A 227,122-nucleotide genomic window follows, 5' to 3' on the forward strand; every position below is an offset into this window, starting at 1 on the left:
GGCGCAGCAGGTCCATCAGGCGAATACCCGCAATGCGGCAGATCGTGCCGAGAACGACGAAGATGAAGAACGCCATCATCGCCCAGGCGGTGCCGACCAGCAGCGCCAGCGCATACAGCGTAGCGGCACCGAACTTCGCGATCGTGAAGGCCATGGCGCCGAAGGCGCCGATCGGGGCCAGCGCGACCACGACATGGACGACGCTGAAGACGAGCTCGGTCACCCGCTCCAGGCCCGACCGCAGCGGCGGCGCCTTGTCGCCGAGCAGGACGAGGCCGATGCCGCACAACAACGCGAGCACCAGCACCTGGAGCACGTCGCCGCTCGCGAACGCGCCGACAAAGCTTTCCGGCACCATATGCTGGATGTAGGCCGACAGCGATCCGACATGGGCTTGCGCGTAGCGCGCAACCGTCTCGGCCTGCTGCGTGGTGGCATGGGCCACACCCGCGCCGGGCTGGACCCAGCGCACCACGACGAAGCTGAGCAGCAGACACAGGGTCGTGACGGCCTCGAAATAGACGAGGGCCTTGAGGCCGATCCGGCCCACCGCCTTCATGTCGCCGACCTGCGCAATGCCGGTGACCACGACCAGAAAGATCAGCGGCGCGATCGTCATCTTGATCAGCGAGATGAAGATATCGCCGAGCGGCTTGAACTCGACGGCAACAGCCGGGAACAATGCGCCGAACAGCGCGCCAAGCGCGGCACCGGCCACCACGAGCACATACTGCTCGCGCCAGAGCGGCTTGCGCCGCCGCTCGGACGCGGCCCCCGAGATAGACTCGGACAGCGGAGTTGTGGCGACCTGCAATTCGTTTCCCCTAAAGGTGTGTTCGCGCCATGCCGGATCCGGATGGCGCCTTGTTCTGGTTTTGCGATGGCGCTTACATTGGACCAGCAGCCTGTCCGGCGCTAATGCCGTATCGGCATGATTTGAGGACAAAACGTCATTATGGACCTGATTTGGCTGGAGGATTTCCTTGCGATCGCCGAGGAGGGCGGGTTCTCGCGCGCCGCCGAGCGCCGCCATGTCACCCAGCCGGCGCTGAGCCGCCGGATCAAGGCATTGGAGGGCTGGCTGGGTACACCGCTGTTCGAGCGGAGCACCCATGTCGTGACCCTCACCTCCGCCGGGCAGGGCTTCCGTCCGATCGCGGAGGACGTGCTGCGCAGAGTCCTGAACGGCCGGGAGGAGGCACTGGAGGCGGCGCGCCTGAAAGCCGAAACCATCCATTTCGTCGCCACGCACGCGCTCTCGCAGTCGTTCTTTCCGGACTGGATACGAAAGACGGATCGTGCCCGGACCGGTTCGGCGGTGCAACTCGTCGCATCCAACTTTGGCGGGTGTGAAAGACTCCTCCTCGAAGCACAGGCGCACTTCCTGCTGACTCACTATCACCCAACCCTCGTCACACGACTGGATACGGATCGCTTTCAACGCATCGAGCTGGACACCGACGTGCTTGTTCCGATCAGCGCACCGGCTTCAAAGCACACGCCGCGAGGTGGCCGCCGACGCAAGCCGGTCGCTCGCTATCAGTTGCCGGGTTCCACCAAGACTCCGCTGCCCTATCTTGCCTACCATCCAGGATCGGGCGTGGGGCGGATCGTCAACTCGTTCCTTGCGGCAAAGGAGCCTGCGGCCGTTCTCGTTCCGAGTTTCTCGGCACCAGTGATGTTGCTGGTCGACATGGCGCGTGAAGGTCGTGGCATCACCTGGGCACCCCGCAGCCTCGTTCAGCGCGAGCTCCAGAGCGGCCGGCTGCTAAGAGCAGGCGGGGAGGAATGGGACATTGCGATCAGCATTTGCCTGTTTCGTTCCCGATCTCGCCTCACCAACGCGGCTGAAAGTTTCTGGAACGGGATCAAGAAGCAACGCAACGGTTACCTCGAAGCCGCGGCGCACGCTCCCGGCATCGCACCGAAACAGTCGCGCAAATGACTGGCGAGATGACCTGATCGGCCATCTACGCTTTGGAACGCGTCGCATTCCATTCCCGGCCATGGTCACCGGGGGCTTCCCAGCCCGTCTCGGAGACGATCAGCGTGTCCTCCAGCTTGATGTAGCCGCGCGCCGGATGCAGCAACGCAGTTTCGACCGAAATCACCATCCCGCTTTCGAGCGGCCGATCGGCATCGTACGGCGAATAAGGGATCGGGCCGGTCGCCGTCAGACGCGGCGCTTCATGACTGACTAACCCAATTCCGTGCGCGGTGAAGTCAAGCACGGCACGATGGGGAGACGATCTGACGGCGGCCTCGCCTGACGCAATCACATCGCCCCCCATGACGCCCGGCCGGATGATGCGGCGCGCGGCCTGCTGGATGTCCTCGATCTCCTGCAGCAATTCGCGAAGCTCGCTGTCGGGCTCCCCCAGGATGCCCATGCGGCTGAGGTCGCCGATATAACCCCGGTAGTTTCCTCCGGAATCGATCGAGATCACATCGCCCTCCGCGAGACGCTGGCTCGACGGCGCACGGTTGTGGCTCTTTCCCGCGGCGATCAGGCAATACTCGAAGACGAGGTCGCGTTCCTGTTCCTCGCGCCGCAGGCGAGCGACGACATCGTTCTTGGTCGTATCTGGTGCACAGCTCTTGAACGTCGTCAGCATCGCATCGACGACCCGTTCGGACGCTTCCCTGATCAGCGCGAGTTCGGCGGGAGACTTCACGGCACGAAGGCGTTCGAGCGTGAAGTGGGCCTCGCGGAGTTCGACCTCGTCGAGGCCGGCTATCAGATGATCCCTGGCGTCAGCCGGCAGAAAGCCTGCCTCGATGCCGACGCGCTTTGCAGCGCCACCAAGCTTCCTCACATGATCGATCGCAAGCCCGATCGCATCGATCGTTCCCCAACTGCCGGTTTTGACAATCGGCGCCGCTATCCGCCCAAGTTCATGCTCGAACTTTTCCATGCCGTTCCCGATGTAGATGGAATTATCCGGATGTCCCTTCTGATAGACGAACACCGGCAGATAGCGGCTGGTGCCGATCGCCTCCATGACATCGAAGAAGAAGAAACGATAGCCACCAAGGAGATATTGCACATTGTGCCGCGAGGTTGCGATCAGCACGTCAAGGCCCGCCTCCTCCATCAGTCGATCGAGCTTTGCGGTGTCGAACGGCGCCGTTGTTGCGATCGGTTCGAGCGCATTGTCCATGGTCTGACCTTCCATCTTCCACTCACACTGCGGTTTTTGCCGCCAGCGACTTCGCTGCAGCGTTTGAACCGGCGTTGTCGCCGAACAGGGCCACCGGGCGCCCATGCGGCTCGACGCCAAGGAAGCTGAAGGCAAGCCCGATCAGGAGGCCGGCGCCGGCAAGAAAGAAGAACGCCGGCCTCACCGCCGAGGCGGTCGCGCCCGGATGCACCAGATTGTCGGCACCGGCGATCAAGGCGAGGCACAGCGGCCCGACGATCTTGCCGACCCCGTTTGCGAGCTGGGCAAGGCCGACCGCACGCCCCGAAAGCTGCACCGGAAATATCTCCGCAGGATAAGGCCCGATGTTCGAGAACCCGCCGTCGAAGAACACGGCGCCGACGATCAGGAACACCAGGAACAGCGGGATCGAGCCGGCAAAGTCATTGTGAAAATAGGCGGCCAGCGCCAACGAGACGGCGGTGCCATAGCCCATCAGCTGGCCGCACGGCTTGCGACCGATCCGATGCGCCAGGAACGCGAAGCCGGTGCGACCAAGGACGCCGGCGAGGCTGACATAAATGAACATCTTCGCCGCATCCTGCGGCGCGACGCCGAGCAGCAGCGCCACGATCGTCGGTCCCCACAGGAACACGCCGTAGTTCGCCGTGCTGGCGCCGAACCAGATCAGGACCGTCAGCCAGAAGCGCCGCTGTTCGGCAAAGAGATCGGCAAATGTCGCGGCGTTGGCCGGCGGCAGCTTGGGCAGGACGAACGCATCGCCGCCGACCCGATAGAGTTTGCGGATGCTGGCCTGTGCCTCGCGCACGCGGCCCTTGCTGATGAGCCAGCGCGGCGATTCCGGCATGATGATCATGGTCAGAATCCCGAGGATGATCGGCAGAAAGCCGACCGCCGCCAATCCGCGCCAGCCCACCAGCGGCAGCAGGAAGCTCGCCGTGACCGACGCGGCGAGTACGCCAAAGGCGACCGGAACGACCACGAGACTCGTGACCAGCGTGCGGTGACGGGTCGGTGCAAATTCGACGATGGCGGGAACCGCCGCCGCCGCGCCGGCGGCAAGGCCGAAGCCCACGAAGAAACGCAGGATCGCAAAGGCAACCCAGCCGTCTTCCGGAATCAACGCGATCGCGCCCGAACTCACGCCGCAAAGCATGACGCCGGCAACCGCCAGCGGCTTACGCCCGAAGCGATCTGCGAGCGATCCGGAAGCGAACGCCCCGAGCATCGCCCCGATCCCGGCGCTCATCAGCATGATCGAGGTTTGCCCGAATGTCAGGTGCCATTTCGGCGCCAGCACCGAGACCAGGAAGCCGACCACAAAGAAATCGAAGAAATCGACCACGCCGGTGACGGCGAAGATGATGATCGATAGCCAATAGCGCGTCGTCACCGGCGCCTCGTCGAACGGCACTGCGCTCGTTTGCTCTGCCATGGTCTCCCCCTGTCGTTGTCAAGCCGCCTTCTTTTTTGAATTCAGGAATGCCGTCACCGCCTCCGCCACCCGCTCGGGGGCCTGGATCGACGCGACATGGCCGACGTTCGCGATGGTTGTCGTCTCGACACACGCAAGATCGCGAGCGAGTGCAAATGTCTCGGCATTCGGGATCAGCCGGTCGTCGCCGCCTGCCAGCAGAAGCGTCGGACGATCGAAGGTGGCCAGATCGGCGGAGACGGGCTGCGCGAGCATCGCGCCACGCCGCGCCTTCTGGCCGTCGTCGCGGCTGGAGCCCCGGAAGATGTCGATCAGTTCGGGCCGCGCGCGCAGGCAATCCGGCGGAAAGAAGAACTCCGCAATCTCCGGTGCGTTGGCGACGGTGTCCGCCCGATAGGACGCGAGCGTGCGGAACGCAGCCGCATTGACGTCCAGTGGACTCTTGTTGACCTTCCAGGTGCTGCCCAGGATCAGGCGGTCGATCCTGTCGGGATGGCGGGCCGCCAACACTTGCGCGATCAGGCCGCCCAGCGAGGTTCCCAGGACATGGGCACGATCGTAGCCGAGCCCCTTGATCAAGGCCGCGGCATCATCGGCCAGATCGGCCAACGAATAGGACGACGGAGAATTTTTGGTGGCACCGGAATCGCGTTGATCATAGGCGATTACGGTGAAATGCGCGGCCAACAGAGGCGCAAGGCCGTCGAACATCGCATGATCGGCCTCACCGCCATGCAGCAGCACGAGCGGATCGCCACGTCCGATTTTCTCATACGCCGTGACGACGCCGTTGGATTCGAACGATTGCATGGGAGCCCCCGCTAATGCAGCAACGTTGAAAGTGCGCCGGCCAATTCCTTCGCCGGATCCGACGGCAGCCACGGCATGCGCCACGCCACATGCCCATCGGGGCGCACCAGCACGGCGCCGCGCATGCCCAACTGGAATCCGTCCGCCGGGTCCGCCGCTGGCAATTGCTTCAACGACAGCGGCAAGCCGGTCTTCTCGGATACCTGCTTTCCCGCCTCCAGCCAGTCGTTGCCGAGCGGCCCCGTGACGACGGTGAACTCCTTGTCGAACCAGTCGAGCGTCGATTTCTTGCGCGACGGCTCGAGCCACATATGCGGAAAGCGGGCGCCGGGACGGTCCGTCGGCGTGTAGTAGCGGGAGTTCAGCGCCTTCGCGACGGTGCCATCGGGGATTACCGCGCCCTCCTCGTAATTGTGGCCGAGGTTCTGGCCGATGCTGTGCAGATGATTGTCCATATCGTTGATCCAGAACTTGATCCGGTCCGGATTTCGCGATCGCACGGCGTCGTCCGTCAGGCCAAATCGCAACCTGTTCCCATAGCTGAAATTGGCATTGGACTGCGCGATCGGGCGGCGCTCGCTGGAATAGCTGTCGAGCAACTTCTCATCCGCCAGGCCCTTCAGCACAAAGGCAAGTTTCCAGGCGAGATTGTGTGCGTCCTGAACACCGGAGTTCAGGCCAAAGCCGCCGGTCGGCGGAAAGCGGTGCGCGCAGTCACCGACGAGGAATACCCGGCCCTTTCGAAAGCTCTCGGCCACCTGCATGCTGACGCGCCAGATCGAGCGGTTCAGAAGCGTGACATCGAGATCCGGAATGCCGACATGACCGCGCGCGATCTCGATGAACTCCTGGTCGGTCCACGGCCGCTCGCGATCGTCCTTGGTCTGGCCGATTTGGGTCACGGTCAACCAGCGATCCCTGCCATTGGTGTTCAGGATGCCGGCGCGCGGCAGATCGGGCTTGTCCGGGATGATGATGAAGCCGGCGGCTTCGCGCGCGATTGGCAGCTGCGACAGGTCGGCCCGCCAGTACTCATTCGACATCACCGCCAGCGTGGACGGTCCGACCATATCGATCCCCGCGCTGCGTCGGGTCTGGCTGCCGGCGCCATCGGCGGCGATCAAATAGGTCGCCGTCCACTGCGTCACGCCGCCGGTCTTCTGGCAACGTGTCGTGACGCTGACGCCGCTGTTGGTCTCCTCGAACGATTCACAGGCGGTGTTGAACAGGACGGTGGCGTGTTTGGACTTCCCGACCACCCGCAGAATTTCTTCCTCGACGGCGTCCTGGGCGACCAGGCTCTTCCAGGCTGGGGTATGGCCGACATTCGGTTCGGGACGAGTGCGGCCGAACTCGTGACCCGCGATGCTGTCGAGGAACACGAACATGTCGGAATTGTCCTGCAGGCCGCGGTCGCGGATCGCCTGCTCGATCCCCCACTGCCGGAAGATCTCCATGGTGCGGACCCAGCAGCCGCGCGACTTGGGATGATCTGTCGTCGTCGGGCTCTTCTCGACCACCACGCAGTCGATGCCGAAGCGATCGAGCAGCAGTGACATCGCAAGGCCGACCGGCCCGCCACCGGCGATGAATACGGACGTCTGGCGTGCCTCGTCGGGGGCGATACCCATCCTCGTCTCTCCTCCGTTTGATCGTTGGCAAGAGACTGCTCTCTTTTTGGTATCTCACAAGAATATGTTTGATATGGTATCCATCTCGATTTGAGATGGAGCCCCCATCATGGACTTGCGGCAGATTCGCTATTTCGTTGCCGTCGCCGAGCGTGGCGGCTTCGCCGCCGCAGCGAGCACGCTGAATGTCGCCCAGTCGGCGCTCAGCCGCCACGTCAAGGAACTCGAGGACGAATTGGGCGGCGCGTTGCTCGAGCGCGGTGCGCGCGGTGTCTCCGTCACGGAATCCGGCAAGGTGCTGCTCGCGCGAGGGCGCTGGCTGCTTGGCACAATCGACGACATCAAGGCCGAAGTGCGCACGGAGAACCGCGAGCCCAGCGGTACCGTGCGGATCGGCGCGCCACCGAGTCTCGGCGACATCCTCTACGCACCGCTTGCCCAGATATTCGTGAAGCAGTTTCCGCGCGTGCGGCTCGAGTTGAGTGAGGGCCTGACGGAGAACGCATCCGAACGCCTGTTGCGGGGTGAGCTCGATCTGGCGATCGTGACGACGCCCTCCCCCAACGATCACCTCGACTATGAAACGCTGGTTGTCGAGCAGGTGTTCCTGATCGGACCGTCGCGCGATCCGCTGCTGAAGCGCGGCAAGCTCAGCCGAAAGGAGTTCGACGCCCTGCCATCCGCTGTGGCCCCGCTCAGCCGCAACCCGTTCCCGTCGACAATGCTCTGCGCGGTACGGGTCGACAACAGCACGCCGATGAAGCGCATGGTGGCCTCGGGCCTCGGCTATGCCTTGCTGCCCTTCTCCGGAATTCATCAGGAGGTGGCTGCCGGAACGCTGTCGGCAGCGCTGTTGCCGTGGATGCGCGCCGAGCGCGTGCTGGCGCTGCCGCGCGGGCGGCCGGTCAGCCGGGCAACGCGTGAAGCGATTGCCGTGCTGAAGAAGATCTGCCGCGCCCTGATCGATGAGGGAATTATCCTGACCGCGCCGGCGCGCAAGAGCTGAACGCTGACGGAGCCAACGTTCCGAGCTCAAGCCATACGCACCGACCGGATTTGCTGCGTTCCAATCCCCACTCCCGATGGCCGTCTGGCACCACCACGTCCTGCCCGGTCTCTCGGCGAACCAATCGGCTTGACGATAGTTGTCATGACAACTATAGAGTCATTCCAAGATTGGCGATCAAGCCGGCTGTTCCCGCCGCGAAGGACGGGAGCCATGAAGCTGCAAAGATACTGCGGGCGACCCTCGGGGTTCGTCCGCTCCTTGCGCAGCCGGCGGTACGTCGAAGGGAGGACGTGATGAGCACTGCTTCGCAGAACCATGCGGCAAGGCTGAGCGAGATTTCTCGGCTCGTCGTCGACCGGCCTGCCGAGCGCGTCTTCGAGGTCGATCGCCGGATCTTCACCGATCCCGCCGTGTTCGACGCCGAGCTCCGCCACATCTTCGAGGCCACGTGGAATTTCATCGGCCTGGAATCCTAGGTCGCCCGGCCCACCGACTTCGTCACCACCCATATCGGCCGGCACCCCATTCTGGTGATGCGGAGCGCCGACGGAAAAGTTGGCGCATTCCTCAACACCTGCCGGCATCGCGGAACGATCGTCTGTCCCTTCAAACAGGGCCGGCAGAAATTCCACGTCTGCCGCTATCACGGCTGGGCCTACGATTCGAGCGGCCGCAACATCTCCGTGACGGAGGAAGCGAGCGGGCAGTATCCGCCGTCCTTCTCGAACCAGAACCATGACCTGCTCCCGGTTGCACGCCTTGGCTCGTATCGCGGCTTCCTGTTCGCGAGCCTGTCGGCCGACGTTCCGCAACTGGAGGAGTTTCTCGGCGACACCCGCGCCTTCCTCGACCTGATCATCGACCAGAGCGACAGCGGTGAAGTCGAGTTCGTGCCGGGCGCCAGCACCTATACGTTCGACGCAAACTGGAAGCTGCAATTCGAGAACGGCCTCGACTACTATCACTTCGCGACCACGCACAGCTCCTACGTCGATATCCTGAAGAAGCGCAATGCCACCGCCGGACCGGACGCCGGATTCACCGGGGAGCCGGAGGGCGAGCAAGAGGGGCAAGGCAGCTTCAGCTTCGATTACGGCCACGCCGTCAACTGGTCGATCAAGCGCACCCAGCTCTACGGCCGGCCGCTCGGCATGGATCCGGCGCGTCTCGACGCCGTGCGGCAGCGCGTCGGCAGCACCCGCGCCAAATGGATGCTTCGCCAGCGCAACCTCACGATTTTTCCGAACCTGCAGGTCATCGACATCCTTTCCGCGCAGGTGCGGACCTGGCGGCCGCTGGCGCCCGACAAGACCGAGATGGTGTCGCATTGCCTGGCTCCGGTCGGCGAAAGCGCCGCGGCGCGCACGCTTCGGATTCGCAATTACGAGGACTTCTTCAACGCTTCCGGGCTCGCAAGCTCGGACGACAACGTGATGTATGAGTTCTGCCAGACCGGCTACGACGCGGCGACCGCGGCACCGACGCAAGGCTATCTGCGCGGCATTGCAGACGTCGGCCGCGGCGAGAGCGCGCATGCAAGCGAGCTCGGCATCACCCCGTCCGAATGGTCGTTCGGCCCCACCAGCTTCGGCGGCGAGACGAACTTCCATCCCGGCTATCGCGAGTGGCGCAGGCTGTTGCGGCACGCCGCGGGGGAGACGGCGTGATGGCTGCCGATGCAATCAGGGAAACGGATGCCCACGCGATCGCATCCGCGACCATCTTCCGCGAGGCCCGCCTGCTCGACGCCGGCGAATGGGCCGATTGGGTCGCGATGTACAGCGAGGATGCCGTCTACTGGGTGCCGGCGTGGCTTGACGAGTACACCACCACCAATGATCCCAACACGCAGGTCTCGCTGCTCTATCACGATGCCCGGCGCGGGCTCGAAGAGCGGATCGCGCGTATCGAGTCGCGAAAATCGATCACCGCGCTGCCGCTGCCGCGCACGGTGCACCAGATCTCGAACCTGGAAGCGTCCGAAGCCGGACCTGAACAGATCATCTGCCACGCGGTGTTTTCCGTCCACGTCTACGACCCGCGCGTGGCAAAGGAGCATCTGCGCCACGGACGCTATCAGCACACGCTGCGACGTGAAGGCGAGACCTGGAAGATCGCGCGCAAGATCATCACGCTGGTCAATGACCGCGTCCCGACCGTTCTCGATTTCTACAGCATTTGAGAGGGCACAATGGCAGACCAAGGCACCTGGCACGCGGCCGCAACGCTTGGCGAGCTGAACGAAGGCGAACCATATGGCGTCGAAATCGCCGGCCACCACATCGCGCTCTATCGCGTCGGCAGCGAGTATTACGCCACTAGCAACATCTGCACCCATGAGGAGGCGCTGCTCTCCGACGGCGTTCTGGACGGTTGCGAGATCGAATGCCCGCTGCATATGGGCCGCTTCGACATCAAGACCGGCGAGGCGCTGACCAGTCCGGTCGAGATCGACATCCAGACCTATCCGGTGCGTGTGGCAGGCGACCGGCTGGAGGTCTGCCTGCCCGCATAAAGCGACTATCAACAAAAAGAATCGGGGGAAACCGGAATGACCGAAGTCGTGATGGACAAAGCGGCGATAACGACCGCCGATCCGGAGATCGAACGCACCACGATCCGCAAGGTTGCGCTGCGCCTGATGTGGTTCGTGATGGCGATGTACTTTCTCGCCATCCTCGACCGCGGCAACATCTCCTTTGCCGCGCTGCAAATGAACAAGGAGCTCGGGCTCAATGCCGAGATGTTCGGCATCGCGGTCGGCATCATGTACTTCACCTATTCCATCTTCGAGATCCCGAGCAACCTCATCCTCAGCAAATACGGCGCACGCGTCACGCTGACGCGGATCGCGATCCTCTGGGGCATTGCCACGGTGCTGATGGCCTTCACGCAGGGCCCGCTCAGCCTCTATGCATTCCGCGGCTTTCTCGGCATTGCCGAGTCCGGCCTGTTTCCCGGCGTCATGCTGCTGCTGAGCCTGTGGTTTCCGTTCAGCTACCGCGCCCGCTACAATGCGATGTTCAATTATGCGGTGCCGATCTCCTACATTTTCGCCTCGCTGATCTCGGGCGCCATCCTCGAGCTGAATGGGACGTTCGGCATCTCCGGCTGGAAATGGCTGTTCATCCTCGAAGGCCTGCCGCCCATCGCTCTGGGGATCGTCGGCATCTTCTATCTGACCGACCGGCCGCAGCAGGCGAGCTGGCTGTCGACCGCGCAACGCAACTGGCTGATCGGCGCGCTCGAGCGCGACGCCAAGGCAACCGGCGTGGTGCATGCCGAGGGCGTGCTCAGGACCATCACCAAGCCGATGGTGCTGCTGTTCGGCCTGTGTAATTTCGGCCTGTTCTGCGGGCTGGCGTCGCTGTTTCCCTGGCTGCCGCAAATCATCAAATCCTTCGGCCTGCCGAATTCGCAGGTCGGTTTCGTGACCGCGATCCCGCCGGTCGCCGGCCTGATCGGCATGATCGTGTTGTCGCGGCACTCCGATCATGTCGGCGAGCGCTTCTATTATGCCGCGATGACCTTCGTGATCGCCGCATCGGGCTTCGCAATTGCCGCCTTTTCAACGTCGCCGCTCTGGATCATCGTCGGTTTCATGGTTGCCAATGTCGGTGTCTATGGTACGCAAGCCGTGTTCTGGACCATCCCGCAGTCCTACATGTCGCGGCAGAGCGCGCCGGGCGCGATCGGCCTGGTCAGCACCATCGGCAGCATCGGAGGCGCCACGATCCCGATCGTGATCGGACGCGCCAAGGACGCCTCCGGCAGCTTCACCACCGGATTCCTAGTGGTCTCCAGCGTTCTGCTCGTCGCGGCGGTGCTGGTCCTGATCGCACGCTCTCAACTCGTGAAAGAATGAAAACTCGGACTGCCAAACATCGTACCAAGGCCCCTGCCCCGCGCGAAAACGCGCGCTCGGAACTGGTGATCGACTTCGAGCGCTACGTGCCGACGGTGCTGTCGAGCCTGGTCGCGAAGCTGCGCGCCAATGCCAATGCCTTCTTTCCGCAAGCCTACGGCGTATCGCTCGCGGAATGGCGGGTGCTGTCCTTTCTCAGGGAGCACGAGCCGGCCAGCGCCTATGACATCTGGACCAACGCGCAACTGGACAAGGCGGTCGTCAGCCGCGAGACGACGTCGCTCAGAAAGAAGGGGCTGATCGAGCTGACGCCGGTCCGCGGCAGCGCCCGGAACCGGACCGAGATCCGGCTGACCAGACTCGGCGTGGCGCTGCTCGACCGCAGCCTGGACGAAATCCTGCGCCGGCATGACAACCTCACGGCCGGCCTCGACACCAGGGCACTGGATGCCTTCTTCCGCGTCGTGGCGCATATCGAGCAGCGCATTCCCCCCATGGGCGATCCGTCGGACAATGCCATGCCGGCCCATGCGCCGGTCAAACGCATTGTAAGGCGCAGGCCGCCAACCGGAGCCTAGCGGCGGCAGCCCGAGAGCGCGGCGGCCGCGCGGATCGAAATACGGGTCATCCACCGCTGGGTGCATGAAGGAACCGGCCGTAATTTATGTTTCAGTAAGCAAGTTGTAGCTAGGATCGATGAGTGCGTTGCGTATGGGAGACTTCCAGTGATCGACTTTGACGAACTTCGTAGTATCGCAGCGGATGTTCGTATCTTCATCGACGCTTCGGAAGACAAGGGCGGCGCCTTGAAGGCCATCGTCGAGGCCTACGACGTCGTGCTGGGCATTTTCCCGGCCGGCCCCGGAATGGACCTTCACGTGGTCAAGGGCACTGAGGTCCTCAATCACATTGCGCAGACCCAGGCCTCGTCCGGCTTTACGCATACCGCGATCGCATTCCAGACCCGTGAGCAGGCTGTTGCGCTTGAGCAACTGATGGCGGCCTAGCCACCGGAGCTTCACGCTCCCGTGACGGGGCATCGCATTTCGCTTTGAGATCAAGCGATTGCCTGACGCGCTGCCCGTTTGACGCGCACCCTTCGCCAATCTTGACGCCAATCCTGTCCTCAAGGCGCCGTCCCGGCGCAAAGACGTGCCAAGCGCGTCAATCCGGCGCCATCGTCCGCATTGCCTCGCAGCGCAAAACGAGCGAAAATCCGCACGTTTGTAGAACGAGATCATGGTCTCGCCACGCGAATCAAATCAATCTGGGCAAGTTGTCGCGGGCGCACTTTCTTCTGACGTCGAATACTTGGTATTCGTGAACTAATCGCGCTACAGTTGTGGGCGTGGATATGGGCGAGCATCTGACGGTTAGCACCGGCGAGCTCGACGGCTTCGAGGGACTTCACGACGCCGTCAAAGGCTCGCATGTCGAGGTCATGCAGCTTGAGCGCGGCAGGCTGCGCGGCACGCTGTCTCATGTCGGGATCGGCAATTTTTCGCTCAGCATCGGCGCGTTCAATGTCGGGGTTCGCACCCAGCGCACGTCCGCAGATGACAAGCTGATCATCGGAATGCTGCTGAACGCCACCGACCGCGTCACGCATTGGGCTTTCGACATGCAGCCGGCCGACGTGCTGGTGATTCCTCCATCGGTCGAGCATGACGGCGTGTTTCACAAGGCCTCGTCCTATGCCGCAATTCGCTTCGACATGGCGGATCTGCCCGACATATTCGGCGGTGACCCGCGGCTCGCCGATGCCGAAACATGGCAGGCGAAGAACCACTTTCGCGCCGACCCCGCGATCGGCATGGTCGGGGCGGACCGGCTGCCGCAGATCGTCTCGCATCTCGCCCGCTATCCGGACGCGCTGTCGGATGCGTCGGCCGAATTCTGGAAGCGCGCGATCGTCGACTGCGTGAGGGCGACGGCGATCACGTCGCTGCCTCCAGATGGATCGAGCTATCTGCCGTCGGCAATGAGGCTGGTACGCCACGTCGAGGATTACCTGCACGCCGCGGGCGCCCGCCCCGTCCATGTCTCGGAGATCTGCGGCGAGCTTCGGCTGTCGCGACGCAGCCTGCACCGCGCCTTCCACGAGGTGTTCGGCGTCGGCCCGGTGACGTTCCTGCGCTACAAGCGGCTTTGCACGGTCCGCGAGATCCTGCGCGAAAGCACGCCGGACCAGACCACGGTGTCCAGGGTTGCGATCGAACAAGGCTTCATCGAGCTCGGGCGCTTCTCGCAATACTACCGCGCGATGTTCGGGGAATACCCGTCGCAGACGCTCGGCTACGCCGGGTAGAACGATCAGCCCGCGCTCAAGCGCGATGACGGCGCCAGGCTCGCGCAAGCTCATTTTGATCGCCCCGGATCGCCGTTACCCGACAGCACCTGCGCGGCGCCGCCGACGCCGCGGCGGAAGGCTTCGTCGAAAGTGACCCCGCGGACCTGCCATTTGTAGTCCTTGCCGCGCCACGCCATCTGCCATTGCGTCGCCCAGCCGAGATCCTTGTCATCCCAAACCAGCCGTCCGACCAGCGTGGCCTCGCCGCCCTGCGGCGCGACGATCGAGGTCAGCTTCGCGGGCGTCACCTTGAGGAGCCCGGCTGCGGCCACGTTGGCGCTCGTCAGCGCCGCCGCGCTTGGCAGCACGAAGCGCATGCCGCGCTTGCCGGCCGCGGCTGCGAGCGCGTCGCGCTGCAGATCGGACTGCGTTCCATCAGCGGTGACGACGTAATCCTTCGGGCCGTGCTGCATCTCGGTGAACACGCCGAGCACCGGCCGTCGCGACCGCCACGGCTTGAGGCCGAGCTTGCCGAGAATGCCGTCGATCTTCTTGTCGTCGAAATCCACCGTCAGGTCATAGGGCCGGTCGCGGGTGCCCTGCTCGTCATGATGCGGCTTGCCGGCATACTGGTCGTGATAGTCGAAGCCACTGACGAACTCCTTGGCCTTCGACTTGTACGCGGCAAGCCGGCGGTCGCCTGCCAGCATCGGCTGCCCGGAGACCTTGATCAGGACGTCCTCGAGGCACGCACCGAAGCCGATGATCCGGTTCGGCTCGCCCTCGCCGGTGACGACGGTCTGCGCGCGATAGAGGTTGTCGTCCGCCGCAGCCATCGCGCCGCTGCAACAGATCAATGCAACAGCAAGCAGCGCTCGAACCACACCGCGTGCGAACGTGGCAATCAGATTGTGCTTCGTCTCAAGCAAGGCAGCCATGGTCACCTCCGCTCGGTCACGTCATTATCGGCTCAGATTGGTGGTATTTTTCGGCAGCGCCAACGCGTCCGGACATGGGCGCCATTCCATCGGCTGCGCCACACGCTCTGGCCACGCATGACAGGGCTGGCATATGCTGAGCGGATGCGCGGCGGCGCCGGGAGCGCTGCCCGTCACAACAACATCCGGCAGGAGACGCTCCGTGAAATGTTACGAGTTGCAAGGCCCCGGTGGCGTCGACGCGTTGGCGCTGGTCGACAAGCCGGTTCCGCAGGCCGGTCCGGGCGAAGTCCTGGTACGCCTGAAGGCCGCGACGCTGAACTATCGCGACCTGCTCACGGTCAAGGGCGGCTATGGCTCGCGCCAGAAATTCCCGCTGGTGCCGGTGTCCGACGGCGCGGGTATCATCGAAGCGGTCGGCGCCGGCGTGAAGACTTTCGCGGCCGGCGATCGCGTTGTCGGCAGCTTCTTCGAAAGCTGGCTCGGCGGCGAACCGAGCGAGACGCGAATGCGCGCGGCGCTCGGCGGCAGCGTCGACGGCGTGCTGACCGAGTACCGGGTATTTCCCGCGCATGCGCTGGTGCGCACGCCCGACCATCTCAGCGACATCGAGGCTGCCGCACTGCCCTGCGCGGGACTCACGGCGTGGAGCGCGGTGGTCAAGCTCGGCGACATCAAGCCGGGCCAGACGGTGCTGACCCAGGGCACCGGCGGCGTCTCGCTGTTCGCGCTGCAATTCGCCAAGATGTGCGGCGCCCGTGTCATCGCGACCTCGTCCAGCGACGCCAAGATCGTGCGGCTGAAGCAGCTCGGCGCCGATGTCACGCTCAACTACAAGACCACGCCCGACTGGGGCAAGAAAGCGCGCGAGCTGACCGGGCGCGGTGTCGATCTCGTCGTCGAGGTCGGCGGCGTCGGCACGCTGAACGAGTCGATCCGCGCCACCAGGATCGGCGGCACCATCGCCTTCATCGGCGTGCTCGCAGGTCCGGCAACGGCGGACTCCCGGCTGCCGCTGATGGTAATGCAGCAGCAGCGGCTGCAGGGCGTCACCGTCGGCTCGATCGAAGATTTGCAGGCGCTGTGCGACGGCATCAGCATGCACGGCGTCAAGCCCGTGATCGACAAGGTGTTCGCCTTCGACCAGGTCAAGGACGCGTTCGCCCACATGGCGAGCGGCGCGCATTTCGGCAAGGTCGCGATTGCAATCGGGTAGGACCACCAAAGCCTAGCGCCCCGTGAACTGGGCCTTGCGCTTCTCGACAAAGGCCTGGCGGCCTTCCCTCGCGTCGGCGCTTTCGCGGATCACCGACTGCAGCTCGATCTCGCGGCGGAATTGGTCGGCGTAACTCGCATGCTCGCTCTCCTCGAGCAGCTGGCGGGTCGCGACCAGCGCGCGCGTCGGGCCATCGGCGAGGCGGCGGGCGAGCGCCTTCGCCTCATCGAGCAGTCTTGCGTCATCGACGACCTCGCGCACCAATCCCCACTCTTTCGCCCGCTCGGCCGACAGCGGCTCGTTCAGCAACATCAGGTCGAGTGCGCGCTGGCGGCCGATCAGGCGCGGCAACAGCCACGTCGAGCCGAGATCGGGCACCAGGCCGATCCGGCTGAACACCTGGATGAAGCTCGCCGAGCGCGCCGCCAGGATGATGTCACCGGACATCGCGAGGCTGAAGCCGCCGCCGGCCGCGACGCCGTTGACCGCGACCGCGACCGGCAGGCTGCACTCGCGCAAGGCGCGCATCGCCGGCCAGTAATGCGTCATCACGCCGGTCACGATGTCGTTGCCGAGCGACTGGAACGCCTTGAGGTTCTGCCCCGAGCAAAAACCGCGCCCCTCCCCGGTCAAGACCAGCGCGCGGATGCCCGTGTCGCTGGTCATCTCGCCGACAGCGGCTGCGAGATCGCCGAGCAATTCCGGTGTCATGGCGTTCAGGCTTGCGGGGTCGTTGAGCGTCAGGATGCCGACCTTGCCGTCCCGTTCGCGCTTCACTGCGGTCATTTTCCTCTCCCTGGAATTGCTTGTTATTGAGCTTCTTGTGCCACTCTCTTGCGCTTACTGTGCCATGCTTGGCATGCTACGCCAACGTGCCCCGCCCGCAACAAGAACAGCGAAAGCAACGCCATGTCCGACCAGTTCTCCAACTCGCAAGTGATCCGCAAGCCCGCCGTCTCTGCCAAGGGCGGCATCGTCGCGGCGCAGTCGCGCAAGGCGGCCGAGGTCGGCGTGGAGGTATTGGCAACGGGCGGCGATTGCGTCGACGCGGTGATTGCAACCACCTTCGCGCTCGGCGTGCTGGAGCCCTGGATGAGCGGCGCCGGCGGCGGCGGCGCCATGGTGCTGTACCGCGCCAAGGAGAACCGCGTCGAGGTGATCGATTACGGCATGCACGCGCCCGGCGGCCTGCGCCTGGAGGATTATCCGCTGACCGGCGGCGCGGCCTCCGACCTGTTCCCCTGGGCCCGGGTCAAGGACGACCGCAATCTGCACGGCCCTGGCTCGATCGCAGTACCCGGCGTCGTCGCCGGCATGGAGGAGGCGCATCGCCGCCACGCCAAACTGCCGTGGAAGGAGCTGCTGGCGCCGAGCGTCAAGCTCGCCGGCGAGGGCCTTTTGGTCGATTGGTGGACCACCGCGATGATCGCAAGCTCGGCCGCCGATCTGCGGCGCTATCCCGCCAGCGCCGCGGCCTATCTGCTGGACGGACTGCCGCCGAATGCGCAATGGAGCATCAAGTCCGAGGTCCGCATGCCGCAGGACAAGCTCAAGGCTTCGATGGCACAGCTTGCCGCGGCCGGCCCGCGCGATTTCTACGAGGGCGATCTGGCGCGCAGCATCGCCGACGACATCCAGGCTGCAGGCGGCACGCTGTCGGTGCGCGATCTCGCGTCGTTCCGCGCCCATCTGCGCGAGCCGCTCCGGATCCCCTATCGCGGCGGCACGGTCTATGCGACGCCGGAGATGACCGCGGGTCCGACCATGGCGCGCACGCTCGGCCTGCTGCAGAAGGCGTTCGAACCTGCACAAGGCGGTCCGGATGCGGCGACCTATACGGCTTACGCCGAGGCGCTGCGGGCCGCCTATCGCGAGCGGTTGAAGGAGATGGGCGACGTCGACGGCCGCCGCGCGCTCGGGGCGGATGCGATCGCACCGGCCTGCACCACGCATTTCTCGGCGGTCGACCGCGACGGCAACATGGCGGCAGTGACACAGACCCTGCTGTCGAACTTCGGCTCGCGATTCGTGACGCCGAACACCGGGCTGACCATGAACAACGGCATCATGTGGTTCGACCCGACGCAAGGTGCACCGAACTCGCTGGCGCCCGGCAAGCGCTGCCTGACCAATTACACGCCGGTCGTGGCGGAGGCCGCCGACGGCCGCCGTCTCGCCGCCGGCGCATCGGGCGGCCGCCGCATCCTGCCCGCTGTGTCGCAGCTGCTCTCCTTCGTGATGGATTTCGGCATGGATCTCGACGCCGCGATCCATCACCCGCGGATCGACACCAGCGAGGGCAATGTGGTGACCGGCAACGTCAGGCTTCCCGCCGCCGTGCGCGACGCGCTGCGCGGCCGCTTCGACTTCGAGGAGGCCCGCACCCAGACCCTGCCGATGAAGTTCGCCTGCCCGAGCCTCGTGCTGCGCGACGGCACCACCAACTTTGGCGCCACCGAACCGTTCCAGCCGTGGGGCGATGCCGTGGCGGAGGGGTGAGATCGCGGACGCTTCACTGAAATTGTCGTCCCTGCGAAAGCAGGGACCCATAACCACAGGTGTTGTTAAGATGAGCTGTGGCCTCAGCTCGGCAAGCCAATTCGCATTCGTGGTTATGGGTCCCGGCTCAAGGCCGGGACGACACTGAGTGTGTGGTGCCGCTTGTGAGACAAACTTCCGCGTTCTCGCGACATGTTCTGCCCGAGCCTTGCTTCTCGTTCCGCCCTCTCTTGAACAGAGGGCGCAGGGAAAGCCGGGTGCCGATCGCACCCATGGGCCCCGAGCAAAGGGTAGAAAGCTCGGGGGTAGGACCACAGGTGTAACCGGAGCAATCCGGCTTTCCCTGCGCGATGGGTTACGGCTTACTTCGTGCTCTCCCCGGCGAGACTGGGCTTGCTTGTCACCGCCCCCGCATCACGCCTTCGCGTGTTGCGACGAGACACCGGCCGCAAGGGCGTCAGGACCACACGACTTCACCGTCCGCCTCGCGTGCTCTCGTCAGTTGCACGCTCGGCGTCCACCGCATCCCACACCTCGTTCGTGACGATCGCGAGCCGCCCCTCGATCGGGTGAGACGGACGGACCATACACCGAGTTGCAATTCCGATAAATAGAAATATTTTTGCCGCAGGGGCTTGCGCCGTCGGGCAACTCAGTGATTGGCGTTTTCGCGATGGCGTCTCACGCGCGAGCCGGCTCAGGTGGCCGGACGCTGTCGGATCAGCAGCGAGGTATCCGGAACGTGAATCGTGTTTCGGCGGCGGAGGACGTCACCTCAAGTGTGCCGCCGTGGGCGCGCGCAATTTCCGTGGCGATGTAGAGGCCCAAACCCAGCCCTTCGTAACTGGACTGGTGCGCAACGCGAAAGAAAGGTTGGAACAACTTCTCGATGACAGCTGGAGAGATCGGTGCCCCGCCATTCGCGACCGACAACTCAAAGCCCTCGCTGTCGGTTACGGCAGACACCGTGATCGGTGAATTGCCATCGCCATGCTTCAGGGCATTGCCGACCAGGTTGGACAACAATTGCGCGATCCGGGCGGGATCGCAGTTGATGCCCCGATCGATGACGAAATCGGTTTGGACCACGCGATCAGGCCACGCCGCCCGCAATTCATTCACGACGTGCTCAAGCGCCGGTAGCAATTGCGCGTCGGCGCTGCGCTTCAATTTGAAGCCGCCGCCGAGACGGACGCGCGCGAAGTCCATGACATCGTCGATCAGGGTCGCCATCCGCTTCACACTGTTCTGAAGCAGCCCGACATAGGTCGTCGACTTTTCGTTGAGCGGCTCCTTCAGCAACAGCCTCATGCCGGCGTCGATCGAGGCGAGCGGATTGCGCAAATCGTGCGCCAGCACCGCGATGAACTGCTCGCGAAGCTCATCCGTCTGTCGATGGCTTAGCAGCGCCGCCTCGCTGGTCGCGACCCTCTCCTGCGCTTGCAGGTGAAATGCGATCAGCGAAGCGAACAACTTGAACATGTTGACGACTTCCGACGTGTTCACTTTCGCCGGATGCGGATCGATTGCACAGAGCGTCCCGAAAAATGTGCCATCGGCGAGGACGATCGGAATCGAGATGTAGCTCTGAAATCCATACATCGCCGGCGTGCGGTGGTCGCGAAAAGCCGGGTCCTCGGCAACGTGGTCGATGACAACCCCGTGTCCGCTCGCCCTTATCTCATCGCAGATCGTGGTCTGGACCTCCAGCTCACCGCCGGGCGCAAGTCCGAACGAGATGTTGTCCCGGACCGCGCACGCAATCCAGCGGCTTTCCGTGACCCGCGCCACCGCGGCAAAGCCCATGCCCGTGGTGCGGCACACGACGTCGAGGATGGTCGGAACCGCATCAATCCGGCCGATCGCGAGGATGTCGGCCTTCAGGTCAGCGGGGAGTTCGTTCGTCGCGGCGGCTGACGAATCTTTCAAGTCCGCTGCAATCAATTCGGAAATTCGGGCTCACTCCACGCAAACGCCGGGAACAGAAAATGCCCCATCGCGGGTCGCACACTAAGGGATAGTCAACAATCTCAAGATGGCCCGAAACTTCGACCGCTGTCCACATCAAAGATGGTTCCCGGCTCCTCCCGACCTTGGATCGCACCGACGTCGTGGCGGGCTTGCGCCGTCGCGCAACTCAGTGATTGGCATTTCGCGACGGGCGCGCCGGGAGACATTGCAGGCCGCAAGCGGGCTGATACATTTGGCCGGACAACAACCGAGGTGACCGGCTTGAGTGATGCAAGTGCAGACGTGCCGCCCGGCGCTCAACTCCTTGGACGGGAGTGGCTGGGCTTCGACGGCGAAATCTCCTCGATCCGCTTCGCGGCGCAGCCCTTGTTCACGAACCGGCATGGAACGATCCAGGGCGGCTTCCTCGCGGCGATGCTGGATTCGGCTACAGGCCTCGGCGCCCTCGCAGCGCTTCCCACAACCAAGACCGTGGTGACCAAAACGCTCACCACGCGGTTTCTCAAGCCGGCGCGCGTCGGCCCGATCACGGCCAAGGCCAAGGTCGTCTCGCAGACCGACCGCGACATGATCGTCGAGGCCGACCTGATCGACGCTGACAATTTGACGGTCGCCAGCGCCACGGCCGAGTTGCGGGTTCTCGACAAGCGATAGCCATGCGTTGCCCTTCTTTCGCGTTTTCAGCCCTGTTGTTGCTTGCGGTCTCCACGGCGCAGGCGGCCGGGCTACGACACTTCGATGTTCCCGCCGGCGCTGACGGGCCTGCGATCAGAGGGGTGGCATGGCATCCCTGCGCCGAGCCCCCGCACGAGATCGATGCTCGCGACGGCAGATCCTTCTTCGGCGTGAACGACTGTCCGATCATGGGAGACAGACTGCCGCTGATTGTGATCTCGCACGGCCGGCGCGGATGGCTCGGTGGTCATCATGACGCCGCGGAGGCTCTGGCGGATGCCGGCTTCATCGTTGTGACGATCAATCATCCAACCGACACCGAGCGCGACACCAGCGGCACCGACAGCCTTGCCGTCATGGTCGAGCGCCCCGCCGACATCAAGCGTTCGATCGACTACGCGCTCGGAGGCTGGCCGGACGCGGCACACATTGACGCCGGCCGCATCGGTCTGTTTGGCTTTTCGTGGGGTGGCTACACTGGCCTCGCCGCGATGGGCGGTGAGCCCGATCTCCGCAAGGGCCTGCCGAACTGCCAGACGTCGAGCTTGCGGGCCTGCAAGGAACTCGAAGAGGGAGAAAAGCCGAGCGGGCCGGTCGTCCATGATCCACGCATCAAGGCCGCGGTCATCATCGATCCCTATCCGGTGTTCGTCTTCCCGACGGAAAACCTCAAGAGCGTGGCGATCCCGGTTCAGTTGTGGAGTTCCGACCCAGCACAGAACGCCGACGGCCTATCCGGCTGCTGCGCTGCTGATGTCAAAGACAGGCTTCCGTCCAAGCCCGACTATCATTTTGTGGGGGATGCAAAACACTTCTCATTCCTTGCCGTCTGCACGCCGAGAGAGACGAAGGAGAGTGCCCGCATCTGCACCGACGCGCCGGGCTTCGATCGGGTCGCGTTTCATCAGCGCTTGTACGCGGAAGCCGTTGCGTTCTTCAGAGCGCATCTGGGCAATGCTGGAACGCGATAGCGCGAAGCTACACCCCGAGCCTATCCCGCACCCGCCCCGTCAGCACCGCCGCAGTCACGCCGACGCGCCAGAACGCATGCATCGGGATCGGCTTGATGCCCGTCATCGGCATGTCGATCTCGGCCTTGGAACCGCCGATCAGGCGGCGGGCAAGCTGCGCGCCCATCGCGGTCGAAAGCGCGACGCCGCGGCCGTTGCAGCCGAGCGAGATCAAGAAGTTCTCGGCGGGCTCGTGGACATGCGGATAATGATCGGCGGTGATGGCGAGGCGGCTGTTCCAGCCATGGGTCCAGCTGACGCCTTTGAGCTGCGGCCACAGCCGCTCAGCGTAGCGGATCAGATAGGAGATGTCGGACGGGCCCATGATCCAGCGCATCGGGCCGCGGCCGCCCATCAAGAGCCGATTGTGCTGGTCGATGCGGTAATAGACCGTGATGTGGCCGCTCTCGTAGAGCACCGGCCGCGTCGGCATGATCGCGGCTGCGACCGCCTCAGACAGCGGCGCAGTCGCCGCGATCGAGGAGAACACCGGCACGATGGTGCGGCGAAGCGCCGGCCACAGATCATCGGTAAAGCCATTGGTCGCGAGCAATACCTTGTCGGCATGCACGACCGCGCGCGGGGTCTCGATCCGCCAGCTTCCGCCGTCGCGGCGCAACGACAGCGCCGGCGTCTCGCCATGGACGGCGGCGCCGGCGCCGATCGCGGCACGCGCCAGGCCACGCGCATAGCTCAGCGGATGCAGGTCGCCGCCGCGCGCATCCAGCATCGCGCAGAGATAACGATCGCTGCCGGTCATCTCGCGCATTTCGGCGGCGTTGAGCAGTTTCACCGGCATACCGCGCCGGATGCATTGCTGTGCCGTCGTCGCGATCGCCGCCGCACTGGCCTCATTGTAGGCGGCGCGCAGCGTGCCGTTCTGCCGCGCCTCGCAGGGGATCTGGTAGCGGCGGATCAGCTCATGCGTGAAATTGGTGGTGCCGTAGGAGAAGTCGATCATGCGGCGGCCAAGATCGGCGCCGAAATCCTGCTCGATCTGATCGGGGTCGTGCTTCAGCCCGGGATTGGTCTGCCCGCCATTGTTGCCGGACGCGCCCCAGCCCGGCTCCTGCGCCTCCAGCACGGTCGCAAGCACGCCCTGCTCGGCGAGATGCAACGCAGTGGAGAGACCGGTGAAGCCGCCGCCGATGATCGCGACCGGCACGCTTTTGTCGGTCGTAAGCGGAGGCGTTGGTGTCGCTTCCACCGCGGTGTCGGCGTAGAGGCTCGGTGGCAGCGGCAGGCGGGTCGGTAAGGTCATGGTCGGGACCGGCGTTTGACCTCTCCCATAGGGAGAGGTCGGCGCGCAGCGCCGGGTGAGGGGTTCAGGTCCCACGAGAGAGCGTCACCCCTCACCCGGATTGCATCTGACGATGCAATCCGACCTCTCCCACAAGGGGAGAGGTGGACCGCTTGTGCGGAGACAATAGAGGCAAAGCCCATGCGTTGGAACTCCGGCTGATCACAGCGGATGCAGCACGCGGCGCAGAAAGTCCTGGGTGCGCGGGTGCTGCGGTTGGTTGAGAACGGATTTGGCGGCGCCCTGCTCGACGATGACGCCGCCGTCGATGAACAGCACGCGGTCGGCGACGTCGCGGGCGAAGCCCATCTCGTGGGTGACGACCACCATGGTCATGCCGTCGTCGGCGAGCTTGCGCATCACCGAGAGCACCTCGCCGACCAGCTCCGGATCGAGCGCCGAGGTCGGCTCGTCGAACAGGATCGCCTTCGGCTGCATCGCCAGCGCCCGCGCGATCGCGACTCGCTGCTGCTGGCCGCCGGACAATTGCGGCGGGTGCACCTCGGCCTTGTCGGCAAGCCCGACCTGCGCGAGCAGTGCACGGCCGCGCGCGATCGCCGCCTCACGCGGCTCCTTCTTCACATAAAGCGGCCCCTCGATGACGTTCTCGAGCGCGGTGCGGTGCGGGAACAGGTTGAAGCGCTGGAACACCATCGAGACCTGGGTGCGGATCGCCACGATCGAGCGGTCGCCCTGGTCGACGCGCGCGCCCTCGACGCTGATCTCGCCGCGATCATAGCTCTCGAGCCCGTTGATGCAGCGCAGGATGGTCGACTTGCCGGAGCCGGACGGGCCGATGATGCAGACCACCTCGCTCTTGGCGACCGAGGCGGTGATGCCCTTCAGCACCTCGACCTTGCCAAAGCTCTTGTGCACGTCGCGAAGCTCGATCATTTGCGGTTCGCCTTGTTCTCGAAGTGCCGAACCAGCAGGATGAGCGGAATACTCATGGTGAGGTACATCAGCGCCACCAGCGTGAACACGCTGGTGTTCTTGAAGGTCGAGGAGGCGATCAGCTTGCCTTGCAGCGCGAGCTCGGCGACCGTGATCGTCGAGGCCTGCGAAGAATCCTTCAGCATCATGATCATGATGTTGCCGTAGGGCGGCAGGATGATCCTGACCGCTTGCGGCAGCACCACCCGGCGCATCGTGAGCCACCAGCCCATGCCGATGGTCTGCGCCGCCTCGATCTGCCCCTTGTCGATCGCCTCGATGCCGGCGCGGAAGTTTTCCGCCTGATAGGCCGAATAGGCGATGCCGAGCCCGATGATCGCGGCCTGCAGCGCCGAGAGCGCGATACCGAAATCGGGCATCACGAAATAGATGTAGAACAGCAGCACGATGATCGGGATACCGCGGATCACGTTGATCAGCACGGCGCTGAGGCCTGTGAGGATGCGAATGCCGGACACCCGCATCAAGGCCCACACCAGCCCGAGCACGGTCGACAGCACCAGCGAGCCGATCGTGACGACGATGGTCAGCCAGACACCCTGCAGCAGGATCGGCACGAACTCGACGGCGTCATGGAAGAATTTTTGCATCGACTAGTCGTATCCAGTCCCGTCACGTGCTCGAGTATTACTACCGTCATCCTGAGGAGCGGCGTCTTCGCCGCGTCTCGAAGGATGCACGGCCCGGCTGGTGGCCGTCGACCCTTCGAGGCTCGCTCCGCTCGCACCTCAGGATGACGGATCACTTCGGAGCACACACGCTCTCACGAAGCGCTGGCCTTCTGGCCCCATTTCTCGAGGATCTTTGCGATCGTGCCGTTGGCCTTCAGCTTCGCCAGCGAGGCGTTGATCTTGGCGAGCAGCTCGGTGTCGCTCTTGCGGACGCCGATCGCGACCGTGCCCACCGTCACGGGCTTGTAGCCGTCGACCAGCCGCACGTCGGCGAAATTGCCCTGCTGCAGATTGTAGGCGAGGATCGGATAGTCGGCAAAGCCGGCCTTGAGGCGGCCGGCATTCACGTCTCGCAGGATATCGGGAATGGTGTCGTAGACCTTGACCTCGCTGAACAGCCCGGTCTTCTTCAGCGCGTCGACGAAGGCGGTGCCGACCTGGGCGCCAACCACAGTGCCCTTCAGATCTTCCTGCGAGGTGTAAGCCTTGGTGTCGGCCTTCGGCACCACGAGACCCTCGCCATAGCTATAGACGGGATCGGAGAAATCGATCACCTCCTTGCGCGCGGCGGTGGCGAACATCGCGGCCGCGATGATGTCGATCTTGTTCGCGGTCAGCGAGGGGATCAGCGCCGAGAACTGCATCGGCTCGATCTGCACGGAAAAGCCGGCATCCTTGCCGATCTCGGTGGCGAGATCGACCATGATGCCCTGGATCGAGTTGGTTTTGGTGTCGAGGAAGGTGAAGGGGATGCCGGTCGGCGTCGAGCCGACCTTCAGCACCTGCTGCGCCTGCGACGGTGCGCTCAAGGCAAGGGCGAGCACCGCGACCGCGGCCTGGACGAGACGCTGAAACGACATCGCAACACCTCCCGAAGCTGGCCGCCGGCGCCGCGTCGTCCGCTGTAGAGCGGTTTTGGTTGCGGGCGACGCCGTTCCGGCCTATTTTCACCAATATGAAATTGTGGTCACGAAACCGCGGCCAATGCAAGCGGTTTTCATGCACATGAAGGAAGCGGACTGACGTGAGCGGCGGCAAGAGAATGCGCAAAGGCGCGGCAGGCAAGCCCGCGACGGCACGCCGCGCCGCCAAAAAACCGGTCGGGAAACCGGCCGAGCCGGCGATGGATCTTGCGGTCGGCCGCCGCATCCGCGACCTGCGCCGCAGCAAGCAGATGTCGCTGGAGGTGGTCGCCGCACGCACCGATCTATCGATCGGCTTCATCAGCCAGATCGAGCGCGGCCTGTCGTCGCCCTCGCTGCGTGTGCTGGCAACACTGGCCGACGTGCTCGGCGTCGGCATCGCCGCGCTGTTCGGCGCGACGCCGCGCGACGACGGCGCCGGCGGCGTCGTGACCCGCGAGGTCCAGCGCGCCGAGCTGAAACTGTGGCGCACCGGAATCTCGAAGCAATTGCTGAGCCCGGCCGGCAGCGAGAGCCGGCTCAACCTGTTCCTGGTGCATCTCGAGCCCGGCGGCAACACCGGCGACGAGTTCTACACCCATGACGGCGAAGAGGCCGGCCTCGTGCTTCAGGGCGAGATGACGCTCACAGTTGACACCGAAACCTGGACGCTGAAGCAGGGCGACAGTTTCAGATTCGCCAGCCGCCGCCCGCACCGGTTTTCCAACCCGGCTGATGATGCCAAGGCCGTGGTGCTGTGGGTGAATTGCGTGACCGCGGCGGGGTAAGGCTTCGCTCTCTCCGTTCGTCGTCCCGGCCTAGTGCGCAATTGCGCACGGGAGCCGGGACCCATAACCACAGGGTCGTGTTGTTGAAGAAGGCTGAGGCCCCAGCGCCGCGTCACAACTTACATTTGTGGTTATGGGTCCCGGCCTACGCCGGGACGACGCCGAGGACAATTCTCGCGGAACGTCCGCTAACTTCCCAACCCCATCACCAGCTCCTCGATCTTGATCGGGAAATTCCGTACGCGGATCCCCGTCGCGTGCCAGACGGCGTTGGCGACTGCACCAGCGCTGCCGGTGATGCCGATCTCGCCGACGCCCTTGATGCCGAGCGGATTGACGTGCGGATCGTGCTCGTCGACCGTGATCACCTCCATCGGCGGCACGTCGGCATTAACAGGCACATGATATTCGGCGAGGTTCGCGTTGAGGATGCGGCCTGATCGCTTGTCCATCACCGCTTCCTCATGCAGCGCGAAGGAGAGGCCCCAGATCATGCCGCCGCGCAGCTGGCTCTGCACCATCAACGGATTGATGATGCGGCCGGCGGCGAACGCACCGACCAGCCGGGTGGCGCGGATCTGGCCGAGCTCGGGATCGACCTTGACCTCGGCGAAGACAGCGCCATGCGCGTGCATCGCATATCGCGATTGCGCCGCGGGATCGGCCGCACCGGTGCCGCTGGCCTCGACCTCGGCAACGCCGGCGCGCGTCAGGATGTCGGCATAGCTTTCGCTGCGCGCATCGTCGTCGCGGCGATAGAGTCGCCCCGCGCGCGCCACCACGCCGGCATTGCCGGCGCCGAACAGCGGCGAGCGCTGGTCGGAGGTGGCGAGCTCGGCGAGTTTTGCGATCACGGCCGCGCCGGCATTGTGGATCGCGGCGCCCACCGTTGCGGTATGCGCCGAGCCGCCGGCGATGCCGGCATCCGGCAGGTCCGACGTGCCCGACAGGAACGCGATCTGATCGAGGTCGAGGGCAAGCGCGTCGGCCGAGATCTGGGTCAGCGCGGTCCAGGCGCCCTGCCCCATGTCATGCGCGCCGCTCTCCATCACGCCGCGCCCGTCGGCGCGGATCACGGCGCGGGCATTGCCCTGGAACATCAGCGCGGGGAACGTCGCGGTGCCCATGCCCCAGCCGACCAGAAAACCGCTGTCGTCGCGCATCTGCTTCGGTTGCAATGGACGTCCCGCCCAGCCGAAACGTTCGGCGGCCTTCGCGTAACACTGCCACAGCGCCTTGGAGGAAAACGGCTTGCCGGTGGTCGGCTCGACCTCGGCGTAGTTCTTGAGCCGGAACTCCAGCGGATCGATGCCGCAGGCGAACGCCGCCTCGTCGATCGCGCTCTCCAGCGCAATCGATCCGGTGGCCTCGCCCGGCGCGCGCATGAACAGCGGCGTGCCGGTGTCGACGCGCACCGCTTCATGCGCGGTGCGGATCGCAGGGCTGGCGTAGAGCGTGTGCGAGGCGTCCGCAGCGGGCTCGTAGAAATCGTCGAAGCTCGAGGTCGCAATGCGCGCCTCGTGATCAAGCGCTGTCAACAGGCCCGCATCGTCGGTGCCGATGCGGATGCGCTGCCGGGTCGCTGAACGATGGCCGACCGGGCCATACATCTGGCTCCGTCGCAGCACCAGCTTGACCGGACGGCCGACCAGCTTCGCCGCCATGACGCCGAGCACCTGCGGGCCTGAGACCAGGCCCTTGGAGCCGAAACCGCCGCCGAGGAACGGGCTATTGATGTGGATATTCGCCGGCGGAATGCCGAACAGCCCACCGATCCGCATCTGCGCCATTGCCATGCCCTGGCTCGGCGTATCGATGAACAGACGGTCGCCGTCCCACACCGCGACGATCGCATGCGGCTCCATCGCGTTGTGATACTGCGCCGGCGTCTCATACGTTGCATCTGTCAGCTTCGAGGCCGCGGCGAGGCCGGCATCGATGTCGCCGTGGCGAACTTCGGCGGGATTGCCGATGCCGACCACCGGCGGTGCATAGGCCTCGCCGGCGTCGAGGCCGACGCGCGCGATCTCGACCTGATAGCGCGGCGACAGCAGCGCAGCGCCTTCGGTCGCGGCCTCCAGCGTCTCGGCGATCACGACCGCGATCGCCTGGTTGGCGTAGCGCACCTCATCGCTCTGCAACAGCTCCATGCGGAAGGCGAACGGATTGCCCTTGGCGTCCGGGTCTTCCGCCAGCTCGGGCTTGTGCGCCGGCGTCATCACGTCGATGACATCGGGGTGGCGCTTGGCGGCGGCGACGTCGAGCGCGGTGACGCGGCCGCGCGCGATGCAGCTGGTCGCGATCACCGCATAGGCCATGCCGGGCGGATGATTGTCGGCGGCATAGCGGGCCTTGCCGGTCACCTTGAGCACGCCCTCGGTGCGGGTCAGCGGCTGGCCGATATTCGAGCCATGGCGGAGATGGGCGGGGTCGCGGGTCAGATTGAGTTCAGCTGTCATGCGTCACGCTCCTGCAACGGATGAGAAGGGAGAGCCCGGCAGCGCGGGGATACGATCCGGCGTGCCTGCGGCAGCAAGGGTGAGCGCGCGCACGACGATGCGTTGCGCGAGCTCGATCTTGAAGGCGTTGTCGCCGGACGGTTTTGCGTCGGCGAGCGCGGCACGCGCCGCCTCGCGATAGCTGGCCGCATCCGCCGCGCGACCTGCGAGCACCTGCTCGGCCTCGCGCGTCCGCCATGGCTTTGCCGCGACGCCGCCGAGCGCGAGCCGCGCGTCCCGGATTTTGCCATCCTCGATGCGCAAGGCCGCCGCGGCCGAGACCACGGCGAAAGCATAGGACGTGCGCTCGCGCACCTTGATGTAGCGGGCATGTTTGGCAAAAGCCTGTGCTCCGGCCGGCAGGCGCAGCGCGACGATCAGGTCGCCGCGGTCCAACGCAGTCTCGCGCTCCGGTGTCTCTCCGGGCAAGCGGTGCAGCGCCTCGAGCGGCAGCTCGCGCCGGCCGCTTTTGCCCTCGATCTCGACGACCGCGTCGAGCGCGACCAGCGGCACGCAGAAATCCGACGGATGGGTCGCGATGCAACTTTCGCTCCAGCCGAGCACCGCATGCAGGCGGTTCTCGCCCTTCAAGGCTTCGCAGCCGGCGCCCGGCCAGCGCCGGTTGCAGGCGCTGCCGGCGTCGTAGAAATAGGCGCAGCGGGTCCGCTGCATCAGATTGCCGCCGACGGTCGCGGCATTGCGAAGCTGGGCGGATGCGCCCGACAGCAGCGCTTCGGCCACCGCGGGATAATTGCGCGCGAACCCAGCGTCGTGCGCGAGTTCGGCGTTGCGCACCAGTGCGCCGATGCGCAACGCGCCATCGGCCAGATGCTCGATGCGATCGAGCCCGGGCAGCCGCGTGACGTCGACCAGGCGGCTCGGCCGGCTGACGCCGCCCTTCATCAGGTCGAGCAGATTGGTGCCGGAGGCGAGATAGGTCGCGCCGTTTTCGGAGGCCGCCGCGATCGCATCGGCGACGCTGGCCGGCCTGACATAATCGAAATTCATCATGCGGAGCGCCTCTGTTTTGCAGTGGTCATACTGCTCTGTGCCTCGAGCACGGCCTCGGTGATCCCCTGATAGGCGCCGCAGCGGCAGAGATTGCCGCTCATGCATTCGCGCACGCGCTCCGGATCATCGCCGGCCTGCCCCTCCTGGATCAGGCCGATGCCGCTCATGATCTGGCCCGGCGTGCAGAAGCCGCACTGGAAGCCGTCATGGGCGATGAAGGCGGCCTGCACCGGATGCAGCTGATCGCCGCGCGCGACGCCTTCGATGGTCAAGATCTCGGCGCCGTCATGGCTGACGGCGAGCGCGAGGCAGGAATTGATGCGGCGGCCGTCGACCAGGATGGTGCAGGCGCCGCACTGGCCGCGGTCGCATCCCTTCTTGGTTCCGGTGAGGTCGAGCCGCTCGCGCAACAGGTCGAGCAGGGTGACGCGGGGGTCGTCGAGGACAATTTCCCGGCGGACACCGTTGATGGTGAGACTGAGTGGGAGATTCATGCGGGGCTCCGATCCGTGTATGGTCGGTTGAATCAGGGCAACGCCGTCCCGTGGCCGCCGATCGGTGATCGGCGCGCCTTGTCAGGCCGGGTGCTGGTCGCCATATACGGAGGCGCCCTCCGTTTACAAGGGAGGGCGAGAAGAAAAAACAATGGCCGGTCCATCAACAGAAATTGCTCGCAAGCCGCGCGCCGACGCCGTGCGCAATCGCGAGCGCGTGCTGGAGGCGGCGAAGGCCGTGTTCTCGGCCGGCGGCAGCGAGGCGAGCCTCGAGGCCGTCGCGCGCCATGCCGGCGTCGGCATCGGCACGCTGTATCGCCACTTCCCGACCCGCGAGGCGCTGTATGAGGCGGTCTATCGCCGCGAGGTCGAGCAGCTCGGCGACCTTGCCGAGCAGTTGCAGAGCGCGCCCGAGCCGGTCGACGCGCTGCGGCGCTGGCTGCGCGCCAATGTCGAATTCGTCGCCACCAAAAAAGGCATGGTCGCAGCACTTGCGCTGGTCGCGGCCGGCTCGAGCGAGCTGCACGCCTATTCGTTCGACCGCCTGACCAAGGCCATCGGCACCCTGCTGGCGCGCGCGGTCGCGGCCGGCGCGATCCGCAACGACATCAGCGCCGAGGACGTGCTGCGCGCGCTGATCGGCATGTGCTACATGCACGACCAGCCGGGCTGGCAGACCACGGCGCTCAGGTTGCTTGATGTGTTCGTGGACGGGTTGCGGGTACGGCCGATGACGGAATCCCGCAAGCCGAAACCGGAACGAAAGAAAGCCAGCCTCAAAACATCGCGCTAGTTGCTGGTGCGATCGCATGAGCGAAGCGACATGCGGGACGAGCGGCCCCGGATATCGCTGCGCGCATCCGGGCTACGCCCGTGGGGCCACGAAATACGTTCACGCCGCCATATTGAAGAGAACGCCGAGCGGCAGCCGGGGTCCTGCCGGATTGATATGAAGCACGGCATCGATCGTGCGTGCGGCCGGGGATGACGGCTTCATCCAGTCCAGATGATCCGCGAGCCAGGATCGCGGCTCCCCGGCGAGCGCGATCGCCGTTACCCAGGTAGCAAGCGGATTGTCGCGAGCCAGCGCCTGTTCACGGCCGGGAATGGTGGCGCCGGCCACGCCCATCAGATGATGCAGCACCGCCTTCGCGAGCAGGTCATCGAAACATCCGTCATCGCACCGCTCGCTCCCCGCGGCATCGATCGCAAACAGCGCGTCGGCTTCGGCGCGGCTGACCGAATCCCCGGTGCGGCCGGCAACGCAGAGAATGCGCGCGCATAACGCGGCGTCAGCGGCGTCGATCGTTCGCGAGAAATGCGCCCGGCCGGCCACAGTGGGTCCCTCGCCGGCAATGATGTCGCAACACACCAGCGCGAGCGCCGCGGCGCTGCGTGCCGCAGCGTCGGACGTTGACCTCGCGATTTCGGCGACAAGATCGTCCGCGCCGCGGGGTTCACGCGGGGACAGTTCAGACTCCGGGCCACGCATCGATCGCTCTGCTGTTGATTGCAAGTGGCGGCGCTCAAGGACGCCCGGTGCGCGGCCACAGCCACCGCATGATGATCGCGTGCGGCGTTCGCCGGCTGCGCGGCAAATCGTGCCGCTGCAGCGCCGCCGTTGCAAAGGCCGCTGCCTGCTCGCCGGAGTGCCGTTTCTCGCGCGCCAGCGTCATCCATTCGCGAATAACCGCGCGTCGTACCTTGGACATCGGAGTTTCCCTTCGGGACCCGAGCGGGATGACTCTTCTTCGAATCGTCATCCCGCTCTATCTCTTTGCTTTGAGCATGATCTTTTCGGAAAACCGCTACACACTTTTCCAGATCATGCTCTAGCGGCGTTTGCCGTTGCGCAATCAGCAGCGCGTCAGGCCGCCAGCTGCAACGGATGGGCCTGCGACCTCCGCGCCGACAGCGCGCAACCGTATTGATGCACGATGCCCTGCTCGACGACGAAGCCGCGCCGCTCCAGCGAGGCGCGCAGGCTCTGGTTGGCCGCGGCCTTCTGTGCGTCGACCCAGACCACCAGCACCGCACGGGCGTTGAGGAAATTCGCCAGCCAGTCCAGTGCCGGCTCAAGCGCAGGAAGGGTGCGGCGCCGCCAATCGACCAAAGCGGCATCGTACTGGCCGGCCGGACGGCCGCAATTGCCGGTCGCTGCGGCGCGCAGATAGCCGCGCCGTTGCAGCTCGAACATCAACTCCATGCTCTTCGAGCCGGCCACGACAATGCGCTGCTGGGTCGTGCAACCGGCCAGCGCGATCATCGGCTCGATGATCCGGTCGCCGGCGGTAATCTGAAGCGAAGACATGACATCACCTGTTCCCGTTCGCGCTCGCACGTGCGGCCGAGCCTCGGCGGCCTGGCGTCCGCGGGGCGCTTGCATCGGGCTCAATATCTTCAGAGCGGGATATGAATTCGAGAGCGCTGCAAGCTCCGCCGCATATGAACCGCATAAGCCCGCACAAGTGTGCTGAAGTGAACAGACTGGACGGCGATAATCTCGTTTGATGCCGGTATTGCAAACTAGTGAATATTCATGATCCAGCCCGGCCGTCGTGCCGGGCTGTTTCGCGATGATGCAACAAGAAGCCCCGCTCGAGACGGGGCGCCTGTGACCATGCGGATTCGTTCGCATTCGACCGGACGGGGGCGGCTGATGCACCGCCCTGACGAGGCCGTCAACGCGACCGATAGATATCCGGGCGAACAACTTCTATGAAACGGGATGGATTGCCGAGCGCTTCGAAGCCGAATTGGCGGTACAATCCGTGCGCGTCCGACGTCAGGAGCAGGAGGCGCCTCAGGCCTGGCAGGTCCTCATGCTCGACAACGCAACGCATCAGCCACTTCGACAGACCCTTGCCGCGATGTCCCTCCAGGATGAACACGTCGGCAAGCAGTGCGAAAGTCGATTTGTCGGTGACGACACGCGCAAGGCCAACTTGCGCAGCACCGTGATAGACGCCAAAGCAGAGCGAATTCTCGATCGCGCGCTCGACGATCGATCTTGCCCGGCGACCAATAGCTCTGCTCTGCCAGGAACGTATGAATCACATCCAGGTTCAGGCGGCGTGCATCGGTCGACATCTCGTATCCGGCAACGGTCTGCTGCGTCTGCATTCACTTTGCTTCCTTCGATGAAGCCGGCACACCGGCAATACCGGTATCCGCGCGTGGGACGGCGTCTGGAAAACGCCGTTACCCGAACCGGTGATCGTAGCGCTTGATCGACAGCTCCTTGGTGTCGATCTCGGGCTTCTTGCCGGAGAGCATGTCCGCGAGCACCCGGCCCGAGCCGCAGGCCATGGTCCAGCCGAGCGTGCCGTGGCCGGTGTTGAGGTGCAGATTGGCAAAGCGCGTCGCGCCGATCACCGGCGGGCCGTCCGGGGTCATCGGGCGCAGGCCGCACCAGAAGGTGGCCTTGGGAAGATCGCCGCCGCGCGGGAACAGATCGGTCAGCGAATGGTCCAGCGTCGCGCGCCGCGCGGCGTAGAGTTTGGTCGAATAGCCCGAGATCTCGGCGGTGCCGCCGACGCGGATGCGATCGCCGAGCCGAGTGATCGCGACCTTGTAGCTCTCGTCCATCACGGTCGATTCAGGCGCGCCGGCGGCGTCCTTGATCGGCACCGTGATCGAATAGCCCTTCACCGGATAGACCGGCAGCGAGATGCCGAGCGGCCGCACCAGATGCGGCGAGTAGCTGCCGAGCGCCGGCACATAGGCATCGGCGGTCATCATGCCGGCGCTGGTCGCAACGCCGGTGATGCGGGTCGCGTCCGCATTCAGACCGTCGATGCCGACGTTGAAGCTGAAGCGGACGCCGATCTTCTCGGCTTCCAGCGCCAACGCCTGCGTGAACATGTGGCAGTCGCCGGTCTCGTCATGCGGCAGCCGCAGCCCGCCGGCGAATTTCTGCTTCACAGAGCCGAGCGCAGGCTCGGCTTTGATGCAGCCCTCGCGGTCGAGCACCTCGAACGGCACGCCATATTGCTTGAGCACCGCGATGTCATCGCCGGTATGATCGAGCTGGGCCTGCTCGCGAAACAGCTGCAGCGTGCCGCGTGCGCGCTCGTCATAGCGGATGCCGATGTCATTGCGCAGCGCCTGCAGGCAGTCGCGGCTGTATTCCGCGATCGGGATCATCCGGCTCTTGTTCACCGCGTAGCGCGAGGTGGTGCAGTTGCGCAGCATCTTCAGAAGCCACAGCCACATCACGGGATCGAGCTTCGGGCGGATCACCAGCGGGCCGTGCTTCATCAGCAGCCACTTCACCGCCTTCACCGGCACGCCGGGACCGGCCCAGGGCGACGAATAGCCCGGCGACACTTCGCCGGCATTGGCGAACGACGTTTCCAGCGCGGGCTTCGGCTGACGGTCGATCACCGTCACCTCGTGGCCGGCGCGCGCAAGGTAATAGGCCGAGGTGACGCCGATCACGCCACTGCCGAGAACAAGAACCTTCACTTTTCCTCACATCCTGCAGCAACAAACGCAATCGCCGCTGCGAAACCACTCTGCTCCGCAACGGCGACAGCAATTTGTAGAGCTAGCGACGAATAGCTAGCAATTATCAGGCCACGCGCTTGATGGCATCGCTCAGGATCGAGACCATGTCGTCGATATGCTTCTTCTCGACGATCAAGGGCGGCGACACCGCGAGCGAGTCGCCGCTCATGCGCAGATAAAGCCCGCTGTTGAAGCAGTCGACCATGAGGTCGTAGCCGCGCGCGGCGACGACACCATCGCGCGGCGCGACTTCGACCGCGCCCATCAGGCCAATATTGCGGATGTCGACGACGTTCGGCAGTCCCTTCAGCGAATGCAGGCCATCGCGGAAATAATCGGCAAACTGCGCGCCGCGCGTCAGCAGGCCTTCATCCTTGTAGATGTCGAGCGTGGCAATACCGGCGGCGCAGGCCACCGGATGCGCCGAATAGGTGTAGCCGTGGAACAGCTCGATCATGCCCTCGGGGCCGGTCATCAGCGCGTCATGGATCTGACGGGTTGCGAACACCGCGCCGCAGGGCACGCTGCCATTGGTGATGCCCTTGGCGGTGGTCATCATGTCGGGCGTCACGCCGAAGAAGTTGGCGGCGAACGGCGTGCCGAGGCGGCCGAAGCCGGTGATGACCTCGTCGAAGATCAGGAGGATGCCGTGCTTGGTGCAGAGCTCGCGCAGCCGCTGCAGATAATTCTTCGGCGGCGGCAGCACCGCGGTCGAGCCCGGCACCGGCTCGACGATCACGGCGGCGATGGTGTCGGCGCCATGCAGCGCCACCATTCGTTCGACGTCATCGGCAAGCTCGGCGCCGTGATCCGGCATGTCCTTGGCGAAGGCGTTGCGCGCCATATCATGGGTATGGCGGATATGGTCGACACCAGGCAGATGGGTCGCGAACTGGCGGCGGTTGGCGACCATGCCGCCGACCGACATGCCGCCGAAGCCGACGCCATGATAGCCGCGCTCGCGGCCGATCAGGCGGGTACGGGTCGGCTGGCCGGCGGCGCGATGATAGGCCAGCGCGATCTTGAGCGCGGTGTCGACCGATTCAGAGCCCGAATTGGTGAAGAAGATGCGATCCAGCCCCTTCGGGGCGATCTCGGCGAGGCGCTCGGCGAAATCGAACGCCAGCGGGTGGCCCATGTTGAAGGAGGGCGCGAAGTCCAGCGTGGTCAGCTGCCGCTCGACCGCGGACGCGATCTGCGGGCGGCCATGGCCGGCGTTGACGCACCAGAGACCGGCGGAGCCGTCGATCACCTGCCGGCCGTCGACCGAGGTGTAGTACATGCCCTTGGCGGAGGAGAACAGCCGCGGCGCTTTCTTGAACTGCCGGTTGGCCGTGAACGGCATCCAGAGCGATTCGGTCTTGATGGTGTTCGGAATCTGATGAACGGTCACGGCGCGCTCCATTGCTGACGATGCCTAGTCGGACCACTCTTCCCGGCACTCAACAAGTCCTTTTCTGTCGCACGGCAAGCCATTGATCTTGTTGAGGCGGTCTGCGAAGATTTGTTCGATCCGCAACACCTGCAACAGCGATTTTGCCGAAGGGACTGTCATGAGCGTCGACATCGGCGGGCGGCTGCGATTCATCCGTGCGCGGCACAAGCTGTCGCAGCGCGAACTCGCCAAGCGCTCCGGCGTGACCAATTCGACGATTTCGCTGATCGAATCCAACCAGATGAACCCGTCGGTCGGCGCGCTGAAGCGCATCCTCGACGGCATCCCGATGGGGCTCGCCGAATTCTTCGCGATCGAGCCGGAGCGGCCGCGCAAGGCATTCTACCGCGCCGACGAGCTGACCGAGATCGGCAAGAAGCCGATCTCTTACCTCCAGATCGGCGACAGCCTGTTCGGCCGGGCGTTGCAGATCCTGAAGGAGCGCTACGAGCCAGGCAGCGACACCGGCCGGGTGCCGCTGGTGCATGAGGGCGAGGAAGGCGGCATCGTGGTGTCGGGCCGGCTCGAGGTCACGGTCGACGACGAGCGTCGGGTACTCAACGCCGGCGACGCCTATTATTTCGAAAGCCGCCGCCCGCACCGCTTCCGCTGCATCGGCGCCAAGCCGTGCGAGGTGATCTCGGCCTGCACGCCGCCGACATTTTGAACCGGGCGCGGGCGGCCGGCGACCCAAGGCGCAAGGGCCGCATGCCGCGGCCTTGCAGGTTATCGCCCATGCCTTGCTCCCCACGGCTCGTAGCTATCTCAGCGGCCATCACGGTCCTGGCGTCCAGTCCGTCCATTGCGATGGACGATTATCTGCGCGCATCGAGCAGCGCGCCGACCGCGATCAGGCTGTGCGGCGATACCGGCGACAGCACGATCAAGACCGCCGACTGCACGAAGGCCGGTTATGACAAGCTCGTGGCGCAGATCGACAAGGCATTCGATGCGGCGCTGGCAAAGATGCCGGCCAACATCAAGCCGCTGCTGAAGCGCGACCAGGCCTGGTTCAACGAGATGATCATCGACGCCGCGGAGGTCATGGCCGACGCCGATGCGGACGAGCTAAAAGAGAGTTTCGCCGAGGCCCTGCGCCGCCGCGCCGCAGCGCTTGACGGAATGGCATCCGGCCGGCCGGGCCTCGCCGGCAGCTGGGTCAACGCGTTCGGCAACATCACGCTGACGCCGGCCGAAGCCGGCGCCTATCGCCTCGCCGCCGATCTGCGAGGCGACTATGGCGGCGACCGGCGGCGGACTTGCAAGCTGACCGCGCTGGTCAAGCCTGCCGCGAGCGGCTGGCTGTCCGGCCCCGCACTCACCGACCCGGCCAAGACCGCCGAAACCGCAAAGCCACCGTCGTTGAAGGTCCGCCGCCAGGGAGAGAGCTTGCGCATCGTTGCGATCCTGGGCGACGACGAGGGCGGCCTCGCCGCATGCGAATCCATGGGGCAGATCACCGGCAGCTATTTTGCCGCCGGCAAGGACGCGGCATCCGACAAGGCCGATACCACTTTCGTCACCCCGACCTTCGACTGCACCAGGCCGGAGACCGCGACCGATGAGGAAATCTGCGCCGACCCTGATTTGGCCGACAATGACCAGCGCCTGAACCGGGCCTGGAAAGCTTTGCAGCCGCGGCTCGACGAGCCAACGCGGCGCGCGCTGATCGACGACCAGCGCAACTGGGTGAAGAGCCAGACTGAGGAGTATCCGGAATTCCTGCATCCCGCCTGGGAGAAGCAGACCTCGCAGGTGCACGACACCGTCGGTGCCCGCGACCATGTCGACGGATTGCAGCGCGAACGCCTCGCGCTGCTCGAAGGCTTTGACGACAAGCGCAATGGGCTCGCCGGCATCTGGCTCGCCTATAACGCCGTCATCAAGGTCACCGCCGACAGCGACGGCACCCTGAGCGCCACGGGATGGAAGTGGGACCAGGGCGACTGGAAGGCCGGCTGCGACTACGACATGACGGGCAAGATCGTGGCCGGCGTGTTTCGCTCCGACGAGCGGCGCAAGAACCCCGATACGCTCGAGCGCGACCACGCCATGCTGATCGTCAACCGGATGGACGACGTCTTCGCCAAAAAGCGCACCGGCAAGGACGGCGCCGAGGATAGCGCCGACGAGGCAAAATGCCGGCGCCGGCTCGACATCTCCTCGACCGCGCGGCTGTTTCCCGCCCGCCCGTCGCCGGACATCGACAAATTCAAGGGCGCGATCCGCTAAAGCGCGGACAGCGTCACAGATCGCGCGTCTGCCGGTCGCCCCACGCAATGACGATTGCAATAGTGGCGAACATCGCGGTGACGGCGATTATAACAAGGATGGTGTCGAGGGGCATGGGTCGTCTCCTGCATATGATGGAGAGACCTAGCGCGCTCACGCGCGCATCGCCTTGTGCTGGATCAAAAAGCCGGCGCCGCAGCGTCAGCTCGCGCCGCTCAGCTTGAGCCGTTCGAGGTCGAGCAGCCGCACACCATCGGGCACGATCAGCACCACCTTCTCGCGCGCAAGCCGGGTCAGGGTGCGGCTCACCGTCTCGATGGTGAGACCGAGATAGTCGGCGATGTCCTGCCGGCTCATCGGCAGCGGCACGGTGACGGACATGCTTCCGATCCGGGCGTGTCGCGTCTGCATGTTGAGCAGAAACGCGGCGATCTTTTCCTCGGCACTGCGCCGCCCGAGCAGCAGCATCTGGTCCTGCGCCAGGCTGAGTTCGTGCCCGGCGAATTCATGCAGGCGGCGCAGCAGATGCGGCTTGCCGTCGACATAGGCAAGGAACGTCGATCGCGCGAAACGGCACACCGCGACCTGGCTCACCGCCTCCGCGGTGACGCCGTAGCGGTCCTGCAGCGCAAGTCCGAGGAAGTCGCCCGGCAGTGCGAAACCGACGATCTGGCGGCGGCCGTCGGGCAATGACTTGTACAGCCGCACGACCCCGTCGGTGACGTTGAACACGCTCCCCGCCGGCGCACTCTGCTCGAACAGCGTCGTTCTTGCCGGGACCTGCTTGGCCTGGCTGATCCGGTCGAGCTCCTCGAGCTCGGACGGCTCCAGTGCAGCGCAGACGCTGAACAGCCTGACCTTGCAGTCCTCGCAGCCATTGGTGGCGCGGCCGTGCATGCAGTCGCACGGCGTCGTGCCGGCACACGAATCCTGCAGTGGTTCGGCGATGCTCATGGCTTCGGGGGTCCGCATGGTTTCGATGTCGACACTATCAGCCGCGATTTGATCTGGATCAACCGCCGGGGTCATTGATGCAGATCAATGCTGCGCCGCCCGTTCCCCAGCAATTTCGTCCGTGTTCGGGGAAACCGACGATGAACGAGCATTTCCAAGCACTTCCGATCGACCATCAGGACGCCATCGCGGCCTATCCGCTGGTGTTCATGCATGATGCCAGTATTACCACGCAGCAATGGCTGCGGTTCGTGCGCCGGCGCAGCCGCGGCAGCTCGCTCCAGACCGGGCTGATCGCGATCCGCGATCGCCGCGGCGTCATCCATGCCCTGTTCAGCTACCGCGTCGATAGCGACCTGCGCGTCCGCAAGCGGCTCAGCATCAGCGACCTGATCGTCGCCCATCTGCCCGGCTCACGGATCGACGACGCGGTGTCGAGCGTCGTGGCCGACGTTTCGGCGCAGCACGGCTGCCAGATCGTCACCATCGAGCGGCCCTTCGCGACGCCCTCAGCGCGGCGGACCGGATGCCCGACCGCCGAGGCGCTGCTGCGCCGCAACCGGCGCGTCAACTGACATCGCTCCTCAATCTGGATGGGTGCACGCCCGATAACGGGCGGCAGCTTCGTTCGAACCGGAGGCGATCCGGAAAGACCAATCCATAACAGCCCGACGTCCCGCCCCGCGGAGTGCATCACCATGTCCGGCCGAAACGGCATCCTGTCGCGCCTGATCGTCGCGGCATTCGTGCTGTGCATCGGCACCGCCGTTCAGGCCGAGAAGCGGGTCGCACTGGTGATCGGCAATTCCGCCTATCGGAGCGCGCCGAAGCTGCCGAACCCGGCCGGCGATGCCAGGCTGGTCTCGGACACGCTGTCGTCGCTCGGCTTCCTCGTGGTCGGCGGCGGCGCGCAGGTCGACCTGACCAAAACCGGCTTCGACGATGTGCTGCAGGCTTTCGGCCGCGAACTGGTCGGCGCCGACGTGGCGCTGTTCTATTATGCCGGCCACGGCGTCGAGACCCACGGCCTGAATTATCTGGTGCCGGTCGACGCCGATCCCGCCAACGAGGGTGACGTGTTCATGCAGGGCATCGCCATGGCCGGCGTGCTCGACCAGATGGAGAAATCCGGCGCCAGGATCAATCTCGTGCTGCTCGATGCCTGCCGCAACAATCCGTTTCGCGATCGCGGCGTGCGCTCCGCCACCGGCGGGCTGGCGCAGATGCAGGCGCCGGCGGGCACGCTGATCTCGTTTGCGACCCAGCCGCGCAGCGTCGCGCTCGATGGTGACAACGGCCACAGCCCCTATACGCGCGCGCTGGCCGCCACCATGCGGCATCAGGGCTATGGCCTGTTCAGGACCTTCAACGAGGTCGGGCTTGCGGTGGAGAAGGCAACCCATGGCCGGCAATTGCCCTGGGTCGCCGCCTCGCCGATCGCAGACCGGTTCTATTTTTCCGGCGAGCCAGCGGTGGCCAGGGAAACCGAGCCTGCACGGGATGCCGGACTAGCGGCCAGGCCGCCGCGCGGCGTCCCGCGCTGACGCACGCGACACCTTTGTCGCTTGCAGCGGAAACCGGCCTGGGGTGTCATGCGTAACAGCAGGTATCCGAGATGGAACCCCGCATGCGCGCGATCGCACTCATTGCCGCCATTCTGTTCGCCCTCGTCTCATCAGTTGCCGCCGACGACGTTGGTGCCGCGCAGGACGTGATCCGCGCCCAGGAGCAGGCGTTCGGCCGCGACGATGCCGCTTCCGCCTATTCCTATGCCGCGCCCGCGATCCGGCAGATCTTTCCGCAGCCCGACATCTTCATGTCGATGGTGCAGAGCCAGTACGCGCCGGTCTATCGCCACAGGAGCTTCGAGTTCGGCGCGGCGCAGAGCGACGGCGACCGGATCGCGCAACGCGTCCATATCGTCGATGCAAATGGCGAGGCGTGGGAGGCACTCTACACGCTGGAGCGGCAGGCGGACGGCAGTTTGAAGATCACCGGCTGCTCGCTGCTGAAAGCCGGCCAGGCGGTGTGATCTGATGCAGCAAAGCTACGCCAGCGCCAGCCGCTGCCGCGCCCGCATCAGAAGCAGCAGGATGATGCTGACATTGAGCAGGTTCCAGGCGAGGCCATTGGTGAAGGCCGCGGCGTAAGAGCCGGTGGCGTCGAAGATCACGCCTGAGATCCAGCCGCCAAAGGACATGCCGAACACCGAGGCGAAGATCACGATGCCGATCCGGGTCGCGGCCTCCGACGCCGGCATCGCCTCGCGCACGATGATGGCATAGCTCGGCACGATGCCGCCCTGGAACAGGCCGAACATCGCGGAGATGACGTAGAGCGAGGTCAGGCTGTCGAAGAACAGATAGAACAACAGCGCCGAGCCCTGCGCGATCGAGCCGATCAGCAAGGTGCGGATGCCGCCGATCCGGTCGGCGAGGAAGCCGGAGCCGATCCGGCTGATGATGCCGAAGCCGAGCATCAGCGACAGCATCTCGGCACCGCGCGCCACGCCGTAGCCGAGATCGCCGCAATAGGCGACGATGTGGACCTGCGGCATCGACATCGCCACGCAGCAGGAGATCGACGCGAGCGCCAGGATCGCGGTCAGCGCGTTGGTGGAAAGCCGCAGATCGACCCGCGGCGGCGCCGCGTTGACATGGCTGCGCCTGACAGCCGCGCCCATCAACAGCCGCAGCACCATTAGCGCGAGCGTCATCGCGATCGCGGTGAAGATGCCGATCGCAACATGGGTGGTGCGCCAGCCGACGCTCTGCATGCCGAAATTGACCAGCGGCGGCCACACCGTGCCGCCGACATAATTGCCGCTGGCGGCGATCGCGACCGCCAGCCCCCGGTAGCGCTCGAACCAGTGCGACGCCTCCGCCATCAGCGGGCCGAAGGTCGCGGCCGACGACAGGCCGATGGCGAAATGCAGCAGGATGAAGGCCCAGATCGACGGCGCGTAGCCGGCGCCGACATAGCCGAGGCCGAGGATGCCGATTCCGGCGCCGATCGCCGCGACGATGCCGTAGCGGTCGCTGATCTTGCCGGTCACGACCTGGCCGATGCCGAAGCCGAGCATCACCATGGTGAAGGCGAGCGAGGCCGTTCCGCGGGTGGCGCCGAAGTCGGTCTGCACCACCGGCAGCGCCACCACCACGGACCACATGCCGACGCTGCCGAGCGAGCCGATCGCCACGGCCACAGCAAGGCGCAGCCACGCCCGGCGCGAGTCGGGAATGAACGTTGCGACTTCAGGGGAAAATTCAGAAGAAATTGCCACGGCAGGCGGAACTTCGTCGGCATTTGCCTCCGGGTCAAGCCACATTGCCGAGAGATTAGGCATGCGCCAGCAACGGGACGCGCACCCGCGCCGGCATGTGAGACGGATCAGTTCCCGAAATTGGGATCCTGCGACTGGAATGCGCCGCACTTCGCGTGCCTGGCGAACCGCTGGTCGAAGTCGACGGTGCCGCCGGCGACGGGAATCCGGGTCGGCGGCAGGCCACGGAGGTATTGATCGACGGTCACGGTCTTCTCGTCGGCGCTCAGGGTGACGCGCACCGGCTCGAGCGGCTTGCCCTTGTTCACATCCGTCAGGTCCAGCGTGTAGTAGCCAATCACCGATTGTCCGCCCCGCATATGGCGATCGACCGATAGCGGCAGATAGACCTCCATCCGGACACCCTCGCCTTCGCAGGCGATCATGCGGATCATCACGGCCTCGGCACCGGGCGGTTTCGCGAACGCCGCGGTCGCAACGCAAAGGGATATGGCCGCGACAAGGCCGCGCCTCACGAACCCGCGCCTGTCAATCATCGCAATGGTGCGGCGCATCTGGTTTGGCATTCGGCATCCACAATGACCTTTACGTTGCATTTGGTCGGCGCCGGGTCCGGCAAGTTCAATTCTCCGGCTCCGCCGGTTCGGGAATATCGCTGGTCGAACGGTGATCCATGCTGATGAAGAAAGCTGCTATAATGCGAACCGGTTCACACTGGCGGCGCGCAACCCGAACTATCATTTCGCCGGGATATCACGCAGTTCGCAAGGTAAAGGATCGAAGCGCATACTGTCGGAGGGTCATCATGCATTCGTCGTCTGCAGAGTGGTTGCCCGTTGCGTCAGCACCAGCGGACCGCGAGCTCGAGGTCTGTGTCATCGACTATGACGGCATGGTCCACGCGCTCATGTTCCCGTGCCACCGGGACGGCGCCGAATGGGTCGATCATGCCAGCAGCAAGCACCTCGATATCCAGCCGACGCATTGGCGCAGTTGGATGCGTCCGGCAAATTAGCGCCGTCATGATCGGTCCGGGACGGCCGACGCCGATCTCGCACCGATCCGCATCTTGAGCTAGAATTGCCGCGTGAGGTTCAAGGGTGGGCCAGGAGGCTCGTCATGGAATCACACGTGATCCCTTTCGAAAATCGTTGGACCAACGGCAAGCATGCCTGGCAGTGGCATTGCGAGCTCGAGCGGCTGGGCGTGGCGACAGTCCGGACGATGTATTGCGAGCATGAGACCCACCATCGCGACGAGCTCGCGGTGGTATTCGATGTTCCCGCAGGCTTTGTCCGCGACTGGCTGGCCTTCCACGACCGGCGTGCCGCGCGGCAGCAATTGCTGTGGCGCACCAGCGTCATCACCCTCGGCCTGATCGCCGCATCAGGCGTCATGCTCGGTGCTTTCAGATAGAGGCTGCGAACCCCGTCCCCCGAACGGCCGAGCCGTCCGCCCGCGCTCCCGGCCGGAAATCCGCCATGCCCGGCGCCTGCGACGACCCGCGCGGCCCCGCAGAGGCACTTATTAACCCTTTGCTAACCATACACCCGGCAAGAATTGCCCAGTGAAGTCGAGTGTCGTCGAACGCGTATAGCGGGTGGAGATCCCCGTGGACGCCAGCGCGGTGCCTCACTTTCGGAACGGCGGCCCTGCGGCCGTCGCGCAGACGCTTGGCGGCCGCGGCCGCCAGTCGCGGGGGAGAGCGGCTACCATGGTCGACGTCACGGCGGGTCAGGGCACGGCAGGCAAGAGCGGATTGCCGAGCCTCGGCGAGATCGGCGAGATCCTGAAGCGCGGCGATATCGCGCTGGCGATCGGCGTCCTCACCATCCTGGTGGTGCTGATCCTGCCGCTGCCCTCGATCGTGCTCGACCTGTTCCTGGCGGTCTCGATTACGATCTCGATCCTGATCCTGATGACCTCGCTGTTCATCCAGGCGCCGCTGGAATTCTCGTCGTTTCCGACCATCCTCTTGATCTCGACCATGATGCGGCTGTCGCTGAACATGGCCTCGACCCGGCTGATCCTGAGCCACGGTCATGAGGGCACGGCGGCGGCCGGCCACGTCATCGAGGCGTTCGGCAACTTCGTGATGGGCGGCAACTTCGTGATCGGCATCATCGTGTTCGCGATCCTGGTGATCGTGAACTTCGTGGTCATCACCAAGGGTTCGGGCCGCATCGCCGAAGTCGCGGCGCGCTTTCAACTGGACTCGATGCCCGGCAAGCAGATGGCGATCGACGCCGACCTGTCCGCCGGCCTGATCGACGAGAAAGCGGCCAAAGAACGCCGCAAGGCGCTGGAAGACGAGAGCGGCTTCTTCGGCGCCATGGACGGTGCCTCGAAATTCGTCCGCGGCGACGCCATCGCCGGCCTTTTGATCGTCGGCATCAACATCGTCGGCGGCATCATCATCGGCGTCGCCCAGCAGGGCCTCTCCTTCAGCGAAGCCGCCCGCACCTATACCGTGCTGACGGTCGGCGACGGCCTCGTCACCCAGGTGCCCGCGCTGATCGTTTCGACCGCCGCGGGCCTGCTCGTCTCCAAGGCCGGCATCACCGGCGCCGCCGACAAGGCGCTGATGCGCCAGCTCTCCGGCTATCCGCAGGCGCTCGGCATGTCGGCCGGCGTCATGCTGATGCTGGCGCTGCTGCCGGGCATTCCGACGCTGCCGTTCCTGGCGCTGGGCTCCGGCGCCGCGGCGCTGGCCTGGAACGCGCGCAAACACAAGCGGGCGGCGAAGGCCGCCGAGGCCGCCGAAGCCGCCGCCCCCGCTGCGGCCGCGGCCGCGGCAGCCGCCGCCGCGGAGGAGCCGATCGCCGCCGCGCTGAAGATCGACGACCTCAAGATCGAGCTCGGCTACGCGCTGCTGCCGCTGGTCAACGGACCCGACGGCACCGACCGCCTCACCGAGCAGATCAAGGCGCTGCGCCGCTCGCTCGCGATCGAGATGGGCTTTGTGATGCCGGCGGTGCGCATCCTCGACAATGTGCAGCTCGAGGCCAACAGCTACGTCATCAAGATCAAGGAAGTCGACGCCGGCACCGGCAAGATCTGGCCGAGCCAGTTCATGGTCATGGACCCCGCCGGCAACCAGGTACAGCTGCCCGGCATCCACACCATCGAGCCGACCTTCGGCCTGCCGGCGACCTGGGTCGATGCCGGCCTGAAGGAAGAGGCCGCGCTGAAGGGCTACACCGTGGTCGACGCCGCCACCGTGCTGTCGACGCATCTGACCGAGCTGCTCAAGACCAACATGGCGGACCTGCTGTCCTATGGCGAGGTGCAGAAGCTGCTGAAGGACCTGCCGAAGGAGCAGGGCGAGCTGATCAAGGACATCGTGCCGAGCCAGGTCACGATGTCGGGCATCCAGCGCGTGCTGCAGCTGCTGCTCGCCGAGCGCATCTCGATCCGCGATCTCTCGACCATCCTCGAAGGCATCGCCGACGCGCTGGCGTTCTCGCGCAATCCGTCCGCCATGGTCGAGCATGTCCGGGCCCGGCTGGCGCGGCAGATTTGCGCCCAGAACACCTCGCCAAACGGCTATCTGCCGCTGATCGCGCTGTCGGCGCGCTGGGAGCAGGCGTTTGCCGAGTCGATCGTCGGTCAGGGCGACGACCGCAGCCTGGCGATGCAGCCTTCAAAGCTATCGGAGTTCATGACCGCCGTGCGCAACGCCTTCGAACAAGCGGCGCGCGAAGGCGAGGCACCGGTGCTGGTGACGTCGGCCGCGATCCGGCCGTTCGTTCGCTCCCTGGTGGAACGTTTCCGCTCGCAGACCACCGTTTTGTCGCAGGCCGAGATCCATCCCCGAGCCCGGCTGAAGACGGTCGGCAGCGTGTAGAGCTTCTTGTTTGACGCGTTTTCTTCACGCGAACCGGCGTCCACTTCGCTCGAAAACGCTCTAGCGGGCGCAAATCATTCGCGTTTTCGCCTGTGTTTTCTCGCCACAGGCAACTGATTTGTGCGGAACTGTCTGGAACGGGCCTATCTTGGTGATCGGCGCCCGACACTCCAGCAAGATACTGATATTACGAGTAATTAATGTTTATCTCGGTGACTCGAGGCGACTTTCGATCGCGGCGGATCACGTCTCATCACCAGCTTGTGATGACCTCTAGGGAACGGAATCGGCAAATCCTACGTTGGTGGGGCACGAGACGTTGAACCGGGCAACAGAGCAGACCGACAGATTAACAGAGCAGGAAGGCGGCAGGAGACTTCCATGAACCACTCGATCTACAGCGCCGATCGTATGACGCACCTGAAGATTGTGGTCGTGGCGTTGTTCGCCGGTATCCTGGTCGCCGGTTTCGGCATCGCGGCGCACAATTCGTCGGACGAGGGTTATACGCAGACGGCGCGGGTCATGAAGGCCGGCAAGCCGGTCGCGATCACAAGCTCGAGCAACTCGCTGGTCCGCTGATCAGCCAGCTCGCTAACAGGAGAGTTTCACGAATTCACGTAGTGTTCTTTACAGCCCCCCAAAGTCGCTGCGTGGATATTTAAGACCCCCAACTACCCCCAAGTTGACTACCGAAAACGCCCGCTCCCCACGGGCGTTTTCTTTTTTGTGCGGATGGCAACAGCGCCGTTCGAGATTGTGCTGATCGCTGAATCGGCAAGAACACTTCAACTCGTCATGCCCGGGCTTGTCCCGGGCATCCACGTCTTGCTCACCTCGGCGGCCCAAAGACGTGGATGGCCGGGACGCGCCCGGCCATGACGGAGAACACCGATATTGCGCTGGGCTTACCGCGGCGTCGAACCCGACGCGCCTGGCACGGTCTCGATCAGCTTGCCGGTGAAGATCGGTGCCGAAGTCGGCTGGCCGTTCGGCGAACCGCCGGCCTGCTCGACGGTCACCGCATAGGTGGCGCCGTTGATCACGTCGGGGTCATAGCCCGACAACACCGGGCGCGCGGTGAAATCATCGGCGCCGATCACGCCGAGCGATCGCGGCTGCGGCAGCTTGTCGGAGATCAGCCACAGCTCAAAACTCTTGCCGGGCTCCGACGGGGCGCCGACCTTGCGGACCGTGAAGTTCTTGGTCGCGCCGTCGATGGTAAGGATGAAGGCGGGTCCGCCATTCTGCCCCTGCAACAGCGCGACATATTGCGCGGACGGCGCGAATGCCGGCGCCGGCGTTTTCACTTCCACGGTCTGGATGCGCGGCTTCGGCCGGATCGCGTTCGGCAAGGCGTCGGGCCGGAAGATCTGCAGGCTGAGCGTCACCAGCAACGCGGCCGCGATCGCAGTCGCAGCCGACGCGATGCCGCGCCAGCGCTTCACGCGGCTCGTCAGCGCGACCACGTTGCTGTCACCGAAGCTGACCCGTGGCCGCCGGATCTCGGTTGGCTGCGGTATCGCCCGCGGCTGCTGCGGCTCGTCCGGATCGAACGCTGAGCCGAATTCGGAATCGTCCATGATCGGCTTCGGTGGCGGCGGTGTCACCGTCGCGGCCGGCGGCTCGGGCAGCACCAGCGGCGCCTGCGGCGCGCTCGCATGGCCGATCGCCGCCTTGATGTTGTCCCAGACCACCGGGCGCGGCTCGACCGAGCCAACCATCTGGTTGAGCGGCCCGAGCCTGAACTCCCAGGCCTGCACGAGGGCTGCGAACTCGCTGTCGACGGCCATCATGGTCTCGACCTGCGCGCGCTCCTCGGCGGCGAGCGTACCGAGCGCATATTCCGCGGCGAGCGCGATATGGTCTTCACTAGTGGCCATCAATCAGAGTCCAAGACACTCCCGGATATCCATCAGGCTGCGGCGCAGCCAGGTCTTCACCGTGTTCACCGGCGTCTCGAACTTTGCGGCGAGCTGTTCGCGGCTCCAGCCGTTGTAATAGGCGAGCAGCACGAGCTTCTGACGATCCGGCTCCAGACGACCGACGCACTCCAACAACCGCTTCAACTCTTCCGTCATTTCCCGTCGCGCCAGCGGATCGGGTGAGTCGGCGGCGACTTCCATCGCGGCCGGCTCATCTTCCAGCGAGGACTCGCCTCGCTTGCGCACAACGTCGATGGCGCGGTTGCGCGCGATCGACGTCATCCACGTGATCGGGGACGACAGGGCTGGGTTGAACTGCCCGGCGCTGTTCCAGATCTTGACGTAAGCCTCCTGAATGACCTCCTCTGCGAGGTCCTGTCGCCGCAAGATACGGAGCACGACGCCGAAGAGTTTCGCGCGGGTCGCGGCGTACAACCGCTCAAAGGCGGCCTCATCCCCCCTCGCGACGGCGGCGATTAGCCAGACCAGCTCAGCCGGCGTCAGCATCTTGCGCCCCCCAAGCCTGCATCAAGCCTGCATCCCCCATCGCCTCATTGCCACCGTGCCGCCGATCGTCCGGTCCGGACCGGTGGTAGCATATTTTGGGACACCACGATCCGCCAAGTAGGCGCCAAGTGGCCGGCTTGTGGACAGCGCCCAACAAAAAGCCCGGGCGATCGGCCCGGGCTCTCAATCTGGTCAGCGGAGGGAGCGAGATATCAGGCGATGACGCCGAGACGGGCCCGCATCAGGCCGATCGAATCCATGTCGGCCTGTTCGCGAGCGCTCTCCTCCGCGCGTTCGCGCGCCTGATCGCGCTCGTCGAGCAGTTCGACCTTCTTCAGCTCCTCGAAAGCCTCCGACAGCAGCGCCTTGGCGTCGTCGAGCTGGGCGCGCAGTTCGTCGGCCGAGCGGGTCAGGTTCTCGCGGCGCTGGATCGCGGCCTTGGCATAGGTCGGATAGGCGAAGTGCGTGGGGTCGTTGATCCCGGCGCGCTCCTGTTCGGTCTGGATCTCGCGCTCGAGTTCGACGGACATGCGCTGGAAGTCGGCGATCATGCCTTCGATCTGGGTAACCCGACGGCGCTTTTCATCGACCTGAAACTTCTTCAGGCGGATCAGCGTTTCACGTGACTTCATCGACTCATACTCCCCAGAAGTCCCAATTCTGAACGCGGGACAGAGCCGGCACCCCCCTGGGCCCCGCCGGCATAGCTATGGTGTGCCGGAGATGATGGCCTGACAAAGTTAGCGTTCCGTTTCCAAACCCGACAGGATTTGAGCGAGTTGCCGGTAGCCGTCGCCAAGGCTGGTCGCCTCCTCCTTGGCCTGGCGCAGGTAGGCCTCGAGCGGCTCATGCAGCCGGATCGCCTCGTCGACCTCGGGGCTGGAACCCGGCCGGTAGGCCCCGAGCCGGATCAATTCCTCCATGTCGGCATAGGTCGCCATCACCTGCCGCGCCTTGTTGATGTAGGGCAGGAAGTTCGGATCGGCCGACTTCGGCATCGTGCGCGAGACCGACTTGAGGATGTTGACCGCGGGATAGCGGCCGCGCTCGGCGATTGCCCGCTGCATTACAATATGACCGTCGAGGATGCCGCGCACCGCGTCCGCGATCGGCTCATTGTGGTCGTCGCCGTCGACCAGCACGGTGAAGATCGCGGTGATGGTACCGTCGCCGGTACCCGGCCCGGCCCGCTCCAACAACTTCGGCAGCTCGGTGAACACGGTCGGCGTGTAGCCCTTGGCGGTCGGCGGCTCGCCGGCCGAGAGGCCGATTTCGCGTTGCGCCATCGCAAAGCGCGTCACCGAGTCCATCAGGCACAGCACGTCCTGGTCCTCATCGCGGAAATACTCCGCGATGGCGAGCGTGAGGTACGCCGCCTGGCGCCGCATCAGCGCCGGCTCGTCCGAGGTGGCGACCACCACGACCGAGCGCGCCAGCCCCTCCTCGCCGAGGTCTTCCTGGAGGAATTCTTGCACCTCGCGGCCGCGTTCGCCGATCAGCCCGATCACCGAGATCGCGGCATCGACATTGCGCGCCAGCATCGACAGCAGCACCGACTTGCCGACGCCGGAGCCGGCGAAGATGCCGAGCCGCTGGCCGCGGCAGCAGGTCAGGAAGGTATTGAGACCGCGCACGCCGAGATCGAGCGGCGGACCGACCCGCTTGCGCGAATGTGCAGGGGGCGGCGAGTTGCGGTAGGACATCGGTGAGGCGCCCTGCGGCAGCGGGCCCTTGCCGTCGATCGGTTCGCCCATCGCGTTGACGACGCGGCCGAGCCACGCCGGCGACGGCCGCACCTGGCTCGCCGCATTGGCGATGACCGCGCGGCAACCGCGCCTGACACCCTCGAGCCCGCCGAACGGCATCACCACCGCGTTCTCGCCGGAGAAGCCGATCACCTCGGCCGGGATGAAGCGGCCTGCACCGACGTCGATCACGATGCGGGCGCCGACCGACATCGCGTGAATGGGCCCCGCGATCTCGACCATGAGCCCGCGAACACCGACCACACGGCCATAAATATTGACGCCGTCGATGCCGCCGATCTGCTCCGCGAGCGCCTTCATTGCGAAAACCTTAAGTTTCCGCGATTTTGCTCCAGCCGCTTAACTTCGTGTTTACCCGCATCATTAATCATTGCGTCACTGTCTTTGGTGACTGAGGTCGCTTGCCCATCAGAAGAAGGGCGAGTCGCGAGAGTCGGTTAGGCCCGCCTCTTAATCTGGAATCTGAACGAGCGCGGTTAGGAAAACCTACTTCTACGCAATATCTTAGGGCGATTCGACAAAAATTGCACGGTTAGAGCTTGCGTGAAGGAATCAGTTTTTGTTAACCATATCTCGTCAGGATCCGAATCAGTTGTTCAAAGGCGTTTTGAGTGCCGCAAGTGCGGCCGACCTGACGCCCGGAGCGGCGACTATAGGGGACTGGCATGCGCGTTTTGCTGATTGAAGATGATAGCGCCGTCGCGCAGTCGATCGAATTGATGCTCAAATCCGAGAGTTTCAACGTCTACACGACGGATCTCGGTGAAGAAGGCGTCGATCTCGGCAAGCTTTACGACTACGACATCATCCTGCTCGACCTCAACCTGCCCGACATGTCCGGTTATGACGTGCTGAAGCAGCTCCGGGTCTCGAAGATCAAGACTCCCATTCTGATCCTCTCCGGCCTTGCCGGCATCGAGGACAAGGTCAAGGGTCTCGGCGTCGGCGCCGACGACTACATGACCAAGCCCTTCCACAAGGACGAACTGGTCGCCCGCATCCACGCGATCGTGCGCCGCTCCAAGGGCCACGCCCAGTCGGTCATCCAGACCGGCGATCTCGTGGTCAATCTCGACACCAAGACGGTCGAGGTCGGCGGCCAGCGCGTGCACCTGACCGGCAAGGAATACCAGATGCTGGAGCTGCTCTCGCTCCGCAAGGGCACCACGCTCACCAAGGAAATGTTCCTCAACCACCTCTACGGCGGCATGGACGAGCCGGAGCTGAAGATCATCGACGTCTTCATCTGCAAGCTGCGCAAGAAGCTCGCCAACGCCTCCGAGGGCCGCAACTTCATCGAGACCGTGTGGGGCCGCGGCTACGTGCTGCGCGAGCCGCACGAGGCCGACGAGCGCATTCCCGCCTGACCTTCTGGCGCCGCAGCGAACCCAGGGTTCGCTCCTCCCGACCTCAACCCCGCCGCAAATGGCGGGGTTTTTGTTTGCGATGCTACGCGACCGGCGTTGCCGCGAGCGCCGCGACGAGATCCGCGCCCTTCGGGACACCGAGACCCGTGCAGGCGCTCCAACCGCGACCTGCATCGTAACCCTTGCCGCGGACGCGGTTGTTGCCCTGCTCGATCGAGCTGAACAGCGCCTGGTTGGCATAGAGTGTGGAATTAACGAAGCCGAGCGGCGCGTCACGCGCCGCATTGGCGATCGCGATCAGTCCGGCCCATAGCGGCGCGACTGCGCTGGTACCGTCCTTGATCAATACCGCACCGTTAAGCACGATGCGGTAGCCCGGCGTGGCGGCCGCTGCCGCGGCGACATCGGGAACACCGCGCCGCACGGCTCCGTCATTGACGGAGGCCGGCAGCGCGAGGGCGGACTGATAGGCCGGCACCGGAAACACGTCGCTGATCCCGCCGCCGGTGCCGCTGACGCCGTCGTTCCAGACGATTTCCCCATTGAGCGTCGCATCGGCATCGCCGGCCGCAGGCTGCGTACCGCCACAACTGAGCACATAGGGACTCGACGCGGGAAACCAGACATGGGCCTTGCCATCGTCCAATCCGCCGGTCGCAAGCTCGTCACCGGCCGCGAACAGCACCGTGACCTTCAAGCGCTGGGCGTCGGCCAACACCGCCTGCATCGCGTCGCGAGCGGACGAGCTCCAGAACATCTCGGCGCTGCCCCAGCTGACGGACAAGACCTGCGGCCGGTTGGCGTCGTCGAAGATCGCATGATTGATTGCGCCGACCAGGCTCTGAATGGTGTTGCCGGCGAAATAGACCACGATCCGCGCCTTCGGCAGCAGGCCGGCCAGGATCTGGAGATCGAGCGCGATCTCCTCGTCGGACATCGTGCCGCCGCCAAATTGATTGCCGATCCCCGGCGCCGCAGCAGCCCCGGCCATGGTTGTGACCGCTTTGTCGACAACTTCAGGCGGGTCGCGCCCCATCGCCGTCAGCGCCTGCGCCAGGTCGGTGGCGAGATAACCGCCGCCCAGTGCGATGATGCCGACACAGACTTTCGAAACATTGCGATCGAGCGGAATGCCGTAGCGCGCGGCGACATCCGTCGGCCACAAGCCTGCACCGGCTCCGGCCCCCGCGAGCGCGCGCAGCCGCTCCGGCGGCCTCGACACCGGCCGTTGGTCAAAGCCGAGGATCGCGCGGGTCCACGGCGCGATGTCCTTCGGTACGACCAAGGCGCCGACGCGGGCGCGGAAGCGGCAACGGCCGTCGTCATAGACGCGAAGCGTTGCGCCGAGCACTTCGCTCAACAGGCGTGCCGTAGCCTCCAGCGTGACGGTTCGCTGCGACAGATCGATTTCAAGCACCGTGACGCGATACTGCGCCGCCAGCTTCCTGATGCGTGCAGCGGCGCGGCCGTGGGTGCGGCGGCGCTGCACTGCCAGCGCGTGCCGCGTGATCGGCTTCGCCAGCCGGGCAAGATCGCCGGCGCTGCCCGGCTGGAACGCGTCGGGCGTGCGCCGCTTCAGGTAGATCGTGACGACGATGCGTTCGTCCGGATCGACCTCGCCGACATAGGTCGCACCCGGCGGCTCGGCGCGATAGCTGCCTGCGAGCTGAATCTTTTGCCCGGTCACCGGTGCATCCAACAGCCTATTTCCCCGTGCAGCCGCTCGGCTGCGGCGGGGTCTGGGTGTCGTCGATCGCGCAGAACGGGATCGACCAGACGAAGTCTGCGGAGGTGGCAATCTGCGTGAGGCCGGGCATGCCCTGGAAGATCGGCGGCTGAGTGGAGAAACGCCAGAACCAGTTGGGCTGGATCGGGCCGAGCGGCGCGCCGTTGTTGTCGAATCCGGCGCCGGTGGTCGCAGCACCCGTGTTGTCCCAGGCCGCGCGGCCGTGGCAAGTCATGCACGAGGATTGATCGACAAAACCCCGCTCGGTGACCGAATTGCCGACACGGATGTCGAGGCCGGTCGCATCGGTGAAATCGGTCTGCGATCCCTTGAGACAATAATTGGCGAATGCCGGATCCCAGTTGGCGGATGCGATCATCGCCGCCAGCGCCGGCGTCTTCACGCAATCAGGATAGGCCTGGTTCGGCTGCGGATTCGGGTTCATCGGGTTGGTCTGCGCGCCGAACGCGTCGTGGCAGCCGATGATGTCGCAGCGTCCGGGATTGAACTTGTGCTCGAAGGTCGCCCACGTCCAGTTCGGGACCGCCTTGGAGATGATGTGCATGGAGACGAAGGCGTATTGCTGGCCGTCGGAGCCGGTGTTGACGTGGTAGAGCTTGGGCACGTCGGCGAGCGAGACCCTGCCACCGCTGAATTCCGGAATATCCGTCACCAGCATCCAGTTCGCCTTCACCTCCATCGCGGCAACCGGGAATGACAGGGTCTTGCCAAACGCCGTGCGAAGACCGGACACCTTGTACAGGTTGTTCTGGACGATGAAGTCGAACGACTCCTTGTTGCGGCGGGTTTCCTCGAGGAAGCCCGCGCCGGGCGGAATCGCCGGCAACAGCTTACCCGACTGCTGCAGCGCCAGACGGCCCAGCCTCGGCACCGCGGGCTGGCGCAGCGCGAGCGGCGCTGGCGCCGTCGGGAATTGCGGATTGGCCTTGAACGTATCGGAGTCGCTGGCCCAAGTCTCGAACAGAGCATTGCTGCCGCCGGCGCTCGTATTGACCTGAATGAAGAACTGCCAGGCCAGTTGGTCCGGCTCATTCATCGCCGGGTTCGGCGTCGTTTGCGCCACGGCTGGACCAACAGGAAGCAGACACAAGCCGCAACCGAGCACGGCGTTGACCAATCGTCTCATCGTCATCCTCCTCCAGCATCGCAGGGCTCAGACACGGTCTGCCGATTGCGGATCGGCACGCATGTGGCCGGCGCCATCACCGAGGTGACCGCGCGCCAATCACCAAAGGTTGCATTCCATATAGAGGACGATTGCTGATTTCCGTGTGAAGCGGCTCACAGGCGGCCCCGGCATGTGGGCCCCTGATGTCCCTAGCTGCCGGGATTTCGAACCGAAGCTTCGCGAACTGCGACCAATGGGCTATACGACGACCGACAAGCGGCAGTTCGGGCGCATCACATGATCCTGCAATCCCTCGCCGGCCTGCCGGCGTTCCTGGTCTATTTTTGCACGGCGCTGATCGCCGTGGTCGCCTACCTCTTCGTCTACACGCGCGTCACACCGCACGACGAATTCCAGCTGATCCGCGACAATGATCCGGCGGCGGCGATTGCGCTCGGCTTGAGCCTGCTCGGCTTCGTGCTGCCGGTGGTCAGCGCCATCGCCCACTCCGCCAACGTGATCGACTGCCTGATCTGGAGCATGATCGCGCTGATCGTGCAGATCATCGTCTATTACATCGTGAAGATCCCGGTGCCGAGCCTGTCGGCGCGGATCGCCGCAGGCGAGCTCGCGCCGGCGATCTGGCTCGGGCTGTCCTCGCTGGCCGCAGGCGCGCTGAACGCGGCCTGCATGATCTACTGAGCCAATGAGCTAACCATGGCGCGCAAACCGAACCCGGATTTCGGCAAGCGGCGGCTGGTCGTGCCGGAGGTGCAGCCGCGGCCGGAGCCACCCTCCAAGCGCTCCAACCATGTCGCGCTGCTGATCATGGGCACGCTCGCGGTCGGCGGCAGCGCCTACGCGCTGATGCCGCGGCCTAATTGCCAGCCCGTGCAGCCGCCGCCACCGGGCGTCACCGCTCCGGGCACCACTGCGCCAGTGCCCCCGCAACCCGGCGTCGATTGCACGGCGCGCAGTTCGTCGTCCGGTTCGGGCGGCAGCAGCGGCGGCTCCTCACGCAGCAGCTTCTACAGCAGCAGCTCCTCGTCGGGCGGCTCGTCATCCTCGTCGAGTTCGTCGTCGAGCTCCTCGGTCAGCCGCGGCGGCTTCGGCTCGTTCGCGCATGCGTTCGGCTTCGGCGGCGGCGGATGAGCATTTTGTGGTGTCATCGGCGCGTCATCGCGCTTTCGCTTGCCCGGCCATCCCGGCTGGTGGACACTCGGCGCGGCTCCGCAGATGACAGGGATTGCGTCGATGAAACGCTCGCGCCGCGTATGGCTGAAATTGATGGGAAGTATTGCGATCGGCGCGGCGTCGATCGGCCTGACGCCAGGTCAGGCTCGCAGTCACCACCATGCAGGGCACCGACCGAAGAAAAAGCAGCCCGAGCAAGTGTCGCCCTCCGGGGGCTTCGGCGGCGCTCCGCGCACCATCGCCCGCTATGGCGACGGCGATCCCTCGCATGGCGGAAGCTAGAGCATGATCCGGAAAAGTGGACACCGGTTTTCGGCGCGACAAACGCGAAGCGTTTGCGCGGAGATCATGCTCAAGCAAACCTGACACCAGGCTGACACGCGTCGTCTGAAGATCACGGGCCACCCTCATGCAACGCATCGCATGCCCCGAGCGCGACGATTGGCAAACGACCGCCGAGAACGCCGGCTTCACCTTCCACAGCATTGACGGCGAACGTTACTGGGACGAGCGTGCCTATTACGCCTTCACGCTGGACGAGATCGAGCGCGACATCGAAGCGCCGACCGGCGAGATCGAGGCAATGTGCCTCGAGCTCGCCGGCCGTGCGGTCAAGGACGAGCGCTATCTGCGCCGGCTGAAGATTCCGGAGGCGTACTGGGATCTGATCGCTGTGAGCTGGCGCCGCAAGAACCCGAGCCTGTACGGCCGGCTCGATCTCAAATTCAGCGGCAGCGGCCCGGCAAAGCTGCTCGAATACAACGCCGACACGCCGACCTCGATCTTCGAGGCGGCGGTGTTTCAATGGACCTGGCTCGAACAGGCGATCGCGCGCAACATCATCCCGAAGCGCGCCGACCAGTTCAACTCGATCCACGAGGCGCTGATCGGGGCCTGGAAGACGATCGGCGCGACCCACCCGCTGCACCTCACCGGCCTGACCGGAAATGCCGAGGACGCCGGCACGCTCGCCTATCTCGAGGACACCGCAGCGCAAGCCGGGCTGAAGACCACGCTGCTCGACATCGAGCAGATCGGGCTGCGCAACGACGGCCAGTTCGTCGACCTCGACGAATGCCCGATCAGGCTGGCGTTCAAGCTCTACCCGTGGGAGTGGATGTTTCACGACGCGTTCGGCAAGAATCTCGCGGCCGCGCCGACGCAGTGGATCGAGCCGCCCTGGAAGGCGATCCTGTCCAACAAGGGCATCCTGCCGCTGCTGTGGGAGATGTTCCCGAACCACCCCAATCTGCTGCCGGCCTATTTCGAGGACGACCCGCAGGCAGCTCAGCTCGGCACCTCCTACGTACGCAAGCCGATCTATTCGCGCGAGGGCGCCAACGTCGAACTGGTCAGCGCCGGCCTTACGCTGGTCGCAGAGGAAGGCCCCTACGGCGCCGAAGGCTTCATCCGCCAGGCGCTGGCGCCGTTGCCGAATTTTTCCGGGCAGTACCCTGTGCTCGGCAGCTGGCTGGTCGACCACACGCCGTGCGGGCTGTCGATCCGCGAGGACGAGAACCCGATCACCGGCAACACCTCCCGGTTTCTGCCGCACGCGATCTTGTAGCGACTTCTAAGCGCTGCTCTGCCTCCGTCATCCTGAGGAGCGCGCTCTTGCGCGCGTCTCGAAGGATGAACGGCCCGGCTGTCTGCCATCATCCTAAGACGCAAGTTCGAAGAACGTGCGGCCACCGCCCGGGCCGTCGATCCTTCGAGACGCCGCTTCGCGGCTCCTCAGGATGACGGACAGGAGGTTCGATCACGCGGAGAATGACGCGCTCAACGCGCAGCCGACGCCACCGCCTTCAGCACATGAACCGCGGCGCCGGCACGCGCAACCGGAGCAACGCTCGGCTGATACAGCCCGCGCCGCTCGGGATAGGGCCTGAACAACGTGGTGATGCCGACCACGGACTCCGCCGCGCCGAGCGCCAGCACGCCGTCGGGCTCGAGCATCCTGGCGATCTTGCCCAAGATGCCGGCCTTGGTCTGCTGATCGAAATAGATCAGCACGTTGCGGCAGAAGATCACATCGAAGCTACCGAGATGCGACAGGTCCTGCAGCAGATTGAGCTGACGGTGCTGCACCATGCCGCGGATATCGGCGTTGAGCTGCCACAGCTCGCCCTTCTGCACAAAATACTTCACCAGCAGCTGGATCGGCAGGCCGCGCTGCACCTCGAACTGGCTGAACAGGCCGGCCTTGGACTTTTCCAGCACCGCCTGCGACAGGTCGGTGGCGACGATCTCGATGCGCCAGCCGGTGAACAGCGCGGTCATTTCCTTCAGCAGCATCGCGATCGAATAGGGCTCCTGCCCGGTCGACGATGCCGCGCACCAGATCCGCAGGCTGCGGCGGGAGGCGCGTGCCTGCGCCAGCGCGGGCAGCACCGCGTCCTTCAGATGGTCGAACGGGATCTTGTCGCGAAAGAAGAAGGTCTCGTTGGTGGTCATCGCCTCGACCACTTCCGATGTCAGCGGCTCGGCGTCGCCCTTCATCCGTTGCACCAGCTCGGGAATGCCGGCGAGGTTCGACCGGCGCGCCAGCGGCAGCAGGCGGCTCTCGACGAGATATTGCTTGTCGGGCGACAGATCGAGGCCGGAACGTTCCTTCAGCAGCTTACGCAGATACTCGTAGTCCAGCGGCGTCACGCACGGTCTCCCGAAAACACGCGAACAAGTTTCGGTGCGATCTGATTGAGCGGCAGCACGGCGGCGCAGATTCCGGCATGGACCGCGGCACCGGGCATGCCCCACACCACGCTGGTCGCTTCGTCCTGGGCGATCACGCTGCCGCCGGCGGCGACGATATCCTTGCCGCCGCGCATGCCGTCGGAGCCCATGCCGGTCAGGATCACCGACATGATGCTGCCCTGCCAGACATCGATCGCGGAGGTGAACATCGGGTCCACCGCGGGCTTGCAGAAATTGACCGGCGGTCCGTCGTCGAGCGCGATGGTGGCATCGATGCCGTGGCGGGCGATGCGCATGTGGCGTCCGCCCGGCGCCAGATAGATCTGACCCGGCTTGATGCTCTCGCCGTCGATTGCCTCATGTGCCGGACGCTTGCTGGCGCGCGCCAGATGCTCGGCGAGAATGGTGGTGAAGGTCGGCGGCATGTGCTGGGTGATCAGCACCGGGAAGCGATCGATCACCGGTCCGATCTCGCCGACCAGCAGCATCAGCGCCTGCGGGCCGCCGGTGGAGGAGCCGATCAGCAGCACCTTCGGCGGCAGCAGGCCGAACGCGCGGCGCACAATCGGCGCCGCCGCGGCGGGGGCAGCGGGCGCTCCTGGAGCCGCCGTGCGCAGTCTGTCATGTCCGGGCGCAAGCGGCGGGCTCGCCGTCGTGTGCGCGGTGCCGCGCCGCGCCTTGGCGCCTAGATGACGGGTCTTCTGGATCAGATCGTGACGGAAGGTCTCCGCGGCGGTCGCCTCGCGCGTGCTTTCCGGCTTCGGAATGTAGTCGGACGCGCCGAGCGACAACGCCTTCAGGCTGATCTCCGCATTGCGGCGGGTCAACGTCGAGGCCATGATGATGACGAGGTCGCGCTTCTTCGCCAGGAGCTGCGGCAGCGCCGAGATGCCGTCGAGCTCAGGCATCTCGATATCGAGCACCGCAACGTCGGGGTTGATGCGCTCGAGCTGGTTGACGGCATCAAGGCCGGTGCGCAGCGATGCCACGACCTCCATGTCGGGCTCGGCACCGATCCAGCGCGAGATCATCCCGCGGATCACCACGGAATCGTCGACCACCATCACCCGCACCTTGTCGGTACGGGTCGACGTCGGGACCGCAGCACTTGTCAACGCAATACTCATGACTTCACCAGCGACGCAACACGACGCACAACAAACCGTTGAGCCGAAGGCTTCTGCCGCCGGATCGAACGATCGACTTAAATCAGACCGACTTCCTGGAACTTCGCGGTGACGATGTCCCGGTCGAACGGCTTCATGATGTATTCGTTGGCACCGGCATGCAGCGCGCGTGCGATATGCGCGACGTCATTCTCGGTGGTGCAGAACACGACCTTGGGCTGATCGCCGCCGGGCATGCGGCGGAGATTGCCGAGAAACTCGTAACCGTCCATGACAGGCATGTTCCAGTCGAGCAGCACCGCTTCCGGCATCGCCCGCTTGCAGGCTTCGAGCGCCTTGGCGCCGTCCTCGGCCTCGATGATCTGGAAGTCGAGCCCTTCCAGGATGCGGCGGGCGACCTTGCGAATGACGCTTGAGTCATCGACAACAAGACAGGTTCTCATTTGCGACCTCTACTTCCTCATCCCCGGTGGGATGTTTCAGTTCTTCAGTTCTGGCGGCCCTGTTCACGCCGCTTTGGCGTTGGGCACCAGTTCGAGCACGCGATCGATATCGAGGACGACCATGAGCTGGCCGTCGAGGCGGTAGACGCCGCCGGCGAGCTTGGCCATGCGGGGATCGAGGTTGACCGGGTTGTCCTGGCGGCTGTCGTCGGGCAGCCGCAGCACTTCGCCGATCTGGTCGATCAGGAGGCCATAGGATTCGCCGCGCTGGTCGACGCCGACCGCCATCGGCGGCTGGCCGTCAGCGGCCTTCGGCAGCCCGAGCCGGGCGCGCATGTCGACCACGGTGACGATGCGGCCGCGCAGATTGAGCACGCCGGCGATCTCGGTCGACGACAGCGGCACCCGCGTCAGCCGCTCCGGCATGAACACGTCCTGCACCCGCGAGATCGGTAAGCCAAACAGCTGCCCGCCGATCACAGCGGTGACGTATTCGGCCATCGCGCCTTCGCTGGTCTCGGTCTTGCTGGTCATCGATGCTGTTTCCTTCGAGTCCTTCGTTTGAGCATGATCTGATCGGAAAACCGGTTCCCACTTTTCCGGATCATGCTCTAGGCCGCCCGGCGCAGTTCGGCGGTCTGCTCTTTCAGCGCCGCGATCAGTCCGGGACGGTCAAACTTGGCGACATAGTCGTGGAAGCCGGCCTGCCGGCCGCGCTCGATCGCCGCCGGCGACACCATCGCCGACAGCGCGATGATCGGCAGTCCGATGAGATTGTGGTCAGAGCGGATGTTCTCGGCGAACTCAAAACCGTTCATCTCGGGCATCTCGATGTCGGTCAGCACGACGTCGAAGGCCTGCCCCGAACGCAGCGCGGCGAGCCCCTCCTGCGCGTTCGGCGCGGTCCGCACCTTGTAGCCGGCGGCTTTGAGCACCGGCGCCAGCATGTTGCGGAAGAAGGCGCTATCATCGACCAGCAGCACCGACTGCGCTGACGCCGACGGCCGCATCTCCTTGCGCGAGAACCAGTCGGCGAACGCCATCGGCAGGAAGTGGCCGACGTCGATCACCTCGGTGGCCTGGCCCTTGATCACGGCCGAGCCCAGAATGCCGTCCTGCGAGCCTGCGACCTCGATGTTGAGCCGCTCCTCGACGATGTCGATGATCTCGTCGACCACGAGCCCCATCGAGCGGCCGTCGTCGGCGAACACCAGGATCGGCTGCGCGCCTTGCGTCTGCACCTCGACACCGGCCATCTGCACCAGCGGCATCAGCTGCTCACGGTACTGCACCATATAGCGGCCGTTCGAGAGCTCGATCTTGTCGGTTGCGATCTCTTCCAGCCGGGTGACGAGGCCAAGCGGCACCGCCTTGGGCTGGCTCGAGCCGGCGCGGAACACCAGCAGCGAGGTCAGCTGCTCGCCGCTCGAGGCGTGCGCCGCGGCACTGTCCTCGGCCATGTCATGGGCCGACGAGCCGGAGGCGCCGAGCGCCTTGGCGATGCCGTTGGGGTCGATGATCATGATCACGGCGCCATCGCCCAGGATGGTGTTGCCGGAGAACATGTCGATGTGACGCAGCTTGGTCGACATCGGCTTGACCACGATCTCCTCGGTGTGGAACACGCCGTCGACCACGATGCCAAAGGTCTGGCTGCCGACTTGCGTCACCACAATAAAGCCGTTCTCGGCGTCGGTGGTGGTCGCGCCGTCGTCGATCTTGAGCAGCTTCTTGAGATGGATCAGCGGCAGCAGCTTGTTGCGCAGCCGCAAGACCGCGGTGTCCTTGATCCGCTCGATGCGGTGCTCGGAGTTGGCGCGGGCCCGTACCAGCTCGACCACCGAGAGCTGCGGGATCGCAAAGCGGTCGCCGCCGGCTTCCACGATCAGGGCGGAGACGATCGCCAGGGTCAGCGGGATCTTGATGGTGACGGAAGCGCCCTCGCCGGCCACGCTCTTGATGTCGATGGTGCCGCCGATCTGGTCGATATTGGTGCGCACCACGTCCATGCCGACGCCGCGGCCCGACACCGAGGTCACCTGCGCTGCGGTCGAGAAGCCCGGCGCGAAGATGAACTTGTGGATCTGGGCTTCGGTCATCTTCTCCAGTTCAGCCTCGGTGACGAGGCCGTTCTGGAGCGCCTTGGCCTTGATCCGCTCGGTGTTGAGCCCGCGGCCATTGTCGGCGATGCAGATGATGATGTGGCCGCCCTCGTGATAGGCGGACAGGCGGATGGTGCCCTGCTCCGGCTTGCCGGCTGCGACCCGCTCGGCGGTGGTCTCCAGCCCGTGGTCGGCGGAGTTGCGCACCATGTGCGTCAACGGATCCTTGATCAGGTCGAGCACCTGGCGGTCGAGCTCGGTGTCGGCGCCGTGCATCTCCAGTTCGATCTGCTTGCCGAGTTCGCCGGAGAGGTCGCGGACGATGCGGGGCAGCTTCTGCCAGGCATTGCCGATCGGCTGCATGCGCGTCTTCATGACGCCTTCCTGCAGTTCGGCGGTGACATTGGAGAGCCGCTGCAGCGGCACCTTGAACTCGGTGTCCTCGTTGCGCCTGCTGATCTCCAGGAGCTGGTTGCGGGTCAAGACCAGCTCGGAGACCATGGTCATGAGGTGTTCGAGGGTGTCGACATTGACCCGGATCGACTGATTGGCGATCTTGTCGCCTTCCTGGACGTCCTCACCGGCGGCCTTGCGGGCCGGCTTCTTCGCGGGCTCGGCAGCTTCGGCGGCAGGCGCTGCGGGAGCAGTGGCGACGGGCTTGACGACAGGTGCGGGTGCGGCCACTTCGGTCGCGGTCTCGCGGAAGGCGCGCTCGAGCTCGTCGAGCGAGACTTCGCCCGGACGCAGCGGACGCTCCAGCGTCTGCACCACCAGCGTGCCTTCAGTCATCGCTTGGGTCATGTCAGCCTGCACGGACGGGGCCTCAACAACCGGCACGTCTTCTTCAGCAGCCACCATCGCGGCCATGCCGCGCTCGACCATCGCTTCCAATTGATCGATCAAATCGCGGTCGTTGCCTTCAGGCTCGGCCTCGGTGGCCTCCAGCCCAGCCAAAATCTCCTTGATGCGGTCGATCGAGGACAGGATCAGCGTCACGGCTTCCGCCTTCACCGGCATGCCGTCGCGGAATTTGCCCATCAAGGTCTCGCCGGCATGCGCCAACGCTTCCAGCCGCGGCAGCCCGAGGAAGCCGCAGGTGCCCTTGATGGTGTGCACCAGGCGGAAAATGTTATCCAGGATCTTCGCGTTGTTCGGGTCCTGCTCGAACTGCACCAGCTGGTTGTCGACCGTATCCAGGCTCTCGCTGCTCTCCGTCAGGAACTCGCGCAACAGATCGTCCATGAAACCAACCTTCGAAAACGCAGCGGCGCGCGACATCGACGCGCCTGACGGAACCGGGCCAGCTTCTCCGCAAAGCGTTTAAGTTTGGTTGAGCAAATGGAAAAGAACGGGATCAACAAAGAGATAAGGCCGCGCGATCGAATCGCGCGGCCCGTCGTAACCTTTGATTAATGATGTTCCCGTGGCCGCGTTCAGGACGCTGCGATAATGACCTTGTCGCCGTCCAGCGCGAGCGTCACTTTCAGCCCGCAGGCGTCCGCGAGCAGGCGCGTGTAATGCGGCTGCACCGCATGCGCATCGACCGTGTTCGACGACGTCGCATTCAGGAGATCGACGATGTTTTGCGGCACGCGCGCATTGAGGCCCGCGGCCGTGATGCGGAAGCTCATCGCCTCGCCGTCGCCGACCGGATCGATGATCAGCGTGCCGCCGCGCGGGATCGTCTGCTGCGCGATGACCAGCATGTTCAGCAGCAGCTTGACCCGATTCTTCGGCAACAGCAGCCGCGGCAAATTCCAGGTCAGCGTCACCTTGCCGTCCTCGATGTGCCCCTTCGCCATGTTCTGGGCATCGCCAAGATCAATCTGCGCGCCGGCGGAACCGGCCGCGCCGAACGCCAGCCGGCAGAACTGCAACCGGGCCGACGCGGTCTTGGCGCTCTTGCGAATGAGATCGAGCGCGAAATCGCGGTCTTCGGGCTTGGGATTGTCGTCAAGGACCTCAAGCCCATTGACGATCGCGCCGACCGGACTGATGAGATCGTGACAGACCCGCGAGCACAGCAGCGCCGCGAGTTCGAGCGCATCGGGAGCGGGACCGGGAGACGAAGTGCCAGACATCGATTGTTTCCTGGAAAGCCGCACGCCGCGGGAGGAGTGCGAATCACGCATGCCTGTCGGCTTGATACACCGCGCAGACGGATGCTGCCAGCTTGCGGCGGGACTGATAAAGCATGATCCGGACCGGAACCGCCGCGTTCACGCAAAGTGGAAACCGGTTTTCCGAAAAGACCATGCTCAAACAAGGAGATGAGATCATGATGCGAGGCCGTGTCATCGCATCACGATCTCTGGGGAAGACAAGCAGGATATGAGATCCGCCCATGAATAAGGCACAGCCGCCCGTGATCGGCTGCGAGGCCGCCGCCAAGCTGCTCGAATCGCTGACCGAGCTGGCGATCCGGGCCGGCGAGGCTATCCTTGCGGTCAACCGTTCCGCGATGAATGTCACCGGCAAGAGTGACGGCTCGCCGGTGACCGAGGCCGATCTCGCCGCCGATCATATCATCGTCGAGGGGCTGACGCGGCTGGCGCCGCACGTGTCGCTGCTGTCGGAGGAGCGCGTCCATCTGGCGACGCCGCCCTACAAGGACAGTTTCTTCCTGATCGATCCGCTCGACGGCACCAAGGAGTTCGTCGCCGGCCGCAATGAATTCACCGTCAATGTGGCGCTGGTCACGCACGGCGTGCCGCTGCTTGGCATCGTCGGCGCGCCCGCGCTCGGCCTGATCTGGCGCGGCATCGTCGGCAAGGGCGCCGAGCGGTTGACGCTGCAGAACGGCGCGGTTGCGCAGGCCGTGCCGATCAAGACCCGTCTCTGCCCGCCGCGCGGCGCGCCCTGGACGGTTGCGGTCAGCCGCTCACATGGCGATGCGCGCACCGAAGCCTTCATCGACGAACGCGGCGAGGCGGTCCGCGCCGTGCTGGGCTCGGCCGTCAAGTTCGGCCGTGTCGCCGAAGGTCAGGTCGACATCTATCCCCGCCTCTCGCCCACATCCGAATGGGACGTGGCGGCCGGTCACGCGGTCGTCGTTGCCGCCGGCGGCAAGGTGACCGATGCGAACGGAGGCCCACTGCATTTCGGGCTGGGCCGCGAGGACTTTCTGGTGCCGGAATTCATTGCCTGGGGCGACCCGACCGCAGCGTCGTGATCACTGCGCGAGATTTTCTGCCAGCTCCGGCCAGCGCGCCGCGGCTTCGTTCAGGAAGTGCGCGGGATCGGCGGCGAAGGCATCGCGGCTGCGTTCCCGGTTGAACAGATAGAGCCGATTCCCGACCACCGCCCAGAATCGCGGATTGCCCGCACAGGTCACGCCCCGCACCAGGTCGGTCGGATCATAGCCGCCGAACTGCGGTCCATAGATTTCGGGATGCGCCACGAACGAGGCGCGGTTGCCCTCGTTGCGGAAGCGCCAGACGACGCCGCTTGTGGCGGCCTCGAATTCGGGCCGCCCCTGGGTCGCAGCGGAGTCGGTGAAATAGGCGACGGGATCGAATCCCTCGATCGCCAATCCCGAGTAGCGGTTCGTCACCACGCGCTCGGTCGTGGTGGCCCCAACAGGCAGTGGCGGCCAGATAGCCGCCAAAATGCCCGCCAACAGGCCGAAAAACGCCATCCCCCGGCACGATCCATATCTTTCCTGCCGTTGTACCGTCATAGTTGATACCGATAACATCCGAGTCGAGGGGACACTGGACGCAACCTAGAGCCGTGCCTGTTGGCATCAGGTTAAAGGGCAACGCCCGGAATTCGATAGCAGGGGTTCTTTATGAGTTTCGCATCACGCCTTGCCGCGGTCGCGTTCGCCGCGCTGATGTGCTGGAGCGCGGGGGCATCGGCACAGCAGGGGCCGCCGCCGCAATATCCGCCGCCGCAGCGTGAGCCGACCCCGTATACTTACGGGCCCGACGAGCTGGTCGGCGCCGGACACAAGTTCTTCGGCAATGTCTCGCGCGGGCTGGCCTCGGTCATCGAGCGCGCGGTCAGCCAATGGGGTCTGCCCAACGGCTATGTGCTCGGCGAGGAAGGCTCCGGCGCTTTCGTGGCCGGGCTGCGCTATGGCGAAGGCACGCTCTACACCAAGAACGCCGGCGACCTCCGGGTCTACTGGCAAGGTCCCTCGGTCGGCTTCGACTGGGGCGGCGACGGCGCGCGGACCATGACGCTGGTCTACAACCTGCCCTCGACGCAGGCTATCTATCAGCGCTTCGTCGGCATCGACGGCTCGGCCTATATCGTCGGCGGCTTCGGCATGACGGCGCTGACCGCCAACAACATCGTGCTGGTCCCGATTCGCTCGGGCATCGGCCTACGGCTCGGCGCCAGCGTCGGCTATCTCAAATACACCCCGCGCGCGACCTGGAACCCGTTCTAGGTCGCAGCCCTGATCGGGTGATGACGCCGGCGCTCCGGCACGGTTAGCGATTCAGGTTAACGCGGCAAACGGGCTGGCCTTCGGCCGGCCTGCCGTGGCATTGTGATTAACAATTTCCTTCTTTCTTGGAGTGACCCTTCATGATCGAGCCGATCATGTACGCGGCGATCGGTTTCCTGATCTCGATGCTGTGCGGCCTGATGATCGTGCCCCTGGTGCATAACCGGGCGGTGCGGCTGACCACGCGCCGCATGGAGGCGGCCACCCCGCTGTCGATGGCCGAGATCCAGGCCGACAAGGACCAGCTCCGCGCCGAGTTCGCGATGTCGGCCCGCCGGCTCGAGATGAGCGTCGATCAGCTCAAGAGCAAGACCACGAGCCAGCTCGCCGAGATCGGCAAGAAGACCGACGCGATCAATCGCATGAAGATCGAGCTGGGCGAGAAGAATGCCGCGATCTTCGCGCTGGAGGCACGCGAGAAGGCGATGAAGGAGCAGCTTCGCGCCACCGAGGAAGAGTTCACCGCCAAGACCGAGCTGCTGCGCAATGCCGAGCAGGCGCTGACCGACAAGCAGAGCGAGCTCGGCAAGATCAACGCCGCGCTCAACGACCGCTCCATGACCGCCGACAGCCGCCAGATCGAACTGGTCGCGGTGCGGACCCAGGTCGAGGAGTTGAAGAACCGGGTCGGCGATGCCGCCAGGGAGTTCGCGGCGACCGAGGCACGCCTCGCCCAGGAGCGCAGCCAGTCCGAAACCGCGACGCGCGATCTCACCGATGCGCGCGGCCGGGTCGAGAATCTGAGCCAGCGCGTCACCGATCTCGATCGCCAGCTGATCGTCCAGGTCAAGGAAGCCGAGATGCTCGGCAACCGCGTCACCGACCTCGAGTCGCGGCTCGCGACCCAGGGCAAGCTGCTTGCCGAGCGTGAATTCGAGAACGGCCAGCTCAAGCAGGCCAACGCCGCCGCCGAGCGGACGGTGCAGGAGCTGCGCGAGGCGATCGCGGCGGCAGGCGGCGGCAAATCATCCGCGCTCGAGAAGCTGCGGCAGGAGAAGGCGGCGGCCGAGGAGCAGCTGCGCATCGCCCGCGACGAACGCAGCAAGCTGCAGCGCGACATCAACGCGATCCAGCAGCAGGCCGAAAGCTCCTGGGCGACCGAGCGGATGGAGAACGCGCTGCTGCGCGAGCGCATCAACGACATCGCCGCCGAAGTAGCCAAGCTCGCGATCCAGCTCGAAGGACCGAACTCGGCGATCGAGGCCATGCTGGCGGCCGAGCCGACCGTGCCGGCCAAGGCGACCGCCAAGCCCGCCAACGGTGCCGCCAATGGCGTCTCGCCTGGCAGCGCGATGCCCGAAGGCGGCGGGACGCTCGCCGAACGCATTCGGGCGCTGCAGTCACACGCCTCCCGCGCCCGCCAGCAGGGCGCCTGATCCCCGCAGGGTTTGATGTCCTGCAGGCCTTGATTCCTTGAGGTCTCCTGAAGGTCTTGGCTTGACACCCCTACCCGGCACTTCGTAAATCGCACGCTCTGACGAAGCGCCTCTATCGACCGGCCGCCGACCAGCGGCCTTTGGCACGTCACATCCCGGACGCATAGCTCAGCGGGAGAGCGTTCCCTTCACACGGGAGAGGTCCAAGGTTCGATCCCTTGTGCGTCCACCATTAATTACATTAAATCAATAGGTTACAGAGGCTCCTCCCTTGAGGCGTGCCCCGAAATAACTGGGGCACAACGAGGACACACGTCGCCTGTCGCAGCGATTGCCGAAAATGCGCAACGAAAACGTCCAAAGGCAAATGTGGCTACCGGACCCGGCGACAAATCAGGTGCATTTCGGGTCCATAAGCGCTGATCAGCCCAGCCGAGGGCGCTAGTCGGGTCACATTCCTGCATGCTGCCCTAGATCAACCCTCACCAGGCACACCCGGCGCTGTGGTCGCGAACGCCTCTGTACTGATCACGGCCCCCAATCAAATGACCTTGCCAATATTCTGGCGCTCATAACGGTCTGGTTGCAGGTTCGAGATTATCGAACCTCGCTAGCTCGGGGTAGGCCTTCTGCCTCTAGGCGGCGGCCGGGGCGAGTGACTCTCGCAAAGACGCCCCAGCCTCACCGCCGACGAATGCAGTCAGCAACTGGCGTGCGGCGCGGTACTGGAATGCCGAACGAACTTCAGTCCGAAATCCTGGCTTGGGCAAAGTATCAACCGGACAGTCCTAAGCTCGCCACAGCCGTCCGTCGGCTGGTCGAGATCGCGTTGACCTTGCCAACCGGAGGCAGCCTAAGAGCGAAAATCGACGCCAGCGCGCTCGCGGCATGGCCGCCGACGCAATCGACAAAATAGCGGACAGCGCCGCCAGCTCAGACGAGCAAGCCAGCCGCAAGCGCCAACTCATCAAAGGGCCCGAGGAATTCCAGGAGGTGCGACGCGACCGGAACCGGAAATGAACCGATCGAGTTGATCCGTAGCCTAGCTGGGCAAATGTGGAGGGCAAGATGGCCCTGCACTTTCGCCGCGTCGATGCTCGGGACGAACTGGAAATTTGGACCGCAAGCAGCGACGCATATTCGTTCGTGATCACCCACGAAGCCCGCAGCGGGCCCGGCTTCCACGGAGCTCCGGGCTTCGTTGCGTCTTGGCGATCCCTCTATGTGAGCAACCCCGCCATCAAGGTTGGCGGCTCGCCATTCAAGTCCCTTGCAGAGGCCGAGAGGGCTTGCGAAGCTCTCCTGAAGCACCTCACAGGTAATGGTCCAGCATAACCTGGCCCGCGGTTCCTCTCAGCCGACCAAGGCGAAGAAGCGAAGTGTGACAGGATCACTGGCTTGTAGCTGGCCACCGTCGGCGCATAGTCACCCAATGATCGAGCAGCGACCAGCCTTTATGGCTTGCAAGAATCCTGGGACAGGATGGAGGATCGATATTCTGCGGCCAGATGGCGAAACGGAAGTCATCAAGGGTTTTGTCACGGAACACGACGCGACCAAGTGGATTTCTGAGCATTCGGCGACGACGCGGCAAGAAAATACGAGCCAACCGCGCTAGTGCGCTGTTTATAGGCAGCTTTCGCGCGCCATCCCATCCGCTCACTGCGCAACCAATTTAACGCATTGGTCTGAACGCTCACGCCGACGGTGGTCAGCCCCCCGAGATTGCGCCAGCGCCGTCCAAGTGCGATCGAATCGTTGAGCGAACCGCCGCCGGAATCCAGCACGATGGTCACGCCGTCGAGCTGGCGGCCGCGCGCGAATTCATCGAAATCCCTTGGACTATCCGCAGTCACGATTCCGACCGCCCTGACCCAGCCCCGGCAATTCGGTTGGCAAGCGACCCAGCTGAACTTCATCCGACAGTTTGCGTCCTTCTAAGGCAACGCCGGCACGCGTCGAACCGCTCAACATCGTCACCAATGCGACGAAAAGAGCGGCACCAACGAGTAGCATCCAAGCCCGGAATTCCGCGCAACGAGCGCGAGCAAAGCTTGCGTCGGAGTTGCGGGCGCATTCCGACGATTCGGCCCTCGAGACGCGCATGATTTTGCATGATCTCGGCCGGACTATCGAGTGAGGCTGGCCGCATCGCTACGACGCGCATACAGAGGCAACAGCTGATGCCGTCCGGCCGGCGGTACAGCTCGAGAATCGAGTTTCAGCCCGGGCTGGTGCTTGGCGCGCCATTTCGGGCCGGGGCCGCGCATGTAGTGCAGCTCGGGCCGGTAACTGTCGCGCACGTCCAGAATCAGGTTGCGAACGACGCTGGCGAAATCGGAGGCTGACACAGCCGTCCTGCGGGCAAGGCCTGACAATGCGGTTGCATTCATCATTCTCATCGCTGGAACTCCTCGATTGCGCTCGATAGATCGGACGATTGACACCTCGACCATAGTCACGAGAGGAGAAGCAAACCATTGCACAGAGGTCGATCGCGCACAGTACATCGGCTGAGAAGGGCAAACTTAAGTTTAGGGGTCCGCCATTCGAGGCTTGGCCGGCTTTCGAACCGGCGCTTTTGATCCGACTTAGACCGACCGCGATGCAATGCGGCCCAACTCACCTACCCTGCGGCGATGCCGCGTCCTTTCAGCACCGACATCGTGGTGTTAGGTTCGACCTCGGCAGGAAGTACCTGCCTCCTTCATACCGAACGGGAGAACAAGTGCCTGAGACGTCTATAAAGTCATTGAAATGATCGGTACCAGCAACACGTCCTAGGAAAAAGCCGCCGCCAACGCAGTTGAGCAAGCTGCAAGATCCCTCCGAGACCTTCGAGTTGCAGAGGTTATCAAACTCGATATTCACTAGACGCCCAGGGAATAGTCGAAGCCTTCCGTCTCGTTCAAGTTCGACGGCTCCTGACCTGAAGTAATCTCGCTCATGGCCCGATCATCGACCGCCGATCGGCCTCGGTTTTCTGTCCGAGGATCTCGAACAGCGCCAACAGCGGGCCGCATTGCGCCTCTTGAAAGTGGATCAGCTTTCTACCCTAAGCCCTCCTGCCGCCCTGCTTGCCGATCACGCAACGCCATGCTGCGAGGCGCTCGGCCGGATGCTGCTTCATCCAGTCGGCAAGCTGCGGCGCGCCCATCATGCATGACTGCACCGAGACCTCAGCGAAGTCCGACGTAGTGACGGTCTGCTCGTGACAATTAGTCGGGGAGGACAGGCTGCAGAGCAGGGCAATGATCGCGATCACGACGAAGCTCCCTCACCGCGTTGGGCATTGACGCTAGTGACTCGATGAGTTGCGGGCGCCTCATTCTGCTGCTCGCTGCCGGGATCGGCCGGCGGGAAGACGCTGTCATATATCGCGCGGGCTTCCGAGATCAGGCGGATGCGCTCGCGCTCGGATTTTGAGACAAACCGAATAACCTCGCCCACGGCAAGCTCCTATTGAATTATGGTCATCATTCCTTCCATCCAAGTGGGGTCCTTGGGTCCCTCTTTGAAGTCCTGCAGCTGGTAACAAGTCAATAAAAAGTGCGTGACAGGGACCGGCAGGCCATCGCGCCCATCAATGCGGCTTGCCGAGGACCACAATGAAAGGCATGACGAAGAGCTCATCGCCCTGATCGTCGCTGACGTGCACGACCCAGTCGCGCCAGTCCTCGAGGGTACGCTCGCCGGCGACGGACTGCACGACGCGGGTCGCAAGATCGCGCGCCCCAGCGAGGTCATCCACCACGGCGCCGCGGCGATCCAGGAAAACCTTCTTCGCGTTGGAGCAGTGGAAGAATACCTGAGTCATATTCAACCTCCTTCAAGTGATACAGGTAACCACGAGATAACGCGGCTCAACCGCCGCACCTCGTCGCCAACAGATCGTTGAAAGCATTGATCACGGAATCGAGCTTGGCAGGCTGGCTGCGCAACAGCTCCGAGCATGAGCGAGATGCATCGATCTCCTTGATCGATGTACATTCCGCCGCCAGCGACGGAACTGTAGATGCATTGATCGCCGCGGAAACGGCGAGAATGGCTATTCTCCTCATGATCGAACTCCGCAGAACGAATTGCTGAGAGGAGAGTTACATTCTGAGGATCTGGGTTCTATTGTACGCGAGTAGTTATGAGTACCGCTGCGGTTGCCCCCATATAAACCTTTGGATTAGAACAGACTCGCGGCGGTCTTGATTGCGGCAAATGAGCCACCGCCCCGCAGGCGGCTCAGAACCCAGTCCACGACAGACGCTGCACCGTGCACGCCGGGCTAATGGCCGCTTTCTACGGTGACGCGGACGAAGGGCCGGGAAACAGCCCGGCCGCGCCGAGGCTTCGCCGATCAATCCGAAGAAGCTTGTATCGAGCCCGGCGCACACTCTTTGCAAGTGGGTTTACGGTGCGCTCGGAGGGCGTTCGCATTTGCCGCGATTTCAAAGCGTTGCAAAGCCGAGCAGCACAGCAAAGTGCGTTTGACCACCCGTGCTCTTCGGCGTGGCCAAGTGTCCAAAATCATCAAAGAGAGACCAATTGAGACCAAATCTGCGGATGGCTTTGCCAACAAATTTGAACCGATGACCTTCAGGTTATGAGCCTGACAATTTCCGAAGCGCTATTCGACACGCTGGCCCGCGCGCCAGCCCATCTCCCAGAAGTCTGCCTCGAGACGAGTAGCTTCCTTGAAGATCGCAATCAGCTCTGCCTCGCGGGCCGGGGTGGCGTAGAGATCAGCGAGACGCTCCAAGTGCGCTCCCGCTTTCGCCGCGACCTCTTGGTATGGCGCGCCGGCGTACTCGGCAATCCACACGCGATAGGGGTTCGTCGCAGCGTTTGCATCGGGTCGTGCAGCCAGCCGCTTCGCGATCTCCGCGTACCCGATCACGCATGGGGCCAGCGCCACCTTGAGCGCCAGCAGATCGCCGCGCATTCCAGCATCCAGCACGTAGCGAGTATAGGCTAGCATCTCGGCCGCCGGAGGGGTCTGTTCAAGGTCGCTTGGGGACAGACCCCAACCGGCACAGAGCGTCACATGAAGGTTCAATTCGACATCAAGGATGGCCGAAAGACCGGCCGCTGCTTCACGCATGTCGGCAAGCTTGGGCGATTTGTAGACCGAGAGCGCGTAGGCGCGCGCGAACTCGATGAGGAACAAGTAATCCTGGGCAAGATAATAACGAAACGCCGCGTCGGGGAGCGAGCCGTCTGCTAATCCGTTCGTGAAGGGATGCTCGGTGTAGGCGCGCCACTCAGCAGATGCCTCTGTCTTTAGACGCTCCCAGAAACTCACGTTATGTTCCGCCTGGCTTGTCATGAACCGCTTTTGATTACTTCCCATAGCCTGCATTTTGACGCTGACCTTGGCCGGCCGCGGCGATCTGCCGGCACGCTGCCGTATGGAGGTCGCTTGCGGTCGATCGCTGGGCTTGAGTGCGTTCTCACGTTATCACCTGCAGAACGCAACGTCCTGGTCCAAGATTCGACTACAGACGATCCGCACCATTTTCGCGCCAATAACAACCCGCACGAAGCGCGGCGAACGTGGTCGAATTCGACGAAAAGGCAGGAAACTTAACGGCGGCGACGATTATCCCACCGCTCATAACGGTCTGGTTGCAGGTTCGAGTCCTGCCGGGCCCACTAAGAAGATCAATATCTTACTGGGTCCTAGTTGCCCGCAGTGCGACGACGGCACCAGAAACCGCACCAGATACGTGCTCTTTTCGTTCGCGAGCGGTTCGCGCTCCGCCCGCGATTAGCCAAACTGAGAGAGGATGAACGAGCTAATTGCTGGTGATCGCTCCGCGCTTCATCGCAGCGAAGAATCTCACCTCGGCAAGATTGCGGGGTTTCCTCATTCAGCGCGCAGGCAAACGCCGCGATGTTGGCTTGCAGCAAGCGTGGGCGGGCCCGACAGTTTCGATACACGGTCGGTAAGCCCTTCACCTTCCTGATCCCATCTATGGCAGACCTTTTGGGCGTGGCCACAGGCCTCCTTCGGACCATGATTCAGATTCATCTGGGGACATCGGATCGGCGCCGCCGCCGGTCCGGGCGGGATCGGAATTGAGCCAACGGTGCAACTCGAGCTTGCCTATCTGGTTGCGGTGGACCTCGTCGGGGCCATCGGCCAGTCGCAGCAAGCGGGTCGTGGCAAGCGCTGCCGAAAGGAAATGGTCGTTGTTGGTTCCACCTCCACCGAAAACCTGTATCGCCCAGTCAACGATCGTCTGCGCCATGTTTGGCGCGACGACCTTAATCATCGCGATTTCCTGCCGCGCGGCCTTGTTGCCGACCGTATCCATCATATGGGCCGCCCTGAGAGTCAGTAGCCGTGCCTGCTCGATCTTCATGCGCGCCTCAGCCAGCCGCTCAAGCGTCACCGTTTGCTCGGCGAGAGGCTTGCCGAAAGCGACACGTTTCAGCGCTCGCCTGCACATGCGCTCGAGCACGCGCTCGGAGAGGCCGATCAACCGCATGCAATGATGGATGCGCCCAGGTCCGAGCCGTCCCTGCGCGATCTCAAATCCACGTCCCTCGCCAAGCAGCATGTTAGTGGCCGGCACGCGCACATTTGTGAACATCACCTCGGATGCGCGATCCGGTACGCCGTAAAACCCGAGCACCGGCAGCGAGCGGACTACATGCACGCCTGGCGTATCCTTCGGCACCAGAATCATCGATTGGCGCTTGTGACGGTCCGGATGCGCTGGGTCGGTCTGCCCCATGAAAATGATGATCTTGCATCGCGGATCGGTGGCACCAGTCGTGTACCACTTGCGGCCGTTGATCACGTAATCGTCGCCGTCACGCACGATCACGCTGGCGACATTGGTCGCGTCGGATGAGGCAACGTCTGGCTCGGTCATCGCAAACGAAGAACGGATCTCGCCCGCAAGCAACGGCTTTAGCCAACGTTCCTTCTGTGCCTCCGTACCGTAGCGCAGGATCGTCTCCATATTGCCCGTGTCCGGCGCACTGCAATTGAAGACCTCGGGAGCAAGGTGCGAACGTCCCATGATCTCGCATAGCGGCGCATATTCGAGATTCGTTAACCCGTCCTCGTGAGCGGGCAGAAACAGGTTCCACAAGCCGACCTGTTGCGCGAGCGGCTTCAGTTCCTCGACAACCGGATGCACGGCCCAGGGCCCGAGCCGCTCCGCCTCCTGATAGTATCGGCGCTCATTCGGGTAGATGTACTCCATCATGAAGCGCTGGATACGCGCGGCCAGCTCCCGGCTGCGTTCGCTTTGCGTGATATCCACCTGAGTTCTCCTTACTGGCTGCGTAGGCCGTCCCTGAGCGTGTTTCGGGTAATCTTCCCGGACTCTGTCTTCGGCAGATCGTCCAACACGCGAATGTCGACGGGGCATTTGTAGGCCGCCAGCCGCTCGCGGCAGAAGCGGGAGAGCGCGGCGACATTGATTGCCGTGCCGGGTTGGGCTGAGACGAACGCCACCACCGTCTCGCCGCGATAGGGATCGGCAGCACCGACGACGGCTGCCTCGCGCACACCCGGAAAGCCGTAGATCACGTCTTCCACCTCGCGCGGCCAGACCTTGAAGCCAGACGCGGAGATCATGTCCTTCTTGCGGTCCACAAGATAGAACCAGCCACTCTCGTCGAAGAAGCCGACGTCGCCGCTATGCAGCCAACCATTGGTCAGAACCTCATCGGTTTCCGCCGGCTTTCTCCAGTAGCCAGCCATCACGCCTGAGCCACGCACAACCACCTCGCCGTGCTCGCCGGGCCCGAGCGGGCGACGCTCGTCGTCAACGACGATCGCATCGACGGCGGCGGTCGGCCTGCCGATAGATAGCGCGCCGGACTCGGGATCGACGGGAATCGGACCTTCGTTGGGTGCAAGGTGACTTGCAGAAGTCAGTTCGGTCATTCCATAGGAACTGCGGATCGCCCGTCCAAACCGTTTCGCAAACGCATCGATGACCGAGGGAGCAATCGGCGCGCCGCCGGAATAGAGATATACAAAGCTCTCGAAATGGCGGCCCGTCGCGTCGGCCTGGTTCATCAGCGCGATGAACGCAGTGATGGCACCAACGATGAATGTCGGCCGCCATTCAAGGAAGGCATCGAGCGCGACCTGCGGTTGGAAGCGATAGGTCAGCACCATCGCTGCATTCGCGGCGAAGGCCGCAACCATCTGGATCTCGAAGCCGGTGATGTGGAACAGCGGTGCGACACCGAAGATTCGCGACGTGCCGTTCAGCTCGAAATGATCGCGGCAGATCAGCGCCGTCGCCACCAAATTGCGATGCGTGAGCATCGCGCCCTTGGGAACGCCTGTGGTTCCGGACGTGTAGAGCAGCAGGCCAATGTCATCGGAGACCAGAACTGGTGCCGGGGGTGCCGGTGTGTTTTCGGCGAAGATTGTGGCCAGCGCATGGGCCTGCGGCGCCGGGCCAGGCTCCGGCAGCACACGGGCATCGTTTCGCATCTGGAATTCACGAGCGGCGGTCCAGAGCACCAGTTCGGGATCGACCGAATTGGTCGCCGGGAAAACGTTCTCCCATTGATCATCGTGGCAGATCACTGCCTTAGGATCGCAATCCTTGAACAGCTTCCGAAGCTCCGGCGTCCGGTACATCGGGTTGAGGCTGACGACGATGGCCCCGACTTTCCAGGCCGCCACGCTGACGACGACGAATTGCGGCACATTCTGAAGAATGACGACAACCCGGTCGCCGCGCCCAACCCCTTTGCGCGCGAAGAGGCCGGCGAGCCGGTCGCTGAACCGGTCAACATCGGCATAGGTCTGCGTCGCATCGAAATAGAACACCGCCGGCGCCTCGCGCGGTACAGCACGAAACAGATCGAGTGCCGTCAGCCTTTCGTGATCGGGAGAAGCGACAGATGTTTCTCCGAGACGCGCCCGCAGCTGACCTGCGGCCTCCTCATAGGCGCGCACACGCGACACGGTATCGGAGCCGGCACTCATTCTCGTTACCCGTTGCAGCCGCGGTCGCGACGATGCCAGCCGCATCCAGCCTTGCGACGGTGATACCCGGCAGCCGTCCTCATCCTGTCGCCGACAACACCGGTGTTTCGGAAGCTAGTCATTCGACTTTTTTCCTCGATAAACCGAGCCGAGACGTGGGTGCGGTAACGCGGCGCGGTTCGTAAGGGGCGGTTGGGCCGCCCCACTCTCTTTCGCCTGAATGACGACGCGCGTGCGCCGGATGTGGAGGCGCACCAACACCTGTGCGGCGTCGACGTCGCGCGCCCGGATCGCATCCATGATCAGGACGTGCTGGGGATCGGAGAACGGAAACCCATCCTTGGCATAGGTTTCGCTGACGAATTGCCGTCGGAAGTGCTGCGTGCTGTTCCAGAAGCGCTCGACCATCGCCAGCAATTGCGGCATCCGCGCGCGCGAATAAGTACGCAGATGAAACTCCCGATCGAGCTGGATATACTCCTCGAGGGTGGTTACCTGCTCAAGTTCACGCACAATGCGGTCAAGCGCCTCAATGTCCTCGTCGGTCAGGTTTGGAACGCTTTCGCCGATGGCAAGCGGTTCGACCGCTTCTCGGATCTTGTAGATCTCGATCGACTCTTCCGAATCGACGTCAGCAATCCAAGCGCCACGGTTCGGCGCCATCACAACCAGTCCCTCGTTCTCGAGCTGCTTCAGCGCCTCCCGCACGGGAATGCGGCTCGCTCCGAAATGCGCCGCAAGAAGTTCCTGCCGGATCCGCGTACCCGGCCGCATCTCGCCGCTCAACACCGCGCTGCGGATCTCGCTTGCGATCCGCTCGCTCATCAGCCGACCGCCATCCGGATCGTCTTGATTGGCGGCGCGCACCACGTCGGTCGAATGGGGAGGCCGCTGATAGGCACTCATGAAAGGCCCTCCTTATCAATGAATGGCCGCGTACATGATCTTGTCTTCGGTCGCATCAACCCGTGTCATTTCCTCGACGATACGCCCGCCACGAGCAACCAGGATCCGATCCGAGATAGCCAATATCTCCGGCAGATAGGAAGAAATCACAACGACCGCCTTGTTCTTGCCCGCCAGCTTGCGAATTGCCTGGTGGATCTGTGGAATGGCGCTGACGTCGACCCCTCGCGTCGGCTCGTCGAAGATGACCACTGTCGGTTCCTGCGCGAGAGACTTTCCCACCACGACCTTCTGCTGATTGCCGCCGGAATATTCCACAATCTTCAGCGTTCGCTTCAATGCCGAGATCGAGAGCGCCGAGATCCATTGATCGGCAATCCGCTTCATCTCGCGCGTGGAGTAGAGGAATCGCCTGATGCGCGGCGACGACAGATAACCAAGATAGATATTCTGATCCACCGTCATCGTCTCGAAGAATCCGTCGACCTTGCGATCCTCGGTGATATAGGCAATTCCGTCGCGCACCGCCTGCCTGGGCACCCGATAGCGGACCGGCTTGTCCCGCAGATAAATCATCCCGCCGCGCAGGAAGTTGCGCTTGCGCGCGCCGCTGATGATCTGCGCGATCTCGGAACGTCCCGCACCGACCAATCCGAAAATGCCGACGACCTCTCCGTTGAACACCGAGAACGACATATTCTTGACGATGCTGCCCATCGTCACGTTCTCGACCGAAAGCACCTTCTCGCCACGTGACGAATCGGGCTTCGGTGCATCTGGATCAGCGCCGTGGGTTGCGTACTGCGCTGCCGTTTCATCGCGGCCAACCATCATCCGCACGAGCGAGTCGCGGGTGACGTCCTTTGCGGGCATCGTGGCGACCAGCTTGCCGTCCCGGAGTACGGTGATGCGATCGGCGATGTTGAGTGCCTCTTCCAGCGCGTGCGAGATGAAGATGATCCCGGCGCCCTTGTCTTTCAGAGTGTTGAGAAGATGGAACAGATGCTGCGTCTCCTCAGGCGTAAGCGACGCAGTCGGTTCATCGAAGATGAAGACCTGTGCATTGTGGCGCACAGCTCGCACGATCTCGACCATCTGCCGTTTGGCCGTTCCGAGATTCTCAACCAGCACCAACGGATCGACATTGAAGTTCATCGATTGCAGCGACTGCGTCGCCGCTATGTTGATCTTGCTGTAGACCGTGACCCACTTCTCCATGCCGAGTTCAAGGTTCTGCGCCACCGTCATCGACGGCACCAGACTGGACTCCTGGTAGACCATCGCGACGCCACCCTCGAGCGCCTCCTTTGGCGAGGCGAACGAGACCTTGCGTCCGCGGATCACATAGTCCCCGGAGGTCAGCACGATTGCGCCTGCGATCGCCTTGCACAGCGTCGATTTTCCCGCACCGTTCTCACCCAGCAGCGCGTGTATTTCGCCAGGCCGCAGATCGAAATTGACGCCATCGATCGCATGCAGACCGCCATAGACCTTGCTGCCATTGACGACTTGAAGCAGCGGGGTTCCTGCCTGTTGTTCCGCCGGCATAGCGCTCATCCTTCTTGCGCGCCGCGACCACGCGGCAGTTCAACGAGGCAATCGCGTCCCTTTGACACCGCCATCACACGGGAGCCAATCGGGCGGACGGCGGTTATTCCATGGACCCAACCATCGACGCGGCTATGCAACGTCTCCGTCGCCATGCCCTTGGCGTCCAGCCGCGCAACGAGGCCATACGAGCGCGGTGGTGCCCACGGTTTCTGGATGCCGAGCTTCTTGATGCGGCCGATTTGGGTCGGCTCGCGCGGATTGAGACGGCCATCCAGCACCGGCCCGATCCAAAGCTCTGATGGTACCGTCCGCATCATTTCTTCGCAAAATGCCCGTTCGCGCAGGACGAATTCGGTCAGCTGCGTGCGAAGCGCGAGGAAGGCCATCCAAACCCGTCCGTCCGCCCCCTGGCCGAGACGCGCCGGATAGCCAGTATAGTTCTTGACGATCACGCGCTTGTCGCCGCCCGCGCGTGAAAAAGCGGTCAGGCGATGAGCCCAGGATTCGGCGACCCACACCTCGTTGCCGTCACTGGAAACGACCACGCCAAGCGGCCATGCGAGCTTGTCCGCGCGCACGCTCGCGCCATCAAGCGAGGCGTCGCAAGCGATGAGTCGGCCCGACGGGGCGCGGTTCTGCATCAGGTCGGTGAGCCAGAGGTCAGGCCGGTGGTTCCGCGAACCGTCGGTCAGGTAGATTCCACCGTCCGGGGCGACCGTCACCGACAATGGACAGGCAACCTTCTCGCCGTCGACGCTTTCGAGCCTCGCGACGATCTTGCCGACTGGCGAAAGCGCCACCAATCCAACCCCAGAGACACATGCCAGCAGCCTGCCATCGGGCGCGCTGGCAAGTCCGCCAACAGGCCCCTCGAGTGTCGCGAACACGGCGCGCGTGTCGAAATCGTCCCCCGTGCAACGCAGGATACGGTTGCCGGTCGAGACATAGAGTGCGCCGTCCTGCCCGAGTGCGATGTCATCCGGCCGCTCGATCTCATCGCCGAGCTGGCGGGCGTGATCGAGCCGCTGGTTCGGGGAGAACGCGCCGTCGAGCACCGGAATGACATGAAGCTCCCGGTTCGGAAACAACACGCGATCGACGATATCGCCAAGCAGAGACATGTCTCAGGCCCCTCCCCAATAGGACTTGTGCGCTTCCCAGGTCGGGTCAGCATCCTGCAGGCGGATACGGCCGATACGGTTGTTCTCGAGACCGCCGATGTAGAGATAGCCCTTGTGTTCGCGGACCGACGTGATGGTCGGATGCGAAAGCCCGCCGGGATCCCACAGCGATTCTGTCACCACGCCATTGTCGTCGAACTTGATCACGCAGCCGTAGTTGATGCCCGGGCACAGCCACTCGTCCGGCGGGATTTGCTTGACCATCCGGGTACGGAAAACTGGGTTGCGCATGGCAAGATCATAGACCGGGGTGCGCAGGCCGACGAAGGCGAGCCAGTACTTGCCATCGGAGGCGCGGTTGATATTGTCGCAATAGCCCGGAAGATTGTCGATCAGGACTTCGCTGGTGCCCGCCTTCGGGCCGGCGATCCAGTAGCGGTTGACCTGGCACAGCCAGGTGCTGGCCCACAGCACCGACTGACCGTCATGCGAAATGCAGATGCCGTTGGGAAACGTCAGGTTCTTGAGGACGGTCTTGGTTATGCCGGCTTTCGGATCGTGGCAGATCAGCCGTCCATTGCCTCGGCCCTCAAAGCCGTCGAGCGCCCAGTCAGTCAGTTCGTAGCGGGTCGAGGCTTCGCTGAAATAGATCTTGCCGTCGGGCGCGACGTCGAGATCGTCCGCGAGATAGAGCCGCGAGTCGTCCTTGAGGCGTGTACGTGTCCGCGTGGTGCGATCAGTGACCTTGAAGACCGAGCGATCGGGCTTCACGCCGTAGACGCCCATGCCGGCGATGCAGACGAGGAGGTTCTGATCCTGATCGAACGCCAACCCGAGCGGTCGGCCGCCGATGCGCGCGAATTCCTCACGGACGGTATAGTCCGGCGCGAGAAAGCGGATGATCGAGCCATTGCGGTTGACGGTGTAGAGATTGTCTTTGCGGTCGAGGATGATGTCCTCCGGGCCCTCGATCATGTTGAGCGCGATCGCTTCCGCGTTCTTCAGGCGGTCGTTCTCCGCGAACGGCGTGCCGCTACCGCGCTCGACCGACGGCGGCGGCTCGAAATCGACCCAGCTTGGCGTGACATAGACCTTTTGCAGCACCTTGCCCTTGTTCTTGACCCACTTCACGTTGAAGCCGACCGCGAACAGCAGGATGATGCCGATGATGGCGGTCGTCAGGTTGCCGGAGATGCCGAGCCGCACCATGCCGCTGGTGAGCATGAAGATGATCGCCGCGCCCATGACGGCGCGCGCGATGGTGCCACGGCCACCGGAAAGGCTGATGCCGCCGAGAACCACCGCGGCCAGGGCGTTGATCTCCCAGCCGACGCCGGTGTCGGTGCCGGAACTGCTTTGCCGCGCGGCATAGAGGATTCCCGCCAGCGCCGCGATCGACCCCGACATCACATAGGCCGAGAACAGCACGCGCTTGACGTTGACGCCGGCGTGGCGGGCCGCCTTGCGGCTCGACCCGACCGCCATGATGTGGACGCCGGGCTTGATGCGGGTGAGAAAGAAGTGCGTTCCGACGCCAAGCAGGATCAACACCAGCATGTTAACGGGAATGCCGAGAACTCTGCCCGATTCCATGAAATCCCACGCATTAGAGCCGCTGTCGATGCTTGCCAATTCGTCTGTGAATGCGACCGTCACCTTGTTGTAGGCGGCGCGAACGATGATGAGGACGACCAGGGTCGTCAGGAACGGGCGCGTCTTGCCATAAGCAATCAGGCCGCCGTTGATTGCGCCCATGGCCGCGCCGAACAAGATGACAAGGACGATCGTCACCGGCAGCGGCAATCCAAGAATGAGGTACAGGTAGAGCGCTAGGAAGTTCGACATCGCGAACACCGCGCCAACCGACAGATCGATGCCGCCTGACAGCACGGAGAAGGCCATCGCGACCGCGACCATCCCCTGCTCCGCGAAATTCCGCATCAACTCCTGAAGGCTGCTTGCCGTCAGGTAGCGCGGAATCATCACCGCGAACGCCAGGAAAACCGCGATCGTCAGCGTGAATGGAACGATCGGCTCCATCCATCGCTTCTCAAGCAATTCGCCCAGGAACAACTGGGGCGAATGGCGGTGCCAGGCTCGTTGCAGGCTTTTCATCAACAGACTCCGGCGGGTCCGGCGCAGAGGCAGCCGAACGGCGGGACAAGGCAGAGGGGATGAGGATCGGCCACTCCGGCCTGCCCGCGCCGCAGCGGGCGCGGGCGCCGGAAGGACTACTTCGCGCCTTTCGGGATGCTGAAGCAGTACATGCGATCGTCCTTCGACTTCACCCAGGCGGGGGTCGTGTAATAGGCGGTGTTCTTCGCGCCCGGCTTGTCGCCGCTCTGCAGAAGCGCGATCACCGCGTCGGCGATGGTCTGTCCCTGCACGTCGGCGCGATACGACAGGTTCGCAGAGAACGCACCTTGCTCCAGAAGATCGCAATCCGCGGGCTGTCCGTCGCTGGCGACGAACACCTTCACCTTGTCGCCCATGTTGGCCGCCTTGATCGCCTGAGCCGCACCCGCCGTCTGCGGTCCCCAGACGCTGAGGATCCCGCACAGCTTGGGGTGCTGCTGCAACACGGTGGTCGTGATATCGCCGGCCTTGTTGGCGTCCCAGCTGGTCGGCTGCGACGACACGACCTTGATCGACGGATCGGTCTTGAACACTTCCATGGCGCCGTTCTTCATGTCGAGCGAATAGGCTGCGGTCGCCTCGCCTTCGAGGATCGCGACCTCCCCCGAGCCCTTGCCGCCGCCGCATTGGTTGATGACCTCGCGAGCGATCTTGGTGCCGAGATCCTTGGCATCGACGCCGACATAGGCGTCGCTCAGGGTATTCGACGCCATGTTGACCTGCACGACATAGATGCCTGCATCCATCGCACGCTTCAGCTCCTTGGCGAGCAGCGTGACGTTCGGATTCTGGACCACGAGCACGTCAGGCTTTTCGTTGATGTAGTCGCTAACGGTCTGAAGCTGGATGTCGGACTTCATGTTGGCGTCACGGGTGACGAGCTTGATGCCGTAATCGTCGAAACGATCTTTCATCACACGCGTCCATTCGGATTCCAGAACGCCCATCCAGACTGGCGACCAGGCCACCGTCTTGCCTTTGAGCGCCTTGTCGAATTTGTCGCGCAACTGGTCGCGCGGCCCGGCCGCCTGCGATGGCAGCGCAACCAGCGCGGCGGTTGCCACCATCGCCGCCAGCCCGATGCCGGCAAGAGCCTTCCTATGCAGTGCTTTCGTCATGTTTCTTCCTCCCCTTCTATGTCGGCCGATTGTTGCGGCCCGTTGATGAATGCAGAGCTTCAATCACCCTGCTTCGACGTCTCCTCGTCACGCGGATGCAGCCGGGAATCGAGCAGGATCGCGATCAGCAGCACGACTCCCTTGACGATGTTCTGGGTCTGCACGTCCATGTCCATGATGGTCATGCCGTTCAGTAGCACGCCGATCAGCAGCGTTCCGGCGATGACACTCATCACATTGCCGCGGCCGCCGACGAGGCTGACGCCGCCGAGCACCACAACCATGATGACATCGAAGATGATCGTCGATTCCGCGACTTGGAGGTGCATCAGCGCCGTTTGCGCGATCATCACGACACCACCAACGTAACCGATCGCCGCACACAGCGCGTACTCGATCATGGTCAGCGGACGGGTCGGCAGACCGGTCTGGCGCGCGGCGTCGGGGTTGTCGCCATGGGCATAGACGAAGCGCCCGATTACGGAGCGCGACAAGAAGAGATGCACGACGACCGCCGTGGCCGCGAAGACCAGGATCGAGATCGGGACGCCGCCCCAGATGTTTCCGCCGAGCCGCAGGAACTCGTCGTGCCCCTTCGAAAGATACACGACATAGTGCTGCACAGCAGTGGTGCGTACGATCCCCAATACCGCAAGGCTCGATGCCAGCGTCGTCAGTAGCGGCGGCATCTCGATCACCGAGATGAGAAACCCATTCAGGATACCGATGCCGATCGCCATTACGAAGCCGATGAGCAGCGCGACCGGCGTCGCATAACCCGAATTCATCAGAATAATCGCGATCGCGGTGGAGGCGGCGAAGGAAGCGACTTGCGACAGATCGAGTCCACGCCCGATCACGACAACCGCCATGCCGAGCGCGAGGATGCCAAGTATCGAAATGTTACGCGCCAGCGCGAACAGATTGCCGAGCGTCAGGAAGCCCTTCAGGAAGATCGAGAAAACGACGATCAAGACCGCGCACATCGCCAGCACGGCCGTTGTCTGCGTCAATTTCGGCCCGCGCGCTCCCGAACTGCCGGTCACCGGGTCCTCCCAAGGTTGATTTTATTCCACGAGGAAACTGGACAAAATGTATCCAAAAGTCAACGTCGGTATCCAAATGGCTAGGCGACAGGGTATCTCCCGCGAAGAATATCCGCCACTTCAATCGACTATATTCCAGTATTCTCAGCTGTTTAGATTTGGCGCATCGCAACTGTTCACGATCGACCCACCCTACATCATTTTGAAGACGCGGAGCCGAAACAGATCAATTGGATACATTAGGCAGTGCTGATGGTTAAGTCTGCCCTTGGCAAGGCGAGATGGATGCCGATCCGTATATTGGATGGAGGTGGAGCTGCGAGGTCGCCAGTCAGGCAGGGATGATCTGTTGCGCATGATTATGGAAGGTGGACCGCCTCGCGACACGCCACGAAGGCGAATCTTGATGGCGACTTCCAAAGACGCATTGCCGCAACGATCTACTTCGCGCTCATCAACGGCAAGTGCATGGCCGCAATTGCCAGACGCTGTCGGGTTCGGAGCCTACCGACACAACCGGACGTGGGCTTATGGTGTGCTCGGAAGGCGTTCGCATTTGTTGCGATTTCAGTCACTTATCCCAACGATGAAAATCAAAACGTTCTTTTCAACCTCAAAGGGGCGTTTTTGCTCCCGCTGCCGACCCCAGCCCTACGTCCCGAACGTAATCAGCTACCGAAAAAATCAACAAAAACAATCAAGCTCAATCCTGATTGACCACTGCGACGGGCGATGTTGCTGCTCATCACAGAAGGTCCTCTGCTCCAATGATCGTGTGTTCCTGCAACGTGTTGAGCGATCACGACGTGCGTCATGCCGTTAATTTCGCGGACAAGTCTCCCCGGAATGCCAAGGAGATCTATGGCTGCCTTGGATGCAGCGCCGAATGCGGCCGCTGCGCGCGCACGATCAGGAGACTCATCGACGAGACGCTGGCATCCTGCGACTCATCGTCGTGGAAGAGCCTCGGCTCGCCGGTGCTCACTCCGGAGATTCCGAAGAAGCGCATAGAAAGCGTCCATGCCGAGGTCGGACCGCGCACCATCGAGAGTTCGAAGCCGAGAGAGAGCGGATCCTGCTTTCGGACTTCGCACCAACCGACCGGAGAGGGTCTCCTATGCCCGGCCGGCGATTACCTACTTGAAGCTTTTGATGGCGCCAATCTGATCGCCTATCACCTTACGATCCAGCCGACGCGACCGCGCGAGCGGAGCCACTCAGCGGGGTAACCGAGTGACCCCGCCCTACCCGCGCTGGTGGTCCGACCCGCCGGTTAGGCGACAATCTCACCAACGCTGCATTGCAATTTCGTGACAAGTCCCCGATGTCCACATACTCCGAATTTGACGGTCGCCGCGAAGTGGCGGTCATAGTGGCGTCGATTCTTGCATGTAAGTGATAACAGTACTGGCGCGAAAGCGCCTCCGAGACACAGGGGGCGTACATGGAAGTACGAAAAATTGCGATGTTGCGCGTGCACGAGCAAAACATTGAGCGTTACCAAGGACTGCTCCGCACCAAACTTAGCGACGTCGAAACTCACTTCATCGAACGGCGCCTATCCGAAGAGCGTTTCGCAATCGAGATGCTGAAATTTATGACTCGTGGGGAAACATCACCCAGGACGGACCTGTTCGCATAAGGGGGACTCCGCATACCCCTACGGTAGTAATCCGTTTGAGACGTGAACCGTGGCACGCATTGTGCAGACTCCTCATATGTCGGGATTTTGCACATCCTTCCCGGGGCTAGATCAAACGCCGCCAGCGAGCATTTTAAGCCTGGCGGCGTTGTCGTGCGTTAGCTTAGGTCATGCCGATCACCCGAAAGCCGCTCGAAATCCGGCTCGGGGTTGCCCGCCAGTTTGCGGCGACATGCAACCTATCACGCCGAGCAGGATGATATCCGCCGCGATCAGATCGCGGTCCGCACGCGGCAGACACTCCTAGAGCACCTGCGGGCGGGCACCAAGCCGCGACTGACCGAAGTCAAAGAGCAAACGCCGCCGATGCGATCCGATCTGCTCATTGCACTTCAACCGCGTATCCTTCCAGCATGACGGGAATGATTTTCTCTGTGCGGAAGGCGCGGTCGTCCTCGACATGAACGAGCAGTTGCCAGTTCTCGTTGAAATGGAAATCGGCATGAAATTGGAGCCTCTGGATAAGATAGTTGCGGGGCTTGGTGCCGCCGACGCCGACGCTCTGCGCATTGAGACTTTCGAAGCGCTCGCGGAGCGTCATCCCGAAAGAGACATAGCTTTGCGGATCGCCTGGCTGGATAGGAATTTATTTGATCGGATCATACCATTCCGTCCGAAGCGCGGGTTCGCAAGGGCCGACCAATCTTCCTGCCAGCGATTGGTCTTGATGTCAGGACGCTTGGGCGCATCTTCAGCGAACGCCGAAAGTGAAACTCGCGAGCAGACAAGTGAGCGCCGCGACGCTCGCGCTGCGTGCGAGAAGGACGTTCGTCCGGACCAGTCTAGAGCTTCGCATGGCCGGTTACGCCAACAGAGACAGATCCAGCCATTCTCAATAGTTGAAACTCATTTCGTCGGCGAGTGTATTTCAGCCACATAGCCACCAGGAAACTGTACCAATGCCGAATCCCTGCGATCCGAGGTAAATGGCTCGACAATGATCTTCGCGCCAGCGTTGGTTGCCTTAGCCAACGTCAGATTGCTTACCTCATAACCGGTGAGCTCGCGACCGTACGGGTAAGGCAGGTGACCATCCGTGATGAACACAGTCATCTTGCCGAACACGGATTCGATGCGAACACGACGATACGTGTCCTTGGGACGGCCGATTTCGACACCTGGCGCCTTTGCGTCATCTGAAACGATCTTGCCATGTGAGAAACCGAGGAAGCCGTGGGTGAACGCGTCAGCCCGCTCCGGAGAGACGTACACCCGGTTCTCGGGGATGGTTTCGAACGCGGCGTAGGATGGCTTGGTCGTGTGCCAGTAGAGCTGCATGTTGACCCCGCCCGGCCATTGGATCACGACGTCGCGTCCGATCGGGTCCGGGAAGGCAGACACGAGCACGTCCGCACCCGATGCCTTGGCGAGTTCGATCGCCTCATCGATATCGATGACGAGGTAGCCGGTGCGCTCCGCACCGAAAGGATAAGGAATCGGCGTCTTGAATCCGAACAGGGAGACGGTACCTACCGGTGTTTGCAGTAGCTGCGACGTCGTGCTGCTCGGCGTGGGCGTGACGGTAGCGACAACCCGTTTGGTGCTATGACCGCCGAAGGTGGCAAGGAAGCTTGCCACGAATTTGTCGACATCATCCGGCGCCACGTAGACATGGGTCGTGTCATATTGCGCGCCGACGCCGACCTGCGAAGCCGGCTGCCCCGCGTCCTTTGCAATGGCGGCGGACGGGCCCGTGAGCAGCGCCGCAGCCAGCAGTAAGATTTTGATCAGATGGCGGTTGTCAAGCATGCTAGCCTCTTTGCTGATCTCGCAGGGATAACACGGTGATCAGCACCAGGCCGGCGATCACGCCCAGTTGCTCGAAGAAAGCGTTGGTCGCCGTGAAGCGATCATGACCGCGCTGCGCCCAGAAATTGTTGGCCACAAGCATGGAGACCACGGTCAGGACACCGAGGCCTCCCGCCCCCAGCCAGGCCCAACGGCCGATAATCACCAGCGCGGAGCCGCCAAGCTCGCCGATGATAGCGGCCGCGGCCCACAGCCATGCCGGCTCTAACCCGAAATCCGCCTGCTCGGCGACGGCCGCGGGGAAATCAGCTAGTTTTTGGATCCCACCGATCAGGAAGGCCGAGACCAGGGCGACCCGCGCGATCGGCAGCAGACGCGACCACGAGAGAGTGACCGATATCCAGCGCGGTGTGTCTGTCATAGCAGCCATCTCACACCGCCCAACAGGCGCAGCCGAGCGCACCTCAAAAGCTCTTGAGATCCGAGACCGCAAGCTTGCCGGACCAGGCGCGGGCATGGTCATGACCGTGCACGCCACAGGCGTTGGCGCAGCCACACATCTGCATGGCGTGGGCTCTCATAGCCTGCGCTTTGCCGTCCGACCCGACCCGGTTGCCATATCCGCCGAAGCTTCGCACCGGCGACCAATCCGGCATAGCCGGCGGCGGCATGTTGGCGTCGAGAGCTTTGAAGGCTCCTGCGCCATAAACGATGCGCCCACCGACCACGGTCAGGTCGCTGGTGATATCCGCGATCTCGCTTTCGGCGCACGAGAAAAAGTCGCGGTCGGGAACGATCAGGTCGGCAAATTGTCCGACCTCGATGCGGCCCTTCTTGCCCTCCTCGTTGGAGAACCAGGTGACGTTCTCCGTCCACATCCGCAGCGCGGACTCACGGTCAAGGCAATTCCGCTGCGGATAGAGGCGAAGCCCTCCCACCGTCATGCCGGTGACGAGCCAGGCCAGCCCGACCCAAGGATTGTAGGAGGCAACCCTCGTCGCATCCGTACCTGCGGATACCTTGACACCCTTGTCGAGGATCTTCTTCACCGGGGGTGTCGCCTCGGCCGCACCGAAGCCATAGCGCTCGACGAAATACTCGCCCTGATAGGCCATACGGTGCTGCACGGCGATACCACCACCGAGCGCAGCGATGCGATCGATCGATCGATCCGAAATCGTCTCGGCGTGATCAAAGAACCAGTGCAGGCCCTCCAATGGCATGTCCTGATTGACCTTCTCGAACACGTCGAGTGTGCGCGCGATCGTCTCGTCATAAGTGGCGTGCAGCCGCCATGGCCACTTGCTCTGGACAAGAATGCGAACGACAGCCTCGAGCTCGTTCTCCATTTCCGGCGGCATGTCCGGACGGGGAATGCGGAAATCCTCAAAATCCGCCGCTGAGAACACCAGCATCTCGCCGGCGCCGTTGTGGCGGAAATAGTCCGTACCCTGCTGGTATTTCGAGTTTCTGGTCCAGTTCAGGAAGTCGTCCTTCTCTCCCTTCGGCTTCTGCGTGAAAAGGTTGTAGGCAAGACGGATTGTGAGCTGCCCCTCGTCGGAGAGTTTCTGGATGACGGCATAGTCCTCGGGAAAGCTCTGGAAACCGCCGCCGGCGTCGATGGCACCGGTCACACCGAGGCGATTTAGCTCCCGCATGAAGTGACGGGTCGAATTGACCTGGTAGTCGAACGGCAGCTTGGGTCCCTTGGCCAGCGTCGCATAGAGAATATTGGCGTTAGGCTTTGCTAGCAGAAGTCCCATCGGGTTGCCCCGCGCGTCGCGCACGATCTCGCCGCCAGGCGGCTCGGGCGTCTCCTTGGTATAGCCAACGGCGCGCAGTGCGGCAGCGTTGAGCATGGCGCGGTCGTAGAGATGCAGGATGAAAACGGGTGTATCGGGAGCGGCCGCATTGAGTTCGTCGATGGTCGGTAGCCGCCTCTCAGCGAACTGGTGTTCGGTAAATCCGCCGACAACCCGAACCCATTGCGGCGGAGGCGTGATCGCGACCTGCCGCCTCAACATGGCCATCGCGTCGGCAAGCGACCGGACGCCGTCCCAGCGCAATTCCATATTGAAGTTGAGCCCACCTCGGATGAGGTGGAGGTGATTGTCGATCAGGCCCGGCAGAACTCGCCGCCTTTTCAGGTCGATGATCCTGGTCGACGGACCGGCCAGCTTCATTACTGCGCTGTCGTGGCCGACCGCCGTGAAGATGCCATCGTTGATGGCGACCGCGCTTGCGACCGGATTCGAGCGGTCGAGAGTCGCGAAGAGTCCACGATGAAGAATGGTATCCGGGGCGTTCACGATGTCTTCTCCGCGATATCTGCAATTGTCCTAGCTTCGTCGGCATGTCTTCCAGGAAACACGCCGAACATGTGAGGCGCGCACTTCGCCCGCAGCCATGCTGCGGCAAGGCCTTGCCCCGCGACGATCTGTTTGGCGGCGGGAACAATCTGCTCGCCGGCAAGAATTCCAAGCAAGCCCACTAGCGCGACCAATGGAGGCGCCGGCGAGCGCACGTTGAGGAAACTGTAGATGACTCCGACCAACAGGCCGGCTCCCAACGAAAGGATGTGGACCTTCATGAGCTTTTTCCTTCTGAAACTGCCGAGTCATGACCCGGCAGGATCACTCAAGCGCGACAGCCGCTGGCATCCCACTACAGCTGGGGCTCCAACTGCTTTGCAGGTTCGTTCTGTCCGGCACCCACGCTCTTTGCCCGGTCGTAGCTCTCCATGACGGCCCGATAATTCGGTGTGGCGACGGTGTAGATGTCAGCGATTTCGGTGGCTTCCGGACGGCGCCAGGTGCGGTGGAGTTCGCAGATCACCGCGTTGGTGCTGGTTGGCACGATCCCGGACTGCACGAAACGGGCAAGCGTCGTTTGAGACGTCATGACGGTAGGATCGCCTGATGCATCCATCACTGCGTAGACGTTGAAGCCAGCGGCCTTGGCATCGAGCGCTGGAAACATGACGCATACGCTGGTCCAGACGCCAGCCATGATCAGGGTCTTCTTTCCCGTCTGCCGAACTGCCTTGACGAATAAGTCATTATCCCAGGCGTTCACCTCGCCCTGCCGCGGCACGTAGATGGCTTGCGGCGCCAGCTTGGCGATCTCCGGCATGAGGGGACCGTTCGGCCCGTCAGGAACGGAAGCTGTGGTAATGATCGGGACATTCAGCAGAGTGGCGATCTGGGTAAGCGCCATGACATTGGCGCGCAACTCGGCGACCGTAATGTCCTTGACCGTCTGGAATAAGCCCGTTTGGTGGTCGAGCAACAGCAAGGCCGTATCGTCGACATTCATCAAAGCCTTGCCACCGCCGCTGGGAAGAATATGTGTCATTTGGAGCTCCTGTCCTTTGTCAGATCAAACTTAGCGTCTACAAAGTCGAATCTAGTGGAAGGGTCGGCCGCGGGCTTTGCAGCGCGTGCTGTCGTTTTTTCATTTGTTGCTGTCGACCGAAGCGAAGGCGTTGGCGACCTGCCAATTCAGGCGGACATACCTTCAACATCATGACCGCGCTTGGCTGGAGCGCCCGGAGCTATGGCCTCCGAGAGCGACCATCGCCAACCAGATGGTGGAAGGTGCTTTGGCCAAAGCTCAGGCTGCGTGATTATTTCAGTGTTTTTACCCGAGTTCGTCCAGCGCTCTCCGAGCGCTAATCTGACTTGAGGAAGCGGTCTGCATGATCGGCGGCGCTGTGGTCTTGTCAGCGCCAAACAGCGCTACGAGAAGAGCGTTTCCGACCCCACGAACTACTGGCGTAGCGGTATGGCGAGGAGCGTCAATGGCCGCGCGGAGTTTGTAATTCGCGGCGACACGCATCGCTGAAACCACGCAGCGGATCCATTTTTTCGAGCAGCTCGGGCAAGTCGTCGAATGCCCTGTTCGGGGAACGGTAGGTCTCAATGATCAAATGACCTACCCTCTCGGCTGCTTCGATGACCTTGTCGCTCGACAAAGTTCGTATTCGGCCGATGAGAGCCTACAGGTCGACGAGTTTCGAAGTGTTGGGCTGCTCGTTGACGAGCGCATCGGCGTAGAGACTGGAAGCCTCTTCGACGAAACTCTTGTTGAGCTCTTGACGTTTTGATATCGCCTGCGTTTCTCGAAGCGCGGTCCTGACGGCGTTGAGTGAACATGCCGGTCAGGACCGTCGCCACGGTGCCGGAAGCCGACCCCGAAAACGCCGCAAGCGCGTGAACATACGTCAGGTCCATTGGTGCTCTTCTCTCATTTTAGGCGCACCGGGCTAACCGCTCGCTACTCAGCTGCGACTTCGCGCGCCGCGGCCGTCTCCGTCCACTTGGTGCGCAGTTCGAGAAGGCCGAGAAGAATTTCATCTCTCTCGGCTTCGAGTTCCTCGACGGTGCGTGCTCCGACCTCGGCATGGACGCCGTCGATGAGCTTCTTCTGCAGCTCCGGAGTGAGCACCGGCGAGCCGAGGGCTTTCCATGAAGCCGACATCGGGCCGGCGAACTGCTGGAAGAAGTGCTCGATCCCGCCCGAGCCCCCGCCGAGGTGATTGAGCATCATGTTGCCCATAATACCCCAGCGCAATCCCGGTCCCCAGGACAGCGCGTCGTCGACGTCGGCGGCGCTGAGCACATCCTCGGCAACAAGGTAATAGACCTCGCGCGCCAGTGCGCCCTGCAAACGATTCGCGACGTGGCCAGGCAATTCCTTGTTGAGGCGCACGGCCTTCTTGTCGATCGACTTGTAGAATTCCATGGCGCGCTGGATGGTACGTTCCGAGGTCTTTCCGCCACCGACAACCTCCACCAGCGGGATCAGATGCGGCGGATTGAAGGGATGGCCGATCACGCAGCGCTCGGGATGCAATGCGGCGCCAGATTGAATTTCGCTCATCTTGAGCCCAGACGAGCTCGACGCGATGATCACGTCGGGCGGCAGTAACTCGTCGAGCTGCTTGTAGAGCGTCTGCTTGAAGTCCAACCGCTCGGGACCGTTCTCCTGCACGAGGTCGGCGCCCGCGACCGCTTCGGCGAGGTCGGCAGTAAACCTCAAATTTGACTGCGATGCGCCGGGCGAGAGGCCCAGCCGTTCGAGCGCCGGCCACGCGGCTTTCACGAACTTCCTCAACACGGCTTCTGCGCCTGGCGCGACGTCTGTCGCGACGACGCGCAGTCCCTTGGCGAGAAACAGCGCGGTCCAGCTCGCGCCGATGACGCCGGTGCCGATGATCGCGATTTGGCGGATGGTTCTGGTGTCGGTCATGTCTTTTCTCCGGTGGTTAAATTTCGGTGTAGGCGATGCCGGTGAGATTGCCCTGGGCCCCAAGCAGCGTCCGCTTGTCCGTCCCATCAAACCTGGCGACGTAGAGCTGGCCGGCGAGATCGGTTATGAACATGCGGTTGCCCGGCACATCGAGCGCGATGCCGATCCCCTCCATAAGATCCGAAACCACGATCTGCGGCGCGTTCTGTCCGGGCCTCGCGTCAATGGGCGCGCGATTCACCGTGTTGCCACTGGGGGGATTGCCGCGATCGGTCCAGTAGAGGACGCGCCGTTCGAAATCGATCTCGAGATCGATCGGCTCGGGAGGGTCGTTGAAGAAGATTTCGACGTCGCTGCGATTGACCGCCGTCTCGCCCTTCGGGATGTCGACGCCGGCGCGCAGGATGCGCCCGACTCCGGCATTGTCGGCGCCCTTTTGCGTCCAGTAAATCTGTCGCCGCTGGGGATCGACGGCAATTCCAACGCACCATTTGGTCTGGTCGTGGCGATCGTCGTCGCCTTCTCCAGTCTGCACCAGGGTTTCGAGCTGCGAGCCATCGAGGTTCGAACGCATGACCCGCATTCCCTCGCGATCGGACCAGTAGAGCTTGCCGTTCGCTTTATCGAGATGGAGCTGCTTCGGCGTGAACGTGCCGCCGGGTGCGACGATGAATCTGCGATTCGCTCCCTCGAGGTCGGCGCGTTCGATCGAACCGTCGTTCAAGTTGGGAACGCCCATATTGGTCCAATAGACATGACCTGCAGCGACATCGACCACGACCCCGTCGGGATGCGGGCAGTCGGTCGCAATGATCTTGCGATTTGATCCATCCGGATCCATCGAGAGAACGCGTCCTCCGCTCAAGTCGAGCAGAAACAATCGGCCGGAGCGGGCGGCGGCCAATGGCGCCGTTGTTCTTGTGGCCTCAAGTACGATCATGGTCTTTCCTTCCGTGTCTGAGTTGCGCTTCGATGCCCGGTGGCCCTCGGCCGCGATCAAGGCAGCCTATTCGGCCACAACCGGAGCCGGCGTATGGGTGAAATTGGGCAGACGCTTCTCGAGAAACGCCGAGAACGCTTCCTTGGCCTCGCTGGAGCGGAGCCGCTCACTGAACTCCCGCCCTTCCAGTTTGACGGCCGCCTTGACCTGGTCGATGACACCCTGCTTGAGGAGTCGCTTGCTGGCCCGCAATGCGCCGCCGGGTTTTGCTGCGAGCTTCTTTGCGATTTCCATTGCTGTGGCGAACAACTGCTTGTCAGGAACCACGCGAGTCACCAGGCCCAGCTCCGCTGCCCGCTCGGCACCGAAGGGCTCCCCCAACAGAAATAATTCTGCCGCCCGGAGATGGCCGATACGCGCCGGCACCGAGTAGCTGGATCCGAACTCCGGCACGAGTGCCAGGTCGATGAACGGCAACTTGAACTTCGCGCTCTCGCCCGCGTAGACGAAATCGCAATGCGTCAGCATCGTGGTGCCGCCTCCGACCGCGGCGCCTTGCACGGCCACGACGATCGGCTTTTCGAACCTGATGAACGCATCCATCAAGCGGGCCTGCGGGGATTCGCCCGACCCGGGAGGCTTGAGAAAATCCCCGATATCGTTGCCGGCGCAGAAGGTGTCTCCGGCGCTATGCCAAAGGACGACACGGGTCTCCTCGTCTTCGGCAGCCTCGTTGAGGATATCCGCCAGGCGCACGTACATGCCGCTGGTCATTGCGTTCTTCCTCTCGGGGCGATTGAATTCGACCCGCAGAATGCCGTTGGTACGCTCCGTGATAATGTCACTCATCGTTTGCTTCCTTTCCGTCGTACTTGAGTGGTTAAATCGCGTGTTCTTTTGCTTTCGGCACAGCGCCGCTTTCGCGCAGGCTCTCTATGCTCCTGGCATCGAAGCCGAGCTCACCGAGAATCTCTACAGTATGCTCACCGAGGCCGGGCGCACGTCGGGCGGGAGTCTTGGTGACGCCATGCACCTGGATCGGGTTGCTGATTGTGGAGGTCAATTTGCCGCCGGCGCCATCGAGCGGAACGATAATTTCGTTTTCCATGAGCTGCGGATCATTGATCACCTCTTGCGGTCCGCGGACTTCTCCAAAGGTAACGTTCAAGCCGGCAAAGACCGAATGCCAGTGCGTCATGGGCAGAGCGCTGAAAATCTCGTCGAAGATGGCCGTGAGTGGCGTCATGTTGGCCATAATCTGCGCTGGACTGGAGAAGCGCGGATCGGTCAACAGGTCCGCCCGGCCGATCGCCTTTACGACGGTCACGAACTTGTCGGGCGTGATGATGAGAACGAACCAGGTTCCGTCGGAGGAACGATAGACATTCATCGCCGCGTTGACGGGATGTGTGCGGTCGTGCTGCGGAGGAAACTTGGCGCCGGCGAGAGCCGCTTGAATGGACACGCTCGCCGACCACACACCCTGGGCAAGCAGCGACGTGGTGACATACGCGCCCTTGCCTGTGCGCTCGCGCCGGTAGAGGGCAGTGACGATCGCCGAATAGAGACCGACGGCCGTGGCGTTGTCGCCGCTGCCACCCACGGGCCAGGTCGGCGGCACGCCGGCATCGCGGGTCATCGACAACAGACCGCTGCGTGCCCAGTACGCCGTGAGGTCGAAGCCGGGCAGATCGGCATCCGGCCCGTTCGCGCCGAAACCGGTGAGGTCGGCGTAAATCAGGCGCGAGTTCCATCCCGCTACGTCATCATATTCGAGTTTCAGCTTCTTGCGCGCATGGTGCGGCGTGTTGACAATGAACACGTCAGCCCAGTTGGCCAGCTCGAAAATAACCTGCTGTGCGCTCGCCGACTTGAGATCGAGCGTAATGCTGCGCTTGTTGCGGTTCGCGAGATGCCACTGATAAGCATCTTCGGATTGCGGCTGGATCGGCGTCTGGTGTCCGTGCCGCCACGGATCGCCGTGCGTCGGCTCGACCTTGATGACGTCGGCGCCGAAATCGGACAAGATCACGGCGGCGCCCGGCGCCGCGACGAAGCTCGAGAAGTCCACGACCTTCAAGCCTGAGAAGATGTTTTCGTTTGCCATGTGTGTCTCTCCTGAATTGATTGTGATCACCGCCCCGCGAAATGCGGTGCGCGCTTCTCGAGGAAGGCCGAGGTGCCTTCCCGCTTGTCCTCGGTTCCGGCGCACAGTCCGAAATATGAGGCTTCGAGGACCAAACCTTCGTTCTGGCTTGTCTCCACTCCGTTATTCACGGCATCGAGCGCGTACTTGACGGCGATCGGTGCGTTGGCGGCGATCTCGCTCAGGATCGCTTCCGCGCGCGAGATCAGGTCGGACGCCGGGACGACCTCGTTGACGAGCCCGATACGGTATGCCTCCTGCGCGCCGATCATTCCGCCGGACAGGATGAGCTGAAGCGCGCGGCCCTTGCCTACCAAGCGCGGAAGCCGCTGGGTGCCGCCGCCGCCGGGAAGCAATCCGAGCTTGACCTCCGGCTGACCGAACTTCGCGTGCTCCACCGCGATGCGGATGGTGCAGGCCATCGCGGTCTCGCAACCGCCGCCGAGCGCAAAGCCGTTGATCGCAGCTATCACCGGCTTGCCGAGATTCTCGATGAGATCGAGGACCTGCTGTCCGAAGCGGCTGGACCGCTCAGCGTCGACCGCGGTCGCTCGCGCCAGGCCGCTGATGTCAGCGCCGGCGATGAAGGCCTTGTCGCCCGCTCCCGTCAGGATGACGCCGCGGACGGCCGGGTCGTTCTGCGCGTTCTCGAATGCGGTCCGCAGGTCCAGCCATGTCGGCGCGTTCAGGGCGTTCAGCACCCTGGGCCGGTTGACCGTCACATAGGCGATCGCGCAACGCCTCTCATAGAGGACGTTCGCAAGCGTCAGTGCTGGCGCTGGTGAAGTGCCGGGGACAACCGCCGGTGATTGCGTAACTGCTACTGTTGTCATGTTGATTGATCCTGGCTGAGAGGTGGGGCCGGCAACCGAGTGCCGGCCCGTCCGCGACATCAGACGAAGGCGCTGAACCCGGTGATCGCCTTGCCGACGATCAGGTTCTGCATCTGGTAGGTGCCTTCGTAGGAATAGATCGCCTCGGTATCGGCAAAGAAGCGCGCCACGTTGTAGTCGACCAGGATCCCGTTGCCGCCGAGCACTTCGCGGGCCCAGGCGACCGTTTCCCGCGCTTTGCTCGTGCAGAACGCCTTAACGATCGCTGCCTGCGCATCAGTCAGCTTGCCTTCGGTTTCCAGCTGTACCGAACGGACCAACATGGATTGACAGGCCACGATGTTGGCCAGCATCTTCGCCAGCAGTTCCTGAATGAGCTGGAACGACCCGATCGGCCTGCCAAACTGCATGCGCTCCTGGGCGTATTTGAGGGCATTTTCGTAAGCGCCCATCTGGGCGCCGGTGATTTCCCAGCCGACGCCATGCCGGGTGCCGCGCAGTACCAGCGCCGGATCGCGAAATGTTCCCTTGCCTCCCTGGAGACGGTTCGCATCGGGCACGTGGCAATCGGTCATCGTGATCTGGCCGTTCTGCACGACCTTTAGCGCGATCTTGTTCTGCATCTTCTCGACGCTGAACCCGGGCGTCGTCTTGTTCTCGACGATGAAGCCCTTAACCGTGTTGTCGGCGACGTCGCGCGCCCAGACGATCGAGATATCGCACCACGGAGCGTTGCCGATCCAGCGCTTCTGGCCATTGAGGATCCAGGTGTCGCCGTCGCGTTTCGCCGTGGTCGTGAGACCACCACCGGCCCCCGAGCCCACCAGCGGCTCGGTCAGCGCGAAGCAGCCGACTTTTTCCATGCGCGCCATCGGCGGCAGCCACTTCTGCTTCTGCTCCTCGGTGCCCGCAAGATAGATGGAATTCATCGCCAGACCCGTGTGGACGCCATGGAAGGTACAGAACGAAACATCGGTTCGCGCAATCTCCAGGGCGACCAGGGCGACCAGCAAGGGGCTTCCGCCCGGGCAGCCGTAGCCATTCATGCCGATACCGGCGATGCCCAGCTCCTTGTATGACGGGAGAAGCTCGAACGGGAACGAGTCCTCGACCCAGTGTTTATTGATGATGGGGGCGACTTTCGTCTCCATGTAGGCACGTACTTTCTTGACGATCGCCCGTTCCTCGTCGCCCAGCGTTTCGGCGTATTGAAAGAAGTCGGCGTTCGGGCGCGGAAGCTGTTTCGGTGCCGAAGGCTTGAGTGCAGTAGCGGTGGCCATTTCGATCTCCATTTCGATGCGGGGCCTGCGACTGCAGCAGGCGTCTCGTTTCAACGCATCGAACATAGCGAAGCGACCGATCGGCGGCTTTGCATCGCGTGCTCTCGTTTTGTCATTTGTTGCGGGCGATCGAGGCTGCAGACGCAAATGCGGACGATGGCCGACGCATGCTTGAGATTGTCTGAAGTGATCGCAGCGTGGATCGAAGGGCAATGCACGAGGCTCAACAATGCCGAACGCGCGACGCGATCAAGTCGGCATAGCCGAACGCGTTCTAAATATTCGGGCCATATAAATCGGCGCGGCCGGCGATGCGCGTATGGCGCGGAACTGCGAAATCTTTAGCAGTTCCTCAGATAAGGCTATCTGCTACTCTTGCCAGGCGGGGTCATCGCCGCACTTGCGCCGCCCGTGCGGCTCATAGCTTCAGGCGACTTGACAGGTTTAGCCGGCTCCGGAGAGGCCGCAACCGCGCTGCTCACGAAGCGACCCTGCACCGGTTTGGGCGTCAGCTCGACCATCGTTGCATTGGGGCTGCCCGCTTGAGCAACCATATCGGTGGTGACGAGGTTGGTCAGTCGCAATTCTTCCCGAGACAGTTCATGCAAATCTTCCCACGGCGGCACGTTCAGCGACAACGACAACAGATCGCCCGCGCCGCCCATATCGAAGGTGTATTTGGCGAGACGCCCGATATCGCGTTCCACGATCATCAGATCATCTGCGCTGTAGGTCGCGGCCTTGGCGTCATTGGCGCGGTCGCCGAGCCAGATCTGATGCACCCGGACATGGGCAGTCTCGGGCACATAACGCGTCTTGCCCGACAGCAGAAGGAACACGCACATCGATTCTCAATAGGCTACGGGCGCCGTATTCGCAGGAGCACTCTGGGCAGTACGGGTCTGGACGCTGATGCCGACGGTGGTCAGTGCTCCGAGCTCGCGGAAACGCCGTCCAAGCGCGATCGAGGCGTTGACCGAACCGCCGCTGGAATCCAGCACGATGGTCGCGCCGGCGAGCTGTCGGCCGCGGGCGAATTCATCAAAATCCGTTGGACTATCGGCGGTCACGATACCGGCCGCGCTGACCCAGCCCCCGCAATTCGGCTGGCAGTCGACCCAAGTGAACTTGATCGGCAGTTTACGTTCTTCGACGGCAACGCTGGCATGCGCCGAACCACTCAGCACAGCCATCAATGCGATGCAGAGGCCGGCGCCAACGAGCAGCATCCATCCCCGGACTTCCGCCCAACGCGCGCGATTAGAGGCTCCGCCGGAGATGCGAATGCGCTCCGAGGATTCGACTCTCGAGATTGTCGCCAGATTGATCAAGAGCGAAACGGCAAGCAGGTACACTCGTATCACGAACATGATTGCGTGCCCTCGACCGGCTATCGGATGGGGTCTGCCGTGCCGCGGCGGTGTGGCGACGACTGATGGTGCCCGGCCGACGGTACGGTTTCAGAACCGGAGCTTTTCCAGGGTTGATGCTTGGTCCGCCATTTTGGGCCGGGGCCGCGCATGTAATGCAGTTCGGGCCGGTAGCTGTCGCGCACGTCCATGATCAGGTTGTGGACCGCGCTGGCGAAGTCGGATGCTGACTCAGCCGTCTTGCGAGCAAAACCTGACAATGCGGTTGCATCTATGGTTCTCATCACGGAACTCCTCAATCGTCTTGCCGTTCGATGTCGGAGCTAGGCGGCTTTGCCACAATACGGAAAAGTCGGGAGCTGTCCTTCCAAACTATGGAAGGGATAGTCGCCCGCGCGTGCTTGAGAATGTCTGTGGTGGTACGGCGAGCGAGATGTCGCCAAAACGAAATGCGGAAAGACTGAGAAACGGTGGCCGCATGACGCGATCAAGTCGGCCTGAGCGAGTAAGCGAGATTTTCGGACCCCGGCTTGCAGGAGGTGCCCGAGGTTCTGTCATTTGTTGCTGTTGAGGGCAGCCGTACGGAACCACCAGTCTTGAAGACTGACGCGGTTGCGGCTTGCAGATTCAGGCCAAAATCGGGGACGGCTGCCCAATATCAGTCAGTGACGATACCGGTTCCCGCGATGCAAGCTCCCGACGATATTGGCCCGGTGCAAGACCTGTCGCCTGCCTGAATGCGCGTGCAAAATTGGCTTGGCTCGAGAAGCTGAGCGCCAGCGCTATATCCACCAATGGCCGATCGCCGTGCATCAACAGCGCTTTCGCGCGCTTGAGGCGCTTGGCGCTGACATAGCGATGAGGAGATTGTCCGACTGCCTGCCGGAAGGATCGCGCAAAATGGAACCGGCTTAGGCACGCAATCGCTGCCATGCGCTCTATGCTGAGATCGCCTTCCAAGTTCGCTTCTATGTAATCCAGCACACGCAAGAGCCTGCGCCGATCGAGCCCTTGAACTATGCGGCGAGGAAGAGATTGAGCGGAAGATGCGGTGACATACTTTTGAACCAGCCTCGCCGCCAGACTGGATGCAAGGGCTCCAATGAGCAGACCGCCAGCGGAGGTTTCACATTGCAGCTCCGATGCAATCGCAAATCCGATCTCGGCCAGAAGCGGATCTTCGAATGCCCTTTCGTAGCTTAGCGCGCTGACTGCGGCCGGGTCGACATTGATTTCGAGATTGGTCGGCGCGAAGTGGCTGACTGGAAGATATATATGCAAAATCCTCGTCATATCTTCGGCGATATCAACCGAACCTTCCTGCAATCCAGGAGGAGAGAGCCACACTGTACCTCGCCTTGCGATTATCCGGCTTTCGACGCCTGGGGCCCGCCGCGTGACCAACGATTCATTGCCGTGGGTATCGACACATATCCTGATGTCGGATTGCGGGGTTCTCCATGGGATTACCCCCTTGCGGACGGTGGTACACAGTTGGGCCGATAGACCGGACCAACCTCGATCCGCCGAAGATGACAGAAACCCTTCGAAACCGTACTGCTCCAACCCATATCGGCTGACGGGGGTCGGCTGATCATGCTGGATTTCCAACACACGCTCCTACAGAGTTGGCGTCAACGTTGTTCGGCCTGGGATTCGAAAGGCCGCTGCCGTCAAATAAGCGACATCTCTGATTTGGCCAGATATTCGTTTTTGCAGGCCATGCACGCCTCATGCCGCGACTTTGCGCGGGACAACAAGCTTGGCCTTCTGAATCAGAACGATGTCGCCGCGTTGGTTTATCGTCCGGCTGAGAAGGACTATCGTTCCGCGATCGGGTCGCGAGCGTGATGGCGTGACTTCAACGACTTCGCTCTCAACATGGAGTACGTCTCCGGGACGGGCCGGTGCCGGCCAGCTCAACTCTCCCCCGGCGCCGACGAAGCCGCCGGCGAGTGGCGGACCGCTCTCGACATTCAGACGCATCGTGATCGCGGCGGTATGCCAACCGCTCGCCGCCAAACCCTTGAAGAACGTGCGCTCAGCGGCATGCTCGTCCGTATGAAAGGGCTGCGGATCGAATTGAAGAGCGAATGCCTTGATCTGCGCTACGTCGAGCCTGTACGTTCCGCTGGTGAAGCGTTGTCCGGCATGGAGATCGTCAAGATACAATTGGTCTGACGAGATTCTGGCTTCCGCCGCGCTGCTCACTTGAGCCATAGTCATGCTTACCTCCTCAGGTTTGACGTCTGTGACGGCTCATTTCCGGCTGTGTTCGCCTGCTACCTCGCCGCTCAGGCTGCGAGGCTGGAATTATCCGCCTCCGGGCGTTCAGCCTTGTTGTTCTGGGCTTCGATGGCCTTGACGGAGTTTTCAAACGCCTTTTCCAAAACCCGCCTGCCCATGGTCCCGAGTACGAAGCCGAGTAGCCGCCCCGTCAGGCTCTTGCCGTCACGTATTACAATCACATCAATGTCGGTCATGCCGTCGGGCTGACGGCTGAAGGTGTAGGTGTGGCCCGACGCGCCACCCCACACGTTGGAGTCGGTCGTCGTGAGGACGACGCGGTTGGGATCGGACCAGTCGTAATGCAGGCGCTCCCAGATCCCGCCCGAACCTTCCGTGACGTCGGCATGCGAGCGGCCCCGGTGATGCACCTTGAGGTACGCATCGGCGCTGTTGCCAAAGAGCTTCGAGCGACCAGGCCCGAAATCGGTAAGTCCGGCGACGTACCGCTCGGGCGTCACAGTGGTTGTGCGATGAAGGTGGATGGTGGGCATGTGCAGTTGCCTTGCTACCTTCCGCTCAACGATCACACTGGTTTGATTCGAGTTCAGTTCGATGCCGCGTTCGCCTTGCTAACGAGTACACTGTCGCCTTTCCGGCTGATCTCGATCGCGTCAGCTTGTCGCGGTGTTGAGAGAACGACGCGCTGACCAGGGGTGAGAACAGATACGACACGGATCGGCGTTCCTGCCTCGCCCTGTGCAAGAGTGGCGACGACGTGAAACCCGTCACGCTCGACAGTGTAGTAAGCGATCCCCGATATCCCGCCGAGGTCGATGCTCTTGCCCGCCATCGGACGCAGGCCTTCTGCACGGGCTGCCGTCAGAGAGGCGACGCCGAATGCAACGGCGAAAAGTATGTTGCGGATTGACATAGCGATTTCTCCTATCAGTTCCGAAAGGTGTAGGGCGCCCATCGAACACGGCCACGCTGTTGATCACGACAACGGTTCGGCGCCCTGATGAATCCAGGTTCCGTTGACGGGATGAACTATTGGAGTGTTGTCGCGCTGCTCGTTGATGGAATCGGACGGCGGGAAAACACTGTTGTAGTTCGCGCGTGCTTCTCGAATCAAGCGGAGTCGTTCGCGCTCGGCTTTCGAGATAAATTGGATAACCTCACCCATATCCGCCTCCAAATGTTGTGCCGTGTTTCGGCAGATCCTGGTTGGCAGATGGGGCGAAGACCCTGGGTTAACAGGCGGGGAAATCGGAAGACATCCTTCCAAATTCTGGAAAGCCAGGACCGAGTGCTGACCGTGTCGATCAGGCCGAAGTAGCGCGGGCGAAGATTGAGACGCGGTTCGCTTTTGGGGACCTAAATCTCTCAAGCGCTGTCCGCGCAGTATGGCGCCGATGCCTGCCTACTCCGCGAAGACCCGCTTCAGCCGCGGCGCGGCAAAGTCCAGGAAAGCGCGTATTTTGATCGGCAGAAATCGGTTGGCGGCGTACACGAGATTCACCGGCAGTGATGGCGGCTGGAATTCATCCAGCACGGTTGTCAATGCTCCTTCCTCCGGAACAGCCTCGAGTTGATAAGCAAAGGCGATGGAAATTCCAATGCCATCACGGGCTGCGGCACAAGCCGCTTCAGCGCTGCCGACGATGAGCCGCGTATGCACGGGTGCCGCTATGGTCGTCTTGCCCCTGACGAATGTCCAGACATCGGGTGGCGAGAAGCCGGGATAGCTGATGCAATCATGTCCGACCAAATCTTCCGGCGTGCGCGGCGCTCCGCGAGCCGCCAGATAGGCGGGACTGGCGCACGCTACTCGGCGCGTCCTGCCGAGCCGTAACGCAACCAAGCTCGAATCCGGCAACTCGCCGATGCGTACGGCGACGTCGATTTGCTCCTGGGCCAGGCTCAGCTTTTGATCGGTGGGGATCATCCTGACGTTGATATCCGGATAGGTCTTGAGGAAGTCCGCGATAATCGGCATGAGAATGACACGCCCGAGCCCCAGCGGGGTCGTCACAGCCAGTTCGCCTGTCGGTGCGGTATACTCACCGGACGCTGTACGCTCTGCTTCGGTCACATCAGTGAGAATGCGCTTGCAGGCCGCAACGTAGGAAGCGCCTGTATCCGTGAGCACGAGCTGCCGGCTCGATCGGTTGAAGAGCTTCGTCCGCAGGTGAGCCTCGAGCTCGGATACGTTGCGGCTGACTGTTGTGAGCGGCGTTTTCAATTGCCGCGCCGCCGCGGACAAGCTGCCCTGCTCGACCACGGTCAGAAAGGTCGACATCGCTTCCAGGCGATCCATCGAATCCCCCTTCCGTAATTTGGAAGAATATTTTCCGATGCTGCCATATCACCCCAGATTTCGGAAGACCGGCATCGCTTGGGAGCGACGACCCGGCGCCCTGTCGGGCGACCTTCCGCTGCCCGGAAGGGCCCTTTCCACGATGGCCCCTTTTTAAGGCCGGCCGTCCAATCGATCTCCTTGGCAGGAGGCGAGAAGCCTGTCCTCAAAACTGACATGGAGAGTTCAATGACAAGACATATCGAAGCCTATCGGTACGAAATTCAGCACGGCGATGATGCTGACTTCGTCGCCTATCAGCGCAAGTTGAGCGATGGCGCCTGGCAGACGATCTCGACGTGGATGATACCGGATCCGTCAGATCACTGAATGCTGGCCAGCGCCGCTACGTAGAGCCCTCGGTATTTCGGCAGAGATCGCATCAGCCAGCCTCGAAGATCCGAAGTCGGGTCATCGCCCGAAACACGATAATTGTACTCGGTGCAATGTTTCATTTGCGCCGAGTAATGTATCGGAGCACCCTGCTAGGGTTGAGCAAGATTGTGTCGGAATCAGCAGTTTTATTGGCCAATCGATCGCAATTCGGCGGCTGGACTCGCGCTGGGTACACCGCCCATCGGAGCATTTAACAGTATGCTCGGAGCATTGGAGACTGGAAATGCCTGCCATACTTTCAACGATCGTCTTGCCTGCTGTCACCGAGGGGCCCGGCGCACTTTCTCGGCTGCTCAGCGCGTTTTGCAAGGGGATCACGCGCGATCTCGGCCCTCGAACCGCCATTGCATGCCTTCACGATCTCGACGACCGCGACCTGCGGGACATCCGCCTGGCTTATTTCCAGATCGAGGCGGCCGCCCACGGTCTCATCACGCTTTCCGATCGAGCGGACGAAGGAAGGGTGACCTTTGCGGCCGCGATGGAGCTACGCAGGCGCCAGCGCGCGCCAATCGTGGAGGCGGCGCCATGGAGCTGACGGTCGCCACGATCCTGGTCACCTTTGCCGGTGTGTTCCTGATCTGCTTCATGAAGGGCGCGTTTGGTGGCGGATTCTCAATTGTCGGCATTCCGCTGTTGTCGATCGTGATGGACCCGGTCACCGCCGGCGGCCTTCTCGCTCCATTGTTCATCGCGATGGATTTGTTCGCACTGCGCTACTGGAAGCCTTCGACGTGGTCGATGCCGGACCTTCTGCTGCTGTTACCGGGGCTCGTGACCGGAATCGGATTCGGGTATCTGCTATTCCGCTTCCTGGACCATCGAGCCATCGCGATCGCAATGGCCGCGATCACCCTGATCTTTGTCGTGCTCTGGCTTGTAGCAGGCGCAGAGGTGATGACGCGACCACGTTCGACGCCGAAGGCGATCACCGCCGGTCTTGCCTCAGGAGTCACTACGATGGTGGCGCACTCCGGCGGACCGCCGCTTGCGATGTATCTGCTTCCCCTCGGCCTTAGCAAGGATGTCTACGCGGGAACGACCAGTCTGTTCTTCACCGTCGGCAACGCGACCAAGGCGGTGCCCTGGCTTCTGCTGGTGAAGCCGACAGGTAACGTGTGGACATTGATGGCGCTTTGCGTACTCGCCATTCCCGCAGGCGTGTGGGCTGGCTGGCGGCTTCACGGAAGTTTGGACCAACGGCAAATTTATCGGCTCTGCTACGGATTGTTGGTCGTGACGGCGCTGAAATTATTGTGGGACGGAGTTTCCGGCTATCTCGTGTGAATCTTTCATCTTGATGGGAGAGTGTCATGGAGATTCGACAAGAAGAAACAGAGGCCGCAGACCGAAACAAACCGCAGCCTTACTGCGACTTGTGGAGCCGTTCGTCGAAGCTGCTGTTGTCTTCTGTCAATCGAGGCTGGTGCGGCCTGTCAGCCGAACTGCGCAGGCACGGCCAGAGCGTTTTCCCCTGGAGGGGCCCTCAAACCGATACCCATATCATCGTCGATATAATTGGCAGCGAAGCACTCATCACGCGACGCGCGACAGGCATCGTAGATCGATACGTCTCAAGGCGCGGTACAGCGTGGCTCTCTCCGCCTGGTTGGAGCGAAGGATCGATCGATATCACCGGGGATCTTCCAGGTATCCTGCATCTTTATCTTTCGCCGAACCAGTTCTCTCCGAACAAGCTCGGAATCGACATAGATGAGTCCGCGATCGGCGCGCGGGAACATGAAAGCACTTTTGAAGATCCGCTGCTGACCGCGATCGCCTGTGCCATTGCGTCCGAACTCCAGACTGAAACTTCCGCCGGCAGTCTGCTCGTCGAATCGCTCGCCAGCAGCATCGCTGCAAGGCTGCTGCAGAAACATGCCAGCACATCATTTGCCCGGTCATATCCGCTTCTTAAAGCCAAAGGGCTCGATCGACGCCGGCTTGTTCGTGTGTTGGACTACATAGAGACAAACCTCGAAGCCGATCTCAGCATCGATCGCATCGCATCGGTCGCGTGCCTGAGCCGCAACCATTTCGCGCGGGCCTTCAGGCTGGCTGTCGGGCAACCGCCGCATCGTTACGTCAGCGCCAGGCGTCTTGAGCGCGCGAAAGCGCTTTTGACACGGGGCGATCGGCCGCTGGTCGATATTGCGCTTTCACTGGGCTTTTCCGGCCAGGCCAATTTCACCAGGGCTTTCAAGCAGGCGACAGGTCACGCACCCGGCCGCTATTGTCAAACGGCTGGATCCCGACGATCGGAATTTTCGCTCACCGATGTCAGGCGATCGCTTCCGGTTCTGGCCTGAATTTGCACGCTGCTGGCGTTCTTGCCGGTCTCACCAGCAACAAATGACAAAACCATAACAGGCGATGCAAAGCCCGCGGCACGTGATTCCACCACCTTTGCTTTCGTAGAGGGCAAACAGAGCCGCCGCGCTCGAGGGCCAGTGCTCTGCCACTAAGAGTCTGCTTGCCATGCCGATACGTCAGTACTTTGTGTGGGTAGGGAGCGTCCTTCTCGTGGCGCTGTTTGCCGCCGATTGGTGACTTCCAGATCCCCCTTCACCTTCACACTATGCGCTTCCTCCCAACGAGAGGGTCAATCTGCGCATCCGTTCGGACCGCGAATGGCCGGAACGGGTGGTGTTCGATACCGCGCGTTCGGGAATGCAGCTCGCCGCGGAGTCTGAACCCAAGCTGGATGTCGTTCCGAACCAAGACGGCGCCCAGACCGAACAGCGCAGTCCACTCGACGCGTTCGCAGCGATGGAAGCGGCTCAGACCACGCCGACAGCAACAAATGACAAAGCATCGGCAATCCGAGCAAAGCCGCGGGCGCTCGGAGCTCGTATGACCAGTGCAGCCAAAGCCGACTGATCAGGAGCTGACATGAACGACGTTTTGACCCTCGCCGTGTTCGCCGCCAAAGTGCTGTGTCTCATCGTGTTCGTATCCGTCCTGAAGCCGGATGGCAGCATCGGCGCCGTCAGGACGCCGACGAACCCCGCGGTCTGCACCAAGGCGTTCCGAAAAGCAGGCATGTGGGCTGCCGTTCTTCCCAGCGGCTTTGCAAGCCGACGACAGGCCCTGAATTGCACGTCCGAGCGGCGTGCACTGCTGAAATAAATTCCGCGGATGCCACAATCGCCATGACCCAACATTACTCATTCTGGGATCGACATGCGGCTATCCTGTTTGCTCTGCGGACGTTTGCAGCGGCAATGCTGGCATTCTCGATCGCGCTCCTTCTGGATATGCCGCGCCCCTATTGGGCGATGGCCTCAGTCTACATCACCTCCAATCAGCTGACCGGTGCGACCTACTCAAAAGCCGTCTATCGCATTCTGGGAACACTGATCGGCGCGGCAGGGACGATCATCCTGGTCCCGAACCTCGTCAATGCGCCGGAACTGCTCAGCCTCTGCATCGCGCTGTGGGTCGGCATTTGTCTATATCTCTCGCTGATCGACGGCACGCCACGCAGCTACGTATTCATGCTGGCCGGCTACACGGTGGCCCTCCTTGGATTTCCGATCGTCTCGACGCCTCAGGCGGCTTTCGACATCGTTGTCTCCCGCGTGCAGGAAATAATACTCGGCATCATCTGCGCGAGCGTTGTCGCGATGCTCGTGCTTCCACGTAGCGTTGCCTCAGCAGTCACCGCACAGGCGGATGCCTGGCTCGCCGGTGCGCGTCGGCTCGGCGCGGATGTTCTCGTCGGTCGTGGCAGCGATCAGGAGCGCGACAAGGAGCGCATCCGTCTTGCCGCGGCGGCGTCCGAAATCGACCAGCTTGGGCGGCATCTCGGCTATGAGGTGGCCAGTTCCTCAAATATCGGGCAGGGCTTGCGGCGCCTTCGTCAACATATGCTGTCGCTACTTCCGCTGCTTGGTTCGATTGAGGACCGCAAGCTGGCACTCGCCTCTAACGGAGAAGCGTCGGCGCGTGTTGCTGAACTCTTCCAAAGGACCGCGCGGTGGCTCGAAACGGGCGGCCACGATGGACAGGAGGCCGATGCGTTGCGTGCGGCGCTTGACCAAGTGCGGCCGGCGCTGGATGCGGCTGCCACGTGGATCGATATCGCGGTCGCCGGCCTCATAGTCCAGCTGCGTAAACTCGTTGATGTCATGCAGGACTGCGAGCTCCTTCGCGAGGCGATCGCCACGGAACGCAATCCGGATCTGCTCAAACTCGCCTTCATGCCTGACACGTCGAGTTATGCCGTCCTGCACCGGGATCACGGGCAGGCGCTCCTGTCGGCCGCGTCCGTGGCGCTGTCCGTTCTGGCCTGCAGCGGGCTCTCGATCGCAACCGGCTGGTCCGACGGGGTCATCGCTCCGCTGTTCGCTGCGGTCGTCGGCAGCATTCTCGCCGGCGTGGACGATCCACTTCCCACTTTCCGCAGCTTCTACGGGGTGTTCCTCATCGTCATCGCAATCCATGGAATCTACCTGTTTGCGGTACTGCCACGGATAACGACCCTTGAAATGCTGATTGCGGCACTCGCGCCGGCTTTCGTGTTGTTCGGCTGGATGGCCGGGCGGCCGGAGACTGCGCGCGTCGGCTACATGCTTGCCGTCTATATCTCGGTCGAATTGGCGCTGACTGAGACGTACTCGGCCGATTTCTTGTCCTATGCCAATTCCAGCGTGGCGCTGATGCTCGGCATCGCTCTTACGGGTGTCATCTGCAGCGTCGTTCGCTTGCTCGGGGCCAGCTGGATTGCCGGCCGATTGGTTCGCAGCAATTGGACAACGCTCGTCGCGGTCGCCGAACGCAAGTCGGACCAGGATCGCCTGGCGCTTGCCAGCCTCATGCAGCATCGCCTCGCCCTGCTTGCCACGCGGATCACCGTGGTTCCTGCCGAGGCGAGGCGCGACGCCGCCAATCTTCGCCAGCTTCGAACGGCCCTGAACATTCTTGATGTCAGGCGAGCGAGCTTTGGCCTGTCACGGCGCGCGAGAGCAGCAATCGAAGCGTTCCTCGCTCATCTTGCCTCGATTTGCAAAAACCATGTGGTCGCCCCACTTCCCGATGGCCTGGTGGGGCAGCTCGACAACACGATCGCATTCACATTGCAGGAATCGTCGGCCGAAGCCCGCGATGAGGTGCTGATGGGTCTCGCTGGCATTCGCTCCGGGCTTTTCCCGGAATCGCCGGTCTATCAACCGCAGGAAATCGAACACAGGACCATCGCCGCATGAAATACGAACTTGACCTGTTCGGCGTGATCGTTCCGAGCCTCCTGCTATGGAGCGTGGTTGCCTATGTCGTCGCCCGCACAACGAGCAAGGTGATGGGGCGCATCGGCCTCTATCGCCACGTCTGGCATCCCGCACTGTTCGATTTCGCGCTCTACGTCTGCATCATCACCAGCCTCGTCTTCGCTTCCGAGGAGTTTTTCTCATGAATGTCGCTGTTTCGCTCTCGAAAGCCTCATGGCGCGGGTTCACGATGAAGTGCCCGAACTGCGGTCAAGGCCATCTGTTCGGCCGATTTCTGAAGGTGGTCGACAGCTGCGAGGCTTGCGGCGAAGATTACGCGCCGCAACGCGCAGACGACCTTCCGGCCTATCTCGTGATTGCTGTCGTTGGTCACCTTGTCGTGCCGGCACTCCTTGCCGTGGAGATCGCCTATTCACCTCCCGCCTGGCTTCAATTGCTGATCTGGCTACCCGTCACCGGGCTTGCGGCATTATTCCTACTGCAGCCTGTGAAGGGAACAATCGTCGGCCTGCAATGGCAGACCGGCATGCACGGCTTCAAAGCCGCCAAGTGCCGCCGGGATCGAGAGCCGCGCGATAGTGCTGCGCCCCTGCCGAACCTCACCTCCAAGGAGTTGGTGCGATGAAGGCCGCTCTGAGTTCGCTGCGTCGCTTCTCGCTGACCGGTGTAATGGTGCTTGCCGCAGTCTGGGCCAGCTACAAGCTGTGGGACTATTATTTTGAAGCGCCCTGGACCCGTGATGGTCACGTTCGCGCGGACGTGGTTCCGATCGCCCCTGATGTCTCCGGCTTCGTCACCGACGTGCTTGTCAAGGACAACCAGCAGGTCCAGCGCGGCGACGTCCTGTTCCGGATCGATCGCGCGCGGTATGAGATCGCGCTGAAGCAGGCCGAGGCGGTATTGCTGGGTAAGCGCGCCATGCTCGACGAGGCTGACGCCGATCTAAAGCGCTACAGCGCGCTGACGCCGGGTGTCGTCGTCTCCAAGCAGCGGATGGACCAGGTCATTGCCCACCAGGGTTCGGCGCAGGCCGCCCACGACCAGGCCGTCGCGGACCTTGCGCTAGCCAAGCTCAACCTCGAGCGAAGCGAAGTCCGCGCTGCCGTCACCGGCATCGTCACCAACATGGAGCTGCGGCCAGGGACCTACCTCACACCCGGGAAGGGCGTGATGGCGCTGCTCGACTCGGACACGCTGCACGTTCAGGGCTATTTCGAGGAAACCAAGATACCGCGCATCCATGTCGGCGATTCCGTCGGTGTGCGGCTGATGGGCAGCGATCAAACGCTGCGTGGAGCCGTGGAAAGCGTGGCGGCTGGCATCGAAGACCGGGATCGCAGCGCCGGCGCGACCCTGCTTGCCAACGTCAATCCGACCTTCAACTGGGTGCGGCTGGCTCAACGCGTGCCGGTCCGGATTGCACTCGACCATGACGGGCACAGCGAACTCGTCGCAGGAGCCACCGCGACTGTCGAGGTGCTCGGTCCGGCTCTGCAGCGGCATGCGGAAAGGTAGCCACGGACAAGCCGTTCCTACGGCTAAGCTCCTCATCAGACCAACATAGGGTTAGGAAAATGCTGGTAGCATTGGTGGCATTAGTGAGCGCTGGAATCTTTGCAGCTCACATTCTGGACGCGTTTCGCACATCCACCCGCCTCAGACGACGACGAATGGGCTCAGCATCTTCACCTTGACCGCTCTCTTCAAGACAGTATGGGCTCGGTTGGAGGCACTGCGCACCAAGGCCATTCGCTTCAACTGATAAGCTTTGTGTAGTTTCCTTGTCAGTTGGCGACTGACTCCATTTGTAGTCACTGGTTATCAGCTGTGGACGGGCTGAACTGCGATATTTGAAATCTAGGCAATCCGAGGAAAGCCCAACCGCCGACAGCGACAAGGCGGAAACAGTCCAGCAAAGCGCAAGCGTTCTTGGTCGATCGGCTGCGCTCGACTAGCGCACCGGGGGCCGCTCCAAGATATCCTCCATGCCCTCGTGCGGACGCGGAATTACATGCGCCGACACGACTTGTCCGATTTGGTTTGCAGCCGCTGCGCCTGCATCGACCGCCGCTTTCACGGCGCCGACGTCGCCCTGCACGATGATAGATATTAGGCCGCCTCCCGGCTGTTGCTTCGTGACCAGCTTGACGTTCGCCGCCTTCACCATCGCGTCGGCAGCTTGAACTGCAGCCACCAAACCCTTCGTCTCGACCAATCCGAGTGCCTGCAACGCCATGGCTTACTCCTTCAGCGAACGTCCGAGCAGGAAGCGAAGCTCGTCGCGCCGCCCTGTCGGAACCGAAAACCGTCGAAATCCGAGACGATGAAGCTCGACTAGAAGCTCCGAGGGAACGGTGCTGCCTTCAATTCCCAGTTGGGCGCCCTTCTCCGCGGCAGTGACTGCCGCCGTCAGCAAATTGGTTGCGTAGGAGGGGAGCCTCCGGAATGGATTGGCTCGAACGAGATCTTCGCTGACGTATTGGTCGAGCACTTCCAGCGACTGCTGCACCTCGATGGGAAAGCCATAAATTGTGCGCACGACATCTCCGATATCTACCCAAATCGGAGCAGCTGATCCGGCTATCTCGACGACGCTATCAAGAGCCATTACATTCTGGATCATGGCTCCGGCGCCTAGACCCACCTGGCGAACCTCCCGCTGAAACGCGGCGAATTCGGACGAACTTGAGATGCCCCCGATAAGGGCGGTCGCGTCCCGATATCGAGCGCTCTCTGCTGCGGCTGCGATCCCCAGAAGTATTGCCCGAAGGTAGTTCAGCGACCCGAGAGGCAAGAAGAAGTTCGGGGGAAGTTCCTGCCAATTCTCTATCAAGCGGCGGGCCCGATCCGAACTCACCCGCGGTAACCGAAACTGGACTGAACCATCCGCAGCCCCCAAAAATGCGGGAACACACGCTTCGCACACAATGGAGCGGATTTCGTCTGCAACGGCGCGCGACGCAGTGGGCAGTCCTGAGGCGGCTGTCAGTTCAACGAAACGGCCGACGCTACCCTTGGCAATGATGAGATCGGTGACGCTGACAACTCGGCCGGCGCTCGTCGCTTCGAGAAGCTCTTCGCCGGATTTTGGTGATAACCAGATCGCCGCTTCTGACCTGCGATCTGCCCATTCCAGGATGTGTTTCAATGAAGGCAAGCCAGCGCCGGCAGGCTTGAGCTTGAGCGCTCCCGCGAAGATCTTTCCGCTTGCTCCATCCATCGAGATTTGATCGCCCTCGCCGAAGGTCTTACCGGCGATTGAGAACGTCTTGCGGTTCAGGTCGACTTCGATCGCTTCGCAGCCCACAATGCAGGGCCTATCGAGCGCTCGGGAGACAACAGCGGCGTGACTGAGGGCTCCGCCCCGCGCAGTTATCACGCCATTGGCAGCAAGCATTCCACGGATGTCTTGGGGGCTAGTCGTCGGACGCAGCAGAATAACTGCCTCGCCAGAGAGGGCGAGGTCCGCCGCCCGGTCGGCGTCGAGAACCGCGGCGCCATGGGCGTGGCCCGGCGAGGAACCGAGCCCTTGCGCAAGCACGGGCGTTCCCGCGAGTTCGGCCTCCTCGAATGACGGCCGCGACACCTTTCTAACCTGCTCTGAAGTGATCCGCCCCAATGCGGTCCGCTCGTCTATGAGGCCTTCTGCGACCAGATCCTCGGCAATCTTGATAGCGGCGGCCGCGGTTCGTTTGGCCGGTCTCACCTGCAGGAAATACAGCTTTCCGGACTCGACGGTAAACTCGATATCCACCGCATCCGCGTAGAGTTCTTCCAAGGTCTCGCTGTGCGTTTCGAACGCATGGCGCAATTGCGGGTCAAGCGCATCAGGTTGAGACAAGTCGATCGGCGTGTGCGTACCGGAGACCAGGTCCTCTCCCTGCCGGCCGATCAAATACTCGCCGTATAGCGCCTTGCTGCCGTCGTTCGGATTGCGAGTGAACGCTACGCCTGAACCTGACCTGCCGTCCGCATTGCCGAAGACCATCGCTTGAATGGTGACCGCGGTCCCCAGGTCGTCCGAGATTCCATGATGTTTCCGGTACGCTTTCGCGCGTGCACTGTCCCAGGATCGGAACACGGCTTCAACCGCCTTCTCGAGCTGCCAAAACGGATCGGCGCTCGCCGCCTCCCCGGCAGCCTCGATGCGATCGAGAATCGCGCGCTCCAGATTCTGGAAGGCCGAAGCAGTGAGCTCCTGCCGCGCAATCGACTCCGCTTCCTTCACCGATTCCACCAGTTCGGAAGGATCGATCCCCAACACGATATCGGCAAACATGCGCCAAAAGCGCATCCACGTGTCGAGCGCAAAGTCGCTTCCGCCTGACCCTTGCGCGAGCGAATGCGCGGAAGCTGCCGTTAGCCCCAGATTGAGGATCGTATCCATCATGCCGGGCATGCTAACGGGAGCGCCGGAGCGCACCGAAACGAGAAGCGGACGATCTTTGTCTGCGAACGATCGCCCGGACTGATTTTCGAGATTGCGGATAGCGCCGTGGATCTGCGCGAGAAGGCCCTCGCCAAGCCCCGCGCGGCTGGCTCGAAATTGACGGAAGCCCTCGACGCCGATTACGAATGCCGGCGGAATAGGAATTCCAGCCCGCGCCATTTTGGCGAGGCCGCTCGCCTTACCGCCAAAGCGCAGCGCGTCCTCAACGTCGTGGTCAGTTACTTCACGAACGAAAATGGTATCCATCGCATCAGCCATCACACGCTTGTGCATTTCACGTGTCCCTCGGACGCCCGATGACAGAGAGAATGTCCTCGTGAAATTCGAACCAGATATTGTGGACCGAATCGATCGTCGGCTTGCACACGAAATTCTTGTCCCCTTGGTCGATCCGCGCCACGCTCGCGTTGAAGCGGTCGGTGTACGTCTCATACCGAGAAATCAGCGGGGTAAGCTCTTGCAGGTTCTTGGTCAGGCGCTCGACCGTCTTAATGAGGCGGGACTGAACCCGCACGTCGCCATCTGCCGACTGCCACTCGCTGACCTGCTTGATGAACTGCTCGTTGATGATCTCGAAACGATCGTACCATCCCAGCACCAGGTCATTTGAACGCAATGCTTCGTAGGCGCTCCGATAGTATTCTTGGACCGCGTTCGTCCCCTCAGGCAGGAGGAGATGCCTTCCTTCGGCAGCCATCACGAGGCCGCTCGCGACCGCTTCACCGAGCGCCACCTCGACCTGCTCTACATCAAGGCCGATTGCGCTCGCCAATTCCTTCGCTGTCGCCATCTTCTTCAGATGGGCGCCATTGAGCACGAGAAACTCTTGTTCGCTCAACACTGTCATCGTCCGTCCAATCGATGCCCGAACCGAGCGCGACGTAGAGTCGCGCTCGGCGCTCTCATGAGTGCTATTTCCAGTAGTACTTCGACCTGGTGAGGCTCACGTCGTCCGGGAAAGGAAGGTACCCCTCGCCCGAGAAGATCTTCTGCGGCACCGTCGCCTGCGCAAAACCCCGCTTGACGATGTCGTAGTAGTAGTTCGATACGCGCTGGTCGATCTCCCAGAACTCATAGTCCTTGCATGCCTTCTCGTACGTGCCCGCCAGGCGCAGATGCGGCAGGATCATGTCGATATAGTACACGTACATGCCATTCGTGATAAGCGTGCGGCGCGACATGCGAGAGAACTTCGTATAGAGCTTGAAGGTCGCCTGCTGGATTCCTTCGAGCCGCTTGTCGAGCTCCGAGATCTTGATGGGGTAGACCTCGCCCATCGGCGTGTCCCACTTCTCCCGCACGAAGACCGCCCCGCCGACGATATGTTCGATATAATTCTTCGGACGCGTAAAGGTCGTTGAAATATCGTTCACGCGGATCTCATCGAGAGCCATGTTGTCGGGGTCGATCACGAGACAGAGCGTGTAGCAATGCGGAACCTTCTCATGATCGCAGACATCGCTCCAGTCGTAGGCCTCCTCGTTGGTGAAAAGGTCGCGGATGATCATGATCTTGCCATCCGGCAGTTCGTACGGACCCGTATCACCCAACCCCAGGCGGCAGTCGTAGTGGTCTAGAAACGAAAGCAGTTCGGCGGCGGCATTGAAGCGCACAAAGCTGTCGTGCTTCTCACTGCCCGGCTCGAAGTATTCGATTTGACCGGCAAGATTTTGGATGACATCCTTTTCATGAATCCTGCAACGGTAGCGATCTTGTGAATTGAGTATGTAGCCGTCCTGCCGTTTGCCCCAGAGAATTCGCTGCATGAACTTCAAGATGGTGTTGCTTTCGCGGACGTAATCCTGCGGCTGTATGGCCTCCAGCGCGAGCAGGCCACAGCGTCCCATCCCGAAGCCGACGGCGCCGATACACCAGTCATGAACGCAATTAATTTTGGTGCCGATTTCGCGGCGCGCCGTCGCACCAATATCAATCACACCCTGGGCGCCGACCTCATTGGTCGTCATCTCCAAAATCTCGGGCCAGCGAAGGAACTCCTGCATGAAGGCAAGGATTTCGTATTCCTGCCGCGGGATCATACCTGAAACACCTTCGGTCGCGCGCATGACAAGCACGTCCCAAATATTCCAGGCGAGATAGTTGTTCAGATCGTTCAGTTCGTTAACCGTGAACTGGTCGCGAAGTACGTCTTCCTTGGTGACCTTCTCCAAAACCTTGCTTTTGGCACGCTGTCGCAAGACCTTGTCGCCCAGAATGCCATCTGGCACGGGATCCATGCCCTTGAAATTCCCCTGATACACGAGGTCCTGAAAGCGCAAGCCGTTATCGGCGTCCTTGTAGCGATCCTTATAGGTAGACATCTGTTTCCTCCTCGATTCAGATTTGTTTGGATAGATCAGCTCAGGAGAGCGACTCGGCCTGTCTCCCTGCCCTCGCAGTGCAACTGCACCTTCTTCCCGTCGAGGGCCTTAATCATCGCCGCGAAATGGGCTTCGTTGTTTCCGCCCGTGACGTACCGGGAATCGCTCTCGGTAAGATACGCAGTCATGACGCAAGGCATCTGGAATTCGCGGGAAAGAATGCCGAGGTGGGACTCCGGCGCGCCGGACATCGTAATCACGCCGATGGCACCCATGCTCAACGCTGGCGCAAGGAAAGTCGTCGTTCCGCCCTGCACAAGGAGAATGTGCTCCTTCAGCTTTCCGCTCTGGATCAGAGCAATGACGGACTTCGGATCTGGAAGATACTTGACGATCCCCGATGGGCTCTTCTTGGTCTCGAAGCTATTGTATCCTTCCGCGACATAACTCATCTAGATTCCTCCCTGTGTGTTTGCGGTGGTTGGTAAATCGGTCAGTGTAACGACGGCGGATCGCTACTCTTCAAACGACGAAGGCTCGCTAAGAGCACCTTGTCGACGCTAGTGACGCCTACGGCGGGTGCGTCCGCACCCGTGCTGGGCCGGTCGAGTCCGCAGGTGGCGCTCTGTTCGAGTGACGCGCTGGCAGCCATCCTCCGACGCCGGCGAAGGCTTGCTGCGCTGGCGAGATCGCCATCCTGACAGCCGCACGCACAGCCCGAGACACGTCCGGCGGACGTCGGCTCCTCGATTGTGCTGGAGCTGATCGAGCAGCTCGAGGCGTACCCGTTGGGAAGCAGGCGCGCCACGAGTTCCTGCGGCCAAACGGCCACGAATTCCGCGCCGGCTGCAAGCAATTGCTGCTCAGTATGCATTCCCCAAGAAACGCCGATGGCGCGGACGCCGCACTCGACCGCGTGTTTCACGTCTCCTACCGTATCAGTAATCAATGCGATCTGATCGGCGCGCGGAGCGTCCGGCTCGTGACCTTCGTGATAGGCCGGCGAGCAGTTTCTGCTGACAAGGTATGATCGGTCCGCGAGAAAGCGCTGCACGCACGCGCGCTTGTCCTGCTCGACGTCGCCGCCAAAGACATGAGAGAAGCAATGGGTAAGGCCTTCGCGCCCGAGTATGCGCCTGATGGTCGCGACCGAATTCGACGAGATGACCGCCAGTGAGCAGCTTCCCGCGAACGCCCGTACCACGTCAGCCATACCCGGGACGAAGTCCGGATTATATTCGCTCTGCAATAGGTTGAGAAAGTGCTTGGCAGCTTCGTCGGCTTTGCGGGCGTCGCCGCAATGCTTCGACAGGCCGTGGAACATGTTGTCTTCGAGCAGGCGAAAGAACTCCGCCTGGCTGTTGATGCCGAGCCCCAGGGCAGCATTGGTTTTCGCGAAGACGCGCCATGATGCTTCCCGTGTTTGCACCAGGGTTCCATCAAGATCAAAGAGTATGGCGCGCACGGGCTTCATCGCGACCCCGCCGTTCCGGCAAGAACCCGCGTTTCCGGGCTCGCGTTCAAAGCCGTGAGCTGCGGCATCTCGAAGAAGTCCTGGATCTCTCCATAGCCAGTGAGGCTCTGGCAGGTCCAGCGTGCCAGCGCATTGAACGACACCATGTTCGGCCAGCACTGCCAGGGAAAGCTTGTTAATCCCTGGCCGTGAAGCCGCCACTCTCGGTCACTGCTGTCGGTGAGGACGAGATCGACCTCGTCGGCATATCGATCACGCGACCGCTTCGTCGTGCCGTGGGCCGCCTTCAATCCGAAAATCTTGCCCTTCTCAACGACGTAACCATGGGCCAGCGACAACTCGCGACCGTTGGTCTTGGGGTCGAAGCTAAAGATGACGTGAAATGCCAGGTCCTTGGAAAAGTGTGCGTGCAACCAGCTCATGTTGGGTGCGCCGCGTTCAGGACGCGGTCCCCAACTGTGATCCATCGTCGAGATGCAATCGATCGGGAACGCTTTGCCGCGAACTGCGACCTTTCCCTTGAAATGACCAGTTTGGTCGAAGTGGCCGTTGTAGGCCGTACCCCAGGCGAACTTGCCGCCTTGCTCCGCTTCCTTAAGGGCTTTCGCCTTCATCGGATCCATAGAAGGGTCATGGATGTCGAACGGGAGCATGATCGAGCGGTACCCGACGTCGATCACGGTCCCCTCGCCGTCGTCGTAACCGATGTGCCAGTCCATGTTCGGACGCAGGCACTTGATGCTCAGCGAGTTCTCGAGCGTGAATGCACTCAGGTTGCGCGGCTCAGGGATCGGCATCGAGGCCCGCAGATCGCAGAAGTCCGCTTCCCAAGGAGTGTTGGCGAACCCGGAATTCATGCAGATCGTGGAACTGACGATGCCCAGATTTGGCCTAAACAGGGCATAGACGCCGACATTCAACTTTGCGTCGGCATTGAAAAATCCGAAAAAGTTCGTCTCCGCCCAATTCCGGACGGCCGCGTCCGCTTTATGAAAATGGACGTCTTCATCTTGGATCATTCTGCTTCTCTCCCCTAGCTGGCGCTCTTGCGGCACCCTCTTCGAGCACCGCCATCATCCGCATTTAGGATCGCCTCACTATGGCCGCGCAAGATAAATCGCCTGGCTTCTTTTTATCCCCGCGAGAGAATGACCACCCGCACCATGCCCCCCTAGAGTTCGTAAAACGGCGGTAATCGAACGTCGAAGATTGTGTAGGGAGTACGCTATGGAGATCGGGCGTGTGGTCGGGACCGTCGTTTCGACGGTCAAGTCGTCCGGCCTGAACTCTTTCAAATTGCTGGTCGTAACCCCCCTTGCGGTCGGTGAGGAGCTGACTGCCGTCGACCCCAAGAACACCTATGTCGCAATCGATCTCATCGGCGCCGGCGATGGCGACATCGTTCTCGTGACCAAGGGAAGCGCGGCACGGCTCTCCGACGCGACAAATGTCCCGACCGATGCGGCCATCATCGCCGTGGTCGATACCGTTCAGCTCGGCAGTCAAAATGCCTACTCGAAAACCTGACCGGCAACGACGCCTGTCGAAACGTCAACTTCAACCCAAGCAAGGAGAAATACACATGAACAACACGCCAACCCCGGGTCAGCCGAGAGGTGCTCTTGGTCTGATCGAGACAAAAGGTCTGGTGGGCGCCATCGAGGCAGCCGATGCCATGGTGAAAGCCGCCAACGTCAGGCTAATCGGACGTGAACAGATCGGCGGCGGGCTCGTGACCGTGATGGTCCGAGGCGACGTCGGCGCGGTAAAGGCCGCGACGGATGCGGGCGCTGCGGCGGCCGGAAAGGTCGGTGAGGTCGTATCGGTGCACGTCATTCCGCGTCCGCATGAGGACGTCGAGGGGATTCTGGGCAAGGGTTAATTGCAATCCTCTCAGGTAATTCTTGCAATCCGAAGGCATGAGTGAGCGCATGGGCGTGGCATTGGATCTTGATTCCGACTTGGCAGGTTTGGCGGACGCGCGCAGTAAAGCGCGTCAAGCCCGCTCGGCCTTTCAGGCATTTGTTGGTGCCGACCAGGTAAAGGTCGACAGCATCGTTCGAGCTATGGCGGATGCGGGCACCGCAGCCGCCCAGGAGCTCGCGCGAATGGCTGTCGATGAGACTGGGATCGGGGTGTACGAGGATAAGATTCTCAAGAACCTCTACAATACCAAGTTTGTTGCCGCATCGATGCTCCCGCTGCGGACCGTCGGCGTGTTGTGGGTGGACGAAGCCAATCGCATGACCGCGGTCGGCTCTCCGATGGGCGTGATTGCGGCCATTATCCCCGTAACCAATCCAACCTCGACGGTGCTCTTCAAGTGCCTCGCAGCCGTCAAGTCAGGCAACGCAATTGTATGCGCACCCCACCCGCGCGCTGTTCGAGCCTGCATGCGAGCTGCCGAGATCATGGCCGAAGCTGCGGTCAAGGCCGGAGCGCCAAAGGGCCTGATTTCCTGTCTTTCGCTACCGACGATCCAATCGACTGGCGAATTGATGCGGCACCCGGACGTTTCGGTTGTGCTCGCGACGGGCGGGCCTGGAATGGTGCGAGCCGCCTATTCGAGCGGCAAACCCACGTTCGCCGTCGGCGCTGGGAATGTGCCGGTCTACATCCACCGTTCCGTGAAGGACGTGAAGGAAGCCGCGCTGATGGCCATCACGTCGAAATCCTTCGACAACGGCACGGCATGCGTCGCCGAGCAATCCATCGTTCTTGACGAGCCAATCGCCGAGGCCGGCCTCGCCGCGTTTGCTGCCCAGGGGACGTTCTTTCTGAACCCCACCGATCAGAACCGGCTCGCCGAGATCATCTTCACCGACAAGGGCGAATTCAGGCCGGAAGCAGTAGGCCTTTCCGCGCGGGAGCTGGCTCGCCAAATCAACGTCAGCGTTCCCAGCGACTGCAAGGTGCTTGGCGCCCAATTGGGCGAAGTAGGCCCGCAGGCACCCCTCTCGCGCGAGATTCTCGGGCCCGTCTTGTCGTTTTACCGCACCGTGGACCTTCCAGCTGGCTTTGAGCGGTGCCGGCAGATTCTCGCTTTTGGCGGCGAAGGCCACACGTTAGGTCTTCATTGCGAGGACGATCAGGTCATCGCGACGCTCGCGTCGCTTCCCGCCGGACGCATCGTCATCAACACCCCGACCCTGTTTGGCGGCATGGGGTATAGCTGCGCGACTGACCCATCCTTCATGCTCGGCACTGGGACCTGGAGCGGCTCGATTGTTTCAGACAACGTGACCCCGCTTCATCTCATCAACATCAAGCGTGTCGCTCACGAAATAAGGCCGTGGCGCTCACTCTATCAGGCGAACATGGGACTTTGAGCATGCTCGCGCGCACGAGACCGTTTCAGCCCAGCCCCAGTCAGGAAGCCACTGTGTTTCTCGAAGCGGCGGCCATGACGTATCGTGCCCCGGTTTGCTCGTCTGACGCCTTGTGCTTCGGCGTCGATCTCGGAACAGCAACGATCGTTCTGACCGCCGTGGACGCACAAAGGCGCCCGGTCTATTGGGACAGCCTGCCCTGCCAAGCTGTGCGCGACGGCGTCGTTGTCAACTTCGGGGATGCGGTGGCCGCCGTCAAACAGCTCAGGAAAACCGCCACGTCAGCACTGGAGCGGGAAATTGCCGAAGCGGCGACTGCATTTCCTCCAGGCGTGCCCCAGGCAGAAGCTCGTGCTTGCCATTACGTTCTAGAGAACGCGGGCATTACCTGCCGCCATTTGGTTGATGAAGTGACTGCGGCGCAGGCCTTGCTTCGATTGAATGACGGGGTGATCGTCGATGTTGGCGGCGGATCGACGGGCGTTGGCATTGTATCGAACGGCGTCATCATCGCACTCGATGACGAACCGGGCGGCGGTCATCATCTGGATCTGATCCTGGCCGGCGCCTTGGGAATTCCCGTAGAGGACGCCGAGGAACGAAAACGCAAAGGCGAGCAGGACTACTCGCACATTCTCCGCCCCGGCATCGAGCGGATAGCAAGCTCGATCATCCGCCAGATCGGAGACCATACTGTCCGATCTATCCACCTCGTCGGTGGCGCGGTTCGGGTTCCGCATGCGGCATCCATTGTCGCTCGCTTTAGCGGAATTCAAACCACGTCATACCCTCACTCGGAACTCGTAACCCCCTTCGGAATCGCGATGAGCTGACCCATGGATTTTCAACTACGTACGTACGCCTTCATCGATAGCATGCAGCCTCAAGCGGCGGCGCATGTCGCCTCCACGTGTCAAGGAGACGTACCTGTCGCGGGGATGTCCGAGCTCTTTATCGAAGTCGCGCCCGGAAACGAGATCTTTCGCTGCGCAGACATCGCCTTGAAGGCAGCCGATGTCCGCCCGGCGCTGCAGATTATCGAACGGGAGTTCGGTCTCCTGGAGATTCACTCCCACACGCAATCGGAAGTGCAGGCCGCAGGGCAAGCCGTGCTGGATTATCTCGGCCTCAAAGAGGAAGATCGGGTGCGACCGACGATCGCTTCGTCGCAATTCGTCACCAATGTTAATCCCTACCAAGCACAGCTCATCAATAAGTGGCGCAAGGGCAATCTGCTGCTGCCGAGGTCTAGCCTTTTCGTCCTCGAAGCGACACCGGCAGCGTATGTGACGCTCGCCGGCAACGAGGCGGAAAAGGCCGCGAACATCAGCCTGATTGAAGTTCGTGCGGTGGGCCGGTTTGGCCGCTTGTTTATCTCAGGGACCGAGAGCGAAGTCGAAACCGCAGCGAAAGCTGCTGTTACGTCACTCGAGGAGCTGGGAGGCAAGAAATGAGCGTCGTCTCCGTTGCGGATGTAGAGAATGCCAACGGGGTGCTCGTCGTCGGAGCGAGAGATATCCTAACGCCGCTTGCAGCCGACCGCGCCAAAGAGCTGAACGTCCGGATCGAGCGATCCAACAACCCCGCAAAAGAAGTGACATCGCCTGTCGTGTCCCCTTCGCGGCCAACCATCCAATTGTCAGCGAAGGCAGAGCCCGCGGCCAAACCCACAGCTAACGCTGGTGCCGTGCAACCCGGAGCGCTGTCGGGCGCTCTGTATCGCCGTGGAGCGCCAGTCCCCGCCGCGATGCGGGTTCGAGGAGATGCGGCATCCGCTTCTCGTGACGATCGACCGCGGGCCGCGGTCATCGGTGCCGGTCACGTAGGCGCCATGACAGCGCTGCGCCTCGCTGAAACGTCTCTGTTCTCGCGGGTCATGGTTGTCGACATCGTCCCTGGACTTGCGGCTGGATTGGCCCTCGACATGTGGCACAGCGCCTCGCTGCGCGGATTTACGACCAGGATCGAGGGAAGCACCGATCTCTCGGCGCTTGAGGGAGCAAGCTACATCGTCATGACGGCCGGCCGGCCCCGTCAGCCGGGCATGAGCCGAACCGATCTCACGGGCGTGAACGCGGAGATAGTAGGGAACGTCGCCGACGGGATCCGTCGCTATGCTCCCGCTTCCGTCGTCGTCGTTGTGACCAATCCACTTGAGGAAATGACCCACCTGATGGCGAAGCGGACGGGCTTTCCCTCGGCAAGAGTCATTGGCATGGCGGGCGTGCTCGACAGCGCACGCTTCTGCTCGCTCGTCGCGCTAGAAGGAATCGCGCGGCCCCAAGACGTCGATGCAATCGCGCTCGGCAGTCACGGCGCCGAGATGGTGATTCCTTTGAGCCTTGCCAAGGTCCAAGGTCGCCCCCTGGAGCAACTGATCCCCAAGGACCGCCTGGCTGCGATCGTGGAGCGCGCGAGAGACTCCGGCGCCGAGGTCGTCAAACTTCTTCAGAAGGGCAGCGCCTATTTCTCGCCGGCCGAATCGGCGGCGTCCATGGTGGCAGCCATGGTGAAGGGCGGCAGCGACTTGATTGCCGCGTGCGTACAGTCGGCAGGCGCCTACGGCGTCGACGATACGCGAATTGGGCTTCCGGTCCGACTGGGCACGGACGGAGTGAAGGAAATCGTGGATCTGCCGCTGCGGCCCGACGAGCGGACCGCGCTTGCGGCGGCCGCCGGAAGCATCGCCAAACGCATTTCCGAATTGGGCTGACATGCGCGCAATCGTCTACCAGGGACCGGGCGCAGTTGCGGTACAGGACGTACCGCCGCCCCGGCTCGAGGACTCCAGAGACGCTCTGGTTCGAGTGGAGTTAGCCGGCATTTGCGGTACCGATCTGCATGTGATCGCCGGCGATTTTGCGGGCATCCAGCCAGGAGCCGTCATCGGCCACGAGTTCGTGGGTGAGGTCATGGCTATCGGGAGTGCCGTGACCCGATTTGCGGTCGGTGACAGGGTTATGGCGTCCGACTTCACCGCCTGTGGCCGTTGCCGGTGTTGTGAGCGGGGCGACCATTGGGAATGCCCGGAGCGAGCCTTCTTCGGAACCGGCACTTCCTTCGGGCTGCCCCTGGCCGGCGCGCAGGCCGAAGTCGTGCGGGTCCCGCACGCCGACACGACGCTCGGACGTATGCCAAAGGGCTGTTCCGACGAAGCTGCAATCCTCCTCGGGGATAATCTAGCGACAGGATGGGCCGCCGTAGAGCGCAGCGGCCTCTTGCCGGGCGAGATCGTCGCCGTGATCGGCGGCGGAACGGTCGGTCAGCTTGCGAGTCTTTCGGCGCAGGCCGCTGGTGCAGGTGCAGTCATCGTAGTGGAGCCGAGCGAAGGACGCCGCGACTTCGCCCGCGCCAACGGCAGTCTTGCGGCGTCGCCGCAAGAGGCTCGCGAGTTGACGAGCCGCCTGACAGACGGAGAAGGCGTCGATGTGGTCATCGAGGCCGTAGGTGGCGCATCCGCTCTCACGGCGGCGTTTGACTTGGTGCGAAAGCGAGGCCGAATCATCTCGGTAGGCGCCCATGCAGCTGAGACGTGGCCGTTTCCGTTGGCTAGGAGCTTTGCCAACGAGTTGACCCTGGGCTTCGCGATCGGAGATTCGATCCGTCTTCGTCCCCGCCTCCTTTCGCTCATCACCACGGGCGCACTCGACCCAACCGTGGTCATCGATCGCAAGATCGGGTTTGCGGCCGCTCCCCAGACGTATGCCGACCTCAAGGCCCAGCGGATCATAAAAGCGGTTATTGACCCACGGCTCTAGTACGGCCGGTCCGCAGTTGCCAAATTAAGCTAAGCGGCGCAAGCTCTTACAGGAGCGGCAGTCATATTGCACCGCACAATCGCTCGCGAGAGACGAGCGCCACGGTGCCGAACTTGAGCCGCACTGGAGGATGCTCAATGAGTGGGACCGCGCTACTGGCTCAGCGGCGGACGTTTAGTGATGATCCGCACCAGGGGCTCGCGGTGCTGAAAGAGGCGATCATCTCCCTTTCGGAAGCGGCAGATCGCGGGCCTCAGGTGCTCTTCGCCGAAGCCCGCATATTGTTCCGCAATCTCCTTGCTGTCCGAGATGTCCGTCTCCTGGTCCGCTCTGCCGGCGCTTGGCGTGAATGGGAGAAACTCAACGAGGGCGCTGATGAAGCGCTGATAGAACGGCTTCCCGATTCCTTCGTCGATGTGATGCGGTTCGAGGACGCTATCTTAGTTCCAGTCCAGGTGGGAAGCGTCGCTCTCCTCGTCGAGGGCATGACCGATTCCGATGCTCTGCGTGAGCGCGCCGCAACCCTGTCGCACGTGTTCAGGCTCGCGATCGCATCGAGCGAGACCCGCAACGGCAATCCCGACAAGCTCGAAGCGATCCGCGTCTTCCAACGCGTCGCCAACAAGATCCTGAAAAGCCGCAATCTCCAGGAGATTTTCCTCCAGATCACGCATGAGGCGAAAGCGAGGCTCTCCGCTGACATATGCGGCATCATGCTTCTCGAAGAAGAAGCGTTGGTCATGAAGCGCTGCACCGGAAATCTGGCAGCGGAAACGGCCGCCCTTCGCATGAAGGCCGGACAGGGCGTCGGCGGACGCGTTCTCGAAACTCGTCAGCCTTGTTCCATTGAAGACTACGTACAAAGCGAGATCATAAGCCGCGACTTCATGAGCTTGGCGCGGGCCGAACGCGTTCGTTCTGCCCTCGCGGTACCGCTGATGTCCCAAGATCAGGTCATCGGCGTTCTCGAGGTCTGGCGTCGCAAACCATCGATATTTACGCCGCAGCATACGGCGGAACTCGCTACGCTTGCCAATCTTGCGTCTCTTGCGATCGAGAATGCCGCCCTGCTCGACGCGCGCGAAGCCGCGGCTCGGCAGCTAGAGGATGCGCATGCCAAGCTGCAGCAGCGGTATAACGTCATCCGCAAGTCCGCCGATCTTCAGGAAGGTCTTATCTCCACCCTACTCGATGGCGGCGGCCTCTGCGAAATTGCGCAACGCGCGCATCAGCATCTTCACAGCTCCGTGCTCATTCTGGACAAACATTTGGATGTTCAGGCCTGCCATCCTCAAACGGCTGCTACGGACGCAGTTCTCCACGCGGTTCGTATCGCGATCTCGCAAAACAGAGGCCCTGACACTCGGTACAAGACGATAGCGGCCGGCGCACTGCGGTTCGCGTTTCAGAGCGTAACGGCGGGGTCGGAACAGTTGGGTTGGGTCGTCATGCTCGATCCGCAGATCGAAGATGAAAGCGCACAGCTCGCGATTACGGAACTATGCGTGACTGCTGCACTTCATCAAACCAAGGAAAGAGCGGCTGCGCGTGCACTCAGCGACAAGCTCGCGACGCTGACGTGGGATCTGCTGGAAGGAACAGACCACCTGCGGCAGCTGGCGCTTCAACGCGCCAAAGAGCTGGATGCTGAAATTCCAGCAGAGTATTGCGTAGCCGTGTGCAGCATCGATGGCTTGGACAAGCCGGACAAATCCGGAATCCTTACCGGAGGCGAAATTGAAGGCCGCCGCCGGTCAGTCGCCGAGGCTCCTAACCATTTGCCAGGGCGTCACATCGCGAAATTGTCCGGACTGCGCGGCAACGAGCTCGCGCTCGTCATTTCGACCTGCGACGGTGTCAGAGCTCGTGATTTTGCCCAGAGTCTCATTGTCGAGATTGTGCGACGCGTTCCTGGATGTAGCGCTCGCGTCGGCCTAAGCCGCAGTTGTTCGGAACCGATGTCGATACCTTCAGCCTGGCGGGACGCGCGCATCGCCTTGGATGTAGCCCGTCAAAGCCGAAGCACAACAGTCATCGACTATAACGATGTTGGGGTCGCCGGCCTTCTCATGAGTATCCGGGACGGCACCGATTTTCATGGATTTGTCGGGCAAGCGATAGGCGAGCTCCTAAAGGAGAAGAGCCCACAACGCGAGACCCTATTGCAAACCTTGCGCGTATTCTTCGCATGCAATTGTTCGCAGCAGGCGGCTGCAAAAGAACTCCGAACGCACCAAAAGACCATCGCTTATCGACTCGATAAGATCGAGCGCATAACAGGCCTGAATCTCGCAGCTCACGAGCAGCGCGTCCTAGTTTATCTTGCTCTCCAAATGAATGACCTGATTCGTTAGCGGAAGCGAGAACGACGGTTACCATAAGGGCCAGGCTGACCGTGCAGTAGCGGCCTCACCTTGAAGGGAGAAATGGATACGGCGCCTCACGTCGCAGAAGGTCAAACGGCAATGGCACGCTCGGAGGCGTTCGTATTCGTTGCGATTTCAAAATCAAAAGGTTCTTTTCAACCTCAAAGGGGCGTTTTTGCTCCCGCTGCCGACCCCCAACCCTGCGTCCCGAACGTAAGCAGCAGTCGAAAAAATCAACAAAAACAATGAAGCTCGATCCTGATTGACCACCTTTATCGCCCTTTGTTCACGGGGTTTCGGTGGTCAATCGGTGGTTGGCGTCTGATCCCAGACGCGAGAGTTGCTTGTCAAATCGGCTACCAACGAAGCCGATCGTGGACATAACGATCCGTCGGCACTTGCAAGTCCGTCGGGGGTTCGAGTCAGGAGACCGCTACCGCTTTTCCCCAAACTCGGCGGACCTACGTTACTTGCTTCAATCTACCGCATGAAGAGCAGCACTCCCCAAGCGGACCATGTGACGCCGATGAAGCCGACTGCTGAAGGATCCACAGACACTCAGAGCGAAGCCGCGCCAACAAAGCCATGGTCGAAGACAGGACGCCATCAGCAGTCCCATCGCCAATCGCAAGCCGACGGAACCGCGATCAAGAGTCAGCTCCTTTGCGTGTTATTACAGACACTTAGCTGTAAAAACGATTCTCGGCGGGGCCATATAGATCAATAGGTTACAACCGAATTGTAAATCGCGAGTCGGCCCATTAGGCAAACAATAGAAGTCAGCTTCCTCCTCTGCGAATGAGTTTCAGAGGCTTTATGCCCGCTGTCCATATGATCGACCTGCGACCGGCATGAAAGTCGGTCGCAGGTCGTCTATTTTGCTTACTTATCCTCATTACTTAAGATTGTCGGCGTCAATGACCGCTTGAGAGAATGACAGCGGCGCCTCTTGCGGAAGATTGTGACCGATTCCGCCGGTCAGCGTCCTATGTTGATATTTACCGCTGAATTTTTTCGCGTAGACGCTCGGTTCGGGATGAGGAGCACCATTTGCGTCACCTTCCAACGTGATGCTCGGAACGCTTATATTTGGGGAGCTCGCAAGCTTCTTCTCGATGTCATCGTATTTTGCTTCACCCTCGGCGAGTCCGAGGCGCCAGCGATAATTGTGAACAGATACTGCAACGTGGTCGGGATTGGCGAAGGCAGTCGCAGAACGCTCGAACGTCGCGTCGTCAAAGGCCCACTTTGGCGAAGCTTGTTCCCAGATCAACCGAGCGAACTCCTTCGTGTACTTCTGATACCCAACCAGGCCCCGTTCGGTCGCGAAGTAATATTGATACCACCAGAGCAATTCGGCTTTGGGCGGCAGCGGCGCCTTGTTGAGGGCCTGACTGCCGATCAGATAGCCGGAAACCGCTACCAAGGCCTTGCAGCGCTCGGGCCAAAGCGCTGCGACGATGGCCGCCGAGCGTGCACCCCAATCACAGCCGCCGACAACGGCACTCTTGATCTTGAGCGCATCCATCAACGCGATCACGTCAGCGGCAACCGCCCCTTGCTGCCCGTTGCGCATCGTTGAATCCGAAAGGAATTTGGTGGGGCCATACCCACGCACATAGGGAACGATGACGCGAAAGCCGGCCTTGGCGAGCTGCGGCGCGACATCGACGTAGCAATGGATGTCATAGGGCCAGCCATGCAGCAGCACGACCGGTTTGCCGTCCGCCGGACCAACATCGGCATAGCCAATGTTCAGATCACCTGCCTCGATCTGCTTGATCGCACCGAATGACGTGTGGCTGCCGCGAATCGTGTCAGGCGTGGGCTGGCTGGCGGCTTGCGCACTTGCAGTGCTGATCCGGATGAATGGCAGTGCGGTAGCAAAGCCCGCCGCGGCAACCAGCAAACGTCGCTTGAGATCTACGTTTTCCATATCGTCTCTCCAGTTAACAGGAATTCCCAGTTTTATTTGGGGGCGCTTGTATCTTGGCTGTGTCCGCATGAGCCGTATTTGTAAGTTCATGTAGCAACCTGCGGATCTAGGCGACGACCTCGACATTCTCCGACGGCAGGTCACCGCCGAACGCAAAGCCCTGACCGGGTGCCGCCGCGAGCAGTCGGCGGGTGTAATCTTCGTTCGGGCTGCCAAAGACCTCGACTGTTGTCCCCTGCTCCACCACCTGTCCGTTTCTCATGACAACGATCCGGTCGCACAGCTGACTGGCGACACGCAGATCATGCGTGATGAACAGAATGCCGACGCCGGTCCGTGACTGGATGTCTTCCAGGAGTCGAAGAATTTGTGCCTGAACGGAAACGTCGAGCGCAGACACCGGCTCGTCGGCGATTATCAGACGCGGTTGGCAAGCAAGGGCGCGGGCAATCGCGATGCGTTGTCGCTGCCCACCCGAAAACTCGTTTGGATAACGGCGTAGTGCATCCGGCTGCAAACGGACGAGCTTCATCAATTCTTCCGCACGCTGCCAGGCGACGTCAGCTGACACACCAAAGTTCAACGGGCCCTCCACGATCGAGGCGCCGACCGTCTGACGCGGGTTGAGCGAGCGATAGGGATCCTGGAAAATCACCTGCACGTCGTGCCTGACCGGCACCAGTTGACGGGTCTTGAGGTGGGCGACGTTGCGGGAGTTGATGACAATCGTTCCGCCGGACGGCTCGGCCAGTCGGGCGACGCAGCGAGCAAATGTCGACTTGCCCGAGCCGGATTCGCCGACAATGCCGACAGTCTCGCCGGCCGCCACGGACAGGGACACCTGCTTGACCGCCCCTACCGTCGTCTTGCGTGCCGGCCAATGGCCTCGCACGAAGGTCTTGGAGACGTCCGTTGCGGATAACAGCGCAGCCGCATCAGCGCGTGCCGGACGCGACTTTGGATTCAGCGGGGGAACAGCCGCCATCAGCGATCGGGTATAGGCGTGCTGCGGCCGCTTGAGCACGTTGTCCTTGCGGCCGGCCTCGACCATTTGTCCCAGACGCAACACCGCGACGCGGTCGGCAATATCGGCGACGACGCCGAAATCATGGGTGATGAAGAGGACGGCGGTGCCGTTCTCGGCCTGCAGCTCGCGGATCAACTTGAGGACTTCAGCCTGGGTCGTCACGTCGAGCGCAGTCGTGGGCTCGTCGCAGATCAGGAGCGCGGGCTTCAGTACCAATGCGATCGCAATGACGATCCGCTGCCGTTGCCCGCCCGAGAGTTGATGGGGATAGGATCGATAGAGCCGCTCCGGGTCCGGAAGATTAACGCGCGCCATCATCTGAAGGATCGTTTTGTAGCGTGCAGCTGCACTCATCCGGACGTGCTGGCGCAGCATCTCGTCGATCTGCTCGCCGCATGTCACGACAGGATTGAGTGCGGTCATCGGCTCCTGGAACACCATGGACATGGATGGCCCGCGCAAGCTGCGCAACGCATTCTCGCTCAATCCGACGAGTTCGCGGCCCTCGAGCTTGATCGATCCGTTCGATGGACGAAGCCCGGACGGCAACAGCCCCATGATCGCGCTCGCGATCATCGATTTGCCGGAGCCCGACTCCCCCAGCAGACAGACCGTCTCCCCCCTCTCGACCTGAAAGGATATATTCTCGACCGCGTACGACCGATCCGCCCTTGGCGGCAACGGAATTGCCAGCGCGGGGTTCGTTGAGCGGCATGATGGGCGTCGTCGTCATGTCACTCTCCCCGCTTGTTGAACTTGGGATCCAGCGTATCCCTCAAGCCATCGCCCAGCATGTTGACTGCGAGAACGGTCAGCGCGAGGAAGATTCCGGGAAACAGCACATTGTGGGGGAATTGATTGAACTGGGAGCGCCCCTCCGCCATGATGTTGCCCCAGCTCGGCAGATCGGCCGGCAACCCAATGCCGAGAAACGAAAGGATTGCCTCCACCAGGATCGACGATGCGCAAACATAGGTTGCCTGAATGATCAGCGGCGCAAAGGAATTGGGGAGCACGTGCCGGAGCAGGATCTTCCAGGTGGGAGTTGCCAGCGCGACAGCGGCCTCGACGTAAGGCTCTTCGCGGATGCTCAAGACCAGCGAGCGAACCAGCCGTGCGACACGGGGCACCTCCGGCAGGGCGATCGCAATGACCACGCTGGTCAGCGTCCCACCGAACAATGCGATCAGGGTGACGGCGAGCAGAATTCCCGGAATGGCCATGACGCCATCCATGATGCGCATGACGATGCTGTCGAGCCACTTGAAATAGCCGGCCATCAATCCGAGTGCCACGCCGAGCACGACCGCGAAGACCGCAACCGAAAGCCCCACGACGATCGACACACGACCGCCATAGAGCGTCCGGCTCCAAATGTCGCGTCCGAGGCTGTCTGTTCCCATCAGGAACCAATGCGGGATGACGTTACCCTCAAGGGTCGTAAAGTCCGCATGCGTTCCAGGCAGCGCATTGCTGATCGATGGATCGATCGCGGTCGGGTCCAGGGTGCCGAGCCAAGGCGCGAAAATCGCCATCAGCATCAGGACAACGAGCGCCAGGCCCGATATCCGCACCGACCAGTTGTTCAAGAGACGCACCCAGATCGACCGGCGACGCAATGCGCTGGCCGCAGGCGACGCCGCAGCGAGCGTCTCGATGGCTGCTTCAGTCATGCGAGCCTCCTCATTGGCGGATACGAGGGTCAAGCAACAGATAGCTGAGATCGACCAGCAGGTTGATCCCGACATAGACCGCTGCGAATAGCAGCGTGATACCCTGGATCAGCGGAAAATCCCTCGACAGCACCGCATCGACCGTCAACGATCCCAATCCTGGAATGGCAAATACTGATTCCGTTATCACGACGCCACCAATCAGAAGCGCAATACCGATGCCGATCACCGTCACGATCGGAATCGCCGCGTTGCGCAGGGCGTGATGAATGAGGACGCGCAACTCGGAAATGCCCTTGGCGCGCGCGGTTCGGATGAAGTCCTCGGTCAGTGCTTCAGCGACCGAGGCGCGCGTAACCCGCGCGATCAGCGCCAGATAGACGATCGATAGGGTCATTGCCGGCAGGATCAAATGGCGCAACCAGGGCAGCACGCCATCGGCGATCCGGCTATAGCCTTGCACGGGCAGCAGCTGCAGCCGAAGCGCGAAGATCCAGATCAGCACGTAACCTGTCACGAACACGGGCACGGAAAAGCCAAGCGCCGAAAACGTCATCAATCCGCGATCGAGCCAGCCGCCGTGCCGCCATGCCGCAAGGACCCCGAACGGGACCGCAAGCAGGATCGTCACGATGATGGTCAGGGTAGACAGCGCAATGGTCGGTTCGACGCGCTGCCCGATCAGCTTCGATACAGGCTGCTTCATGAAGAACGATTGGCCGAGATCACCGTGCAGCACGGCGAGCAGCCAGCGCCCGAACTGCAGCGGCAGCGGGTCCTTCAGTCCGAGCTGCGCCCGCACCGCCTCGAGTGCCGCCGCGCTGGCGTCATTGCCCACGATCGCGGCCGCCGGATCCCCCGGCGCAAGCCGCGTCATGAGGAAGATAATGACCGCAACGATCAACAAGACTGGAATCGTTGCAACCAGCCGCCTGACAAGAAATACAGCCATCGGAGATCAACCCTTCTGGATGCCCCAATACACACACACCGGTGAGCTCACGGTGCCGCTGATCACGTCCTTGCGCGCAGCCGTGATGGTCTTGTACTCGCCGATCGGCGCGACGATCGCGGCATCGTAGGCGCGCTCCTGGATCTGGTCGGCCAGCGACTTGCGTTGCTCATTGGTTGCCGCCAACAGGAACTCGTCCTTGAGCGCCTCGAGTTTTGCGTCGGTCGGCCAGCCGAACCAACCATTTTCGCCGTTGCCGGTGAGCGGCGCGTAGAACATCGGGTTGATGGTATCTGGTATGTTCCAGCCGGTGATGAAGGCACCCCATCCGCCCTGAGCGGGGGGCGTCTTCATGGCACGCCTCGCGACCAGCGTCGGCCAGTCCATCGACTGCATATCGACGTTGAAACCTGCCTGCTTCAATAATGCCGCCATCACCGGCGGAAATTTGTTGAGGATCGCGAAACTCGCCGGATACATCAGGACGACCGGCTCGTTGTTGTAGCCCCCCTCCTTGAGCAGGGCGCGCGCGCGCGCAAATTGCGGCTTTCCCGTGTAGTAGGACGTCTTCTCGGAATGATAGATCGTGCCCGTCGGATAAAGCGAGGGATTTGCATTGTACAGATCGGGGTGAACCATCTGCGCCTTCATGAGCGCATCCTGGCTGATCGCCATGTACGCCGCCTGCGCGATCTTCGGGTTGTTAAAGGGCGGGTAAAGGTGGTTGAGATGCAGCGCAAAGGATCCCTTCGGCACAAGATCGACAAACAAGATCTTTGGATTATCTCTCAGCGCCACGTACTGATCGGCCGGCACCCATTCGATCAGGTCGACTTCGCCGTTGATGATGGCATTGGTCTGCGTTTGGCCATCGGTCAGAATGATCCATTCCATGCGGTCGACATCGACCACTTTGCCGCCTGCCGTTCCCGACGCCGGCTCGTTCCGCGGCACGTAGTCCGTGTTCTTGACGTAGACGACGCGCTCGCCCGGACGATATTGGTCGGTCTTGAATACGAACGGTCCGGAGCCGATCTGGCTGGTAATTTGCTGATCAGGGGGCGTTTCTGCGACCCGCTTGGGCATGATGAACGGCGGCACCGACGCCGGCTTTGACAGCGCTTCCAGGACCAGACCAAAGCGCTGCTTGAGCGTGAGGACGAATGTATCGTCGCTCTTGGCATCGAGCGAGGCGCTTGCCGCCAGCAATTTTTGGCCGAGGTTGTCGCGCGCGCCCCAGCGCTTGAGCGACTGGATGACGTCTGCGGACGTCACCGGCGCGCCGTCGTGGAACTTGAGGCCCTTGCGGAGCGTGAAAGTCCACACCTTGCCATCGTCGCTCTGGCTGTAATCGGAGACCATCTGCGGCTTGACTTGCCCCTGACCGTCTACCCCGAACAGCGTGTCGTAGATTGCGTAGCCGTGATTGCGCGTGATGATCGCGGTCGTCCAGATCGGGTCGAGAATCTTCAGATCGGACTGCGGCACGACGCGCAGGACCTTCGGCCCCTCGGCAAAGCTTGTCCGCGGCGCCGCCGCTACAATCATCAAGCTGCCAGTCATTGCCAGGAATGAACGCCTATCAGTCATTTGCTTCCCTTCCATTGCTCGGTCTGACGTTTTTCGGTGTGCTGCCTACGCTGACCCTGGAGCGGCAAGTTCGGCGATCAACTCAATCTCGACACATGCGCGCAACGGCAACTGGACGACGCCAAAGGCACTTCGCGCATGAGGCCCGGCGGCCGGAAACACCTCGCCGAACAGCTCGCTTGCGCCGTTGGCAACCAGATGCTGCTCGAAGAAATTCGACCTCGAGGCAACCATGACGGTCATCTTGACAATGCGCGCGATAGTCTCGAGATTGCCACTCGCATGCTGAAGCGTTGCAAGAAGGTCGATGGCCGTGGCGGGCGCTGCCGATCGGCCCTCTTCCAGCGAGATTTCATCGCCGAGCCGGCCGGTCCAGACCGCACCATCGCGCCTGGCGAGATGGCCGGATAAATACAGGGTCTGGCCTTTACGCAGGTAAGGCGCGTAGGACGCCGCCGGCGCCGTGATCGGCGGCAGCACGATGTCCATGGCCTGAAGACGTAGATAGACGCTCATCATTGTTTCTCCATCGTCCTCACCAGATGACGGACGGAGTGATTGAGGCTCAGGCCGAGAGTTTGGCCCGCGCGGCACGGATCGGGGCCTTGAAGACGGGACCGTTCGGACCGAGCCGAATGCCGTCGCGCAGATGCTTCCAGGGAAGCGCGGTCGGGTCTGCCAGGAATGGCCCGGGAGACTTCACGACGATGATTTCCTCGGAGAGAGCCGCGAAGTCGGCGCGGAAATGCACCGAGCTCTTGTTGACTAGGATGCTCATCTTTTCCGGATCGATGCCGACGGTCCGGTACATATTGCGATCGAGCAACTGCGCCTTGGCCGAGGTTACAACGATGCGAATGTCATCGATTTTCAGGCAAGCGGTCAGGCCGAGATTGGCCTGCTTGCCGTTCATCATCGGCCCGCCATAGACGAGCTTGCCGTCGGATAGCGTTTCGACGAGGAAACGCGCGGTCAATGGGCTGTCGCCCGGAACCTCCGCGCAACCGCCGAGATCGATCGAGATCTCCGCGCCGACACCGGCGGCGTGCGCGGCCACGGCGGCTTTCGCGTCGCAGATCAAGCCAATGGCCGCATTCTTGGCACCGTGTCGGATCAACGCCTTCAACAGACCCGTGGTATTGGAGTTGCCACCGACACCCGGATTGTCCTGCGTATCGGCCAGGATGACCGGACGCTTTGCGCTCCGCGCAATCGCGATGGCGCGTACCACAGCATTGTCGGCATCTTCGAATTCGACGTTCCACGCAGTCTCGGCGCCGACGATGTGCTGGTAGATCCGCTCCACGGCACGCTCGACGGCGTCGCGATCGCTGCCATAGCCCCAGACGGTGGCCCCGCATCCCGGAAAATCGGCTGCGGAGAAGCCCGGCGCGAAGGACAGCGAGCTTACGGCCCCCTCTTGCTCTTCCAGCAAGTCGTACACGCCGCGCGCCGGCTGCAGCATGGTCGACATCGCGTTGACGGGGATCAGGAAGGGAATGCGCTTGGCTGCGCGGTAAAGCGGCGCACGCGACGATACCAGATGAAGCAGGAGCTCCGCTGCGCGCCGTCCGGTGTCCGCCATGTCGACGTGCGGATAGGTACGATAAGCGACCACCGCGTCGGCAAGCTCAAGCATCTGTTCGGTGACATTGGCGTGCGAGTCGAGCGACACCGAGATCTTCATCTCGCGTCCAACGATTGCGCGAACTCGCGCCAAAAGCTCGCCCTCACCATCGTCGAGATGCTCGGTCACCTGCGCCCCGTGCAGGTCGAGATAGACCGCATCAAAATTCCTGCGCTTGACGGCATCGAGAATCTCACCCGCGATCCGCTCGTAGGCATCCTCGGTCGTGTGAGCCGAAGCACCGGCGCCTGCCCAAATCACCGGCAGCACCTCGTGCCCACGCGCCTGCACATGCTTTATGAAGCCGCCAATCGGAATGTTGACGTCCAAGAGGCTCAGGACGTCCTCGCCTCTCACCAGGCTCGGAAAGTCCTCGCCCCGCACGAAGCTGTCATAGGTGGCCTTGGACGGCGCGAACGTGTTCGTTTCATGTTGAAAGCCAGCGACAAGAATTTTCAACGGAGTTTCCTCTTCTTTGTTGACCGCGCGCGGGCTCACGGCCAGCCACACGGAGGCAGCGGGCGGTTCGCGGTGGTCAGGCTCACAATTTCGATGGACGGCCGGCTATCCGACCTACGCTGTCTTCGCCGGCTAAAAATCCGCGCCGGTTGGACGTGTGGGAGAATAGGCTTGACCTGCGTTCGAGCAACAGCAATCTTTGTTCCAGTTCGTTGCCAAAACAGCAACAGAGGTTGGTTATGCGAGAACCCAGTCACAGCCGCCTGCGCTATTTCGAGGCCGTCTGCCGGCACGGTACGATCCGCGGCGCAGCTGACCAACTGAACACGGCACCGTCGGTGATCACGCGCCAGATCGCTCTGCTTGAGACGGAGCTCGGGCTGAAACTATTCGAACGGCAGGCGCGCGGCATGAAATTGAATGATGCGGCAGCGCATTTGCTGGATTATTGGCGCAGCTGTCAGGCCCATCGGCAGCAACTATCGGAGCGGCTGGAGGCCATCGAGAGACTGGACGAGGGCCATGTCAGGATCGTGCTGAGCGAGGGCTATGTCGACCATCTGATCGAGCACATCGTGGGGCCCTTCTGCGCACAGCATCCGAAATTGTCGATCGCGATCGATCCGCTCCCCGTCCTGGACATCATGAATCAGGTCGGAGAGGACGCCGCCCATATTGGACTGGCGTATAATCCACAGGCCGACCCTCGCATCCAGTTCGTCGCAAGCGTGCCTGCGCCGGCCCGCCTGCTGGTTCGCGTCGACCATCCGCTCACGCGGCAGCGCCGTCCCATCACCGTAGGCCAGCTGGCTGAATTTCCGTTCGCCTCGATGCCGCGTGGTTATGGCGTCAGCCAATTGATCGACGCGCTCGAATATTCAGAGCATGTCAAGCTTCGGCCGACATTCATCAGCAGTTCGGTCCTCGCGCTGCGACGCTACGTCAGAGCCACACAGGGCGTCGCGATCCTCGGCGCCGGCGTTGCCGCCGCCACCGAAGTCGCGCGTGGTGAGGTCGTCATGCTGGATATCGATCACGCCATTTGCGCGAAAGCCAAGCTTCGGCTCATTGCACGGCGAGCTCGACCGTTGTCGCCGGCGGCAGCGCGCCTATTGAGCAATATGCGAAGCCGCCTTGCATCGTTCGGCATAACGCCGGGTAGATTGCCTTAGGGCAAAGCCGCAGGCTGTCGTGCGGCCGGCATGACAGGGTCAACTATCTGTCGCAATACAGGTGCAAATCCAATACTGCTGTTACAGAACACGCGCCAGTCCGATCAAACGATTTCGCGCGCGGTCACCGGAACGCGAGCGATCTCCGAAATGCTGAACGTCTGTCCTGGGAGGAGCGAAACGATCACGTCAGCTCCAGCCTCACTCAAGACTTGAATCATGACGTGCTCGGTATTGGTCAGATAAGCGTTCTCTTTGGCGCTGACGACCATATCGAGACTTTGACCAGAAAGTGAAAGATAACCCGATAGTACCTCGATCCTGATCTTCGCCTGGTTGACGGCGACCAACAGCCATTCCGAACGTTCGCAAGTTCTTAAGTTGACGACGGTTGGCCCGTGCGGAGCGAAGCAGGCAACCAGGCCTACCTTCATCGAGAAATTGCTCGATGCCCTTCTACCAATCTGAGGAACGGTTAGCATGGATCAAAGAACCTGCGCCAGTCGAGTTAGCTTGTTGAGATCATATCTCTTGACATGACGAATCCGCGGTCAGGCCCCGATGACGACGGCAATTGCTCTTGCCATGATCTCTTGTCCAAGCAATCGGTGCCAACGTCCGCTTTCCAAAAACGCGCGGTCTCGTTCATGGAACGAGAGCGCAGTGCACGCCCTCTTCGGGAGAAATTGAAGCGGGCGCTGTCCTGATGAATCGGCCGATCGTGCCCCAGTTCAGAACAGAGCCCCCCACATCACCACCGAGTCAACCGCGGCGGCCTTAATCGTCTTGCCGCAGCTACTTGAATGTGGCTCTTCGTCTTATTCCGACGCGACGAAGCGGAATATCGAGGAAATATGCACGCGCTCGAATGGCAGCTTCGGTTCTCTTGAGGCGCTGCCCCATTGTCAGCAAGGATGCACCAGAGACGGCGAGCTCCTTCAATTGATCGTCGTCTGCGGCGGTCCATGGCCTTGATGCTGCTCTTGGCGTCTCGCAAGTCTCGCGTTTGCTCAGGCTTGTGTAGGTCATGCTCCACTCCGCCGGGAGAACTTGTTTGCGTGCCGCGCGGGCCAAGTCCGACGAGGCGCGTCTTCAAGGATCGCCTCCGCGTGCGCGGCTTGAGGTAGCACAACGACCGCCAGCAGGCGACGCGGTCTGATCAAACAGGCTTTTTGACGAACGAGGCTTACTTCGCGGAGTCAAACTGCGCTGTCTTTGCGAAACTCAACTCCGCAGTAGACGGGGCGGACAGAGGATAGGCCTAACTTCCGTTTGAGCAATAGCAGTCTTTGTTCGACTTCGTTGCTCAAGTGTCAACGCACGTGAGCGTCCAGCAGCTAACGGGCGCCACTAGGGCCGGGGGGCACCTGGTTCAGCGATCGCGCAACGGATTTTCAGCTCGCATCCGGCGTCCTTAGCCGTGATACGCGAATAGCTCGATCGGCTCATTGAAGCTGCACACCGGATATTCCCCGACGCGTTCAAGACCGAAGTCACCTTCAACGAGGTCGGCGAAGGATCGGGACAGCAGGATCGTCCTCCCAAATTGTTTGGTGAGTGCCTCGCGCGTCGCCATCTCGTGCTCGAAGCGGCGATCGCCACACCCGGCAAATATCAGTTGCGCGTTCTCGACGATCTCGCCTATGTCACCAAGGACCAAGCCGAAACCGGCGTTCGTTTGAACTGATCAGTGCCCCTTACGAGCGGCGATCTCGTCCATCACGCCGCGATCCTCGAAATGAATGTCGACAGCTATCGCCGCAAAGAACATGTCGCCAAGACCCGTGGAGCCTGACGGCCGCACCACGCGCGCGGCAATCAAAACGTCACGAAAATGTCCCTTATCGCCGCGCCGCGACGATCATCCTCTCGCCGCCAGCGCCGAAATGTCGCGCTATAGCATAGCCCGGGTGATGGTCAAGTTGAACACAGCAGTGGGCACAGCCCCGTTCACGCATTCCGTGCGCTGAGAGCCGTTACAGGGATGCCGTCACTGGGGCGCGGGCCGATGACTAATAGCCCAAACGTAGGCTGACACCGCCTCAACATCTGCTGGCTTCAAGTCGCCATCCATTCCGGGCGCCACCGCCATATTGTGCAAGATCGTTCGTTTCAGCTCTTTAACGCTCCCGTCGCTCCAAGCGAATATCCCGAGTGTCAGGTCGTTCCCGTTCTCTGTTCCCTTCCCGTCTTGGCCGTGACAGACGCTGCACTGCCCGTTCGCGGCCTCCCCATGGAACACGCGATCGCCATGCAGGATCTGCTCCCTGCTAAAGCCGATTGGCACCGGCAGAACGTCCGCAGGAGGCCGTATCTGTTCTCTGAATATGTTGAGCGGCGGCGAAACGAGCTTGAGCTCTTGCTGATCCTCTGCCCTTGACGAGTTAGGAGCCGCGGAAAACATCACGCATGCCGCCGCTGCTGAAACAACGAAACGTACCGCCATAGATCACCTCCCGGAAGGTCACGTTCCTGGCCGCCGGATCGGTTCAGCAAGGCAGGGTTTCGTTTGCTCACGGAACGCCAATCGTACAGTCCAGACGTATCTTGAGCGCCCAATAAGCACCTACCTAAGAGAAAAGGCCGGCACCGAAGCGCTGGCCAAGTACCGACGATGAAAACTCGTAGTCTTCTTCCAAGAAGGCCACGGAACATTTCTCTCTTCAGGATGTAACGCGGATCAACTAACTTGGGGCATAAGCGGCTTTGGCCTTGCGGCATTGGCGTACATATTAATCTCCATGCCCACCGACACTTCGACGATCTTCGGTGCAGTCCACTTCATCTGCTTTCCTCCAATTTATCGGTGACTTCGATTTGAGAAAAAGAGCGCACGAAGACGGGTAACGCGCGCATCCTCGACTCATACGCGTGGAAACGAGCGATGGATAATCACTTGTTCAGATAATAGTCATCTTCAAATACGATCACCAGTCGATGCAGGCGCGGCTGAGGCCTCAACGCGGCCACGATGCGCACGCAGAAGAGTCGCGAGATCGCTACATGCGCGCCGTACAAGAACCCATACACCCCCGCGCAGGTCGGGCCCCACGGCGGCTATGCGCTGCCGAAGAGCCGGACCCCGTACTTGCTGAAGCATGCAGGCGTACAGCGCGCCATGGCTCAGCAGCGCGGCACACTGATGCGTCGACAGCAGTGAGTATCGATTGTCGCGAGTTTCTTACCGCTCGCCTGCACTGAGCATCGGCGGACTCAGGTCTTTCAATCCAACCAGACTCTACCGGGGCGGTCGTTGGGGTTGACTTGATGGGTTTTGGCTTCGGGTTGAACGGCCAAACCGACCGGTTCTCGGGCCCGATGAAGGCTGGAGACAAACAAGAACGCTAGTAAGGCCCTAACTCGCATCAAAAGCGGATCGACCAGCGCCTTTAGTAGTTATCGTGCAGCACAAGGCATCAAGGTCTTCGACCTATCACGCGTGTTGGCCGGCCCCTATTGCACCACATGGTGCCGGTCGATCTGGGTCCACGGGTGAGCTCCTTATGTGCGTCGCGCCAGCGATCGGCGGTTGACATTCGCGAAGCGCCCACCGTTCGGCTCAACCCAACTGGAAACTTTCGGCGCCGTATAACCGAGCCAGGAGGTCAAATTCAAAGCTCCGGGCGTTTGGCGGTGCTCATACGCGTTCAAGGCGCGATCGTTGCATCGCATTCGCAGATCGAAGAAGATGCCGATGAGCCGCATAGATCAGCTTTGCGTCGAAGTGCGATGTCGGCGATGAGCACTCCAGCGATCAGGCGGTTTCTCCTCGCAACCCGCCACCAATCACCAGCGCTAGGCGAAGTCGCATCAACTGGCCTAGTTTACGCTCAACCGTCGAACCGATCGATCGCTTCCGTCTCAGCTCGCTGACATACGGGAATGATAGTACCCAAGCGGTTGTTGCGTTATGGGCGCAGCCCCTCTGGACTGCTGGCAATCTGCTGTCGAGATAGGTCTAATCTAATCTATTCGTTTTTCGGATTGAGATTGTGCGCCTAGGTAGAGCGCTTGGCGTCTTTTGAATGAAAAAGGACTGGATCGACGCAAGAGCAGAGTCTCGATTCCGTGGCCATTTCAATCATTTCCCACTTTGAATTAGCCGGGGCCCAACCATGCGCATAGCTGTAATCGGTGCTGGAGGTTTCGGGGACCACTTTGGCGCGCGCCTGGCGAAACGCGGTGCAGGAGTTGGCTTCCTTGCCCGGGGCCCTCGCTTGGCGGGGATGCGCGCGAATGGACTGGTCGTCGACGGCGGTCCCGAGAGGATCTGCGCCAATACTGTGGTGGCGGACTTTGTGTTGCTGGCGGTCAAGCTGTGGGACACGGAGATGGTCGTTGACCAGATCGAGCCGATGGTCGGACCGTCCACGACGCTGGTTTCGTTCCAAAATAGCGTACTCAAGGACAACGCGCTACGAAACGCTTACGGTCCGGCCCAGATTACGCAGCGGCGCCATCATGCTCGGGATTTCCGCGATCGATATCGCGCTATGGGACATCCTGGGAAAGGCAACCTGACAACCTGTACACCGACTGTTGGATGGTACAGCAGTGTCGGAGCTGGCTTGCTATGCAAGTCTCCTTCGCCACACCGACTCGCAGCTTGTCATCGAAAACGTCAATCGAGCTCTAGCCGATGGCTTCTCTCATGTGAAGCTCCATGAGATCACCGCGGATGCAGTCCGTGAGGCCCGAATCGCTGCCGGCGATGACGTCGAGATCACCCTTGACGTCAACTGTCCACGGATGGTGCGCGAGGCCCTCGATATGAGCGCTAAGCTGCGACCGTTCAATCTGCTCTGGCTGGAAGAACCCATTTGGCCTCAAGAGAGCTTTGACGGTTTGGCTCGATTGCGTCGTGAAAGTGGAATGCCCATGGCGGCACCATGCCAACGAAACGCGACCGCATCTTGCAGAACTCCTGGCGTTTCATGTTGCCGATACGTTTGACGATTCTGGAGGACCGCAGATGAATGCCGGATACGAAGCTGCAGACAACCAAATGAAGATCGCAAACATCGAAGCTATCGTGATTTCAATTCCCTTCGCAGGGGGCGGAAAGTCGGCCGAAACGGCTTGGGGCAAGAAGAACGCGAACACCGCCGACTCTCTCCTCGTAAAGGTCACCACGTCGAATGGGCTCACTGGATGGGGTGAGTCTTTCGGCTTCACGGCAATCCCTACTGTCAAGGCGGCGATCGAACAGCTGCTGGCTCCCTTATGCATCGGCCGTAGCGCAGCCAGCATCGGACCATTGATGCTCGATGTTCAAAAGCGCCTGCATATCTTCGGGCGCAGCGGCGCCATCATGTTCGCCATTTCCGCAATCGACATCGCTTTGTGGGACATCTTTGGCAAAGCGACAGGTCGGCCAGTCCATCGATTGTTAGGTGGCAGCGAAGTGACTGAACTGCAGTGCTACGCCAGCCTCGTTCGCTATTCTGACCCGCAGGTCGTTGCTGCGAACGTCGAGCGGGCTTTGGCAGATGGGTTCTCTCATCTCAAGCTTCACGAAATTGACGTGGAGGCGGTACGGGCAGCGCGCAAGACTGCCGGCGACGACGTGGAAATTACGCTTGACGTCAATTGCCCGTGGACGGTCCGCGAAGCCCTGGAAATGAGCTCCAAGCTGCGACCTTTCAATCTGCGATGGCTCGAAGAGCCGATCTGGCCTCCGGAGAATTATGACGGACTGGCTAGGTTGCGCCGCGAGGCGGGGATACCGATCGCGGCTGGCGAGAATGCTTCCACCTTAATGGATTTCCAGCAAATGCTCGTCGCAGGTGCAGTCGACTTCGTGCAGCCGAGCCCAGCAAAAATGGGTGGCATCACCGAGCTGCAAAAAGTTTTTACGCTTGCCGCAGCACATAACACCACGGTCATGGTCCACACCTTTTATGACGGTCCTGGCTTGCTTGCGAGCGTACATGCGAGCGCTGCGCTTGGCTCGAATGAGTCGCTGGTGGAGTGGCGATACTTCGATCTCGAGGCTCAACTTTACGGGGATGCCATCTTCCCCAAGCGCGGAGCGATTGTTGTTCCTCAAGGCCCGGGCCTGGGGGTTGATCCGGATCCGGACGTCATACGGAGTTTTCAAGTCCTGAGCTAAGACCGCTTTCAATCTGCACCGCCGACTTGGAGGTCTTCATGACCATTACACGCCGCACGTTCTTGAAGACGCACGCGACCGCTGTGGGCGCTGCTTATGTCGCCTTGCCACCCTCGCTGGCGCTGGCGGCCCCAATAAACTTCAAGATTGGACACGACCAAGCGGCGACGCACCCGGTTCATTTGCGCCTCGTCGAAGCGGGCGAACGCATCAAGCTTCAGACCAACGGGCAATTCCTGCTCCAGGTATTTGCCAACAGCCAACTCGGCGGCGATACCGACATGCTGACGCAGACGCGCTCCGGCGCTCTGGAGATGGTGTTAATGCCCGACATCATCCTTGGAACGTTGGTGCCGCTGGCGTCCATCAACGCGATGGGGTTTGCGTTTGACAATGAAGTTGACGTCCACGCCGCAATGGATGGCGATTTGGGTGCCCACATCCGTGGCAGGATCGCCGGATCCGGACTGTCGGTGATGAGGAATTTCTGGGAGAACGGCTTCCGACAAATTACCAGCAGCACGAAGCCGATCAACCACCCCGAAGATCTTCGCGGTTTCAAGATCCGCGTCCCCGTGGCACCGCTGTGGGTCTCGATGTTCAAGGCTTTTGGCTGCGGTCCGACCGCAATGAACATGAACGAATTGTATTCAGCGCTTCAGACAAAGGTCGTCGAAGGGCAGGAGAATCCATTCTCAATCATCGAATCCGCGAAATTCTACGAAGTGCAGAAATATTGCTCCGTCACCAACCATGTTTGGAACGGATTCTGGCTATCGATGAATTCCCGCCGCTGGAGCGCGGTCCCCGCGACCGTCCAGGACATTGTTCAGGAACATCTGAATCGTTCCGCGATGGATCTGCGTGACGACGTCGTCAAACAGAAAGACGCGCTGCGGAAATCGCTTGTCGAACGAGGCATGGTGCTTAACGAGACGGATCCCAAGCCGTTCCGCGATGCGCTCCAGGCTGCCGGATTTTACGCGGAGTGGCATAAGAAGTTTGGCGAAGAAAGCTGGGCGGTCCTTACCAAATACGCAAAAGCAATCGCGTAAGCATGCCTGAGAGCCAATTCCCGGTCAAATTCGTACGATGGCGAAGACATGTCGTTTGAACATTCGCAGGACGCGACCGGAACGGGCGTCAGCAACGGCCGGCTTGTTCACGCCAGCCTCATTCTGGACCGCCTCATAGCGTGGTCGACGGAGATACCCGCCGCGCTTTTGGTGGTCGCGGAATTCTGCTTGCTGTTGACCAACGTCACCTATCGATACGGTTTGCGCGACCCGCTCACGTGGGGGGACGAACTCGCCTCGCTGCTCTTTGTCTGGTTGTCGATGCTCGGTTGTGTCATCGCTCTTCGGCGAGGTGAGCACATGCGGCTCACGACCATAATCTCAAAATTGTCGCCGCGGGCAAAGCAGCGGACGGAGGCGCTGGCAAACACACTTGTGGTTCTGTTCATGGCCCTTTTGATCGTGCCCGCCTGGGAGTACACGGTCGACGAATGGGCGATCATGACACCTGCGTTGCAGATACCGCATGCATTTCGCGTGGGTGCCTTGACATGCGGCTTCACGCTGATGTTCGCCGTCGCCCTGTCGCGCTTGATATCGAGCGCCTCGTCGGCAAGCATCGCTCTTTGCGGCCTGCTCGTTCTCGGTGTCTCGAGTGGGCTTTACCTGTTCCAGGTGCAACTCGTGGACATGGGGAGCGCTCATCTATTTCTATTTTTTGTGATTGGTGTGGCGATTATCGTCCTGGCCGGCGCGCCAATCATGACGGCATTTGGACTATCCACACTCACCTACTTGCTAACCGTCACTGATGTTCCGATCACCGTTGCGGTCAACCGTATCGACGAGGGGATGTCAGGACTGATCCTGCTGTCAATCCCGCTGTTTGTCTTTCTGGGGGCGCTCATCGAGTCGATGGGATTGGCCGAAGCGATGATTGGCTTTCTCGCTTCCATAATCGGCCACATGCGCGGCGGCCTCTCGTACGTGCTGATAGGCGCCATGTATCTTGTCTCCGGCATCTCCGGCTCAAAGGCTGCGGACATGGCGGCGATTGCGCCTGCGCTGTTTCCGGACATGAAGAGGCGTGGGGAGGACGAGGGCGAGCTGGTAGCCATGTTGAGTTCGGCCGGCGCGATGTCCGAGACCATCCCTCCCAGCCTAGTATTGATCACGATCGGATCGGTCACGAACGTTTCGATCGCTGCGCTGTTTACCGGCGGCTTCATGCCCGCCGTGGTTGGCGCTCTCGCCATGGCTGCGGTCGTTTGGATCAAAAACCGAAACAAGAGCGTACAGCATCTGCAGCGGGCATCGAGCAAGGATATCTGGACTGCTCTTTGTTACGCCCTCCCGTCGATCGTCCTCCCTTTCTTGATCCGCACCGCCGTCGTCAACGGAGTGGCGACGGCGACGGAGGTCGCTACGATCGGAATCGCGTATACTTTCGCAGTTGGCCTGATCTTTTACAGGAAGTTCGAATGGAAGACGCTTCAACCGATGCTGGTTAATACGGCCTCCCTCTCCGGCGCCATTCTACTGATCATCGGATGCGCGACTTCCATGGCGTGGGCTCTCACCCAATCCGGATTCTCGGTTCAATTAGCCGCGTGGATGTCCATCGTCCCCGGGGGCGCGATGGGCTTCATGATGGTCTCGGCCGTTGCCTTCGTGATCCTGGGCAGCTTTCTCGAGGGTATTCCGGCGATCGTCCTTTTTGGGCCCCTGTTGTTTCCAATAGCGCGGAACATCGGAATTAACGAAGTGCACTATGCGATGGTCGCCGTTTTTGCGATGGGTCTGGGGTTGTTCACACCACCCTTTGGAGTCGGATTTTATGCTGCCTGTGCCATCGGAAAAGTGCGACCGGAAGCGGCGGTTAGGCATGTGTGGGCTTACTTGGCCGCGCTGTTCATCGCGCTTCTCGCTATTGCGGCAATCCCCTGGATTTCAACGGGCTTCCTGTAACGATCGAGACGTCGTCAGGGAGCTGATTTGGTGCACTTGCCCTACCACGCAACAAAGATCGCCCACGGCTAACGATAATGGCCAGCAATGTTAATCTCTACACGGCTTTCAAAAGGAAAAGCAGAATGCGAATGATATCCGCTACCTTCGCGATGGTTTTCGCCTTTGCACTTTCGTTTGGCGGAGCCCATACGCAATCGGTGAAGTCTGGCGTTGAAAGGCTATATATCCTGAGCTGCGGCGAAGGGGTCGCCGGAGACATTTCACTGTGGTCGCCAGGGATCAACGAAGGAAAGTCGATGGATTTCGTCGACAGCTGTTACCTTATCAAGCACAAGCAGGGTTGGTTTCTTTGGGACACCGGTCTTTCGGATTCGGTTGCGGCCTTGCCAAACGGCCTGCCCCCCGCCAACCCAAAGTTCATCTACTGGCGTCGCGCGAAAGCGCTGGCGGCGCAGCTTGCCGAGCTGAATGTTTCACCTTCCGACATCAAAAGGATGGCCGTCTCGCACACCCATCCCGATCATATCGGAAATGTCGAATTGTTTCCGCAGGCCATGCTGTATGTTCAGAAAGCCGAATACGAATGGCCGAACCCGGACGGAACGCCTCGCTTCAAGCCCGAGCATCCGGTTACGAAGGTTGAAGGAGACCTCGATATCTTCGGAGACGGAAGCATTGTTCTGCTAGCTACCCCAGGTCACACCCCAGGCCACCAGGTATTGCTGGTGAAGCTCCCCAAAACTGGCAACATCGTCCTATCCGGCGACTTAGCTCATTTCATGAGCAACTGGGAAAACCGTGGCGTCCCCACATTTAATACCAGCAAGGAACAAACGAATTCTTCGATGCAACGCGTCGCGGACATCTTGAAGAAGGAAAACGCGACGCTCTGGATCAACCACGACAAGGTGCAGAGGGACGGCCAAAAGCTGTCGCCGGAATTCTACGACTAGGCGGAGCTTTTATATCTGTAGCTGTGCGACCGCAGACCGCGTCGCGCAGGTTCGTTGGGCTTTCGCTGCTTCCGTACGACTTATCAGCTGCGAAGTATCGAAAATGGCCTGCTACGAATCTCGCTTCGAAACGGACCGCGTCGAAACTGGCCACCCCACTCCTTGTCCGTTGGGGGGGTGGCGCATTGCGGTTGGCGCGACCAAGCGCCAGTCGACAACAACGATGTGACCGGGGACGATGGTCAGGGCGGCACCGATCAGGCGACTTCGGACACAGCCTTTCGGATGGCCTGCTCGAACGCCTCCGGCGGCTGGGCCCCTGTGATCAGGTAACGATCGTTGACCACCACGGCGGGAACGCTGCTTATCCCTGCTTGCCGCCATTTCTCCTCAGTGTCGCGCACCTCGTCGGCGTAGCGCCCTGAGGTGAGCACATCGCGCGCGGCCGCGCCTTCAAGGCCAGCCGATTCAGCAGCGGCCACGAGCACGCCGTGGTCACCGGGATTTTGCATGTTGGTATGGTAGGCGGCGAGCAGCGCGCGCTTCAACTCTACCTGTCGCCCCTCGATCCGGGCCCAGTGCAGCAGGCGGTGTGCGTCAAATGTGTTGTAGAACCGGCTTTCGTCGGGGGTTACCATGTCGAAGCCCACTTGCGCGGCGAGGGCGCGCTGGCGCTCACGGTTCGCGATCGCCTGCTCGCGCCCGACGTTGTATTTGCGTGCCACGTTGTCGAAGCGGCTCTCACCCTCCGGCGGGGCGCCCGGGTTGAGTTCGAAGGGCTGAAATCGGATATCGGCCGTCAATTGCCCCTCAAATCGCTTGAGCGCAACATCCAGGTTTCCCAACCCAATGACGCACCAGGGGCATGACACATCAGATACGAAGTCGATCTTGACCGTTTTAGTCATGGAAAGGCCGCTCGCTGTTCGCTTGGTTACGTTTGGGCACGCCGGGCGCCCCCTGAACTAACCCTGCAGATAGGACGCTTAGGCATCGGATGAACAGCTGCCGGCAGGAAGACACTCTTTCGTAGATCGGTACAATCTTGCTGCGGCGCTCTGCGCGCGCTACGCGCTCGACATGGACATGAGCAGCGCTCCCAGCCTTATCCAACGCTTCGGAGGTCGCTTTCCGGGAGCATCGCCGCCAACACACCTTCCTCACAGCGCAAGCTGAACGACCGTGGTCTGATCAATGCCGGAAGGTGGAGTATTGGAAAGTGCTCCCCGAACCCGCTGTTCACCGGCGAGATGCGTGCCAAGGCCATCCGGTACTTGCACACTGGACACGTCGGTCGAGGCAATCATCCCTAATCTCCGGGGCGATCAAGCAGTTTCCTTCGTCACGTTGGCCCGATCTCTTTCGCCCGCGTACGGTCCGCCGCCAAACCCGCGGCTGAATGGCGTGAGTCGACAAAGGCTCACTGAGGCGCCTAAGGTGTTGAGGGAGTAAGTTCGCGGAGGCCGGGTACGGGTGAGGGACAGTGAACTTCCAGGTTACGGTTCTCAAGGTGCTGGTCAGCTATCCGGACGGGTTCACTGCGATGGCTGACCTCAAGCGCGATATGGCGATCCTAACGACCAGCGGACGGGACTGGACCGAACGCACCAAGAGATTGGCAGCCCGCGTGCCCGGCTTGGATATATTCTCGCAAGGTCTCGTCGAGAGGCTGAACGGCGGCTGGCGCATTACCGAGAAGGGCCGCGCTGTTCTTGAGGTCATGGAGACGCGGCCGGTGCCCGCCGAGGCAATGGATTCCGTCCAAGCAGTCGTGCAGCCGGCACCGGACGGGCCTCCGTCACCGACGCCTTCGATGGCGCCAGCCCGACGCAAGCGGGAACGAAAGCCGCGCCGGCGAGACGCGACACCGCGAAGACAAGCGAACGCATCGTAGGAGAAAGTCGGTAGGCCGCTTGCGAGGGGCTCTCCCCGCTCGTCTCTGAGGCCCAGACGCGGCTCTGACCGGCTTCGAGGCCTACCGTCGCCATGCGCTGCTCTATGGCCCTTCCGCGGCGGTCTGCTCGACACCTTGCCGATCGATGTGGCCATCGCGGCCTGCGAGACCTTCGGCGCGGTCGCCAGGTTCGGGGTAACCGTGCGGCGTAGGCCGCGGGATCACCGCCTCAGCAGCTTGTGGTTCTCCCTGTAGAGCTTGGTGAGCTCGACAGGTTTTCGATTCCGAAGTCGGTGAACGCCTTGACGCCGTCCTCTCCGACGCCATAGACCCAGATTGTGTCTCGCGAAAAGCTCAGCTGGGTTGCTTCGCCGGACTACGACTCTAGCGTGGCTTCTCCGTTGTGTCTCGCCGCCTACGCAAAGCCATGCCTTTACCGATCCACCGCTATTGAGTTTCTCCAAGAGGCGGAGCGTCCCTGGTCTATTGTCTACACATGCCCGAGCCCTTCTGGCATCCGAGCAGCAGCTATCGCCGGAATCGCAATGACACCTTCAGCGGAGAGGTTTTTCACTCCGGACCTCTGCGTTCTGGCGCCCAAAGAAGACCTTTCCTTCATTGCCTGACATCGAGCTCGTCCTCTATCGCAACAGCGCGACCGAAACGTCAGCGCGAGTTGGGCAACCTGATGCTCGGTGGGGCCGCTCGGCATCGCCCCCTGGCACTGAGACGAGCCCTATCGTCTTTCGTCACGTTTGGCCACCACAGGAGTGGAGCGAAGCCGCCAGGTTGCAGGACGCTCATGCACCTGCGTCAAGGGCGCGGCGTCCAGCCTTGCACCGGACCTGCGTCCTTCGAGGCCAGGACGTCGTCTTTTGCGTCACGGCAGCGAACCTCATGATGAAGGGCCGAAGTCAGCGTCAGGCATCCTCAACCATGATAGGTGAATAGCTCGACGGGATCGCTGAAGCCGCGCACGGGATATTCACCGACAGGCTCGAGACCGGGTTCGTTCTCGAGGAGGTCGGCGAACGACCGGGAGAGCAGCACCGTCCTCCCCAATTGTTTGGTGAGTGCCTCGAGGCGCGCTGCCATGTTAACGGCTGGACCGATGACTGTGAAGTCGAGCCGGGTGCGCGAACCAATATTGCCGAACATGACGTCTCCGACGTGCACGCCGATGCCGTAGCTGAGCGGCGCACGCCCGGTCTCCTTGTTCTTTTCGTTTAAGGCGGTCATCGCCTGACGAGCTTCGGACACCGCACGCAGTAGGTTTGCGCAGGCCTGTGGCGCGCTCAGCGGAAAGATGGCGAGCAGGCCGTCGCCCATGAACTTCAGGATCTCACCGCCATACCGCGCGATCGGCTCCGACATTGCATCGAAATAGTTGTTCAGGATATCAATGACGTCATCGCGCGGCCAGTTGTCGGAGATCCTCGTAAAGTCACGCAGATCGCAGATCATGACGGCGGCGTGGACGGTTGTCCCGCTACCGCGCCTCGTGGCACCTGCCAGAATAAGTTCACCGGCATGCGCCCCGACATATGTTTCAAGCAGCGTTCGCGCCAGCCGGTTCTTGATGCGGATTTCACTGACGAGTGCGAGGATTGGTAACAGTGCTGACAGGCTTGCGATATGAGCCTGATCGAAACCACCAGGTCGGTCGGTCGCAAAGGCCGCGACGTGCCGCTTCCCGAGCGTGTGGTACATCGGCCAGGCCACGTAGTCAGTCAGGCCCTCCGACCGCCACTCGTGATAGACGCTGTGCTTGCGGCCCAACGAAGTATCGTCCTCAAGGTTCTCGCGCACCTCAGCAGCACCGTTATGAATCTCCTGCACCGGGCTGCCGACATATTCGGGCCGCTCCCTGACATCGTAGTCGACCCGGGTAATTGTTGCCTCGCGCATCCCGTCGGCCCAAAAAATCCGGGCGCCTCGCCATTGCGGGTGCTGCATCAGGACGTGGAGTGCCGCGCGCTTGACAGGAATTTCCGCGCGACGTAGCCGAACGCACAGCTCAGCAAAGATATTGTCGATGAAGCGCTGATCGCGCGTTTCGCTCGTCAGCCAATGGACCACGTTACTATACGCGGCGCCTGGATCTCCGTTCGGCGGCGCGCTCATATCTCGCTCCTCGGCAAGATCAGGGTCGACAATGCAGGATATCCATCATACCCCGGCATCAGCCAACCGCAATCTCCTTGCGCACATCCCTATCGGACGGCCGCTCCCTCACTGGCGGAGAGGACGCGACAGGGGTGTCGCGAGCTCGCCGTGATCGACAAGCGATGCTGGAGGACCGCTAGGCCGTGAATCCATAAATCAGCTGGGGCGAGCGACTTGCCGGAATCCGCTATGCACCGATAGCGACCAACGTTTGCAGCGCAGCTAAATGACGCGATGGGCCAACATCCTACATTGTCCCGCCCGGTCGTCCGCGAATCCCGGTGGACTCTTGATCGCAGTCATGGGAGGCACCTGCAAGCATCCATGGGTGTGCGCTCAGACGCGACATGGCGCTTCAAGCGAAAAGGGCTGGAGCATGACATAGCGGGAGATATGGCACTGAAGAGCAACGGTATTCACTAAATTCACCTGATTGCTTTCGAATCATGCTTTGCGGCCGTTGGCATCGATCGACAGCGCCTGGGCAATGAATTTGTGCGTCGGGGTCGGTACGCCGAGCCTCTCCCCCATGCGCACCAGAGTGCCGGAGAAATAGTTGATCTCGAGCGGTTTGCCAGCGCGCCGGTCAACCAGCATGGACGTGATCATTTCGCGGGGATTGGCGTCGGCGGCCGTCATGATCGTCTCGAAGTCGGTGGGCTTGAACGGCACGCCGGCTGCGAGGCCGACGGCGATCACCTCGCGCACGGCATCCTCGAATAGAGCGCGGGTGCCGGGCGTCTCGCGCATCGGTCCGTAAGAGGCATTCGTCAGCGTCATCATGCCCGAACTTGGTGCCAGTGACGCGAACTTCATCCAGACATTGTAGCGTATCTCTGGTGTGAGCACGGCATCGAGGCCGGCCTCCTTGCACACGTGTTGGAAGGCCTCGAGGTGCAGATTCGCTCGCCCATCCGGCCCGCCGAACTCGATGCGGCCGGGTTGCGCCTTGTGCTCGATCACGCCAGGCCGCGCGATGTGGCTTGAGATGCGCACCACGCCTGGCACCACGTGCGCGCGCGGCAGGTGCGCCTTGATGAGGTCCGGCCCCTCGATGCCGTTCTGCAGCGAGATGATTGTGGTGCCGTCCCGAACCGCGGCCTGCAACGCTTTCGCCGCGCGCTCAGTATCGCCGAGTTTGGTTGTAAAAAGCACCATCTCCGGCGGCTCAGCCTCGGCGGGATCGCCGACGGCCTTCACCGGGTTCACAGTGCGGTCGCCGCTGATACCAATGATCTGCAGCCCGTCACGGCGCATTGCGTCGAGATGCGCTCCGCGCGCGACGAACGTGACGTCCTGCCCCGCGGCCGCTAAGCGCCCACCGTAGTAGCCGCCAATGCCGCCAGTACCCATGACCAGAACTTTCATGGTCTCTCCTCGCCAAGGCGCGAACGGTGGAGAAGTGCCGATCGGCAACGTTCCTGCCAATCCTAGCGATACTGCTCGCTAGTTTCAAACTAGCACATTGGAACTGCCCGGATAACGACGGACCGGGTTGATTTTCGGTAGCGCTAGTAGCTCCACCCCTACAACATCCGAGCTGGGTCATTCGCGACCGGATTGAGCCAGCGGCAAGTCCAGCTAAGTTCGCTATGCTGCCGCGCGTCGGCGTAGCGCCCTGAGGTGAGAACATCGCGCGCGGCCACTGAGGAGAAATGGCGGCGAGCAGGGATAAGCAGCGTTCCCGCCGTGGTGGTCAACGATCGTTACCTGATCACAGGGGCCCAGCCGCCGGAGGCTTTCGAGCAGGCCATCCGAAAGGCTGTGTCCGAAGTCGCCTGACCGGCGCGGCCCTTACGATCGCCGCCGGCCCACCAGGAGCGACGGAGCTAGGCTAACGAGTTAGCTGGTTGGACCTTTGACTACATCTGCAAAGCGCGAAAAGAACTCGTCGGCGATCTTCTTCGCCGACCCGCTGATCAAGCGCTGACCCAACTGCGCCAGTTTCCCACCAATCTGCGCCTCTACACCGTAGGATAGCAACGTACCTTCCTCGTTCGCCACTAACGCGACCGAGGCCACGCCCTTGGCAAATCCTGCGATCCCACCCTCTCCTTCGCCCGAAATCCGGTAGCTGCTCGGGGGAACGAGATCGCTCAGAGTGACCCGTCCCTTGAATCTCGCTGAGACTGGGCCGACCTTCATCTTTGCAACCGCACTAAACTGATTGTCCGCCGACCTCACGAGCTCTTCGCAACCCGGAATGCACACCTTCAGAACCTCCGGATCGTTTAGTCTCTCCCACACAGTTTCCCGGGTCGCGGCAAGTTGGACCTCTCCGGCCATCGTCATCGCCATAAGACGTAACCTCCAATGAAGCGGCCGTCGGGCACCTCTGGCAAACATGCGAGCCAGCCGTGATGCAGACCCAACAGCGTGTTATCCAAGGAAATCTGCATGCGATCCCTTTTCCAGACAGATAGCGTCAGTTCGACGACTCCATGTCCCGACGCCTACGCGTACCCGGTCGATCTCGTGACCGGTTCCCATGTGTCGATCTCCCTCCCGAGCGAATTCAACTTGTCTCGGGCCATTTTCAGTGCGTCGCTGCCGAGCAGCAGATGCAATGGCGGATCGTCGGCCTGCACCACCTTCAAGATTGCGCGGGCCGCTTTGACGGGATCACCTGCTTGCTGGCCACTCTTATCCGCTCGAGCCCTTCGGATGGGGTCAAAGAGCAGATCGTAATCGGCAATACTCCGCGGCGAACGGACCATCGATCGCCCCGCCCAGTCGGTCCGGAAGGAGCCTGGAGCAACTGCCGTCACTTTGATGCCGAAACCGCGCACTTCATTCGCCAACACTTCAGATATGCCTTCAAGGGCGAACTTGCTGCCCGCATAATAGGGAATGCCCGGTAGTCCCACATATCCCGCCATTGAGGTGATGTTGATGATATGCCCACGGCGCCGCTCGCGCATGAACGGTAGCACCGCCTTGATCATCGCGACGGCCCCGAAAACGTTGACGTCGAACTGACGTCTCATCTCTTCGAGCGGACTTTCCTCAAGGGTCCCCTCGTGGCCGTATCCTGCACTGTTGACGAGGACGTCTATCGGACCAATATCTCTTTCGGCCTGCGCAACCTCAGGACCGATGGCCGCGACATTCGTGACATCCAATATGATGGCGCGCGCACGTGCGGGCAGCGCGCCGAACTCCTCTCGCGCGGCTTCGCTTCGCACCGTGCCTATCACGGAAAATCCGGACGAGAGCGCTTCCATCGCCAGAGCTCGTCCGAGGCCCGACCCTGCACCCGTGATCAGAAAATTCATGTTCCACTCATCGCCCTGTCTCTCCTCGGCAGCCGTGCTCGATGATCTCGTTACCCTCTGCTTGGCGCGCACCAGCTGCGGTATTCGCGGTGCGGTTCACGCACGGATATTGTCGCGTGGTCGCGTGCGATTAGGGCAGACGGCCTGCCGCGCGCCTCTGCTCGAGTGCCTTGATGTGCGTATAGGCAAGCATCAATGTGCGATGCGCTATGTTGGCATCGATCGCCCTGTTGAGCATGAAGCCCAGAATGTGATCGACCTCGGTCGAACCACCGCGTTCGACGTCGCGCAGCATCGACGTCGCGTATTGCGAGTCTCGCTGCGAGAATGTCTCTTCCCACGATTTCATAAAGCTATCGCTAGGCGCGTGGCCATTGGCGGCTGCGACGGCGGCACCGCACCGAAGCTGGTCAAGGAAAAGCTCTCGACCATAGGGAGTGCGGACAATCTCGCCGACATTCGCGCGCATCAGGCAGGTCATCGCAGCAGCCGTCGAGAGGTGGACGATTTTCTCCCACATGCGCTGCACGATGTCGGTTACCGCAAAGGCTTCGACGCCCTTTGCAGCAGCGAACAGGGCCGCCAGCGTTGTCACGCGTTCGGTCATCTCGCCAGATTGCTCGCCGAAAGTGAGCGTCCGCCAATCGTTGAATTGGCGGATTGCGCCGCTTGGCGTGAGTGTCGCCTGAATCTTTGCTGTGCCGCCGAGCACGCGGTGCTGGCCGAATCTTTGGTTCAGAACGTCGATATGAGCAATACCGTTCAGGAATGGCAAAACGTAACCGCTTGGTGCCACGGCCGGCGCGATTGTCGCTACGGCGGCATCAAGGTCGTATGCCTTGCACGTCAGAATGACTCCGTCGTAGATCGGTGCCACTTCGGACGCGACCACGGTCTTCACCGCTAACTGGGCATCTCCGTATGGGCTCTCGAGCCGCAGCCCTTGCTCGGAGAGGATTTTACGACGTCCTTCCCGGACAAGGAACGTGACGTCGGCACCGCCCTCGGCGAGGCGGCCGCCAAAATAGCCGCCAATTCCACCGGCACCCAGAACCAGAATCTTGGGACTACTCACGAAGGTCTTCCTTTTGACACGCCGGGTCTCGGCGCGAGGGAACGGTGCGGGCATCACTGGAGGGGCGCCTGACCGACCGCCGCAGCGGCCCCCACCAACCGGAGCTTGGCTAACCAGTGGCGGGAGACACGCAGGCAAACTCAATCCGGATGCCGCTAGGCTCTCGAATCATAAAGTGGAATTTCGGACCCTTGCCCGACCTTTCCGGCGCGAACTCAATCACGGTGCCAGGCCATGCCGCGACACGCGCGTGCAATGCGTCAAGTGCGTTGTGGTCCACAACCTTCAATGCAAGGTGATGCAGGCCGAGGTTACGGCGGCGTTCGAACGGCACGCAGCTTTCCGGATCTTCAACTTGCCAGAGCGTAACAATTGCGTTTCCGTCCGATACGAAGGCCGCGGGATAGCTTGGATTCTCACCGACAACCCGCCAGCCAAGACAATCGCAAAAGAATTTCCGTGTCAGCGCAAGGTCCCTGACGGTAAGGCCCACGTGATCGACACCGATCGTCAGCGGCACATTCTCTTGCATCGCAGCTCTCCGGACGCCTACACCAACCGGCAGCGTGAGTAGCCACCCACCCGCAGATCCAACTCCACGCTAATGCGAGTCGTCCTTGACTTGAAGAGCCGTTACTGGAAAGACACTGTTGCTTCTGACGGAACATTGGCGTGACGGTTGATCCCAAGCCGAGCGACGCCGCGAGTCAAGCAATACTGCACATTGTTTCGAAGCCACTCCTATCGCGCGCGAGGCCAGCATGTTGGTGCAGCCTGCGGCGGGCAAAGGAGCACTCAAGCTGCCACGGCCCGTTGCGCCATCACCTTGATCAAATGCGCGCGGTAATCCGACGAACCGTGAATATCGCTCAACAACCCATCGGCCGCAATTTTGATGGCGTCCAGTGCGGCCGGCGACCAATTGGCCAGCAGCGCCGCCTCGATCGCGGGTACACGCATGACGCCGCTTTGCGAGGCCCCGGTCACCGCAACGCGCACGTGACCCGCCAGGGTCTTGGCAACGAATACCCCCGTCAAAGCAAAACGCGACGCGGGATGCCGGAACTTGGCGTAGCCCGCCTTCACGGGAATGGGGAACGAGACCGCTGTGATCAACTCGCCATCTTCCAGCGCCGTCGAGAACAGTCCCTTAAAGAAGTCGTCGGTCGGGATCGTACGCCTGTTTGTCTTGACCGTTGCGCCGAGGGCCAGCGCCGCGGCCGGGTAGTCCGCCGCCGGGTCGTTATTGGCGAGCGAACCTCCGATCGTCCCGCGATAACGCACAGCGGGATCGCCGATCGTCGACGCCAGGTGCGCGAGCGCCGGGATCGCCTTCTGCACCGCGACGCTTTGCGCCACCTCGTAATGCGTGGTCGCCGCCTTGATGGTTACGGTGTCGCCGGACACGCCGACGCCGATCATGTCCTTGATTTTGGCGACGTCGATCACGTCCGATGGTGCGGCAAGTCGCTGCTTCATCACGGGAAGCAGGGTCTGTCCACCGGACAGGAACTTGGCATCGGTGCCCTTGCCGAACTGCGCCACGGCATCGTCGATCGAGGATGCGCGGTAGTAAGTGGTCTCGTACATCGTATCCTCCCTCAACCGTGAATGGCGTGCCAGACACGATCGGGCGTCGCCGGCATCTCCAGCCTGTTGTTGCCGATAGCGTCCGTGATGGCGTTGATCACAGCGGCGGAAGCGCCGATGGCACCGGCTTCGCCGCAACCCTTGACGCCGAGCGGATTGCCCGGACACAGCGTCGGTGTGTGCGAGAGCTTGAACGACGGCAAATCGTCGGCGCGCGGCATGCCGTAATCCATGAACGACGCTGTTACCGGTTGACCGTTGCTGTCATACACGGCTGCTTCCAGGAGCGCCTGGCCGATACCTTGGGCCAACCCGCCATGGACCTGCCCTTCGACGATCATCGGGTTGATCAGCCGGCCGAAGTCATCGGCGGCGACGAAGTTAACGAAAGAGCTTTTGCCGGTTTCGGGATCGACCTCGATCTCGCAGATATAGGCCCCGGCCGGAAAGGTGAAGTTGGTCGGGTCGTAGAACGCGGTCTCCTTGAGACCCGGCTCCATCCCGTCAGGCAGATTGTGCGCCGTGTAGGCCGCGAGTGCGACCATCGGCAGCGCAATCGACTTGTCGGTACCGGCGACCTTGAACTCGCCGTTCTCGATCACGATGTCGCTCTCGGACGCCTCGAGCGCATGGGCCGCGATCTTCTTGGCTTTGGCCTCGACCTTCTCCATCGCCTTGATGATGGCTGTGCCGCCAACCGCGAGCGAGCGTGAACCGTAAGTGCCCATGCCGAACTGCACCTTATCGGTGTCGCCATGGACGATCTGTACCTGGCTGATCGGGACGCCCAGGCGTTCTGAAATCAGCTGCGCGAACGTCGTTTCGTGGCCCTGTCCGTGGCTGTGCGAGCCGGTGAGCACCTCGATGGTGCCGACCGGGTTGACGCGGATCTCCGCCGACTCCCAGAGGCCGACGCCGGCGCCGAGACTGCCGACCGCCTTCGACGGCGCGATGCCGCAGGCCTCGATGTAGCAGGAGATACCGATGCCGCGCAGCTTGCCACTGGCTTTTGCCTTGGCTTTGCGAGCAGGGAAGCCGGCATAGTCGATCGCCTTCATCGCGGCATCGATCGAGGCGTTAAAGTCGCCGATGTCATACGCCATGATCACCGGCGTCTGATAGGGGAATTGGGTGATGAAGTTTCTCTTGCGCAGCTCGGCCGGATCGACCTTCAATTGCCGCGCCGCCGTCTCCAGCATGCGCTCGATCAGATAGCTCGCCTCGGGACGACCGGCGCCGCGATAGGCATCGACCGGCGTCGTGTTGGTGTAGACGCCCATCACCTCCGCATAGATCGCCGGGATCACGTACTGGCCCGACAGCAGCGTCGCGTAGAGATAGGTCGGCACCGCCGAGGAGAACAGCGACATATAGGCGCCGAAATTGGCGTGGGTCTTCACCCTGAGGCCCAGGATCTTGTTGTCCTTGTCGAACGCCATCTCGGCCTTCGAGATGTGGTCACGGCCATGGTGGTCGGTGAGGAACGCTTCGGTCCGGTCGCCGGTCCACTTGATCGGGCGTTCGACCTTTTTGGAAGCCCAAAGGCAGACCATCTCCTCGGGATAGATATAGATCTTGGAGCCGAAGCCGCCGCCGACGTCGGGGGCGATGACGCGCAACTTGTGCTCGGGCGCGATGTTGTAGAACGCCGACAGCACCAAACGGGCAACATGCGGGTTTTGCGACGTCGTGTAGAGGGTAAAATGCTCCTCGGCGCCGTTATAGTCGGCGATCGCCGCGCGCGGCTCCATTGCGTTCGGCACCAGGCGATTGTTCGTAAGATTGAGCGTCACCACTTGCGCAGCTCTGCTGAAGGCATCCTTCACCGCCGCCTCGTCGCCGATATGCCAGTCATAGACAACATTGCCCGGAGCTTCCGGATGCAACTGCGGCGCATCTGGCTTGATGGCGGCTGTGATATCCGGCACAGCAGGGAGCTCTTCATAGTCGACGACGACTGCCTCGGCCGCGTCCTTGGCTTGGTTCTTGGTCTCCGCGATTACGACCGCGACGGCTTGGCCGACAAAGCGCACCGTTTCCGGCGCCATCGCCGGCCACGCGCCCATCTTCATCGGCGAACCATCCTTGGAGGTGATGGCCCAGCCGCAGATCAGGTTACCCACCTTGTCATCGACGATCTGCTGCCCGGTCAGAACGGCGACCACGCCGGGCATCGTCATCGCGGCGGAGGAATCGATGCCTTTTACCTTGGCGTGGGCATGCGGGCTGCGAATGAATTGGGCGTGTGTCAGGCCAACCAACTTAATATCGTCGACGTAGCGGCCTTTTCCGGTAATGAACCGTCGATCTTCCTTGCGCACGACGCTTGCGCCGATGCCTTCAACGCCCATGCCGTTTCCTCCCAACCCGCGTGATTGATTCTGCCGACTTGTCCGAAATCGGCGACCAAAAGAATAAGTCGCTTAGCTCCGGGCCTCTATCGGACCGGTTGCGATCCCTTCATGCGGCCGGCCGCATCCAGCACCGCCTTGACGATGTTGTGGTAACCGGTGCAGCGGCAGATATTGCCTTCGAGCTCGCGCCGGACGGTTTCCTCATCGAGCTTGCCACTGTGGCGGTTCACAATGTCGATCGACGACATGATCATGCCTGGAGTGCAGTAACCGCACTGCAGGCCGTGATTGTCGCGGAATGCCGCCTGCATCGGGTGCAGCTCGTCGCCCTTGGCGATGCCTTCGATGGTGGTGACGTCGCAGCCCGCGGCCTGTCCGGCCAGCATGGTGCAGGATTTGACCGCGCGTCCGTCGACATGGACGACGCAGGCGCCGCACTGACTGGTATCGCAGCCGATGTGAGTGCCGGTCAGGTTGAGGTTTTCGCGCAGGAGGTGGACGAGGAGGACTCTGTCCTCAACATCTACAGACACAGCCCTACCGTTGATCGTTAAGTCGACTGTCGACACGACTAGATCTCCCCCCTTTTTCGTCTCCCGCACCTCTCGCGAAGTCGCACACGGAGGTGTGCACATCGGTCTGCGGAATCGATCGATAGTACCGCCGCGTCCCTATCGTGACAGCGAGATGTGAGACAAGCCAAGCCGCCTCGCACAAGCCGTCTCGATCTGCGTTCCGGCGCTGCGTTGGCCCGGCTCTACCCGATGTCCAATCCGCACCGCAACAGCCGCGATCACTATGTTGGCCGAACGCTTAGAGCGCCGATAGCGCCGGTCGATATGAAATCAATGGTACCAGACCGCTGCGCAACCACGATTCAATCCTCCAATCACGTTCGGCGAATTCTCTTACCGTCAGACTGGAGGCCCGGCTTGAGATACATCGCGAGGCGTGTCGGCTGGCCAGACTCAACAGCCGAACTTGAGCGCCGGAATTCCACCCCGCGCCGCACAGACAGGCCCGCGTTCTTACTTTATTCCATGCCTCGTTGATCATTTGGTTTGGCAAATTTCATCGTAAGAACAATGCCCTAGAATCGAAACTCTCAACGTCTTAGGCATATCGCGACGGCATCGATCAAGAAGAGTGCTGGGAGCCATCGCTCGGGCTGATGGCTTCGATAAGAACCTCGGTCAACCTTCGTGAGCAACAGCAGGCACGCGTGCCTTGGGCGCCTCCCGGTGTGCCGCATCGCGAGCTGCGCCGCTGCCTGCCCGCAGAGCGGGATGCGCCGCTTCAGTTGGCGGTACCGGCCGAGGTCTGTAACGTGAGCAGATAGGCATATATGTCGTTGAGAGCGTCGTCGGTGAGAACTTCTTTCCAGGCCGGCATGCCCTTCGAGAGGCGCCCTTCATGGACGGTTGCCCAGAACGTCGCCCGAGCGTTTTCGCCGTAGCGAAGCTGCAATCGCCGGAGGTCGATCCGGCGCTCGCTTTGGACCGCGTCGATGCCATGGCAATGGCCGCACGTTGCATTGAAGACTTCCTTGCCCGCGTCGACGTTGGCGGAGCTTGCTGCGTCTGGCGCGCGTTCTGTCGATGCGATTGCAACAATGGCGGAAGGAGAAGGCGCCGTAGGAAGATCGGCCGCCGCGGCTTTTTGTGGCGTGAGCGGATTTGGCGCACTTGCGGATGCGTGGACCGCTATCGGCGGGTCATTTGGCAGGCCGTATTTTGTGGCCAGATCAACAATTGTCCGTTCAAGGCCCGGCAGAACCGCATCGACTTGATCGCGGAGTTCTTTCGAGGTCCTCGAAAACCCGATGGCAGCGTCCCATGACAAGCCCTCGCCTTCGACGGTCTGGATCTTGTAGCGGTTCTCATATTGAGTCTTGTTGAGCCAGCCGGCTGCTGGTCCCCAGACGAAGGCCACGTCCGCCGTGCCGAGATCCAGCGACTTCATGCCTTCTTCCGGGCTCAGCACGCTGACTTTTTCGATATCGTCCCGAAGAGCGAGAAGGTTTTGTGGCGCCGTTTGGTACTGCACGGCCACCCGGCTTCCCCTGAGATCCTCGACGCTGTTGATCGCTTTCTCCTTTGCGGCGACCAGGGCGTAGGTTTGCGTGGAGATCTTTCGGGAGAATATCACCGCGGGTCCCATGAAGTCATCGGACAGCGGCAAGCCGATCATGGCGTCGCATTGCCCGCCCAACAAGGTGACGCGCACGGTGCGCTTGCCAAAATAGGTCTTGTACCAATTGTACGCAACGGGCCGGCCCAGCGCCTTTCCGATCGCCTGACCGACCTCGAGGTAGAAGCCCGGCTTGGAGGCATCATCGCTGGAGTACGGCAAATTCGCCGGATCCGCGCACAAGCGAAGGGGTTTGACGTCGCTTGTATCGGCAGCGGAGGTCGGCTCGACCCAGGCGAGAATGGCTGCCATGGCAAGGACACCTGAGAGCCGGCGCACGCCGTGATTGGTGCACAAGCCGCTAAATTCGCCAGAGATTACCAGCATTCACAACCCCTGTTTGTCGGATGATGAACAGACCGGAAGCTCACTTAGGTGATCGAGAGCCCTACGTCCGTCCCAACCAGAGTCACTGGCGCGACGGACGTTGCTCGGTTGGTGGGCTACTCAACGGAAAATACGAACAGTGAGCCGCCTTCAGGTGCAGCCGCCGTCATCTTCTTCCCGATGTCTCCCAAGAATGCTGGAATGGAAGCCGTACGGCCAACCACGACTGCGACATACTGCTTGCCGTCGACGGCGTAGGTGACGGGACCGGCGCCAATGCCGGAGCCGAGATTCTTCTTCCAAAGGATCTTGCCGTTGGCGGCATTGATTGCGTGGAAGTCACCATGCATGTTGCCGTAGAACACGAGGTTTCCGCCCGTGGATAGCGTGCCGCCGTTGAATGGAAGGTCTTCCTTGAGGGACCATACCTTCTGGTTTTTGACCGGGTCCCATGCCACCAGCTCACCAAGGAAACCGCCCGGACCTTCCCTCGAGGGGAATTCGGCCCCGAGATAGAATGTGCCACGCTTGTACGAGACGTCGCTGACTGAGAAGTCCATGCAGAAGTTGTTGGACGGGATGTAGACAAGCCCCGTCTGCGGGCTGAACGACATCGGCTGCCAGTTCTTGCCGCCTATCACGTTCGGACAGATGTCCTTGACGGGGTGGGCCGGTCCGGGGCGCTTGTCGGGATTCTCGACTGCGCGTAATGTTGCGATATCCCATTTTTCGGCCCAATTGACGAAGACGTATTTCTCGGCCGATAGCAGCTTACCGGTTTCGCGATTGGCGACGAAGAAGAAGCCGTTACGGTCGGCTTTCATCAATGCAGGTACGGTGTTGTCGCCGATCTTGAGGTCGGCCAGGATATTCTCATTCACGCCGTCGTAATCCCACGCGTCGGCCGGGGTCCCCTGAATGTGCCATTTGATCGCGCCGGTATTCGGATCGAGGGCAAGCGTGGACGCTGTGTACAGATTCGTCAGCTTTCCGAAATTGCCGTCGCCGGTGGAGCGAACGGCAGTATTCCACGGGCCCGGGTTGCTGGTGCCCCAATAAACCGTATCGGTCTTGGGATCGTACGAGCCGACCAGCCAGGCGGCGCCGCCGCCCCTTAATCCGGTGTCACCCTTCCAGGTATCGCTGCCAGGCTCGCCGGGCGCCGGTACCGTAAAGGTCTTCCAAACCTGCTTTCCGGTGTTCAGGTCAAATGCCTGAAGCGAACCACGAACGCCATATTCGCCACCACCAAATCCGGTGATCACCTTGTCGCGTACGACCAACGGCGGAGAAGTGATAACGGAGCCCTGCTTGTAGTCGACAACGTCAGCGGTCCAGAGCGCTTTACCTGTTGCAGCGTCGAGCGCGGTCAACTTGCCGTCGATCCGGCCCACGAAAATCTTTCCGTCTGCGAAGGTGACGCCACGGTTGTTTACGTCACAGCACGCGTACTGCAACACATCGTCCGGGATCTCCGGCTCATAGGTCCACTTGCGTGCGCCGGTCGCGGCATCAAGTGCGTAGACATATTTCGGCCCCCATGAGGTCGTCACATAGAGCGTGTTTCCGATCACGATCGGCGACGACTCGTTCGATCGCAGAGAACCGAGCGAAAACGAGTAGACCAAGGATAATTTGCTAACGTTCTCGGAATTGATCTGCTTTAGCGGACTGAACCGTGTATTCCCGTAATCATGGCCCGCGATCGCCCACTGATCGGGATTGGTGATGGCCTTAACGACCGAATCCTGCGCGCTGACGGCGAAATCCGCGGCAAATGTACCGATGGCGATTGAGATGACCGCGACGAATTGCCTGCTCCTCATCGTTTTCTCCTGAGCGTTATTGTCACCACATCAGCGGAGCACCGAGGCGTTCGCAGCGCAGCCGCAGATTCAGCGTGCCAGCGTATCGACGATTATCGCAGGTTCGAAGAGCCGTTGTTCGGAAGACATTGTTACGTCAAGCGAAACAAGGCAGCGCCGGCCGACCAAGGGCATTCTGCTTGCGAGTGGACATCCCTGCACATCAGCGAGCGGGCGTTAATCGATCTCTCCGCGCGACAGTCGATGGTTAAAGACACTCGACGTTGACCCCTCACTCAATCGCACAGCGTGACACTGTCCTCCGAACAATGGGTGTTCACGCTCGTGCCCAGTAGCCATAAGGTCGTTGAACTCGTGCGACTTCGCCTCATGTTGGCAATTGGGAGAAGATTGCGGGGGGACTGGCTAATCACCAGAGTGCCGTCTAACGAGATCACACGACGGAAGGCAGGTCCGGCGGCACATCGCATAATTCCTCGACTTGCGAATGCGGTGCACGCGATCGCACCTTGGACCCGTATACCGCCGCCAACTACCTGGAGTTCTTGAGAATGACCACCTCGTTCGATTATGTGCCGCCGAAAGTCTGGAGTTGGGACAAGCCGAACGGTGGGCGTTTCGCGAACGTCAACCGCCCGATCGCCGGCCCCACGCACGACAGGGAACTCCCCGTCGGTCGCCATCCCCTCCAACTCTATTCTCAGGGAACGCCAAACGGTGTGAAGGTAGCGGTGATGCTCGAGGAGCTGTTGGCGCTCGGCCATAGGGACGCAGAGTACGACGCATGGCTGATCAGAATCGACCGAGGCGATCAGTTTGGGAGCGGCTTCGTTGAGCTGAGTCCCAACTCCAAGATCCCGGCCCTGGTGGACCAAAGCGGACCGATGCCGATCCGAGTCTTCGAGTCCGGCGCTATCTTGATATACTTAGCCGAGAAGTTCGACGCCTTCCTGCCGACCGAACCCGGAGCGCGCGCCGAATGCCTGTCATGGCTGCTCTGGCAGGCAGGAAGTGCGCCATATTTGGGCGGAGGCTTCGGCCATTTTTACGCCTACGCGCCGACCAAGATCGAGTATGCTATAGATCGGTTCGCCATGGAGGCGAAGCGCCAGCTCGACGTGCTCGACCGGCGCCTCGAAACGAACAATTTTATCGCTGGCAGCGACTACACGATCGCAGATATCGCCGCTTGGCCCTGGTACGGCGGTCTGGCGAGGGGCTGGCTCTACGGAGCGGCTGAGTTCCTTCAGGTGCAAGAGTATAAGAACGTTGCGCGCTGGGTCGACGCGATCGCCGAGCGGCCGGCCGTCCGACGCGGGCGAATGGTCAATCGCGTCACTGGCGAAGCTTCAAGTCAGCTGCATGAGCGTCACGACGCCAGTGATTTTGAGACAAGAACGCAAGACAAACTGGCGACCGGCGGGTAACTGCTCGCGCACCGGGCTTGTGCCGAGAATGACGGCTTCAACAGCCTCTCCATAGCGTCATGTTGGCCCTTCAAACGCCTGCGGACCCGCGACGATCGAGCTGCGGGCCCGCAAGCGCATGTCGACAAATAGCTAGGCTGTCACCAGCGCGACCGGCGCAGGCTCGTGCATGCTCCGTGCGGCATTCTTGCTCACAATCCGCTCTACCTGAACGAGATTGTCCGAGAATGTAGGACAGTTGCCCATCCCACCGAACCGCGCTGCGGACACGCTGTTGACGGTACCTTCCTCGTTATGGGTCCGCCAATAGCCGACAGTCGCAACAACCAGCCCGGCCTGAACGTCATCGGTAATATGGGCGACGCCGTGAAAGCCGCCCGTCCTGTTGTACACCTTCACCTTGTCGCCATGCTCGATCATGCGCTCAGCGGCGTCCTGCGGACTGAGGAGAACGAACTGATCCCCCTGCAGTCTCCGCTTCTTCGGCTCGTTGGCGTAGTTCGTATTGAGAAACGCGTGGCTTTTCGGTGCGATGATGTTCAGAGGATAAAGTTTGGCGAGTTCAGGTTCGTCAGCCGCACTCTCATAGGGCCTGGTATAGCCGGGAAGCGGTTCGATCGGCTCGCCGCTTTGCAATTCGTTGTAAAGTTGGCGAAACGGCGGTGCCACGAAATTTGTGGCGCCGGTCAGCAGGATCTCACACTTGCCCGACGGCGTCTTGAAATTGCCCTCGGCGTGAGGCGTTCGCGTATCGGCCGGGCCCAAGTTCAACTTGGCAAAACCTTGCCGCCGCAGAAGATCCATATCGACGCCCGCCACCTGCGGCGCGGTCCAGTCGATCGTGCTTTCGGCCAACTCGAGGTCCGATTTCAGGAACTCAGGGTCGGTCAAGCCCATCGTCTTAGCAAGCCTACGGAAGATTTCCGCATTCGAGCAAGCCTCACCGGGCGGCTCGATGGCCTTCTGATTGAGCGTGAGATAGTAATGTCCCCAGGAGAACATCATGTCATCGTGTTCGGCGGCCATCGTCGCCGGCAAGATGATATCTGCGTAAGCTGCGGTGTCGCTTATGAAATGATCCGCGACAACAGTGAAGAGGTCGTCGCGCTGAAGCCCCCGGACGATTTTGTCGACATCCATCGCCTGGGTCACGGGATTTGTATTGTAGACCATGATCGAGTTGATCGGCGGATCAAGCTTGGTCTCGCCTAGCAGCGCTTCGCCCAACTTGAGCAGATTCACTACGCGCGTGCCGGGCTTGATCCAGTCGGGGCGGCAGATCGCTCCGAAGTTCACGGGGAATTCCCACAGCGGCGCCTGATAGATGCCGCCGGCGACGTCCTTCCAGGCGCCGGTCAAGGCAGGAATCGCGATGACCGCGCGGATGGCCTGGGTACCGCCCGCGGTACGCTCGAGCGCCACACCGATGCGGATTGAGGCGTTGCGCGACTTCGCGTATTCGCGCGTCAGTTTTCGTATGTCATCGGCGCGGACACCGGTGATCTTCTCGGCCCACTCCGGCGTGCAGGTTGCCGCATGTTCCTTGAGCTCCGGATAGCCGAGAACATATTTGTCGACATAATCGTGATCGACCATGTCTTCGGCGATCAAGGTTTGGATCATCGCCATGGCGAGAGCACCGTCGGTGCCGGGCTTCGGTGCGATATGCCAATCGGCCTGCTTGGCTGTGCGCGACCGGTACGGATCGATCACGACGACTTTGGCGCCCTTTTGACGCGCCTCGGTGACGAAGGGCCAATGATGCAGGTTGGTGCTGAGGGAATTGCAGCCCCAGATAATGATATATTTTGAGTGGGCGAAGCTCTCCGGATCCACTGCGTTCGTGGGTCCGACCGTGAGGAGCCAGGCGGTGGAAGAGCCCGATGCGCAATAGGTCTTCTCGCAAACAGTGGCGCCCAGTCTGTTGAAGAAGGCATCGCCGACCGTAAGACCCTGCACCAAGCCTTCGTTGCCGAGATAGCTGACTGGCATGATGGCTTCTGCGCCATTGCTCGAAATGATCTTCGTCCAGCGATCTTTGATTTCCGCGAGCGCCTGATCCCAGCTGATCCGCACGAAGGCGCGGCTGCCTTTGGGTCCGTTGCGCTTCAGCGGATACAGGACGCGATCCGCATTGTAATGCCGATCCGCGTAGTCGTTGAGCTTGACGCACAATCCGCCCCGCGTAATCGGGTGTTTGGGATTTCCGCGGACATTGACCAATTTGTTGCCTTCCACGGTGTAAAGCATTGCACACGTGTCAGGACAATCGTGGGGGCAACCGCCAAAGAATTCCTTGCTATTCGCCTTCGTTGTTTGGGTGCTGGCAGACATCGGCATATTCCTTCTACCGTCCGGCTAAGGGAAATCTGCGCTTGGGACTTACGGTCGCCAAGAGCGGCCTTTCCCAGTTAAATCCAACGACTCAATCGAATTGAGTACCGGTTGCCTCGAATCTCTTGGTGCCGGCTTGCCCTTGCCGTCCGTCCGGACTCAGACCTTTCATTTATACCGGTACTTCACCAGCCAGGGCCTGGGGGCCGATCATTGGCGAGTCCTTGTTGTGCGCATTGCGCGTCGACATGAAATCGCGGCGGCATCATATGAGATCGCAAGCCCCACTCCTGGTTGACACATTCGGGCGCCGCATCGAATATTTGCGGCTTTCGGTCACCGACCGATGCGACTTGCGCTGCACTTACTGCATTCCGAGCGGATTCCGCGGATTTCAGGAACCAGCCTCCTGGTTACGGTTCGATGAGATCGAGCGGCTGATCTCGATTATGGCTCCGCGTGGACTGAAGCGTATCCGTCTCACGGGTGGAGAGCCACTCGTTCGGCGGGACTTGCCAAATCTAGCGGCAAGACTTGCGGCAATACCGGGCATCGACGACCTCTCTTTGAGCACCAATGCGACCCGCTTGCAGGCCCTTGCCACCCCTCTGCGAGAGGCCGGGGTGCAGCGCATCAACGTTAGCTTGGATTCTCTTCGTGCCGAGCGCGTCGCCGCAATCTGCGGCCGCGATGTCCTCGCCAAGATTTTAGCCGGCCTTAAAGCCGCCAAACAGGCCGGCTTCGCGCCGATCAAGATCAATATGGTCGCGATGCGGGGCGTGAATGACGATGAGATCGATGAGATGGCCGATTTCTGCATCGAGCAGGGCTTTGTTCTTCGTCTGATCGAAGCGATGCCGATGGGCACGACCGGCCGGAATACCCAATACCTCGACCTCCAGCCTGTCCGGCGACGCTTGCAGCAGGAGCGCGGTCTCGTCGCAGCCGACGTGCCCGGCGGCGGACCGGCCCGATACATGAAAACGCCAGATGCACGATTGAGCATCGGCTTCATCACTCCGCTGTCCGAACATTTCTGCGCCACGTGCAATCGTGTGCGGCTGGCCGCCGACGGGACAATGTATCTCTGTCTCGGTCAGCGTGAGCAGCTGGCATTCGGGCCACTGTTGCGTCGCGGTGCCAGCGACGACCAGATCGTGGACGCACTTCGCTCGGCCATGAGCCTAAAGCCGGAGCGCCACGAGTTCAATGAGAAGCCTGGGAAGATTTCACGAATCATGGCCGCGACGGGCGGCTGACGTACCGCGGAAACGACGTTCGAATGAGGAACGACCATGCCCCATGTGGTTACTGGGAACTGCAGCGATTGTAGATTCACCGATTGCGTTCTGGTCTGTCCGGTAGCGTGCTTCCACGGGGACGATCAGCGCATGTATATCGATCCCATCGCATGCGTCGATTGTGCGGCCTGCGTTCCGGCCTGTCCGGTTCATGCGATCAGCGAAAGCGCGGATCTTTCGCAGGACCAGCAGATGTGGATTCAGATCAACGCTGATAAATCCGGCAGCACACCTGTGATCCGGAGCAAGCAAACGCCTTTAGCAGGCGCCGAGGAGCGGCGCGCCGCCCTCGGCTACGGTCCCAGCTAGGCACATTGGACCAGTCGCCGTGAATGCAATTGGAACAGCAGACAACCCCTTGCGGGTGGCTATCATTGGCAGCGGACCAAGCGGGTTCTACGCGGCCGAGGCGCTGCTGCAGTCCGAACTCGCAACCGAGGTCGATGTTCTCGAACGGCTTCCGGTCCCTTACGGTTTGGTTCGTTATGGTGTCGCACCTGATCATCCGCGCTTGAAGGACGTCGCCAACACCTACGCCGAGATCGCTCAGGATCCCCGCTTCTCGTTCATCGGCAACGTCACCTATGGCAAGGATTTTACCCTCGGGCAGCTGGCCGATTGCTACCACGCCGTGATCCTTGCGACGGGAGCCGCGACCGACCGGAAGCTTGATATTCCCGGCGAGGATATTCAGGGAAGTCATGCCGCGACGTCCTTTGTCGGATGGTACAACGGACATCCCGATTACCGCGACCTTGTGTTCGATTTGTCGGGCGACTCCGCCATTATCATCGGTCAAGGTAACGTCGCGATCGACGTGTGCCGCATCTTGGCCAAATCGCCGGATGAACTACGAAAGACAGATATCGCCGCACATGCGCTGGATGCCTTGGCTGAAAGCCGCATTCGTGAAATCCATCTGGTTGGCCGCCGAGGACCGGTTCAGTCGCGTTTCACCACCAAAGAGTTGCGCGAACTCGGTCAACTGTCTGAATGCGATCCGTTTGTAGACCCCAATGACCTGATCTTGAGCGACGCCTGCAAATCTGAGTTGGCCGATGTCCGAGAGCCGGCCCGCGCACGGAATTTCGATGCATTCCGGAGCTTCGCTGCGCGCCAGCGGGAGAAGCGGAAATGCTGCCGCATCCACTTCTTCCTCAGCCCAAGAGAAGCACGGGGCGAGCATAAACTCGAAGAGCTTGTTCTTGAGCGGACCCGGCTCGTTGGCGCCGCCAGCCGCCAGGAGGCGGTTGGGACCGGGCAGACGCTGTCCATCAAGGCCGGGCTCCTGATCCGCAGTGTTGGTTACAGCGGTCGTGCCTTGGAAGGAATTCCCTTCGATTATGCACGCGGCACGATTCCTAACAAGGATGGCCGCGCAGAAATGGCATCAGCCGGCGAATGCCCTGTCTATGTCGCCGGGTGGATCAAACGCGGACCAACCGGCATCATCGGCACCAACCGGGCCGACAGCATGGCGACGGTTGCGACCCTTCTTGCCGATTTGCCGACCTTCATGCCTCAGCCGAAGCCGGGCCGCGAGGCCTTCGCTTTGCTCTTGGCGCAGCGGGCGATGCGGCCGGTATCGTTTCAGGAGTGGGAAATGATCGATCAGGCGGAGAAGGCTCGCGGCGCGCCCTTGGGCAAGCCAAGGGAGAAATTCACGAGAATTCCCGAAATGCTTGCAGCAAGCACTGGCCGGCCGTAGACTTCCGCGGTGACGATCAAAGGCCACTTCCCGGGAGTGCCGTAGCCCTCAAGCTGCCCACGAGCCTTGATCCAACGAGCAGGCGACAGACGCGGTTGCGGACCAGCATATTGGCTGAGTACCGACTGTCGAACGACTGGAGCAGCCGATGCCGTTAGCTCTTGAAATTGACCTATCCGCTGCGTCATTGCAAGGTTTTCAAGCAAATTCACGGCTTGATTGTGTCCGGTCGCCTGAAACCTGGTGCACGCCTTCCCGGCACCCGTGCCCTCAGCGAGCAGCTCGGGGTATCGCGCAATACAATCATACTCGCCTATGAAACGTTGACGTCCGAAGGCTATCTGGAGTCCCGGGAGGGCGCTGGAACATACGTGTCGACGACGCTTCCCGACAGCTCCCTATCGGTCGCCGGCGGTTCGAACCAGAATGCCGTCTACCATAAGCCGGTTCATCTGTTCGTTCCGGTTGCCGACGATGCAAAGCGATCCATAGCTTCCAGCGAGATCGTTTGCGACTTTGCGCTCGAGAGCACTGATCCGGCCTGCTTTCCGCGCAGCGTATGGCGCCGGCTGACCAATTGGCGCATGAAATCGTCAAAATTCAACTTGACGTATTCCGGTACGCCCAAGGGACTTCGGGATTTGCGTGAAACGCTTGCCGCGTATCTTGGCGCTTCGCGCGGCATTTCATGCAGCCCGGACCAAATCGTCATTGTTACCGGCGTTCAGCAAGCGTTGAATGTCGCCGCCCACCTGTTCGTGCGCGCGGGTACGACGGTCGCAATGGAAGCGCCAGGTTGCCGGACGACAGCGGACCTTTTTCGGGCTTATGGCGCGCATATAGCGCCTGTTCCTGTCGATCAAAGCGGGATCGTTGTACGACACTTGCCGCAGTCCCGGAACGGCGTCGCCTTTGTCACGTCAGCGCGTCAATATCCGATGGGCGTCATGCTGTCGGCTTCCCGACGCGACATTCTGCTCAGCTGGGCCGATCAAACGGATTCTCACATTGTCGAAGTCGATTTCGACACCGAGATCAGATATCAGGGCTCACCGCCGTCGCCTCTGAAGAGTCTCGATACCTACGGGCGGGTTGTCTATGTTGGCTCGTTTGCGGCTTCCATCGGTCCAGGGCTGAGAGTGGGCTACATGGTTCTACCTCCGCACCTGGTTAATCCTGCCGTCCACGCGACGTCGCTGCTCGATCACGGCTTTCCGTGTACGGGTGTTCCCTGGCTCGAGCAGGCGGTGCTGAACGATTTTATCGAAACCGGTGCCTTCGAAAAGCATCTGAGAAAAATCCGCAAAACCTATATGGCGCGGCGCGACTGCTTAATCTTGGCGCTTCAAAAGCATATCGGATCCGTCCAAATAAACCCGGTCCATTGCGGTACGCACCTGGTATGGGAGTTGCCGCCGGATTTTCCGAGTGCCGTCAGATTGCAGTCGCTCATGCTGAAGCAGCAGATCGGCGTCTACACGCTGCGCGACCAAAATATCGGCGACGCAGATTACCTCGAGAATTGCGACAGGTATCTTCTGTTGGGGTTTGCGGCACTGCCGGAATCGGCAATCGAAGAAGGAGTGTCAAGGCTCGCCAAGGCGCTTTGACGCTCTCTCGGAAGTGAAGCCGGCCATGATGCCTTGCCCGCCCGTCGGCCAGGCGCGCTTGCGCGAAGGGGATGACGCGCGTGTCGCCGCGCGCTGCGCTGAGACAGAGCCAATCAGCTCAACATTCGCTGTGAACCGGTACCATCCGCTTTGCCTGCACCGGCGCTGTGAGGCGCACTCGTGCCTTACTAGGTTATGGCTGGAAATTGCGGGCGAGCTCCTACTGCGACGGCGCCGGCAGTTAGGAGCGCCGGCGGATGTTTTCCACTTCGACCATGGCGCTGCGGCTAGATATCACAAGGGAGCAAAAGATGAGTGGCACTGCTACGAATTTCGGCGACTACGAAGCCATCACAAAGGTCGTTCAACACTATCTGGACGGCGCCAAGTCGGGCAAGGGGAGCGATATGAAGCCCGCCTTCCACAAGGACGCTACGATCTTCGGATATGTCGGATCCGACTTGTTTGCAGGACCTATTCAGGGGCTGTTCGACTGGAACGACTCCAACGGGGCCGCCACCGGAATCCAAGCCCGCTTTTCGGAAATCGACATCGTCGGCACGATCGCGAACGTGCGCCTGGAAATCGACAACTGGAAGGGATCGCGCTTCACCGACATGTTCACGTTGCTGAAGACGGATGGGAAATGGCAAATCATGAACAAGGTATTCCATCTGCACAGCTGATTCATGACGTGCCCGAGAAGCCCCCACGGCTCTTGGCAGCGGTCATTTGCAGCTCCTCTCCACGGAATATGGACCTTTTCCGTGGAGCACCTGGGCCCGGCTTCGGCCGGGTTCTTTTTTCAAAAGACCGCCAGCACCCGTTTAGGCCGCGTCCCACAGAACAAAACTTGCACCTTTGTCGGCAATCATGATTGTCGGCGTATTGGTGTTGCCCGAAGTGATCGTCGGCATCACCGATGCATCGATAACGCGTAACCCATCCAGACCGATGACGCGCAAGTGGCGATCCACGACGGCCAGCGGGTCGTGCTCCAAGCCCATCTTCGCGGTGCCAACTGGATGGAAGATGGTCGTTCCGATGTCGCCGGCGGCCTTGGCAAGAGCTGCCTCGCTGTCATCGACCGACGGTCCTGGGATATACTCCTCCGGGCGAAAGCGACGAAGCGCCTCCTGCTTCATCAAACGGCGCGTAACGCGAATGGCGTCAGCCGCCACGCGGCGATCTTCGTCGGTCGAAAGATAGTTCGGCGCAATAACAGGCTTCGCTGATGGATTCGTCGAACGCAAGCGGATGGTGCCGCGGGATGTCGGCCGAAGATTGCAGGCCGCAACCGTGATCGCAGGAAAGCGGTGCAACGGGTCGCCAAACTTATTGAGCGAGAGAGGCTGGACGTGGAATTCGATGTTGGCTCGATCGAAGACAGGCGATGAGGTTGTAAAGATCCCGAGCTGCGACGGCGCCATGGTAAGCGGACCGCGGCGAAACAACGCATATTCGAGGCCCATCAGCGCTCGCCCAATCGGCGAGTGGTAGGTCTCGTTGAGTGTCTTGGCGCCATGTACCCGGTAGATCGCTCTCTGCTGCAGGTGGTCCTGCAGATTGCGGCCAACGCCGGGCCTGTCGGCGACGGTGGCAATGCCAAGGTCGCCGAGCCAATCAGCCGGGCCGACGCCGGACAGTTGGAGGATCTGGGGCGAACCGACAGAGCCGGCACACAAGATGACTTCGCCTTTCGCGCGAACATTGATCGTTCGTCCATGCTGCCGAAATCGGACTCCTACGGCACGCTTGCCGTCGAACAGCACTTTCTCGACCAAAACCCCTGTTTCGAGCCGTAGGTTGGCCCGATGAAGGACCGGCTTCAGGAAGCCGCGCGCCGCGGACCAGCGAAAGCCGCGCTTCTGATTGACGTGGAAGTAGCCGACGCCGGTATTGTCGCCGGTATTGAAGTCGGTTGTCGCCGGGATACCCATCTCGACCGCCGCTTGCGCCACGTTATCGAGGATATCCCACTTCACGCCGGGACGTTCCACACGCCACTCGCCGCCAACTCCATGATGCTCGGTTTCACCCAGAAAATGGTCATCAAGGCGTTTGAACACCGGACGGACATCGTCCCAACCCCAGCCGGTGAGACCGAGTTGGCGCCAGTGGTCATAGTCCGACGCCTGTCCGCGCATCGAAATCATGGCGTTGATAGCGGACGAGCCGCCAATCACCTTGCCGCGGGGATAGTTAAGGGAACGGCCGTTCAGCCCCGCTTCGGTTTCCGTCTCGAACATCCAGTCCGAACGCGGATTGCCGATCGCGAACAGATAGCCAACCGGAATGTGAAACCAGATCCAGTTGTCCTTGCCGCCGGCTTCCAGGACGAGAACCCGCTTTCTTTTGTCAGTCGACAATCGGTTGGCGACAACGCAGCCGGCAGACCCGGCTCCGACGACAATGTAGTCGTAGTCGCCGTCCAGTTCAGTGCTGGAAACCACGGTCCTCTCCAATCTTTGGCAGTTTGCGTTGCAGTGCTTCGCCCGTAGCCCCGCGTGTCCGGATCGCGGACCGCAGCGCCCGTCCGGAACAGCGAGCGGTCAGCGGTGGCGGAAGACCGGCGCCCGCTTGTTGACGAAGGCGTTCATGCCTTCCTTCTGCCCTTCGGTCGCAAACGCTGCCTGAAACAGAAGACGTTCATGCCGCAGCCCTTCCGAAAGGGGTCCTTCGAACGCACGATTGACGGCCTCCTTGGCCATCTTGACGGCCGGCGCGTTGTAGCCGGCGATCGTATGCGCGGCCTCCAGCGCAACCTGCAGGAGATCGCCGTTTGAGACGACGCGCGCAACGAGACCGACAGCCTTCGCCTCGGCGGCTCCAATGGTCCGGCCGGTCAGAACGAGATCCATGGCAAGCGATTTGCCGACCGCACGCGTCAGCCGCTGTGACCCTCCAATACCGGGCAAGATACCGAGCTTGATTTCCGGCTGACCGAATTGCGCGTCTTCCGAAGCAATGATGAAGTCGCAGAGCAGCGCCAACTCACAACCGCCACCAAGCGCAAACCCGCCGACCGCCGCTATGATCGGCTTGGAAATGGATTTAACCTCATCCCAGGGTCCGAGAAAGTCATTCATATAGAAATCGGTGAAAGGCTTCTCGGCCATTTCCGCAATGTCTGCCCCGGCTGCAAAGGCGCGCGCGCTGCCGGTGATGACGACCGCGCCGACCCGATCGTCGGCATCGAACGCCTTCAGTGCCGCCAATGTCTCGATCGCCAGTTGGCCGTTCAGGGCGTTCAAGCTCTTTGGCCGGTTCAAGGTGACGAGGCCCACGCGATCGCGGCGCTCCACGATAATCGTCTGCGGCGAGCTCGTCTCGAGCGTTGCGGCCGGCTGCTCTGTAGGGGATGGACTGTCCTTGCGGATGGGCGCGACGGTATTGCTCATGGCCTGTTTCCTACGTTTGGGAGATGCCCGTGTCATTCGGCCGCTCGCGGTAGCGAGCAGGACGGATCGATTTCGTCGGCGTTGCCGTCTTCGGCCACCGCGTTCGCGTAAGCGCCGTGTGTCGCCATGAGCTCGTTCAGAATCGCTTCCCGGTGTTGATTAAGGGCCGGCGAACGGACGGGTGTATCGGCCTCGTTTTCGGGGTATCCCGTGAGACGGATCGGGTTGCCGGCGGTACGGATGGGACGGGCACCCTCACCTCTGACCTTCACGATCATATTCCGGGCCTTGAGTTGCGGGTGATCGAACAGTTTGTCGATCGTGTTGATCGGTGAACAGGGGACGCCGGCCTCATTGAGCTTTGCAACCCAGTGCTCAATTGGCTCGCGCATGGTGATCGCTTCGATGGCCGCAATCATGGCGGGGCGATTGCTGCACCGCAGATCATTGCTCATGAAACGCGGATCCAGTGCCAACGCGGGCGATCCAAGCGCGTCTGCCATCAGCATGAAAAGCGTGTCGTTGCCCGCCGCTATGATGACGCGTCCGTCCTTTGCGGCGAAGCTTTCGAACGGAGCCAATGAAGGGTGACTGTCGCCGGTGCGCCCCGGTATCTTACCTTCCACGTCATAGCGTGCGAGTGCCGTCTCCATCAGCGCGGCCTGGCAGTCGAGCATGCCAATATCGACGCGCGTTCCCTGAGCGTTTTGCACGCGTTTGAAGAGCGCGGAGAGGATGCCGACCGTCGCGAACAAAGCGGCACCGAGATCGCCAAAACTGGTCCCAACGCGCGACGGCGGCCCGTCAGGCCATCCTGTTAAGCTCATCACGCCGCCCATGGCTTGCACGACCATATCGTAACCGGGCAGGTCACTGAACGGACCGGTATGGCCAAATCCCGAAATTGACGCATAGACGATGTGGGGGTGCGTTTTGGCGAGCCGTTCGGCGCCATAGCCGAGCCGATCCATGACGCCGGGGCGAAAGTTCTCGACCACCACATCGGCGCGGTCCAGCAGCCGCTCGAGTAACTCTCTATCGCGCGGCGACTTGATATCGAGAACAATGCTCTCCTTGCCGCGGTTGAAGCACATGAAATAGGCCGACTCGCCATCGACGAACGGGCCAAACGCCCGCGTGTCGTCACCGGTGCCAAACTTTTCGATCTTGATGACGCGCGCACCGAGATCGGCCAGGACCATGGAGCAATAAGGTCCAGCCAATACTCGTGAGAAATCGAGGACCGTGATGCCTTCGAGGGGCCCCTTTTTCGGAGCCTGGATAGCTGTGCCCTGCATACTAGCTCCTCCCAAGACGATGGCCGTCACGCCGCAGTCGCGAACAAGCCCGAGAATTCCGGTCCATTGTCGTTCGCACCGGTTCAAGCTCCGGCCTTCTGGGCCGCGAAGCGATCAACAGCCACCCTCGCCAAACGGATGGCTTCTCCAGCCAAAAGTGGCGAACCCCAATCATCCAACCCAGAGACCAGACCGGTGAAGTACCGGTCCGATTGAAAGGCCTGAGTCCGCAAGTACCCTCGGAGCCCAACTCGTGGACCGAGGGGAGCGGGCCGGAGCACTGGCACCGGCCGCCGCTCCCTACGGGTCAACGACCGGCGCTCTGGCCGCCGTCGACGTGCAAAATCTCGCCGGTCACAAAGGGAGCGTTCTCGAGGAACAGGACGGCGTCGACGATGTCCTTGATTTCTCCCATCCTTCCGACGGGATGCTGCTTCGCAAGAAACTCATGCTTTTCGGGGGCATGCATCGGTGTCTTCATCACACCGGGAGCAACGGCGTTAACCCGAACTCCCTTTTTTGCGTACTCGATCGCCAGGGACTTCGTGGCTGCGTTGAGCCCACCTTTGGTTAGCGAGGCCAGGACCGAGGGAACGTTGCTGTTGGCGTGATCGACAAGGCTGGTCGTAATCTGCACGATATGTCCGGAGCCTTGCTCCAGCATCACGGCCGCGACGCGCTTGGTAACCCGGAAGAAGCCCCCGAGATTGATCGCTACGACTGAAGCATAATCCTCCTCGGTATAATTGATCAGCGGCTTGGCGATGAAGATCCCCGCGTTGTTGATGAGGGTATCGATACGTCCGAAACGCGCCAGGCCTTCCTCGACGATGCGATCAGCCGTCTTCGGATCCGCCACGTCGCCCGCGATCGTCAAGATGTCCGTATCCGTGCTGGGCTTGATGGACCGTGAATTGGCAATCACGCGGTAATTGCGATCGCGGTACCCGTTCACAAGCCCGGCGCCGAAGCCCTGCGATGCTCCGGTGATGACGACAACTTTCTGCTCTTTTCCCATGCCTGCCTCACCCTTCAGCGGACGACGTGATTACCACCCGCCAGACGGTCAACGTCTGATGCGCCAAACCTAGTGCGAGTTGGGGACGCCTCGAAAGACCGTTGTCCGGCAGACTCTGTTCCTGAAACTGGAACAATGCGCACGGCAGCCTTGGATCTAATGCCGGATTGATCAGCATCGATCGGCGATACGCATGTCCCCGGCCTTCGCATTCTCGCAAACTTTGCGACCAGCCCGTTCAGTTTGGACAGTCACCGGTGCCGCCATTAGCGCCTTTTTGAGATATCCATATCTCTATTTGAGATAGGTGGAGGACTGACACCGCGTCCTCCAAATAGGCGGTCCGTTTTCTTGACCGCGCAAACTCACTCGACGCGAGTGCGATCCGAAACTGACAAACCTTCCTTGTCGATCAACTCCGCTGGGTTATGGTCCATCGCGCGTCGTTGCGTTGCACCTTCGCTCACAAACACGCGAATGGTCCGAGCAGAACTCGCGCGGCGATTCCGGCGGTGTTACGATGACGGCCGTTGACAACATGCGCGCGGAGACGCCTACCCCGATGAGCTATTTGGAATTGCCCATGACGCGTTACGCGATGAGCGGAGATGTAAGCGTCGCGTACCAGACCATGGGAGACGGCCCCATTAACATCATCGCGATCCCTGGAATCGTTTCGCATGTCGAATTCTTGCATGAGATGCCCGGATACACGGCGTTTTTGCAGCGTCTTTCAAAATTCGCTCGCGTCATCACGTTTGACAAGCGTGGTCAGGGGCTTTCGGACAAAATCTCGGGCGCTCCCACGCTCGAGGAGCGCATGGATGACGTCCGCGCCGTTCTCGACTCCGTTGGCGCGCAGCGTGCCGCCCTGCTGGGATTTTCCGAAGGTTGCGCCATGAGCGCAGTCTTTGCGGCGTCCTATCCGGAGCGCGTCTCACACCTCGTCTTATTCGGAGCGTTTGTCCGCTATGCCGAGCTTTTTCCCGATGCTGCCCCTCAGTTGGTCGTTCAGGAGCGGGTGAAGTATTGGGGAACCGGGGCATTGATGAAAGAGGTAATGGCCAGCAGGGCGTCCGATCCGGAAGCGGTTGCGAAGTTTGCCAAGTTCGAGCGCCTGTCCGCCAGTCCCGGCGCAATGAAAGCCCTCCAACTGTTGAACTTGCAGATCGACGTTGGCGATATCCTGCCAACCGTGCGGACTCCAACACTCGTGCTGCACCGGGCAAACGACGCGCTGGTCCCGGTCCAGAAAGGCCGCGATTTCGCGGCACATATTCCCGGTTCCTCATATACAGAATATCCCGGCAGCGATCATGCCTTCTGGTCGGGCGACGTCGAGGCATTGCTCGGCGATATCGAGGAGTTCATCATTGGCCATCGCGAGAGCAAATCGGTCGACCTCGAGCGCATCCTGGCGACCGTCATGTTCACGGATATCGTCGATTCAACCCGCCGCGCTGTCGAAATGGGTGATCAGAACTGGCATCGGCTACTTGACGATCATGATCGGCTCGCGCGCCTGATGATCGAAAGGCACCGCGGCAACCTGATCAAGAGCACCGGCGACGGCATTCTCGCTACCTTCGACGGGCCCGGCCGTGCCGTACGTTGTGCGCTGGCGTTTTCGGCCGCAGCTCGGCAGATTGGCCTACCCCTGCGTTCGGGCCTGCATACGGGAGAAATCGAGGTCAGAGGCCGCGACATCGGTGGCATCGCTGTTCACGCAGCGGCCCGCGTCATGGCCAATTCCGCACCCGACGAAGTCCTCGTATCCCGCGTGGTCTCGGATCTCGTCGCGGGAGCCGGATTGACGTTCGACGAGCGAGGCGCGTTTGAGTTCAAAGGCCTTCCCGGCCGATGGGATCTCTTTGCAGCCAGTGTGTAAAGAGCTCAAGCTGCCGCCTCACCGAAGACGGAGCGCGCCTGAATCCGGCGAAGCTATCGACGTCCGATACCGTACGCCGCCGCCCAACCGAGGCCTGCTACGGTCTCGCCGAATGGACGATATTCGCACCCCACCCAGCCGCTGAATTCGAGCCTGTCGATCAGATCGAACAGGTACGGATAGTTGATTTCACCGCGGCTCGGTTCGTTACGTCCGGGCACCCCGGCGATTTGGAGGTGCTTGATGCGCCGGATGTTCCTGGTAATCGTATCGGCGAGGCGCCCTTCCGTGAGCTGCATGTGGTAGACGTCAAGATGCAGATGGAGGTTGGGATCGCCTACCGCCTCGATCGCCTTTAGAGCCTGTTCGGTACGCGTCAAATAAAATCCGCGCATGCCATAGGTCGTGTACGTCTCCCCGCCATCGATATCGCCTTGCAACGGGTTTATGGGCTCGATGACAGCGGCGATACCTCGCTTCCCAAGAACCTGCGCGCCGTACGCCAAATTCCTGAGGTACGTCTCTTTCGCAGCTTCGGAATCCGTCTCCGGAGGCACAAACGCCGGCAATAAGATGGACCGCACCGCATTGCGTCGCCTGCGCATAATCGGCAGCGAGCTCGACCCCGGCGCGAAATTCCTCTTCACGGCCCGGCAATGCCGCTAGGCCGCGTTCCCCGGCATCCCAATTTCCCTGTGGCGTATCGATTAGAGCGAGCTCCAACCGATGTTCGCAGAGCAGGGAAGCAAGGTCAGCAGCAGGCCATTGATAGGGTACCTGGAACTCCACACCTCGGAACCCGGCACGGGCAGCGGCGGCAAACCGGTCGAGGAACGGTACCTCGTTGAAGAGATAGTGGAGTTGGCAGCGAAACGTGGCATGGCAATTCTCTCCAACTGGAGTTAGGACTCTGCATTCTGGATCCGCGGTGCCATCGAACGGCATGATGGTTGCGGCGGCCACTGAAAACAGTGAGGCACAGGGTAACAAAAGCTTTCATTGGGCGCGAGCCATGCAGGTGAATTCGATCCGTGTACCACCTGGCTCTCGCACCATGAAGCGCATCTTGGTACCCTTGCTGGATCTCTGCGGCGCAAGTTCAATCACGGTGCCGGGCCATGCTGCCGCACGTGTGTGCAGTGCTTCAAGCACACCGAGGTTCGCAACCTTCAATGCGAGGTGACGCAAACCGACATTGCTGCGGCGGTTGAACGGCACGCAGTTCGCCGGAACCTCGACCTGCCAGAGCGTCACAATGCCCGTTCCGTCCGATACAAAGGCCGCCGGATGGCCTTGATCTTCTCCAACGACACTCCAGCCGAGGCACTCGCAAAAGAAGTCGCGCGAGAGCGCGACGTCTCTCACGGCAAGTCCCACACGATCGATGCCGATCGTCAAAGGGGCATCATCCAGCATTCAGATAATCTCCTGGTATCATTGAGTTGGTGTCCGGCACTCCAAATCTACCGATTATGTTCGAACCGTCATTGGGCGGAAACTTCTGTTCCGAAGAGCGAAACAGTGCGGAATCACACAATGTGAGAGAGATAAACCGCTCAACTCGTGAATTCCCGGCGGGCTGAGCGCACGCTCGCCACGACGTGCGCGTGGACCTCCGACACTCTGCGCGTATGGTGAGTGTCGGGATGCGAAACCAGCCAATAACTCCGTACAAAGCTAATCTCCGGTAGCAATCGCTTGAGTTCCGGAAACCGTCGCGCGGCGTAGTCGTGGAGTATGCCCACGCCGTGACCGCCTCTCACCGCCTCCATCTGCGCCACAACGCTCCCGCACTCGTAGTGCCTGGTCATGACCTTTCCGAGCGAAGAGGCGTAGTCGAGCGCTCGGCTGTAGACAAAATCCTCGACATGCGTCACGAACAGATGGCCGGCGAGATCGGCTTGCTTTCGGATTGGTCCTAAGCGCTTCAGATAGCTCTCTGCGCCATAAACACTGAGCGTGTAGTCCGTAAGCTTTTTGACAATCAGTCGCCCTTGCTTCGGACGATCCAAGGTGATCGCAATGTCAGCCTCCCGCCTCGACAGCGAGAATGTCCGCGGCAGCGGAACAAGTTGAATGAGCAGGTCGGGGTGCTGCGCGGCAAGCGCGCCGAGCTGGCTGGCTAGAAAGTAGTTACCCAATCCATCCGGAGCGCCGACACGGACCGTGCCTGAGATGGCATCCGACGATCCGCCAAGCTGGGTGCCGACCTGAAGGAATTCGGATTCGGCACGCTCCGCCGCGGCGACGAGAGCCTCGCCCGCGCTTGTAAGGACACAGCCCGTCCTATGCCGTTCGACCAACTGAGTTTTCAGTTCCCGCTCAAGCGCGGTGAGTTGCCGGGCCACGGTCGCGTGGTTCACACCCAAGCGCCGGGCGGCACCGAGAATCTGACCCGTTCGGGCGACCTCCAGGAATATGCGGATGCGGTCCCAATCCATCGACTTCAATTCCCGCAGGGTAAACCGCGAATTCTCTCGATGATATGCAGGTTTCAACATTCCATATCGAATCTATGGAAACAAGCAGGGGCTGCGCCTACGGTCTCAGACGGTCGGGAGCTCGCCGTTTTGGTCGCTGCCACGTCCCGTGCCGACCTGGCGGCTTTGCCCGCAGACGGAGGCGAGCGGTTCACAAGGAATCGCTCAGATTCCCGCATACCATTCATAGCCGCGATCTTCCCAATAGCCGCCTTGGCCGCCATGCAGGCCGGCGAGGCTTTGCACCAGTTCGACACGCATGATGTATTTTGCCATCTTGTAGCCGAGCTGCCGCTCGACGCGCAGTCGCAACGGTGCACCGTGGCGGACAGTCAACTGCGCGCCGTTCATATCATAAGCGAGGATCGTCTGCGGATGCGCAGCATCGATCAGATCGATGCTCTCATAGTACCGGATGCTCTCGGGATCAGCAGACTCGCCACCATCATCCAACGTGTCGGCGCAATGGAATACGGCAAAGCGTGCCTCTGGCCTCACGCCGGCACGCAGCAGGAGTTCCGTCAGAGGCACGCCGGTCCATTTGGCGATGCAGCTCCAACCCTCGACGCAATCATGCCGGGTAATCTGGGTCCGTGTGGGCAGGGCACGCAATTCCGCAAGCGACAGCGACAGTTCATGCTCAACGAGGCCGTGAACCTTGAGGCGCCAATCGGTGAAATCATTGCCGAAGAGCTGGAGATAGTCCTTGTCCTGCGGATCGATTGAACCATTGGGACGAAAGGCCGGCGAGATGTCGGCCTCACTGTATTCGCGCGCGAGCCGATGAGCCCCAATGAGGAGGCGCTGCACTTTATAGGTAAGGCTGCTTGCGGCATTGAGGACGGAACGGAAGCCTGGTGCGGCAGTGACGCGATCACAGCCCGACAAAGCGAGGCCGCCGATCGCGACAAATGCCCACAAAAGATCGCGACGCCGCGGCTGCTCACGGGACATCGGGCGTCCTCGGATTGCCGAGATCGTACCAGCCGGTGATCATTGAGCGCAGATTGTTCCAGACACCCGAAACCAGTACCATCACGAGATGCACAATGACGAAAAGCGCGAGGCTCGATGCGGCGAGGAAGTGGATCAGCCGCGCCGACTGGCGCCCGCCGAACAGCGTGAGCAGCTGCGGCACAGCGCTGTCGACCCCGGGCGACATCGTAAGGCCCGTGAGGATCATCAGCGGGAACAGGACGAAGACGACCAGCAGATAGGTCAACTGCTGCAGCACATTGTACCGCATCGCCGCTGCACCGCGCGGGAAGCGCAGGCGCAGATGCTCAAGGACCTCTCTCCCGACATGGCTGAGCTCGCGGCGGCTGGGAAGAAGATCCCGATCGAAATGCCGCCTTGCGGCGCCCCAAGCAAAATAGACGAGACCATTGAGCACCAGCAGCCAGGCAAAGAAAAAATGCCAGCGCCGGCCAGTCGCCAGATCCTGGTTGCTCGGAATCGTGATCCAGCTGGGAAAGGCTCGCTGCGAGATTTGGCCGTCCTCGCTCGAGACGCCGAGTACGCCCGACGTATCGAAGGAATGGCCTGCGAATATCGTCTCTCCGACGAGGCCGTTCTCGGATAGCCGCGCCCGGATCGATATGGCCGGATGGTCAAAGTCCGATTGCTCGCCGACATAGAGCGCGGGGTGGGCATTGAAGATCTGCAGTCCGCTCATCAGGAGCAGCGCAAAGCAGACGGCGTTGATCCAATGCGTAATGCGGACAAGCGCGGCATGGCGGAGGTACCAGCGCTCGGCGACAGGCCGATCAGGGCTGGAAACGGTGGCCATGTCATGCTCCGGCGCTTCGGACGCGCTGCCTGCCAGGCGCGCATACTTCGCGTGTCGGTGGACCGCAAAGTATGCGCGCTCTGAGCGGAATGAGGCGATCAGCGGCATGATCGCCAGTTCTTCATCTACTTCGCGGCGTCCTCGATCACGCGGGCGACCGCGGCGGGCTGCGAAACGAAAACAGCGTGGCTTGCGGGCACTTCCGTGACCTTGGCGCCCGAACGCTTGTACATCCAGCGCTGAAGCTCAGGGCTGATCACATGGTCTTCCGTGGTCAGAATGGCGAAGCTGGGCTTGTTATGCCACGCCGCCCCCGAGAGCGGCGCACCCATGGCCTTCTGGGCCAGCTGCTGCTCCGAGTCGGCCATGAACTGAGCTTGGTCCGCCGGGACGTCCTGAGCATAGGTTTCCCGGAACTTCGCCGCCGGGATGAAGAAGTACTTGTTGTCCGGCGTCGCCTTGTTGACGGACACCCGCATGGCATCGTTCGGCGCGGCGAACTTCGACATCAACGCGCCGCTGGCCTCTCCCTTGTCGGGCTGCAAGGCGGCGACATAGACGAGCGCGCTGACCTTGGGGTCGGCGCCGGCTTCCGTGATCACCGAGCCACCATAGCTGTGACCGACCAGCACGACCGGGCCGGTCTGCTGATCGATGACGCGCTTGGTGGCATCGACATCCTCGGCAAGGCCGGTGAGCGGCTCCTGCACGATTGTCACATGGAAGCCGTCCTTGGTCAGGATGTCGTAGACGGCACGCCAGCCAGAGCCATCCGCCAGTGCGCCATGGACGATGACGACGTCCTTCGCAGGCGGCTTCGTCTCCGCGTGGGCGACTGCGCCAGTCATGGCAAGCACGAGGGCGATCGCGGAAGTCTTTCGTGGTAGGGACATGGGAGTCTCCTGGGATGTTTCAGCTTGCCCGTTTCGAAGGACCATCGCGGTGCCGGGCGGTGACCGGTGATGGCTAATCAGAGTTGATAGAGGCTGCGTTCGCCCAGCTTCGCAGGCGCAAGCATCAGGCTGGCTGATTCTTCACGACCAGAATGTCGACGGGCTCGACTGACGGCGGCTTTGCCAGCAGTTCCTCGACTCGCGACATCAAGGCCTTGGCCATGTTGCCGGCGAGATGTGCTTGGCGATCTTCTTCGTTGGCAAAGGCGTCGAACACGCCGAACGTCGTCGGCGAGAGCTGCAGGGCGAACCAGACCGGCGTGCCCGCTTCCTGATTTGTTAGCTCAAGGCCGCTGACGAGAAACTCTTTCACTGCCCGTTCCTTGCCTAGCTTGGCTTCGAGCCGGACGAATAATCCACATTTGAGCGTCATGGTTTTCCTCCATTCGATGATTGCCTAAGATTCTGAAGTAGCCGCAAAGTTAGGGAATGAATCGCTTTGCTGGTATTGGCTGGATTGCCATTTTTGATACCGATTAGGCCAATACATTGTCAGAACTCGCAGCTTTCTGAGCTGCTCAGATTAAAAATCAAGGTAGCGTCCCTTATCTTGCTGTTGGCAGAATGCTCTGCTCTGATATCGTTTCGGCCATGCGCATCCACGTCCTTGCTCTGAATGATGTTCTCGACACCGGCCTTGCTGCGGTGCTCGATGCCTTTGCCTTTGCCAACGCGCTGGCGGAAATGCACAGCATTTCCTCGGTACGCTTCAAGACGAGAGTGGTGGGTTTGCGTGAGACCGTCACGACATCGCAGGGCTTGAACGTACCGGTGACCTCGGCCGCGCGCGCGCAGAGGCCGGATGCGGTGGTGCTGCCGGCCATTAACCGGATCATGCCGAAGCCGCTGATGCAGATGCTGGCCAGTAGCGAAGCGCGCGAGGCGGGTGTGGTGTTGCGTAAATGGTCGGACCGCGGTGCGCTGGCTGCGGCCGCCTGCGTCGGCACCTTCGTGCTGGCGGAAGCGGCCTTGCTCGACGGCGAAGAGGCGACCACGACCTGGTGGCTGGCACCTCTGTTCCGGCAGCGCTATCCACGTGTGCGGCTCGACGAGTCGCAAATCATCGTTCAGTCCAAGACAGTCGTCACCGCCGGTGCGGCGCTCAGCCATCTGGACCTGGCGCTGACCCTGATCCGACGCGCCGATCCCGCCTTGGCCGATGTTACGGCCAAGTATTTGCTGGCCGACATCCGCACCTCGCAGGCCGCCTACGCGATATCTGGGCATCTGGTTCACGGCGATCCGCTGGTGCACAAGTTCGAACGATGGGCACGGCAACGCTTGGCCGATGGATTCTCGCTGGATCAGGCTGCAGCAGAGCTCGCCACCAGCAAGCGTACGCTCGCGCGCCGGATGCAAAGCGTGCTGGGCAAGTCCCCTCTCGAGTACCTCCAGGATTTGCGGATCGAGCGCGCCGTGCACCTGCTGACGACCGGCGGAGCCAGCGTCGATCAAATTGCTGCTGAGGTCGGCTATGCCGAAGGTGTGACGCTGCGCGCGCTGCTGCGCCGCAGGCTTGGGCGCGGCGTGCGTGAAATCCGCCGCAGTCACTGAGGCTACGTCGCTCTTGGCCCGTGCTACGGAGGCACTATGCGGCCCAATGGCCTTGTGACCATCCGCTCGATCTTCGTCGAGAGAGGCGAAAACTGCACTCATTCAAGCCGCACGCGTCGCGAATATGGGGTAACGCGATCTCCGGAAGGCAACAGAGCTGACATCCATACGATGGCCGAGCAGTTCAATTGCCTGGCGGACGATGAACAGCCCGACACCAAGTCCGTCGCGCCGCGTGGGATCAGTACGTTTCTGTGTGCTGCCGGCCCGTGTCGCAAGGATGGACCAAGAGCAAAGGCGTGGCAGGCATCGCAGTTGGTCGTGCTGCCCATTTCGTGATCTAAGATGTCGCACACGGCGTCATGCGGTGCTCTGCCATCGTCACGCGAGGCAAGACAGAACGAGCGCAATGCCCGGTGCGGACCTCGCGCGAGGAACGTCTCAAGCCTAGTCGCAACCATCCACAACGCCGTCAGCCTATCTTGGCAACCGCCAATTAGTGCGTTGGCTAGTCCTTTTGAACGGCCGCATAAATCCTCGTCGGGCGGCAATCAGTGTTCCCGAATACGAAACAATGGCTGGGTCTCGTCGACGTGATCCGACAAGCCCCGCCGTGACCATCTACGCAAATACCGCATCACCGCTGATTCCGCTGCCCGACTTGAATTTCCGCACAATGAATGCGCGATACTTCTCGTTGATGTGCAGACTTGAGCGTTTCATATGACGCTTGTGGAAAACAAGGAGGTCATCGTGCTTACGCAACTCAAGCATTACATCAATGGCAAGCAAGTCTCCGGCCGCAACGCGCGGACGTCGTCCGTCTTCGATCCCGCGACGGGCGAGCAGACCGCGATCGTGCCGATTGCGAGCACCGCGGATGTCGCGGATGCCGTCGCGGCGGCAACCAAGGCAGCGCAAGGATGGGCGGCGACGACCCCGTTGCGGCGCGCCAGGATCCTCAACCGCTTCCTGCGGATTCTCGAGGACCGTATCGACGATCTCGCTGATGTCATCGTCCACGAGCATGGCAAGGTCCACTCGGACGCCGTCGGTGAAATTCAGCGGGGCATGGAAGTCGTCGAATTCGCGACCGCCGCCCCGCAGCTGCTGAAGGGCGAGTTGACCGAGAACGTCGGGACCCGTGTCGATAGCTACTCGATACGCCAGCCTCTTGGCGTGGTCGCCGGCATCACCCCGTTTAATTTCCCCGCGATGGTGCCGATGTGGATGTTTCCGGTCGCCCTTGCGTGCGGGAACGCCTTTATCCTGAAGCCCTCCGAACGCGATCCGTCGGCGTCACTGGTCATCGCTGAATGGCTTAAGGAAGCCGGCCTCCCCGACGGCGTCTTCAGCGTGGTCCATGGCGACAAGGAAACCGTCGACGCGCTGCTGCATCATCCCGACATCTCGGCGATCAGTTTTGTCGGATCTACGCCGATCGCAAAGTACATTTACGAGACGTCCGCCAACACCGGAAAGCGTTGCCAGGCGTTGGGTGGTGCCAAGAACCACATGATCATCATGCCGGACGCCGACATGGACCAGGCGGTCGACGCCCTGATGGGCGCCGCCTTTGGCTCGGCTGGTGAGCGTTGCATGGCGATCTCCGTCGCGGTCCCGGTCGGCGAGACAACCGCGAACCGGCTGATCTCGGCGCTGGAGCCGAAGATCCGCAGCCTCAAGATCGGGCCCGGCACGGATCCGGAAGCGGAAATGGGTCCGCTGGTCACCAAGCAGCATCTGGACAAGGTCCGCGGCTATATCGATGCCGGTGTCGCGGAGGGTGCCAAGCTGCTGGTTGACGGCCGCGGCTTCAACATGCAGGGCTACGAAGACGGCTACTTCATCGGCGGGTCGCTGTTCGATCACGTCACGCCGAACATGAAGATCTACAAGGAGGAGATCTTCGGTCCCGTCCTGTCCGTCGCCCGTGCGCCTGACTACGACACCGCCGCGCGCATGATCAACGAGCACGAGTTCGGCAACGGCACCTCGATCTTCACGCGCGATGGCGACGCGGCGCGGGAGTTTGCGCACAAGATCAAGATCGGCATGGTCGGCATCAACGTACCAATCCCGGTGCCGATGGCATTCCATTCGTTCGGTGGATGGAAAGCGTCGATCTTCGGCGACCACTACATGCACGGCCCGGAGGGCGTTCGCTTCTACACCCGCTTGAAGACGATCACGAGCCGTTGGCCAACCGGCATTCGTGCCGGCGCCGAGTTCGTGATGCCCACCATGTCTTGATCGCCACGAACCGGTCCGCTGCAGAACCATGCAGCGGACCGGCCGGAAACCGCAGCAAAAGCGCGTCGGCTTAAAACACTCGACTTGCGGCCGCGATGCCGACGACGGGGCGACAACCTATCGCGACACGGAGAATGATGATGCCACTATTGTGCTTCGACCTCGTTGAGGGACGTTCGGAATGGCAGCTCAAGAGGATATTGGACGTTACCCACGAGGTGTTGGTCAGCTCATTCAACGTGCCTCAACGCGACCGCTATCAAATCGTCAGGGAACATCCGCCTTCCAGAATGATCATCGAGGACACGGGCCTTGGCATCAAGCGCACGCCGAACATGTTGGTCCTTCAGGTCACGACGCGCCCTCGCAGCCGCGCGATGAAGCAGGCGTTCTATAAGTCACTGGTCGAGAAATTAGAGGTCGTATGCGGCTTTGCACCAAGCGACGTCGTCGTCACCTTCGTAACCAACACGGATGAAGATTGGTCGTTCGGGTTCGGACGCGCTCAATTCCTCACCGGAGAACTCTAGCCTGTCGAAGCCCGACGCCGGGACCTAGAGGAACTCGGGATTGATTTTCGGGGGCGGCGGCGGCGGCTGGACGACGCCGCTTGCGGGCACTTGTCGAGCCGATCGCCAATAACAACTTACGCCGCCGGGCTCAAAATCCAGTGTCCCGGCGGCGCTTAGATGCTGGGCCCCTCAAATCCCCAGCGGTGCAGGATCTAGAATGACAATCCGGTCGGTTGACACAGCCCGTTCAACCAGGCCTCATCAGAGGAGAGGGCTTGAATAGCCCGCCGGTCACGCCTTCAACTGCGCCAGGACTCCGGCGATATCGCCCATGCCCCAATGCTCGACAATCAGACCGTCTTGAATCCTGAAGATATCGCAGGAGGTGAATCGGAGCGCGCGACCGGTTGGCGCAACTCCCGAGAGCGGGCCGTTATGGGTGCCGCTCCAGACGAAGCTTGCGGCCGCAATATTGCCGGACGCGACCTTGGCCTCGATCTCCACCTTGAGGTCCGGTATCCCCGCCAGTCGTGCAGTAATACCTGCCACCTGCCCCTGCTTCGGCGACTTGCCCTGCGGCGGCGGCGCGGCCGCGCTGAGCTGGTGGTTGACGTAATTATCCGAGAACAGCGCCGCGAATGCCGTGAGATCGTGCGCGCTTAGGGTCGCCGCGAACTTTTCGATCAACGGTGCGGCTGCGTTCTTGTCGTCCGCCAGGGCCGGCGCGACAAGGGCCGGAACGGCAAGTGCCGATCCTGCCAACGTAACCGTCTTCAAAAGATTCCTTCGATCCATATCGTTTCCCCGATCTGATTATCACATTACCCGCCATCGAACGAACAAGCGGAACGCGCGGCAAACTGGCACTTAAATCTCTTGGCAGCCAAGCCACTTTTTGTTGTAGCCGACGAATCATTCAGAGAGCCGGTATCGGCCGATATGATCGCTCGAGCCTCGCAGCTTAGAGCCTGCTGACAAACTCCGATGGTAATCATGCCCGATACCTCGGTGCACTTCGGTGGACTTCTTCTCCCGCCGGAATGAGCGCTCGGCATTGCGCCCAAGGCTTCGGGAGTCATTGTCGCTCCGCCCTTCTTTAACTCAGAAAGGAATCCATATTTGCGGTCACCGAGTGCTCGCGGTGAGCCGGCCGAAATGAGAGAGGGCGTCGGCCGCAAGCCTCTCGGTCAGTTGGCCCGATGGCAAGCGGGGCGACAGTCGGGCCGACTGCCCTGACCACAGGTTCGTAAAATCGCCCGAACCGACGGCTTCCGCTTTGGCACGCAACGGTGCAAGAGCTCCTCCCGCGAACGGAAAGGCGGGCGCAATGGGCGATAGCGGACCGATCTCGCGAATGAGCCGGTTCAGGACTCCGCGCGCCGGCCGCCCCGTGAAAACGTTGGTCACGGCTGTTCCGTCGTCGGAGATGTTTTCCAACGCTTCGCGGTGGATCTTCGAGACCTTCGCTTCCGGCGAGAAAAGGTAAGCCGTCCCGATTTGGACGGCAGCTGCTCCAAGGGAGAATGCCGCGACTATCCCGCGACCATCCGCGATCCCTCCGGCCGCAATGACAGGCACTCCGACGGCATCGACCACTTGGGGCAGCAGAGACATCGTTCCGACCTGGGCCGCCATGTCGTCCGTAAGGAAGTTGCCGCGGTGCCCCCCTGCTTCAACTCCCATCGCGATCACGGCATCGCATCCATGCCCCTCCAGCCAGACAGCCTCGCTCACGGTGGTGGCGGACGAGATGATCTTCGCGCCGGTGCTCCGCACCCGATCCAGGAGCAGATAACTGGGTAGCCCGAAATGGAAGCTCACCACCTCCGGCCGCAGGGCCTCGACGACCGTGCAATATGCGTCATCGAATGGGGCCCGATTTGCGGCATCCGCCTGCACCTCGATATCGACGCCGAGTTGGAGATAGTAGGGTTCCAGCTGCTTGCGCCATCGGCGATCGATAAGTGGATCACGTCCTGCCGGAGTATGGCAGAAGAAGTTCACGTTGACAGGAGCGGAGGTAGCCGTCCTGAACTTGATCAACGCTTCCGTAAGTTGAGTCGGCGTCATCTGCGCGGATGGTAAGGATCCGAGTCCGCCCGCAACAGCAACTGCGATGGCCATCTCCGTCGTACTGGATCCGGCCATCGGCGCCTGAATGATAGGGAGCTTGATGTTAAAAAGCCTCTGGATCCGGTCATCTGGCCAATGCGTCATGGGTTACCTTTCAGGGAACTGCCAACCGTGCGCCGGCGCGCGAACGGCAGCCGCGATGGTTAGCGGTATAGGCCGCGTACTCATTTCTTTGCGTTCCTCACGAGCTCAGTGCCTGGAAGATGGGTCGAGGCCGCCATTAGCTTTCGGTATTCCTCGACCGGAAGACCTCCCCATCCCCAATTCTCAACGTCGACCTCGTCGATGACCACGAACGTCGAGTTCATGGGCTTGTTCAGGATGTCGAGAAGAAGCTTGCTCACGCCCTCGATCAGCCGCGCCTTCTGTTCGCGCGTCACGCGCGTGTATTCCGGACGCGTTCCCTCCCGAGTGATCTGAATGTTGACGATCGGCATTATGTCTCCTGCTGGCTCTGTGGTTGATCGTTGACTGGAAGAGCAGTGGCCACGCCGTCGCTCCATTCTAGCAACGACCGGCCGGCCATCGGTCGACGCGCGGAACATCGGCCCCTTGATGAAGGGGCGCTCTCCAGAAAACGGATCGAGTCGACGATATCTTTGAATCTCTGGATCGGTCCGACTGGATACAGCTCCGCAGCAATTCATGCGTTTCGGGAGCGCCGGCGTTAGGGATCCCTTTGGCCGAACTCAGATTGTCGCAAGCCGCTTTAGCTTGGCCTCGTCCCATGAAATCCCGCTGCCGATTCTCTCCGGGGTCAGAACCATCCCGTCACGGATTATCAGCGGTTCTTCGATGATCGCATCTGCCCAATCAACGTACTCAAGCCAATGGCCGGTGGGCGTGGCGCAGAGAAGATGCGTGCTGACTTCGGGCATCAGATGTGACGACATTTCGATGCCCTGGGCTGCGGCGACGCCGGCCGCCTGCAGCCAGCCGGTTACACCGCCTATCCGCGCGACGTCGACCATAACGTAGTCACTCGCCCCAGCCGTGACGGCGCGTAGCAGGGCATCCGGGCCGTTGAGGTTCTCGCCGATCTGGATCGGAACCCTCAGTTCGCGCGCCAGTGCGGCGCTCGCCACATAGTCTTCGTGTGCTATCGGCTCCTCGAGCCAATAGATCCCTTCTTTTTCCAGCTCCCTTCCGCGAAGAACCGCTTCCGCTGGTGTCAGGGCCTGATTGTAGTCCACCATGATCGCAACATCTGCGCCGGAAACGTTCTTGCGGACGGCCCGTAACGCGGCCAGATCCTCAAAAAGCGTGGGGTATCCGAGTCGAACCTTAGCGGCTCGTAAACCACTCTCCAGAAGCGCGCTTACCTCCTGCGCGAGGCGATCCGGCTCCATCAGCCCAAGCCCACGGCTGTCATACGCGTGAAGCGATTTCGGGCCGGATCCGAGTAGCGAGGACAGCGGAGCATGGTGCATCTGCGCCTGCGCATCCCACATCGCCATATCGAGCAGCGAAAGGGCCATCCGTACTGCGCCGGTCACGCCAAGCAGCGCAAACTGGCGTCCGAGGGTCTGCGATGCCTCAAAAGGCGTGGCGTTCTTGCCCTTGAGGAGCCCGACCGCCTCATGCAGATGCGAAGATATCGCGGTCGCGCCCGAAGGCCGATAGCAAAACGTGTAGGCCTTGCCCGTTACACCCTCTTCGTTCAGTAAATCGACAAGCAACAGCGGCACTGCCTTCACAATGGCCGCACTCGTTCCCAGCGTAAATTTCAGGGGGACCATCACGCCGCGGGTCGTCACCGAGCGAATTCGTTGCCCTGCCGCACTCAGACCGTCCGTCATCTCAATCTTTCAAACTGTACTGGATACCGAGCCTACGAGCGCATCGCGACCCCGCGCCACTCTTACCCGAGGCGCACTGCGGTGCCTGGCTTGAGCTTTCGCAGCTGGGCCATGCCAGCCGCACGAAACCGCGCGAGCTCCGGGACGTGCTTCCTGCAAGCTACGGCTATTCCTCGCCGTGGATCCTTCCGGAGATGCTCATGTTGTCGGCGGGATGCTCAAACAGGAGAACATTAATGATCTTCGGATCGGAACCGATCGATTCGTGGGTAACCTTGACGATGTCACGGATCAGCTGCGTCTTGCGGGTCTTGGTGAGACCGGCCGCGATATGACATTCAATGTAGGGCATGGTTGCCTCTCTTTCCTATTTCAGGCGAGCGATGAGTTCTTTGTCGTTGGCATTGCCTTCGACAAACTCGGGCAGGTGTTGCCCGTGCTCGACGAAGTTGATGCCTCGTCCCTCTCTGATGACAAAGAAGATGTTGTGGGCCGGTTCACCGGTGGCCTCGCTGACGACACGCAACAAGCCGGCCGAAAGAGCACGTTTTTGCTCATCCGAGCGACCGTATCGCATGTCGCAAGAAATCATTGACATCGGGATACTCCTTCGTTGACGCGAATGACTATTGAATTCCGGGATGGAGCGCCGGATGGACCGCCTTGGGGTTCACTTTTCCAAGGAGATCCATCAAATCGGAGATAGGCCGCTCGTCGATCTTCTCGACCGCCTTGATGATGCTGTTGCGCAATGCTTCATCCGCAAACGGCTCGCTCAGCCAATTGAACTTCTCGACCGTGCGCTCCCATGACAATGGGTTACTGAGGCCGCCTTCGTATCCAAGCTGTTCGCGATCGAAGGTACGACCGCCCTTGGTCTTGATTGCGATCCGCGTGTTCAGCTCCTGCGGGTATCTGGCAGTGAAGGCATCGTCCGGAACTATCGTAACCTTACTCAACAGGGCCTGCGCGTCATCAGCCTGGACACGGGCCTGCTCGAGCTGCGCCGGCCCGACCCCATCGTCCAAAAGTGCCGCTGCAATCAGGTACTTCAGGTTGTAGTCCGCTTGCTCCTTGGTCTGCGGTCTGTCCTTTGAGCCAAACGCGCCGCCGCCCGCGATATCGAAACCTGACTGAAAGATGTCGCAACGGACGGCTTCGATATCGCTGGCCACCAAGTTATTGTCACGCTTCAACTTGAGCACGGCTTCAAGAACCGGCTGACCATGAATGAGCGAGCAGAACTTCTTCATGATCGTAAGCTTGATAATCTCGAGCGAGTCATCCGACCAGTCCACGTCAATCTTTTGATCGAACATTCGCAACAAGCCGTTCGGTCCCTCGAAAAGCCCGGACGGACCGGTGAAACCACGCTTGGCGAGTGATGCGGAGTAAACCGCGCGCATTCCGGTCATTCCGGGAGAAAAGCCCTTCCACTGCGATACCGGCTCGACGTGAACGCATGTGAGGGAAATGTTGTCGACTGTCGCGATCGAGATCGCATGCGCGATCTGCTCGGCGTTCAGCCCGAACAGCTTTCCTGCTCCCGCGGCTGCGGAAATTGCAAGCTGAATGGCATGATTGAACCCCTTCGCCATGACAGGCACGACGGCGGTGAACCGGCACTGGATTTCGTAAGCCACTGCAAGCGCGAGCATGAAGTCTTCGCCGGACGCCTTGGCATGCTCGGCAGCAGCCAAGATCGCACCGAAATTGTCACTGGGATGACACAGCCCGCCTGGCGACATGTAGCTGTCGAGCAGGTCGACATATCTCACTAACCCGGAGTTATACAAAGCGGCCTGATCCGGCGCAGTCCGGCCGCCACCGATCAACGTGCACAATCCCCCCGACCTATATTCCCTAAACTGCTCGCGCAAAGCTTCGAACGGCGCTCCCGGAAGCGCGGAGATTGCGCATCCCAGGCTATCTAGAATATTTCGTTTGTAGAGCTTGCGCGCGTCAGGCTTCAGAGATGCTGGAACAGCCCGATCAGCAAAACCGGCGATCGCATTTACTGTAGGTACGGAAGTCGTGTTCTTCATCAGCATGTCGACGTCCTTGGCCGTATCCCATACGATTGAACTGGTTTAATTGAGAGAGAGCGTGCCTTTATCATTCGCGATCAGCAAACGAATAGATTCGAGAAGGCAATCTGCATCGCAGATTGCTCGACCAAGCACAGAACTCGTTGGGCGACGGATCCGGCATCGCGTGACAGAATTTGAGTAGGGTGCTGTCTTCCAGCCGAGGACGGCATCAACTTCGACGATCGGGCGATCTCATATCGTTGCCGCTCAAGCACGGCATCAGACCGGCATGCCATTACAGTCAACGACGACCGGGAGGCCAATCGTTCGCGTCTATCAAGAAGAACGTCAGCTTATGGGTTAGACGCGGCTTGCGGATTCAGGGCCTTGGGAAAACTTCGAAGCCTGAAGGAGAGGATTTGGCATTGCTTCACCAGCCTCCGGCCGGCACTTCGTCCCTGTCCTAGTCCGGACTGACCAGAAATGGAAAACCCTCGGAGATCCGCTTTATTAGAAAGCGACGGCCCGTGACGAACAAGACTACTCGGCGGCCGCTGCAGGCAACTCGGTGCCCGGCCGTACAATCTGAAGAAAGGCAGAGAGTGCACTGGAGACATAGGCGTCTGTGCGCCGAATGAACACGGTCTGCACGTCAGAAAACTCGGGCGCTAGTTCGTGCACGGCTACCTGGCCATCCCGCCATGCCGCAACAACCACTCCCTTAGGCAGCAGTGTCACTCCGACGCCCGCCGCCACACAGCCCAGGATGGCGTCTATCGAACCGAATTCCAAAGGCTGTGCCACAAGTATTCCCGCCTTAGTCAACAGATTCTCAAGCCTTATTCGATAGGAGCAACCAACACGGAAGACTATCGTTTTCAGTTCACTGATCGAGGAAAGGTCTTCAATGCCTCGAATTGAGCGAGGCGTTACCAAGACGAGTTCTTCCCGAAACAGGCACTCCTGTTGCAAATCTGGGTGATCGACCGGTCCAGCAACAAACGCACCCTCAAGTCTGCACTCGACAACGTCCTCAATGAGGCTACAGGTCGTCCCGGTCGTCACCACAGGCCGAACCTTTGGGTAAGCCTTGGTAAAGCTCGCAAGCACAGACGGAAGCCGAACCGCCGCAGTCGTTTCCAAAGTGCCGAGTTCAAGGACGCCACCCGGAGTGCCGTCATCCCTTGCGGCCGCTTTGGCGTCGCTGAGGAGCTTGGTGATGCGTGCCGAAAAGGGTAGCATGCGGCGCCCCGCTGGTGTGACCTTCACACCGCGCGCATGCCGCTGGAATAGCTGAATGCCAAGCTCAACCTCCAACGCCCTTACGCGCGCGGTGACGTTGGATTGGACAGTGTTCAGCTCAGCCGCCGCTCGGTTCATACTGCCGTGCCGGGCAACTGCTTCAAAGACCCTTAGATCGGTTGCGTCCATAACAAGCCCTATCTTCTGACGCGAACGGTTCGGCATCAACGCGCTTGATCGAGTGATTATCTTGATCCAAGCTACTCGTTTTACAAGGCCCAATCCGAGCGTCTTATGCCTGTTTTCGAACGCACGAGCTGGTTAAGACAACCTATCACTAAAACGAATACGGATATCTCAAATACAGATATCTGTACGGTGACCACCAACGCCGTCGAGGCACTAACCGACGGAGCCCTGGTCCCATGATAATGGAAGCTGTTCGATAGCGATCACAACGTTGCTGGTCCCGCAACGAAAACAATGCATCGCAAACGGGACCAAACGGCTTCACTACCGTTGGAGGGGGAGCGCCAGCTCACCCCATTCAGTCACTCCACGAAACGCGGGCGTACTTGGAGAGCCTTTCCTTGGCCTCGGCAACGACACGGCGCACGACGTCACCTGCCTCGGGCAGGTCATGAATCATGCCGATTGACTCCCCGACCGTCACATTCGCCACATCAAAGTCGCCGACGCGCGACGCCGCCTCCACCTTCTCCAATTCGTCGGCCTGCAGAGTCCTTAGTTTCTCTTCGTGGCCATGCCACTTTTCGATGAACTCATTCTTCATGAGCCGCCCGGTGTATCCTTCCGGCCAGGCTCTTTGCCTTACAATATCGTACACGCTGGTTCGTATCGTCTCGTCACCCGAAGCTGCCACAACCTTGGCTTTAGCATTCGGATGGATGAGCGCCTCCTTTGTTGCCCAAAAACGGCTCCCCATAAGAGCCCCTTCGGCGCCGAGCATCAGAGCCGCCGCAAGACCTCGACCGTCAGCGATACCACCCGCGGCAATAACGACCACGTCAGGTGCGTGTTTACTTAGAGCGTCTACCACCGTCGGAACGAACGGTAACGTCGATCGGGCCGTTTGGCCGTGGCCGCCGGCTTCCGTCCCTTGCGCTACCACAACATCGGCTCCGACATCGGCCGCTCGCCGGGCTTGGTCGACTGTGTGGACTTGGCAAATCAGTGGTACCCGGGCTTGCTTGATGCGCTTCGCAAACGGTGCCGGATCAGCAAAAGACAACATGATCGCGCGCGGATGACGCTCAATTGCGAAGTCAAGCAACTCCGGCTGTTTTGCGACGGACCACGTGATGAAGCCACATCCTACATCGCTGCGCGTGATCTTCGCTGACTCCGTCTCGAACCACGTGCGGTCGCCATATCCGCCGCCAAGCAGGCCGAGCCCGCCGGCGGCCGCAACCGCGGTGGACAGGTCTGCGCCCGCGGCGGGCGTCATCGGCGCAAGGATTATTGGGTGTTCAATACTAAACAACTTAGTCAACCGCGTCCTGATCATCGTCCTACCCTTTCCACTGTTAGGCCAACCAAGCTTTGGCGTTCTCCGCCATGCGGCCTCTCGTTCACCTTAATTTCCTCCGACGCCTCTGTAACAGCGATTAGCGCCCTTCGGAGGTTCGGCGCTTGACCGATCGCCTGAGATTCCAACGGTTCATTGATTGTTTCGGAAACACATAGCGCCGCCAATACTCACTAGTCGGAAGACACTCTTTCGCGGGGCGCGCGAATGCAGTCTTGTTGAACCATGGTACCGGTCGAAAGGCGGGAGAATTGCGCTTTGAGCCGAGGCACGGCAAAATCGACGAAAGCCCGCACTTTGGGGACGGCAAGCCGACCCTGTGGGGAAATCAGGTGCAGAGGGATCGCGGAAACGTCGTCCCGCCTGAGGAGGACTTGTAGCCTGTTTTGCGCAAGTTGCTCCGCAATGTGATAAGAGAAGAGCCGGGTGATGCCTCGCCCCTCGACGGCCGGGGCAATAGCACCACGAACGCTATTCACCACCAGGCGCGGCGTAAAATGAACCGAACGCGGCATCGACGATCCGTTCGCCGGTGGAAACGTCCACGAATCGATTCCGAAGTGAGTCATTGCAATGATCTTGTGCTTTGCGAGATCAGCGACCTCTTCGATTTTCGGATGCGCCGTCAAATAGCGGGGCGATGCCGCTACGACGCGCCGAACCTCTCCCAACCGGATCGCGACGAGCGTGGAATCTGTCAAGTTGCCAATTCGCAAGGCGATATCCATGCCTTCGTCGATAAGTTTGACGGGTCTGTCCAGCAAAAAAAGCCGGACAGAGACGGTTGGATAGACGTCCATGAACTCGTCTAAGACCGGACGCAGGACATCTTCTCCCGCAGCGACCGGCGCTGTTATGGTCAACGTGCCACGCGGGGTTGACCGTTCACCTGCCGCGACGAGATCAGCCTCCTCGAGATCTGTAATGACGCGGCGACAAACAATCGCATAACGTTCCCCCGCTTCGCTGAGCTTGAATGACCGCGTCGTGCGGTGAAGGAGAGTAACGCCTACGTGCGCCTCAAGAGACGCGAGCGCCCGGCTTATTGCAGCCGGCGATCGTCCCAGCTTGCGTCCTGCTTTCCTCAAGCCTCCCTCATCGAGAGTGGCAACAAAGACCTTCATAGCGTCGATACGGTCCACTTACTCACCACTTGACACTTGATGTCAATCAACGCTTCAGCGTAAGAACGAAGATGCCAGCTCGACAAGTCCCGGGCAGTTCGCGAACTCTTTCCTGCACTCGATGATGCGCGGCGGATTCTGCAACCATCTTGATTGAGGCTAGGCAACCGCTGGCGCCACCATCAAACGCTTTTTCGAGATAGCCCTATCGTTGCCGGAGATTGCGAGGCGGCGCACTCAGGCTTCCCCGGCTCTGCTGATTACTTCGTACGGCCCGTCAAAGCTATCCATCGCCGTCGATCGACCGGCCCTCAATCTTCGCCGCCGGCCCTATCAGCAGGACAGATACCGCGTTCAGTTCAAATCGCTTCGCGTGGACACACCAAGTTCATAGGCTTTGCAGGCTGTCCTTGGATGTCGATCAGCCTTGGCATCGTTTCGAGGAAGCATTCGGACGTTGCGTGGTGGTTAGGAGTCTGCCGTGGCGGTCGCGGAGGAGAACGAGGCAACGGTCAGGGCTGTTCGATGCTGAAGCAGCGTCTCGCCTGCGAAGCGTGACCGAAATGAGCGCCACATCTTTGAAAAAAGAATTGCTGATCTGTGGTTCTGGAGATCAGTTTGAGCCGGAGCGTGCGTTATGAACAGCATCCCGCAATCTGTCGACGTTACGGGGACTCTCGAAGGCTTGATACGGACCGGACAAGATGCGGTGAGGCAGTTCGACGACATTCTCGCGGCGACGGCAGGAGTGGGCTATGAAAGGCCGGGTTCGTCACAGGGAATATTCTATCCATTCGGATTGATCGCCGATCTTCAGCACGAATGCCTTAGACAGGTATGGCGCCTTTGGAACGGAATGTTTCTTCAGATATACGCTGGAGGTGTCCATTCGGATATTGCGCTCGCCAAGGGTGACAAACGGTTCAAGGACTCGTCTTGGCGGGAGCAACCCTATTACGATCTTCTCAAGCAGACATACCTGCTCAGCTCGAGGCATCTTCTGGAATTTGTAGACAATGCGCAGGTCGACGATAGGACCAGACTTCAACTTCGCTTCTATGCGCGTCAGCTTGTTGATGCAATAAGTCCGTCGAATTTCCCCGCGACCAATCCCGAGGTCATTCGCAAGCCGATCGAGACCCGCTCCGCAAGCCTAACGAACGGCCTCAAGAATCTGATTGATGACTTCCAAAAGGGAAGGATCACGCGCGTCGACGAGTCGGCCTTTGAAGTAGGTCGCAACCTAGCCACAACTCCAGGAACCGTGATCTTTGAAAACGAGCTGGTCCAACTGATCCAGTACGCACCGCAGACGAGCCAGGTCGAAAAGACCCCGCTTCTTTTCGTTCCACCATGTATTAACAAATACTACCTGCTTGACCTTGGAACGGGAAACTCGCTGGTCGAGTATGCCGTCGCGCAAGGTCATCAGGTATTCCTGATTTCCTGGCGCAGCGCGGTGCCTGAGACCCAGCATTTGACCTGGGACGATTACCTCGAGATGGGTCCGCTCAAAGCGGTCGAGGTTGTTCTCGAGGTCACCGGCGCGGAGCGAACACATGCGCTCGGCTTCTGCGTCGGTGGAACACTTTTGAGCTGCGCTGCAGCTGTAATGGCGGCCCGAGGGCAAGATAGATTGGCGACGGTCACGTTGCTGACCACCATGCTGGACTTTTCCGATACCGGCGAAATCGGTTTGCTTATCGATGCGGGCTCGGTCGCATTACGAGAAGCGACGATCGGAAAGGGAGGCATCATGCCTGGCAGGGAACTGGCCTTTACCTTCGGTACGCTGCGCGCCAACGATTTGATCTGGCGATACGTCGTCGATAATTATCTGAAGGGGGCAACCCCGGACGTTTTCGATCTGCTGTATTGGGATTCCGACAGCGTGAGCCTGCCTGGTCCAATGTACTGCTGGTACACGCGGAACACCTACCTTGAGAACAATCTCAAGGATCCGGGCAAGACTACACAGTGCGGCGTTGCAGTAGACTTCTCCAGGATTACTGCGCCGTTTTATCTCCTCGCATCCCGTGAGGATCACATTGTGCCTTGGAAGACGGCGTTTCGTTCCAAGGATCTCATCGGCGGCGAGGCACGCTTCGTATTGGCGGCCAGTGGCCACGTCGCGGGTGTGATCAATCCTCCTGCGCGCAACAAACGCAGCCACTGGCTTAGCGACGACTCTGAGTCTGATCCAGAAGGCTGGCTCGACGGCGCCGAAGAGAGACCCGGAAGCTGGTGGCCCGATTGGAATGCGTGGTTGGGACGTCATTCAGGTGGAACTATTTCGGCGCCGGAAGTTCAGGGGAGCGCACGATTCGATCCGATAGAGTCCGCGCCCGGTCGTTACGTAAAAGAGAAATCGAACTAGACGGCTATGCAAGCGAGCCGCCTTAAAAAATCGCATTCAACGGAGGAAATCTTGATGTCCAATGAAATCGTCATCGTCAGCGCCGCCCGCACCCCCGTCGGCAGCTTCAACGGCGCGTTCGCCACCACGCCGGCCCACGACCTCGGCGCGATCGCCATCAAGGCGGCGCTTGAGCGTGCCGGCGTCGAGGCCGGTCAGGTCTCCGAAGTCATCATGGGCCAGATCCTCACTGCCGCCCAGGGCCAGAACCCGGCCCGCCAGGCCTCGATCGCGGCCGGCATCCCGGTGGAAAGCCCGGCCTGGGGCGTCAACCAGCTCTGCGGCTCGGGCCTGCGCACGGTGGCGCTCGGCTACCAGGCGCTGCTCAACGGCGATTCCTCGATCGTTGTCGCCGGCGGCCAGGAATCCATGAGCATGGCCCCGCACGCGCAATATCTGCGCGGCGGCGTCAAGATGGGCGGCCTCGAGCTGATCGACACCATGATCAAGGACGGGCTGTGGGACGCCTTCAACGGCTACCACATGGGCAACACCGCCGAGAACGTCGCCAAGCAGTACCAGATCACCCGCTCGCAGCAGGATGAGTTCGCGGTCGGCTCGCAGAACAAGGCCGAGGCGGCGCAGAAGGCCGGCAGGTTCAAGGACGAGATCGTCCCGGTCACGATCAAGAGCCGCAAGGGCGATATCGTGGTCGACACCGACGAGTATCCGCGTCATGGCGCCACGATCGATGCGATGGCCAAGCTCCGCGCGGCCTTCGAGAAGGACGGCACCGTCACCGCCGGCAACGCCTCGGGCATCAATGACGGCGCAGCTGCTGTCGTGCTGATGACCGCCAAGGAAGCCGCCAAGCAGGGCAAGAAGGTGCTCGCCCGCATCGTCTCGTGGGGCCAGGCCGGCGTCGACCCCAAGATCATGGGCACCGGACCGATCCCGGCGTCGCGCACCGCGCTGAAGAGGGCCGGCTGGAACATCGCCGATCTCGACCTGATCGAGGCCAACGAGGCGTTCGCCGCGCAAGCCTGCGCCGTCAACAAGGACCTCGGCTGGGATCCGGCCAAGGTCAACGTCAATGGCGGCGCGATCGCGATCGGCCATCCGGTCGGCGCGTCCGGCGCGCGCGTGCTGGTGACGCTGTTGCACGAGATGCAGAAGCGCGACGCCAAGAAGGGCCTCGCGACGCTGTGCATCGGCGGCGGCATGGGCATCGCTATGTGCGTTGCACGCGACTGAACCTGCAGAGCGGGAGGATTCGAGATGATGCGTGTTGCATTGGTGACGGGCGGAACGCGGGGCATTGGAGCTGCGATCAGCAAGGCGCTGAAAGCGGCGGGCTACAAGGTGGCGGCGAGCTACGCCGGCAATGACGCCGCGGCGGAGAAGTTCAAGGCGGAGAGCGGGATTCCCGTCTACAAGTGGGATGTCTCATCGTTCGACGCCTGCGCGGCCGGCGTGAAGCAGGTCGAGGCCGATCTCGGCCCGGTCGATGTGCTCGTCAATAATGCCGGCATCACCAAGGATACTGCATTCCACAAGATGACGCTGGAGCAGTGGAATGCCGTGATCAACACCAACCTCGGTTCGCTGTTCAACATGACGCGCCAGGTCATCGAGGGCATGCGCGCCCGCAAGTTCGGCCGCGTCATCTCGATCTCCTCGATCAACGGCCAGAAGGGCCAGTTCGGCCAGGTCAACTACTCCGCGGCAAAGGCCGGCGATATCGGCTTCACCAAGGCGCTGGCGCTGGAGAACGCCAAGGGCGGCATCACCGTCAACGTGATCTGCCCGGGCTATATCAACACCGAGATGGTGCAGGCGGTGCCGAAGGACGTGCTCGAGAAGAGCGTGATCCCGCAGATCCCGGTCAATCGGCTCGGCGAACCCGAGGAGATCGCACGCGCGGTGGTGTTCCTCGCCGCCGACGATGCCGGTTTCATCACCGGCTCGACGCTGACCATCAATGGCGGTCAGTATCTGATTTGATCGTGCGGCAGTTCGCATGCGACGCGCACGTTTCGAATGCGAATGCTTGCGCCCCGGTACGCCATTTGAATTGACGGGTTGAATATGAAGATTGCCGTTGCCAAGGAAGTCGATCCGTCCGAGCCGCGGGTTGCGGTCTCGCCCGACACCATCAAGAAGTTCAAGGCGCTCGGCGCCGAGGTCGCGGTCGAGCCGGGCGCAGGCATCAAGTCGGGCCTGCCCGATTCGGAGTTCACCGCGGTTGGCGCCACCGTCAGCGCCGATGCGCTCAAGGACGCCGACATCATCATCAAGGTGAAGCGGCCCGAGGCCTCCGAACTGTCGAAATACAGGCGCGGTGCGCTGGTCATCGCGATCATGGATCCCTACGGCAATGATGCCGCGCTGAAGGCGATGGCCGATGCCGGCATTGCCGCCTTCGCGATGGAATTGATGCCGCGCATCACCCGCGCCCAGGTGATGGACGTCTTGTCCTCGCAGGCCAACCTGGCGGGCTACCGGGCGGTGATCGAGGGCGCCGAAGCGTTCGGCCGTGCCTTCCCGATGATGATGACCGCCGCCGGCACCATTCCGGCCGCGAAAGTGTTCGTGATGGGTGTCGGCGTTGCCGGCCTGCAGGCGATCGCGACCGCGCGGCGGCTCGGTGCCGTCGTCACCGCGACCGACGTGCGCCCCGCCACCAAGGAGCAGGTCGAATCGCTTGGCGCCAAATTCCTCGCCGTCGAGGACGAGGAGTTCAAGAACGCGCAGACCGCCGGCGGCTACGCCAAGGAAATGTCCAAGGAGTATCAGGCCAAGCAGGCCGCGCTGACCGCCGAGCACATCAAGAAGCAGGATATCGTCATCACCACCGCGCTGATCCCGGGCCGTCCGGCGCCGAAGCTGGTCACGGGCGAGATGGTGAAATCGATGAAGCCCGGCTCGGTGCTGGTCGATCTCGCGGTCGAGCGCGGCGGCAATGTCGAGGGCGCCAGGCCCGGCGAGGTCGTCGAGACGGATGGCATCAAGATCGTCGGCTACACCAACGTCGCCGGGCGCGTCGCCGCCTCGGCCTCGAGCCTGTACGCGCGCAATCTGTTCTCGTTCATCGAGACGATGGTCGACAAGGCCAACAAGGCGCTCGCGGTCAACTGGGACGACGAGCTGGTGAAGGCCACCGCGCTGACCAAAGACGGCGCCGTCATCCATCCCAACTTCCAGCCGAAGTAAGGAGAGAAGCCATGGAGCATCTCGCGCAGGCCGTCGATCCGTTCGTGTTCCGGCTGTCGATTTTCGTTCTCGCCGTGTTCGTCGGCTATTTCGTGGTGTGGTCGGTGACCCCTGCGCTGCATACGCCGCTGATGAGCGTGACCAATGCGATCTCGTCGGTGATCGTGGTCGGTGCGCTGCTCGCGGTCGGCGTCGGCATGGTCTCGAGCGGCTCGGGCTGGGCCCGCGGCTTCGGCTTCGTGGCGCTGATCTTCGCCTGCGTGAACATCTTCGGCGGCTTCCTTGTCACCCAGCGCATGCTGGCGATGTACAAGAAGAAAGCAAAGTGAGCGGCGTGCACCTCGGGGTGACGAAGACAAAGGGGGACCTGAGATGAACGCCAATCTGGCTGCTGCTCTGTATCTCGTGGCGGGGGTGCTGTTCATCCTGTCGCTGCGCGGCCTGTCGAGCCCGGCGTCGTCGCGCCAGGGCAACATGTTCGGCATGATCGGCATGGCGATCGCCGTCGCCACCACGCTGGCCAGCCATCCGCCGGCCGACGGCGTGGCCTGGCTGCTGGTCATCGTCGCGATCGCGATCGGCGGCGGCATCGGCGCGGTGATCGCGCGCCGCGTGCCGATGACCTCGATGCCCGAGCTCGTCGCCGCGTTCCACTCGCTGGTCGGCATGGCCGCGGTGCTGGTCGCCGCCGGCGCGTTCTATGCGCCTGAAGCCTTCGACATCGGCACGCCCGGCAACATCCATCCGCAGAGCCTGGTCGAGATGTCGCTCGGCGTCGCGATCGGCGCGCTGACCTTCACCGGCTCGGTGATCGCGTTCCTCAAGCTCTCGGCCCGGATGAGCGGCGCGCCGATCATCCTGCCGTTCCGCCACGTCATCAACATCGTGCTGGCGCTGGCGCTGGTGTTCTTCATCGTCGGCCTCGTGCTGTCGGGCAGCGCGCTCGACTTCTGGCTGATCACCATCATCGCGCTGGCGCTCGGCGTGCTGATGATCATCCCGATCGGCGGCGCCGACATGCCGGTCGTGATCTCGATGCTGAACTCGTACTCCGGCTGGGCCGCGGCCGGCATCGGCTTCACGCTCGGCAACTCGGCGCTGATCATCACCGGCGCGCTGGTCGGCTCCTCCGGTGCGATCCTGTCCTACATCATGTGCCACGCGATGAACCGCTCGTTCATCTCGGTGATCCTCGGCGGCTTCGGCGGCGAGACCGCGGCGGCCGGCGGTGGCGGAGGAGAGCAGAAGCCCGCCAAGCTCGGCTCGGCTGACGATGCCGCCTTCATCATGAAGAACGCCTCCAAGGTCATCATCGTGCCCGGCTACGGCATGGCGGTGGCGCAGGCCCAGCACGCGCTGCGCGAGATGGGCGACATCCTGAAGAAGGAGGGCGTTGAGGTGAAATACGCTATTCACCCGGTGGCGGGACGCATGCCCGGCCACATGAACGTGCTGCTGGCCGAGGCCAACGTGCCCTATGACGAGGTGTTCGAGCTCGAGGACATCAACTCGGAGTTCGCCCAGGCCGACATCGCCTTCGTGATCGGCGCCAACGACGTCACCAACCCGGCGGCGGAAGAGGACAAGACCTCGCCGATCTACGGCATGCCGGTGCTGCAGGTCTGGAAGGCCGGCACCGTGATGTTCATCAAGCGCTCGCTGGCGTCAGGCTATGCCGGCATCGACAACCCGCTGTTCTACCGCGACAACACCATGATGCTGCTCGGCGACGCCAAGAAGGTCACCGAGAACATCGTCAAGGCGATGTGAGGCGACTGCTCTGGATACGAAGATAACCAGCGTATCGCTTACGTACTGACCAAGCCACCTCGGAGGTTGTGGCTGGGTTTCGGCAACACGGTTCAATCCAGCCGCCTGCCATCCGCAACAGCCCTTCCGAACCGACTGCCAGCGATGATGAGTAAGCCAGGCAGCCTCGTCCTGCTGATCGAAGGCGAGCCCAAGATGCGGAGCTTCTTGCGTTCCGGCTTCGAGTTCCATGGCTTTTCGGTTGTCGAAGCGGAGAATGCCGCGGACGGCTTGAAGATCGCCGCGTTCAATCCGCCGGACCTCGTGATCCTCGATCTCGGCCTACCGGGCCTGCATGGCATTGAGACACTCGAGCGGCTGCGCTCATGGTCTGACGCTCCGGTCATCGCCTTGTCTGCTAAATCAAACGAAGATGAGATGGTCTGCTTGCTGCGGTCGGGCGCCAACGATTATGTGGTGAAGCCATTTGGCATGGCCGCGCGTCTCGCCCGCTGTGATGTCGCTCGCCAACACCAGGGCCAAGCTGACACGCAAAGAGTATCGCTTGTTGCACATCCTGGCGACGCATGTCGGGCTCGTAGTCACCCACGATCAGCTGCTCAAGGAAATCTGGACCGGTAGTCAGCGGGATAACGTCTAGTATCTTCGTGTATTGGTGCGCAAGGTTCGACAGAAGATCGAGCCGGACCCAAAATCAGCCACGCCTGCTGACCACCGAGTCGGGGGTCGGCTATCGGCTCGAAAAAGACCTAAAAACCAGCGCGACCGATTGACGGGCCCCACAGTCTCCCAAGCAGCTCGCCGGAACATATGCCGAATGGCGGCCAATGCCGCTGGCACCCTGTCAGTCTTGACCATAGACGAATAAGATGGCCTCAAGTTGCGAGCACATGGTGTGATGACCGACGAAATTGCCAGCGTGCCAACACCACCAATGAGGGGTAAAGGCAAGATAGGGAAATCTATCTTCCCCCTGAAGGCCAGCGAAGTAGCCGGCCTCATAGGTTTTATGGAGAGAGAGCCACGTGTACATGTGAGCGGCATCATCCGAGTAGTACACTTAACGGGTAGCCGACCACCATGCGTTCGGCGCCTTGGAAAGGTGCTGAGAACTGTCCGCAAGCCGGTGTATCTCGGGGACGCGATGATGCAGATGCCCCCGGTCTTCTCGTCGCCAAAGCCGTGTGCGAAACCGACGCGCTTTTACTGCCGTTTCCGGCCGGTCCGCTGCCTCGTTCTGAAGCGGACCGGTCGTAGCGATCAGGACATGGTGGGCATCACGAACTCGGCGCCGGCACGAATGCCGGTTGGCCAACGGCTCGTGATCGTCTTCAAGCGGGTGTAGAAGCGAACGCCCTCCGGGCCGTGCATGTAGTGGTCGCCGAAGATCGACGCTTTCCATCCACCGAACGAATGGAATGCCATCGGCACCGGGATTGGTACGTTGATGCCGACCATGCCGATCTTGATCTTGTGCGCAAACTCCCGCGCCGCGTCGCCATCGCGCGTGAAGATCGAGGTGCCGTTGCCGAACTCGTGCTCGTTGATCATGCGCGCGGCGGTGTCGTAGTCAGGCGCACGGGCGACGGACAGGACGGGACCGAAGATCTCCTCCTTGTAGATCTTCATGTTCGGCGTGACGTGATCGAACAGCGACCCGCCGATGAAGTAGCCGTCTTCGTAGCCCTGCATGTTGAAGCCGCGGCCGTCAACCAGCAGCTTGGCACCCTCCGCGACACCGGCATCGATATAGCCGCGGACCTTGTCCAGATGCTGCTTGGTGACCAGCGGACCCATTTCCGCTTCCGGATCCGTGCCGGGCCCGATCTTGAGGCTGCGGATCTTCGGCTCCAGCGCCGAGATCAGCCGGTTCGCGGTTGTCTCGCCGACCGGGACCGCGACGGAGATCGCCATGCAACGCTCACCAGCCGAGCCAAAGGCGGCGCCCATCAGGGCGTCGACCGCCTGGTCCATGTCGGCGTCCGGCATGATGATCATGTGGTTCTTGGCACCACCCAACGCCTGGCAACGCTTTCCGGTGTTGGCGGACGTCTCGTAAATGTACTTTGCGATCGGCGTAGATCCGACAAAACTGATCGCCGAGATATCGGGATGAAGCAGCAGCGCGTCGACGGTCTCCTTGTCGCCGTGGACCACCCCGAATACGCCGTCGGGCAGACCCGCTTCCTTGAGCCACTCCGCGACGACGACAGAGGTGGACGGATCGCGCTCGGAAGGCTTCAGGATGAAGGTGTTGCCGCAGGCAAGGGCCACCGGAAACATCCACATCGGCACCATGGCAGGGAAATTGAACGGGGTAATGCCGGCGACCACGCCAAGAGGCTGGCGCATCGAGTAGCTATCTACGCGCGTTCCGACATTCTCGGTGATCTCGCCCTTCAGCAGCTGCGGGGCGGCTGTCGCGAACTCGACGACTTCCATGCCGCGCTGAATCTCACCAACCGCGTCGGAGTGAACCTTGCCATGCTCGGCCACGATGACGTCTGCCAGCAGGCTGGTGCGTTCCTCGAGGATCCTGAGGAACCGGTTGAGAATCCTGCCCCGCCGCAGGGGCGTCGTCGCCGCCCATCCCGGTGCAGCCTTCACTGCCGCCGCGACGGCATCGGCCACATCCGCGGCGTTCGCGATCGGCACTGTTGCCGCTTGCTCACCGGTCGCAGGGTTGAAGACGAACGACGACCGCCCGTTACCACCGGTGACTTGCCGGCCGTCGATGAAATGCCTCACTTGCCTGACCACGATTACCTCCTTGTTGCCTCAATGACCGTCGCGACGAGCTGGCAACCGACCTCGAACACCGGTGACAAAACGCTCAAGCAATGCCGGTTGGGCCGTTTCCGTCGAGGACATCGGCAGACAGCAGCTGCAGAGCCTCAACGATCGCCGGGCTCGTCCTTGCGCCCACGACTTATGTTGGCTTCTCGCCGTGAATGCGCCCCGAAATGCTCATGTTTTCGGGCGCGTGCTCGCACAGCAGAACATTGATGATCTTTGGGTCGGACCCGATCGACTCGTGGGTGACTTTCACAATGTCGCGGATGAGCTGCGTCTTACGGGCCTTCGTGAGACCTGCGGCGATATGACACTCGATATAGGGCATAGCTATCTCTGGCTCTTACTTCAAACGGGCGATCAGTTCTTTGTCGTTCGCGTTACCCTCGACGAACTCGGGTAGATGTTGCCCGTGCTCCACGAAATTGATGCCGCTCCCCTCCCTAATGACGAAGAAGATATTCTCGGCGGGTTCGCCAGTCGCTTCACTGACAACGCGTAGCAGACCGGCTGATAGAGCGCGCTTTTGCTCTTCCGAACGGCCGTATCGTATGTCGCAAGAAATCATCGGCATCGGGCTTTTCCCCAATTGAAGCGGTTGTTTATTGAACTCCAGGACGCGACTCATACCGCCGATCGACTGGTGCGGATCGGCCTCGGGCATCGATCTATTCCACGTATTGCGCAACGGATGGCTCCGTTAGACGCCAATCCCCCTCAGGTTCAGCCTTGGCGATCGATACCAACCAGCAGACAAGCAGCGTCAGCGGCAAAGTGAAGAGCGCCGGAGAGTCGTACGGAAAGATCGCGGGACCAAGACCCAGCACCTTTGACCAGATCGTCGGGCCCATGGCCGTCAGAACAACCGATGAGATCAGCCCGAAGGTGCCACCGATGACCGCACCACGCGTCGTCAGGCCGTTCCAGTAGATTGCAAGGATCAGCAAGGGGAAGTTGGCGCTGGCTGCGATCGCCGTGGCCAGCGCGAGGAGATACGCCACATTCTGGCCCTCGCATGCCAGCCCGAGCAGTATGCCGAGCACCCCCAATGCAACTGCGGAGATCCGCGATATTTGGAGCCGCGTGCGCTCAGTGAGTTGCTGTCCGGACAAACCGACGACGAGGTCGTTGGCCGCCGACGAAGCGCCCGCTATGAGCAACCCGGAGACAACCGCCAAGATCGTCGCGAACGCAACCGCAGAGATGAAACCCGCCAAGATGCTTCCGCCAACGGCCCTCGCCAGGTGGATGGGGGCCAGGTTGTTTCCGCCAAAGAGTACGCCATTGGCACCGGCATAGGTGGCGTCACCACGGAGGAGCGCGATACTGCCATATCCGATAAAAAACAGCATCACAAAGAACAGGCAGATCAGGCAGGTCGCGTAGAACACTGACAGACGCGCTGCGCGCTCGTCGCTAACCGTGAAGAAACGCATCAGGATATGGGGCAGCCCGGCCGTGCCGAACAGGACCCCGACGCCAATCGACAGCGTCGCAATTCCGTCCTGGGCGAAACCACGAATATCCATGATCCTGTCGCCGTTGGGATGATTGCTCGCCGCCGTCTTGAAGAGATCCGGCATACTGAACCCGAACCTGACTAGGACCAGCACCGCGATCAAGCAGCTACCGCCGATCATCAAGACGGCCTTGATGATCTGGACCCATGTGGCGGCGCGCATGCCGCCGAGGGTCGAAAACACAATCATGAGCATTCCGACCATGATGATCGCCGGCGCGTAACCGATTCCGAACAGCAAGGAGATAAGCTCTCCAGCGCCGACCATTTGTGCGACGAGGTAGAAGCTCACGATCACGAGGGTGGACGAACCCGCCAGGATGCGAACCGGCCGCTCTCTCAATTTATGAGTTAGCACGTCTGCGAAGGAATACTTCCCAAGGCGGCGCAGTGGCTCCGCAACGAGAAACAGCACAATAGGCCAACTGGCCAAATAACTGGCGGCGAGGAACATCCCATCCAGGCCCGAAGCATAGATGGCGCCCGACAGCCCGAGGAAGGCGCCGGCGGACATGTAGTCGCCCGCAATGGCAAGACCATTCTGTCCCGACGAGATCGAGCTTCCGGCCGTTAGATATTCCGATGAGCTGGTTGCGCGGCGGGCCGTCCAAAAGCTGATGAGCAGCGTAAGCATCGCGAAGACCACGAAGAACAAGATGGTCGAAACATCAGCCTGGCGCACTTGAGACTCCGACTCCGCGGAGTACGCGGATCCACCAATACCGACGGTATATGCAATCGCGAGCAGAAGGCTCATGCCGTTCCGTGACATACGCATCATTCAATCTCCATGCCGCACGAGCACGAACAAGCCGGTCAAGATGACGCTGAAAGCCATGCAGCTGGCCAACGCGATCATCGCTGGACTAAAGGTTATTGAGGCAATGGCGGCGGGCGCCGGGTGCCGTGCGCTGTAGATGACGAAGGCCATCATCGCCAGGTATGAAAGGATCATCGCGATCATCAACCGGACACGGAGCGTGTCTGGCTTGTTGGCGGTGATGCGCAACGGATGCACTTCATCGGCTCTGTGCAAATTTCCCTCCCTGCATTGGATTGAGTGTGCGCCGCATATTTGCGATCGTGTTGGTTCAACGCTAGGCAACCGCTGGCGCCACCATCAAACGCTTTTTCGAGATAGCCATATCTTCTCTTGAGATTGGCGGACGGCCCATCTTGCATTCGCAGAGGCTATCGATTGCTTTGCACGGCTCCGCCAGAGCGATTCAGCGCCACCGATCGGCCGGTCGCAGGCTCTGGGCCCCGTCCTATCGGTGCGGCAGATACCGCGTTCAGTTCAAATCGCTTCGCTCGCACACACCAAATTCATAGGCTAACTTTGCAAGCCGAGCTGGAAGACATCTGGCGACGGCAAGTAATGGACACGCTCACGAACGACCCGAATGATGATCGACGTGTCCACCGAAAGGATACCTCGTACTTGACCATGGCACGGTGGCAGCTACTGACCCGCGAGTCCGACACAACGATAGGCATCGACGGCATCAACTCACAGGCCCTTCTCGGGAGATTCTCATGAAGCTCTACTGGTCGCCGAACTCCCCCTATGCACGAAAAGTCGTGGTGGTTACCAAGGAGCTGCGGATCGACGATCGTGTCAAGCTCATTGAGACATCTGCAATGCCGACCAGAGAGAACCCGGAGCTCTCGGCGCTCAATCCGTTGACCCGCATACCAACGCTTCAATTGAATACCGGTGAGATTCTTTTCGATAGCAGCTTAATCTGTGAGTATCTGGACGAGTTCTCAGATGGTGGATTACTGCCGGTGCTTGGGCCAGCCCGCCGACAAGTGCTCAAGCTCGAATTGCTTGGCCTGGACATCATGGACCGCGCTGTGGTCTGCCGCCAAGAAACCCTACGGCCTGAAAGCTACCGATGGAGCGGATGGGTGGACGCTCAGTTTGATCGGATCGGCAAGATCCTCGACGTCCTTGACGCCTATACGCTAGCGCCCGATTCCGACCTTGGCACCATAACCGTCGGTTGCGCGCTTGAATATCTTGACTTTCGCTTCGGCGACCGCCCGTGGCGATCACACCGACCGCAATTGAGTGCCTGGCACGAGCGATTTGCTTCGCGGCCGAGCATGGCAAGCACAAAGCATCCTCAGTGAACGGAGTTCCGGGAGCAACAGCATACCCGTCAGCCGTCGTGCAGCTACGCAAGCTTGTCACACCCTATCCGCCTCCCGTCGGCGGAGCCGGTCGCTTTCGACTGGCAAAGGAAGTCACCACCCTTCCGGTGCCTTCTCCCAGACTCGCCGGGATCTCCTTGGAGGTCCCGGCGCCTTTTATTTCTGTGGCGGCGATCTGATCTGAGATATTGCCATCGCTGTCACTCGATGGCGTTCCGATCGCAATAGATCGATGGCTTATACTCGTTGGCGCTGATTGAATGACATACCAGCCGGTCAGAGGCGCCGTCCGCTACCCTTGGCTGCCGCGCCGTCCAGTTCCTTGCCGACACGTCCAACAAACTTTGGCTTCTGGTTTTCGACAGTTAGCATGCCGGTGAGCAACAGCAGATTGCCGGTCTGCACGGCCTCGACGTACGCGCCGAAGGGCTTAGGCGCCTGCGGGAGTTGGATACCTGACTCCCGCAGGCTGGCTTCCGCGCTTACCATCTTCCGGAATGCGCGCCGCCGTCAACGTGCAGCGATTCCCCGGTGACATTCTGGGCTTCGGTCAGATAGACGATCGCATCGACAATGTCCTTGACGCTGGAAACAGTGCCCAACGGCGCCAGAGTCTTCAGGAACTCATGCGGATCGTCCTTGTGCAGGGGAGTGTCCACCATGCCGGGCGCGACCGTGTTGAAACGGATGCCCTGCTTCGCATATTCGACCGCGAGGTTGCGGGTCATGGCCTCCAGGCCGCCTTTGGTGATCATCGGCACCGAAACGGTCAGGCCCGCGATCGGATTCTCGACCAGCGACGACGTAACGCCGACAACACTGCCGCCCGACTTCTGGGCCAGCATCTGCTTCACAGCATGCTGCGTGATGTAAAGATAGCCTTCCAGGTTGGTTGACGACAGCCTCTTCAGGTCTTCGCCCGTGTAGTCGGTAAATGCCTTGGGAAAGAAGATGCCGGCATTGTTGACCAGCGCATTGATAGATCCGAACTTGCCAATCGCGGTCTCGGCCACCTTCGCGGCCACAGACGCATCGCCGATGTCGCCATCGACTAGCGCGAGTTTCGGGGATGATGGCAATTCCTTCGATTTGGTCACGGTGCGCGATGTCGCGACGACGTTATAGCCCTTGTCGAGAAACGCCTTCACGGCGCCGGCACCGATGCCCTGGGAAGCACCTGTTACGATAACTGTCTTGCTCATGATATTCTCCGTTGTTTTGGGTTGATCGTCGGAAGGTCAGTCACCTGAACCTTCCGCTCGAACTTTCACTGCGCTGCGACGATGTCTACGCGCACGTCGAGGCTGTTCCGCGTCGCGTTCGAGTAGGGGCAGATCTGATGAGCTTTCTGCACCAGCGTCTCAGCATCAGCCTTTGCCAGCCCGGGCAGGTAAACCGCGAGGCCGACCTCAAGGCCGAAACCGCCCTCGGCGCGCGGACCAATTCCCACGGTTGCTTTGACAGTGGTATCGGCCGGCACCTTCGGGCCACCTTGTGTCGCGACGAACTGCATCGAGCTCAGAAAGCAGGCAGCATAACCAGCAGCAAACAGCTGCTCCGGATTAGTGCCCGGAACACCGTCGCCACCGAGCTCCTTGGGCCGGCTCAGGCTGACCTTCAGGTTTCCATCGGGCGTGGCGGCATGACCGACACGGCCTCCCGACGCTATGGCATTAGTTCTGTATAAAACATTGGTTGGCATGGCTTTCTCCTCTTCATGGGGTTGTTGTTCGCTGCTGGGAGGAGAATGGGCGCAGCCAGCCTGATTGATTAGGCGAAAATATCTGGAATTACATTTCCATTTATGGGAAAATCACCGAAGTGGCTGATCTGAATGACATTGCTGTATTCGTGAAGGTCGCGCAGCTCGGAAGCTTTAGCCGCGCTTCACACGCTCTTGGCATGCCGGTTTCCACCGTGAGCAGAAAGGTTTCCGCACTCGAGTCGGCACTGGGTGTCACGCTGTTGCAAAGGACGACGCGCAAGCTCGCGCTCACTTCGCAGGGCCAGGATTATTTCCATGAATGCAGTGAACCGCTGAACCTCCTGTTCGACGCTGAGCGGGTCTTGACCCAGACCCAGAGGAAGCCGGAGGGTGCACTCAAGATCTCCGTGCCCGTGGTTTTAGGGCAAGATCCATTTCTCGAATTTATCTCTGATTTCCTGAAGCTTTATCCGCGGATCAAGGTCGACCTTTTCATCACCAACTTGTTCCTGGATCTGATCGCAGAAAATGTCGATGTCGGCATTCGCTTTGGCGAACTGAAAGACTCGACCTTGATTGCCAAGAAGCTTGGCAGCCAGGTCCGCTATGTCGTCGCCTCCCCTGAATATTTGAAGGATCGCAAGCCTCCAACCAAGCCCGCCGATCTCGGGCTGCATCAGTGTGTCTTGCTCAATGGCAAGAATAACGAAGCGGAGTGGGAATTGCTGAATGGACGCAAGCGGACGGAAATCCGGGTCGCGGGCCCTATTTCGAGCCGGGACTTCCAATCCGTCAGCACGTTTGTTTATCGAGGGCACGGCATCGGTCTCTTGCCCTCGACCTATTGCAACGACAAGATCGAAAAAGGCGAACTCGTGAGGTTGCTGCCTGACTGGGCTTCGAGACAACTCGAAGTACACGCCGTCTACCCCACAAGGAATTTCTTGCCCTCGAGGCTACACGTATTCCTTGAAGCGTTGAGGACCTGGAAGAGCCCCTTGTGGACTTCACCTTAGACGAAACGAGCTACGTCCCGACGTTGCCGCCAAGGCAACCGAACTTGGTGGCGATGACCCCTTGGTCGCGATATACACTTGGGATTGAGAGATCTTAAATTGGCGACAGCGGATTGGTCCGCGTAACTGTTGACCGGCAAAGGAGGCGTCTCCCTCAGCCGCCCTTCGGAAACTTGCCGGGCGCTCCTTCGAAATGCCGGGGTCTTTTTCAACCTGAAGACTGTCTCCTCCTGCTCAACGGCGAGGGAGTGTTTTGAGCAGGGACTTGGCCATCTGAGTGGCCCGATTGATGGCGTTCCGATCGCGATAAACCCTCGAAACGACGAAGCCGCCTTGCACGACAGTTATGAGCGTCAGCGCAAGCTCCATGGCGTCGAGGCGTTTCGCGATTTCTCCGTCTGCTTGAGCTTCACGGAGGGCTGCTGCAAGGAGCTGCTGCAGTTCGCGGAAATAGCGTTCGACCGGCTTCCTCAACGAATCCTCGGCGATGGACGATTCGCAGGCAAATCTACCCATCCTGCAACCCTTGAGCCCGTCCCGAACAACGTCGAGAAAGCGAAAGACGCGGTCCAATCCAGAATCGTCTGTTCCGACGGTCTCGCGCGCAAACTCGCACATTTCATCGGACACCTCACCCAGAGCCACCGACGCCAGGTCCATTTTTCCCTTGAAGTGGTGATAGAGACTACCTTGCCCGGCACCACTTTCTTCCAGCAAGTCACGCGGGCTTACGCCCTCGTAGCCGCGCTCCCACATCAGTTTCTTGGCCGCCTTAACAAGCTCGCCCTTCGCCTTCATGACATCCTCATGATCGCATCAAATCAACCGATCGTAATTGCATTTTGTAACTACTAGTACGTAACGACAACCGCGAATAGCGGGCATTGGTCATGTCCAACGGCAACCACGCGTTTCCGTATCTGTTCGACTTCGTCAGCCACTCGTCGTACTTGGGGGCGCCGAGCCGAGATTTCAAAACTCCCCAATAGGAAGTTTGCGAACGTCTCACATGAGGCGCTGGCTTCGACCGGCAGTCGAAGGTTACGTCTTCGCAGTCAAAGCGAGACAGCGATGCTAAATCTAACCCGCCGGAACGTTTTGTTGACGGCAGCAGTTGCAGGAGCGGCGTTCGGCCTGCCCAAACCGGTCTCGTTTATCGAGGCTGCGCTCGCTCAGAAGGGACCGGAAGCTGGCAAGGTCGGCGGCGGCGTTGGTATTTCGCCGCAGTACCCGTTTCCGGATTCCGCTGGTCACGGTGTGCAGGCTCCGATGGAGACACCTGTGATGTGCGCTTCCGCTCGCGCGACCTTTGGCCAGATAGCTGCGACGAGGCTCTGAATCATGTGGGTGCGTCAAGCTGACCACCGCTTGCAACTGCTGGGGTCGCGGGAGTGAGGACGTCTCAGGATGCACGAGCAGCAGCGCGCTCTCGTTCAACACGGTCCGTTACGTCTCGCGCCATGGCAACCGAACCAAGCACATCGTCGGACTCACCTTTGACGATTGCGAAAGTCATCTCGACGTACAGTTTGCGTCCACTCTTGTGAAGCGCGCGAGTTAGCGTCGGACGGCCCTGGAGCTTCATTGTGCCTTTTGTGATCGCTGCTTCGAAGCCGCTCCAATGTGAGGCCCTCAGATGTTCGGGAATCATCAGATCGAGACTTTGGCCGAGCGCATCCTCCGCAGAGAAGCCGAACAAAGCAGCAGAAGCGCGGTTCCAGCGCACGATAACCCCCAAGCGGTCCGTAAAGATGATCGCGTCAGCGAGTTGATCGATAATCCATTCAGCCAATTCGGGCCGGTCTCCCATGGACACGCCTTTCGGGTAAGTTTTGATTGCGCCGCCTGGCGCGACGGATCGTCGACCAGCGGAAGGCTGACGTCAAACTTTCGACCAATGTGCGCTTTGCTTTCGTATGAGCCCTTATCAATTGAAAACCAACCGCATTCCTGCTAGGCGCGGCATCTTCGGCGTTATCCACCGCGAGTTGCATCGCGGCCCATCGACTTTCGGGGCTTCTCACCGCAGGCAACGACATTCGCCCGCGTTGCTCCGCAGGCCATCTCAAACGGAGCACACTAGCTGCACGGAGCAACCGTTAGTTCAGCAACCATGAGCGCACATGTGCACGCCCCCGTGCACGAGCTTCAAAGCCCGAGTTCTGAGAGCCCTGGATGGTCCACGGGACGCGGTCGTGAACGATCCCAGTGGAATTTGCGCTCAGATTCCTTGATCGGGAGATCATTGATGCAAGCAAAGCGTTTCTCCATCAATCCATTGGCCGCGAACTCCCAGTTTTCGTTCCCGTAAGAACGAAACCAGTTTCCGCTGTCGTCATGCCACTCGTAGGCAAACCGCACAGCGATCCGGTTCTCCGTGAATGCCCAAAGTTCCTTGATCAGGCGGTAGTCGAGCTCCTTCGCCCATTTGCGACGAAGGAATGCGACTATTTCGGTGCGACCACGGATAAACTCCGATCGATTTCGCCAGTAACTGTCCGGCGTGTAAACCAGCGCAACCCGTTCAGGATCGCAGGAATTCCAACCGTCTTCGGCGCCTCGCACCTTTTGCGTAGCAGTCTCACGAGTAAAAGGTGGAAATGGGGGGCGGGTCTCAGTCACGACGAATTCCTCGTTTTAGGTTTAGATTGAACAAAACGGCGCAAGCTTGCTCGAGAGACTTGCGAGGGGCCCTACTCGCTGCGCGGCTATGATTGCTATGCCCGTACGGCCTATTTCACCTATGGCCCGTGGACGGCTGGTGCACCGTCCAGCCCCGCGATCGACGATGACGAGCCCGCGACGCGCATGAGAGTGGACCACCGTGTCGTGCCGGCTGCTTAGCCAGCCGCAGTGACCGTGTCGCCGATGCGCAGCACTCCTCCTTTGATCACGGCGAGATAAATGCCGAGATGAATGTGACCGAAAAAACGCATTAGCTCACGCGGAACGTTGATGTCCCGGATTGCGCTATCGGGATTGACCTCGGTGGCTGGACAACGGCGGGTCAGCCGCATGCCCCTGCACCGAACGGCACCCAGCATTAGCTCATGGTTGAGCCACTCGTTCTCCACCCACGGATCGAGCCCCTCGATGAGAATATTTGCCCGGAACCTGCGCGGATCGAGCCGCTCGCCGATACGCGCTTCGAGGTCCCTGACCGAGGCCAGGTTAAGCATCGATATAGCGTGCATAAGCTCGGCCGAGTGCACCCCGACGTCGGTGAAGCAATGATTTGGCGCAGTGACAAGTCGCGGCTTCGATGATTTTTGATCTTCGGGAAGAAAGCGTGCGAAGAACGCTGCGATCGTGGCGCGACCCTCGGCACAGTGGACGTTTGCCGACAATTTGTCGGTGCCGTCAATCACCGACAACAATGCGGTGCTGCCGTCGTAAGATGTTGTCAACCGCGCCAGAGCTTCATCGCGTGCCAGCACTATGAACTCGAATTTGCTTAGCGGCTGAGGATTGTTTTCGTCAAATACGGTCGCGGGCAGCGCCAACGCAAATGCCCTGTCGCCTGACACGCCTCGACCAGCTTGCAAGGTCACCGAGTTGAGGGGCTCAGATGAGAGCCCCTTGATCGGGTATCTAGACAATCCGGAAACCTGAGCTGGCATGAGTCCACTTCGTCGCAGCGGGAGCTATGCAGTGACGTATCTTGCCAATTCGGTGAGCGTCGTCCCAATGGCGTCGGGCCTCACACCCAACTCCTCAACGGGCGCGCTCACGTGATTGACCCAGAAGGTGTTGAGGCCGAACGATTTGGCACCTGCTGCGTCCCACCCACCGAACGCCGCAAACACGATATTTTCGCGCGGCAGATTGAACACAACCTCGGCCATCTGATAGGCGCGCGGGTCCGGCTTGTAGGCCTTCACGCGATCAGTGCTCAAAATGTGCTCAAATAGATCGAGGATGCCGGCACTCTGGCTCATTTCCGTCAGCATCTTGGGGGTAAGATTCGAGACGTAAGCGAGTCGGATCCCTGCTTCCCGCATGGACTTAAGCGCCTCGACCGCCTCCGGCCAAGGTTTGACGCGAAGGAAGGCATCCATGAACTTGTCGCGCGCGTCCGGCTTGAGCTCGATCTTGGCAGCCTTGAACGCGAACATCAACGCGTCGTCCAGGATGTGCCAAAAATCTACATAAGTCTGGTTGAGTGTCCTGAGCCAGCAATACTCGAAGATTCGCGTGCGCCAAGCACTGGCCAGCTGAGTACCTTTGCCGGGAAAGGTTTCATCAACTACCGCGTCAACCGAGAGCGGGTTGAATATCGTGAACGCATCGAAACCGATCGCCTTGATCTTACCCACCGCCGTCTGCGCAAATGCATCCGTGCCAAACACCTGCGCGGCTCCCCCTGCTGCGACGGCCGCGCCGGTCATCCTCAACATGCCTCGGCGGGTCGTTGTTTTGGACTCAATCTGACGGATCATCCGGGTTTCCATAGTTGCTTAGTCGTTGGTGGTCAGTGTGGGGTATTACGATTGTAGGTCGGCGCACCTGTTCGCTGGGCCTCGCTTGTCGTTCATGGCGTTGAACGCAAATACGCGCCCAGTCAGCTCCAGATAAGAAGAGATTGCCTGGGCATCCCCCAAGCTTAGTGGGAACGTACATACTAGTTGGTACAATGCAAGTAAGAACTTTGTGTGGCGCGCTCGACGGCGGGCACTATTTGGAAGCCATATCCGGCAGCCGCTTGTGAGTGGCGCAGGATCATGCGCGGCCCGAAGCAGTCTCTCGCCCGCCCATCAGCGTCCGCGGGTCCCTAGGCCGATTAGCACAGCCCGAAGGCGCTCCGGCGTTTGACCAATGGACCGGCATTCAGCCGTGATACGCAAACAGCTCGATTGGATCACTGAAGCCGCGTACCGCATATTTGCCGACGCGTTCGAGGTCGAAATCGCTTTTGACGAAGTCCGCGAACGCGCGGGAAAGCAGCACCGTTCGCGCCAGTTGTTTGGTGAGGGTTTCGAGACGCGAAGCCATGTTGACCGCCGGACCGATCACCGTGAAGTCGAGCCGGGTCGGTGACCCGATATTGCCGTACATGACGTCGCCGACATGGATGCCGATGCCGTAATTGAGCGGCTCACGGCCGGTTTCGCCGCTCTTTTCGTTCAAGGCAATCATGGCCTGGCGAGCCTCGCTCACGGCATGCAGCAGATTTGCACAGGCCGACGGGTTGCTGAGCGGAAAGATGGCGAGCAGACCGTCTCCTATGAATTTCAGTATTTCCCCGCCATGTCGCGCAATCGGCTCCGACATCGCGTCGAAATAGCCGTTCAGAAGGTCAATCACGTCATCGCGCGGCCAGTTGTCGGAGATCCGGGTGAAATCACGGAGATCACAGATCATGATGGCGGCGCGTATCGTCGTTCCGCTTCCGCGCCGGGTGGCGCCGGCCAGAACGAGCTCGCTGGCATGCGACCCGACATATGTTTCGAGCAGCGTTCGCGCCAGCCGGTTCTTCATGCGGATCTCGCTGACCAGCGCCAGAACCGGCAACAGTCTCAGCAGGCCAGCGATATGCGCGTCGTCGAAACCTCCGGGCCGGTCGGTTGCAAAGGTCACGATATGCCGCTTGCCGAGCGTATGGTACAGCGGCCACGCCACGTAGTCGGTAAGGCCTTTGGCCCGCATCCTGTCATAGAAGGCGTGCTTGCGGCTCAGCACGGGGTCGCGTTCCAGATTCTCGCGCACCTCGGCGGCCCCGTCATGGAGTTCGTTGGCAGGACTGTCGATGTAGTCGGAGCGCTCCCTGACATCGTAGTCTACTCTCCTAAGCTCGGCCTCGCGCATCCCGTCGGCCCACATGATCCGGGAGCCGAGCCATTGCGGATGGAGGGTCATGAGATGAAGCGTGGCCCGTTTGACCGGAATGCCCGCTCGCTGGAGCCGAAGGCACAGCTCAGCGAAAATATTGTCAAGGAAGCGCTCGTCGCGAGTGTCGCTCGTCAGCCATTGCAGAACGTCGCAATCCGGATGCGCGGTGAGGTGATCGATGTTTGGCGACGCGTTCATATCTCGCTCCTGAGCCATGACCTGGATCCGCCTCGAGGAGCCAGAAGTCACGAAAAATCCCCCTTGCTCGTAGAGGGGCTGCGGCGCCGGTTGGACTCAGCCAAGCGGCGCCGCACTACGTATTGCGCTAACTCACGAGCGGCGCGGCAGGAAGTCGACGACAAGTTTTGTCGTCGCGGCCGGTTGTTCTTCCGTGATCCAGTGCCCGCAATCCGGGATCGTCACAACTTCGACATTATTGGCGACACCCCGGATCACCTCGCCGATCATAGGAGCGAATGTAGCTTCGCCACCCAGGGCCAGGACCGGCATCTGAAGCTTACCCTTCGCAAGGAACGCCTTGTTGTCGATCGCATCCTGGCTGAACGACAGGAACTGGGCAAAGCCCGCTCGCATTGCGCCGGGTTGCGCGTAGAGCGCGGCGTAGTGCTGGCGCTTCGCTTCATCAAACCGCTCCGGGTGCCGGGAAAGTTCGTTCCAGAAGCGGTCGAGATAGATGCGCTCGCGGCCGGCGACCAGGCGCTCCATGTCCTTACCACCGAAGCCAAAGTGCCACATGGCCGGCTCCTGGAGGATTTTCTCCCAGGGGCCGATGCCGGGCAGCGGCGCATCGATCGCCACCCATCGGGTCACGCGCTCGGGGTGGGTGGCGGCAATTGCGTAGCCGACCATAATGCCGATGTCGTGCGTCACCAATTCGAACGTACGCACACCCAGGACATCCAGGACGCCCACCACGTCCACCGCCAGATTCTTCTTCTCATAGCCGCCATCGGGCTTCGACGAGAGGCCAGACCCACGTAAGTCGGGTATGATGATTGTGTGATCCTTGATGAGGGCGCTCGTCAGATGACCCCACATGTCGCCCGACGTGCCGAAGCCGTGCACCAGGACCACCGCCGGGCCTTGGCCGCCGACCCGCACATGGATGGATGTACCGTTGGCTTCGATCATCCGCGTCTGCATCGCAGCCGGAAAGGGATGAATCCCATCTACTTGGACATGCTCGCTCATCTGTTTGCTCCCGGTTTGGGCGCGTGCTGCGCCCGTTAGTGTGAACTCGGCCACCGCGCCCAGGCCGATAGCGGTCGTGGTTAGAAAGTCGCGGCGAGAGGGATTGAGGTGCTTGATCATGCGAATTCCTCCTGTGCGGATCGCGGTCGGCTTGAACGGGCAAAGAGCCGCGCCGAAACCGGGGTCGAGTCACCGACTATCGGTGGTCGAGGCCTAGTTTTATAACGACCGTAACAAAACATGCAATAGATTTTTGACGATCGTGATAAAATAGGGGTAAGTTAATCGCTCACCTCATAGACCGACGGATCTACATGGCCAGGCCCAGGGAATTCGATGAAGACACGGTGCTTGAAGCCGCAACGCAGCGCTTCTGGACGAACGGCTATGAGGCGACATCAATGCGTGACCTCGCCGACCACACCGGAATGACGACGCCGAGCCTTTACAATGCGTTCGGTGATAAGAGGGCCATCTACCATCTCGTGCTCGATCGGTACGCCCGTCGGGCGCTCGAAGCGTGCTCGACGATCTTCGGAGGCGATGATCCGCCCTTGCGGGCATTGGAGCGGTACTTCGATGATCTCATTGAGGAGGTGCTGGTTGACGCCCTGCAGAAGGGATGCTTCGTCGTTAATACCGCGCTCGAAGTCGCCCCGCACGACGCCGACTTCCGTGATCTGGTTACGAACGTCTTCGACCGAATCGAGAAGTACCTGCGCGATTGCATCGCCAGCGGCCAGTCAGACGGGACTATTCGAACCAAGCTTCCGGCTGCCGACTTAGCCCGCCTCTTCCTCAGCGCAACGCTAGGCATCCGGGTGTTGGCGCGGACGAGCTCGGAACGTGAGCTCCTGACCGGCGTCGCCCGCCCACTGTTCGCGCTGCTAAGAGCACAGTGAAAAAGGCTGAAAGATGTGCCGCGGCGCTGGGTGTTTGATTATCTGGCCGCACTCTGACGGCTCGTAACAACCGAGCTTCAGATCTGGGTGATCGGCTCGTCTCCGGTCTGATTTCTTGCGCCCCCCAGCCGACGGAAAGAGCGGAAGCCGAAAGGCACCCGCCCGTGCAAGCTGCGGTGCGAGGCTCGTGTGTGTTACATCTGCGCACCAATCATCCATGGGACAGTCTCTTCGTTGCCAACGCCCAGTTCTTCGCTTTTCGACTTTTCACCGGACGCGACATCGATAAGCTTGCGATAGATTTCCAGGCCCTTGCTCTCGATGGTGGAGCCGCCATCCATGATGTCTCCGCAATTTATGTCCATGTCGTCGCGCATACGCGCAAACATCTTTGTATTGGTGGCGAGCTTTACGGAGGGCGATGGCTTTGCACCAAAACAAGAGCCGCGCCCCGTCGTGAAAGCCACCAAATTTGCGCCTCCGGCGATTTGTCCGGTCGTCCCCATCGGGTCGTAACCCGGCGCATCCATAAAAACGAGGCCTCGATCCTTGATTGGCTCGGCGTATCGGTAGACGCCCGTAAGCGGAGTCGAGCCGCTCTTGGCGACGGTAAGGGCGCAATCTCTACCAAGCCTTGACGCGGGTGAGCCGCCATCCAGAGCACACTGAATGGAGCCACGGCCAGCACGCTCGCGGCGTCGAACTTCTGGATATTGAGTTAGGTAACTGTCTCGGAGCGATCTGGGTTGAGCCGAGGCGAGAGCCTTGGCGACGACGTTGCCGGACGACGTAAGGCCCCCGTCAGGTTTGGCGCTTACACTCCTCTACTTTTGGGGAGGGTTTCA

Annotated in this window: 221 protein-coding genes, 1 tRNA gene and 8 pseudogenes (1 of these 230 running past the window's edge); 87 read left to right on the forward strand and 143 right to left on the reverse strand. The window is 61.5% G+C overall.

Annotated features, from left to right (window positions below; genetic code table 11):
* On the reverse strand, positions 1-814 hold the 5' portion of the coding sequence (locus G6P99_RS35625; RefSeq protein ID WP_165125260.1) for a cation:dicarboxylate symporter family transporter. The gene continues 500 nt to the left of window position 1, outside the view; 814 of the gene's 1,314 nt are visible here — the first part of the coding sequence; its start codon is at positions 812-814; its stop codon lies beyond the left edge, outside the window.
* 141 nt (positions 815-955) lie between these two features.
* On the opposite strand from G6P99_RS35625, the gene G6P99_RS35630 reads away from it, so the two are divergent.
* The gene (locus tag G6P99_RS35630; protein WP_165125262.1) at positions 956-1,945 is read left to right on the forward strand and encodes a LysR family transcriptional regulator; all 990 of its coding nucleotides are present in this window, start codon (positions 956-958) and stop codon (positions 1,943-1,945) included.
* 25 nt (positions 1,946-1,970) lie between these two features.
* Here the strand turns inward: G6P99_RS35630 and G6P99_RS35635 are convergent, their stop codons facing one another.
* From G6P99_RS35635 to G6P99_RS35650, 4 genes are read right to left on the reverse strand one after another with little or no spacing between them, the layout of a single operon-like run.
* On the reverse strand, positions 1,971-3,176 hold the full coding sequence (locus G6P99_RS35635) for a M24 family metallopeptidase (RefSeq protein WP_245284819.1): 1,206 nt from the start codon (positions 3,174-3,176) through the stop codon (positions 1,971-1,973).
* 7 nt (positions 3,177-3,183) lie between these two features.
* On the reverse strand, positions 3,184-4,596 hold the full coding sequence (locus tag G6P99_RS35640) for an MFS transporter (RefSeq protein WP_029083645.1): 1,413 nt from the start codon (positions 4,594-4,596) through the stop codon (positions 3,184-3,186).
* An 18-nt stretch (positions 4,597-4,614) separates the two neighbouring features.
* A complete protein-coding gene (locus G6P99_RS35645) occupies positions 4,615-5,406 on the reverse strand; it encodes an alpha/beta fold hydrolase (RefSeq protein WP_051346602.1) in 792 nt (263 codons plus the stop codon).
* A gap of 11 nt (positions 5,407-5,417) precedes the next feature.
* Positions 5,418-7,037: an FAD-dependent monooxygenase gene (locus G6P99_RS35650; RefSeq protein WP_051346603.1), complete on the reverse strand. Its 1,620-nt coding sequence runs from the start codon at positions 7,035-7,037 to the stop codon at positions 5,418-5,420.
* 109 nt (positions 7,038-7,146) lie between these two features.
* On the opposite strand from G6P99_RS35650, the gene G6P99_RS35655 reads away from it, so the two are divergent.
* The 9 genes from G6P99_RS35655 (at position 7,147) to G6P99_RS35695 (ending at position 14,219) form a co-directional block, all read left to right on the forward strand.
* Complete coding sequence (locus G6P99_RS35655) at positions 7,147-8,043, forward strand: LysR family transcriptional regulator (RefSeq protein WP_029083646.1); 897 nt, start codon at positions 7,147-7,149, stop codon at positions 8,041-8,043.
* A 296-nt stretch (positions 8,044-8,339) separates the two neighbouring features.
* Complete coding sequence (locus tag G6P99_RS35660) at positions 8,340-8,522, forward strand: hypothetical protein (protein ID WP_051346604.1); 183 nt, start codon at positions 8,340-8,342, stop codon at positions 8,520-8,522.
* A 57-nt stretch (positions 8,523-8,579) separates the two neighbouring features.
* Positions 8,580-9,713 carry an aromatic ring-hydroxylating dioxygenase subunit alpha gene (locus G6P99_RS35665; RefSeq protein WP_051346605.1) on the forward strand — a complete coding sequence of 378 codons (1,134 nt, stop codon included), beginning with the start codon at positions 8,580-8,582 and terminating at the stop codon, positions 9,711-9,713.
* A complete protein-coding gene (locus G6P99_RS35670; protein WP_051346611.1) occupies positions 9,713-10,228 on the forward strand; it encodes an aromatic-ring-hydroxylating dioxygenase subunit beta in 516 nt (171 codons plus the stop codon). The genes G6P99_RS35665 and G6P99_RS35670 overlap by 1 nt, the downstream gene beginning before the upstream one ends.
* A gap of 9 nt (positions 10,229-10,237) precedes the next feature.
* Positions 10,238-10,561 (forward strand): non-heme iron oxygenase ferredoxin subunit, encoded by a 324-nt coding sequence (locus G6P99_RS35675; RefSeq protein ID WP_029083648.1) that lies wholly within the window; start codon positions 10,238-10,240, stop codon positions 10,559-10,561.
* Between the two features lie 36 nt (positions 10,562-10,597).
* Positions 10,598-11,911 carry an MFS transporter gene (locus tag G6P99_RS35680; protein ID WP_029083649.1) on the forward strand — a complete coding sequence of 438 codons (1,314 nt, stop codon included), beginning with the start codon at positions 10,598-10,600 and terminating at the stop codon, positions 11,909-11,911.
* A 65-nt stretch (positions 11,912-11,976) separates the two neighbouring features.
* Positions 11,977-12,489, forward strand: coding sequence for a MarR family winged helix-turn-helix transcriptional regulator (locus G6P99_RS35685; protein WP_165125264.1), 513 nt, complete (start codon positions 11,977-11,979; stop codon positions 12,487-12,489).
* Between the two features lie 147 nt (positions 12,490-12,636).
* Positions 12,637-12,918: a hypothetical protein gene (locus G6P99_RS35690; protein WP_029083651.1), complete on the forward strand. Its 282-nt coding sequence runs from the start codon at positions 12,637-12,639 to the stop codon at positions 12,916-12,918.
* A gap of 347 nt (positions 12,919-13,265) precedes the next feature.
* Entirely contained in the window at positions 13,266-14,219 is a 954-nt protein-coding gene (locus tag G6P99_RS35695) for an AraC family transcriptional regulator (protein WP_029083652.1), read from the forward strand.
* A 50-nt stretch (positions 14,220-14,269) separates the two neighbouring features.
* Here G6P99_RS35695 and G6P99_RS35700 read toward each other — a convergent pair whose 3' ends face one another.
* Complete coding sequence (locus G6P99_RS35700; RefSeq protein ID WP_035977733.1) at positions 14,270-15,139, reverse strand: DUF2066 domain-containing protein; 870 nt, start codon at positions 15,137-15,139, stop codon at positions 14,270-14,272.
* A gap of 202 nt (positions 15,140-15,341) precedes the next feature.
* On the opposite strand from G6P99_RS35700, the gene G6P99_RS35705 reads away from it, so the two are divergent.
* On the forward strand, positions 15,342-16,355 hold the full coding sequence (locus G6P99_RS35705; RefSeq protein ID WP_165125266.1) for a zinc-dependent alcohol dehydrogenase family protein: 1,014 nt from the start codon (positions 15,342-15,344) through the stop codon (positions 16,353-16,355).
* Between the two features lie 12 nt (positions 16,356-16,367).
* Here the strand turns inward: G6P99_RS35705 and G6P99_RS35710 are convergent, their stop codons facing one another.
* Positions 16,368-17,141: an enoyl-CoA hydratase-related protein gene (locus tag G6P99_RS35710; protein WP_029083655.1), complete on the reverse strand. Its 774-nt coding sequence runs from the start codon at positions 17,139-17,141 to the stop codon at positions 16,368-16,370.
* Between the two features lie 123 nt (positions 17,142-17,264).
* Here G6P99_RS35710 and G6P99_RS35715 point away from each other — a divergent pair, with 123 nt between their 5' ends.
* On the forward strand, positions 17,265-18,854 hold the full coding sequence (locus G6P99_RS35715) for a gamma-glutamyltransferase (RefSeq protein WP_165125268.1): 1,590 nt from the start codon (positions 17,265-17,267) through the stop codon (positions 18,852-18,854).
* A gap of 720 nt (positions 18,855-19,574) precedes the next feature.
* On the opposite strand, the gene G6P99_RS35720 is transcribed toward G6P99_RS35715, so the two are convergent.
* Positions 19,575-20,783 (reverse strand): GAF domain-containing sensor histidine kinase, encoded by a 1,209-nt coding sequence (locus G6P99_RS35720; protein WP_165125270.1) that lies wholly within the window; start codon positions 20,781-20,783, stop codon positions 19,575-19,577.
* Between the two features lie 294 nt (positions 20,784-21,077).
* Between G6P99_RS35720 and G6P99_RS35725 the strand changes: the two genes are divergently transcribed.
* Together G6P99_RS35725 and G6P99_RS35730 are read left to right on the forward strand one after the other, a co-directional pair.
* Positions 21,078-21,479 (forward strand): PaaI family thioesterase, encoded by a 402-nt coding sequence (locus G6P99_RS35725; RefSeq protein ID WP_245284821.1) that lies wholly within the window; start codon positions 21,078-21,080, stop codon positions 21,477-21,479.
* Between the two features lie 122 nt (positions 21,480-21,601).
* Positions 21,602-22,471, forward strand: coding sequence for an alpha/beta hydrolase family protein (locus tag G6P99_RS35730; RefSeq protein ID WP_245284822.1), 870 nt, complete (start codon positions 21,602-21,604; stop codon positions 22,469-22,471).
* 7 nt (positions 22,472-22,478) lie between these two features.
* On the opposite strand, the gene G6P99_RS35735 is transcribed toward G6P99_RS35730, so the two are convergent.
* From G6P99_RS35735 to G6P99_RS35750, 4 genes are all read right to left on the reverse strand, one after another.
* Positions 22,479-23,771 carry an NAD(P)/FAD-dependent oxidoreductase gene (locus G6P99_RS35735; RefSeq protein WP_029083660.1) on the reverse strand — a complete coding sequence of 431 codons (1,293 nt, stop codon included), beginning with the start codon at positions 23,769-23,771 and terminating at the stop codon, positions 22,479-22,481.
* 201 nt (positions 23,772-23,972) lie between these two features.
* Positions 23,973-24,704 carry an amino acid ABC transporter ATP-binding protein gene (locus tag G6P99_RS35740; protein WP_029083661.1) on the reverse strand — a complete coding sequence of 244 codons (732 nt, stop codon included), beginning with the start codon at positions 24,702-24,704 and terminating at the stop codon, positions 23,973-23,975.
* Complete coding sequence (locus G6P99_RS35745) at positions 24,701-25,354, reverse strand: amino acid ABC transporter permease (RefSeq protein WP_029083662.1); 654 nt, start codon at positions 25,352-25,354, stop codon at positions 24,701-24,703. The genes G6P99_RS35740 and G6P99_RS35745 overlap by 4 nt, the downstream gene beginning before the upstream one ends.
* Before the next feature lie 173 nt (positions 25,355-25,527).
* Complete coding sequence (locus G6P99_RS35750; RefSeq protein WP_029083663.1) at positions 25,528-26,295, reverse strand: ABC transporter substrate-binding protein; 768 nt, start codon at positions 26,293-26,295, stop codon at positions 25,528-25,530.
* A 182-nt stretch (positions 26,296-26,477) separates the two neighbouring features.
* Between G6P99_RS35750 and G6P99_RS35755 the strand changes: the two genes are divergently transcribed.
* A complete protein-coding gene (locus tag G6P99_RS35755) occupies positions 26,478-27,125 on the forward strand; it encodes a cupin domain-containing protein (protein WP_035977743.1) in 648 nt (215 codons plus the stop codon).
* A 188-nt stretch (positions 27,126-27,313) separates the two neighbouring features.
* On the opposite strand, the gene G6P99_RS35760 is transcribed toward G6P99_RS35755, so the two are convergent.
* Genes G6P99_RS35760 through G6P99_RS35770 form a run of 3 tightly spaced genes read right to left on the reverse strand, consistent with a single transcriptional unit; the run spans position 27,314 to position 31,128 of the window.
* The gene (locus G6P99_RS35760; protein WP_029083665.1) at positions 27,314-29,584 is read right to left on the reverse strand and encodes a xanthine dehydrogenase family protein molybdopterin-binding subunit; all 2,271 of its coding nucleotides are present in this window, start codon (positions 29,582-29,584) and stop codon (positions 27,314-27,316) included.
* 3 nt (positions 29,585-29,587) lie between these two features.
* On the reverse strand, positions 29,588-30,634 hold the full coding sequence (locus G6P99_RS35765) for an FAD binding domain-containing protein (RefSeq protein WP_029083666.1): 1,047 nt from the start codon (positions 30,632-30,634) through the stop codon (positions 29,588-29,590).
* Positions 30,631-31,128: a (2Fe-2S)-binding protein gene (locus G6P99_RS35770; RefSeq protein ID WP_029083667.1), complete on the reverse strand. Its 498-nt coding sequence runs from the start codon at positions 31,126-31,128 to the stop codon at positions 30,631-30,633. The genes G6P99_RS35765 and G6P99_RS35770 overlap by 4 nt, the downstream gene beginning before the upstream one ends.
* A 151-nt stretch (positions 31,129-31,279) precedes the next feature.
* Between G6P99_RS35770 and G6P99_RS35775 the strand changes: the two genes are divergently transcribed.
* Positions 31,280-31,921, forward strand: coding sequence for a TetR/AcrR family transcriptional regulator (locus G6P99_RS35775; RefSeq protein WP_029083668.1), 642 nt, complete (start codon positions 31,280-31,282; stop codon positions 31,919-31,921).
* A 99-nt stretch (positions 31,922-32,020) separates the two neighbouring features.
* On the opposite strand, the gene G6P99_RS35780 is transcribed toward G6P99_RS35775, so the two are convergent.
* The 6 genes from G6P99_RS35780 to G6P99_RS35805 form a co-directional block, all read right to left on the reverse strand.
* Positions 32,021-32,620 (reverse strand): hypothetical protein, encoded by a 600-nt coding sequence (locus tag G6P99_RS35780; protein WP_051346607.1) that lies wholly within the window; start codon positions 32,618-32,620, stop codon positions 32,021-32,023.
* A 34-nt stretch (positions 32,621-32,654) separates the two neighbouring features.
* Positions 32,655-32,840 carry a hypothetical protein gene (locus G6P99_RS35785; protein WP_156928842.1) on the reverse strand — a complete coding sequence of 62 codons (186 nt, stop codon included), beginning with the start codon at positions 32,838-32,840 and terminating at the stop codon, positions 32,655-32,657.
* Between the two features lie 155 nt (positions 32,841-32,995).
* On the reverse strand, positions 32,996-33,439 hold the full coding sequence (locus G6P99_RS35790) for a hypothetical protein (RefSeq protein WP_165125276.1): 444 nt from the start codon (positions 33,437-33,439) through the stop codon (positions 32,996-32,998).
* 370 nt (positions 33,440-33,809) lie between these two features.
* Positions 33,810-34,178: a GNAT family N-acetyltransferase gene (locus tag G6P99_RS47765; RefSeq protein WP_198031227.1), complete on the reverse strand. Its 369-nt coding sequence runs from the start codon at positions 34,176-34,178 to the stop codon at positions 33,810-33,812.
* A gap of 151 nt (positions 34,179-34,329) precedes the next feature.
* Complete coding sequence (locus G6P99_RS35800) at positions 34,330-35,595, reverse strand: D-amino acid dehydrogenase (RefSeq protein ID WP_165125279.1); 1,266 nt, start codon at positions 35,593-35,595, stop codon at positions 34,330-34,332.
* A gap of 106 nt (positions 35,596-35,701) precedes the next feature.
* On the reverse strand, positions 35,702-37,042 hold the full coding sequence (locus G6P99_RS35805; RefSeq protein ID WP_156928843.1) for an aspartate aminotransferase family protein: 1,341 nt from the start codon (positions 37,040-37,042) through the stop codon (positions 35,702-35,704).
* 148 nt (positions 37,043-37,190) lie between these two features.
* Here G6P99_RS35805 and G6P99_RS35810 point away from each other — a divergent pair, with 148 nt between their 5' ends.
* Positions 37,191-37,739 carry a cupin domain-containing protein gene (locus G6P99_RS35810; RefSeq protein ID WP_018273259.1) on the forward strand — a complete coding sequence of 183 codons (549 nt, stop codon included), beginning with the start codon at positions 37,191-37,193 and terminating at the stop codon, positions 37,737-37,739.
* 140 nt (positions 37,740-37,879) lie between these two features.
* Entirely contained in the window at positions 37,880-39,304 is a 1,425-nt protein-coding gene (locus tag G6P99_RS35815) for a lysozyme inhibitor LprI family protein (RefSeq protein ID WP_029083672.1), read from the forward strand.
* 201 nt (positions 39,305-39,505) lie between these two features.
* Here G6P99_RS35815 and G6P99_RS35820 read toward each other — a convergent pair whose 3' ends face one another.
* Complete coding sequence (locus tag G6P99_RS35820) at positions 39,506-40,258, reverse strand: Crp/Fnr family transcriptional regulator (protein WP_051346612.1); 753 nt, start codon at positions 40,256-40,258, stop codon at positions 39,506-39,508.
* A 140-nt stretch (positions 40,259-40,398) separates the two neighbouring features.
* On the opposite strand from G6P99_RS35820, the gene G6P99_RS35825 reads away from it, so the two are divergent.
* The 3 genes from G6P99_RS35825 to G6P99_RS35835 all read left to right on the forward strand — a co-directional run bounded on the left by G6P99_RS35825 (position 40,399) and on the right by G6P99_RS35835 (position 42,290).
* Positions 40,399-40,833 (forward strand): hypothetical protein, encoded by a 435-nt coding sequence (locus G6P99_RS35825; RefSeq protein ID WP_029083673.1) that lies wholly within the window; start codon positions 40,399-40,401, stop codon positions 40,831-40,833.
* A 123-nt stretch (positions 40,834-40,956) separates the two neighbouring features.
* Positions 40,957-41,802 carry a caspase family protein gene (locus G6P99_RS35830; protein ID WP_051346608.1) on the forward strand — a complete coding sequence of 282 codons (846 nt, stop codon included), beginning with the start codon at positions 40,957-40,959 and terminating at the stop codon, positions 41,800-41,802.
* 83 nt (positions 41,803-41,885) lie between these two features.
* The gene (locus G6P99_RS35835; RefSeq protein WP_029083674.1) at positions 41,886-42,290 is read left to right on the forward strand and encodes a DUF4864 domain-containing protein; all 405 of its coding nucleotides are present in this window, start codon (positions 41,886-41,888) and stop codon (positions 42,288-42,290) included.
* A 15-nt stretch (positions 42,291-42,305) separates the two neighbouring features.
* Here the strand turns inward: G6P99_RS35835 and G6P99_RS35840 are convergent, their stop codons facing one another.
* Positions 42,306-43,586 (reverse strand): MFS transporter, encoded by a 1,281-nt coding sequence (locus G6P99_RS35840; protein ID WP_414645603.1) that lies wholly within the window; start codon positions 43,584-43,586, stop codon positions 42,306-42,308.
* Between the two features lie 62 nt (positions 43,587-43,648).
* Complete coding sequence (locus G6P99_RS35845; protein ID WP_245284824.1) at positions 43,649-44,107, reverse strand: hypothetical protein; 459 nt, start codon at positions 44,105-44,107, stop codon at positions 43,649-43,651.
* Between the two features lie 239 nt (positions 44,108-44,346).
* Here G6P99_RS35845 and G6P99_RS35850 point away from each other — a divergent pair, with 239 nt between their 5' ends.
* The 4 genes from G6P99_RS35850 (at position 44,347) to G6P99_RS35865 (ending at position 47,970) form a co-directional block, all read left to right on the forward strand.
* Positions 44,347-44,556, forward strand: coding sequence for a hypothetical protein (locus G6P99_RS35850; RefSeq protein WP_156928846.1), 210 nt, complete (start codon positions 44,347-44,349; stop codon positions 44,554-44,556).
* A gap of 104 nt (positions 44,557-44,660) precedes the next feature.
* Positions 44,661-44,957, forward strand: coding sequence for a hypothetical protein (locus tag G6P99_RS35855; protein WP_029083677.1), 297 nt, complete (start codon positions 44,661-44,663; stop codon positions 44,955-44,957).
* Positions 44,958-45,255: 298 nt separating this feature from the next.
* The gene (gene flhA / locus G6P99_RS35860; RefSeq protein ID WP_029083678.1) at positions 45,256-47,388 is read left to right on the forward strand and encodes a flagellar biosynthesis protein FlhA; all 2,133 of its coding nucleotides are present in this window, start codon (positions 45,256-45,258) and stop codon (positions 47,386-47,388) included.
* A 381-nt stretch (positions 47,389-47,769) separates the two neighbouring features.
* Positions 47,770-47,970 carry a hypothetical protein gene (locus G6P99_RS35865; RefSeq protein ID WP_016848568.1) on the forward strand — a complete coding sequence of 67 codons (201 nt, stop codon included), beginning with the start codon at positions 47,770-47,772 and terminating at the stop codon, positions 47,968-47,970.
* Between the two features lie 326 nt (positions 47,971-48,296).
* Here G6P99_RS35865 and G6P99_RS35870 read toward each other — a convergent pair whose 3' ends face one another.
* The 4 genes from G6P99_RS35870 to fliI form a co-directional block, all read right to left on the reverse strand.
* Positions 48,297-49,271 (reverse strand): anti-sigma factor, encoded by a 975-nt coding sequence (locus G6P99_RS35870; RefSeq protein WP_165125282.1) that lies wholly within the window; start codon positions 49,269-49,271, stop codon positions 48,297-48,299.
* Positions 49,272-49,274: 3 nt separating this feature from the next.
* A complete protein-coding gene (locus G6P99_RS35875) occupies positions 49,275-49,820 on the reverse strand; it encodes a sigma-70 family RNA polymerase sigma factor (protein ID WP_029083680.1) in 546 nt (181 codons plus the stop codon).
* A 212-nt stretch (positions 49,821-50,032) separates the two neighbouring features.
* A complete protein-coding gene (fliJ, locus tag G6P99_RS35880; protein WP_016848565.1) occupies positions 50,033-50,452 on the reverse strand; it encodes a flagellar export protein FliJ in 420 nt (139 codons plus the stop codon).
* A 108-nt stretch (positions 50,453-50,560) separates the two neighbouring features.
* The gene (gene fliI, locus G6P99_RS35885) at positions 50,561-51,886 is read right to left on the reverse strand and encodes a flagellar protein export ATPase FliI (protein WP_029083681.1); all 1,326 of its coding nucleotides are present in this window, start codon (positions 51,884-51,886) and stop codon (positions 50,561-50,563) included.
* Between the two features lie 365 nt (positions 51,887-52,251).
* On the opposite strand from fliI, the gene ctrA reads away from it, so the two are divergent.
* Positions 52,252-52,953 carry a response regulator transcription factor CtrA gene (gene ctrA / locus G6P99_RS35890; RefSeq protein ID WP_016848562.1) on the forward strand — a complete coding sequence of 234 codons (702 nt, stop codon included), beginning with the start codon at positions 52,252-52,254 and terminating at the stop codon, positions 52,951-52,953.
* An 82-nt stretch (positions 52,954-53,035) separates the two neighbouring features.
* Here the strand turns inward: ctrA and G6P99_RS35895 are convergent, their stop codons facing one another.
* Together G6P99_RS35895 and G6P99_RS35900 are read right to left on the reverse strand one after the other, a co-directional pair.
* Positions 53,036-54,640, reverse strand: coding sequence for a S53 family peptidase (locus G6P99_RS35895; protein ID WP_165125285.1), 1,605 nt, complete (start codon positions 54,638-54,640; stop codon positions 53,036-53,038).
* Positions 54,641-54,656: 16 nt separating this feature from the next.
* Positions 54,657-55,826: a hypothetical protein gene (locus G6P99_RS35900; RefSeq protein ID WP_165125288.1), complete on the reverse strand. Its 1,170-nt coding sequence runs from the start codon at positions 55,824-55,826 to the stop codon at positions 54,657-54,659.
* Between the two features lie 279 nt (positions 55,827-56,105).
* Here G6P99_RS35900 and G6P99_RS35905 point away from each other — a divergent pair, with 279 nt between their 5' ends.
* The 4 genes from G6P99_RS35905 to G6P99_RS35920 all read left to right on the forward strand — a co-directional run bounded on the left by G6P99_RS35905 (position 56,106) and on the right by G6P99_RS35920 (position 58,569).
* Entirely contained in the window at positions 56,106-56,510 is a 405-nt protein-coding gene (locus G6P99_RS35905; protein WP_029083682.1) for a DUF350 domain-containing protein, read from the forward strand.
* A gap of 15 nt (positions 56,511-56,525) precedes the next feature.
* Positions 56,526-56,960, forward strand: coding sequence for a hypothetical protein (locus G6P99_RS35910; protein WP_029083683.1), 435 nt, complete (start codon positions 56,526-56,528; stop codon positions 56,958-56,960).
* Positions 56,961-57,062: 102 nt separating this feature from the next.
* Positions 57,063-57,284 (forward strand): hypothetical protein, encoded by a 222-nt coding sequence (locus tag G6P99_RS35915; protein ID WP_029083684.1) that lies wholly within the window; start codon positions 57,063-57,065, stop codon positions 57,282-57,284.
* 127 nt (positions 57,285-57,411) lie between these two features.
* The gene (locus G6P99_RS35920; protein WP_029083685.1) at positions 57,412-58,569 is read left to right on the forward strand and encodes a glutathionylspermidine synthase family protein; all 1,158 of its coding nucleotides are present in this window, start codon (positions 57,412-57,414) and stop codon (positions 58,567-58,569) included.
* Positions 58,570-58,781: 212 nt separating this feature from the next.
* Here G6P99_RS35920 and G6P99_RS35925 read toward each other — a convergent pair whose 3' ends face one another.
* The 6 genes from G6P99_RS35925 to chpT all read right to left on the reverse strand — a co-directional run bounded on the left by G6P99_RS35925 (position 58,782) and on the right by chpT (position 65,449).
* Complete coding sequence (locus G6P99_RS35925) at positions 58,782-59,654, reverse strand: CheR family methyltransferase (protein WP_165125290.1); 873 nt, start codon at positions 59,652-59,654, stop codon at positions 58,782-58,784.
* The gene (locus tag G6P99_RS35930; RefSeq protein WP_165125293.1) at positions 59,651-60,823 is read right to left on the reverse strand and encodes a protein-glutamate methylesterase/protein-glutamine glutaminase; all 1,173 of its coding nucleotides are present in this window, start codon (positions 60,821-60,823) and stop codon (positions 59,651-59,653) included. The genes G6P99_RS35925 and G6P99_RS35930 overlap by 4 nt, the downstream gene beginning before the upstream one ends.
* A gap of 77 nt (positions 60,824-60,900) precedes the next feature.
* On the reverse strand, positions 60,901-61,266 hold the full coding sequence (locus tag G6P99_RS35935) for a response regulator (RefSeq protein WP_029083688.1): 366 nt from the start codon (positions 61,264-61,266) through the stop codon (positions 60,901-60,903).
* A gap of 63 nt (positions 61,267-61,329) precedes the next feature.
* Positions 61,330-61,800, reverse strand: coding sequence for a chemotaxis protein CheW (locus tag G6P99_RS35940; RefSeq protein WP_029083689.1), 471 nt, complete (start codon positions 61,798-61,800; stop codon positions 61,330-61,332).
* Positions 61,801-61,877: 77 nt separating this feature from the next.
* Positions 61,878-64,610: a hybrid sensor histidine kinase/response regulator gene (locus G6P99_RS35945; RefSeq protein ID WP_165125296.1), complete on the reverse strand. Its 2,733-nt coding sequence runs from the start codon at positions 64,608-64,610 to the stop codon at positions 61,878-61,880.
* A gap of 191 nt (positions 64,611-64,801) precedes the next feature.
* The gene (gene chpT, locus G6P99_RS35950; RefSeq protein ID WP_029080276.1) at positions 64,802-65,449 is read right to left on the reverse strand and encodes a histidine phosphotransferase ChpT; all 648 of its coding nucleotides are present in this window, start codon (positions 65,447-65,449) and stop codon (positions 64,802-64,804) included.
* 263 nt (positions 65,450-65,712) lie between these two features.
* On the opposite strand from chpT, the gene cysQ reads away from it, so the two are divergent.
* Complete coding sequence (cysQ, locus tag G6P99_RS35955; RefSeq protein WP_029080277.1) at positions 65,713-66,540, forward strand: 3'(2'),5'-bisphosphate nucleotidase CysQ; 828 nt, start codon at positions 65,713-65,715, stop codon at positions 66,538-66,540.
* On the opposite strand, the gene G6P99_RS35960 is transcribed toward cysQ, so the two are convergent.
* Complete coding sequence (locus G6P99_RS35960; RefSeq protein ID WP_029080278.1) at positions 66,541-67,005, reverse strand: YHS domain-containing (seleno)protein; 465 nt, start codon at positions 67,003-67,005, stop codon at positions 66,541-66,543.
* 153 nt (positions 67,006-67,158) lie between these two features.
* Between G6P99_RS35960 and G6P99_RS35965 the strand changes: the two genes are divergently transcribed.
* The 4 genes from G6P99_RS35965 (at position 67,159) to G6P99_RS35980 (ending at position 70,535) form a co-directional block, all read left to right on the forward strand.
* Positions 67,159-67,764: a DUF1134 domain-containing protein gene (locus G6P99_RS35965; protein ID WP_029080279.1), complete on the forward strand. Its 606-nt coding sequence runs from the start codon at positions 67,159-67,161 to the stop codon at positions 67,762-67,764.
* Between the two features lie 140 nt (positions 67,765-67,904).
* Positions 67,905-69,200, forward strand: a complete 1,296-nt coding sequence (locus G6P99_RS35970) for a hypothetical protein (protein ID WP_029080280.1) — start codon at positions 67,905-67,907, stop codon at positions 69,198-69,200.
* Between the two features lie 157 nt (positions 69,201-69,357).
* Positions 69,358-69,432: transfer RNA gene (locus tag G6P99_RS35975), tRNA-Val, on the forward strand.
* Between the two features lie 836 nt (positions 69,433-70,268).
* On the forward strand, positions 70,269-70,535 hold the full coding sequence (locus G6P99_RS35980) for a hypothetical protein (RefSeq protein WP_165125299.1): 267 nt from the start codon (positions 70,269-70,271) through the stop codon (positions 70,533-70,535).
* Positions 70,536-70,885: 350 nt separating this feature from the next.
* Here G6P99_RS35980 and G6P99_RS35985 read toward each other — a convergent pair.
* Positions 70,886-71,174: pseudogene (locus G6P99_RS35985) on the reverse strand (hypothetical protein); the annotation flags it as partial.
* 155 nt (positions 71,175-71,329) lie between these two features.
* Positions 71,330-71,602 carry a hypothetical protein gene (locus G6P99_RS35990; protein ID WP_165122996.1) on the reverse strand — a complete coding sequence of 91 codons (273 nt, stop codon included), beginning with the start codon at positions 71,600-71,602 and terminating at the stop codon, positions 71,330-71,332.
* 421 nt (positions 71,603-72,023) lie between these two features.
* Here G6P99_RS35990 and G6P99_RS35995 point away from each other — a divergent pair.
* A pseudogene (locus G6P99_RS35995) lies at positions 72,024-72,074 on the forward strand (hypothetical protein); the annotation flags it as partial.
* Positions 72,075-72,255: 181 nt separating this feature from the next.
* On the opposite strand, the gene G6P99_RS36000 reads toward G6P99_RS35995, so the two are convergent.
* From G6P99_RS36000 to G6P99_RS36060, 13 genes are all read right to left on the reverse strand, one after another.
* Positions 72,256-72,465: a hypothetical protein gene (locus G6P99_RS36000; RefSeq protein ID WP_165125302.1), complete on the reverse strand. Its 210-nt coding sequence runs from the start codon at positions 72,463-72,465 to the stop codon at positions 72,256-72,258.
* Entirely contained in the window at positions 72,462-72,650 is a 189-nt protein-coding gene (locus G6P99_RS36005; RefSeq protein ID WP_165125305.1) for a hypothetical protein, read from the reverse strand. Before G6P99_RS36005 ends, G6P99_RS36000 begins: the two co-directional genes overlap by 4 nt.
* Before the next feature lie 133 nt (positions 72,651-72,783).
* Positions 72,784-73,017 (reverse strand): DUF6894 family protein, encoded by a 234-nt coding sequence (locus G6P99_RS36010; RefSeq protein ID WP_165125308.1) that lies wholly within the window; start codon positions 73,015-73,017, stop codon positions 72,784-72,786.
* Positions 73,018-73,063: 46 nt separating this feature from the next.
* Complete coding sequence (locus G6P99_RS36015) at positions 73,064-73,261, reverse strand: hypothetical protein (RefSeq protein ID WP_165125311.1); 198 nt, start codon at positions 73,259-73,261, stop codon at positions 73,064-73,066.
* A gap of 560 nt (positions 73,262-73,821) precedes the next feature.
* The gene (gene tenA / locus G6P99_RS36020; RefSeq protein WP_165129094.1) at positions 73,822-74,496 is read right to left on the reverse strand and encodes a thiaminase II; all 675 of its coding nucleotides are present in this window, start codon (positions 74,494-74,496) and stop codon (positions 73,822-73,824) included.
* 670 nt (positions 74,497-75,166) lie between these two features.
* Positions 75,167-76,414, reverse strand: coding sequence for an acyl-CoA dehydrogenase family protein (locus G6P99_RS36025; RefSeq protein ID WP_246709807.1), 1,248 nt, complete (start codon positions 76,412-76,414; stop codon positions 75,167-75,169).
* A 68-nt stretch (positions 76,415-76,482) separates the two neighbouring features.
* Complete coding sequence (locus G6P99_RS36030) at positions 76,483-78,162, reverse strand: AMP-binding protein (RefSeq protein WP_165125317.1); 1,680 nt, start codon at positions 78,160-78,162, stop codon at positions 76,483-76,485.
* Between the two features lie 114 nt (positions 78,163-78,276).
* A complete protein-coding gene (locus tag G6P99_RS36035; protein ID WP_165125320.1) occupies positions 78,277-79,068 on the reverse strand; it encodes a GntR family transcriptional regulator in 792 nt (263 codons plus the stop codon).
* Between the two features lie 15 nt (positions 79,069-79,083).
* Positions 79,084-80,625, reverse strand: coding sequence for a sugar ABC transporter ATP-binding protein (locus G6P99_RS36040; protein ID WP_165125323.1), 1,542 nt, complete (start codon positions 80,623-80,625; stop codon positions 79,084-79,086).
* Positions 80,622-81,674 (reverse strand): SMP-30/gluconolactonase/LRE family protein, encoded by a 1,053-nt coding sequence (locus tag G6P99_RS36045; protein WP_246709707.1) that lies wholly within the window; start codon positions 81,672-81,674, stop codon positions 80,622-80,624. Before G6P99_RS36045 ends, G6P99_RS36040 begins: the two co-directional genes overlap by 4 nt.
* Before the next feature lie 69 nt (positions 81,675-81,743).
* Positions 81,744-83,855, reverse strand: a complete 2,112-nt coding sequence (locus G6P99_RS36050) for an ABC transporter permease (protein WP_165125329.1) — start codon at positions 83,853-83,855, stop codon at positions 81,744-81,746.
* A 116-nt stretch (positions 83,856-83,971) separates the two neighbouring features.
* Positions 83,972-84,994, reverse strand: coding sequence for a sugar ABC transporter substrate-binding protein (locus G6P99_RS36055; protein WP_165125332.1), 1,023 nt, complete (start codon positions 84,992-84,994; stop codon positions 83,972-83,974).
* A 59-nt stretch (positions 84,995-85,053) separates the two neighbouring features.
* A complete protein-coding gene (locus tag G6P99_RS36060) occupies positions 85,054-86,040 on the reverse strand; it encodes an ABC transporter permease (protein WP_165125335.1) in 987 nt (328 codons plus the stop codon).
* Between the two features lie 767 nt (positions 86,041-86,807).
* On the opposite strand from G6P99_RS36060, the pseudogene G6P99_RS36065 reads away from it, so the two are divergent.
* Together G6P99_RS36065 and G6P99_RS36070 are read left to right on the forward strand one after the other, a co-directional pair.
* Positions 86,808-86,987, forward strand: a pseudogene (locus G6P99_RS36065) ((2Fe-2S)-binding protein); the annotation flags it as partial.
* A gap of 497 nt (positions 86,988-87,484) precedes the next feature.
* Positions 87,485-87,682: a hypothetical protein gene (locus G6P99_RS36070; protein WP_165125338.1), complete on the forward strand. Its 198-nt coding sequence runs from the start codon at positions 87,485-87,487 to the stop codon at positions 87,680-87,682.
* Positions 87,683-88,064: 382 nt separating this feature from the next.
* On the opposite strand, the gene G6P99_RS36075 is transcribed toward G6P99_RS36070, so the two are convergent.
* From G6P99_RS36075 to G6P99_RS36175, 21 genes and pseudogenes are all read right to left on the reverse strand, one after another.
* Positions 88,065-88,283 (reverse strand): alginate export family protein, encoded by a 219-nt coding sequence (locus tag G6P99_RS36075; RefSeq protein ID WP_334261829.1) that lies wholly within the window; start codon positions 88,281-88,283, stop codon positions 88,065-88,067.
* 305 nt (positions 88,284-88,588) lie between these two features.
* On the reverse strand, positions 88,589-89,491 hold the full coding sequence (locus G6P99_RS36080) for a glyoxalase (RefSeq protein WP_165125341.1): 903 nt from the start codon (positions 89,489-89,491) through the stop codon (positions 88,589-88,591).
* Between the two features lies 1 nt (position 89,492).
* On the reverse strand, positions 89,493-89,921 hold the full coding sequence (locus G6P99_RS36085; protein WP_165125344.1) for a DoxX family protein: 429 nt from the start codon (positions 89,919-89,921) through the stop codon (positions 89,493-89,495).
* A 34-nt stretch (positions 89,922-89,955) separates the two neighbouring features.
* Positions 89,956-91,803, reverse strand: coding sequence for an amidohydrolase (locus G6P99_RS36090; RefSeq protein ID WP_165129096.1), 1,848 nt, complete (start codon positions 91,801-91,803; stop codon positions 89,956-89,958).
* Entirely contained in the window at positions 91,797-92,081 is a 285-nt protein-coding gene (locus G6P99_RS36095) for a XapX domain-containing protein (protein WP_165125347.1), read from the reverse strand. Before G6P99_RS36095 ends, G6P99_RS36090 begins: the two co-directional genes overlap by 7 nt.
* 74 nt (positions 92,082-92,155) lie before the next feature.
* Positions 92,156-92,845: an isochorismatase family protein gene (locus G6P99_RS36100; RefSeq protein WP_165125350.1), complete on the reverse strand. Its 690-nt coding sequence runs from the start codon at positions 92,843-92,845 to the stop codon at positions 92,156-92,158.
* A 442-nt stretch (positions 92,846-93,287) separates the two neighbouring features.
* Entirely contained in the window at positions 93,288-93,464 is a 177-nt protein-coding gene (locus G6P99_RS36105; protein WP_165125353.1) for a hypothetical protein, read from the reverse strand.
* A 302-nt stretch (positions 93,465-93,766) separates the two neighbouring features.
* Positions 93,767-94,741 (reverse strand): 3-hydroxyacyl-CoA dehydrogenase NAD-binding domain-containing protein, encoded by a 975-nt coding sequence (locus G6P99_RS36110; RefSeq protein ID WP_165125356.1) that lies wholly within the window; start codon positions 94,739-94,741, stop codon positions 93,767-93,769.
* Between the two features lie 16 nt (positions 94,742-94,757).
* A complete protein-coding gene (locus tag G6P99_RS36115) occupies positions 94,758-95,681 on the reverse strand; it encodes a 3-hydroxyacyl-CoA dehydrogenase (protein ID WP_165125359.1) in 924 nt (307 codons plus the stop codon).
* 66 nt (positions 95,682-95,747) lie between these two features.
* On the reverse strand, positions 95,748-96,530 hold the full coding sequence (locus G6P99_RS36120) for an enoyl-CoA hydratase (RefSeq protein WP_165125362.1): 783 nt from the start codon (positions 96,528-96,530) through the stop codon (positions 95,748-95,750).
* A 31-nt stretch (positions 96,531-96,561) separates the two neighbouring features.
* Complete coding sequence (locus tag G6P99_RS36125) at positions 96,562-97,788, reverse strand: CaiB/BaiF CoA transferase family protein (protein WP_165125365.1); 1,227 nt, start codon at positions 97,786-97,788, stop codon at positions 96,562-96,564.
* Between the two features lie 26 nt (positions 97,789-97,814).
* Positions 97,815-98,660: an enoyl-CoA hydratase-related protein gene (locus G6P99_RS36130; protein ID WP_165125368.1), complete on the reverse strand. Its 846-nt coding sequence runs from the start codon at positions 98,658-98,660 to the stop codon at positions 97,815-97,817.
* A 59-nt stretch (positions 98,661-98,719) separates the two neighbouring features.
* A complete protein-coding gene (locus tag G6P99_RS36135; protein WP_165125371.1) occupies positions 98,720-99,940 on the reverse strand; it encodes an acyl-CoA dehydrogenase family protein in 1,221 nt (406 codons plus the stop codon).
* A 362-nt stretch (positions 99,941-100,302) separates the two neighbouring features.
* A pseudogene (locus G6P99_RS36140) lies at positions 100,303-101,169 on the reverse strand (hypothetical protein).
* 161 nt (positions 101,170-101,330) lie between these two features.
* Entirely contained in the window at positions 101,331-101,594 is a 264-nt protein-coding gene (locus tag G6P99_RS36145; protein WP_165122998.1) for a hypothetical protein, read from the reverse strand.
* Positions 101,595-101,937: 343 nt separating this feature from the next.
* On the reverse strand, positions 101,938-102,921 hold the full coding sequence (locus G6P99_RS36150) for a helix-turn-helix domain-containing protein (RefSeq protein ID WP_246709708.1): 984 nt from the start codon (positions 102,919-102,921) through the stop codon (positions 101,938-101,940).
* A 120-nt stretch (positions 102,922-103,041) separates the two neighbouring features.
* On the reverse strand, positions 103,042-103,536 hold the full coding sequence (locus tag G6P99_RS36155) for a MaoC family dehydratase (RefSeq protein WP_165125373.1): 495 nt from the start codon (positions 103,534-103,536) through the stop codon (positions 103,042-103,044).
* Between the two features lie 68 nt (positions 103,537-103,604).
* Positions 103,605-104,090, reverse strand: a complete 486-nt coding sequence (locus G6P99_RS36160; protein WP_165125376.1) for a hypothetical protein — start codon at positions 104,088-104,090, stop codon at positions 103,605-103,607.
* 53 nt (positions 104,091-104,143) lie between these two features.
* On the reverse strand, positions 104,144-104,470 hold the full coding sequence (locus G6P99_RS36165) for a hypothetical protein (protein WP_165125379.1): 327 nt from the start codon (positions 104,468-104,470) through the stop codon (positions 104,144-104,146).
* Positions 104,471-104,533: 63 nt separating this feature from the next.
* The gene (locus G6P99_RS36170) at positions 104,534-104,722 is read right to left on the reverse strand and encodes a hypothetical protein (RefSeq protein WP_165125382.1); all 189 of its coding nucleotides are present in this window, start codon (positions 104,720-104,722) and stop codon (positions 104,534-104,536) included.
* Between the two features lie 237 nt (positions 104,723-104,959).
* On the reverse strand, positions 104,960-105,856 hold the full coding sequence (locus G6P99_RS36175) for a LysR family transcriptional regulator (RefSeq protein ID WP_165125385.1): 897 nt from the start codon (positions 105,854-105,856) through the stop codon (positions 104,960-104,962).
* 228 nt (positions 105,857-106,084) lie between these two features.
* Here G6P99_RS36175 and G6P99_RS36180 point away from each other — a divergent pair, with 228 nt between their 5' ends.
* From G6P99_RS36180 to G6P99_RS36225, 10 genes are all read left to right on the forward strand, one after another.
* On the forward strand, positions 106,085-106,225 hold the full coding sequence (locus tag G6P99_RS36180) for a hypothetical protein (RefSeq protein WP_165123000.1): 141 nt from the start codon (positions 106,085-106,087) through the stop codon (positions 106,223-106,225).
* Positions 106,226-106,514: 289 nt separating this feature from the next.
* Positions 106,515-106,829, forward strand: coding sequence for a hypothetical protein (locus G6P99_RS36185; protein ID WP_165125388.1), 315 nt, complete (start codon positions 106,515-106,517; stop codon positions 106,827-106,829).
* A complete protein-coding gene (locus G6P99_RS36190) occupies positions 106,820-107,578 on the forward strand; it encodes a sulfite exporter TauE/SafE family protein (RefSeq protein WP_165125391.1) in 759 nt (252 codons plus the stop codon). The genes G6P99_RS36185 and G6P99_RS36190 overlap by 10 nt, the downstream gene beginning before the upstream one ends.
* A gap of 26 nt (positions 107,579-107,604) precedes the next feature.
* Positions 107,605-108,600 (forward strand): helix-turn-helix domain-containing protein, encoded by a 996-nt coding sequence (locus G6P99_RS36195; protein WP_165125394.1) that lies wholly within the window; start codon positions 107,605-107,607, stop codon positions 108,598-108,600.
* Positions 108,601-108,937: 337 nt separating this feature from the next.
* Complete coding sequence (locus G6P99_RS36200) at positions 108,938-109,171, forward strand: hypothetical protein (protein WP_165125397.1); 234 nt, start codon at positions 108,938-108,940, stop codon at positions 109,169-109,171.
* A 12-nt stretch (positions 109,172-109,183) separates the two neighbouring features.
* Positions 109,184-109,420, forward strand: a complete 237-nt coding sequence (locus G6P99_RS36205) for a hypothetical protein (RefSeq protein ID WP_165125400.1) — start codon at positions 109,184-109,186, stop codon at positions 109,418-109,420.
* 23 nt (positions 109,421-109,443) lie between these two features.
* Positions 109,444-111,498: an FUSC family protein gene (locus tag G6P99_RS36210; RefSeq protein WP_165125403.1), complete on the forward strand. Its 2,055-nt coding sequence runs from the start codon at positions 109,444-109,446 to the stop codon at positions 111,496-111,498.
* The gene (locus G6P99_RS36215) at positions 111,495-111,704 is read left to right on the forward strand and encodes a DUF1656 domain-containing protein (RefSeq protein WP_165125406.1); all 210 of its coding nucleotides are present in this window, start codon (positions 111,495-111,497) and stop codon (positions 111,702-111,704) included. Before G6P99_RS36210 ends, G6P99_RS36215 begins: the two co-directional genes overlap by 4 nt.
* Positions 111,701-112,144, forward strand: a complete 444-nt coding sequence (locus G6P99_RS36220; RefSeq protein ID WP_165125409.1) for a DUF983 domain-containing protein — start codon at positions 111,701-111,703, stop codon at positions 112,142-112,144. The genes G6P99_RS36215 and G6P99_RS36220 overlap by 4 nt, the downstream gene beginning before the upstream one ends.
* A complete protein-coding gene (locus G6P99_RS36225) occupies positions 112,141-113,034 on the forward strand; it encodes an HlyD family secretion protein (protein ID WP_165125412.1) in 894 nt (297 codons plus the stop codon). The genes G6P99_RS36220 and G6P99_RS36225 overlap by 4 nt, the downstream gene beginning before the upstream one ends.
* A 436-nt stretch (positions 113,035-113,470) precedes the next feature.
* On the opposite strand, the gene G6P99_RS36230 is transcribed toward G6P99_RS36225, so the two are convergent.
* The 7 genes from G6P99_RS36230 to G6P99_RS36260 all read right to left on the reverse strand — a co-directional run bounded on the left by G6P99_RS36230 (position 113,471) and on the right by G6P99_RS36260 (position 120,783).
* Positions 113,471-113,755, reverse strand: a complete 285-nt coding sequence (locus G6P99_RS36230; RefSeq protein ID WP_165125415.1) for a BMC domain-containing protein — start codon at positions 113,753-113,755, stop codon at positions 113,471-113,473.
* A gap of 3 nt (positions 113,756-113,758) precedes the next feature.
* Positions 113,759-116,242 carry a pyruvate, phosphate dikinase gene (locus tag G6P99_RS36235; protein WP_165125418.1) on the reverse strand — a complete coding sequence of 828 codons (2,484 nt, stop codon included), beginning with the start codon at positions 116,240-116,242 and terminating at the stop codon, positions 113,759-113,761.
* 1 nt (position 116,243) lies between these two features.
* On the reverse strand, positions 116,244-116,816 hold the full coding sequence (locus tag G6P99_RS36240) for a hypothetical protein (RefSeq protein ID WP_165125421.1): 573 nt from the start codon (positions 116,814-116,816) through the stop codon (positions 116,244-116,246).
* A 64-nt stretch (positions 116,817-116,880) separates the two neighbouring features.
* Entirely contained in the window at positions 116,881-118,290 is a 1,410-nt protein-coding gene (locus tag G6P99_RS36245) for a hypothetical protein (RefSeq protein WP_165125423.1), read from the reverse strand.
* A 35-nt stretch (positions 118,291-118,325) separates the two neighbouring features.
* A complete protein-coding gene (locus tag G6P99_RS36250; RefSeq protein WP_165125426.1) occupies positions 118,326-118,742 on the reverse strand; it encodes a PEP-utilizing enzyme in 417 nt (138 codons plus the stop codon).
* 41 nt (positions 118,743-118,783) lie between these two features.
* A complete protein-coding gene (locus tag G6P99_RS36255; protein ID WP_165125428.1) occupies positions 118,784-119,764 on the reverse strand; it encodes an HAD family hydrolase in 981 nt (326 codons plus the stop codon).
* Positions 119,761-120,783 (reverse strand): DUF7064 domain-containing protein, encoded by a 1,023-nt coding sequence (locus tag G6P99_RS36260; protein ID WP_165125431.1) that lies wholly within the window; start codon positions 120,781-120,783, stop codon positions 119,761-119,763. Before G6P99_RS36260 ends, G6P99_RS36255 begins: the two co-directional genes overlap by 4 nt.
* 208 nt (positions 120,784-120,991) lie before the next feature.
* On the opposite strand from G6P99_RS36260, the gene G6P99_RS36265 reads away from it, so the two are divergent.
* The 8 genes from G6P99_RS36265 (at position 120,992) to G6P99_RS36300 (ending at position 129,205) form a co-directional block, all read left to right on the forward strand.
* Positions 120,992-121,291: a EutN/CcmL family microcompartment protein gene (locus G6P99_RS36265; protein ID WP_165125434.1), complete on the forward strand. Its 300-nt coding sequence runs from the start codon at positions 120,992-120,994 to the stop codon at positions 121,289-121,291.
* A gap of 55 nt (positions 121,292-121,346) precedes the next feature.
* A complete protein-coding gene (locus G6P99_RS36270) occupies positions 121,347-121,646 on the forward strand; it encodes a BMC domain-containing protein (protein WP_165125437.1) in 300 nt (99 codons plus the stop codon).
* A 49-nt stretch (positions 121,647-121,695) separates the two neighbouring features.
* Positions 121,696-123,093 carry an aldehyde dehydrogenase family protein gene (locus tag G6P99_RS36275; protein ID WP_165125440.1) on the forward strand — a complete coding sequence of 466 codons (1,398 nt, stop codon included), beginning with the start codon at positions 121,696-121,698 and terminating at the stop codon, positions 123,091-123,093.
* Positions 123,094-123,146: 53 nt separating this feature from the next.
* Positions 123,147-123,926: an ethanolamine utilization protein EutJ gene (eutJ, locus tag G6P99_RS36280; RefSeq protein ID WP_165125443.1), complete on the forward strand. Its 780-nt coding sequence runs from the start codon at positions 123,147-123,149 to the stop codon at positions 123,924-123,926.
* A 3-nt stretch (positions 123,927-123,929) separates the two neighbouring features.
* Complete coding sequence (locus tag G6P99_RS36285) at positions 123,930-124,547, forward strand: BMC domain-containing protein (protein WP_165125446.1); 618 nt, start codon at positions 123,930-123,932, stop codon at positions 124,545-124,547.
* The gene (locus G6P99_RS36290; protein WP_165125449.1) at positions 124,544-125,806 is read left to right on the forward strand and encodes a malate dehydrogenase; all 1,263 of its coding nucleotides are present in this window, start codon (positions 124,544-124,546) and stop codon (positions 125,804-125,806) included. Before G6P99_RS36285 ends, G6P99_RS36290 begins: the two co-directional genes overlap by 4 nt.
* 1 nt (position 125,807) lies before the next feature.
* Positions 125,808-126,851 carry an alcohol dehydrogenase catalytic domain-containing protein gene (locus G6P99_RS36295; RefSeq protein WP_165125452.1) on the forward strand — a complete coding sequence of 348 codons (1,044 nt, stop codon included), beginning with the start codon at positions 125,808-125,810 and terminating at the stop codon, positions 126,849-126,851.
* Positions 126,852-126,988: 137 nt separating this feature from the next.
* Entirely contained in the window at positions 126,989-129,205 is a 2,217-nt protein-coding gene (locus G6P99_RS36300; protein WP_165125455.1) for a helix-turn-helix domain-containing protein, read from the forward strand.
* 907 nt (positions 129,206-130,112) lie between these two features.
* Here the strand turns inward: G6P99_RS36300 and G6P99_RS36305 are convergent.
* The 7 genes from G6P99_RS36305 to G6P99_RS36335 form a co-directional block, all read right to left on the reverse strand.
* The gene (locus G6P99_RS36305) at positions 130,113-131,153 is read right to left on the reverse strand and encodes an alpha/beta fold hydrolase (RefSeq protein WP_165125458.1); all 1,041 of its coding nucleotides are present in this window, start codon (positions 131,151-131,153) and stop codon (positions 130,113-130,115) included.
* Positions 131,154-131,259: 106 nt separating this feature from the next.
* Entirely contained in the window at positions 131,260-132,861 is a 1,602-nt protein-coding gene (locus G6P99_RS36310) for a dipeptide ABC transporter ATP-binding protein (RefSeq protein ID WP_246709710.1), read from the reverse strand.
* A 53-nt stretch (positions 132,862-132,914) separates the two neighbouring features.
* Positions 132,915-133,853, reverse strand: a complete 939-nt coding sequence (locus G6P99_RS36315) for an ABC transporter permease (RefSeq protein WP_165125461.1) — start codon at positions 133,851-133,853, stop codon at positions 132,915-132,917.
* Positions 133,854-133,863: 10 nt separating this feature from the next.
* Entirely contained in the window at positions 133,864-134,805 is a 942-nt protein-coding gene (locus tag G6P99_RS36320) for an ABC transporter permease (protein WP_165125464.1), read from the reverse strand.
* Positions 134,806-134,811: 6 nt separating this feature from the next.
* Positions 134,812-136,395: an ABC transporter substrate-binding protein gene (locus G6P99_RS36325; RefSeq protein WP_205751532.1), complete on the reverse strand. Its 1,584-nt coding sequence runs from the start codon at positions 136,393-136,395 to the stop codon at positions 134,812-134,814.
* 45 nt (positions 136,396-136,440) lie between these two features.
* Positions 136,441-136,914 (reverse strand): RidA family protein, encoded by a 474-nt coding sequence (locus G6P99_RS36330; protein ID WP_334261832.1) that lies wholly within the window; start codon positions 136,912-136,914, stop codon positions 136,441-136,443.
* 46 nt (positions 136,915-136,960) lie between these two features.
* Positions 136,961-138,481: a M81 family metallopeptidase gene (locus G6P99_RS36335; protein WP_165129104.1), complete on the reverse strand. Its 1,521-nt coding sequence runs from the start codon at positions 138,479-138,481 to the stop codon at positions 136,961-136,963.
* Between the two features lie 212 nt (positions 138,482-138,693).
* Here G6P99_RS36335 and G6P99_RS36340 point away from each other — a divergent pair, with 212 nt between their 5' ends.
* Positions 138,694-139,653, forward strand: coding sequence for a LysR family transcriptional regulator (locus tag G6P99_RS36340; protein ID WP_246709715.1), 960 nt, complete (start codon positions 138,694-138,696; stop codon positions 139,651-139,653).
* Positions 139,654-139,757: 104 nt separating this feature from the next.
* Here G6P99_RS36340 and G6P99_RS36345 read toward each other — a convergent pair whose 3' ends face one another.
* Both G6P99_RS36345 and G6P99_RS36350 read right to left on the reverse strand, forming a co-directional pair.
* Complete coding sequence (locus tag G6P99_RS36345; protein ID WP_165125470.1) at positions 139,758-140,003, reverse strand: hypothetical protein; 246 nt, start codon at positions 140,001-140,003, stop codon at positions 139,758-139,760.
* A gap of 1,064 nt (positions 140,004-141,067) precedes the next feature.
* Positions 141,068-141,313: a hypothetical protein gene (locus G6P99_RS36350; protein WP_414645616.1), complete on the reverse strand. Its 246-nt coding sequence runs from the start codon at positions 141,311-141,313 to the stop codon at positions 141,068-141,070.
* On the opposite strand from G6P99_RS36350, the pseudogene G6P99_RS47770 reads away from it, so the two are divergent.
* Positions 141,218-141,623: pseudogene (locus tag G6P99_RS47770) on the forward strand (hypothetical protein); the annotation flags it as partial. The gene G6P99_RS36350 and the pseudogene G6P99_RS47770 overlap by 96 nt on opposite strands.
* A gap of 20 nt (positions 141,624-141,643) precedes the next feature.
* Here the strand turns inward: G6P99_RS47770 and G6P99_RS36360 are convergent.
* Together G6P99_RS36360 and pqqA are read right to left on the reverse strand one after the other, a co-directional pair.
* Positions 141,644-142,099 (reverse strand): c-type cytochrome, encoded by a 456-nt coding sequence (locus tag G6P99_RS36360; protein ID WP_165125473.1) that lies wholly within the window; start codon positions 142,097-142,099, stop codon positions 141,644-141,646.
* 234 nt (positions 142,100-142,333) lie between these two features.
* Positions 142,334-142,438, reverse strand: coding sequence for a pyrroloquinoline quinone precursor peptide PqqA (gene pqqA, locus G6P99_RS36365; protein ID WP_165125476.1), 105 nt, complete (start codon positions 142,436-142,438; stop codon positions 142,334-142,336).
* Between the two features lie 1,330 nt (positions 142,439-143,768).
* On the opposite strand from pqqA, the gene G6P99_RS47775 reads away from it, so the two are divergent.
* The 6 genes from G6P99_RS47775 to G6P99_RS36385 all read left to right on the forward strand — a co-directional run bounded on the left by G6P99_RS47775 (position 143,769) and on the right by G6P99_RS36385 (position 149,705).
* A complete protein-coding gene (locus G6P99_RS47775; protein WP_205751533.1) occupies positions 143,769-144,320 on the forward strand; it encodes a ketopantoate reductase family protein in 552 nt (183 codons plus the stop codon).
* Positions 144,307-144,606, forward strand: a complete 300-nt coding sequence (locus G6P99_RS47780; protein WP_205751534.1) for an enolase C-terminal domain-like protein — start codon at positions 144,307-144,309, stop codon at positions 144,604-144,606. Before G6P99_RS47775 ends, G6P99_RS47780 begins: the two co-directional genes overlap by 14 nt.
* A 19-nt stretch (positions 144,607-144,625) precedes the next feature.
* Positions 144,626-145,765 (forward strand): mandelate racemase/muconate lactonizing enzyme family protein, encoded by a 1,140-nt coding sequence (locus G6P99_RS36370; RefSeq protein ID WP_205751535.1) that lies wholly within the window; start codon positions 144,626-144,628, stop codon positions 145,763-145,765.
* A 38-nt stretch (positions 145,766-145,803) separates the two neighbouring features.
* Entirely contained in the window at positions 145,804-146,820 is a 1,017-nt protein-coding gene (locus tag G6P99_RS36375) for a TRAP transporter substrate-binding protein (protein ID WP_165125479.1), read from the forward strand.
* 48 nt (positions 146,821-146,868) lie between these two features.
* The gene (locus tag G6P99_RS36380; protein ID WP_165125482.1) at positions 146,869-148,749 is read left to right on the forward strand and encodes a TRAP transporter large permease subunit; all 1,881 of its coding nucleotides are present in this window, start codon (positions 146,869-146,871) and stop codon (positions 148,747-148,749) included.
* A gap of 125 nt (positions 148,750-148,874) precedes the next feature.
* Positions 148,875-149,705: an N-acyl homoserine lactonase family protein gene (locus G6P99_RS36385; RefSeq protein WP_414645455.1), complete on the forward strand. Its 831-nt coding sequence runs from the start codon at positions 148,875-148,877 to the stop codon at positions 149,703-149,705.
* Between the two features lie 257 nt (positions 149,706-149,962).
* Here G6P99_RS36385 and G6P99_RS36390 read toward each other — a convergent pair whose 3' ends face one another.
* Positions 149,963-150,613 (reverse strand): DsbA family oxidoreductase, encoded by a 651-nt coding sequence (locus tag G6P99_RS36390; protein WP_165125485.1) that lies wholly within the window; start codon positions 150,611-150,613, stop codon positions 149,963-149,965.
* A gap of 252 nt (positions 150,614-150,865) precedes the next feature.
* The gene (locus G6P99_RS36395; protein WP_165125487.1) at positions 150,866-151,012 is read right to left on the reverse strand and encodes a hypothetical protein; all 147 of its coding nucleotides are present in this window, start codon (positions 151,010-151,012) and stop codon (positions 150,866-150,868) included.
* Positions 151,013-151,188: 176 nt separating this feature from the next.
* Between G6P99_RS36395 and G6P99_RS36400 the strand changes: the two genes are divergently transcribed.
* Positions 151,189-151,599, forward strand: a complete 411-nt coding sequence (locus tag G6P99_RS36400; protein WP_246709717.1) for a hypothetical protein — start codon at positions 151,189-151,191, stop codon at positions 151,597-151,599.
* A gap of 930 nt (positions 151,600-152,529) precedes the next feature.
* Here G6P99_RS36400 and G6P99_RS36405 read toward each other — a convergent pair.
* The 11 genes from G6P99_RS36405 to G6P99_RS36455 form a co-directional block, all read right to left on the reverse strand.
* The gene (locus G6P99_RS36405) at positions 152,530-153,723 is read right to left on the reverse strand and encodes an adenylate/guanylate cyclase domain-containing protein (protein ID WP_165125490.1); all 1,194 of its coding nucleotides are present in this window, start codon (positions 153,721-153,723) and stop codon (positions 152,530-152,532) included.
* 486 nt (positions 153,724-154,209) lie between these two features.
* On the reverse strand, positions 154,210-155,133 hold the full coding sequence (locus G6P99_RS36410; RefSeq protein ID WP_165125493.1) for a 2-dehydropantoate 2-reductase: 924 nt from the start codon (positions 155,131-155,133) through the stop codon (positions 154,210-154,212).
* 474 nt (positions 155,134-155,607) lie between these two features.
* Entirely contained in the window at positions 155,608-156,063 is a 456-nt protein-coding gene (locus G6P99_RS36415) for an SRPBCC family protein (RefSeq protein WP_165125496.1), read from the reverse strand.
* Positions 156,064-156,218: 155 nt separating this feature from the next.
* Complete coding sequence (locus G6P99_RS36420; protein ID WP_165125499.1) at positions 156,219-157,040, reverse strand: oxidoreductase; 822 nt, start codon at positions 157,038-157,040, stop codon at positions 156,219-156,221.
* A gap of 130 nt (positions 157,041-157,170) precedes the next feature.
* Positions 157,171-158,115, reverse strand: a complete 945-nt coding sequence (locus tag G6P99_RS36425) for a ketopantoate reductase family protein (protein ID WP_246709719.1) — start codon at positions 158,113-158,115, stop codon at positions 157,171-157,173.
* 109 nt (positions 158,116-158,224) lie between these two features.
* Entirely contained in the window at positions 158,225-158,647 is a 423-nt protein-coding gene (locus G6P99_RS36430; RefSeq protein WP_092117058.1) for a VOC family protein, read from the reverse strand.
* A gap of 263 nt (positions 158,648-158,910) precedes the next feature.
* Positions 158,911-159,705, reverse strand: a complete 795-nt coding sequence (locus G6P99_RS36435; RefSeq protein ID WP_165125505.1) for an FAD binding domain-containing protein — start codon at positions 159,703-159,705, stop codon at positions 158,911-158,913.
* A gap of 11 nt (positions 159,706-159,716) precedes the next feature.
* On the reverse strand, positions 159,717-162,056 hold the full coding sequence (locus G6P99_RS36440; RefSeq protein ID WP_165125508.1) for a xanthine dehydrogenase family protein molybdopterin-binding subunit: 2,340 nt from the start codon (positions 162,054-162,056) through the stop codon (positions 159,717-159,719).
* An 86-nt stretch (positions 162,057-162,142) separates the two neighbouring features.
* Complete coding sequence (locus tag G6P99_RS36445) at positions 162,143-162,628, reverse strand: (2Fe-2S)-binding protein (RefSeq protein WP_092117064.1); 486 nt, start codon at positions 162,626-162,628, stop codon at positions 162,143-162,145.
* A 727-nt stretch (positions 162,629-163,355) separates the two neighbouring features.
* Positions 163,356-164,576, reverse strand: a complete 1,221-nt coding sequence (locus G6P99_RS36450) for a c-type cytochrome (RefSeq protein WP_246709720.1) — start codon at positions 164,574-164,576, stop codon at positions 163,356-163,358.
* A gap of 116 nt (positions 164,577-164,692) precedes the next feature.
* Entirely contained in the window at positions 164,693-166,402 is a 1,710-nt protein-coding gene (locus G6P99_RS36455; RefSeq protein ID WP_165125511.1) for a PQQ-dependent methanol/ethanol family dehydrogenase, read from the reverse strand.
* Positions 166,403-166,953: 551 nt separating this feature from the next.
* Between G6P99_RS36455 and yghU the strand changes: the two genes are divergently transcribed.
* On the forward strand, positions 166,954-167,829 hold the full coding sequence (gene yghU, locus G6P99_RS36460) for a glutathione-dependent disulfide-bond oxidoreductase (protein ID WP_165125514.1): 876 nt from the start codon (positions 166,954-166,956) through the stop codon (positions 167,827-167,829).
* Between the two features lie 132 nt (positions 167,830-167,961).
* On the opposite strand, the gene G6P99_RS36465 is transcribed toward yghU, so the two are convergent.
* Positions 167,962-170,163 (reverse strand): molybdopterin-containing oxidoreductase family protein, encoded by a 2,202-nt coding sequence (locus G6P99_RS36465; RefSeq protein ID WP_165125517.1) that lies wholly within the window; start codon positions 170,161-170,163, stop codon positions 167,962-167,964.
* A 269-nt stretch (positions 170,164-170,432) separates the two neighbouring features.
* Here G6P99_RS36465 and moaA point away from each other — a divergent pair, with 269 nt between their 5' ends.
* The 5 genes from moaA to G6P99_RS36490 all read left to right on the forward strand — a co-directional run bounded on the left by moaA (position 170,433) and on the right by G6P99_RS36490 (position 175,468).
* Positions 170,433-171,422 carry a GTP 3',8-cyclase MoaA gene (moaA, locus tag G6P99_RS36470; RefSeq protein WP_165125520.1) on the forward strand — a complete coding sequence of 330 codons (990 nt, stop codon included), beginning with the start codon at positions 170,433-170,435 and terminating at the stop codon, positions 171,420-171,422.
* 132 nt (positions 171,423-171,554) lie between these two features.
* Positions 171,555-171,773 (forward strand): 4Fe-4S binding protein, encoded by a 219-nt coding sequence (locus G6P99_RS36475; RefSeq protein ID WP_244549599.1) that lies wholly within the window; start codon positions 171,555-171,557, stop codon positions 171,771-171,773.
* Between the two features lie 19 nt (positions 171,774-171,792).
* Positions 171,793-173,172, forward strand: a complete 1,380-nt coding sequence (locus G6P99_RS36480; RefSeq protein ID WP_246709721.1) for an FAD-dependent oxidoreductase — start codon at positions 171,793-171,795, stop codon at positions 173,170-173,172.
* Positions 173,173-173,333: 161 nt separating this feature from the next.
* A complete protein-coding gene (locus G6P99_RS36485; RefSeq protein ID WP_165125523.1) occupies positions 173,334-174,782 on the forward strand; it encodes a PLP-dependent aminotransferase family protein in 1,449 nt (482 codons plus the stop codon).
* Between the two features lie 311 nt (positions 174,783-175,093).
* Positions 175,094-175,468 (forward strand): nuclear transport factor 2 family protein, encoded by a 375-nt coding sequence (locus tag G6P99_RS36490; RefSeq protein ID WP_092117080.1) that lies wholly within the window; start codon positions 175,094-175,096, stop codon positions 175,466-175,468.
* 141 nt (positions 175,469-175,609) lie between these two features.
* Here G6P99_RS36490 and G6P99_RS36495 read toward each other — a convergent pair whose 3' ends face one another.
* From G6P99_RS36495 to G6P99_RS36510, 4 genes are all read right to left on the reverse strand, one after another.
* Complete coding sequence (locus G6P99_RS36495) at positions 175,610-177,235, reverse strand: GMC family oxidoreductase (RefSeq protein WP_165125526.1); 1,626 nt, start codon at positions 177,233-177,235, stop codon at positions 175,610-175,612.
* A 99-nt stretch (positions 177,236-177,334) separates the two neighbouring features.
* Positions 177,335-178,183, reverse strand: coding sequence for an enoyl-CoA hydratase (locus G6P99_RS36500; protein WP_165125529.1), 849 nt, complete (start codon positions 178,181-178,183; stop codon positions 177,335-177,337).
* 32 nt (positions 178,184-178,215) lie between these two features.
* The gene (locus G6P99_RS36505; RefSeq protein ID WP_165125532.1) at positions 178,216-179,481 is read right to left on the reverse strand and encodes a CaiB/BaiF CoA transferase family protein; all 1,266 of its coding nucleotides are present in this window, start codon (positions 179,479-179,481) and stop codon (positions 178,216-178,218) included.
* A gap of 307 nt (positions 179,482-179,788) precedes the next feature.
* The gene (locus tag G6P99_RS36510; RefSeq protein WP_165125535.1) at positions 179,789-180,499 is read right to left on the reverse strand and encodes an SDR family NAD(P)-dependent oxidoreductase; all 711 of its coding nucleotides are present in this window, start codon (positions 180,497-180,499) and stop codon (positions 179,789-179,791) included.
* A 520-nt stretch (positions 180,500-181,019) separates the two neighbouring features.
* On the opposite strand from G6P99_RS36510, the gene G6P99_RS36515 reads away from it, so the two are divergent.
* Positions 181,020-182,387, forward strand: coding sequence for an adenylate/guanylate cyclase domain-containing protein (locus G6P99_RS36515; protein ID WP_246709722.1), 1,368 nt, complete (start codon positions 181,020-181,022; stop codon positions 182,385-182,387).
* A 53-nt stretch (positions 182,388-182,440) separates the two neighbouring features.
* Here G6P99_RS36515 and G6P99_RS36520 read toward each other — a convergent pair whose 3' ends face one another.
* Entirely contained in the window at positions 182,441-182,992 is a 552-nt protein-coding gene (locus G6P99_RS36520; protein WP_334261836.1) for a TIM barrel protein, read from the reverse strand.
* 10 nt (positions 182,993-183,002) lie between these two features.
* Positions 183,003-183,176, reverse strand: a pseudogene (locus tag G6P99_RS36525) (hydroxypyruvate isomerase); the annotation flags it as partial.
* Here G6P99_RS36525 and G6P99_RS36530 point away from each other — a divergent pair.
* Positions 183,114-183,293 (forward strand): hypothetical protein, encoded by a 180-nt coding sequence (locus tag G6P99_RS36530; RefSeq protein ID WP_334262166.1) that lies wholly within the window; start codon positions 183,114-183,116, stop codon positions 183,291-183,293. The pseudogene G6P99_RS36525 and the gene G6P99_RS36530 sit on opposite strands and share 63 nt — an antisense overlap.
* Positions 183,294-183,383: 90 nt before the next feature.
* On the opposite strand, the gene G6P99_RS36535 is transcribed toward G6P99_RS36530, so the two are convergent.
* From G6P99_RS36535 to G6P99_RS36560, 6 genes are all read right to left on the reverse strand, one after another.
* Entirely contained in the window at positions 183,384-183,803 is a 420-nt protein-coding gene (locus G6P99_RS36535; protein WP_205751537.1) for a VOC family protein, read from the reverse strand.
* Positions 183,804-183,943: 140 nt separating this feature from the next.
* Positions 183,944-184,828: a LysR family transcriptional regulator gene (locus G6P99_RS36540; protein WP_165125538.1), complete on the reverse strand. Its 885-nt coding sequence runs from the start codon at positions 184,826-184,828 to the stop codon at positions 183,944-183,946.
* Between the two features lie 204 nt (positions 184,829-185,032).
* Positions 185,033-185,821 carry a molybdopterin-binding protein gene (locus tag G6P99_RS36545; protein ID WP_165125541.1) on the reverse strand — a complete coding sequence of 263 codons (789 nt, stop codon included), beginning with the start codon at positions 185,819-185,821 and terminating at the stop codon, positions 185,033-185,035.
* Entirely contained in the window at positions 185,811-186,656 is an 846-nt protein-coding gene (locus G6P99_RS36550; protein ID WP_165125544.1) for a cytochrome b/b6 domain-containing protein, read from the reverse strand. The genes G6P99_RS36545 and G6P99_RS36550 overlap by 11 nt, the downstream gene beginning before the upstream one ends.
* A 125-nt stretch (positions 186,657-186,781) precedes the next feature.
* Complete coding sequence (locus tag G6P99_RS36555; RefSeq protein WP_165125547.1) at positions 186,782-187,549, reverse strand: alpha/beta fold hydrolase; 768 nt, start codon at positions 187,547-187,549, stop codon at positions 186,782-186,784.
* A gap of 124 nt (positions 187,550-187,673) precedes the next feature.
* Positions 187,674-187,982: a putative quinol monooxygenase gene (locus G6P99_RS36560; RefSeq protein ID WP_165125550.1), complete on the reverse strand. Its 309-nt coding sequence runs from the start codon at positions 187,980-187,982 to the stop codon at positions 187,674-187,676.
* A gap of 218 nt (positions 187,983-188,200) precedes the next feature.
* Between G6P99_RS36560 and G6P99_RS36565 the strand changes: the two genes are divergently transcribed.
* The 3 genes from G6P99_RS36565 (at position 188,201) to G6P99_RS36575 (ending at position 191,946) form a co-directional block, all read left to right on the forward strand.
* A complete protein-coding gene (locus G6P99_RS36565; protein WP_165125553.1) occupies positions 188,201-189,163 on the forward strand; it encodes a GlxA family transcriptional regulator in 963 nt (320 codons plus the stop codon).
* A gap of 723 nt (positions 189,164-189,886) precedes the next feature.
* Positions 189,887-191,416 carry a CoA-acylating methylmalonate-semialdehyde dehydrogenase gene (locus G6P99_RS36570; protein ID WP_414645458.1) on the forward strand — a complete coding sequence of 510 codons (1,530 nt, stop codon included), beginning with the start codon at positions 189,887-189,889 and terminating at the stop codon, positions 191,414-191,416.
* 140 nt (positions 191,417-191,556) lie between these two features.
* The gene (locus tag G6P99_RS36575) at positions 191,557-191,946 is read left to right on the forward strand and encodes a tautomerase family protein (RefSeq protein ID WP_165129122.1); all 390 of its coding nucleotides are present in this window, start codon (positions 191,557-191,559) and stop codon (positions 191,944-191,946) included.
* A gap of 273 nt (positions 191,947-192,219) precedes the next feature.
* Here the strand turns inward: G6P99_RS36575 and G6P99_RS36580 are convergent, their stop codons facing one another.
* From G6P99_RS36580 to G6P99_RS36625, 10 genes are all read right to left on the reverse strand, one after another.
* Positions 192,220-192,723 (reverse strand): ester cyclase, encoded by a 504-nt coding sequence (locus G6P99_RS36580; protein WP_165125556.1) that lies wholly within the window; start codon positions 192,721-192,723, stop codon positions 192,220-192,222.
* A gap of 330 nt (positions 192,724-193,053) precedes the next feature.
* A complete protein-coding gene (locus G6P99_RS36585) occupies positions 193,054-194,145 on the reverse strand; it encodes an NAD(P)H-dependent flavin oxidoreductase (RefSeq protein WP_165125559.1) in 1,092 nt (363 codons plus the stop codon).
* 80 nt (positions 194,146-194,225) lie between these two features.
* Positions 194,226-194,498 carry a tautomerase family protein gene (locus G6P99_RS36590; protein ID WP_165125562.1) on the reverse strand — a complete coding sequence of 91 codons (273 nt, stop codon included), beginning with the start codon at positions 194,496-194,498 and terminating at the stop codon, positions 194,226-194,228.
* 252 nt (positions 194,499-194,750) lie between these two features.
* Positions 194,751-195,860 carry an enolase C-terminal domain-like protein gene (locus G6P99_RS36595; RefSeq protein ID WP_165125565.1) on the reverse strand — a complete coding sequence of 370 codons (1,110 nt, stop codon included), beginning with the start codon at positions 195,858-195,860 and terminating at the stop codon, positions 194,751-194,753.
* Between the two features lie 166 nt (positions 195,861-196,026).
* Positions 196,027-196,212: a tautomerase family protein gene (locus G6P99_RS36600; RefSeq protein WP_092117106.1), complete on the reverse strand. Its 186-nt coding sequence runs from the start codon at positions 196,210-196,212 to the stop codon at positions 196,027-196,029.
* Positions 196,213-196,227: 15 nt separating this feature from the next.
* Positions 196,228-196,458 carry a tautomerase family protein gene (locus tag G6P99_RS36605; RefSeq protein ID WP_092117108.1) on the reverse strand — a complete coding sequence of 77 codons (231 nt, stop codon included), beginning with the start codon at positions 196,456-196,458 and terminating at the stop codon, positions 196,228-196,230.
* Between the two features lie 28 nt (positions 196,459-196,486).
* Complete coding sequence (locus tag G6P99_RS36610; RefSeq protein ID WP_205751538.1) at positions 196,487-197,911, reverse strand: MmgE/PrpD family protein; 1,425 nt, start codon at positions 197,909-197,911, stop codon at positions 196,487-196,489.
* 519 nt (positions 197,912-198,430) lie between these two features.
* A complete protein-coding gene (locus G6P99_RS36615; RefSeq protein ID WP_165125568.1) occupies positions 198,431-199,321 on the reverse strand; it encodes a LysR family transcriptional regulator in 891 nt (296 codons plus the stop codon).
* A 358-nt stretch (positions 199,322-199,679) separates the two neighbouring features.
* The gene (locus tag G6P99_RS36620) at positions 199,680-200,660 is read right to left on the reverse strand and encodes an NAD(P)H-dependent flavin oxidoreductase (RefSeq protein WP_165125571.1); all 981 of its coding nucleotides are present in this window, start codon (positions 200,658-200,660) and stop codon (positions 199,680-199,682) included.
* A gap of 194 nt (positions 200,661-200,854) precedes the next feature.
* Positions 200,855-201,823, reverse strand: a complete 969-nt coding sequence (locus tag G6P99_RS36625; protein ID WP_165125574.1) for a LysR family transcriptional regulator — start codon at positions 201,821-201,823, stop codon at positions 200,855-200,857.
* Positions 201,824-202,442: 619 nt separating this feature from the next.
* On the opposite strand from G6P99_RS36625, the gene G6P99_RS36630 reads away from it, so the two are divergent.
* From G6P99_RS36630 to G6P99_RS47790, 8 genes and pseudogenes are all read left to right on the forward strand, one after another.
* The gene (locus G6P99_RS36630) at positions 202,443-204,182 is read left to right on the forward strand and encodes a PHA/PHB synthase family protein (protein WP_165125577.1); all 1,740 of its coding nucleotides are present in this window, start codon (positions 202,443-202,445) and stop codon (positions 204,180-204,182) included.
* 54 nt (positions 204,183-204,236) lie between these two features.
* The gene (locus tag G6P99_RS36635) at positions 204,237-205,415 is read left to right on the forward strand and encodes an acetyl-CoA C-acetyltransferase (protein ID WP_165125580.1); all 1,179 of its coding nucleotides are present in this window, start codon (positions 204,237-204,239) and stop codon (positions 205,413-205,415) included.
* Positions 205,416-205,439: 24 nt separating this feature from the next.
* Complete coding sequence (phbB, locus tag G6P99_RS36640; RefSeq protein WP_165125583.1) at positions 205,440-206,165, forward strand: acetoacetyl-CoA reductase; 726 nt, start codon at positions 205,440-205,442, stop codon at positions 206,163-206,165.
* A gap of 84 nt (positions 206,166-206,249) precedes the next feature.
* Positions 206,250-207,374 carry a Re/Si-specific NAD(P)(+) transhydrogenase subunit alpha gene (locus G6P99_RS36645; protein WP_165125586.1) on the forward strand — a complete coding sequence of 375 codons (1,125 nt, stop codon included), beginning with the start codon at positions 206,250-206,252 and terminating at the stop codon, positions 207,372-207,374.
* A gap of 11 nt (positions 207,375-207,385) precedes the next feature.
* Complete coding sequence (locus G6P99_RS36650; RefSeq protein WP_016841609.1) at positions 207,386-207,703, forward strand: proton-translocating transhydrogenase family protein; 318 nt, start codon at positions 207,386-207,388, stop codon at positions 207,701-207,703.
* Between the two features lie 43 nt (positions 207,704-207,746).
* Complete coding sequence (locus G6P99_RS36655; RefSeq protein WP_029085510.1) at positions 207,747-209,144, forward strand: NAD(P)(+) transhydrogenase (Re/Si-specific) subunit beta; 1,398 nt, start codon at positions 207,747-207,749, stop codon at positions 209,142-209,144.
* 195 nt (positions 209,145-209,339) lie between these two features.
* A pseudogene (locus G6P99_RS47785) lies at positions 209,340-209,561 on the forward strand (response regulator); the annotation flags it as partial.
* Between the two features lie 79 nt (positions 209,562-209,640).
* On the forward strand, positions 209,641-209,784 hold the full coding sequence (locus tag G6P99_RS47790; RefSeq protein WP_414645460.1) for a winged helix-turn-helix domain-containing protein: 144 nt from the start codon (positions 209,641-209,643) through the stop codon (positions 209,782-209,784).
* Between the two features lie 620 nt (positions 209,785-210,404).
* Here the strand turns inward: G6P99_RS47790 and G6P99_RS36665 are convergent.
* The 5 genes from G6P99_RS36665 to G6P99_RS36685 form a co-directional block, all read right to left on the reverse strand.
* Positions 210,405-211,904: a CoA-acylating methylmalonate-semialdehyde dehydrogenase gene (locus G6P99_RS36665; protein ID WP_165125589.1), complete on the reverse strand. Its 1,500-nt coding sequence runs from the start codon at positions 211,902-211,904 to the stop codon at positions 210,405-210,407.
* A 169-nt stretch (positions 211,905-212,073) separates the two neighbouring features.
* The gene (locus G6P99_RS36670) at positions 212,074-212,265 is read right to left on the reverse strand and encodes a tautomerase family protein (RefSeq protein WP_165125592.1); all 192 of its coding nucleotides are present in this window, start codon (positions 212,263-212,265) and stop codon (positions 212,074-212,076) included.
* A gap of 15 nt (positions 212,266-212,280) precedes the next feature.
* Positions 212,281-212,601 carry a tautomerase family protein gene (locus G6P99_RS36675; protein WP_205751540.1) on the reverse strand — a complete coding sequence of 107 codons (321 nt, stop codon included), beginning with the start codon at positions 212,599-212,601 and terminating at the stop codon, positions 212,281-212,283.
* A 4-nt stretch (positions 212,602-212,605) separates the two neighbouring features.
* A complete protein-coding gene (locus G6P99_RS36680; protein ID WP_165125595.1) occupies positions 212,606-214,237 on the reverse strand; it encodes a sodium:solute symporter family transporter in 1,632 nt (543 codons plus the stop codon).
* Positions 214,238-214,492, reverse strand: coding sequence for a hypothetical protein (locus tag G6P99_RS36685; protein WP_165125598.1), 255 nt, complete (start codon positions 214,490-214,492; stop codon positions 214,238-214,240).
* Between the two features lie 500 nt (positions 214,493-214,992).
* On the opposite strand from G6P99_RS36685, the gene G6P99_RS36690 reads away from it, so the two are divergent.
* Positions 214,993-215,592 carry a glutathione S-transferase family protein gene (locus G6P99_RS36690; protein ID WP_165125601.1) on the forward strand — a complete coding sequence of 200 codons (600 nt, stop codon included), beginning with the start codon at positions 214,993-214,995 and terminating at the stop codon, positions 215,590-215,592.
* 297 nt (positions 215,593-215,889) lie between these two features.
* Here G6P99_RS36690 and G6P99_RS36695 read toward each other — a convergent pair whose 3' ends face one another.
* The 3 genes from G6P99_RS36695 to G6P99_RS36705 all read right to left on the reverse strand — a co-directional run bounded on the left by G6P99_RS36695 (position 215,890) and on the right by G6P99_RS36705 (position 217,315).
* Positions 215,890-216,102: a hypothetical protein gene (locus G6P99_RS36695; protein ID WP_205751541.1), complete on the reverse strand. Its 213-nt coding sequence runs from the start codon at positions 216,100-216,102 to the stop codon at positions 215,890-215,892.
* Positions 216,096-216,815, reverse strand: a complete 720-nt coding sequence (locus G6P99_RS36700; RefSeq protein WP_165125604.1) for an SDR family NAD(P)-dependent oxidoreductase — start codon at positions 216,813-216,815, stop codon at positions 216,096-216,098. Before G6P99_RS36700 ends, G6P99_RS36695 begins: the two co-directional genes overlap by 7 nt.
* A 65-nt stretch (positions 216,816-216,880) precedes the next feature.
* Complete coding sequence (locus G6P99_RS36705; protein WP_165125607.1) at positions 216,881-217,315, reverse strand: organic hydroperoxide resistance protein; 435 nt, start codon at positions 217,313-217,315, stop codon at positions 216,881-216,883.
* Between the two features lie 119 nt (positions 217,316-217,434).
* Between G6P99_RS36705 and G6P99_RS36710 the strand changes: the two genes are divergently transcribed.
* Positions 217,435-218,334, forward strand: a complete 900-nt coding sequence (locus G6P99_RS36710) for a LysR family transcriptional regulator (protein WP_165125610.1) — start codon at positions 217,435-217,437, stop codon at positions 218,332-218,334.
* A gap of 234 nt (positions 218,335-218,568) precedes the next feature.
* On the opposite strand, the gene G6P99_RS36715 is transcribed toward G6P99_RS36710, so the two are convergent.
* The 7 genes from G6P99_RS36715 to G6P99_RS36745 all read right to left on the reverse strand — a co-directional run bounded on the left by G6P99_RS36715 (position 218,569) and on the right by G6P99_RS36745 (position 225,375).
* Positions 218,569-219,132, reverse strand: coding sequence for a TetR/AcrR family transcriptional regulator (locus G6P99_RS36715; protein WP_165125613.1), 564 nt, complete (start codon positions 219,130-219,132; stop codon positions 218,569-218,571).
* A gap of 604 nt (positions 219,133-219,736) precedes the next feature.
* Positions 219,737-220,126, reverse strand: coding sequence for a PAS domain S-box protein (locus tag G6P99_RS36720; RefSeq protein ID WP_246709724.1), 390 nt, complete (start codon positions 220,124-220,126; stop codon positions 219,737-219,739).
* A gap of 356 nt (positions 220,127-220,482) precedes the next feature.
* Complete coding sequence (locus G6P99_RS36725) at positions 220,483-220,956, reverse strand: DUF1348 family protein (RefSeq protein ID WP_165125618.1); 474 nt, start codon at positions 220,954-220,956, stop codon at positions 220,483-220,485.
* Between the two features lie 218 nt (positions 220,957-221,174).
* Positions 221,175-221,954 carry an MOSC domain-containing protein gene (locus G6P99_RS36730; protein ID WP_165125621.1) on the reverse strand — a complete coding sequence of 260 codons (780 nt, stop codon included), beginning with the start codon at positions 221,952-221,954 and terminating at the stop codon, positions 221,175-221,177.
* A 24-nt stretch (positions 221,955-221,978) separates the two neighbouring features.
* The gene (locus tag G6P99_RS36735) at positions 221,979-222,773 is read right to left on the reverse strand and encodes a haloacid dehalogenase type II (RefSeq protein WP_165125624.1); all 795 of its coding nucleotides are present in this window, start codon (positions 222,771-222,773) and stop codon (positions 221,979-221,981) included.
* A gap of 388 nt (positions 222,774-223,161) precedes the next feature.
* The gene (locus G6P99_RS36740) at positions 223,162-224,361 is read right to left on the reverse strand and encodes an adenylate/guanylate cyclase domain-containing protein (RefSeq protein ID WP_165129128.1); all 1,200 of its coding nucleotides are present in this window, start codon (positions 224,359-224,361) and stop codon (positions 223,162-223,164) included.
* A 132-nt stretch (positions 224,362-224,493) separates the two neighbouring features.
* On the reverse strand, positions 224,494-225,375 hold the full coding sequence (locus tag G6P99_RS36745) for an alpha/beta fold hydrolase (RefSeq protein WP_165129130.1): 882 nt from the start codon (positions 225,373-225,375) through the stop codon (positions 224,494-224,496).
* 314 nt (positions 225,376-225,689) lie between these two features.
* Here G6P99_RS36745 and G6P99_RS36750 point away from each other — a divergent pair, with 314 nt between their 5' ends.
* Positions 225,690-226,277, forward strand: coding sequence for a TetR/AcrR family transcriptional regulator (locus G6P99_RS36750; RefSeq protein ID WP_165125627.1), 588 nt, complete (start codon positions 225,690-225,692; stop codon positions 226,275-226,277).
* 194 nt (positions 226,278-226,471) lie between these two features.
* On the opposite strand, the pseudogene G6P99_RS36755 reads toward G6P99_RS36750, so the two are convergent.
* Positions 226,472-226,885, reverse strand: a pseudogene (locus G6P99_RS36755) (altronate dehydratase); the annotation flags it as partial.
* Between the last annotated feature and the right edge of the window lie 237 nt (positions 226,886-227,122).

The sequence above is a fragment of the Bradyrhizobium sp. 6(2017) genome (genome assembly GCF_011058295.2).
Classification (GTDB): domain Bacteria; phylum Pseudomonadota; class Alphaproteobacteria; order Rhizobiales; family Xanthobacteraceae; genus Bradyrhizobium; species Bradyrhizobium septentrionale.

Bases quoted from the DNA above. Each gene is read 5' to 3' on its own strand.
- G6P99_RS35630 (WP_165125262.1), top strand. From the start codon at position 956: ATGGACCTGATTTGGCTGGAGGATTTCCTTGCGATCGCCGAGGAGGGC.
- G6P99_RS35635 (WP_245284819.1), bottom strand. From the start codon at position 3,176: ATGGAAGGTCAGACCATGGACAATGCGCTCGAACCGATCGCAACAACG.
- G6P99_RS35640 (WP_029083645.1), bottom strand. From the start codon at position 4,596: ATGGCAGAGCAAACGAGCGCAGTGCCGTTCGACGAGGCGCCGGTGACG.
- G6P99_RS35645 (WP_051346602.1), bottom strand. From the start codon at position 5,406: ATGCAATCGTTCGAATCCAACGGCGTCGTCACGGCGTATGAGAAAATC.
- G6P99_RS35650 (WP_051346603.1), bottom strand. From the start codon at position 7,037: ATGGGTATCGCCCCCGACGAGGCACGCCAGACGTCCGTATTCATCGCC.
- G6P99_RS35655 (WP_029083646.1), top strand. From the start codon at position 7,147: ATGGACTTGCGGCAGATTCGCTATTTCGTTGCCGTCGCCGAGCGTGGC.
- G6P99_RS35660 (WP_051346604.1), top strand. From the start codon at position 8,340: ATGAGCACTGCTTCGCAGAACCATGCGGCAAGGCTGAGCGAGATTTCT.
- G6P99_RS35665 (WP_051346605.1), top strand. From the start codon at position 8,580: ATGCGGAGCGCCGACGGAAAAGTTGGCGCATTCCTCAACACCTGCCGG.
- G6P99_RS35670 (WP_051346611.1), top strand. From the start codon at position 9,713: ATGGCTGCCGATGCAATCAGGGAAACGGATGCCCACGCGATCGCATCC.
- G6P99_RS35675 (WP_029083648.1), top strand. From the start codon at position 10,238: ATGGCAGACCAAGGCACCTGGCACGCGGCCGCAACGCTTGGCGAGCTG.
- G6P99_RS35680 (WP_029083649.1), top strand. From the start codon at position 10,598: ATGACCGAAGTCGTGATGGACAAAGCGGCGATAACGACCGCCGATCCG.
- G6P99_RS35695 (WP_029083652.1), top strand. From the start codon at position 13,266: ATGGGCGAGCATCTGACGGTTAGCACCGGCGAGCTCGACGGCTTCGAG.
- G6P99_RS35700 (WP_035977733.1), bottom strand. From the start codon at position 15,139: ATGGCTGCCTTGCTTGAGACGAAGCACAATCTGATTGCCACGTTCGCA.
- G6P99_RS35710 (WP_029083655.1), bottom strand. From the start codon at position 17,141: ATGACCGCAGTGAAGCGCGAACGGGACGGCAAGGTCGGCATCCTGACG.
- G6P99_RS35715 (WP_165125268.1), top strand. From the start codon at position 17,265: ATGTCCGACCAGTTCTCCAACTCGCAAGTGATCCGCAAGCCCGCCGTC.
- G6P99_RS35735 (WP_029083660.1), bottom strand. From the start codon at position 23,771: ATGACCTTACCGACCCGCCTGCCGCTGCCACCGAGCCTCTACGCCGAC.
- G6P99_RS35740 (WP_029083661.1), bottom strand. From the start codon at position 24,704: ATGATCGAGCTTCGCGACGTGCACAAGAGCTTTGGCAAGGTCGAGGTG.
- G6P99_RS35745 (WP_029083662.1), bottom strand. From the start codon at position 25,354: ATGCAAAAATTCTTCCATGACGCCGTCGAGTTCGTGCCGATCCTGCTG.
- G6P99_RS35750 (WP_029083663.1), bottom strand. From the start codon at position 26,295: ATGTCGTTTCAGCGTCTCGTCCAGGCCGCGGTCGCGGTGCTCGCCCTT.
- G6P99_RS35755 (WP_035977743.1), top strand. From the start codon at position 26,478: ATGCGCAAAGGCGCGGCAGGCAAGCCCGCGACGGCACGCCGCGCCGCC.
- G6P99_RS35760 (WP_029083665.1), bottom strand. From the start codon at position 29,584: ATGACAGCTGAACTCAATCTGACCCGCGACCCCGCCCATCTCCGCCAT.
- G6P99_RS35765 (WP_029083666.1), bottom strand. From the start codon at position 30,634: ATGATGAATTTCGATTATGTCAGGCCGGCCAGCGTCGCCGATGCGATC.
- G6P99_RS35770 (WP_029083667.1), bottom strand. From the start codon at position 31,128: ATGAATCTCCCACTCAGTCTCACCATCAACGGTGTCCGCCGGGAAATT.
- G6P99_RS35775 (WP_029083668.1), top strand. From the start codon at position 31,280: ATGGCCGGTCCATCAACAGAAATTGCTCGCAAGCCGCGCGCCGACGCC.
- G6P99_RS35780 (WP_051346607.1), bottom strand. From the start codon at position 32,620: ATGCGTGGCCCGGAGTCTGAACTGTCCCCGCGTGAACCCCGCGGCGCG.
- G6P99_RS35785 (WP_156928842.1), bottom strand. From the start codon at position 32,840: ATGTCCAAGGTACGACGCGCGGTTATTCGCGAATGGATGACGCTGGCG.
- G6P99_RS35790 (WP_165125276.1), bottom strand. From the start codon at position 33,439: ATGTCTTCGCTTCAGATTACCGCCGGCGACCGGATCATCGAGCCGATG.
- G6P99_RS35805 (WP_156928843.1), bottom strand. From the start codon at position 37,042: ATGGAGCGCGCCGTGACCGTTCATCAGATTCCGAACACCATCAAGACC.
- G6P99_RS35810 (WP_018273259.1), top strand. From the start codon at position 37,191: ATGAGCGTCGACATCGGCGGGCGGCTGCGATTCATCCGTGCGCGGCAC.
- G6P99_RS35815 (WP_029083672.1), top strand. From the start codon at position 37,880: ATGGACGATTATCTGCGCGCATCGAGCAGCGCGCCGACCGCGATCAGG.
- G6P99_RS35820 (WP_051346612.1), bottom strand. From the start codon at position 40,258: ATGAGCATCGCCGAACCACTGCAGGATTCGTGTGCCGGCACGACGCCG.
- G6P99_RS35825 (WP_029083673.1), top strand. From the start codon at position 40,399: ATGAACGAGCATTTCCAAGCACTTCCGATCGACCATCAGGACGCCATC.
- G6P99_RS35830 (WP_051346608.1), top strand. From the start codon at position 40,957: ATGTCCGGCCGAAACGGCATCCTGTCGCGCCTGATCGTCGCGGCATTC.
- G6P99_RS35835 (WP_029083674.1), top strand. From the start codon at position 41,886: ATGCGCGCGATCGCACTCATTGCCGCCATTCTGTTCGCCCTCGTCTCA.
- G6P99_RS35840 (WP_414645603.1), bottom strand. From the start codon at position 43,586: ATGTGGCTTGACCCGGAGGCAAATGCCGACGAAGTTCCGCCTGCCGTG.
- G6P99_RS35845 (WP_245284824.1), bottom strand. From the start codon at position 44,107: ATGCCAAACCAGATGCGCCGCACCATTGCGATGATTGACAGGCGCGGG.
- G6P99_RS35850 (WP_156928846.1), top strand. From the start codon at position 44,347: ATGCATTCGTCGTCTGCAGAGTGGTTGCCCGTTGCGTCAGCACCAGCG.
- G6P99_RS35855 (WP_029083677.1), top strand. From the start codon at position 44,661: ATGGAATCACACGTGATCCCTTTCGAAAATCGTTGGACCAACGGCAAG.
- flhA (WP_029083678.1), top strand. From the start codon at position 45,256: ATGGTCGACGTCACGGCGGGTCAGGGCACGGCAGGCAAGAGCGGATTG.
- G6P99_RS35865 (WP_016848568.1), top strand. From the start codon at position 47,770: ATGAACCACTCGATCTACAGCGCCGATCGTATGACGCACCTGAAGATT.
- G6P99_RS35870 (WP_165125282.1), bottom strand. From the start codon at position 49,271: ATGGCCACTAGTGAAGACCATATCGCGCTCGCCGCGGAATATGCGCTC.
- G6P99_RS35875 (WP_029083680.1), bottom strand. From the start codon at position 49,820: ATGCTGACGCCGGCTGAGCTGGTCTGGCTAATCGCCGCCGTCGCGAGG.
- fliJ (WP_016848565.1), bottom strand. From the start codon at position 50,452: ATGAAGTCACGTGAAACGCTGATCCGCCTGAAGAAGTTTCAGGTCGAT.
- fliI (WP_029083681.1), bottom strand. From the start codon at position 51,886: ATGAAGGCGCTCGCGGAGCAGATCGGCGGCATCGACGGCGTCAATATT.
- ctrA (WP_016848562.1), top strand. From the start codon at position 52,252: ATGCGCGTTTTGCTGATTGAAGATGATAGCGCCGTCGCGCAGTCGATC.
- G6P99_RS35900 (WP_165125288.1), bottom strand. From the start codon at position 55,826: ATGAGACGATTGGTCAACGCCGTGCTCGGTTGCGGCTTGTGTCTGCTT.
- G6P99_RS35905 (WP_029083682.1), top strand. From the start codon at position 56,106: ATGATCCTGCAATCCCTCGCCGGCCTGCCGGCGTTCCTGGTCTATTTT.
- G6P99_RS35910 (WP_029083683.1), top strand. From the start codon at position 56,526: ATGGCGCGCAAACCGAACCCGGATTTCGGCAAGCGGCGGCTGGTCGTG.
- G6P99_RS35915 (WP_029083684.1), top strand. From the start codon at position 57,063: ATGAAACGCTCGCGCCGCGTATGGCTGAAATTGATGGGAAGTATTGCG.
- G6P99_RS35920 (WP_029083685.1), top strand. From the start codon at position 57,412: ATGCAACGCATCGCATGCCCCGAGCGCGACGATTGGCAAACGACCGCC.
- G6P99_RS35930 (WP_165125293.1), bottom strand. From the start codon at position 60,823: ATGAGTATTGCGTTGACAAGTGCTGCGGTCCCGACGTCGACCCGTACC.
- G6P99_RS35935 (WP_029083688.1), bottom strand. From the start codon at position 61,266: ATGAGAACCTGTCTTGTTGTCGATGACTCAAGCGTCATTCGCAAGGTC.
- G6P99_RS35940 (WP_029083689.1), bottom strand. From the start codon at position 61,800: ATGACCAGCAAGACCGAGACCAGCGAAGGCGCGATGGCCGAATACGTC.
- G6P99_RS35945 (WP_165125296.1), bottom strand. From the start codon at position 64,610: ATGGACGATCTGTTGCGCGAGTTCCTGACGGAGAGCAGCGAGAGCCTG.
- chpT (WP_029080276.1), bottom strand. From the start codon at position 65,449: ATGTCTGGCACTTCGTCTCCCGGTCCCGCTCCCGATGCGCTCGAACTC.
- cysQ (WP_029080277.1), top strand. From the start codon at position 65,713: ATGAATAAGGCACAGCCGCCCGTGATCGGCTGCGAGGCCGCCGCCAAG.
- G6P99_RS35960 (WP_029080278.1), bottom strand. From the start codon at position 67,005: ATGGCGTTTTTCGGCCTGTTGGCGGGCATTTTGGCGGCTATCTGGCCG.
- G6P99_RS35965 (WP_029080279.1), top strand. From the start codon at position 67,159: ATGAGTTTCGCATCACGCCTTGCCGCGGTCGCGTTCGCCGCGCTGATG.
- G6P99_RS35970 (WP_029080280.1), top strand. From the start codon at position 67,905: ATGATCGAGCCGATCATGTACGCGGCGATCGGTTTCCTGATCTCGATG.
- G6P99_RS35980 (WP_165125299.1), top strand. From the start codon at position 70,269: ATGGCCCTGCACTTTCGCCGCGTCGATGCTCGGGACGAACTGGAAATT.
- G6P99_RS35990 (WP_165122996.1), bottom strand. From the start codon at position 71,602: ATGAGAATGATGAATGCAACCGCATTGTCAGGCCTTGCCCGCAGGACG.
- G6P99_RS36010 (WP_165125308.1), bottom strand. From the start codon at position 73,017: ATGACTCAGGTATTCTTCCACTGCTCCAACGCGAAGAAGGTTTTCCTG.
- G6P99_RS36015 (WP_165125311.1), bottom strand. From the start codon at position 73,261: ATGAGGAGAATAGCCATTCTCGCCGTTTCCGCGGCGATCAATGCATCT.
- G6P99_RS36025 (WP_246709807.1), bottom strand. From the start codon at position 76,414: ATGATGGAGTACATCTACCCGAATGAGCGCCGATACTATCAGGAGGCG.
- G6P99_RS36030 (WP_165125317.1), bottom strand. From the start codon at position 78,162: ATGAGTGCCGGCTCCGATACCGTGTCGCGTGTGCGCGCCTATGAGGAG.
- G6P99_RS36035 (WP_165125320.1), bottom strand. From the start codon at position 79,068: ATGAGTGCCTATCAGCGGCCTCCCCATTCGACCGACGTGGTGCGCGCC.
- G6P99_RS36040 (WP_165125323.1), bottom strand. From the start codon at position 80,625: ATGAGCGCTATGCCGGCGGAACAACAGGCAGGAACCCCGCTGCTTCAA.
- G6P99_RS36050 (WP_165125329.1), bottom strand. From the start codon at position 83,855: ATGAAAAGCCTGCAACGAGCCTGGCACCGCCATTCGCCCCAGTTGTTC.
- G6P99_RS36055 (WP_165125332.1), bottom strand. From the start codon at position 84,994: ATGACGAAAGCACTGCATAGGAAGGCTCTTGCCGGCATCGGGCTGGCG.
- G6P99_RS36070 (WP_165125338.1), top strand. From the start codon at position 87,485: ATGGAAGTACGAAAAATTGCGATGTTGCGCGTGCACGAGCAAAACATT.
- G6P99_RS36075 (WP_334261829.1), bottom strand. From the start codon at position 88,283: ATGACGCTCCGCGAGCGCTTCGAAAGTCTCAATGCGCAGAGCGTCGGC.
- G6P99_RS36080 (WP_165125341.1), bottom strand. From the start codon at position 89,491: ATGCTTGACAACCGCCATCTGATCAAAATCTTACTGCTGGCTGCGGCG.
- G6P99_RS36085 (WP_165125344.1), bottom strand. From the start codon at position 89,921: ATGGCTGCTATGACAGACACACCGCGCTGGATATCGGTCACTCTCTCG.
- G6P99_RS36095 (WP_165125347.1), bottom strand. From the start codon at position 92,081: ATGAAGGTCCACATCCTTTCGTTGGGAGCCGGCCTGTTGGTCGGAGTC.
- G6P99_RS36100 (WP_165125350.1), bottom strand. From the start codon at position 92,845: ATGACACATATTCTTCCCAGCGGCGGTGGCAAGGCTTTGATGAATGTC.
- G6P99_RS36110 (WP_165125356.1), bottom strand. From the start codon at position 94,741: ATGACCGACACCAGAACCATCCGCCAAATCGCGATCATCGGCACCGGC.
- G6P99_RS36115 (WP_165125359.1), bottom strand. From the start codon at position 95,681: ATGATCGTACTTGAGGCCACAAGAACAACGGCGCCATTGGCCGCCGCC.
- G6P99_RS36120 (WP_165125362.1), bottom strand. From the start codon at position 96,530: ATGAGTGACATTATCACGGAGCGTACCAACGGCATTCTGCGGGTCGAA.
- G6P99_RS36125 (WP_165125365.1), bottom strand. From the start codon at position 97,788: ATGGCAAACGAAAACATCTTCTCAGGCTTGAAGGTCGTGGACTTCTCG.
- G6P99_RS36130 (WP_165125368.1), bottom strand. From the start codon at position 98,660: ATGACAACAGTAGCAGTTACGCAATCACCGGCGGTTGTCCCCGGCACT.
- G6P99_RS36135 (WP_165125371.1), bottom strand. From the start codon at position 99,940: ATGGCCACCGCTACTGCACTCAAGCCTTCGGCACCGAAACAGCTTCCG.
- G6P99_RS36145 (WP_165122998.1), bottom strand. From the start codon at position 101,594: ATGAGAACCATAGATGCAACCGCATTGTCAGGTTTTGCTCGCAAGACG.
- G6P99_RS36155 (WP_165125373.1), bottom strand. From the start codon at position 103,536: ATGACTATGGCTCAAGTGAGCAGCGCGGCGGAAGCCAGAATCTCGTCA.
- G6P99_RS36160 (WP_165125376.1), bottom strand. From the start codon at position 104,090: ATGCCCACCATCCACCTTCATCGCACAACCACTGTGACGCCCGAGCGG.
- G6P99_RS36165 (WP_165125379.1), bottom strand. From the start codon at position 104,470: ATGTCAATCCGCAACATACTTTTCGCCGTTGCATTCGGCGTCGCCTCT.
- G6P99_RS36170 (WP_165125382.1), bottom strand. From the start codon at position 104,722: ATGGGTGAGGTTATCCAATTTATCTCGAAAGCCGAGCGCGAACGACTC.
- G6P99_RS36175 (WP_165125385.1), bottom strand. From the start codon at position 105,856: ATGGATCGCCTGGAAGCGATGTCGACCTTTCTGACCGTGGTCGAGCAG.
- G6P99_RS36180 (WP_165123000.1), top strand. From the start codon at position 106,085: ATGACAAGACATATCGAAGCCTATCGGTACGAAATTCAGCACGGCGAT.
- G6P99_RS36185 (WP_165125388.1), top strand. From the start codon at position 106,515: ATGCCTGCCATACTTTCAACGATCGTCTTGCCTGCTGTCACCGAGGGG.
- G6P99_RS36190 (WP_165125391.1), top strand. From the start codon at position 106,820: ATGGAGCTGACGGTCGCCACGATCCTGGTCACCTTTGCCGGTGTGTTC.
- G6P99_RS36195 (WP_165125394.1), top strand. From the start codon at position 107,605: ATGGAGATTCGACAAGAAGAAACAGAGGCCGCAGACCGAAACAAACCG.
- G6P99_RS36205 (WP_165125400.1), top strand. From the start codon at position 109,184: ATGAACGACGTTTTGACCCTCGCCGTGTTCGCCGCCAAAGTGCTGTGT.
- G6P99_RS36210 (WP_165125403.1), top strand. From the start codon at position 109,444: ATGACCCAACATTACTCATTCTGGGATCGACATGCGGCTATCCTGTTT.
- G6P99_RS36215 (WP_165125406.1), top strand. From the start codon at position 111,495: ATGAAATACGAACTTGACCTGTTCGGCGTGATCGTTCCGAGCCTCCTG.
- G6P99_RS36220 (WP_165125409.1), top strand. From the start codon at position 111,701: ATGAATGTCGCTGTTTCGCTCTCGAAAGCCTCATGGCGCGGGTTCACG.
- G6P99_RS36225 (WP_165125412.1), top strand. From the start codon at position 112,141: ATGAAGGCCGCTCTGAGTTCGCTGCGTCGCTTCTCGCTGACCGGTGTA.
- G6P99_RS36230 (WP_165125415.1), bottom strand. From the start codon at position 113,755: ATGGCGTTGCAGGCACTCGGATTGGTCGAGACGAAGGGTTTGGTGGCT.
- G6P99_RS36235 (WP_165125418.1), bottom strand. From the start codon at position 116,242: ATGCACAAGCGTGTGATGGCTGATGCGATGGATACCATTTTCGTTCGT.
- G6P99_RS36240 (WP_165125421.1), bottom strand. From the start codon at position 116,816: ATGACAGTGTTGAGCGAACAAGAGTTTCTCGTGCTCAATGGCGCCCAT.
- G6P99_RS36245 (WP_165125423.1), bottom strand. From the start codon at position 118,290: ATGTCTACCTATAAGGATCGCTACAAGGACGCCGATAACGGCTTGCGC.
- G6P99_RS36250 (WP_165125426.1), bottom strand. From the start codon at position 118,742: ATGAGTTATGTCGCGGAAGGATACAATAGCTTCGAGACCAAGAAGAGC.
- G6P99_RS36255 (WP_165125428.1), bottom strand. From the start codon at position 119,764: ATGAAGCCCGTGCGCGCCATACTCTTTGATCTTGATGGAACCCTGGTG.
- G6P99_RS36260 (WP_165125431.1), bottom strand. From the start codon at position 120,783: ATGATCCAAGATGAAGACGTCCATTTTCATAAAGCGGACGCGGCCGTC.
- G6P99_RS36265 (WP_165125434.1), top strand. From the start codon at position 120,992: ATGGAGATCGGGCGTGTGGTCGGGACCGTCGTTTCGACGGTCAAGTCG.
- G6P99_RS36270 (WP_165125437.1), top strand. From the start codon at position 121,347: ATGAACAACACGCCAACCCCGGGTCAGCCGAGAGGTGCTCTTGGTCTG.
- G6P99_RS36275 (WP_165125440.1), top strand. From the start codon at position 121,696: ATGGGCGTGGCATTGGATCTTGATTCCGACTTGGCAGGTTTGGCGGAC.
- G6P99_RS36285 (WP_165125446.1), top strand. From the start codon at position 123,930: ATGGATTTTCAACTACGTACGTACGCCTTCATCGATAGCATGCAGCCT.
- G6P99_RS36290 (WP_165125449.1), top strand. From the start codon at position 124,544: ATGAGCGTCGTCTCCGTTGCGGATGTAGAGAATGCCAACGGGGTGCTC.
- G6P99_RS36295 (WP_165125452.1), top strand. From the start codon at position 125,808: ATGCGCGCAATCGTCTACCAGGGACCGGGCGCAGTTGCGGTACAGGAC.
- G6P99_RS36300 (WP_165125455.1), top strand. From the start codon at position 126,989: ATGAGTGGGACCGCGCTACTGGCTCAGCGGCGGACGTTTAGTGATGAT.
- G6P99_RS36305 (WP_165125458.1), bottom strand. From the start codon at position 131,153: ATGGAAAACGTAGATCTCAAGCGACGTTTGCTGGTTGCCGCGGCGGGC.
- G6P99_RS36315 (WP_165125461.1), bottom strand. From the start codon at position 133,853: ATGACTGAAGCAGCCATCGAGACGCTCGCTGCGGCGTCGCCTGCGGCC.
- G6P99_RS36320 (WP_165125464.1), bottom strand. From the start codon at position 134,805: ATGGCTGTATTTCTTGTCAGGCGGCTGGTTGCAACGATTCCAGTCTTG.
- G6P99_RS36325 (WP_205751532.1), bottom strand. From the start codon at position 136,395: ATGACTGATAGGCGTTCATTCCTGGCAATGACTGGCAGCTTGATGATT.
- G6P99_RS36330 (WP_334261832.1), bottom strand. From the start codon at position 136,914: ATGATGAGCGTCTATCTACGTCTTCAGGCCATGGACATCGTGCTGCCG.
- G6P99_RS36360 (WP_165125473.1), bottom strand. From the start codon at position 142,099: ATGGCGGTACGTTTCGTTGTTTCAGCAGCGGCGGCATGCGTGATGTTT.
- pqqA (WP_165125476.1), bottom strand. From the start codon at position 142,438: ATGAAGTGGACTGCACCGAAGATCGTCGAAGTGTCGGTGGGCATGGAG.
- G6P99_RS47775 (WP_205751533.1), top strand. From the start codon at position 143,769: ATGCGCATAGCTGTAATCGGTGCTGGAGGTTTCGGGGACCACTTTGGC.
- G6P99_RS36370 (WP_205751535.1), top strand. From the start codon at position 144,626: ATGAATGCCGGATACGAAGCTGCAGACAACCAAATGAAGATCGCAAAC.
- G6P99_RS36375 (WP_165125479.1), top strand. From the start codon at position 145,804: ATGACCATTACACGCCGCACGTTCTTGAAGACGCACGCGACCGCTGTG.
- G6P99_RS36380 (WP_165125482.1), top strand. From the start codon at position 146,869: ATGTCGTTTGAACATTCGCAGGACGCGACCGGAACGGGCGTCAGCAAC.
- G6P99_RS36385 (WP_414645455.1), top strand. From the start codon at position 148,875: ATGCGAATGATATCCGCTACCTTCGCGATGGTTTTCGCCTTTGCACTT.
- G6P99_RS36390 (WP_165125485.1), bottom strand. From the start codon at position 150,613: ATGACTAAAACGGTCAAGATCGACTTCGTATCTGATGTGTCATGCCCC.
- G6P99_RS36395 (WP_165125487.1), bottom strand. From the start codon at position 151,012: ATGATTGCCTCGACCGACGTGTCCAGTGTGCAAGTACCGGATGGCCTT.
- G6P99_RS36405 (WP_165125490.1), bottom strand. From the start codon at position 153,723: ATGAGCGCGCCGCCGAACGGAGATCCAGGCGCCGCGTATAGTAACGTG.
- G6P99_RS36410 (WP_165125493.1), bottom strand. From the start codon at position 155,133: ATGAAAGTTCTGGTCATGGGTACTGGCGGCATTGGCGGCTACTACGGT.
- G6P99_RS36415 (WP_165125496.1), bottom strand. From the start codon at position 156,063: ATGGCGATGACGATGGCCGGAGAGGTCCAACTTGCCGCGACCCGGGAA.
- G6P99_RS36420 (WP_165125499.1), bottom strand. From the start codon at position 157,040: ATGAATTTTCTGATCACGGGTGCAGGGTCGGGCCTCGGACGAGCTCTG.
- G6P99_RS36430 (WP_092117058.1), bottom strand. From the start codon at position 158,647: ATGCAAGAGAATGTGCCGCTGACGATCGGTGTCGATCACGTGGGCCTT.
- G6P99_RS36435 (WP_165125505.1), bottom strand. From the start codon at position 159,705: ATGTACGAGACCACTTACTACCGCGCATCCTCGATCGACGATGCCGTG.
- G6P99_RS36440 (WP_165125508.1), bottom strand. From the start codon at position 162,056: ATGGGCGTTGAAGGCATCGGCGCAAGCGTCGTGCGCAAGGAAGATCGA.
- G6P99_RS36450 (WP_246709720.1), bottom strand. From the start codon at position 164,576: ATGCTGGTAATCTCTGGCGAATTTAGCGGCTTGTGCACCAATCACGGC.
- G6P99_RS36455 (WP_165125511.1), bottom strand. From the start codon at position 166,402: ATGAGGAGCAGGCAATTCGTCGCGGTCATCTCAATCGCCATCGGTACA.
- yghU (WP_165125514.1), top strand. From the start codon at position 166,954: ATGACCACCTCGTTCGATTATGTGCCGCCGAAAGTCTGGAGTTGGGAC.
- G6P99_RS36465 (WP_165125517.1), bottom strand. From the start codon at position 170,163: ATGTCTGCCAGCACCCAAACAACGAAGGCGAATAGCAAGGAATTCTTT.
- moaA (WP_165125520.1), top strand. From the start codon at position 170,433: ATGAGATCGCAAGCCCCACTCCTGGTTGACACATTCGGGCGCCGCATC.
- G6P99_RS36475 (WP_244549599.1), top strand. From the start codon at position 171,555: ATGTATATCGATCCCATCGCATGCGTCGATTGTGCGGCCTGCGTTCCG.
- G6P99_RS36490 (WP_092117080.1), top strand. From the start codon at position 175,094: ATGAGTGGCACTGCTACGAATTTCGGCGACTACGAAGCCATCACAAAG.
- G6P99_RS36500 (WP_165125529.1), bottom strand. From the start codon at position 178,183: ATGAGCAATACCGTCGCGCCCATCCGCAAGGACAGTCCATCCCCTACA.
- G6P99_RS36505 (WP_165125532.1), bottom strand. From the start codon at position 179,481: ATGCAGGGCACAGCTATCCAGGCTCCGAAAAAGGGGCCCCTCGAAGGC.
- G6P99_RS36510 (WP_165125535.1), bottom strand. From the start codon at position 180,499: ATGGGAAAAGAGCAGAAAGTTGTCGTCATCACCGGAGCATCGCAGGGC.
- G6P99_RS36515 (WP_246709722.1), top strand. From the start codon at position 181,020: ATGACGGCCGTTGACAACATGCGCGCGGAGACGCCTACCCCGATGAGC.
- G6P99_RS36520 (WP_334261836.1), bottom strand. From the start codon at position 182,992: ATGCGCAGGCGACGCAATGCGGTGCGGTCCATCTTATTGCCGGCGTTT.
- G6P99_RS36530 (WP_334262166.1), top strand. From the start codon at position 183,114: ATGTTCGCAGAGCAGGGAAGCAAGGTCAGCAGCAGGCCATTGATAGGG.
- G6P99_RS36535 (WP_205751537.1), bottom strand. From the start codon at position 183,803: ATGCTGGATGATGCCCCTTTGACGATCGGCATCGATCGTGTGGGACTT.
- G6P99_RS36540 (WP_165125538.1), bottom strand. From the start codon at position 184,828: ATGGATTGGGACCGCATCCGCATATTCCTGGAGGTCGCCCGAACGGGT.
- G6P99_RS36545 (WP_165125541.1), bottom strand. From the start codon at position 185,821: ATGTCCCGTGAGCAGCCGCGGCGTCGCGATCTTTTGTGGGCATTTGTC.
- G6P99_RS36550 (WP_165125544.1), bottom strand. From the start codon at position 186,656: ATGGCCACCGTTTCCAGCCCTGATCGGCCTGTCGCCGAGCGCTGGTAC.
- G6P99_RS36555 (WP_165125547.1), bottom strand. From the start codon at position 187,549: ATGTCCCTACCACGAAAGACTTCCGCGATCGCCCTCGTGCTTGCCATG.
- G6P99_RS36560 (WP_165125550.1), bottom strand. From the start codon at position 187,982: ATGACGCTCAAATGTGGATTATTCGTCCGGCTCGAAGCCAAGCTAGGC.
- G6P99_RS36565 (WP_165125553.1), top strand. From the start codon at position 188,201: ATGCGCATCCACGTCCTTGCTCTGAATGATGTTCTCGACACCGGCCTT.
- G6P99_RS36570 (WP_414645458.1), top strand. From the start codon at position 189,887: ATGACGCTTGTGGAAAACAAGGAGGTCATCGTGCTTACGCAACTCAAG.
- G6P99_RS36575 (WP_165129122.1), top strand. From the start codon at position 191,557: ATGCCACTATTGTGCTTCGACCTCGTTGAGGGACGTTCGGAATGGCAG.
- G6P99_RS36580 (WP_165125556.1), bottom strand. From the start codon at position 192,723: ATGGATCGAAGGAATCTTTTGAAGACGGTTACGTTGGCAGGATCGGCA.
- G6P99_RS36585 (WP_165125559.1), bottom strand. From the start codon at position 194,145: ATGACGCATTGGCCAGATGACCGGATCCAGAGGCTTTTTAACATCAAG.
- G6P99_RS36590 (WP_165125562.1), bottom strand. From the start codon at position 194,498: ATGCCGATCGTCAACATTCAGATCACTCGGGAGGGAACGCGTCCGGAA.
- G6P99_RS36595 (WP_165125565.1), bottom strand. From the start codon at position 195,860: ATGACGGACGGTCTGAGTGCGGCAGGGCAACGAATTCGCTCGGTGACG.
- G6P99_RS36600 (WP_092117106.1), bottom strand. From the start codon at position 196,212: ATGCCCTACATTGAATGTCATATCGCGGCCGGTCTCACCAAGACCCGC.
- G6P99_RS36605 (WP_092117108.1), bottom strand. From the start codon at position 196,458: ATGTCAATGATTTCTTGCGACATGCGATACGGTCGCTCGGATGAGCAA.
- G6P99_RS36610 (WP_205751538.1), bottom strand. From the start codon at position 197,911: ATGCTGATGAAGAACACGACTTCCGTACCTACAGTAAATGCGATCGCC.
- G6P99_RS36615 (WP_165125568.1), bottom strand. From the start codon at position 199,321: ATGGACGCAACCGATCTAAGGGTCTTTGAAGCAGTTGCCCGGCACGGC.
- G6P99_RS36620 (WP_165125571.1), bottom strand. From the start codon at position 200,660: ATGATCAGGACGCGGTTGACTAAGTTGTTTAGTATTGAACACCCAATA.
- G6P99_RS36630 (WP_165125577.1), top strand. From the start codon at position 202,443: ATGAACAGCATCCCGCAATCTGTCGACGTTACGGGGACTCTCGAAGGC.
- G6P99_RS36635 (WP_165125580.1), top strand. From the start codon at position 204,237: ATGTCCAATGAAATCGTCATCGTCAGCGCCGCCCGCACCCCCGTCGGC.
- phbB (WP_165125583.1), top strand. From the start codon at position 205,440: ATGATGCGTGTTGCATTGGTGACGGGCGGAACGCGGGGCATTGGAGCT.
- G6P99_RS36645 (WP_165125586.1), top strand. From the start codon at position 206,250: ATGAAGATTGCCGTTGCCAAGGAAGTCGATCCGTCCGAGCCGCGGGTT.
- G6P99_RS36650 (WP_016841609.1), top strand. From the start codon at position 207,386: ATGGAGCATCTCGCGCAGGCCGTCGATCCGTTCGTGTTCCGGCTGTCG.
- G6P99_RS36655 (WP_029085510.1), top strand. From the start codon at position 207,747: ATGAACGCCAATCTGGCTGCTGCTCTGTATCTCGTGGCGGGGGTGCTG.
- G6P99_RS47790 (WP_414645460.1), top strand. From the start codon at position 209,641: ATGTCGCTCGCCAACACCAGGGCCAAGCTGACACGCAAAGAGTATCGC.
- G6P99_RS36670 (WP_165125592.1), bottom strand. From the start codon at position 212,265: ATGCCCTATATCGAGTGTCATATCGCCGCAGGTCTCACGAAGGCCCGT.
- G6P99_RS36675 (WP_205751540.1), bottom strand. From the start codon at position 212,601: ATGCCCGAGGCCGATCCGCACCAGTCGATCGGCGGTATGAGTCGCGTC.
- G6P99_RS36680 (WP_165125595.1), bottom strand. From the start codon at position 214,237: ATGATGCGTATGTCACGGAACGGCATGAGCCTTCTGCTCGCGATTGCA.
- G6P99_RS36690 (WP_165125601.1), top strand. From the start codon at position 214,993: ATGAAGCTCTACTGGTCGCCGAACTCCCCCTATGCACGAAAAGTCGTG.
- G6P99_RS36695 (WP_205751541.1), bottom strand. From the start codon at position 216,102: ATGGTAAGCGCGGAAGCCAGCCTGCGGGAGTCAGGTATCCAACTCCCG.
- G6P99_RS36700 (WP_165125604.1), bottom strand. From the start codon at position 216,815: ATGAGCAAGACAGTTATCGTAACAGGTGCTTCCCAGGGCATCGGTGCC.
- G6P99_RS36705 (WP_165125607.1), bottom strand. From the start codon at position 217,315: ATGCCAACCAATGTTTTATACAGAACTAATGCCATAGCGTCGGGAGGC.
- G6P99_RS36715 (WP_165125613.1), bottom strand. From the start codon at position 219,132: ATGAAGGCGAAGGGCGAGCTTGTTAAGGCGGCCAAGAAACTGATGTGG.
- G6P99_RS36730 (WP_165125621.1), bottom strand. From the start codon at position 221,954: ATGCCAGCTCAGGTTTCCGGATTGTCTAGATACCCGATCAAGGGGCTC.
- G6P99_RS36735 (WP_165125624.1), bottom strand. From the start codon at position 222,773: ATGATCCGTCAGATTGAGTCCAAAACAACGACCCGCCGAGGCATGTTG.
- G6P99_RS36740 (WP_165129128.1), bottom strand. From the start codon at position 224,361: ATGAACGCGTCGCCAAACATCGATCACCTCACCGCGCATCCGGATTGC.
- G6P99_RS36745 (WP_165129130.1), bottom strand. From the start codon at position 225,375: ATGAGCGAGCATGTCCAAGTAGATGGGATTCATCCCTTTCCGGCTGCG.
- G6P99_RS36750 (WP_165125627.1), top strand. From the start codon at position 225,690: ATGGCCAGGCCCAGGGAATTCGATGAAGACACGGTGCTTGAAGCCGCA.